Here is a 230,686-nt window from a genome sequence, read left to right on the forward strand (position 1 = left end):
CGAGCAACGGCTCGACGTGCTGGCGGACGCGGTGGCGCAGGTGCACGTGCATCACACGCCACTGCTGCCCGAGCAGGTGCTGGAGGAACTGCCGCGCGGCACCCACGTGCTGATCATGACCCACGACCACGCCGAGGACGCCGCGCTGTGCGACGCCGCCCTGCGCGCCACCCACCTCGGCTCCGTAGGGCTGATCGGGTCGGCGGCCAAGTGGGTGCGGTTCCGCGAGCGCCTGCGGACCGAGGGCGGCCACGACGACGCGGCGATCGATCGGATCAAGACCCCGATCGGACTGGCGGACATCACCGGCAAGGAACCCGCGACGATCGCCGTGAGCGTCGCCGCGGACCTGCTGCTCACCTTCGAGGCCGACGGGAACTGACTTACCACCCCACCGGAAAGGGTGCCTCGCGTCGTGCGGTCGCACGCGTGCGAGGCACCCCTTGCGGTGCGGCGGTACCGTCGCACCGGCCGGCTCCGGCGCACCGGGGAGGCGAAAGCCCCAGGTCACAGGAAGAGTCCTGGGCCGTTCACGGAACGGTGGGCGGGATCCGGACCCGCTTGACCGCCCTACCGCACCCGGGGATTCCGCCGTGGCCCGGCCGCGCCACCCGATGCCAGGACACGGTGAGCCACGCGGTTCCGGGCCGAGGCGCGGGCAGCGGTCGACGCACGGTCAGTAGTCGACGCGGTCGGCCTTGGCGAGCCAGGCGTCGAACGGTGCCGTGCGGTTCGCCATCTCCACCTGCGCGATCGCCATCGGCCACAGCTCCGCGGACTTCTTCTCGAACAGGTCGTAGAACTTACGGTCGTCAAATCCGGCCACCGCGGCGTCATGCCGGTCGGCGGCGAAGATGATCCGGTCGACCCGCGCCCACAGCGCGGACGACAGGCACATCGGGCACGGCTCGCACGAGGTGACCAGGAGACACCCTTCGAGCGAGAAGGTGCCCAGCTTCCGGCAGGCGGCCCTTATCGCGCTCACCTCGCCGTGGGCCGTCGGGTCCAGGTGAGAGGTGACCTGGTTGTTCCCGATGGCGACGACCTCGCCACCCTTGGCGATCAGCGCACCGAAGGGACCGCCGCCGTTCTGCACGCTCTTCGTGGCGAGTTCGATGGCCTCGTCCATCCAGGCGCGCTCGAGATCCTGGGTGCTCTTCTCCTGGGCGTGCGCGGTCATGGTCACTCCTTCGTTGCAGGCGGTCGGGGATCCGTGTGCTCCCCCGGTGGGGGACACCTCACCGAGGGAGCACACGGGCAATACATGAAGCTCTGCGGGGGATCAGCGGGGCCGGGCGCGAGCCGGGCGAGGCGGTGGGCCGGCCCGAGGGCAGGGCGGACCGCGTTCCCGGCCGGCGGGGCGGCGGAGACGACGGGCGGACCGACGATCCCGCGCTCGCCGTACGGCGAGCAGGGGCCGGTTCTCGCGGTCACTCCAGCCGTGCGCGCTCCGTCCGGCCCCAGCGGGCCGTCCCCGGCCGCACCGGGCACCGGCTCATGGAGGTGCTGCGGGGTACGGACGGGAGGTGTCCGGATCGTCGACAGGAGGCTCCACCGTCCCTTCCATGAGTCGTTCACGCGCGGTCGGGACGCCGGGGCGTGTTCCGAAAGCAGCGTCGTCTGCCCGGAGGGCGGACGGGACTCCCGAAACGCGGCCTGGCGCAAGTACATCCGGCCCGGCGTTGCCGGGGGCAGTCACCGAAGCCATGAAGGAGACGGCCACCCGGTCGGCCCTCGTTGTAGATTCCTATGAAGGGCACGATGCCGGAGCCCCTCCCTGCCCCCCCCGGGCGTCCGGCGGCGTGAGCACGGCCGCCGGGCGCTTCGCCGCCCACTGCGGCTCGAAAGCCGGTCCGGCGGCGAGGTGGCGGAATCCTCGTACGCCTCGGCCTGCGCCCTGCAAGAACACCGACGGGGACTCTGCAGAGGTGCTGCCCGGCCTATGTGACGTGCCATCAGGAAAGCCCGTCCCTCCGTACGCCCCGCCGTGCCCGGCCGCAGGAGTGTGCGGGGCCCTCCGCGCAGCCCGGTACGGCGCCGACCGCGTCCCCCGGTATCCCCGCAGCGCGGGTCCGCCCGGTGCTCCGCTACCAGCCTGCCTTCGCCCCGGTGTACGCCGTACGGCAGTCGGCGTTGGTGGCGTCGGCGGCCAGCTTCGCCATGGAGTTCTTCCAGATCTGCTTGGCCAGCGTCTCCAGCTCCCGCGTCGCAACCGGTACGTTCGGCGCGTACTTCTTGATCGTCGCCAGGGAGGACTTGGCGAACTTGTTGCACACGGGCCCGGCGGCGTTGCGGTACCGGCTGTCCAGGTCGGCGGCGACCGCCTGCCCGTTGTCGGTCGCCCAGGTGTTCCAGGCCGCGCACGCCGCCTCGGTGAAGGCCTTCTGGTCGTCCTCGCCCAGGCCCAGTACCTCCCCCAGAAGGGCGTTCTTGGCCTTGTCGGGGACCGTGAAGTCCACGACGGGGAACTTGTCGAGGGTTTCGAGCAGCGCCTCCTGACATGCCGGGGGCAGCGGGGCCGCCTGTGCGGTGGCGGGAACGGCCAGCGCGGAAGCGGACAGGAGTACCGCGGCGAGAACGGTGCGCTGGACGGTACGCGAAAGACTCATGAAAGTGGTCATCCTTGCACGGAGGCGTGTCGGCCCGGGCACCACAGCGGCGCCCGACGGCTACAGAACGAACGGCGGCGCCCCAGGTCACGGCCCCTGCCCGGCGGGCCGGGCGACGGTATGCCGGTGTTCGGCACAGGAAGCTCGGCGTGCGAGACCGCACCGGAGCTTCCCCGTACGGCCGCGCGGAGCTTCCTCTGTCCTCGCGGCGGGCGGACATGACGCAGGCGTGCGCCGGGCACGTGGTGCGACACCGTCCTGGCGCCCCGGCTCACGCCGCCGCCGCGTTCTCCGCCAGTTCACCCACGGCCTGCTCCCACAGCTCCGGCAGCAGTCCGCCCAGCGGCAGGGCGCGATCGGCGAGGAAGGCCACCTCGGCCCAGTCGCCGAAGAAGGACAGCCCCACCCCGAAGAGGTGCCCGGGCAGGAGCAGGGGCAGCAGAGCCGTGCCCGTCACCTGTGTGTCCCCCAGACTCCCCTTGTCGGCCAGCGGCATGGAGGTGGCCATGACGTTGGTGACGCGGGGGGAGAGCACCCTTCGCATGTACCACTCGGTGGGGCGGCCCGGCATGAAGCGGACCATGTCCTGAACGGCCTGCCGCCATGCGTCGCCCCGCAGCCTGCGGGTCGTCCTCATCACGTCGTCCAGTCTCCGCAGGGGCGCGTCACCGTCCGGGCGTTCCGAAGCGGTGCGCAGGGGCAGTTCCAGCGGCAGGGCGAAACAGCGGTTACCCCACGTCTGCTCCTCGTCGGGGCGCCGTGCGTCGACGGGCAGCACCGCCGTCACCCGGGGCAGCGGTACACCGGAGCGGGCGGACCAGACCGCCAACGCCCCGGTGAGTGCGGCCAGATGGGCGTCATGGCCTGAGCCGCCGCGCGTGCCACCGATGCGACGGAGGGTGTCCGCCGGTACGCGGCCCCGCCACAGCAACCGCTCCCCCGAGGGGACGAAGGGGACGTCCGGACGGTGACCCCGGACGGGGAAGGTGGCGGCCACGAACCTCGTGGTCAGCCCTGCGGCCGTGAACGCCCGCCGGGACGCCCCGGCCCGACGGCCCCGGCCCGGCACCGGGCGAGCCGACGGCTCGCCCTCGCCCAGCACGGCGCGGAAGGTCATGGCGGCTGCCGAGCCGTCCTGGCAGGCGTGGCGGACGCGGTAGCACACGGCGTACGCGTCGGGTGCGTGGCCGTGGACCAGCCAGAGCCCCCAGGAGGCGCCGGGCGCGAACGGGGCGTTGAGCGCGGTGGCCAGGGCGGAGTCCCATGCGGCGGGGCCGTCGGCGACCACCTCGTGGACATGCCGGTCGACGGCGAAATCCGCGTCCGGCCGCCACCGGGGCCGGCGGCCGCCCTCGACCCGGCTCGTGAGAAGAGGCAGCTGACGGAGGCGGAAGCCCACATAGGCGCGAAGGTCCACAAGCGCCGGGGGCGGACCGCTGAGGTACGCGACACCCCCGGCGTCCCAGCGGACGTCGGGCCGACGGCGCTCCAGGCTCAGGAAGGCGCGGTCGATCGAGTGGGTGGGGTGACCGGGAGGGGCCACGGACCGGTCGGGCCCGGCTGACCGGTCGGGCCGGACTGTGGCGTCGGGCCGTGAAGTGGCGTCGGGACGGGTGGGCCGGGCTGACTGGTCCGGGAGGGGCATGCGGCTTCAGGGCTCCAATGGGTTTCGGTAGCAAGGAACTGACGGGCGGAGGGACAGCGGAAGTACGGGCGGACCGACGGGCTGAGAAGCAGCAGGGCACGAGCGGACCGACGGTCCGGGGAACAGCAGGAGCGCGAACGGCCGGCGCAGGACGATCACCGTGGCCGGGTACCTTCCCCCGCCCGGCCCGAACGCGACGCTGACCCACCCCTACCGGCCGACTATCAGAATGACCATCGAGCAGACCGGGCCTCCGGCACCGGAACACCACCCCCGCCCCACGTGGCCCCCTTCCTGTCCGTCCGCCGTGGCCCGCCCCGTCCGCTCCGGACGCCCCGCGGCGCCCACCACCCCTGCCGTACCTGGCCTGACGCAGCACCACCGCCCGCTGCCGACGACGCGGCGCACCCGGGAAGGCAACCCCGGGCCGCTGCCCGCAAGATCCCCCGAAAGGAGGACAGGGCTCCGGGAACCTCCCGGGACGACCGACACCCCGGACCTCCGCGCAGTCCGGGCCCGAGCGGGATTCCACCGGCCCGGCCAGGCGTGCACCGGTCACGGAGCGGCGTACTTCGTTCGGGTGAGCAGGGGGAATCCGGGCTCGTGCCCGGCCGGCCGTCTGACATCGTGTGCCGTGCGCCGGAGGTCATCGGGCCGAGGTAGGGCCTGAGGAACGCCCGGCGTGAGGGGGGCGCCGGGTGACCGGCGAGCAGCGCCGGCACGGAACCGGTCGGACAGGCCGGGCCGTTCGCGGTGCGACCGCCGGTGACACTCCGCGTCGCAGGAGGCCGGTGGCATCGCGTTCTCCCGCTCCCGGCCACAGCACCGGGCAGCGCCCCGCCTCCGCCCCTGCGCACGGTCGCAGGCCCGCCCCCTTCACCGCCCTTGGAGCCACGCTCGTGCACGTCGCCCTCACCGGCGCCACCGGATTCCTCGGACTGCGCCTGTTACGCCGCCTGCTCGACACGCACAGGTCGGTGACGGTCCTGGCCCACGCGGGCTCCGGGAACGCCCTGGACCGCATCACCCGCTTCTTCGAACTGACCGGTGCGCCGCAGGCGTTCACGGCCGGACTCCCCACCCGGCTGCGGGTCGTGGAGACCGACCTCTCGCTGCCGCGGCTGGGACTGTCCCGGCGGACCTTCCAGAAGCTCGCCGACGGCCTCGGCGCGCTCTGGCACAGTGCGGGCAGCATCAACCTGGAAGGGCACCTTCCGGAGCTGCGCCGGACCAACGTCGAGGGGACCCGGCACGTACTGGAGCTGGCGGCAGCGGGCCGCCGAAAGCCTGTGGTCCATCACGTGAGCACCGCGTTCGTGGCCGGGGCCCGGCGCGACAGCGTGGCGTACGAGGACGAGCTGGACGACGCCTCCGGCTTCGAGAACGCCTACGAACAGTCCAAGTACGAGGCCGAGCTGCTGGTTCACGCGTGGTCCCGGGAGCACGGCCGCCCCGTCCTGGTCCTGCGGCCGAGCATCCTGGTCACGGACCTGCCGCCGCATCCCGAGCTGCCCTCCCACCCGTTGATGGTCATCGAGCGGATCCTGCGCGAGGCGCGGCACGCCGCCGGCCCTCCGAGCCAGGGCCAGGGGAGAGACACGGCGCCGGGCGGCATTCCCGGAGCCCGGGAACGCGGACCCCGCAGTCCCGGCCCGGCGGGCCGGCCCCGCGTCCGGGCGGTGGGGCATCCGCACGGCCGGCTGAACCTGCTGCAGGTGGAGCACGCGGCCGACGTCATGGTGCGGCTGGCCGGGCGGACGCCCTCGGGCGGGGTCGACACCTACCACGTCGTCCATGACCGCGATGTGCCTGTCTCGACGCTCGTGGCCCTGCTGGAAGAGCTGGCCTCGCTGTCGATCGATCTGGTCGCCACCCGGCCGGACGCCCCGTCGCCGGTGGAAGCGGTGCTGGACTTCTACCCCGGCATGACGGCCTACCTCGCCCACCGGCGGCGGTTCGACGACACCCGGGTCAGGACCCTGCTGGGGCCGTCGGCGGTCTCCGCCCCGGTGGGCCTCGACTATCTCCGGTCCGGCCTGGACCCCCGCGACGGGGCTCTCCGGGAGTGGCCCCTCACGCCCCCTCACGCCCCGCTCTCCGCCCGTCCGGTCTGACCCTCGCACGTCCTCTCCCGCTGGAGCCCTTCCTTGTCCGTCCGCACCGCTCCCGGCTCACCCACCATGTCCCCGCCGGCCTTCTCGCCCGAGGGGATCGCCGCCCGTGCCCGGCGGATCCGGGAACCCGTCCACGTCGTCAGCGGGCCGGACGGCCGCGAGATGGGGCTCGCGGCCGGGCCCGCACCCGGCGGCCGGGTGCTCGGCACGCTTCCGTCGCTCTATCCCGAGTGGCTCGGTGGACGCGTCTTCTGCGAGGCGCACGGTGTCCGCTTCCCCTATGTCGCCGGTGAGATGGCGAACGGCATCGCCACCACTCGGATGGTCTCGGCCATGGCCCGGGCGGAGATGCTCGGGTTCTTCGGCGCGGGCGGTCTGGGTTACCCCGAAGTGGAACGGGCCGTACACGAACTGGTCCACGAGCTGGGGGAACGTACGAACTGGGGCGTCAACCTCATCCACTCACCGGCCGAGCCGGCACTGGAGTCGCACGTCGCCGAACTGCTGCTGCGCCGCGGTGTCCCCCGGATCTCCGCGTCGGCCTTCATGGAGCTGACCCCCTCCGTCGTGCTGTGCTCGGCCCGCGGGCTGCGCAGGGGAGCGGACGGCTCCGTGGTCCGGCGTACGCATGTACTCGCCAAGGTCTCCCGGCCCGAGGTCGCCGAGAGGTTCCTCTCCCCAGCCCCGGCCGCCCTGCTGGATGCCCTCGTCACCCAGGGGAAGCTGACCCCGCAGGAGGCGGAGCTGGCGGCCCTGGTGCCGGTGGCCGAGGACATCACCGTGGAGGCGGACAGCGGCGGGCACACCGACAACCGGCCGTTGTCGGTGCTGCTGCCGAGGATCGCCGCCCTGCGCGACGTGCTGTGCCGGCGGTTCGGCTACCGCCGGCCGGTCCGGATCGGTGCGGCGGGCGGCCTCGGCACACCGGACGCGGTGGCCGCCGCCTTCGCCCTCGGCGCCTCCTACGTGGTCGTGGGTTCGGTGAACCAGACGGCCACCGAGGCCGGCCTGTCCGACGCCGCGAAGGCGATGCTCGGTGAAGCGGACATCGCCGATGTGGCCATGGCGCCGGCGGCAGACATGTTCGAGCTCGGGGTGAAACTGCAAGTGCTCTCCCGGGGGACGATGTTCGCCCAACGTGCCGGCCGGCTCCACGCGGCGTACCGGAACCACGCTTCACTGGAGGAGATCCCGGCCGCACTGCGCGCCTCGATCGAACGCGACGTGCTCCGTGCCCCGTTCGAGGTCATCTGGCAGCGCACACGCGCCTTCTGGGAGCAGCGTGACCCGGCGGAGATCACCCGTGCGGAGGCCGACCCCAAACACCGTATGGCCCTGGTCTTCCGCTGGTACCTGGGCGGTTCCAGCCGGTGGGCGATCAGCGGGGACACCTCGCGGCGGGCCGACTACCAGATCTGGTGCGGGCCCGCGATGGGCGCGTTCAACCGGTGGGTGGCGGGCACGTTCCTGGCCGACCCGGCGCACCGCTCCGCAGTACAGATCGCGCTCAACCTGCTCGAAGGTGCCGCCGTGCTCACCCGCGCCCACCAACTGCGCACCTACGGCGTCCCGTTGCCTCCGGAGGCGTTCACCTACACCCCGTGCGAGCTGGCATGAGCGGCACCGGCGCCGCCGAGGCGCCCGCAACCGACGCCCGACCCCGAGGAGCGACCGTGTCCGGCTCCACCCCCACCGCTCGCCAGGTCCCCGTCGCCGTGGTCGGCGTGGGAGCCCTGGTGCCCGGCGCGACGGACGCGGCCGGCTACTGGCGGCTCGTGACCGGCGGCCACGACCTGATCACGGAGGTGCCGGCCTCCCGCTGGCGCGTGGAGGACCACTACGACCCGGACCCTGCGGCCCCCGACAAGACGTACGCCCGCCGGGGCGCCTTCCTCCCCGAGGTCGACTTCGACCCGATGGCCTACGGGGTGCCCCCCGCCAACCTGTCGGCGACGGACACCTCCCAGCTGCTCGCCCTGCTGGTCGCCGACCAGGTGCTGAAGGACGCCGGCGGTCCGGAAGGGGTGGACCGGGACCGGACCGGCGTGGTGCTGGGCGCCGCCGCCCTGGAACTCCTGCCGCACATGTACGGGCGCGCCCAGCGTCCGGTGTGGCTCGCGGCGCTGCGGGAGAGCGGAGTCGACGAGGCCGGGGCGCAGGCCGTCTGCGACCGCATCTCGGCCCGTTTCGCGCCGTGGCGGGAGTCGACCTTCCCCGGGCTGCTCGGCAACGTCGTCGCGGGCCGGATCGCCAACCGGTTCGATCTCCACGGCATCAACCACACCACCGATGCCGCCTGCGCCAGCTCCCTGGCGGCCCTGTCCACGGCGGTCGGCGAACTGTCGCTCGGCCGGGCCGACCTGGTGATCAGCGGAGGCGTGGACACCGGTAACGACATCGGCATGTTCCTCTGCTTCTCCAAGACCCCCGCCTTGTCCCCCACCGGAGACTGCCGGCCGTTCTCGGCCGACGCCGACGGCACCATGCTCGGCGAAGCGGTCGTCATGTACGCCCTGAAGCGGCTGTCCGACGCGGAGCGGGACGGTGACCGGATCCACGCGGTGATCCGGGGCATCGGCAGCTCCTCCGACGGCAGGAGCACGGCGATCTACGCCCCCCTGCCCGGCGGCCAGGCGCGTGCCCTGCGCCGCGCCTACGAGGAGGCGGGTTACGGACCGGACACCGTGGAGCTGGTGGAAGCACACGGGACCGGCACCAAGGCCGGGGACACCGCCGAACTGGCCGCCCTCGGCGAGGTGTTCGGCGCATCAGGCCGGACGGACGGGCCGTGGTGCGCGATCGGTTCGGTCAAGTCGCAGATCGGCCACACCAAGTGCGCGGCGGGGGCGGCGGGGCTGCTCAAGGCCGTCATGGCCCTGCACCACAAGGTGCTCCCACCGACCGTCAAGGTCGACCGGCCGAACCCGGCGGCAGCCGCCCCGGACGGTCCCTTCTACGTCAACACGGAGACCCGCCCGTGGGTGCGGCCCGCCGGGCACCCGCGCCGGGCGGCGGTGTCGAGTTTCGGCTTCGGCGGCAGCAACTTCCACGTCACGCTGGAGGAGTACGTACCCTCGGGCGCCCGGGGGCGTACAGCCCTGCGCCACCGCTCCGTGCCCGGCGAACTCGTCCTGTTCAGCGGCGCCTCCCCGTCCGGCCTGGTGCCTCCGCCGACGGAGGACGGCCGGTCGCTGGCCGCGCTCGCCCGGGAGAGCCACGCCGCCTTCTCCCCCGCCGCACCGGTGCGGCTGGCCGTCGTCGCCACCGATACCGAGGACCTGCGGGAGAAGTACGCCCAGGCGGTCGCACTGATCCGCCGGCGCCCCGGCGAAGCGTTCTCCACCCCCGCCGGCGTCCGGTACGCCCACGGGGAGGCCGCCCCCGGCCGCGTCGGCTTCCTGTTCCCCGGGCAGGGCTCCCAGTACGTCGGGATGGGGGCCGGCCTCGCGATGCTGGCGCCTGCCGCCCAGGCCGTGTGGGACCGGCTGGGCGGTGCCCGCTTCGACGGGCGGCCCCTGCACCGGGTCGTGTTCCCGCCGCCCGCCTTCAGCGATGAGGAGCGTGCCGCCCGGCGGACCCTGCTGGACGCCACCGAGTGGGCGCAGCCCGCGCTGGCGGTGCACGCCCTCGCGCTGCTGGAGGTGGTGCGGGAGCTGGGGCTGCGGCCGGACTGCGCGGCGGGCCACAGCTTCGGTGAGCTGGTGGCACTGCACTGCGCCGGTGTGCTGGACGCCGGGTCGCTGGTGGGTCTGGCCCGTCGCCGCGGTGAGTTGATGCGGGACGCGACGGGCACCGCGGGCGCGATGCTGGCGGTAGCGGCGGACCGTGCCCGGGTGGAGAACGTGCTGGCCCGTGACGGGTCCGGCGGCATCTGGCCGGCCAACCACAACTCCCCGCGGCAAATCGTGCTGTCGGGGTCGGCGGAGGCTGTCGCGCGCGCCGAGAAGGCGTTCTCCGCCGAGGGGATCGGCACGCGTCGGCTGGCCACGTCGACGGCCTTCCACAGTCCGCTGGTCGCCCCGGCCGTGGAACCCCTGGCCGCGTACCTGAGCGCGGTGCCGCTCACGGGGCCCGCGTTCGAGGTCTTCGGCAGCGCGGACGCGGCGCCCTATCCGTCGTCGCCCGGCGAGGTGCGCCGCCGGATCGCCGAGCAGGCCGCCTCACCTGTGCTCTTCCAGGACCAGGTCGAGGCGATGTACGCGCGGGGGGTACGGACGTTCGTCGAGGTCGGTGCGGGCGCCGCGCTGACCGGCCTGGTCGCACAGATCCTCGGCGACCGTGAGCACGCCGCCGTCGCCCTGGACCGGCCGGGCCGGTGCGGAGCCGACACCCTGCATGCCGCGCTCGGCGAACTCGCCGTACGCGGTGTCCCTCTCGATCTCGACCGTCTCTGGGCACCGTACGCCCCGGCCGGAACCTCAGCGAAGGAGCGCGAGCCCCGAATGACCGTGAAGATCAGCGGAGCCAACCACCGTCACCTCGACCCGCCGAGCGCCCCGGTCGCCGGAGCCTCGCCCGTTTCGGCCGCCGGGCCGGAACACGGGCCACAGCCCGGCCCCGCACACCGGTACGCGTCCGGCGCCCCGGCGGATCCCGTGCCGGAGCACGCCGCTTCCCTGGTCCACGCCCCGCGGCCCCCGGCGTACGGGACGGCCGACTCGCCCTGGCGGCCGGAGCCGGAGGCCGAACCGGTGCACGAGGCCGGTACGCCGTACGGCGCCGGGGTTCCGAGCGTCGCCGGTGGTGACTGGTTCACGGCCGTCGAAGCGGTCCAGCGACAGACGGCGGAGGCTCACGCGGCCTGTCAGCGCATGCTGACGGACAGCCATATGACCTTCCTGCGGATGACGGAGACGACCCTGGCCGCGATGCTCGGGGTCCCGCCCGCGAGGGGGACCACGGACGTACCGGCTCCCCCGGCACCGCTTCCGCTCCCCCGCTCCTCGTCGCCGCGGCCGGAGCCGGAGCCTGCTCCTGCTCCTGCTCCTGCTCCTGCTCCTGCGGTACCCGCTCCGGGTGCGACCGGGATGCCGGCAGCAGCACCCGCCTCCGTCCCCGCCGCGCCGTCGCCCCCTGCTCCCGCACCCGCGCCCTTGCCTCTCGGTCCCGCTCCCGATCCCGGTCCCGGTCCGGCCGACGGTGCGGAGCCCCTGTCACCGGCGGAGCTGGAGGAGTTGCTGCTGTCGGTGGTGGCCCGCCTCACCGGCTACCCCACCGCCATGCTCAACGTGGACATGGAGCTGGAGGCGGACCTGGGCGTCGACTCCATCAAGCGCGTCGAGATCCTGTCGGCCGTACGCCGGCAGGTGGGTGACATGGCGACGGGAGACGTCAGGCACCTCGGCAAGCTCCGTACGCTGCGCGAGATCGTCGAGGCGCTCACCGCCGACGCCCCGTCTCCCGGAACATCTGCGCCGGACAGCCGTGCGGGCGCTCCCGCCGTACCGGAGGACCGCGGGCATGCCGGTTCCGCCGGAGCTCCCCAGGCCTCCGCCCTTCCCGAAGGCGCCGGGCTGCCCGCCCCGCGCACCGGGTCCGGCGGCGAGACGCCCCTGACGAGGCTGGTGCCGTGCGCGGTGGAGGCGCCGGCGTCCGGACTGGTGACGGCGGGACTGCTGGACGGGCCGGTCGTGGTGACCGGCGGGGGCACGGAGGAGTGCCTGCTCGCCGGCCTGGTCGCGCGGGCATTGACGGAACGCGGCGTGGACGCCGCCGCCGTGACCGAGGTACCCGCAGAGGCACGCGGTGTCATCCATCTCGGCGGGCTGACGGCGGACGGCACACCGGACGGGGCACGGGAGGTCCACCGGTCGGCGTTGCGCGCGGCGCGCGCGGTGGCGGCACAACCGGCGTCGGGGCACAGGCTGTTCGTAACCGTCCAGGACACCGGAGGTGATCTCGGGCTCTCGGGCCGGGCGCCCGGCCGCGCCTGGCTGGGCGGGGCCGCCGGCCTGGCCAGGACCGCGGCGAAGGAGTGGCCGGACGCCTCGGTCAAGGTCGTCGACTGCGAGCGGGGCGGCCGGAGCGACGAGGAGGTCGCCGGGGTGATCGTGCGGGAACTCCTCGAAGGCGGGGCCGACCTGGAGGTGGGCCTCCGCGCCGACGGCACCCGCACCCTCGTGCGGATGGTGCCCGAGCCGGTGAAGCCCGGCGACAGGCGGCGGATCACCTCCGCATCGGTGATCGTCGCCACCGGAGGGGCCCGCGGGGTGACCGCCGCGGCGCTGCTCGGCCTGGCCAGGACCCACCGCCCGCGGATCGTGCTGCTGGGCCGGACAGAACTGGCGCCCGAACCCGCGGGGCTGGCGTCGGCGTCCGACGAGCCGGCACTCACCCGCCTGCTCGCGGAGCGCTGTGCCGGGGAGGCGGCGGACGCCTCGCCCGCCCGGCTCGCGGAGCGGGCCCGGGAGATCCTGGCCGTGCGCGAGGTGCGGGCGACGCTGGCGGCTCTGGAGGAGGCCGGGTCACCCGTCCGCTACGTCCGGCTGGACGCCCGCGACGGTGACGCCCTGGCGGCGGCGCTGCGCGACGTACGCGAGACGTGGGGACCGGTCACCGGCGTCGTGCACGGCGCGGGTGTGCTGGCCGACAAGCTGATCGCCGACAAGACCGACGAGCAGGCCGAGCTGGTGATGTCCACGAAGGTGAACGGTCTGCGGGCGCTCCTGGCGGCGACGGCGGACGACCCGCTGGACACCATCTGCCTGTTCTCCTCGGTGGCCGCCGTGTTCGGCAACCCGGGGCAGAGCGACTACGCCATGGCCAACGAGGTGCTCCGCCAGGTCGCCTCGGCCGAGCAGGCCCGCCGCCCCGGCTGCCTGGTGCGGTGCGTGGCCTGGGGCCCCTGGCAGGGCGGCATGGTCACGCCCTCCCTGGCCGCGCACTTCGGCCGGTCCGGGGTCCCGCTCATCCCTCTGGAACAGGGCGCCGCGGCCTTCACGGCCGAGCTGGACGGCACCGCCGGTGAGCCCCTCGTCGTCCTGGCGGCGGGTGACGACCCGTCGGCCCCGGCCGGCGGTCCGCGCCGAGCACAGGTGCTGGTCCACTCCGACGTCCTGCCGCAACTGGCCGATCACATGCCCGCCGGGGTGCCCGTGCTGCCCGTGGCACTGGTCCTGGACTGGTTCGCGGGTGCGGCCACGGCATGGCTGCCGGCTGCCGGGCCGCTCGCCCTGCGTGATCTGCGGGTCTACAGCAAGTACGCCCTGCCGGAACTGGCCGGAGCGGGCCACCGGCTCACCGTGCTCGCCGGCCGGGACGTGCCGGCTTCGCCGTCGGGCCTGGAGGCGGAGCTGCGGGACGGGGACGGGCCGGCGTACTTCCGGGCCGTCCTGGACACCTGGGCCGGGGAGCCCGACGCGTCCGCCTGGGACACCCCGGACGGCCTGGAGCCGTTCGGCCGGACCGCGTGGTACGACGGGGAGGTCCTCTTCCACGGTCCCCGGTTCCACGCCCTGCGCACGGTGCGCGGTGTCTCGGAGCACGGGGCCGAAGCGGCCGTCGCGGGTCTGCGCGCCCTGGACTGGGCCGGTGAACACTGGACGGTCGACCCGGCCGCCGTGGACGGGGCCCTTCAACTCGCCCTGCTGTGGGGCGAGTCCGTGCTCGGGGCGGCCACGCTGCCGATGGCCGTCGCCGAGTGCAGGGTGCACCGGCGCGGTCCGGTGGACGGCATCGTGCGGTGTGTGGTGCGGGGCCGTAAGGCGCACGACACGGGGGCGCGCTGCGACGCGGCGCTGATCGACGCCGACGGGTCCGTCCGGTTGGAGCTGATCGGCGTCGAACTCGTCCGCCGTCCCTCCTGACCCGGCTCCCCGCCTGCAGTGAAGTGAGATCCGCATGACCTTCGAACCGATCGCCGTCGTCGGCCGGGGCTGTGTGCTGCCCGGCGCGCTTGACCCGGACACGTTCTGGGAGAACATCGCCGCCGGCCGCACCAGTCTGTCGGCCGCCCCGGCGGACCGGTGGCGGCTGCCGCACCGCTGGGCCATGGGCTCGGTGGACGACCACCTCGACCGCACCTGGACCGATGTCGGCGGTTACGTCGAGGGGTTCGAGTCCGTCTTCGATCCGAGCGGCTTCCGCGTCGCCCCGGAGCGGATCACCTCCCTGGACCCGCTCTTCCACTGGGTCCTGTACGGGGCGCGTCAGGCGCTCGCCGAAGCGGGCCGCACCGGCCCGCTGCCGCGCGGGGGGCTGGTGCTGGGGAACCTGTCGTACCCCACGGCGGCCGGGACGGTCTTCGCCGAACACGTCTGGCTGTCCGCGCAGCGGCCCCCGCTCGACGCCGCCCTCCTGACGGGCGGTCGCCGTGCGCGCCCCGATGCCCGCAACCGCTTCTCCTCAGGGCTGCCCGCCCGGCTCGCGGCCCGGGCGCTCGGGCTCGGCGCGGGGGCGTGGTCCCTCGACGCCGCCTGTGCCTCCTCGTTGTACGCGGTCAAGCTGGCGTGCGACCGGCTGCACGACGGCACGGCCGACCTGATGGTGGCCGGAGCGGTGAGCCGCCCCGATCCGCTCTACCTCCACGTGGGCTTCTGCGGGCTCTCCGCGACGAGCCGCACGGGACGCAGCCGCCCCTTCCACCGGGAGGCGGACGGGCTGGTGCACGGGGAGGGTGCCGGGTTCGTCGCCCTGATGCGGCTGGCCGAGGCACGCGCCGCCGGCCTGCCCGTGCTCGGCGTCATCCGAGGGGTGGGGCTCTCCAACGACGGGCGCGGCTCCGGACTGATCAGCCCCTCGGAGGAGGGTCAGGTCCGGGCCATGCGCCTGGCGTACGCGAGGGCGGGCGTCGCTCCCGAGTCGGTGTCGCTCGTCGAGTGCCATGCGACGGGGACCCCGGTCGGTGACGCGGTCGAGGTGCGCGCCATGGCCCGGATCTTCGGGGCGGGCGATGACGTACCCATCGGTTCGGCGAAGTCGAACGTCGGCCACCTGCTGGCCTCGGCAGGCGTGGCCGGTCTGCTGAAAGTGCTCGGTGCGCTGCGGGCGGGGGTCCGTCCGGCGACGCTGGGGGCGCAACGGCCACTGGACGCACTGTCCGGCACGCCGTTGCGGGTGCTCACGGCCGCGGAGGAGTGGGCGGGACCGCGCAGGGCGGCGGTCAGCGCCTTCGGGTTCGGCGGGACCAACGCCCATGTGATCGTCGAGCCCGCGGACGCCGGACTCCCGTCCGCCGTGCGGCCGGGGCACGGCCCGGGGTCCGCCGTCCGCCGCGGCGGGCCGGCCACCCCTGCCCGCACTCCGGCACCCGGCGGGCCGGACTCGCACACACCGGTGGCGATCGTCGCCGTCGGTGCCCGGGTCGGCGAGGGCGCGTCCGCCGAGGACTTCCGCCAGGCGGTACTGGGCGGTGAACGGCGCGGTCCCGCCACGGAGATCGCCGTGGAACTCGCGGACCTGTGCTTCCCGCCGCTGTCCCTGGAGCGGACCGTGCGTCATCAGCTCCTGGTGCTGGAGGCCGCCCGGGAGGCCGTACGGACGGTGAGCCTGCCCCGCGAGCGGACCATGGTGGTCATCGGTACGGGGGTGGACCCCGAGGTGGCCCGTGCGGGTGCCCGCTGGCGGGTTCCGTACTGGTTGGAGCAGGCGCGGGCGGCGGCCGTCACCGTCCCGTCGGCGGAACTCGCGCGGGAGGCGTTCGCCCCGCCCATGACGGCGGAGGGGGTGGTGGGCAGCATGCCGAACCTGGCGGCGAACCGCATCAGCACCCAGCTGGATCTGGCGGGCCCCGGGTTCACGGTGTCCGCGGAGGAGGCGTCCGGGCTGGTCGCGCTGGAACTCGGGGCGAGGGCCGTCCGGTCGGGGGAGGCCGACGCCGCTGTGGTCGGGGCCACCGACCTGTCCTGCGAGGCGGTCCACCGGGCCGCCCTGCGGGAGCTCGGGTGCGAGGGCGAGCCCGGGGACGCGGCCGTCGTCCTGGTCCTCAAGTCCCTGGACACCGCGCGCCGGGACGGCGACACCGTCGTCGCCCTGCTGGACGAGGGGGGCACCGAGGAGCCCGACATGGTCATCGGTGACGGCCCCGGCGCGATGTTCGACCCGGCGTCGGCCTTCGGTCGTGCCCATGCCGCGTCCGGGCTGGTCTCGGTCGCGGCCGCGGCGCTGTCGCTCCAGCACCGCTCGGTCCCCTGTACGGGCGGACCCGCGGACCCCGCGGCCGTGGCCCGCACCGCCCGGGCCGTGGTCACACCGCTCGAAGGTCCCCCTGTGGATGTACGGCTGCGCGCGGGGGACGCCCTGCCGTGGCTGCGGGGCGCCGCTCCGCGTCTGCACGTCTTCTCCGGGGCCGACCGCCGCGAGGTGCTGGCCGCGCTGGCCTCCGGTACGGAGTCCTCGGCCGGTCCGGCCCGGCTGGCCCTCGTGGTCGACGGCGGCGCTTCGGCGGCCGGCCGGCGGGAAGCGGCCCGTCGCTGGCTGACGGAGGGTGGGGCCCGCCCGGCCGGGGTGCGGTACCGGGACCGGCCGGTCACCGGGCAGACCGCCTTCGTGTACACGAACGGCTCGGCCACGTATGCGGGGATGGGCCACGAGCTGATGCTCGCCCTGCCGTCACTGGGCGAGGCCGTCCGCGAGGGGCACCGGGCGATCGGTACCCGGCTGCGGTCCCGGACGGAGCCCGGGGTGCTCGACCAGATCTGGGCCGCCGCCGAACTGGCCGTCTTCCACACCGTGTTCAGCCGCGAGGTGCTCGGGATGCGGCCGGACGCCGCACTCGGGTACTCCTCGGGCGAGTCGACCGCGCTGGTCGCGCTGGGAGCCTGGCCGGACGCCGCGGGACTGTACCGCGCCACCCGGGACAGCGGTCTGTTCACGACCGAACTCACGGGAGAGCTGCGGGCGGTGCGCCGTTACTGGCAGCGGCGGGGCATCCAGGGGTCCCGGTGGTCGAGCTACCTGGTGAACGCGCCCCTGGACGCCGTCCGCGCCGAGCTCGCCGCCGAATCCGCGGTACATCTGTTGGCGGTGAACGCGCCTGATGTCTGCGTCATCGGTGGGGAGTCCCGCGCCTGCGCGGCCGTCGTGGCCCGGATCGGCTCGGACCGGGCGATCCTGCTGGACTACGACATGGCGGCCCACGCACCGGAGTTGGGTGAGGTACGGGAGGTGTGGCGCGAGACCCACCACCGTCCCACCGTCGACGTGCCCGGGGTCCGGTTCTACAGCGGGGCCACCGGGCGGGCGTATCGGCCGACGGCCGAACGGGCCGCCGAGGCGCTCACCGCTCAGGGCCTCGGCACGATCGACTTCGCGGCCACGGTCGAGCAGGCGTGGGCGGACGGTGTCCGGGTCTTCGTGGAGCACGGCCCCCGGAGGCTGTGCACCGGCTGGATCAAGCGGGTGCTCGGCGACCGGGAGCATGTGGCCGTCGCGCTGGACACCCCGGGGGACACCGGGCTGCGGCAGCTGTGCCTCGCGGTCGCGGAACTCGTCGTCGCCGGAGTGCCGGTACGGGCGGATGAGTTGTTCGCCCGGCTCGCCGGGGCCGCGACGGAGCTGCCGCGTCCTGGTCCCACCGTCACCGTTCCCGTACCCCCTTCTCCGCGCCTGCCGCCTCCGGAGCCCGCTGTGACCGTTCTGCCCCGGGCCCCCGAACTGGCCCCGGTACCGGAGCGGGGTCCCGTCCTGCCGGCCCGTTCCACCACCGGGCCGGACCGGCATTCCGACCGTCCCGCCGCTCCGGCGGTTCAGGGGTCCGGTCGCGCCGTCGCACCGGCCACCGTGGCCGCCGTGCCCTCCCCCGGTGCTGGGGAAGGGCGGTCCCGGCCGGCGGCCGGAGGCGCGCGGGGGCCGGCGGCCGTCGCCCGGCAGGCTCTGCGCGTCGCCGCGCTGCACCAGGAGGTCATGGCGGCGCACGTCGAGGCCCACCAGCGGTTCCTGCGGGTGTCCGCGCTGGCGGTCACAGGGCTGACGGCCGTCGGCCTTACCGGGCCCGGTCCCGTACGGCCGCCCGGCCCGGCCGCACCGCGTCCGGCCACCGGGCCCCCGCGCCCGGTCCTCCTGCCGTCTGCACCCGGCCGTCCGGCCTCTGCCCCGCTACCCGCTCGCCGCGCGGAGGCGGCGCACGCGGAGACGGCACACGCGGAGACGGCGCACGCGGAGACGGCGCACGCCGGAGCCACGCCGGTGTCGGCCACGAAGCCGGGGCCGGCCTTCGACCGTGCCCAGCTGGAGTACCTCGCCTCCCACGAGATCTCCACCCTGTTCGGTCCGCGCTTCGCCGAGCAGGACGGATACGCCGTGCAGACGCGCATGCCCGAGCCGCCCATGCTCTTCGCCGACCGGGTCACCGGCATCGACGCCGTGCCCGCGGGCCTCGCCCTGCCGGGTCCGGTCCGCACGGACGGGAGGATCTGGACGGAGACCGACGTCCTGCCCGGCAGCTGGTACCTGGACTCCACGGGCCGCATGCCGGCCGGCCTGCTGATCGAGGCGGGTCAGGCCGATCTGCTGCTGCTCAGCTGGCTGGGTGTCGACCTCCTCAACCGGGGCGAGCGCGCCTACCGGCTGCTCGGCTGCGAGGTGACGTTCCACGGCGGCCCGCCGCAGCCCGGCGAGACGCTGTGCTTCGAGATCCATGTCGACGGCCACGCGGAGGCCGACGGAGTCCGGCTGGCCTTCTTCCACTACGACTGCTTCGTGGACGGCGAGCTGCGGCTCAGTGTCCGCGACGGACAGGCCGGGTTCTTCACCCCTGCGGAACTCGCCGGCAGCGGCGGTGTCCGCTGGGATCCCGCCGAGCACGCACCCGGCGACGGCCTGCCGCTCGACCCGCCGGCCGTGCGCTGCGGACGGACCCGTTTCGGCGCGGACCAGGTGCGGGCCCTGGCGGAAGGGCGGCCTGCGGACTGCTTCGGGCCCGGCTGGGAGGCGACAGCGGCCCACGTCCGCTCGCCCCGTCTCGACGCGGGACGCCTGCGGCTGCTGGACGAGGTCACCGTGTTCGATCCGGTCGGGGGGCCGTGGGGCCTGGGATATCTGCGCGCCGAGACCGCGTTGTCGCCGGACGACTGGTTCTTCACCGGCCACTTCAAGAACGACCCGTGCATGCCGGGCACCCTGATGCTCCAGGGCGGCGTCCAGGCGATGGCGTTCTACCTGACGGCCATGGGCTTCACCGTCGACCGGGACGGCTGGCGCTTCGAACCGGTCGGCGGGCACCCCTCCAGGGCGATGTGCCGGGGCCAGGCGACCCCGGAGGACCGGCGGGTCGTCTACGAGGTGTTCGTACGTGGTGTCTCGGCCGGGCCGGTGCCGACGCTCCACGCGGACGTCCTCGGCTCGGTGGACGGGGCGAAGGCGTTCCTGGGCCGTGACATGGCGCTCCGGCTGGTACCCGACTGGCCGCTCTCGCACTGGCGGCACACGGGACCGCCCCCCGTCCAGGCCGGCGGAGTACCGGTGCCGCTCCCGCGGCTCGGCGAACCGGCGGAGCCCCGGGACGAGAAGCCGGTGGCCGTGGCGGCCGACGGATTCCCCTTCGACCACGCCTCGCTGCTGGCATGCGCCTGGGGAAGGCCGAGCGAGGCGTTCGGTGCCATGTACGAGCCGTTCGACGGCACCCGCAGGGTGGCCCGGCTCCCCGGCCCGCCGTACCACTTCATGAGCCGGATCGTGTCGGTGGACGGGCCGCAGGGCGGGATGCGGGAGGGCAGCGTCGTCGTCGCCGAGTACGACGTGCCCGCCCGGGCGTGGTACTTCGAGCAGAGCGGTGGCCGCACCATGCCGTTCGCCGTCCTCATGGAGGTCGCGCTGCAGCCCTGCGGATGGCTGGCCTCGTACGTGGGCAGCGCGCTGACGAGCGAGGCCGACCTGCTGTTCCGCAATCTCGACGGGTCGGGGACGGTCACCGGCGAGGTCACCCCCACCACGCGTACGGTCCGCACCACGGCGGAACTGACGCGCGTGTCGAGCAGCGAGGACGTGATCATCGAGTCGTTCCGGGTGACGTGCACCGCCGACGGCGTGCCCGTGTTGTCGCTCTCCACGGTCTTCGGCTACTTCCCGCGGTCGGCCTTCGAGGACCAGCAGGGACTCACGACGTCGGCGGACAGCCGGGCCCGGCTCGGCGCACCCTGTGGCCGTACCGTCGATCTGACCACCCGTCCGGTCCGCTACTGCGCCGGGGAGCCGCGCCTGCCCGGTCCGATGCTGCTGATGCTGGACCGGATCACGGGTCACTGGCCGGACGGTGGCAGCGCGGGTCTCGGCAGGCTACGGTCGGAGAAGGACGTCCGGCCGGATGCCTGGTTCTTCCGCGCCCACTTCTTCCAGGACCCGGTGCAGCCCGGCTCGTTGGGGATCGAGGCCATGTGCCAGTTGCTCCAGTACCACCTGCTGGAGAGCGGCGCCGCCGACGGCGTCCCCCGCCCCCGGTTCGAACCGGTGCTGCCCGGCCGCGAGACGGTCTGGACGTACCGAGGCCAGATCACCCCGGCCAACCGGCTGATCCGGGTGGACATGGACATCGTGGAGAGCGGTACGGACACGCGGGGACCCTATGCCGTGGCGGACGCCTCGCTGTGGGGCGACGACACCTGCATCTACCGGGTGCGGGGGCTGGGCATGCGCGTGGTGCCGCAAGAGGCACCCGTGCCGTGAGCCGCCCGGGACCGGAACCGCAGGGCGCCCGTACGGTGCCGCGTCGGCACTCGCCGCGTGCACCTCACCGGGAGCCGAACGCACGGCCTCCGCCGGCCCGTCCGGATCAGGCGGACGGGGCGGCGGAGGCGTCGGTGGGTGCGGCGGCTCGCTACGGCGTCACCCTGTTGCCGCCGAAGCTCACGACGAGGGAGCCGTCGGCGGCGAAGGACCAGTCCATGGGCCCCGAGTACGGGGAGCAGGCCGGACCGTTCGCGCCGGTCCAGAACTGGTTGGAACCGTCAGCGTCGCCCACGGTCTTGTCGTTGGACCCGTCGCCGGCGCGGCACGAGACGTTGTCACGGAACACCGACGTGCCCTTGTCGAACGAGAAGTTGCGCTCGGCGTTGTCGATGCTGACGTTGTCCGACACCTTCATCGAGCCGGGGTTGCTGTTGTAGGTGAACCCGTGGTGGCCGTTGTCGTAGGCGATGTTGCGCCGGACGATGTGGTCGACCTTGATGCCGTCGCCGCCGAGTTTGTAGCCGTTGCGGTCGCCGTTCGCGTTCACGGTGCCGTCGGAGAGGGTGCCGTTGCCGTAGGCAAGGGAGTCTTCGATGGTCACCGGGCCGATGGGGCCGGTCTCCGACTTGGTGTAGAGGTCCCAGCCGTCGTCGATGTTGTGGTGGGACACGGTGTAACGGAAGACGTTCCCGGGGCCCGAGGTGAGCTTGGAGGCGAAACCGTCGGCGTCCTCCCCGTCGGAGTCGGCGTTGTCGTGCGACTCGGAGCTCAGGATGAGGTTGTCGGCCGGCCACTGGTCGTGGGGTGTGTCGGAGGCGATCCGCGAGATCTGCAGGCCCGAGTCGTGGTTGAAGCGCGTCACGACCCGTTCGATGACGTTGTGGCTGCCGCCGACGAAGATCCCGTTGTCTCCGGCGTGCTGCACGACGATGCCTTTGACGTGCCAGTACGTTCCGTTGACGGCCAGTCCGCGATTGGCCGGGGCCTCCGCCATGGCCGAGAAGTCGAGGACCGGCCTCTCACCCGGGTAGGCGGAGAGCGTCGTGCGGGCGCTCGGCGTACCGCCGCTGCCTGGCGGGATGGTGACGGTGGCGGAGTAGGAGTACGTCCCGCCGCGGAGGTAGATCGTCCCGCCGGACGCGACACGGCTGATGGCGGAGGACAGCGTGGTCGGGTCGGACTCGGTCCCCGCCGCGCCGTCGGTGCCACCCGGCGCCACGTACAGGGCGCCGGCGGCGAGCCGTACCGGGGCGACGGTCGCGTGCGCCTCGGCTCCATGGGGGGCGGGCACGGCCTGGGCCATGGTGGCGGAGAGAGTGAGGAGCGAGCCGGCCAGCAGGCCGGCACACGAGAGGACGGGCTTGATCTTCTGCATCGTTCGTCTCCAGGTCGGTTGATCCGTCCGATCAGGCGGGTTGATCCGTCTGACCAGTGGGGGGAGAAGCGAATCCAGGAAGCGGGAGAGGGAAGCGGGCCCACGAACGCCCATGAACCGGCCGGCACCCGGCGTCGGTTCGCTCGGGGTACGCCCGGGTGGTGCCTTCAGGTCGTCGCACGGGGTCCGGTCCTCCCTTCCTTCTGCGGCTCGGGATATGACGGGCCTCCTGTTCCGGTCCCTGAACAGGCGGTCGGCTGATTACCTCACCGCAGATGGGGCAAGCGCTTTCTAAGCACCTTCCAGGAAGGTAAATGCATGACGTGCTCGCGTCAATGGACGTGTACATGATTTCTGTTCACAACAATGAACATGCCGCAGAGAGCCCTTGCCGGGTGACGCCGCTTCCCCGAGTCGAGTGACGGTGGATGCCACGGAAGCGCGAGGAAGTAGCCCGAGGCAGTCGCGACCATCGGCCGGGGCCTCCGGGGGAGAAGCCGGCCGGCGCCGGGTGACGGAGGTCGGGCCGTGCCGGGACGTGGGGCAGGAGGTGCTCGCGCAGGGCACGCGGCGGTTCACCCCGTCGTACTCCACGACCGGCAGGGTCACCGGGACGGCCCCACCCGTCTGCGATGCGGCCCACGGCACGGCGCCACCCGCCTGCGGTGCGGCCCGAGTGAAGCTGCCCCACGGGGCCGTACGACCATGCGGTCGTCCCCCTCAGCGGCTTCGCCGCCTCATCCGGCCGGGGGGACGCGCGGGCGCAGGCGTTCGCCCTGCGGGCCGAACATGATCAGGTACTCGACCGGTTCCCCGGAACCGGCGTTCGCCACTCCGTGGGCGGTCCGGGTGTCGAACTCGGCCACCTCGCCCGCGGAGAGGACGACGTCCTGCTCGCCGAGCGCCAGCCACAGCCGCCCGTACAGAACGCACAGCCACTCGTACCCGTCATGGACGACCTGCCGTGGCCGCGGGGGCGGTCCGTCCACGGGCGGCAGGACGTGCTTATGGGCGTGCAGGCCTCCGACGTAGTGGGTCAGCGGGAGGACCGCCTTGCCGTCGCCGCGGCCCCGCGCAGCGCGCAGTTCCTGCCCGCTCCCGGCGGGCGAGGCCGGTCTGCTTTCGGCGGCGGGCGCGGTGCCGGTCAGTTCGTCCAGGGAGAGTCCGTACGCTCTCGTCAGCCGCAGCAGCACCTCCAGCGTCGGCGTACGCCGGCCGGTCTCGATCCGGGACAGGGTGCTGAGGGAGATGCCGGTCGCGCGGCTCACACCGGTCAGCGAGTCGCCGCGGCGCTCGCGCGCGGCCCTCAGCCGCGGCGCCATCATGGCCAGCGCGTCCGCTACGCCGTCGTCGCTCACGCGTTGCCCCGCCTCCTTCCCGCAACCGCCGCCACGCCCCTGTCCTGCCAGTTTGCCAGACTGGCAAGGGTGGTCGCGTCGGTCGGCCCCCGCAGCGCATCATCGGTGTGCCACCGCGGCCATCCCGCATTCCGAGGAGAAGAACCATGCCCCAGTCCCCATCGTCGGCAGGCCCGCTCCACCGCACCGTCGAAGCGCCGGCCGGGCGGCTGCACCTGGTCGAGCAGGGCACCGGGCCGCTGGTCCTGCTCGTGCACGGCTTCCCCGAGTCCTGGTACTCCTGGCGCCATCAACTCCCGGCCCTCGCCGCGGCGGGGTACCGGGCGGTCGCCCCGGACGTGCGCGGCTACGGCCGCTCCTCCAGGCCCGCCGCGACGCACGCGTACCGCATGCTCGACCTGGTCGAGGACAACGTCGCCCTGGTGCACGCCCTCGGCGAGGAGCGGGCGGTGGTCATCGGACACGACTGGGGATCGAACATCGCGGCCACCTCGGCCCTGCTCCACCCCGGCGTCTTCCGCGCGGCCGGACTGCTGAGCGTCCCCTACGCACCGCCCGGCGGCCCCCGCCCCACCGACGTCTTCGCCCGGATCGGCGGCCCCGAGCAGGAGTTCTACGTCTCCTACTTCCAGGAACCCGGCCGCGCCGAGGCCGAGATGGAACCCGACGTCCGGGGGTGGCTCGCGGGCTTCTTCTCCGCGCTGTCCGCCGACACCATGCCGGGCCCCGGCGAGCTCGACCCGCACTTCGTGGCCCGGGGGACGGGACGGCTGCGCGACCGTTTCCCGGCGGGCCCGCTTCCGGCCTGGCTGACCGAGGACGATCTCGACGTGTACGCCGGGGAGTTCGAGCGCACCGGAATGACCGGGGCCCTCAACCGCTACCGCTCCATGGACCGCGACTGGGAGGACCTCGCCGCGTACAACGGCGCCCCGATCAAGCAGCCCTCCCTGTTCATCGGCGGCGGTTCGGACGCCTCCACGACCTGGATGGCCGACGCGATCGACGCGTTCCCGGACACGCTCCCCGGCCTGGTCTCCTCGCACATCCTCGACGGCTGCGGCCACTGGATCCAGCAGGAACGCCCGGAGACGGTCAACCGCCTTCTCACCGCCTGGCTGGCCTCCCTCCGGGACTGATCCCCGGTGGGCCGGCCCGTCGCCTCGGTAGGCAGTGTCTTCGTACGTGCGGTGTGTTCGTGGGTGACGGCAGATGCCGTCTCCGGTTCCTCCTCCGGAGACGCCGGCTTCGCCGGGCGTGGACCGGCTTGGTCACCGCGCCGACCTCGATGCCGTTCCTCGCCGTCGGCCCCGCAGGACTGACAGGCATTCCCATCCGCCCCATCGTCCAGGCCGCCGCGCTCGGCGCCTTGTTCCGCTACCTCGCCGAACGACGGGCCCACGGCATCGAGAGCGGTGTCAGCAACGCCTGACCTCACGGGAGTTACCCCATCCGGCGCCACGGCCTGCCATCGAATGCCGTGTCCGCGTCAGAGGTGGCCACCACGAGCCGACTGTCGCATGCGGCACAGTCGGCAGCCTCTGCATTGTCATAGCCTCCTGGCACCATGATCGGCATGAGTCAGACAACTGGTCCTGAAGAGAATGACATTGGCGGTGCGCTGACCACGCCGGAGGAGTGGCGTGTCTTCCTGGAGCGATACGGCGAGCTGTACGTCAAGGCCCGCGCCGACGAGGAAGAGCTGGTCGATCTGCTGGACGCCGATCAGCTGGAGGCTCTGGACCGAGGGGAGCGGATCGTGCCGTGGCTGGGTGGAGCCGCTGCCCGGGAGGCGGCTCTGGTGGCATCCGAGGAGCGACTCGGGATCCAATTCCCACCCAGCCTGCGGGGGTTCTTCCTGGCAAGCGACGGGTGGACGAGCCTCGATGCCTACGTGGACGGTGTCCATTCCTGCGACCGCGTCGTGTGGATGCGGGACAGCGAGCCCGGCAGACGCGTGACCGAGACCTACGAGTCGATACCCGGCAACGAGGACGATGTCCAGTTGTTCCGCCGGTCCGTCGAGATCGCCCGGGGAGAGGACTTCTGGCTGCTCGATCCAACTGACGTCGGGCCGGACGGCGAGTGGGCCGCCTACGAGTTCGCACCGAAGTACGGCGACCCGACCAAGTACCCCAGCTTCTTCGCGCTCTTCCACTCCGGATACGAGGACATGGAGGAGGATACGGACGAGGACATGGACTGAGTCGGTCCGTCAGCCTCCACGCCCACGTCAGGAGCTGTCCGGGCGATCAAGGATCCGGTCAGGGTGACTCGGCGGAGGGACCGGATGAGTGCTGGGGAGATGAGTCGCGCGGAGGCGGTCGCGCTCGTGCAGCGGATCATGGACGCGGACTGCGCCTCGGACGACGAGGTGGACGGCTGGCTGGACAGGCTGGACAGAGCTCTGGCATGCCCGTCCGGACATGTCGGGGAGTTGATCTTCTGGCCGCCGGAGCGGGAGCTTTCGGCTGACGAGGTGGTCGATCGGACACGGGCGTATCGGCCGATCGCTCTGTGACGTCGGAATTCAAGTCCCCCAAGCCTTCCCGCTACCGGTACATCAGCGCGCGGCGTCAGATGCGGTGCATCGCAATGCGAAGGAGCGTCCGCCCACTGGATGTATGCGGACGTTCCGACCACGCGAGGTGCCGTGGCTGTCGTCGCGCGCCCGCCGGCGATCGCGGCACAGCCCTTAGCAGCGGCGGCGGGCCCGGGGCTCGGCAGCAGCGCACGCCAGTGGTACCTCAGGGGAGAAACTCGAAGAACGGACGGTCGGGTGCGAGGTTGCGGGAACACAGCGTCACGTCCTCTCCCCTGAGATAGGCGAGCAGCCAGGCGCCGAATGTCATCTCGTAGAGAGTCCACGCCGGGCTGTCGAACTCCTGGACCAGGACCCGCCACGGCGAGGAGCCGTCATCGGGAACGCGGAGGAAGACCGCCTCGCCCGTCGTCGCCGTGGCCACCGGTATCAGCTCCCCGGGACCGGCCCCCACCGGGCCGGGCAGAAACTCCCGCATGTCCTCCTCTCGCCAGAGCTCGAGGTCCTGCCTGATCATCACGCCGAGGTTGTGCAGAAGATGGTCGGCGGGATGCTTCAGATACAACTGCCCGTTGACCGAGACCGAACCGTAGGCGTCCACGATCTCGCGGAAGTCCGAAGGGAACTCGATACCGAGTTCCCGCTGGAGTGCGGTCCAGGGAGCCGGATCCGACCAGTTGAACCTGGGTTCGCCCAACAGGGCTTCCATCTTCGCGAGATCTGTCACCACGATGCCCCTTCCGACCGATCCCGACCCACTTTACGACGGGGATACGACAGCCCTCCTGCGTCCGAGGGGAGCGGCGGACCACAGCCGGGGACTCGGCACCAGCAGAGGCTCCAGGGGACGCGTGGCGTGGCCCGTGGCGACGCACCGACGTGGGCCGGATGTACGCGTGGTGCCGGTACGCGTACGAGGCTCACAGGGTGACGCTCGTCCGGGGACGAGCGTTGGGCCACGGAGGCATGCGGTGAGTTGCGCCGACGGCGGGGACAACGAAGACGGCACCGCGGCGCGGGCCGCGGACAAATCCGGGCGGGGCGTGATCGTCGCCTTCGGGCAGAGCATGAAGACGCTGCGGGTGCGGGCGGGGATGGAGCGCGGGGAGTCGCGACGCCGTGTCCTATGCGGCGCCGGGGCCATCGAGGAAGCGATGCAGTACGGCGGCCTCCGTGCGGAGCCGAGCGGCCCGGTCAGCGTGCGCGGGCGCGGTCAACTGCGCTGCAACCTCCAGTCGCTCGGCGGCCTCGGCGCGCACGATATCCATCACAGTGCGCTCGCTCAGCTCACGCCGCGCCGCTTCGGTGGTGCCGACACCAACCGGCGCATGCTCAAGGGCCACGCCGCGAAGCTCAGCTTCGTCGACGGGCACCGCCTCGGCGTTGTCCAGCGCAGCAAGCGTTGCGCGCAGGGCGCTCACCGCGGCCTTGTCACGGGCGCGCATCGCTTCCGGCAGTGCTTGACGCATGCGAAGACGTAGAGACATGCCGGTGACCTTACGGCGGCCCCGCCGAACCCACAACGCGATACACGTGCGCCACCGAACTTCCCGCCAGGTGAAGCGCTACGCACCGACAACACGTCACTCCTCCGCCCGCGTCACGGCCCTCCTGTGTCCGTCAGCCCGGTCCGCTGTCCGCTGCGTCGTGCGCTGGGCCAGATACGTCAGCGCACCACCTACGGCCACACCGACCATCGAAATCACCGGGGTCCACAGGTCACCTGCCACGTCCGAGTACTACCAGTACCTGTCCATGCACCGCTGCCGATCTTGCGAGACAAGCCTGCATGCCCAGATTCCGAGCCGGTTCGAGATCCCTGCCCTGGGAGGTGGGGGACGTGTCCGGCCGATCATGTGACCAGTCCGCGTCCGGCCGTTGAGGTGGGTAAGGGCGAGGAGCCTCCCACGCCGTCCGCGTTCGATCGCCGCACCGTGACGGGACGCCGCACACGGCGCAGCGGATCGGAAATCAGCAGCCCCTCTCTCAAGTTCAGCCCCGTCCGCAGCGATCGAGTGCAGCACGAACCTGGTCCAGGCCCTCTACCCTCCAGTGGTCCCGCTCGGGCATGTGGTCGTCTCGGCGCCAGCGCCAGGCGGAGAACATCGCCCAGTTCAGGGCGCGGCACCGGTGGATCAGGTCGCGGTCAGCCCCCGCGTAGTGCCGGCCCACTTCTTCGGGCGCATGGGCGAGGTCGAACTCGATCGGCCCACGGCAGCAGGTGGCGAGGTCTACGAAAAGCGGCCCTCTCCTCGTGTTCAGGAGATTGCCCGGGTGAGGCTCGCCGTGCAAAAGCTGTTCGCCGGCCTTGTCGTTGCTGGTCGCGGCGCTCAGTCCACCGAGTGTGTCGCTGAGGAGTGCGCGGTCGGGATCGGGCAGCTCGGGAGACCGCTCCTGGTCGTTCACCTCTCTCAGTGCCAAGGCGACTCGATCGGTGAAATGCGGTGCGTTCAGATCGATCTGCCGCAGGGCGGCATGGTGCCGCAGGAACACGTCCGCGTAGTCGGCCGGCGCGATCTCTGATCCCACAGGTTCGTAGTAGGTCCAGAGCGAGATGGCGAAGGCATCACGCACATGGACCCGGGGCTCGACCCGAGGCTCGAGCTCGGCCACCGGCGCGTCGACTTCGGCGAGACGGCGAGCAACTTCCACTTCGAACTCGGAATCAGCCAATTGCCCCGAAGGCGCGACCCGAGCCAGGACATCGCACGGGAGCAGACGGAGCGCGACGCGGTCCGAGTTGTGGATGACGATCGCATCGTCGACCTGAAGGCCCAGCTCCGAAGCGGTCGCCCGTCCTGCCTCGACTGCGCGGCGGAGTTCTGATGGCTTCATACCGTTACCGTTCTCCCTCACTGGTGAGTCACACAGGCCCGGGGACAGCAGCGACGGACCCGATGTCTTCGTGAACATCGTTCGGCGGCCGACCCCGGACCCGGCGATAAGCATCGCAAGCGGGATCTGCGCAGGCCTGGGTTTTATTCGGACGATCATGTGACTGGCTCGTGCCCGGCCTTCGAGTGCTCGGGGCCCGCATGCACGGCAGGCGGATCTGGGGTACTCCTCGGAGTACGGAATCGGTGTGCCTCGGCCTTCAGGGGCCCGCTTCCGCATGTCCGTCCATCCCGGCGTCGTACGAGACGGAGGCGTCTCCATGGAGCCAGTCGTCACGGTCGGCCTCGACGGCTCAGCCGAAAGCCTGGCCGCCGCCCACTGGGCCGCCGGCGAGGCCGAGCGCCGCAGGGCCGGTCTCAGGCTGCTCCACGCCTGGCCCATGCTGGCGCCCGAACCGACCCGCGTCCCCTCGGAGATCGACCAGAACCACTGGGCGACGCGGCTCGTGCACCAGGCACGGGCGGAACTCAAGGCCGGTCACCCGGGCCTCACCGTCGTCGGCAGCCTGGTCGCCGACGACGCGCAGAGCGCGCTGCTGAAGGCGGCGTCGGAGTCGGAGCTCACCGTGCTCGGCTCCCGCGGGCTGACCCCCGCCGAGAGCTACTTCCTCGGCTCCGTCAGCATGGCCGTGGTGGCAAGGGCCTCGCGGCCCGTGGTCCTGGTCCGCCCCGAGGCGCGTGGGAAAGAGCCGTCACCCGCTCGGGGCAACGTCGTGGTCGCCCTGAAACTGCACGGTCCGTGCGACGACGTGCTCGCGTTCGCGTTCGCCGCCGCCGCGGCGCGCGGCGGATGGCTCCGGGTCGTCCACGGCCGGAGCCTGCCGGTCCGTGCGCGCACCTCCTCGGGGGCGGACCACGAGGTCACACAGGAGATCACGGACGAGGCGGCGCAGCGGCTGAGGCAGATTCTCAGCCCCTGGCGCGAGCGGTTCCCGGGGGTAGAACTCTCCGATGCCGTGAGGTTGGAAAGCCCCGCCGAGGCCGTCGTGCGGGCCGCCGAGGGGGCCGGTCTCCTGGTCGTCGGCCGTCGCAGGCACCGCCCCCCACTCGCACCGCGCCTGGGCCCCGTGGCCCAGGCCGCCCTGCACCACGTCGGCTGTCCCGTCGCCGTCGTCCCCCATGACTGAGCCGGACCGGCGCGGGAGCCCCCACCGGTGCGGGAAGCGGCGTGGCCGTACCCCGGGACGACAGCGCCCCCACCCCTGCGGGTGGCAACACCCGCCAGGACCCTCGGAAGGAGAGCCCTCATGACCACCGGTTCCGTCCCGAACGAGCGCGGGAAACCGCGCGCCCTGAAACCCGGTGTGCCGATCCCGGCTCAGGCCTTCCGCGTTTTGGCCGGAAGCCATGAGGACATGCCAGGGCGCCCGACAGGCAGAAGCCGGCCGACGGCGGCGCCCGGCCGGCGCGCGAACCGCTGCCGTGCCAGGGCCTCCCGGACCGGCCGATGAAGATCTCCGAAGCAATGAGCAGTCCGGCGGTGTCCGTGCCCACCAGGACACCGCTGAGACAGGTAGCCCAGGAGATGGCCGCGTACGGGGTCGGTTCCGTGATGGTCACCGAGGGCGGATCCCTCCGTGGCATCGTCACCGACCGTGACCTCGCCGTGGGTGCTCTCGCCGGGGGACTCGACGTGGACGGGGCGGTGGACACGGTGATGACCTCGCCCGTGATCACGGTGAACGCCACCGACGACATCCACCGGGCCTACCGGATCTTCCGTACGGCGGGCATCCGCCGTCTGCCCGTGGTGGAAGGGTCACGGGTCGTGGGCGTCCTGACGGTGGACGACATGCTCATGGACGTGTTCCAGCGTCTGGCCGACCTGCTCGGCCCGGTCGCCTGGAGCGTTCTGGAGGAACCGCCCGGACCGCCGTCCAGAGGTACGCGCGGGCACGGGATGTGAGCGCGGGCAGGGAGGACCCCCGCCGTCCGCAACTCCGCCGGGGGCGCGGTGGGCGTCATGGCGGGTGGCCACCACCTCCGGCGCGGTATCCGGACGTCAGAGGAACATTGCGCTCACCGAGACGGTGGACACCGGTCGCCGGGGCTGGGTTCTGATCGTCTTCTCCGGGGTGTTCGCCCGCGCGCTCCGTGCGGGGAGCACGTCGCCCGGGATGTCCCTCGGGCCGGGCCGGACGTCTGTCCCGGTCTTCCGCGCACAGGCCGCCTTTTCCTTCTCGCTCATGGATGTCCGCCTTCCTTCACGGTGCGTGGTCACGTCCCGTCGCCGTACAGCTCCTCGGGTGACACGAGGAGCACCTCCCCGTCCGACGCGGCGTTCCTCAGTCCCGGACTGAATCCGGCTGCTCCGTAGCAGGCGAGGCGGGTCAGGCCGATGTCCTCACCGAGCTCGGCGAGGTCCACGAGAGAGCCGCGCAGCCGTTCGAGGTCGGCAGTGTCCAGGGGATCGGTCCACCTGGCCAGCCCGATCGACAGCAGCGGTCCCGGACGACCGTCGCCACGGCCGCGCACGACGACGTCGACGCCGGCGGGACGGCCGGAAGCACGGGGCAGCGAACCCGGAAGCACGGACGCCGGTGCGGCGCCGAAGGTCCCCGGAGGGGCGAACCGTGCCGCCCATTCCCGGCAGGTCTGCGCGAAGTGCGGTTCTGCCACGTCGCGTTCGAAGGTGGGGCGGGCGTCCTGCCAGGTCTCCTGGATCTCCCTGTCGTCCGCGTCCGCGAGCCGGAAGCGGTACGGACGGATGACGGCGTGGTCGAAGGCGAGCAGCGATTCCGTGATGCGGTAGTGGACGAGGCCGGGATGGAAGGCGTCGTGCTCACCGCGGATCAGGCCGCGTTCGGTGAGGTGGGAAAGGATGTGCGGCACGTCGGTGGCCGGCCGGTCGAGCCAGTCGGCTATCTCACCGGGCATGGTGCGGCCGGACGCGATGGCGGCCACGGTGGAGTGGCAGGCGGCGAGGTCCCAGGTGTCCGTCACGCCGTCCAGCAGGTGGGTCGCCTTCCAGAACAGGGGCAACCGCGGGTTGAGTACGTTCCGGCAGATCCAGGGATCGAAGTCGTCGGCGGTCGTGGGGGGTTGGTCCCCGGCAGGATCGAAGCGGAAGGCCGGACTGCTGCCGACGACGGCGTGCACCCGCAGCGCGAGCGGACGGTTCGCGATCCCCCACAGTTCCCTCGCCCGCCGGAAGTCCAGGGGGGCGACCTCCAGCACGTCGTCGACCCACGTGGTGGAGGCGCTGAGCAGTCTCTTCATCACCGGTGTCGTACTGCCGCAGAGTACGAGCCGAAGCGGGGCGGAGTCCGCCGGGCCGTGTCGCAGCGACCGGCACACGTCACTGATGGCGGCGGGGAGGCCGGGGCTCTGCCGCACGAGTTCGGGCAGTCCGTCGAGGACGAGCACCGTCGCCGGACCGCTGCCCGTCGCCGCCAGTGCGAGGAGCGCGTCTCTCCAGCCGGTCCAGTGGGGCGGCCGTGCCAGGTGCGCGTGGTGCGCGTACTGCCGGGCGAGGGACCGCAGCGTCTCCGCCTCGGCCGCTTGCTGCCCGCAGAAGTAGAACCCGCCCGTGGCACGGGCCAGCGCGCGCAGCAGGAACGACTTGCCATGACCGCGTGGGCCGGTGACGATACGGATCGCGGGTCCGGGACGCGGGTCGTCCACGAATGCCACCAGCCTGTCCCACTCGGCCTCTCGGTCGTGGAGCCGCTCGGGCCGGGCGACAGGCGTCATGAGAACTCCCACCGTGCTCTCCTCCTTCCAGGGCACCTCTGGTGTCTGTGGAGGACCGAAGACGTGGTCGGATCAGGGCATATCATCCCGTTCCACTGTACGAGCCGGGACGGGGCCCGTGAGGGCCCGACCGGGCCCTCGATGGTCCCGTTCGGTCCCTCCCCGAGCACCGCCGGGCCGCTCCCCCGGGGCGGACGGCCGGAGGGTCGCCCTCCGGCAAGCGGCCGAGCCTCGGCACCTGCCCCTGGGAGCTCAAGAGGCGGGCCGATGCGCAGACACGTGCACGAGCGCGAAGGAGAGCTCCCGCGCCGGTGGGAGTCAGGGGGGCGTCAGCCGGGGCCACGTGCGTGACGACCCGCACGGGGCGGTGCGGTGGGCACCCCGGACCCTCATCCGCATCCGCCCGGATACGTTCGACCGGTCGCGGGCCGGAGGGCGGTGGACAACACTGACGGACATGACCACCGCACCCGAGTCCTCGCCACGCGGCGACGCCGTCCGCGTGCTCGTAGCCTTCGCAGGTGTCCACGGCTCGACCCGGAGCATCGCCGAGCACATCGCCGGGCGCCTGGAGGAGCGGGGCCGCGTCCGGACCGACGTACTCCCCGTGGAGGCCGTGGGTGATCCGGGCGCCTACGACATGTTCGTGGTGGGCAGTGCCGTTCACGACATGGCCTGGCTTCCCGAGGCGCGGACGTTCGTGCTCCGGGAAGCGGAGCTCCTTGAGCGGCGCGATCTGTGGCTCTTCAGTGTGGGAATGCCCGGTGCCCTGCGCGGTCCGTGGAAAGCACTGATCTCCCAGGAGTCGGACCATGTGGTCGGCGATCTGATCGAGCGGCTGCGTCCACGCGATCACCGTCTGTTCTCCGGCGTGATCGCACCCGAGCACCTGTCGACCACCGGGCGCATGAGGCTCCGGGCGATGGGCCTGCGCTACGGCGACTACCGTGACTGGCCCTCGGTCGACGCCTGGGCCGAGGAGATCGGCCGTGTCGTACGCGACCGCCCCGGGGAGGCCGGGGACCCGTCGGCGGGTGGGCCGGGGCGCAGCGCCGGCCCGTGAGGCAGACCATCGTCGTGGCGGTCCTGCTGCCGGACCGGCGCCCGTCCCTCACCTCGCGTCGCCCGGAGGTTCGCCGACACCGGCTCGTACCGCTTCGCTGCCGCCTCCCCCACCCTGCTCCCACGCCCGCGCCGCAGGCGAATCCGCTCCCTCAGCGGTCCGCCGTCCTTGCGGGGACGTGTCGGGGGGTGGTTGTCCCGGGTGCACCGTCCCGGATCTCGCGGTCCCGGTGCCGCAGGCGCACGCGCACAGTGGTGCCGGGATGCGGTTGCATACCACTGCCGCCACGATGAGGTCATGATTCCCGTGGGTCCTGCGGACCGTTTCGATGCGTTTCGGGCCCTTGCCGCCCGGGGAGGGCGGCCGGGAGACCGGCTGATCGAACTGCTGGCCGAGGCCCGGGCCGGGACGGGGGACAGTCCCGGGACGTGGGCTCCGGCGGTCGCCGCCGGAGTGGGCCTGCCCGCTGCCGCCGCCCTCGGGCCGGCCCGTTACTACGCGGACCTGGAAGCCCCGCACGGCCGCCGTCACGTCCGGGTCTGCACGGCGACGGCGTGCTTCGCCGCGCAGGGCGGCCGGCACCTGACCGATGTCGAGCACGCGCTGGGCGTCACGGCGGACACGGTCTCGCCGGACGGAGAGACGTCGGTGCAGACCGTGCGCTGTCTCGGGTACTGCTACGCGGGTCCTGCGGCGCTCGACGGCGACACACCCTGCACCGGCCCGGCACTGGCCGGTCAGCTCGCGGGACGCGAGCCTCCGCGGGCGGCGGAGATCCCCGCAGCCGACGACACCGGTGACCCCGTGCTGCTGGCAGGCGTGTCGGCCGGTGAGCCGGCGTGGCAGGTGTGGCCGCCAACGGTGACGACGGGCTCTCCTGACGAGGTGTGGAGGGAGGTGGCCGCGTCCGGGCTGCGGGGCCGGGGTGGCGCCGGATTCCGGGTGGCCGCGAAGTGGGAGGCGGCCGGCCGGGCGCCCGGCACCGTCGTCGTGGTCAACGGGGACGAGGGGGATCCCGGGTCCTACGCCGACCGGCTGCTGATGGAGGCGGACCCGGAGCGGGTGCTGGAGGGCCTGGCTCTGGCCTGCTTCGCGTGCGGGGCCCGGCAGGGCGTGGTGCTGGTGCGGTCGGAGTACCCGCGGGCGCTGGCGCACCTGCGGGAGGCGGTCGCGCGTGCCTACGCGGACGGGCACTTCGGCCCGGCGGTGCACGGTACGTCCACGGCCCTGGACGTGCGGGTGGTGGAGGGCGCCGGGTCGTACGTCGCCGGGGAGGAGACGGCCCTGATCGCGGGCCTGGAGGGGGACCGGGGCTGCGCGCGGCCGCGTCCGCCCTACCCGACCCGGCGGGGGCTGTGGGACGCGCCGACGGTGGTCAACAACGTGGAGACCCTGTCGGCCGTCCCGTGGATCGTCTCCCGGGGAGGTGCGGCGTACGCCCGACGCGGGACACCCGGCGAGACCGGGACGAAACTGGTGTGCCTCTCGGAGCGGTTCGCCCGGCCCGGCGCGTACGAAGTAGAGCTCGGCACCCCCGTCGCCCGGATCGTCACCGAGCTCGGCGGAGGCCTGAAGGACGGCGCGCAGCCGGTCGTGGTCCAGATCGGCGGGCCGCTGGGCGGCTTCCTCGCCCGCGACGCCCTGGACGTTCCGCTCACCACGGCCGACCTCGCCGCCCGGGGGGCCGCCCTCGGCCACGCCGGCCTGGTCGCCTTCGACCGCAGCGTGGCTCCGGAGGATGTCCTGCGGCACATCTGGCAGTTCGCCGCCGCGGAGAGCTGCGGCGCGTGTTCGCCCTGCCGTGTGGGTTCGCGCCGGGGTCTCGAGCTCGCTGCCGCCGGCACCCCGCCGGGGGAAGAGTGGCAGCGGCTGTCGCGTGTGCTGGCCGAGGCGAGCCTGTGCGCCTTCGGACGGCGCATTCCCCCTGCCGTACGCAGTCTCGCCCGCGCCTACGGGGACCGGCCGGCGGGGTGGGCCTCATGAGCGGGATCGAGATCGAGGTGGACGGCTCGGGCGTGGTGGTGCCGGAGGGAACCTCGCTGCTGGCGGCGGTGCGGGCGGCCGGAGCCGAGCTGCCCGCGCTCTGCTCCGACGACCGGCTCAGCCCGGCCGGATCGTGCCGTACCTGCCTGGTACGGGCCGACGGGAGGATCGAGGCCGGGTGCGTGACCCCGGCCGCGTCCGGTGTCCGTGTCGAGACCGCCACCGACGATCTCCGGCAGCTGCGCCGGGAGGCGGTGGAGGTGATCGTCTCCGCGCTGCCGTCCCGTGCCCTCGCCGACGACAGCCCCAGCGAGCTGGCGCGTGTCTGCCGGTCGATGGGGATCGGCCCCGACGCGGCCCACGGCGCCGGGGGCCGGGGCGGGGACGACTCCCACCCGTACGTCCACCTCGACCGGGACCTGTGCATCGCCTGCGGCCGATGTGTCCGTATGTGTGCCGAGGTACAGGGCACCTTCGCCCTCACCCTGGTCGGGCGGGGTGCCGACACCGTCGTCGCCCCGGGTACGGGTGGACCCTGGGCCGAGTCGGACTGTGTGGCATGCGGCGGCTGCGTCGACACGTGTCCCACCGGGGCGATCACCGAGCCCGGTCCCGCGCGCGGGCTCACGTCCGGGATGCGCCCGGCGGCGGCCCGGACGCGCACCACGTGCGGCTACTGCGGCGTCGGGTGCGCGCTGGACGTGGTCACCCGCGACGGCGAGGTCACGGCGGTACTGCCCGCCAGGGACGGCCCGGTCAACCAGGGGCACGCATGCGTCAAAGGGCGCTTCGCCCACGGCTTCCGCACCTCCCCCGAACGGCTCACCCGGCCCCTCGTACGACGCGACGGCGCCCTGGAGCCGGTCGGCTGGGACGAAGCACTCGGCCATGTCGCCCGGGGGCTGCGCGCGGCCGTCGACGCCGGCGGGCCGGACGCCGTGGCAGCCATCTCCTCGGCCCGTGCCACCGACGAGGAGAACTACCTCGTCCAGAAGTTCATGCGGGTCGTCATCGGCACGAACAACGTCGACAACTGCTCGCGCCTCTGCCACTCCCCGTCCGCGGCCGGTCTGACCGCCTCCTTCGGCCTCTCCGGCGGTACCGACAGCTTCGACGACGTCGAGCGGGCCGACTGCCTGCTGGTGGTCGGGGCCAACCCCGCCGAAGCGCACCCGGTGGTCGGAGCGCGACTGCTGAGACGCGTGCTGCACGGGGCGAAGCTGGTCGTCGCCGATCCCCGTGCCGTCGGGCTCGCCCTGCACGCCGACGTGCATCTGCGGCCCCGCCCCGGCACCAACGTCGCCCTCTTCCACGGGCTCGCCCACATCCTGCTCTCCGAAGGGCTGGCCGACGAGGGGTTCCTGCGCGAGCGTGCCACCGGTCTGCCGGAACTCACCGAGCTGCTGGACGACTACCCGCCCCACCGGGTCGCGGACATCACCGGAGTGCCCGCCGCGGACCTGGTCGCCGCCGCCCGGCTCTACGGCCGCGCCGCACGCCCGGCGATCGTCTACGGCCTGGGCGTCACCGAACACCTGCACGGCACGGACGGGGTGCGGTCCCTGGCCAACCTGGCGATCCTCCGGGGCGCCGTGGGCACAGACCGCGGATACGGGGTCAATCCGCTGCGTGGCCAGAACAACGTCCAGGGCGCCTCCGACATGGGCGCACTGCCCGACCTCCTGCCCGGCTACGGCAACGTCACCGACCCGGCCGCACGGTCCCGGGCCGAGGCGGTGTGGGGCGTACCCGTTCCGGACCGGCCGGGCCTGCGGATCCCGGACATGTTCGCCGCCGCCAGGTCCGGGGATCTGCGGGCCCTGTGGGTCATCGGCGAGGACGTCTGCGCCACCGACCCTGACGCGAACCGCGTGGCCCAGGCGCTGGACGCCTGCCCCCTCGTCGTGTGCAACGAGCTGTTCCTGTCCGAGACCGCCCGCCACGCGGACGTGGTACTGCCGGTCGCGTCCTGGCTGGAGAAGGACGGCACCTTCGTCAACTTCGACCGCCGGTTCCAGCGGGTCCGCCCCGCCGTCCCCCCGCCGGGGGAAGCGCGTACCGACTTCGACGTCATCAACGCCGCCGCCTGGGCCATGGGCGTCGACCTCGGCTGCCCGGCCCCGGCCGACGCACTCGCCGAGTGCGCACGGATCGCGCCCGCCTTCGCCGGTCTCTCCCACGACCGGCTGGACCGCGAAGGTGCCGTCCCGTGGCCCTGCCCGGACCCCGACCGCCCAGGCGAAGCCACGCTGTACGCGGAGAGGTTCGCCACGCCGGACGGGCGGGCCCACCTTGCCGCGCCCCCCTACCTCCCGCCCGGCGAACAACCCGACGACGACTATCCGCTGGTGCTGGTCACCGGCCGGCGCTGGGCCCACTACAACTCCGGCAGCATGACCCGCCGCGGCGGCGACCTCGCGCTCGATCCGGTCGACTTCCTCGACCTCCACCCCCACGACGCCGCCCGGTACGGCCTGCCGGACGGCGCCGAGGTCACCGTGGAGAGCCGTCACGGACGAGCCCGACTCGTCGCCCGGATCAGCGAACAGACGGCCCCCGGCCAGGTCTTCTGTTCCTTCCACTTCCCCGCGAGCGGAGTGAACCGGCTGACCTCCGACCACGCGGACACGGTCACGTCCTGCCCCGAGTACAAGGTCACCGCGGTACGCGTCGCCGCGCCGTGACGCCGGGACCGGCCGGCACCCGGATCCGGACCCGTTCGGCCCTTGCACCCGCCGGACGGCAGGAGTGCCATGGAAGTGAGCCGAGGCGATGGTGCGGCCGAGCGAGGCCGAGCCGGCCGCGGTGCGTGCCGGGAGCCGTACTCGGCGGCTCCGCAGGCAGCGCAAGGTGTCAGGAGGAGCGCCTATGGGCCGGGAGACCATCCGTGGGGACGCCGCACCGGACGTCGCACCGAACCTCGCGGACTACGACCGGGCTCGTTCCGAGTTCACGTGGTCGCAGGCGCGCGCCGCGTTGGCCGGCCTGCCGGGCGGCGGGCTGAACATGGCGTACGAGGCCGTCGACCGGCACGCGGTTTCGGACCATGGCGACAAGGTCGCCTTGCAGTGCGTGGCCCGCGACAACGCCGTCTCGGCCGTCACCTACGACGAGCTGGCACGCCGAACAGCCCGCTTCGCCAACGTGCTGGGCTCGCTCGGCGTCGGCCGGGGGGACCGGGTGTTCACCCTGCTCGGCCGCTGCCCCGAGCTGTACACCGCGGTGCTGGGCACGTTGAAGAACACCAGCGTGCTGTGCCCGCTGTTCCCCGCGTTCGGGCCCGATCCGGTCGAGCAGCGGCTGCGCCTCGGCGACGCACGGGTCCTGGTCACCACCGCGGCCCTGTACCGGCGGAAGGTGGCCGCCCGCAGGGCGTCGCTGCCCGGGCTCGAGCAGGTGCTCATCGTCGGCCCGGGTGCCGGGGAGCTGCCCGGCACGGCCTCCTTCGACGAGCTGATGTCCGCCGCCCCGGACACTTTCACGATCCCGCCGACCTCGCCCGAGGACATGGCCCTGCTGCACTTCACCAGCGGCACCACCGGCACCCCCAAAGGTGCTGTCCACGTCCACGAGGCGGTGGTCGCCCACTACGCCACGGCTGCGTACGCACTCGACCTGCACCCCGGGGACACGTACTGGTGCACCGCCGATCCCGGCTGGGTCACCGGCATGTCGTACGGCGTCATCGCCCCGCTCACCCACGGCGTGACCGTGGTCGTCGACGAGGGCGACTACGATGCCCGGCGCTGGTACCGGATCCTCGGCGAGCAACGGGTCAGTGTCTGGTACACCGCGCCCACGGCCCTGCGGATGCTGATGCGCTCCACCCCCCGCGAGGGCCCGTACGACCTGCCGCGTGCGTACGACCTGTCCGCCCTGCGCTTCGTCGCCTCCGTCGGCGAGCCCCTCAACCCCGAGGCGGTGCTGTGGGGCGAGGACGTGCTGGGTCTGCCGGTGCACGACAACTGGTGGCAGACGGAGACCGGCAGCATCATGATCGCGAACTTCCCGGCCTGCGCCATCCGGCCCGGCTCGATGGGCCGCCCGCTGCCAGGTGTCGAGGCGGGGGTGCTGCGGCGGGGCGAGGACGGCCGGGTACTGATCACCGACGGCCGGGTCGCCGAGGTGGAGAGCCCGGAGGAGGAAGGTGAGTTGGCGCTGCGGCCGGGCTGGCCGTCGATGTTCCGCGGCTACCTGCACGACAGGCAACGGTACGAGGCCACCTTCGCCGACGGCTGGTATCTGACCGGTGACCTGGTCCGGCGGGACGCGGACGGCTGGTACTGGTTCGTGGGCCGCGCCGACGACGTCATCAAGTCCGCCGGGCACCTGATCGGCCCGTTCGAGGTGGAGAGCGCGCTGATGGAGCACGCGGCGGTCGCGGAGGCCGGAGTGATCGGCCGGCCGGACCCCGTCGCCGGGAACATCGTCAAGGCCTTCGTGTCACTGCGCCCCGGCATCGAGCCGAGCCCGGATCTGGAACGGGAGCTGCTGGCCTTCTCCCGCCGCAGACTGGGGCCGGCCGTCGCGCCCCGGGAGATCGCTTTCGACCAGAACCTGCCCAGGACCCGGAGTGGCAAGGTCATGCGCCGGCTCCTGCGTGCCCGCGAACTCGGACTGCCCGAAGGCGATGTGTCCACCTTGGAGGGATCCGCATGAGCACAGCCCGCGCTCCCGGTACCCGCAGTGCGGCCACGACCGGGAAATCCGCGAAGAAGGCCGCGACGAAGAAGCGGAGCGCGAACGCCGGGCGTCCCGCCGACCGGCCGGACCCCGGGCGCGGAGCGCGCAGAGCGGGTCTGCTGACGGCGATGCTGCGCATCCGGCGCTTCGAGGAACGGTGCGTGGAGCTGTACAGCGCCGCGAAGATCCGCGGCTTCGTCCACCTGTACATCGGTGAGGAGGCCGTCGCCGTCGGAGTCAACGAGGCACTGACCCCCGAGGACGCGGTCGTCTCCACCTACCGTGAGCACGGCCACGCGCTGGCCCGCGGCATCCCGGCCGAGGCCGTCATGGCCGAGATGCACGGCAGGACGACCGGCTGCAGCGGGGGCCGCGGCGGGTCGATGCACCTGTTCGACGCGAGCCGCCGCTTCTACGGCGGCAACGCGATCGTCGCCGGCGGTCTCCCTCTGGCCGCGGGGCTCGCCCTCGCCGACCGCATGCGCGGGCAGGAGCACGTCACCTGCTGCTTCTTCGGCGACGGGGCCTTCGCGGAGGGCGAGTTCCACGAGACGGCGAACCTCGCGGCCCTGTGGAAGCTGCCCCTCCTGCTGGTGTGCGAGAACAACCTCTACGCCATGGGCACGGGCATCGAACGGCACGAGGCGCAGACCGACCTGGCCATGCGGGCCGCGTCCTACGGCATGGTGGCCTGGGCCGTGGACGGCATGGACGTGGAAGCCGTCGAGCACGCCGCCCGCCGGGCCACCGAAGCCGTACGGGCCGGTGCGGGACCGCACTTCCTGGAGTTGCGCACCTACCGCTTCCGTGCCCACTCCATGTACGACCCGGACCGCTACCGGGACAGGACGGAGATCGAGCAGTGGAAGGGCCGGGACCCGATCGGCCGGCTGACGGAGCGCATGCGCGAGAACGGCGAGCTGGACGACAACGCGCTCGCCGGGATGGAGCGCCAGGTCACCGACGAGATCGACCGTGCCGTCGACGCGGCCGCACAGGCGCCCGAGGAACCGGTCGAGAACCTGCTCCGTCACGTCACCAGTTCCTCGGGCGCCTCGGCGGAGGTGAGCTGACATGGCTGCCGACGGCCGGCCGGAGGAGCGGGGGACGACCTACCGGGAGGCGATGCGGGAGGCCCTGCGGGAGGCCCTGCGCTCCGACGAGCGCGTCTTCCTCATGGGGGAGGACGTGGGCAGGTACGGCGGATGCTTCGGCGTCAGCCTCGGTCTGCTGGAGGAGTTCGGGCCGGCACGGGTCCGGGACACCCCGCTGTCGGAGTCCGCGTTCGTGGGCGCGGGCATCGGTGCGGCCCTGGCCGGGATGCGGCCCGTCGTCGAGATCATGACCGTGAACTTCAGCCTGCTCGCGCTCGACCAGATCCTCAACAACGCCGCCACGCTGCTGCACATGTCGGGCGGCCAGCTGCCCGTACCGCTGGTGATCCGCATGACGACGGGCGCGGGACGGCAGCTCGGGGCCCAGCACTCGCACAGTCTGGAAGGCTGGTACGCGCACATCCCCGGCCTCCGTGTGCTGGCTCCGGCCACCGTGGAGGACGCCCGGCACATGCTGGCCCCGGCGCTGGCCGACCCGGACCCGGTACTGATCTTCGAGCACGTGACCCTCTACAACGCCTCCGGTGACATCGCCCGGCCCACGGCTCCCGTGGACCTGGAGCACGCCGTGACCCGCAGACCCGGCACCGACATCTCCCTGATCACCTACGGCGGTTCACTTCCCAAAGCCCTCGCCGCGGCGGACGAACTGGCCAGCGAAGGCATCGACGCCGAAGTGCTCGACCTGCGCACGCTCCGCCCCCTCGACGACGCGGCCATCACCGCCTCGGTGGCCCGTACCCACCGCGCGGTGGTCATCGACGAGGCATGGCGCACCGGCAGCCTCGCCGCAGAGGTCTCCGCCCGTATCGCCGAGGAGTCGTTCTACGAACTGGACGCCCCCGTCGAGCGGGTGTGCAGCGCGGAGGTCCCCATTCCGTACGCCCGGAAGCTCGAGGAGGCGGCGCTGCCCCAGACCGCCGGCATCGTGGCGGCCGCACACCGGACGGTGGGATGACCTATGGCCGAGTTCACCATGCCGTCCTTGGGCGCCGACATGGACGAGGGCACACTCCAGGAATGGGTGGTCCAGCCCGGTGACCCGGTCCGCAAAGGCGATCCGGTCGCGGTCGTCGAAACGGCGAAGTCCACGATCGAGGTGGAGTGCTTCGAGACCGGGACGATGGGCGAACAGCTCGTCGAGCCGGGCACGACGGTGCCGGTCGGCACGCCGCTGGCACGGATCGAGCCGGCCGGAGAACGATCGGAGAAGCCCGAGAAGCCCGAGAAGCCCGAGAAGCCGGAGAAGCCGGAGAAGTCGGAGAAGGGCCGTGGGGCCGAGAAGGACGAGGCCGAACGACCGGTCCGGCCGCCACCCCCGGCGTCCGCCCCACCCGAACCCGAGCGGGTTCCGGCACCCGTGCCGTCCGAGGCCTCCGCGCCCGTGCACACCGAGGCCGGCCCCTTGCTCCGGCACCTCGCGGAGCGCAGCGGCGTGGACCTGGAGAACCTCCGAGGATCCGGGCCCGGAGGGCGTGTCACCCGAACCGACGTCGAAGAGGCAACCGCAGCCGCCGGAGCCGTCGTTCGGCCATCGCGCGTACGGAGCACCCCGCTCGCCCGACGGCTCGCCGCCGAACTGGACGTCGATCTGGCCACGGTGACGGGGACGGGCAAGGACGGCGCCGTCCTTGCCGCCGACGTACGCAAGGCGGCCCCAGGACCGGCAACGGCGGCCCCGCCCCCGCGCCGCGGCGCCACCCCGGTGCGTCCCGCCGATGACCGGGTTGCCTCGATGCGCCACGCGATCGCCGGACTGATGACCCGCGCCAACCGGGACATCCCGCACTACTACCTGTCCACCACCATCGACATGGCCGCCGCCATGGACTGGCTGCACGAGCACAACCGGCGCAGCCCGGTGGCCGAGCGGCTGCTCCCCGCAGCCCTGCTGCTCAAGGCTGCGGCCCGGGCCGCCCGGGAGGTCCCCGAGCTCAACGGCTTCTGGGCCGACGACCACTTCACGGCCGGTGACGGAGTACACCTGGGTGTAGCGGTGTCCCTGCGCGGCGGCGGGCTCATCGCCCCCGTGCTCCACGACGCCGACGCTCTCGCACTCCCTCAGTTGATGGCCGCCTTGAAGGACCTGGTCGCCCGTGCCCGCACGGGCAGGCTGCGCGGATCCGAAATCTCCGGCTCCACCCTCACGGTCACCAACCTCGGCGATCAGGGCGTGGAAGCCGTCTTCGGCCTCATCTACCCGCCGCAGGTGGCGCTGGTCGGCTTCGGGCGGATCAGCGACCGTCCGTGGGCCGTCGACGGCCTGCTCGGTGTCCGGCCCGTCGTCACGGCCACCCTGTCGGCAGACCACCGGGCGACGGACGGCGCGGTCGGAGCCCGCTACCTGACGGCGGTCGACCGCCTCTTGCAGAACCCGAACCCGGAGGATTCATGAACCGCGCCGAAGCACGCGAGGTCGTCGAGGAATCGCTCGCCTCCACCATCCCCGACGCCGACCTCACCACGCTCGGGCCCGACGACACGTTCCGCGACGCACTCGACATGGACTCACTGGACTTCCTGAGCTTCGTGGAGACGCTCGGCGAACGCTCCGGCATCCGCATCGACGACGAGGACTCACCGAAGCTCTCCACCCTGTCGGAATGCGCGGACTTCCTCGTCGCCCGCACGGAGTCCTCCGGGAAGTAGGGAACGTCCCATGACGACGGGGGACATCGCCCCGACCCGCACGGTGGTGGCACACCACCGTGCGGAGGGTGTTATGCAGGTGTCACCCCCCACACAGTGGGCCGTTCACCAGGAGGACTTGGTCACCCCTGGTAGGTGACCGGCGTGCGCCTGGGCCCGTACGTTCAGCCGGGAGAGGCCGAACGTACGCAGGTGCCCACGGGGGCGGCCGTCGACGCTGTCACGGTTGCGCACCCGGGTCGCGCTCGCGTCCCGGGGCTGGCGTCGCAGTTCCGCCTGTGCGGCGGCCTTCACCTCGTCCGTGGCGCGCGGAGACGCCAGAACGGACTTGAGTTCGGCGCGCCGTTGTGCGTGACGCGCCACGATCCGCTTCCTCCGCTCGTTCTTCGCGATCTTGCTCTTCTTCGCCATCAGACACGCTCCCCGCGGGCTCGGATCCGGGCGACGGCGGCCTCGATGCCGATGGTGTCCACGGTCCTGACGGCCCGGGCGCTCAGCCGCAGGCGGACGTGCCGCCCCTCACCGGGCAGCCAGTAGCGCTTGTTCTGGATGTTGGGATCGAACCGGCGCGAGGTGCGACGGTGCGAGTGGGAGATCTTCTTGCCGAAGACCGGCCGGGCGCCGGTCAGCTGACAGTGCGCGGACATGAAGGTCCTGCCTTTCTCACCAGCTTATCGAGAATGGAAATCATTGTCGTATGCTACCCGTCATGGCCCGCAACGAGGTACGCCCGATCATCAAGCTCCGCTCCACCGCCGGAACCGGATTCACCTACGTGACCCGCAAGAACCGCCGGAACGACCCCGACCGCCTGGTCCTGCGCAAGTTCGACCCCGTTGCCCGACGCCACGTCGAGTTCCGCGAGGAACGCTGACCGCATCGGCCCCGCCCGAACGCCTGCACCCGATCGAGAGACCCACCCATGAAGCCTGGAATCCACCCCACCTACCGCCCGGTCGTCTTCCGCGACAAGGCCGGTGATTTCGCCATCCTCACCCGGTCCACGATGACCAGCGACAAGACCGTCGACTGGGAGGACGGACACACCTACCCGGTGGTCGACGTCGAGATCTCGTCGGCCAGCCACCCCTTCTACACCGGTACCGCCCGCGTGATGGACACCGCCGGCCGCGTCGAGCGGTTCGAGCGTCGCTACGGACGGGGCGAGGGCCGCCGATGACTTTCGACGAGCCGATGCCCGTGGTGATCGTCGCCGGACTCCACTCCGAAGCCCGCCGTGCCACGGTCGAACGGTTGTTGCGCGAGGTCTCCGGCAGCGTCGCGGTGCATCACGACCTGTCCACCGCTCCGGCGGGCACCGTGCGCCGGAGCCTCCGCGACTCCACGGGCGAGACCGGTTACGGCGAGACGCCTCTGGTCAACGACTGCGCCTGCTGTGCGCTGCGCGAGGACCTCGTGCCCGAACTGGAGCGGCTGGCCCGCGGCCGCCTCACCCGCCTGGCCGTCGTGGAGTTGTGGGATTCCGTGGAACCCCGCAGCATGGCCGAGGTCGTCGCCGCCCACGGCGGGGACGCCTTCCGGTTGACCAACGTGGTGACCGCCGTGGATCCCGCCCTCGTCCTGGCGTGCCTGTCCAACGGCGACGACCTCGCGGAGGCCGGACTGGCCGCGGCCGCCACGGACCAGCGCACCGTCGGTGACACCTTCGCGCGGCAGCTGGAGTACGCTCCGGTCCTCGCCGTCGCCGACAGCGTCGCCAACGGACCGGACGACCTGGCGCTTCTGCGACAGTTGCACCCCGGCGCACAGCAGGTCGGCGTCGCATCCGGCCGGCTGGGGGTCACAGCGGTCGCCGGCTTCGACGTGGACGCTGCGGCGGCCGCACAGCATCCGGCGTGTGCCCGTCTCCCTCACGACTGTGACGAGGAGGGAATCAGCACGCTCGTCTGGCGGCGCCGCCGCCCGTTCCACGCCGGTCGCCTCTACGAGGCGCTGGAGGATCTGTGCTGCGCGGCAGCCCGCAGCCGGGGCAGGTTCTGGCTGGCGGACCGGCCGGACAGCCTGCTGGCATGGAACGCCGCCGGAGGCGCCCTGTGCGTGGAGAGCGCCGGGCCGTGGATGGCCGCGCTCCCTGACGCCGCATGGGAGCTGATGCCGGCCGAGCGCCGCACCGCCGCAGCCGTGGACTGGCACCCCGAGCACGGCGACCGCTGCCAGCACCTCGTCTTCGTCTCCCCGGACCTCGACCGGGCGGGGCTGCTCGCACTGCTCGACTCCTGCCTGCTCACCGATGACGAACTCGCCTCCGGACCCGCCGCCTCCCGGCCCACCGGTTTCGACCAGCTCCTCGACCCCGTCATCTGATCCACCCCCCTCACACCGACCAGGGAGCCGACATGCCCCGCCTCACCCATGCCGCGCCCGCGCGCGCGAACCGGCCGAACCCGCTCGACGCGGCCGGCATCACGCACATCGACTACAAGGACACCGACCTGCTGCGGAAGTTCCTCTCCGACCGCGGCAAGATACGCAGTCGCCGCGTCACCCGTGTCAGCCGGCAGCAGCAGCGCCGGATCGCGACGGCCGTGAAGAACGCCCGCGAGATGGGCCTGCTCCCCTACTCCAGCCGCTGACCTCCACGCCCGTCACCGATTCCCCCCTCCGACCGAGAAGGACCTCATGGCCGTCCCCAAGCGCAAGATGTCCCGGAGCAACACCCGCCACCGCCGCGCCCGGTGGAAGGCGAGCCTCCCGGCGCTCGTCCCCGTCACCGTCGACGGGACCATCTCCCTGGTGCCTCAGCACCTGAGGAAGGCGTACGAACGCGGCCTCCTCCGGCCGGAGGACTGACGCACCTCCTGGACGCCCGCCTGCCCGTGACCGCCCCGACGGGCCCCTCACTGCCGGGTCTCTCACGCATCCCACGCCGACGCGCACCGGATTGCCCCCGCCGCCCGCAGCGGTCGAGTCGAGGGTCGGCCGCCCCCCGACTCGACCGCTGCGGGCGGATGACACCCAGGAGTACATACACCGCCAATTGCCTGTAATATGGTGCATATTGCCGCTTCCGTGAGGGTCTTCGTGCTGCGGGGACCCGTACGCCACCCGAGGAGGCACAGTGAAAGCGGTCGTGTACAAGGAACCCTTCAGCGTGACCGTGGAGGACGTCGAGGACCCCCGGATCGAAGCCCCCACCGATGTGGTCATCAAAGTCACCACGGCAGCCATCTGCGGTTCCGACCTGCATATGTACGAGGGGCGTACCGGTGCCGAACCCGGTATCGTGTTCGGCCACGAGAACATGGGGATCGTCCAGGAGGTCGGCCCCGGAGTCGCCCGGGTCCGCAAGGGCGACCGGGTCGTCCTGCCCTTCAACGTGGCCTGCGGCTTCTGCAAGAACTGCCTGGCCGGATACACCGGCTTCTGTCTGACCGTCAACGCGCCCTTTGCGGGTGGCGCGTACGGCTATGTGTCCATGGGCCCCTACCGGGGCGGCCAGGCGGAGTATCTGCGGGTGCCGTTCGCCGACTTCAACTGCCTGCAGCTGCCACCGGGCGAGGAGCACGAGGACGACTTCGCACTGCTGGCCGACATCTTCCCCACCGGTTACCACGCCACCGAACTGGCCAAGGTCTCGCCGGGCGAGTCGGTCTGTGTCTTCGGCGCCGGACCGGTCGGACTCATGGCGGCTTACTCCTCGCTCATCCGCGGCGCCGCCAAGGTCTTCGTCGTCGACAGGCAACCGGACCGGTTGCGGCTGGCCGAGCACATCGGTGCGACGCCCATCGACTTCGGCCAGGGTGACGCGGCCGAACAGATCAAGGACCTGACCGGCGGCGAAGGTACGGACAAGGGCATCGACGCCGTCGGCTACCAGGCGACCGCGGCCGAGGGGGAGGAACAACCGGCGCTGGTGCTCAACAGCCTGGTCGAGTCGGTCCGGCCGACCGGGATGCTCGGAGTCGTAGGACTGTACGTACCGGCGGACCCGGGGGGTCCCACCGAGTCCGCACAGAAGGGTGAACTGCTCTTCAAGGTCGGCAGGTTCTTCGAGAAGGGCCTGCGCATGGGCACCGGTCAGGCCAACGTCAAGGCCTACAACCGGCAACTGCGGGACATGATCATCGCCGGCCGGGCCACCCCCAGCTTCCTGGTCTCCCAACGGCTCCCGCTGGCCGAGGCCCCCGACGCCTACCAGCGTTTCGACCGCCGGGAGGACGGCTGGACCAAGGTCCTGCTCAAGCCCTGACGTGGTGGCCGCGCCCCTGCTTCAGCCCACGGCCCGGCGTCCCTTCCCCGGACCGCGCCACCACGCGTCCGGCCCGACTGCGGCAGCCCCGAACGGCGCTTACGTACTCCCCGGATGCCGGCAGGCCCGCGGCTTGCACCCGGCACCACAGGGGTGGTCGAAGTCGTCCTGACCGCGCTGCCGTCCGCTCACGGCGTGCCGCCCCGCCAGGCGCTCGCCGTGAGCGGCGGAACCGCGCCGTCAGTCACCGGACAGTCCAGTCGCTCGGTCGATGCCGTCGCGCTGTCGTGGCCCTTCGCGGCAGGCGACGGTACGCGTCCGGAGGCGATCAGTGCCCCTCGGCGAAGGCCCGTCCCGGCCCGCGGACGGGCAGTCACCCGCCGGAGGAAGGAGGATGGGTACAGGAGCCTCTGCGCCTCGCCTCGGCAACGGCACAGAGGTCACCAGCCAGGAGGTGTCCGGTGCGCGGGGTACTACGGGTGTACCTGGGAGCGGCGCCTGGAGTCGGCAAGACGTACGCCATGCTGGCCGAGGCGCAGCGGCGCTCCGGCCGGGGCGCCGACGTGGTCATCGCCTTCGTGGAGGATTACGGTCGGCCGCTGACGCGCCGGATGGCGGAGGGTCTGGAGTGCCTGCCGCGTCGGACGCTGAGCTATCGCGGCGGGGTCTTCTCCGAGATGGACGTCGACGCAGTCCTGGCTCGCCGCCCGCAGATCGCGCTCGTGGACGAGCTCGCCCACACCAATGTCCCCGGCTGCCGGAACGCCAAGCGGTGGCAGGACGTGGAGGAGCTGCTGGACGCGGGCATCGAGGTGATCTCCACCGTCAACGTCCAGCATCTGGAGTCGCTCAACGACGTGGTCGAGCACATCACCGGTGTCAGGCAGCACGAGACCGTCCCGGACGACGTCGTCCGGGCCGCCGACCAGATCGAACTCGTGGACATGTCGGCCGAGGCCCTGCGCCACCGGATGGCGCACGGCAACATCTACCCGGCCGGCAAGGCCGACGAGGCGCTGCACCGCTACTTCCGCGCCGGGAATCTCACCGCACTGCGCGAGCTCGCGCTGTTGTGGGCGGCCGACCGTGTGGACGAGGCACTGCTGCGCTACCGCCACGATCACGGCATCCGGCAGCCGTGGGCCACCCGGGAACGTGTCGTGGTCGCCCTGTCCGGCGGCCCCGAGGGCGAGACGCTCATCCGGCGGGCCAAGCGCACCGCATCCCACGCGGCGGACGGTGAGTTCCTTGCCGTGCACGTCACGCCGGACGATGCGCTCGCCCGCCGTTCCTCGCCGCTTCTGGACCGCCAGCGTGCCCTGGTGGAGCAGCTCGGCGGCACCTGCCGCACCATCAAGAGCGACGACGTCGCACAGGCCGTCCTGGATCTCGCCCGTCAGGTCAACGCCACCGAGATCCTCATCGGCGCCACCAGGCACAGCCGACTGCACAGACTGTTCAGCCGCGGCGTCGGCGAGGCCATCATCGAAGGGTCCGGCGACCATATCGACGTCCTCGTGGTCACACACGCCCAGGCAGCTCACAATCGACTCCTCCGCCGGCGCGGAGGAGTCGATAACCCGGACGGCACGCTGTAGATCCTTGACGATCGGCCCCCATGGCCCGTGCCGACCGCGAGGGCCTTCGGCCGGGCGACTTCACCCTTCCGGCGGACATGTCCCGCGGCCATGGGTGCGGCTCTCTCCGCTAGCCTCATGCCGGATCCGACGGCTCCCTGCCCGTGGAGACGCCCGTCCGTGCGAAACGGCCTGCCCAGCCGGCTCCGGAGATCTCGGAGGTGCCTGCCACCATGACGGATCTCGCTTTCATCGGCCTCACCGTCGCGGTCTTCCTCGTCCTCGCAATCGTCTCGAAAGGAGTCGGCCGGCTGTGAGCGCCGAGAATGCCCTGGGGCTTGCCGTCGCGGGCGGACTCGTGATCTACCTGGTGATCTGCCTCGTGTTCCCCGAGAGGTTCTGACGTGACGGACGCGCTCGCCGGCTGTCTTCAGATCCTCGCCCTGGCCGGAGCGCTGGCTCTGTCCTTCCGTCCGCTGGGCGACCACATGGCACGGCTCCTGACCTCACCGTCGCACTGGCGGGTCGAGCGCCTGGTGTACCGGGCGGGAGGTGTGGACGCGGACGCCGACCAGCGGTGGGCGGTGTACCTGAGTGGCGTCCTGGCCTTCTCCGCCGTCTGCGTGCTCTTCCTGTACGGCTTCCTGCGCCTGCAGAACCACCTGCCGCTCTCTCCGGACACACCCCACATGGACGCCGACCAGGCGTTCAACACCGCGGCGTCCTTCGTCACCAACACCGACTGGCAGTCGTACTCCGGTGAGTCCGCGCTGGGACACCTGGTCCAGATGGCCGGGCTCGCCGTGCAGAACTTCGTGTCCGCCGCCGTCGGCATCGCCGTCGTCACCACCCTGATCCGCGGCTTCACCCGGACCGGGACCGACCGGGTCGGCAACTTCTGGGTCGACCTGACCCGGGTCGTCGTGCGCCTGCTGCTGCCCCTGGCGTTCGTCTTCGCGATCGTGCTGGTGGCCACGGGCGCCGTGCAGAACCTGCACGGCGCACAGGACCTGACCACGATCGCGGGCGGCCGGCAGACGATCACGGGCGGGCCGGTCGCCTCCCAGGAGGCGATCAAGGAACTCGGCACGAACGGCGGTGGCTTCTACAACGCCAACTCCGCGCACCCCTTCGAGAATCCCACGGCCTTCAGCAACCTCATCGAGATCTACCTCCTCCTGGTGATCGCCTTCTCCCTGCCGCGCACCTTCGGGCGGATGGTCGGCGACAACCGTCAGGGGTACGCGATCGTGTCCGTCATGGTCCTCGTCTGGGCCGCCTCCGTCGCCATCATCACGGTCAACGAACTCCACAGCATCGGCAGCGCCGCGGGACATGCGGCGGGCGGCATGCTGGAAGGCAAGGAGCAGCGGTTCGGTATCTGGGCCTCGGCCCTGTTCGCCGCCTCCACCACGCTGACGTCGACCGGTGCGGTCAACAGCGCCCACGACTCCTACACGCCCGGTGGCGGCGGAATGACGATCTTCAACATGATGCTCGGTGAGATCGCCCCGGGCGGCGCCGGCTCGGGCCTCTACGGCATCCTGATCCTCGCGGTCGTCGCCGTCTTCATCGCCGGTCTGATGGTCGGCAGGACCCCCGAGTACCTGGGCAAGAAGCTTCGCGGCAAAGAGATCAAGTTCGCCTCGCTCTACATCCTCACCACGCCGGCCGTCGTCCTGATCGGAGCGGGTACCGCCATGGCGCTGCGGGGGGAGCGAGCGGCGATGCTCAACACCGGTCCGCACGGCTTCTCGGAAGTCCTTTACGCGTTCACCTCGGCCGCCAACAACAACGGCTCGGCCTTCGCGGGTCTGTCGGCCGACACGACCTGGTACAACACCGCACTCGGTCTGGCGATGCTGTTCGGCCGCTTCCTCCCCGTGATCTTCGTACTGGCCCTGGCGGGCTCCCTGGCGGGACAGCAGCACGTGCCGGTGACCGCGGGCACGCTGCCCACGCACCGGCCGCAGTTCGTCGGCCTGCTGGCGGCCGTGATCCTCATCGTCGTCGGGCTCACCTACTTCCCCGCGCTCGCGCTCGGACCGCTCGCGGAGGGACTGCGCTGATGACCACGGGTGACCGGCGGCTCTCCCCCTCCCGCACGGCTGACCGACCACCGCGGTCCGTCTCCTCCGGGCTGCTGGATCCGCGTCTCCTGCTGCGATCGGTTCCCACGGCCCTGCGCAAGCTCGACCCGCGCGTGATGACCCGCACCCCCGTGATGTTCGTTGTGGAGGTGGGAGCGGCCCTGACCACCACGTCAGCCATCCGGAACCCCAGCGTCTTCGCCTGGGTCATCACCGTCTGGCTCTGGCTGACGACTGTTTTCGCCAGCCTGGCTGAAGCCGTCGCCGAAGGACGCGGTAAAGCACAGGCCGACACCCTGCGCCGGGCACAGACCGAGACGACCGCCCGCCGGCTCGCCGACCGGCCCCGCGGCGGAGGCGACGCGGCAGAGGAACAGGTCCCGGCGGCGAGGCTGCGCCCGGGAGACCACGTGGTGGTCGAAGCCGGACAGGTCATTCCGGGGGACGGCGACGTCGTCGAGGGCATCGCCTCCGTGGACGAGTCGGCCGTCACCGGCGAATCCGCCCCGGTGATCCGGGAATCCGGCGGTGACCGGTGCGCCGTGACAGGAGGCACGAAAGTCCTCTCCGACCGGATCGTCGTGAGGATCACCTCACAACCCGGTGAGACGTTCGTCGACCGGATGATCGCACTGGTCGAAGGCGCGGACCGGCACAAGACGCCGAACGAGATCGCGCTGCACATCCTGCTCGCGTCCCTGACGATCGTCTTCCTGGTCGCCGTGGTCACCCTCCAGCCCTTCGCGACCTTCGCGGGTGCCGAACAGCCCATCGTCGTCCTGGTCGCTCTCACGGTCGCGCTGATCCCGACCACGATCGGCGCGCTGCTGTCCGCGATCGGGATCGCCGGGATGGACCGGCTCGTCCAGCGCAACGTCCTCGCGATGTCCGGACGGGCCGTGGAAGCCGCAGGCGACGTCAACACCCTGCTGCTGGACAAGACCGGCACCATCACCCTCGGCAACCGCCAGGCCGCCGCGTTCCTGCCCGTACAAGGAGTGGCCGTTGCCGAACTCGCGGACGCCGCCCAGCTCTCCTCGATCGCCGACGAAACCCCTGAAGGCCGCTCCATCGTGGTACTGGCCAAGGAACAGCACGCGCTGCGCGGCCGCGTCGAGGGGGAACTCGCCCACGCCAGGTTCGTGCCGTTCACGGCGCAGACCAGGATGAGCGGGGTGGATCTCGACGACGGACGGGAGAGACGTTCCCTGCGCAAGGGCGCCGCGACCTCGGTGATGAGCTGGGTGCGTCAGGCCGGAGGAAGTCCCACCCCGGACGTCGGCGGAATCGTCGACGGTGTCTCCGCCGGCGGTGGCACACCTCTGGTCGTCGGCGAAGTGCTGCGCAGCGAAGGCCGGTGCTCGGCCCGCGTGCTCGGCGCCATCCACCTCAAGGACGTCGTCAAGGCCGGTATGCGGGACCGCTTCGGCGAACTGCGCGAGATGGGTATCCGCACCGTGATGATCACCGGCGACAACCCACTGACCGCCCGGGCGATCGCCGACGAAGCGGGCGTGGACGACTTCCTCGCCGAAGCCACGCCCGAGGACAAGCTGAGGCTGATCCGGCGGGAGCAGGCCGGCGGAAAGCTGGTCGCGATGACCGGAGACGGTACCAACGACGCCCCCGCGCTCGCCCAGGCAGATGTCGGCGTGGCCATGAACACCGGTACCTCGGCGGCCAAGGAGGCCGGCAACATGGTGGACCTGGACTCCAACCCGACCAAGCTCATCGAGATCGTCGCGATCGGCAAGCAGTTGCTGATCACACGAGGAGCCCTGACCACCTTCTCGATCGCCAACGACGTCGCGAAGTACTTCGCGATCATCCCCGCGATGTTCGCGACGGTCTATCCAGGTCTGGACCGGCTCGACATCATGCGTCTGCACAGTCCGACGTCCGCGATCACCTCGGCGATCGTCTTCAACGCCCTGATCATCGTGGCGCTGATCCCGCTGGCCTTGCGTGGCGTTCGCTACCGGCCCTCGTCGGCGTCACGGCTGCTCAGCCGCAACATCTGGCTGTACGGCGTGGGAGGGCTGGTCGCTCCGTTCGCCGGCATCAAACTGATCGACCTGCTCGTCCCGTTCGTCCCCGGCCTGCACTGATCCAGAAAGCGGTTCGGCATGTCCCGTCCACTCGGCCCCGTCCTCCGGCAGCACCTGGCAGCGCTGCGGATGCTGCTGGTCTTCACCGTGGTCACCGGACTCGCCTATCCACTGGCCGTCACCGGCATCGCGCAGGTCGCCTTCCCGCATCACGCCAACGGATCGCTGATCGACACGGGTGGGCGGCCCGTGGCCTCCGGCCTGATCGGCCAGAGTTTCCCCCTCCTCCAGAACGGGGAGGGCACCGGCCGCCCCGACCCGAAATGGTTCCAGCCCCGCCCTTCCACCAGCTCGTACGACCCTCTGGCCTCCGGTGCCTCCAACCTCGGTCCCAACAATCCGACGCTGGTGGCACGAGCGAAGGAGCGCCGCGCAGCACTCTCCGCGTTCGACGGGGTGCCACCCGGTGACGTACCCGCCGACGCGCTCACCGCGAGCGGTTCCGGACTCGACCCCGACATCTCCCCCGCCTACGCGTACGAGCAGGTCGATCGCGTGGCCCGGGCACGGGGGCTCCCACGCTCCACCGTTCGCGGCCTGGTCACCGCGCACCGCCAACGGCGCGCCCTCGGCTTCCTCGGCCAGGAGCATGTCAACACTGTGCAGCTCAACCACGCCCTGGCCCGGCTCGGGTGAACCGCTCTCCCGGGGTCGAAGCCGGCCCACCGCACACCCGCGCTGTCTCGGCGCGCCCCTGCGTCGCGTCGCCCTGCGCCGAGGACGGTTCGAGGCCAGAATGAGGGGACCACAGCGAGACCCGGCCGGAGCCGACGGCCACCTCGAGTGAGAGGCAGCCCATGGAGCGAGCCGCCATCAGCGTCGACGACCTCAGCAAGCGCTTCGGATCTCTCGTGGCCCTCGACCGGCTGACCTTCGAGGTCCGGCCCGGGGAGGTCTTCGGGCTGCTGGGCCCCAACGGTGCGGGCAAGACCACCGTGATGCGGATCCTGACGACGATCCTGCACCCGAGCGCCGGGCGCGCCGAGGTCCTCGGGCACGACGTGGTGCGGGAGGCCGCCGAGGTGCGGCGGCTGATCGGACTGGCCGGTCAGTACGCGGCCGTGGACCCCAACCTGACCGGGCGGGAGAACCTGCGGTTGATCGGCCGGCTGAGCCGGCTGGCCCGCTCCCGGATCCGTCCCCGGGCGAGCGCCCTGCTGCACCGCTTCGACCTCACTGCGGCCGCGGACCGCCCGGTGCGGACGTACTCGGGCGGCATGCGGCGCCGTCTCGACGTCGCCGCCGCCCTGGTCGCAGAGCCACCACTCCTCTTCCTCGACGAGCCGACGTCCGGCCTCGACCCGCAGAGTCGCAACGCCCTGTGGGAGCTGATCCGCGAACTGGTGAGTGAGGGGACCACAGTCCTCCTGACCACCCAGTACCTGGAGGAGGCGGACCAGTTGGCGGAGCGGGTCGTCGTCGTGGACCAGGGACGCCTCATCGCCGACGACACGCCGGCCGCCCTCAAGGTCCGCCTGGGCAACACCGTGATCGAACTGGACATGGGCGAACGGGGCCGGGCGGTGACGGCAGCCGCCACCATCGAAGGACGACTCGGAGAAGCGGCGGAGGTGGACGGCTCGCGGCTGAGGCTGCCCTGCCGGAACGCCTTCGAGCTGCTGCGCGGCATCCTGAACCTGCTGGAAGCCGACGGGCACGTCCCACGGAACGTCACTGTGCGCGAATCCAGTCTCGACGACGTCTTCCTCGCCTTGACCGGCCACCGCACACGGACCGGTCCCGGCGCGGGCGCCGCCGCCCCAGGGGGGACGGAATGACCACGACCACCACCGGGCGCTCCCTGCCGGCAGAGCGGCCGAGCAGCCGGATCGCCGCCACGGTCCGAGATGGTTCGGCGGTCGCCTGGCGCAACCTCATAGCGTTGCGCAGGGTGCCACGGCTGCTGGTGTTCTCCACCATCCAGCCGCTCGTCTTCGTATTGATGTTCCGCTACGTCTTCGGCGGTGTCGTGAGCCCGTCGCTGCCGCCCGGTGTCTCCTACGTGGACTTCCTGATTCCCGGGATCTTCGTGCAGACCGCCGTCTTCGGCTCGATGAACACGGCGATCGGGCTGGCCACCGACATGCAGACCGGGCTGATGGAGCGCTTCCGCTCGCTGCCCATGGCCCGCTCGGCTGTGCTGGTCGGCCGGACCACCGCCGACCTGGCACGCAACGTCTTCGTGGTGACGCTCATGACCGCCGTCGGCTTCGCCCTCGGCTTCCGTATCCACGCCGGCGTTCCGGCGTTCCTGGGCGGTGTGCTACTGGTCCTGGCGTTCGGCTTCGCCATGTCGTGGATCTTCGCGGTGGTCGGCATGGGGGTCGGGGACCCGGAGACCGCGCAGGCCGCCGCCTTCCCGGTGCTCGCACCGCTGGTCTTCGCCTCCTCGGCGTTCGTCCCCGTGGCGACCATGCCCGGTTGGCTCCAGGCGTTCGCGAACCACCAACCGGTCTCGCAGACCGCCGAGGCCGTGCGGACCCTGGTACTGGGCGGCCCGGCCACCAGCGACGTGTGGCAGGCACTCGTCTGGGACGCCGGGATCGTGGCGGTCTTCGCGCCGCTGGGCGTGTGGTTCTACCGCCGGGTCGTCTGAGGGCCGCGGGTCGGGACGGCGGACGAAAGGCATTCCTCGAAGGTCGGCCACCCCTGGCCAGGTCCGGTCGGCCTCCGTCGAGGGCCGGCCGGACCTGGCCACCCGTGGCCGGCGGACCCACAATGGGGAGAGCGGAACGGTCGGCCCCACCGGGTGGGGTGGAGGATGTGATGAACGGTTCGCTCGAGTTGGGGCACATCGCCGGTGTGCCGTTGCGGTTGCACTGGAGCGCGCCGCTGCTGGTCCTCGTACTGGGTGTCGGACTGGCCGGCAGCGCCCTGCCGGCCTGGGCCCCGGGCCATTCCCCGCTCGCCTACCGGCTCTGGGCGGTCGTGGGAGCGCTGCTGCTGACGGCGAGCCTGATCGCTCACGAGGGCGGTCACGCCCTCGTCGCACGACGATCGAAGATCGCGGTGAAGGACGTGACCGTCTTCGCCCTCGGGGGCGTGACCCGGATGGCGTCCCCCACCACCGCGAGAAGCCAGGGCCTGGTGGCGGCCGCGGGTCCCGTGATCAGCCTGGTGCTCGGCGGCCTGTGCCTGGGCGGCTCGGCCCTGGCTAGCGACGTCCTGCACTGGCCACTGCCGGCTGGGGTCCTGGCCTGGGGTGGATGGACGAACATCGTGCTCGCGGCGTTCAACCTCCTGCCGGCGGCACCCCTGGACGGTGGCCGGGTGCTCCAGGCGTTGATCTGGCGCGTGCGGGGCGATCGCGAGCGGGCGGCGCAGGCATCCGGCCGCTGCGGACAGGTCGCGGGAACGGTCCTGGCGGCGGGCGGCCTGTTGGAGTTCCTGCACGGAGCCGGGGCGGGTCTGTGGCTGAGTCTGGTCGGACTGTTCGTGATGGTGGTCGCTTCCGCAGAGGTCCGGCGCGCCCAGTTGTTCGCGTCTCTGCGCGGGCTGCGGGTGTCCGAGGTCATGCGGCCCGCGATCACGGGGCCGGAGTGGCAGAGCGTCGACCGATTCCTGGCCGAGACCGCGTGGCACGCCCGTGACCGTCCGGTGATCCCCGTCACCGACCTCGACGGCCGTCCCACCGGCTACGTGACGGTGCCCGCCCTACGCGCCGTCCCCGACGCTCGCAGGCCGGCCACCCGTGTCCGGGATCTCGCCGCACCGCTGGAGCGGTGTGTACTGGCCCGTCCGGACGAGGAGATGACCGACGTCCTGGAGCGCGCCGCCATGTCTCCCGCGGGCCCCCTCCTGGTCGTCGATCATCATCACGTCGTCGGCGTCGTCACCGGCGCGGACCTCGCCGGGGCCGGCGACCGTCACCCGGGTCCACGGGGCCGGCCCCCACCGGACGCACCGGCGGGGCGCGGCCCCTGACCCGCCGGTGTCCGTGTCGTCGGGCAGGTTGACGAAGTGGCTCAGAGCCTGTCGGGTGACCTGGGATCGAAAAGCGGACGCGGTCCGATGCGTGCGATTCCAAGGCGCCAAAACGCGGGAAGCGTGCGTGCGAGGGCCTGGCCGCTCGGCCAGAGGCCACCCGACAGGCTCTCAGCCGGCCCTGCCGCGCCCGGGCGATGCGCAGCGCGTGCTCGGGGCCGGAGTCCAAAACGCCGGCGAAGCGTGCTACTCACCGGCGGTCTCCCCCAGCCGGCCGCGCCGGCCACCGCGGAGTGGGGCCGGCGCGGAGGCCGCGCACGCGTGGCAACCGGCCTGCGCCGTTGGGACCACCACCTCGGGCCGGCCGAGGACGCCGGAGTACCCGAGGACGACAACGGCTCCCGCGCACAGCAGCCCGGTGGCGGACAGCACCGCCCAGGGCAGCCAGCCGATCCCGGTGTCGAAGAGAGCGCCGACCGCGAGATTGCCGACGGCGATGGCGATGCCGGAGGCGGTGTTGTAGGCGCCGTAGTACGTGGCCACCAGTCGCTCGCCGGACAGGCGCATCACGGTGTCCATCTCGAACGGGTAGAGCAGCGCCCCGCCCCAGGCCAGCAGCACCGCACACAGCCCGAGGGCCATGACACCGGTCATCGTGCCTGTCGGTCCCTGGCCGGGGGAGGGCAGGACCGGCAGGAAGGCGAGCCCCATGACGGCAAGTCCCCAGGCGATGGCCTTCGGCGCGGTCAGGGTGCGTTCGGCCCAGGCGGTGAGTCTCAGCTGCCCCGACAGGGCCGCGAGCGCGGACGCGGCGAACACCGCCCCCGTCACCAGGCCGGTCTGCCCGCCGAACAACTCCCGCGCCCGCAGCGGCAGCGCCAGGTAGACCTGGAAGGCCAGCACGTACGAACCGGACATGGCGCACGCGAACAGCAGGAAGGGCCGGTTGGCGGCGATGGACCGCCAGTCGGCGAGCACCGCGCCCACGGCGGAGCGTGCGTCCCGGTCGGCCGGCGGACGAGCGGGCAGGGCCCGCGCCTGAAGGACCGCGAGCAGGCCGAAGACGGCTGCGGCGACGACGCACACGGCCCGGAAGTCCAAGGCCAGCAGGGCGAGTCCCGCGAGCGGCCCGACGAGGATGCCCCCCTGGTAGAAGACGTTGAAGACGGCGAACGCCTCCACCCGCCGCTCCTCCCCCGCCTCGGCGGCCAGGTAGGCGCGTACGGCCGGGTTGAACAACGCCCCGGCCAATCCGGTGAGCGCCGAGGCCACCACCAGCGCGGGCAGGGACTGGGCGACGCCGAGGAGGGCGAAAGCGACGGTCCGAAGGGCACACCCGGCGAGGATCATCGGCTTGCAGCCGTAGCGGTCGGCGAGGGTGCCGCCGATGAGGAACATCCCCTGCTGGGAGAGGTTGCGCACCCCCAGGACGAGGCCGACGGTCCAGGCGGCGAGCCCGAGGCCGTGGGAGAGGTGGTCGGCGAGGTACGGCATGAGCATGTAGAAGCCCAGGTTGATGCCGAACTGGTTGACCATCAGCATGCGCGCGGCCGGGTCGAAGGACGCCCACCGCGCCCGCAGTCGCCTCATCACGCACCCACCGCTCGGCCGGCGGGGCGCGGGAGGCGGGCGAGCGGGTCGCGTACGTCCGAGCAGCGGGTCCAGCCGGTCACCACACACTCGTCCGGGACGGCGATCTCATCCGGCTCCTCGGGGATGTCAGCGTCGAGGAGCCCGTGCTCGTCGCACCACGGATCGCTGTAGATCGTGTCGAGGTAGCGGTGCGGGCCGTCGGGGAAGACGGCCGCGATCCGGGTCCCGGCCGGCAGGGTGCGGGCCGCCCAGCCGGCGACCATTGCGACCGCGCCGACGCTCCATCCACCGGAGACGTAGTGCCGTCGGGCGAGCCGCCGGCACGCCCGGGCCGCCTCCCGGGGTGCGACCCAGTGCACTTCGGAGAACGCCGCGTAGTCGACGTTGTCGGGGTGGATGCTGGATCCGAGTCCACGCATGAGCCTGGGACCGGAGGGCTGCCCGAAGATCGCGGAGTTGACCGAGTCCACCCCGATGAGAGTCAGGTCCGGTGTGATCTCCCGCAGTCCGGCGGCGATGCCGGCCGAGTGGCCGCCGGTGCCGACCGCCGCGACCAGGACGTCGACCCGGCCGAGCTGGGCGATCAGCTCCAGGGCGAGCGGCCGGTAGGCGGCGACGTTGTCGGGGTTGGCGTACTGGTCCGGACAGTACGCGCCCGGCGCCGCTGCCATGAGCGCCGCGACCCGGCTCCGGCGGGCGGCCTGCCAGCCGCCGGTCGGGTGCGGCCGGTCGACCTGGTCGACGTAGGCGCCGAGCGCGGTCAGCATCCGCACGAGCGACGGTTCCATGCCGGGGTCGGTGACCACGGTCACCGGATGCCCGTACGTCATCCCGGCGAGCGCCAGGCCCAGGCCGAGGGTCCCGCTGGAGGACTCGATCACGGGGTCGCCGGGCAGCAGTTCGCCGCGCAGCCGGGCCTGGCGCATCATGTGCAGTCCCGGGCGGTCCTTGATCCCGCCGGGGTTGCGGCCTTCCAGCTTCGCGAAGAAGCCGCGACCGGGCGGGGCGAAGGGCTGGTCGACCCAGAGGACGGGGGTGGATCCGACGAGCTGGGCGGGGTGGCGGACCACGGGTGGGACGGGTGCGAACGAGGCCGGGTCGGCCGAAGTGAGAGCGAGGGGCCCGAGGTCGTCGAGCAGGGTGGCGGGATTCATGAGGTGCGTGCTCCTTCGCGCCCCGGCTCTTGGGTGCGGGGGCGGACGGTGGGTCAGTAGGACGCGCGGGCACACCGCTTCCGTGCCGACGGCGTGGAAGCCGGCGGATGGGGGTGCGGTGTGCGGGGGTTTCCTACTGGCGCCAGACGCAGCGCGTAGCCAGCTCGGCATGATGGCGTCGTGGAGCGGAGCCTTCCGAGCGGAACGGTCTCTGCCCCGACAGGACGCCCGGGCCGGTCGCATCGTCGGCCGGCCCCGCAGGCATCCCTTCCATCCCGACGGGAAGGGGTTCTGCCGAGGCGCCCGCGGGCCGTGGCCGGTCCATGGCGTGGTCTCCATGTGCGTCCGGCCCGTGTTCGTGCGCCGGCATCGGCTCCGCCCGGTGACCCGGCCCGTCGTGCGCCGCCGCGGCCACGGTCTGCGGGCACGCGGTGTCGATGAAGATGTGGGCCCCGGTGAAGGCGGCGCTGTGGCCGGCCCCGGTGATGTGGGCGGCGATCACCACGATCAGGACGGGCAGCAGCACGGCGCGGCAACGTCGCAGTCTCCGCGCCCAGGCCCGCCGGAAGTCGATCACCTACCTAACGTAAGACCACACTCACCGATAGTCACGTCTCTTCACCTGTCAGTCGTTCGTTCGAGGCACGGAGGCCACGGTCGGCGGCACAACGCTCGAAGTGCAGGCATGCCGGAGCACGCCCTGCCTGCTGCGAAGGAAGCTTCAGCACCGAAGGACCTCACGGCCTCGAACGCCACATCGGTCGCCTCGGGCACGCAGGCCCGTCCGACACCCGGATCGCCCACGGCAGGTGATCAGCCCGCTGACCGCGAAGACCCGCATCGACCAGGCCGTGACCGAGCTCAACGCCCGAGGTCGACCTCAACTCGCCTCCCTGACAGACGAGTCGGGTTGTGGCCGCTCCGCGCGGCGGCTGGGATCCGGAGAGCTGAACTGCACCGGCGACCGCGTTGAGCGAACGCGGGAGCCGGGCCACTTCCGAACCGGGGCGGTATCCGCGTTCCGGTTCGGTCGCGTTCACGGACGGCCGGACTCAAGCGCCGAGCTGCGGCGTGACATACGAGGCAAAGACTGACGTGTCATGTAATGCAAGGACAGGTGCCCGGCGAACAGCCTCGGCACCTCTCGCATGTGTCGGAACCGATGCCGAAATACTCGCGGGAACCTGTACAGAAAACGTCGCAGACCACACCCGCCCACGGCCGAGTCACATCATCCCGCGCCACCGGAGCGGGGCCGCTCACAGGGCTGATCGGCACGCACATCGTCGGCACCTCACCCCCACTCGCCGATCTGTCCGCGGTTACCAGACCTGCCCGGTCACAACAGGCGGATTCTCCAGGGTTCCCGGGGTTTCGAAAGTTTCGGAACAAACGCAGAAACTATTCCTGTGCGGAGTGTTGACGATGCACTGCCAATACCTCAATCATTTCTGTCTGGGAAACCGGCCACAGTTCGACATCCCGAACTGCTCCGGCCTTGGGTAATCCGTGCCGCACGGCAGATCCACGCACCACTGGACTACCGGTCCCGCTCCACAGCAACCCGCGCCACCCCGTTTCGTTCCGGTGAGGTTCGCACCAGTGCGTCCCTGGCTCTCCACGCAGTCGGAGAGGGAGGCGACGCCGGGTGGCGATCCCCCGGCTGAGCTGCGATGGAGTACCCCGTGCCGGTGTCAAGGATCGCCCCGTCCCCCCACTGCGGTGCCCGGTGATCGCGTATCGCCCGGGTCCCGGCCCGCCCCGTCCGTCCGCCCGTCCGTCCGTCCGCCGAAGGGGAGCGGACGACGCAATCTCTGCGCTTCGGTCCTTCCGTGAATTCCACCTTGGAGGCACAGTCATGGGCTCGTACGCCCTTACCGGACCCGTTGTCCGCCGAAAAATGCACGGCCTGCTGCTGGCACTGGTCGTCGGCGTCCTCGGCGCGGTCACCGCACTGGTCGCGCCGCCGGCCGCACACGCGGCCGAGAGTACGCTCGGCGCCGCGGCGGCGCAGAACGGCCGCTACTTCGGCACCGCGATCGCCTCAGGCAAGCTGGGCGACTCGACGTACACGACGATCGCGGGCCGTGAGTTCAACTCGGTGACGGCCGAGAACGAGATGAAGATCGACGCCACCGAACCGCAGCGGGGCCAGTTCAACTTCACCGCCGCCGATCGCGTCTACAACTGGGCGGTACAGAACGGCAAGCAGGTGCGCGGTCACACCCTGGCCTGGCACTCCCAACAGCCCGGCTGGATGCAGAGCCTCAGCGGCAGCACCCTGCGCCAGGCGATGATCGACCACATCAACGGCGTGATGGCCCACTACAAGGGCAAGATCGCCCAGTGGGACGTCGTGAACGAGGCCTTCGCCGACGGCTCTTCGGGAGCCCGGCGGGACTCCAACCTGCAACGCACCGGCAACGACTGGATCGAGGCCGCCTTCCGCGCCGCGCGCGCCGCCGACCCTGCTGCCAAGCTCTGCTACAACGACTACAACGTCGAGAACTGGACCTGGGCCAAGACCCAGGCCATGTACGCCATGGTCCGGGACTTCAAGCAGCGCGGCGTGCCGATCGACTGCGTCGGCTTCCAGTCGCACTTCAACAGCGGCAGCCCCTACAACAGCAACTTCCGCACCACCCTGCAGAACTTCGCCGCCCTCGGCGTGGACGTGGCCGTCACCGAACTCGACATCCAGGGCGCCTCGGCCTCGACCTACGCCGCCGTGACCAACGACTGCCTGGCCGTCCCGCGCTGCCTCGGCATCACCGTCTGGGGTGTGCGCGACACCGACTCCTGGCGATCGCAGGACACGCCGCTGCTGTTCAACGGTGACGGCAGCAAGAAGGCCGCCTACACCGCCGTCCTCAACGCGCTCAACGGCGGCTCCACCACGACGCCCCCCGCGGGGTCCGGCCAGATCAAGGGCGTCGGTTCGGGCCGGTGCCTGGACGTACCCGGCACCAGCACCACCGACGGCACCCAGCTCCACCTGTGGGACTGCCACAGCGGCACCAACCAGCAGTGGACGTACACCGACGCCGGCGAGTTCAGAGTCTACGGCGACAAGTGCCTGGACGCCGGCGGCACCGGCAACGGCTCCGCGGTCCAGATCTACAGCTGCTGGGGCGCCGACAACCAGAAATGGCGCCTCAACTCCGACGGATCCATCGTGGGTGTCCAGTCCGGTCTCTGCCTCGACGCCATCGCGGCCGGCACCGCCAACGGCACGCTGATCCAGCTCTACTCCTGCTCGAACGGCAGCAATCAGCGCTGGACCCGCACCTGAGGACATCGCTGACGGTCCCGGGTCGCCGCCGTGATGGCGGCGACCCTCGCGGCAGGGCTCGGTGTCCGGCCCCGCGCTCGACGAACGGACCCGGGCGTAGGCGGCCCGGTCACTTCTCCGCCGTCTCGGCTCGACCACACACCGCTATCGTCTCTTCTCCCTCCGCGCTCCGCCGGCTCGAAGGCCTTCACTGCCCGCGCCGGCCGAGGACGAGACGACCGACCGGCGCGGAGACCACCTCCACGTAGGTGATGCCGCCGGCCCGCAGTTCTCGAGGACGCGGATGTCGCCGGAGCCCTCGAGTGCCGCGAGCAGGAGCAACTCACGCGTGTCCTGCGGCAGCCGTTCGACGCGGGCGCGGTACAGAGTCCGGACGTCGCGCCCCGGGCCGCTCCCCCACTCCGCCCCTGCGCCGTTACCGGACACACTGGCGGTCCCTGCGAATTCAGCAGAGCCAGGGGGTTGCCCTGTGCGTCTCGCGCGACGGTCGACAGGACGCACCGAGGGAGATGCACGAAACTCGCCGAACAGCGACAGCACCGCGTTCAGGACGGCGATCCGGCCGTCCGCGGGGCGGACCGATGCCGTCCGATCCGATGGGGACGGACCTTGGCCCTGGTGCCACGGGATCGCCCGGCCTGCGTCCGCTTGTACCGTCGGACCCGGTTCGGCGGGGAGCCTCCGGGTGCGACGGGTTCGCGTCACGGCGGCGCGAGGTTCGGGCTCCGAAGCGTCTCAGCCGATGGCGGGGCCGGTCCAGTCCGTGGGGACGTGGCCGAGGCGGACCCGCTGCGGGTGGTCGCCGACGGGGATCGAGGTGACCTTCGCGCCGGTCGCGAAGTCGATCGCCGTCACCTGGTCGGTGCCGCTCTCGGACACGACGCAGTGCTTACCGTCCCCGCTGACGGTGGCCCAGTACGGCTTGGAGGCGGGGACGAGCGGGCCCTCCTGAAGCGTCTCGCGATTGACGACGGTGACGTAGTCGTCCATGGTTCCGGCGATGCAGAGCTTGTCACCCCGGGGGCTCATGGACATGCCGTGATGGCGGGAGTCGTTGACAAAGGTGGTGCGTTCGTCGCTGGTCTCCGGATTCTTCGGCAGCGTCTTCACTCGGGTGATCTTGTCGTTGCGCACGTCATACTCGACGAACCCGTTGAAGAAGGAGACCTGGAAGTACATCTTCGACTCGTCAGGCGTGAAGGCGACGGGGCGCAGCGCGTCGGACAGGTCCTTGCGGCCGAAGGCGTCGAGCCGCTCGCGCATGTCGATGATCTTCTTGACCTGGAAGGTCTTGGCGTCGGCGACGGTGATGCGGCGGTCGCCCTTGGTGAAGTCCTGCCAGGGTGCGTCCATGTCGGTGTTGACCTCGCCGATGGACATGTTCCACAGGTACCTGCCGTCGTCGGTGTACACGTTCTCGTGCGGCTTGTCGCCCGTCGTGAAGTTGCCTGCCTCCTTGCCCGTCACCATGTCGAGGACGTGCACGGTGTTGGAGAGGGAGGAGGAGACGGCGACCTGGGCGCCGTCGGGGGAGACCGCCATGTGGTCGGAGCGGAAACCGGACACCGGGAAGCGCCAGTTGATCTTGCCGGTCTCCACATCGATGGAGACCACGTCGGCGAAACTCGGCCGGGAGGCGACGACGGACGTGCCGTCCGTCGTGGTGTACATGTCGTCGACGTACTGATCATGCCCCTCACCGGGGCCGAGCCGGATGCCGAGGAAGAAGGCGAGCCTGACGGGGTTGAGGTAGATCTCCCGCAGGCGCTCCTTCTTGTCGGGGATCATGTCGATCCGGCCGATCTTGGCGTAGTCGCCACGGGAGTTGATGACGTCGGCGGTGCCCTCCCAGTTGTTGCCGACGAAGAACACCTCCTTGAGCTCCTCCGAGCCGGCTTTCCGTGCCTGCTGCGGGATATCACTCGCGCCGGCCGAGGCCGGGATGGCGGTCAGTAAGCCTGCGGTCATCGCCACGGCGGTGAGGACGGCCGCGCCGAGGGGGCCTCGGCGGCGGGGAGGACGGGTAGCGGAACGTGTCATGGGGGACTCCAGAGGCAGGGGTGGGCGGCGCGCCGTCGAACAGGCCCGCATCTGTTACTGGAGGTAACGTAGCCAGGGGACGGGAACTTGAACAGGGTGCCATCGCGATTCCTCCCAGGACATCAGGGATCACTGCAGTAGGAAGCGGCACCCTCGCGGCGACAGCATTCCTGGTCGCGCATTCCAGGAGCCTGCAGGCCGCCGAAGTGCCGACCGGGGCTGCGCGGCCGGGCAGCGGGCCGCGCAGCACGGTGCCGGGGTGGTAAGGGCGCAGCAGTTACTCCGTCGGGCAGGGCGATCGTGGTGCTGGGGTTGTTCACGTGGCCGGTGCGTCGAGGCTGGGCACGGTCGACTTGCAACCGTCGCTTCCGTGGTCGGTGCGCTGGGCGTGGGTGAGGGGGTGTGCTGTCGTCCTTGAGTTCGGCGATTGAGGGGGCCGTCGCCGGTGGTGCCCGGGATGCTCAGGTGCGGGGCCCCTTCGAGGTGGCGGCCACAAGTGCGTCGCGATACGGCGGTTGGGCCCCCGAGGCGGTGCAGGCCAGAGCCCCGGCAGTGGAGGCTCGGTACAGCAGCCGCGCCAAGGCGTCCTGGCCCTGAGGCAAGGACACTCGGTGACCGGTGTCCAACAGTCCGTCGAGCAATGCCGATTGGAAGGCGTCGCCCGCGCCGATCGTGTCCGTGACGTCGACACGGGGCGCGGTGGCGTGCGCCTCGGCGTCGGCCGTGACCCCGTACGATCCCTCGGCGCCCAGGGTGACGACGGCCAGGCGTGGTCCGAGCGCGAGCAGCGCGCGGGCGCTGCGTCGGGGGCTCCGGTCCGGCCACAACCAGGCCAAGTCCTCCTCGCTGGCCTTGACCACGTCGGCGACGGCGGCTGCCTGCCCGACCGCGGTGCGGTACGCGTCGCGGTCAGGCAGCACGGACGGCCGTACGTTGAGGTCGACGGCGACGGTGCCGCCCTGCCCCCGTACCGTCCTCGCGGCTTCCCGCACCCGGCTCGCCCCGGGTTCGACGGCGATCGCCAGGGACCCGGTGTGCAGCATCACGGTGTCCGCCGGCACCGCCAGTTCCAGCGGGTCCCAGGCGGCGAGGAAGTCGTAGCGGGCGCCGCCCGTCTCCTCGTCGACCTGTGCCAGGGCCACAGTCGAACGGCCGCTGGCCGAGGGTGCCCGTTCCACCGGAAGCCCGGTCCGGGCGAGGTAGTCCTCGATGACTTCTCCCGGCACGTCGTCGCCCCAGCAGGTGACGGCGTGCACCGGCCGGCCGAGCCGGTGCAGCCCGAGCGCCACGTTGACCGGGCTGCCGCCCGCCCGCACCGCGACGTCCCCGCCACCACGCCGCCAGACGAGGTCCACCAGGACCTCACCGACCACAAGGACCGGCGGACCGCCGGACGGTGTGTGAGTGAGGGCGGTCATCGGGCACCACCTGACATCGGGAGCTCCCATGCGTCGACGGCGTGGGCGTCGGCGCCGGTCGCCATGAGGCGCCATCCCGATCCGCCCACCGGATAGAACCGCACGGTCAGCGAGCGTCCCTCGTCCGTGAACACCTCGCACACCGAGTGATCCACCAGGACCCGAATGCGGGCCGGTTCGCCCACCGGAGCCGGAAGGCGCCACCTGCCATTTTTCGCACGGGGGTCGTGGCTCGCGCGGTCGCGGTCGACCATCACGTCGCCGGTGGCCGGGTCGCGGGTGAGCGACAGATACTCCGCACCTGTCCCGTCCGTCACAATCCGCAGCCCGCTGCCTCCGCTCAACTCGGCCCGCATGTCGAAGGCATGCGGCACGGACCCGAGCTCGGCCGAGCCCGTCCCCCGGGCCTGGACCCGGCGTTCGCCCGTGCGCAGCTCATCCAGCTCGCGGGCCGGTTGCTGGCACACCGAACCGTCATCACCCAGGGTCACTTCCCGGGGGAACGAGAGCATCCCCGCCCAGCCCACCTCGTCGATCCACTGCCCCGGCGCGCCCACACGCGGTTCGTCGCGCGCCTCCCAGACCCAGGCCCACAGCAGCAGCCGGCCGTCGGGGGCGTGGAGTACTGCGGGGGCGTAGAAGTCCGGTCCGTAATCCAGCAGTTGAGGTGGTCCGGTGGCCTCGAAGGTGCCGTCTTCGGTCTCCCGGCCGGGCCAGGCCGCGGTGGCGCGCGCACCCTGCTCGGGGTCCCAGCAGGAGACCAGGAGCGCCCCGCCGTCGGCGCCGAGCGGAGCGTACTGCACACACTCCCAGCCCTCCTCGGTCGTACGGCCGTCCGCCAGTTCCACCGGTTCGTGGGTGAAGAACAGCCCTTCGTAAGTCCATCCACTCAGATCCCCCGGTGCGGTGCAGGTGTAGTGCACCGCCGCGCCGCGGCCGTCCTCGGTGGCCGCGCCGACCAGCATGCGCGGCCGCCCGTCCCACCGGTCGCGCCAGACATACGGGTCGCGGAACATCCGGAGGCCGGGCGGCGCTTCGGGCACCAGGAGACCTGGCCTCTTGGCGAAGCGCACTCCGTCCGTGGAGTCGGCCGCGGCCACCGGCTGGAACGGGCGGTCGTCGCGCCGGGCCGCGTAGAAGACGGTCAGACGGCCGTCGTGGGACAGGGCGTTGCCGGACCACACGCCATCGGCGTCGACGCCCCCCGGGGTGGGGGCGAGGGCGAGCGGCAGCTCCTGCCAGTGCAGGAGGTCAGTGCTGACGAGATGGCCCCAGTGCATGTCGCGGTGCCGGGCGTCGTGCGGGTTGTACTGGAAGAAGACGTGGTAGCGGCCGTCGTGGAAGACCATGCCGTTGGGGTCGTTGACCCAGCCCTTGGCCGGGCGCGGGTGCAGTGCGGGGAAATGGGGGCCGGGGTTCGGCTCCCGGTGGTCGTGAGTGCTCACGGTGTCGTGCCTTCGGGTCGACGGAGTGGGTTCTCTGCGCGCGTCCGGTCCAGCTGCGTCGCTCAGCCGAACTCCCGCACGGTGATGCCCGAGAACGTCGCGCTGCCCCCGTCCGCGTACACCGACACACCACTGTCGCCGGACTGGAAGTACACCTGGTGGGAGAGCACGGTGTGGCCGGAGTTGACGAAGACCTCGACGCTCTGTTTGTCGACGAGGATGCGCAGGTGCACGTCGCGCGCCGCGGGGTCGATGGGTGCGTTGCTCTGGCTGTGGCTGCCGAAGGTGCAGTCCGCGCGGTCGGAGGGGCCCCGGTCCACGTAGAGGGAGCCCTGGTAGACGCCGATGTTGGTGTGCCGCTGTCCGTCCGGCGAGTTCCCGACGGACACTCCGACGTTGTTCAGCTGGTCCCAACTGATGTCGAGTTCGAGTTCGTACGCCGTTCCCTGGTACGGGAGGTCGGCGCTCGTGGACGTGGTGACGTCTGCGAGGGGGAGGGTGCGGGTGACATGGTGGCGCAGCGCCGGGACGGGCTGCGAGAGCAGCGTGTACCACCCCTCCGGCTGTCGGGCCAGGCTCAGTTGACGGACGACGGACATCTGGCCGTTGTAGCCGTCGCTGAGGTCGGTGGGGACGGTACGGGCCGCGTACTGCCAGTTGTTCATCCACGCGAGGGCGTACCGAAGGGTGTCGGGGGCCGCCGCGTCGGGCCAGGTGACGGCCGCGTACCAGTCCCATCCCCAGTCGAGCCACTGCGGATCGCGGTTGTCGCTCGTCCAGGTCGTCCCGTCCCAACTGCCGGTCCAGTACGCGTAGGTGTCGGGCAAGCCGCTGTAGTCCCCCTGGGTGCTGGCGCCGAGCACCCAATGGCGGGTGCCGTCGTCGGCGGTCATTTCGAAGAGGTCCGGGCACTCGAACCCGCCGATGTTGGGGCTCGCGTAGCCGAACACCGACGTGTGCGTCCAGTGGATGAGGTCGGGCGAGGTGTAGAACCACATGCTCTGCTGTCGGCCGATCACCGCGACCCACTTCCCGCGGGCGGCGTCCCAGTGGATCTTCGGATCGCGGAACCAGTCGTTGTGGTCGGGGTTGTCGATGACGGGCGGCCCGTAGGCGGTGAAGGTGTAGCCGTCGTCGGTCGAGTAGTAGAGGTACTGCTCCTGGTCGTAGCGGTCGCCGTCGGTGGGCTGGGTAGCGAGCACGACGACGGCGTTCGCCCCGAAACCGGCGGTGTCGGCGCTGTCCACGACACCGGATCCGGTCCATACGGGGAAGTCGGGTTGCAAGGGGATGGCGGTGCCGCGGTCGGTGAAGGAGACGTTGTCGGTCGTGGTGGCGTGCTGCCACCAGCCGGGCGCGTTGTTCTGGTCGCTGTGCAGGTAGTACAAGTGGTACTCGCCGCCCGCGTGGACGGGTCGCTGCGGGTCGCTGAGCCAGCCGGCCGGTGGCGTCATGTGGTAGAAGGCACGCAGGGATCCGGCGGCAGAGGCCGAGGCGACCGGTATCCGGGTGGCTGCGGCAGCGAGTGCGGCCACGCCCAGGGAGCGGAGCACGGTACGCCGCGAGACATGGGTCATGGGAGGACTCCTCGAAGTGTCGGTTCGGAGGCGGGCATGACGGATGAACCCCGTGGAGCGAAAGGGGCGATGGGTGGTCATGGGTGGCCCTCGGTCGCGGGTCGTTCAGTCCCGCGCGTGCGGCCTGGTGATCGAATCGCGGGGTACGGAGGGGCAGGCGACGACCAGTGGGCCGTTGCCGGCCGGCGGGTCGAGGCGGAGCAGGGATCGGACGCCGAGGCGGCCGAGTTCGTAGTGCGGCAGTGCGACCGTGGAGAGCGCCGGCCGCAGATGGGCCGCGATGACCTCCTGATTGTCGAACCCGACGACCGACAGGTCCTCGGGCACGCGCAGACCTCGGTCGCGCAGTCCGACGTAAAGGCCCATGGCCACACGGTCGTTGTGGCAGAAGACGCCGGTGGCCCGCATGGCTAGCACCTGGTCGACGGCCGCGTGGCCGCCCTCCTGGTCCGGCCGGACCTCGACGACCAGGTCCGGGTCGAAGGGGAGACCGTTCGCACTCAACGCGAGGCGATAGCCCTCAAGTCGTCCTTCCTGGGCGGGAGACGGCGTGCTGGTGTTGAGGAAGGCGATCCGTCGGTGGCCCGCGTCCACAAGCATGCGGGTGGCGTCGTGGCCGCCGGCTGTCTCGTCGGGGACCACGGCGGGCAGCGCGCCGTCCGCGCTGTAGCAGTTCACGAGCACGGTGTCCGACTCGGTCAGTCCGGCGGGCGGTTCGACGGCCCGGTGGTACCAGGTGGAGTAGAGGATGCCGCGCACCTTGTGCTCCAGCATCATTGCGATGGCGCTCGCCTCGGCGTCCCTGTTGCCCTCGGTGTTGGCGATGAGCAGGACGTAGCCGTGCCGCCATGCCTCCTCCTGGGCGCCGTGGATGATCTGCCCGGCGAACGGGGTCGACGCGATGGCGTCGGCGACCAGGCCGAGGAATCGCGACTTGCCCTTGACGAGGTTCTTCGCCATGGCGTTGGGCCGGTACCCCAGGTCGTCGATCGCGCGGCGCACCCGGGCACGCGCGTCCTGGCCGATCCTGGCACCGGTGTCGTTCACGACGTGCGAAACGGTGGACACCGACACTCCGGCGGCCTCGGCCACGTCCCGCATGGTGACGGCCCGGTGCTTGTCGCCTTCGCTCTTCATTTCCTCGTCATCCCTTGGTCGCTCCGCTCTCCAGGCCGTAGATCATCGCCTTGTTCAGGACGAGGAATACCAGCAGCAGCGGTGTGACCGTGACGCACACTCCGGCGAACGTCGCGGTCCAGTCGGTCTTGCCCATCGCTCCGATGTAGTTTTGCAGTCCGACCGGGATCGTCTTCAACCCGTCCGACAGGACAAACGTGTTAGCGAAGACGAAGTCGTTCCAGATGAAGATGCTGTTGACCATCACGACGGTGATGACGGTGTTGACCGACAGCGGAAGCGTGATGCGGGCGAAGATCCGGTAAGGACCGGCACCGTCCAGCGACGCCGCCTCGTACATCTCGCGGGGGATGTACGAGAAGAACGACGAGAACAGGTACAGGGACATCGGCAGCCCGAATCCGGCGAGTGGGATCATCATCGACAGGTACGTGTCGAGCAGACCGACCTGGGCGTAGTCGATGAACAGCGGTACGAGTGCGATCTGCACCGGTACGACGATGCCGAGCAGGAACAGGGCGCGCACGACGTCGCTGAACCGGAAGCCGAGCACCTGTAGGGCGTAGGCGCCCATCAGTCCGCACACGACGATGAGCGCGTCCGCGCCGAGTGTGACGACAAGGCTGTTGAGAACGTACCGGCCGAGGTCCGCGTGGTCGAAGGCGCGGGCGAAGTTGTCCAGCGTGAACGAGGTCGGCAGGCTGAACGGACTCGCCGAGGCGAAGTCCCGCTCGGTGCGCACACTGCTCAGGAACAGCCACACCAGGGGATAGACCTGGACGATCACGAGCAGCGCGACGAGTACGCGGGCGATGACGCGGTACACATCCGGCCGACGCCTGCCGGACGAGGCGGGGACCGGGGACGGGGCGCGGCCCGGCCGGCCGCCTGCGCGCGGGCGCACGGGGTTGAGGGTGGACATCACACGGCCTTCCGACGGAGCAGGAGGAGGACGAGACCGACGGCCACCAGGCTCTCCACGACGATGAAGACGGACATGGCGCTGGCGTAGCCGTAGTCCGTGCTGAGGAACGCGGTCTTGTACATGTAGGTCGTGGCCAGTTCGGAGGACTGACCGGGCCCGCCGTTGGTCAGCAGGTAGGGGATGTCGAAGCCCCGCATCGCGTAGGTGACAGCCATGATCGACGTGGTCAGCCACACCGGCCTGATGTACGGGAACCGGATGCGGGTGAAGATCTGCCACTGGTTGGCACCGTCGAGACGGGCCGCCTCCTCCAACTCCTTGGGGACGGTGAGCAGCGCCGCGTAGATGATCACCGTGTAGAGACCGACGAAACGCCAGCCCTCCGGGGCGGAAACCGCCGCGAGGACGGTGTTCACGTCGGACAGCCACGGCCTCTGAAGGCTGTCCAGGCCGACCAGGTCGAGGAGCCGGTTGAGGGGGCCCGCTGGGTCCATGGCGTAGATGCGCTGGAAGAGCAGGGCGATGGCCACAGTCGAGATCACGGCGGGCAACAGGTAGAGCACCTTGACGACCTCACGCCCGCGGGTGAGCGAGAGCAGCAGGCCGGCGACGACGAGGCCGCCGCCGAGCTGGAGGACCAGGCAGAAGGCCAGGTAACCGAGTTGATGGGTGACGGCGCTCCAGAAGTCGCCTTCCGTGAACATGAAGGCGTAGTTGGAAAGCCCCGCGAAGCGCATCTCGCTGATGCCGTCCCAGGTGAAGAAGCTGAGGACCAGGGACTGCACGATGGGCAGCAGGACAGCGGCCCCGTAGAGCAGGAGCGGTGGCAGCAGGAACACCGCGACCGAGAGTCTGGAGCGGGAGGGAAGCATGGCGCCTCTTCTGGGGGTCCGGTGGCTCGGTGCCCGGCGCACGCCGGCGATCGCCGTCATCGGGCATACCGCGGGGCGTTGCGGCCGATGACCTCGTCCATCCGCGCCGCGAAGGACGAGGGCGAGGTGTCGCCCTGGACGAGGAGGACCAGTTCCTGCTGGAACTTGGTGTTGGTGGTCGGGTCGAGCTGAGTGTCCCAAGGCACGGCGCTGTCCTTGCCGACGTCGTCCGCCGCGGCGACCGCACGCCGGTACAGGGGGGTCGCGTTCTTGGGCAGGGCCGTCGTGGCGTCGGTCGTCGGGGACAGCTCCCCGGAGGCGGCGTACCGGGTTGGATAGCGGGTGAGCGCGAACTTCAGGAAGTCCCGCACCAGCGGGTCGTACGTAAGGGAGTTGACGGCCATGCCGATGCCGGACGGCGTCACGAACTCGTTCGCGGCGGTGACCGAGTCCTGGGTCACCGGAAGCCGGAAGAAGTCGACGTCGTCACGGACGGATGCGTCGAGTGCGGTGGTGGCCAGGCTCGGCAGTTCCCAGGTACCGATGTTGTAGACGGCCGCCCGCCCGGAAGTGAAGAGGTTCTGCGCGTCGGCGTAGCCGACCGAGGAGAAGCCCTTCTGGAAGCATCCGGCCTTACCCAGTGCGCTCAGCCAGTTCGCCGATCGGCGACCGGCCGGGTCGCCGAACTTGGCTTCGGCGCGCTTGAGTCGGCGTACGTAGTCGGGTCCCGCGACCCGGAACGGCTGGTACGCGGCGTACCGTTCGAGCGGCCACTGGTCCTGTCCGTCGAGCGCGATCGGGGTGACGCCGACGCGGCGCAGGGCTCGGCACATCGCCGGGAAGTCGTCGAGCGAGCGCGGGGTCCGGATCCCCGCTTTACGGAAGAGCGCCTTGTTGTACCAGAAGAGCTCCGCCTGGTACTCGAACGGAATCATGTACAGGGAGCCGTCGTCGAACCGCTGGTAGTCGAGCGCCGCCGGGCGGTAGCGGTCGTACAGGCCGAGACTGCGCAGGAGCTTGCCGGCGTCCATCATCCGGCCGTGCTGCGCCAGTTTGCGCGCGAACGGCGTCGCGTCGGTGTCGAACAGTTCCGGCAGCCTGTCCGCCGCGGCCAGCGTCTCGTACTTCTGGATGTACGAGGGCCGGTCCGGGGTGGTGATGAACCGCAGCCGGAAGCCGGGGTGCGACGTGGCGTATTCGTCGGCGATCTGGCGCATGGTCCTGATCACGGCGCCGTCGGCGGGCCGGGACAGGAGCCAGGAGATCTCGCGGGGTTTCACCGCCCCTGTGGGCGCGACGTCCGAGGCGTCCACGCCGCCCGCGGCGCCGCCGCAGCCGGAGAGCGACAGTGCGAGGCAGAACGACACGGCCGCGGCAGCAGCCGGGGTGAACCATCTCCACATGGGCTTCCCTCCCTTCCTGTTGCCGGGCATGGGCTTGCCGCTCACGGGCTCGGACAGGTCCATGGCACTCACTCTCCCAAGCCCCGCACGCGGACGGACACATCGCGCAGTTCGGCGCCGCCCTCCCCCACGAAGGCCCCGAGGAGGCCGTGGGTGGCGTCGTACAGGCGGGTACTGAGCGACACCTGACGGTCGAGGGTGATGACCGCGGTGTCTCCCTCGACGATCACTTCGAGGATGTGCGTGGGACCGGACAGATCGGCGGGCCGCTCCAGTTCGAGTACGTGGGGGACGTCGCCGGAGATCTGCCACTGGGCGTCTCCGGTGCGCCGCCGGGGCCACCGGTCGAGGACCATGCGGCCGCGTCGGGGTTCGAGACGGATCGCGTACCCGTGGTCGCCGTCGGCGCTGCCGCGCAGCACGAGACCGCACTCGGTCGTGCCGGGATCGATCGCGAACTCGGCACGCACATATGCCTGGTTGGGCAGCGGTTCGGCCGACATCACGCAACGGAAGCCGTCGGGGGCGGAGAGGGACAGCCGCGGCCCGAGGCCGATGTCGCTGGTCCGCCGGAAACTGTCGAACAACTCGGCGGGCGGCGCGAAGGCGAGGGTGCCGTCCGCGTTCTGCGTAGCCTCGAGAAGGGACAGCGTGCCCGCCCACTGCCAGGCGCCGTCGTCGGTGTCGCCCTCCCGGCTGGCTATCCATCCGGCGAACACGCGCCGGCCGCCGATCTCCGCGGACTTGGCGGCGTAGAAGGCCCGGCCGTCGACGGTGTCCCGGTCAGGGGTCAGCCACGGCCCGTCCGGGCTCCTCGCCATCCGGTACCGCGTGGCGAACGACTCCGAGAACTCCGAGTAGACCAGGTACCACCACTCCCCCAGGGCGAAGACCTCCGGGCACTCGTGGGTGATGTAGCGGCGCGGGTCCCAGAACGGCTCCGTCGACTCCCATGTCACCAGGTCGTCGGACTCGCAGGCAGCGATCACACCTCGGCGCCGGTCGGCACCTTCCTTGTGGCGCGCGGCGATCAGCATCCGCCACCGGCCGCGTTCCTCGTGGTAGAACACGAACGGATCGCGCCAGTCGGCGGTCTCGTACCCGTCCGGGGCCCCGAAGGCGTGCTCGGGATGCCGGACCCAGGAGGTGAGGTCGCCGGATCCGGTCGCGTGCATGACGACTTGGAGGGGCTCGCCGTCGTCGCCGACGATCTGCGGGTTCTGCCCCGTGTAGAAGAGGTGGTACGTCCCGTCCGCGTCGCGGACCACGCTACCGGTGTACGCGTTGAAGTCGGCCTCGTCGTCGCCGCCGTGGGCCAGAGCGGTGCCCCGGTCCTCCATCCGCACCAGGTCGCGGGTGACGGCCAGAGACCAAGAGGTACCCGGCTTGGGGTGGGCCCTGCGTTCGTGCAGGTAGAAGAGATTGAGCTTGCCGTCGTGCGCGAACGGGATGACATCTCCCACCCATCCATCACTTGGCCTGAAAAACACGCTGTCTTGCACTGAGCCCTCCTGGTCAAACGCTTGAGCAGGACAGTAGGAGGGAGATGAGTGGAGGTCAAGCGTTTGAGCAAGAAAAGTAATCCCGCTGGAACGGGCCAGAAACAGTGAGCGGGGAGCATCGACCCGAGGCAGCACGTCATCGCCCCGGCTCGGCGAGCCCGGCGGCACAGTTCTCCGCGGCCTTCGCGCCGCGAGGAACCTTTCCCGGTATCCACTGCGCGCCTTGCGGCTCAACGCGCGGTGGCTGCCCTTCCACCTCTCGCCGGTGGAACGGCTCTGGCGGGGGCACTGCCTGCGCTCCGAACGGGCCTGGCCCGGGCACGGCACACGCCTCTCGACGATCCGACCTCGGCCGAGGACCTGCGACGGATACGGACCGTCGAGGACCTGAGCGCCCGCTCCTGGGCGGTGATCGGCGGCCTCGCCTGGCACTGGCAATACCAGCGAGTGACTGCTGGGGGTGGCTGGCGCCCGCCGGCCGGGCACACCGCCGGGCTCACGACCGGCTCGCCCACCTTGCACATCACGCACACCGACATAACCGCAGGTCAGGCGTCTTCCCACACCGGTTCAAGGACCGCCACGCGCTCCACGCGATGCGTCATCGAAAAAACGTCACCGATAGTCGATGTGAGAGAAACTGCAGGTAAGATAGGTTTTGCCGACTCTGCAGGCGGGCTTTCAGGGCTCAGAGCGTCAAATGAGCGTCACGGCACGCGTGTCGCGGAGCCCGCGTCCGCAGCGGTGCTCGCCCACCGGCGACCGGACCGGGTCACCCGCACGCAACACGGCATCGGCAAGCATGAACAGTGAACAACGCCTCGCACGCCTGCGGCCGACCGTCAACGGCTGCCGTACTACTCGACCAGTTCGCCGATCAGAGCGAGGAGCCCGTCGGCCCGGTTCCGGTCCTCACGCTGGTCACGCAGCCTGCGGTCAAGCTCCCGCAAGGCGGACAGGGCTGCCGGATCACGGCGCCGCACCGCGTCCAGCCACGGCGTGGTGACGAGGTCCATGCACGCGGTGAACAGGGCCCGGGTCGACGGGGCGGGAGGAGCCGGGTCGGGGGCGGCGAACCCGGTGGTCACGTACCGGACCGGGTCGGTCAGGCTCCACCCGACGACGGCGCCGTCCTGAACGAGAAGTGCCACGTCCGGGGCGATACCGACGCGTGCCTCCAGCGGCTCGTCCAGGACATCGAGGTCACGCAGACAGGTCAGTACGGCATCCTCTGGGGCACGGCAGAGCTCGGTGGTCACCTCCAAGCGGAAGTCCCGGACCTCTTCGGCGCGAAGTCCGCCCGGGTGGACGCCGGGTACGGCAGGAAGTCGGGCACAGTCCTCAGTGTCGGCAGCCTCGTGGGGCAGGCGGAACCCGGCCCCGACCAGTTCCCGGCTGTCCGGGTCGAACCGGAGCTCGTCGGGGTCGTCCCACAGCCACTCCTGGCTGCCGAAGGTGTCCCCGAGGGACTGTTGCCATTCCTTCACGTCCGCGTACTCCGCGACGCGCACACACTGGCCCCGGAAGTCGAAGCGCGGACAGATGCACAGGGGATTGCCCGTCACCGTCGCACTCCAGTCGCCGTCGAGGACGAGTCTCATCGCTCGTCACCGTACGAACCATCCACCGCCGGCCGGTTCACCTTCACGTTGCGTAATCGTCCACGTAAGTGGCGATCAAGGCGAGCAGGGCGTCAGCCCGGTGCCGGTCTTCATGCTGGGCTCGGAGGGTCTCGTCGGCGGCCCGGAGGCGGGTCAGCGCGGCAGGTTCACCGTCCACCACGTCGTCGACCAACGGCGAGGTGACCAGGTCCAGGCATTCAGTGAGCAGACGACGCGTGGCCGCGGAAGGCGAGCCCGAGTCGGGAGCGGTGTGCGCGGCGGTGAGGTACCGCGCGGGGTCGGTGATGCTCCAGCCGACGACGGTACCGTCCTGGACGAGAAGCGCCACGTCTGGTGCGATGCCGACACAGGCATCCAGGGGTCTATCGAGGACATCGAGGTCACGAAAGCAGGCCAGCACGGCATCGCCGGGAGCCCGACACAGCACCGTACACATCTCGTGGCGGAAGTCCCGGACCTCGTCCGCACGGAGCCCGCCCGGACGAACCTCGGGCAGGACGGGAACGCCGGCGAAGGTCTCGGCGTTCGCGGACACATACGGCATCTGGAGTTCGGCCCCGACCAGCTGCCGGCTGTCCCGGTCGAACCGGAAGACGTCCGGCGTATCCCACAGCCAGTGCTGGCTCCCGAAGCTATGCGCGACGAACCGCTCGCGCTCCATCACGTCCGCATAGTGCATGACGCGCACGGAGTCGCCTGCGAAGCGAGGGGTGGTGTGCAGCGGATCATCCGTCACCGTTGCACGCCAGTCGCCGTCGAACGACAATTTCATGGTCATCCCTGCCTCATCTGATCTGCACTCCCGGGGCCAGGTTGCCGAACTTGCCAGGGATTCTGCCCTCCACGATGTCCTCGTGGGTAACTGGCTTACCAGGGTCCGACGGACTGCCACCGAGCGCCCTCGCACCGGATTCCCCCTTGATGCCCGACTCTCCGTACGCCGTGATGGCCTGGCCCTGCTTGGAGCCGGGCCCATACACCACGGCAATGTCATTGTCCTTCCGAAAGAGGAAGTTTCCTGCTTGGCCCGATGACTGGTACACGGCATCGGGGCTCTTCAGAATTTCCAGGACTCGTTCGTCGGTGAAGGCGTGCCCCGTGTCCCCGTGGTAGTCGGCGTGTTTCTTGAACCCGCCGTTCTCTGCCCTCTCCACGATGCCGTCCAAGATCTTGTCGATCCGCTTCTGTGCCTTCTCCTCCTTCGGGTACTTGGGCATGAGCCCCAGCGGGTCCGACGCGGTGGTCGGGTTGTCCACGTAGCCGACGGGGTTCGGGGCGGGGGCGAGGCCGAGGGGGTCGGGGGAAACGTAGCGGCCGGTCTCCGGGTCGTAGTGGCGGAGGTAGTTGTAGTGGAGGCCGGTCTCGGGGTCGTAGTACTGGCCCGGGAAGCGGAGAGGGGTGTAGGTGCTGCCGTCGCGTGCCCATGCGGTGGTGCCCCACAGCGTGGCACGGGAGCGCCAGGCGATGTCGCCGGATTCGTCGATCAGTTCGGTGGGGGTGCCGATGAGGTCGGTGGCGATGGCGAAGAAGCGGCGGTCGATCTCGTTCTGCCGGTCGTCGGCGGTGAGGATGCGCTCGGTCTGGGCCAGGGGGGTATGGCCGCGGTGGTCCCAGGTGAGGGCGACCGTGTTCAGCTGGTCGGGTCCGTGGCTGGTCTGTTCGCACAGGGTCAGGCCGTCCCAGGTGAACCGGACCTCCTCGACCACGCTCTCACCGTCGTCCGCCATGCGCTGCTTCGCGGTGCGTCGGCCCAGCGGGTCGTAGCGGTACCTCCACCGGGTCCCGTCGGGGGTGGTCACGGAGGTGAGGCGGTTCTCCGTGTCCCATGTGTAGCGCCAGATGTCGGGCTTGCGGGAGAGGCGGGCCTTCCGACGCAGGATCACCCGGCCGAGGGCGTCGTGCTCGAAGCGCACATCGCCGGCCCGGGTGACGGTGGTGCCGGTGTAGTTGCGTGGCCCGGTGGCTTCATGGCCGGGGTGGCCGGACGGCCAGGACGCCGAGGTCTGGTTGCCGGCGTCGTCGTAGGCGTACCGCTCCGTCCATCCTTGGGCGTGGACGGCGGTGACCCGGCCAGCCCGGTCCAGGTCGAAGGTCCGAGTGCCCGTCAGCCGGTCAGCGGCGGAGGTCAGCTGACCGTCGGCGCGGTAGGAGTAGGCGCGGCTGTTGACGGTACGCCCTGACGCGGTGACCTGCTGCTCGGCCAGCCTTCCGGCCGCGTCCCAGGCAGAGGTCACGGTGACCGCGTCGCTGAAGACGCGGGCGAGTTCCCGGCCGGCCGCGTCGTGCGTGAAGTCGATCCGCCGATCGCCGCTGGTCAGGCGGTTGGGCATTCCATCGGCGCCGTAGGTGTAGGTGGTGACGTGGCCGGTGGGGGTGATTCGGCGGGTTCGGCGGCCCAGGACGTCGTAGGCATACGTGGTGGGGCGGCCGTCGACGAGTTCCGTCTTCGTGAGCCCGCGCCGGTCGTACTGGTACCGGAGTTCGCTGTCCGGTCCGGCGGCCTCCAGGAGACGTCCGGCAAGGTCGTGGCCGTAGGTCGTCACACGACCGTCGACGTCCTTGCTGATCACTTGGCCCAGTTGGTCACGCTCGAACGAGATGGTCCCGCCGAGCGCGTCAGTACGGACGGCGAGCCGTCCCGCCGCGTCCACCTCGTAGCTGAGTGTGCGGCCGTCGAAGTCGGTCTCGGAGAGGACGTTTCCGGCTGCGTCGTACTCGTAGGTCCAGGTCAGCCCCTGCGGGTTGTGGACACGGGTGAGGCGCAGCTCGGCGTCGTGCTCGAACTCGAACCGTGCGCCGTCGGGGTGGATACGGGCGAGTGGGAGGTCGAAGTGGGTGTACTCGAAGCGGGTGACATCGCCGGACGCCTCGGTGCGGGTGAGGAGGTTGCCCTCGCCGTCGTACGTCCACGTTTCCGTGGCCCCGTCGGGCCCGGTACGCCGGGCGAGCTGCCCGTCCGCGTCCCACTCGAAGCAGGTGACGGCGCCGGCCGGGTCGGTGACGCGGACCGGTCTGCCGAGGGCGTCGCGCTGGGTGCGGGTGACAGCCCCTGCCGGGTCGGTCACCTCCACGGGCAGTCCCGCCGCGTTGCACACCGCGTGTGTCGTGGCGCCGAGGGCGTCGGTGACCGAGGTGAGCCGCCCGTCGCTGTCGTAGGTGTAGCGGGTGATGGCGCCGGCCGGGTCGGTGACCGCCGTGCGGTTGCCGTGTTCGTCGAACGCGTGGACCGTGCGGGCGCCACCCGGACCGTAGACCTCGGTCGGCAGGCCGAATTGGCCACGCACGGTGCGCAGTTCGCTTCCGTCAGGGCGGACGGCGGAGATCAGCCGGTCATGCTCATCGTACGAGAAGGCGGTGGTCAGACCCAACGGGTCGGTGCGGGTGCGTGTGTTGCCGCGCGGGTCGTAGGTGAACTGGGTGGTGTGGCCGAGCGGGTCGGTGACGGCCAGGAGACGGCAACCGGGGCCGAACAGGTGGCGGGTCGCGTGCCCGTCGGCGGTGGTGAGTGTGGTCGCGTGGTGACCGGTTTCGGGGTCCGGGTCGGTGTAGGCCAGGCTGATCTGGACGTGGCCGGCCTCGCCGCCCTCCGCCACGACGCGGTCGCGGTCGTCATAGAGGTAGTCGTAGCGGCTGTTGTTCGAGTCGATCCAGGCGATGACGCGCCGACGGTCGTCATAGACGTAGGTGGTGGTGGCGCCGGACGGCTTGGTGACGGTGGTGAGATTGCCGTCCTCGTAGCCGTAGGCCATCAAGGGCAGGTCGGCGCCGTCCTCGCCCGCACCGGCCAGGGCCAGGGCAGTGACCAGGCCGTCGGCGGCCGACAGCATCACCTGGTGACCCGCCGAATGGACCAGCGCCAGAGGCAGACCGTCCTCGCCGCGGTCGATGTGGATCGTGTGGCCGTTGCGTTCGGTCACTTCTGACAGCCAGGCGGTTCCGTCGCCCCCCCGGTTCGCTGCCGGACGGCGCGGTGAAGTGGAACGTCAGGCCGCTGTCCAGGGCGGTGACCATGTAGTCGCCATCGACATCGCGGGCCAGCAGGGTGCGGGACCGACCGGTCGCCGGTGCGGTGGGCGCGCCGGGGGCCGGGTGCGGGTACGGGACCAGGAGCCCTTCGGCAGTGACGTGAAGGACGCCGACGGCGTCGATCTGTAGACGCTCGTCCACGGTGGACGTCCAGGCGGGCCCCACGAAACGGCCGACCGCACAACCCGACTCGGTGCGGCGGGTGAAGACCACCGGCAGGATGCCGGGAAGCTCGACGTCGGTCTGGGGCAGGTACATCCGGCCCGTGGCGAGGTCCACCGGATCGCCGCCCTGCTTGCGGTCGCCGTCCGGGGTGCTGTGGGTTCCGTCCGGGACGTCGTCGACCAGCTTACGGAGCCTCGCGGCTTCGGCGGCCTCCTTGATGGCGCGCACGCCCTTCACCGCGGCGCCGCCGCCGCCGGTGGCGGCGGTCAGCGCCAGGTCGGGAATCAGCCGGCCGAAGCCCTCGGCCGGGTCCTTCATGAAGTCGCCGATCATCTGCTTGCCGGTCCCGACGGGGTCGTTGGCGGCGATCACCAGCCCCGCGGCCAGGCTGTTGAGGGACGTGGCGTACTCGGCCGGGTGCGTGATGTTGTACGGGTCAAGGGGATTGACTTGCCGGATGAAGTTGAGGATCCCTGCCGTGCCCTTGATGATGCCGCCGCCGACGTGGTCGCCCATGATCTGCAACTCCTGGAGCCCGTCGCCCAGCTGCTCGGCGTACGACGGCTTCTCCGGGGCCATGTCGCGGGCGGCGCGGACCGCCGTGCGTGCGGTCTCCGCCGCCGAGTTCCGCTGCTTACGGGCCTCGGCGAGGATGTCCTGCGCCTCCTGCATCAGCTTCCTGCCGGGGTCCTCGAACGTAGCCGCGGGCATGGGAGGGAGCGAGGACGGCTTGCGTTTGTCGGCGGGCTGGGCGTTGTAGCGGTCGACGGCCGCGTTGTAATCGTCGACCTTCGCTCGGTGGGCGTCGGCGGCTTCCTCGGACGCCTTGACACCCTCCTTCCACTTATCGATCGCCGTCTGCGCCTGTCCCTGCGCCCAGGTGACGGTGTCGGCGAACGCCTCCAGTGCGCCGACCGCCTTCTCGCTGGCATCGGCGGCGGCGTACCACTTGGGCGGCTGGGTGCTCACCGCGGTGCGCAGTGCGTCGGCCGCCTCGCCCTTGAGCTGGGAGGAGTCGAGGCTCTTGAGACCGTCGCCGGTGGTATCGAAGGCCGTCTGGAAGGACCGGAGTCTTCTGGCGGTGGCGTCGAGCTTGCCCGCGCTGCCGTAGATCAGCTTGGTCTTGTCCTCGGTCTGCCCGAGGTCCATCTCGTCGACCTCGGCGCCCATCCGGTTGGCGACGGAGCGGGACTGCTCGCGGACCCAGTCCGCACCGGACTCCCAGCCGGCGTCATCCAGCCGGTCGGCGGTCCAGTTCCCCGCGTCCTCGACACGGTTGCCGGCCCACTCGACGCCGTCCTCGACGACGCTCTCGACCGAGTCGGGCGTGATGTCACTGACGAAGTCGCCGATACCCACAGTCAGTTCCCCCCGGGCTCAGTCTGCTGCTGCGCCCGCAGGGCGCGTTCCTCCGGCGACGGGCCAAAGGCGTCGTCCAGCGCCCGGTTCCACTGGTCGTCGGAAAGGCCGAGCTCGTCCTTGAGCATCTCGGACCGCTGGCCGCCCTGGCCCTCGGTCAGGACAGTGCGGCCGGTGTCCTTCCACGTCTGCTCCATCTCCTGACCGGCCTGCTCGAACGAATCGGCGCTCCAGTCCGGGTCCAGGTAATCCGGAGTGAACACGTCGCCCCAATCCTGCTGGGTGATCTCCTCCTCGGTGGCGTGCGGGCTCCCGCCCATCACCGAGTTCACGCCGACCTTGAACGTGCCCTCGATGTACTGGTCGTGCTCCCACTGGGTGCCCGCCGCAAGTCCGAGTCGGTCGGCTATCGCACTGGCGTCGCCCACCAGGGCTCGCACACCCCACTCCCAGCGTTCACAGAAGTCCTCGAAGTCGACGGACAGGCCGTGGTGCCCGGCCTCCATCCCGGTCATGGACAGCTCCGAGAAGCCCTTGCCCATCACCGAACCGGTCGACCCACCGAGTTCACCGAGCTGGTCGATCGTCGAGCCCAAGCCCTGCGTGAACTTAACGACGGACGCCTTGCCGAAGCTGAGGTCCCCACCGTCTACGCTCATCGCCCGCTCCCTTCGGAGCCCACGTCCAACGCGACAGCGTCCGGCACGATCCCGGCAGCCGGCGGGAAGAACATCGACCCGTCCTCGGTCGCAATGTCGACGGCCAACCCGGCGGGCCCGTCCAGCGACGGCACCACCTCGTCCACGATCCGGGCACCCAGCAGCGCCGCGTACTCCATGGGCCGGTCACCGGAAGCGTGGCTGAGGGCGAACCGGGCGAGCGCCGCCTCGTCGGTGAACCCGCAGACCCAGCGCACTCCACCCGACCACGCCGACCACAGTCCGCCGCCGACCACCGGCACCAGGAGGATGGAACGGCGCATCTCACCGACCAGAGCCCGCGGGTCGCCGTCCCCCGCACCCGCGGCTCCACCACCCGGACGTACGCCAGCCGCGGCCCGGTGATCAGGATCGACTACTCGGACACCAGGACCCTCGTCGCTCTCGGACCCGACGACTCCGGACGCACGCCCCCGAGCCGACGCGGAGATCGCCGAGGACTTCGTCTACAACTCGGTCGGCGACCTCACCAACACCCGCGGCTTCGCCTGTACCTACCAGGGAATCGCTGCACGAGTCGCAGGGCACCCGGAGATCGTGGAGTTGCCGCTGCACGGGGCCTGGTCTGCGCCTACTGCCCGGTTCCGGCCTGACCTGAGCAGGATGCGTGAGGCCCGGGCGCACGCCCGGGCCTCACGTCGTCGAACGTCGGAAACGGGGACCCAGGCCGACAGGCGCTTGGCAATGACCGGTACATCGACGTGGTCCTGCGCACCCAGCCGGAGACGTCCGTGAGGTTGAGACTCCCGATTCGAGCGTCGTACGAGCGTCAAGAATCTCCGAACAAGCTCCTGAGAGCATCGCCGCTGCAAGCGTCTTCCTGATGAATTCGCAGCTCAGACGTCTAAAGGGTCGAGCCGTCAACTCGACCCGCCCCCCGGTGGGAAACATGTCGAGCGCATCCCGCCATGCCTGAGAACCCCGGGAAAACTGCAGGTCAGAGCCCCTTTGCAGCAGGCTCCAGAATCGCGACGCACTCAACATGCGACGTCATCGGAAAGATGTCGCAAAATCGGACTACCGCAAAACCCCAGGCCAGACCGCGCTTTCGGCCCGATCGATCTACCCGGAACCCCTTGGAGCGTCAAACGAGCGTCAGCGGCTATGTAGTCCAGCCCTTCAGGACCGGACTGGCTATGGACCTCACGTCGATCTCGTCAGACGGGAGCGACAAGCGTCGGGCCGTGCTGCAATTTCGGCAGCCACAGGGCCGCCGGCCCGGCGGTTCTGGCCGGGCCGGCGGGTGCCCCCTGTCCGATACCGCCGGGCCTGGGTTTCCGGGGGAGGTTGCGGGGCAGCGGCTGCGGTCAGGCTGTGGTGCAGGTCCTGCCGCTGAGGGTGAAGGTAGTCGGGGCAGTGTTCGTGGCGCCCTTGTTGGCGATGAAACCGAGAGTGACGGAACCACCGACGGTGATGGTGTCGGTGTAGGGGGCGGGAATTGCGCTCACGGAGCCGCCCGTCTGGGTGGGGGTACCGCCCCACATGTTGTTGATGGACGCAGCTCGTGGAGTGGAACCGGCCGAACCCTTGCCGGGGGTATGCAGGCAATTCGGGTTGGTCGCCTCCCGGACGAGCGGCTCGTGCCGCTAGCCTGTAGCACATGGAGTTGATCAGGGCAGCTTCGGCAGAGTTCGAACGAGTTGTACGCCAATTGCCCGCGGACACGTCGGAGCAACCGACGCCGTCGGGAATCTCGGTACGCGAATTGATTGAGCACGTGGTGGTGGGGAACCGCTTCACCGCGCTTCTGCTGGCAGGCGTTGGGCGCGACGAGGCCCACGCCATGCTCGCAGCCAAGCAGGTCGGCGATGACCCAGTCGCTGACGTGAGTGAGTCCGCACAGCGCCAAGCACAGGCGTTCTTTGCGACATCGCCCGAGCAGCAGGTCGCGGGCCCGAACGGAAATGTTCCCGTCGCCGCCTACGTGCGATTCCGTCTCGTCGACCTGGTAGTACATGCGTGGGACCTCCTGCGTGCCGCGCGTCTCGACGAGACCCTTGATCCGCAGACTGTTGTCGGCGTGCTGAACACGGTCGAGCCGCACCTGGACGAAATGCTTGCCTTCGGAGCGTATGGCGCCGGTCCGAGCGGAACGCTGCCTGCTGACGCATCACCACAGATCCGGCTGCTCGACTCGTTCGGGCGACGACCATAGCCGACATCTCCGATCGTGCGGATGGCCCTCCTGCTCTGGTGACTGACACCCTCCGGTCATTCGGTCCGCTGAAGGACCTCGGCCGAGCCGAGTGCCGACGGCCTTCCGACGCTCTTGTGCAAAGCGATGGGGCGCGCCGGTCGCGGATGTCATTCAGTGGGCGCGGGTGCGCTGTCCGCGGACTGTCCGGGGGCTCATGCCGAGCTCTTGGCTCATGGCCCGTCGAAGTGCCGTCGGGTCGCTGTACCCGACCGCATGGGCGACTCCGGTGACGGCGAGGTCGGTGTTGTGCAGAAGCTCGACAGCTCGCTCGACACGCAGGCGTCGTAGGAATCGAGCAGGTGACATACCTGTGGCTTCGCTGATTCTGCGGGTGAAGGTGCGCGGACTGAGGTGTGCGGCGGCGGCCAAGTCCCTCACTCCTATGCTTGTGTCGAGGTGCTGGAGCGCCCATGACCGCGCGATTGCGACATCGCTGTCGGCGCCCTTGATCGTCTCTGGCATCACGTAGGGAGACTGCGACCGACGACGGTCAACCGCGAGGTACCTGGCGCACTCCCGGGCGAGCGCCTCCCCAGCGTGACGCCCTACGAGCGTCAGCATCAGGTCCAAGTGCGCCAAGGCTGCGCCTGCGGTTGTCACCGGGCTGTCGGTGACGACGAGATCAGCAGGTGTCAACCGAACTTCGGGGTACCTGCAGGCGAACAGCGGCGCCAGCCACCAGGTGGTGGTCGCACGTCGCTGATCGAGGATGCCGGCTTCGGCGAGGAGGAACACTCCGGCGCACGAGGCTGCGATCTCGCTACCTGCTGCGGCGGCTTCCTTCAAGTAGTGCGCCCCCGCTCTGGCATCGGGCGCTGCGAGTCGGCTGCGAACCTCTTGGGCGTTTCTCATCCCGAGGCCAGGAACGACCACAAGATCCACCGGATCCGTGGCGTCGCCATAGCCGTTGGCGACCCAGGGCTGGACGTCGAACTGATCGGCCCGTCCCGATCGGAGGGCCAGCCGGTTCGCCGTGTCGAGGACATCAACCGTGATGGCCACGGAAGTGGCCATCGCTCCCTCGAGATCCAGGACGCGGACCGAGGTCATGTCTCGAACCGCCCGAAAGGTGGCCGGTCTCGCTCCCTCAAGGACTTCATAGTGATCCATCGTAGTCACCAGATCGGCCGCACTCCGCGACGATCCATCGCGGGGGGGACCTCCATGGCGGATCACGACGTGACCCAAGACGACGACCTCGTCGACTTCACCGTCCGGTCCATCTCGCTCCTCGGCCAGGTGCGTCGCGTGTATGTCAGCGGTGACGGTCCCGGCGTGATCGTGATGCACGAGATGCCCGGCATCAGCCCACACGTCGCTCGTTTCGCCCGATGGGTCCGCGATCGTGGCATGACGGTCTACCTGCCTTCCCTCTTCGGCACCGACGGCGCCCTCGGTGACGCCGACAGCGGGGCACAGGTGTTTCGTCGTCTGCGTCGCGAAGGAGTTCCGCGCTCTCGGCGGTGGCGAGTCGAGCCCCATCACGACGTGGTTGATGGCCCTCGCTCGCTCGGCGCACCGTGAGTGCGGGGGGACGGGTGTGGGCGCGGTCGGGATGTGCTTCACCGGCAACTTCGCCATCACCATGATGCTCGAGAGCGCCGTCGTCGCGCCGGTGGCCTGCCAGCCGTCCCTGCCGTTGGATGAGCCGGGTGTCCTGGAGATCAGTGACGCCGAGCTCACCGCCGTGAAGGAACGTCTCGACCGTGACGGTCTCACCGTCCTGGCCTACCGCTTCGAGGGTGACAAGGTCTGCACCAGGGCACGCTTCGATGCCTACGCGCAAGCCTTGGGTGACTCCTTCGTCAGCCGCGAACTCCCCGACACTGCCGCGAATCGTGATGCACCGCCGTTCTTCGCCGCTCACGTTCCCTATCCCCACAGCGTGGTCACTGTTCACCTCGTCGATCGCGAGGGCGAACCGACTGCCACGGCACGCGACGAGATCCTCGACTTCCTTGTCCACCGGCTTCACGGCCACGCCAACTCAGACCGCTCGACTGACGCTCCCGCGAACCGACCCTCTCCAGATAGGAACCTTCTGTGACTGCCTACGCCATCGCCCATCTGCGCGACGCCGAGCCGCACCCGGACGTCGCCGAGTACATGGAGCGGATCGCCGGCACGTTCGAGCCCTTCGGGGGCCGCTTCCTCGTGCACGGCACGCCACCGGAGGTGAAGGAGGGCGCGTGGGCCGGACACGTCGTGGTGATCGGCTTTCCCGGGATCAACGAGGCCAGGGACTGGTGGGACTCTCCCGCCTACCGGGAGATCGCACCCCTCCGCTCCCGGCACATCCAGGGCGACATCATCCTCGTCGGCGGCGTTCCCCAGGACTACGACCCGAGCGCCACCGCGCAGGCCATCCGGAACGCTCCGGCATCGCGCTGAGGTCGTCCACCCTGCAAGGACGGCGGTGTCAGATTCGCACCTGCGTACGACACCTTCACCCACCCCGTCGCCCGGCGGCCTGGCCCTGAAGGCCGAGCTGGTCGACTGCGCGGTGGACGTGCTGGTAGAGCTGGGGTTCGCAGGCACGTCCGTCGCCGAGGTTGCTCGCCGCGCAGGCATCAGCAAAGGAGTGGTGACCTACCACTTCCCGACCAAGGAGGACTTGTTGAGCGAGGTGGTGACCTCCCTCTACCGCGAGGCCGGCGAGCAGATCAGCCAGGCGACGGGCGACAGCGACTCGGTGATCGGCGAGCTCGCGACCTACATCAGGAGCAACCTCACCTTCGTCGCCGACCATCCGAGGCACGTGCGCGCAGTCATGGAGGTGGCGGCGAACATGCGACCTGCGAACGGCCCCCCGGGAGGCGAGGATCCCTTGAGCGACCACCTGCGAGAGCTGATCGAGCGAGGGCAGGCGACGGGTGAGGCCGCGGATGTGGACGCCAGGATGCTGGCCATGACGATCCGGGCGCCGATCGACGCCGCCGCAGCCCGCGCCGCCTGCGACCCGACGGCTGATCCACGAGGCCACGCTGAGCACCTGGTCATCATCGTCCGACGTGCACTGCAGGCCACGGAGCCACGATGAGGGCCCCGAGAAGCGGTCCGGCCGCCTTCACCGGCTTCCTCCTCATCGACCTTGTCGTGCCGCTCGCGTCCTACTACGTGCTCCGCGCACTGGGCGCATCCGTCTGGACAGCGCTCCTCGCCGGGGCCGCCCTGCCTATGCTCCGTCTGAGCGCCGGCCTGGTCCTCCGGCGGCGCGTCCCCGGGGCGAGCCTCTTCGCTCCCGGGCTCATCACCGTCGGGACTGCGATCGGCCTCATGACTGCCGAATCGCAGCTCCTGATGGCCCGCGAGAGCTATCTGACCGGCTTCGTCGGAGTTTGGGTCCTGCTGTCGCTGCTGCGGGCACGACCGCTCGTCTTCACGGCGACCGTCGGTTTCATGCCCCCGGCGCCGGCCGAGGACTGGCACCGGTCCTGGGAGACGAGCGAGACCTTTCGGCGAGCGATGCGGGGCATGACCTGGGGCTTCGGACTGGCCTTCCTCATCGATGCTGCGGCTCGGGTCGTGATGAGCTACACGCTGCCTCTGGACCTCGTCCCGGCGACCTCCGCCGCACTTCTCGCGGTGATGCTGGTCGTCGTGGTCCAGACGGGCAAGGCATGGGGACGCCGACACATGCGCCGGAGCACCGTGCCGCCGACGCGCCCCCACACCCGTGGCCCGTGGTCGTACTTGGCGTGGCTCGTGTCCCGGCAGCGCGGCCGGGTCACGCTCGGAGCGGTGCTCGGCAGCGCCTGGATGGTGGGGCTCGCCCTACCGCCGTACGTGCTGTCCCGTGCGATCGACAGCCTCGGGGAGGGCCAGCAGAACGTGGTGCTGGGGTGGACGGCTGTCCTGCTCCTGGTCGGGGGCGTCCTGGCGGGCCTGAGCATCTGGCGGCATCGCACCATGACCCGGGTGCGCATGCATGCGGCGCTGCGGACGGTGTCAGAGGTGAACGCCCACGGCATCCGTCTGGGAGACACGATGGCGCGTCGCGTGCTCACCGGGGAGGTCGTGGCCATCGGAGGTGGGGACGCGTGGGCGATCGGGCGCAGTCTCACCGCGACCGGGCCGGGAGTCGGTGCGGTGCTCGCCTACGTGGTGATCGCGGTGCTGCTGTTGCGGATCTCGGTGCCACTGGCTGTGGTCGTGCTGGCGGGGGTTCCGGTCCTGGCCATGGTCGTGGGCCCGGCGACGCGCCGGCTCCGGACGGTCGGTACGCCGTATCGCGAGCAGCAGGGCCGAGTGACGGGTCGGATCGTGGACATCGTCGCGGGGCTGGGCGTCCTGAACGGCTTGGGCGGAAAAGCGGTCTACGTCGACCGTTTCCGCGCCGAGTCGCAGCGGCTGCTGCAGCACGGCTATCGGGTCGGCCGTGTCACGAGCGTGATCCAGGCAGCCGGTCTGGGGCTGCCGACACTGTTCTCCGCAGTGGTGGTGTGGCTGGCCGCCCGGCTCGCGGTCGAGGGCAGCATCACGGTGGGCGAACTGGTGGCGGTCGCCGGCTACGCCGCAGTGCTGGCGGTGCCGGTGGCCTCCTTCATCGAGGGCGCGCTCGATCTCAGCCAGGCTCTCGTGGCCGCACGTCGGGTGACCGACTTCCTGGACGTGCGCCCCGACAGCACCGGCACGGCGGTGCCCCCGGGGCGTGGAGACCTGATCGACGGGGCCTCCGGGCTGCGGATCACACCGGGGACGTTCGCTGCGGTCGCCACCGCCCAGCACTCCGACGCCGTGGCCCTCGTCGACCGACTCGGCGGCTTCCGCCCAGGTGCCACCTGGGCCGGGCAGCCGACCTCCGAGCTCGATCCCGCCCAGCTGCACGAGCAGGTGCTGGTGGCCGACAACGACGCCGCCCTGTTCGCCGGGTCCCTGGCCCAGGTAGTGGCCGGTCGCCTCGACGTCGCCGACCTCGGTGAGGCTGCGATCCTGGACGCGCTGCACACCGCCGCCGCCGACGACATGGTGCGGGGCCTGACCGAGGGCCTGGGGTCGAGGATCGACTCCGGGGGACGGAACCTCTCCGGCGGTCAACGCCAACGCGTCCGGCTCGCTCGGGCGACGATCGCCGACCCGACCGTCCTGCTCGCGGTGGACCCGACCTCGGCGCTCGACGCCGCCACGGAGGCCACCATCGTCGACCGCCTCACCCACCACCGTCGCGGCAAGACCACATTGGTCACCTCGACGTCCGCGCTCGTGCTGCAAGGAGCCGACGAGGTGCACCTGCTCGCCGACGGTCGGGTGGTCGCAAGCGGCACCCACACCGCCTTGCTGGCCAACCCCGCCTACGCCGCTCTGGTCCACCGCGGAGGACCGGCCACCAGCGCCCACGACCCCGAGATCCAGGCATGAGCGCGCAGCCGTTGCCGGTGGCAGAGCCCGGCGAGGTCCGCCGTGCTGCGTGGCGGCTCATCCGCTCCGACCGCGCAGCATTCATCGCCGTGCTGCTCGCCAACTGCGCGGCGGCGGGCGCAGGTCTGGTCGGGCCGTGGCTGCTCGGGCAGATCGTCAACGAGGTGGAGGCCGGGGCTGGGGTCGCGACCATCGACCGGTTGGGCCTCCTCGTGGTGCTTGCCGCGGCCGCACAGCTCCTGATCGGGCACCAGGCCCGCCGCCTGGGCTACCGGTTCGGCGAACGGACCGCCGCCCGACTGCGCGAGCAGCTGGCCGACCGGCTCATGCGGATCCCTGCACGAGCTGTCGAAGGGGCCGGCACCGGCGACCTGACCTCACGTGCCACGACCGACGCCGGCCTGGTGTCGTTCGCTCTGCGCGACGCCGCGCCAGAGATGGTGTTCGCCCTTGCCCAGGCGCTGATCATCATCGTCGCCGTCGTCCTGCTCTCCCCCGTGCTGGGCGCCGTCGGACTGGGCGCACTCGTCGCCATCCCCGTAGTCCTGCGCTGGTACCTGCGCCGCGCCCGGTCGGCCTATCTGACCCAGGCAGCCGCGCATGCCGAGGTCGCCGACGTCCTGGCCGGCACCGCCGCCGGCGCCCGGACGGTGGAAGCGCTCGGCCTGCAGGAGCGGCGGGCCGCCGACTGCTCGTCCGCGATCGCTGCCGCGACAGCCGCCCAGCTGCGCACCCTTCTCCTGCGGAGCGTGTTCTTCCCGACCATCGACGCCTCCACCGCCCTTGCCGTCGGCGCCGCGTTCGGCGTGGGCGGCCTGCTCTACCTCGACCACCAGCTCAACCTCGGCACCGTCGTCGCGGTCGTCCTCTACCTGCGCCAGCTCACCACCCCGATCGACACGATCCTGATCTGGGTGGAGACGTTGCAGAGCAGCGCCGCCTCGTTCGCCCGCATCGAGGGCCTCGCCTCGTCAGCGGAACCGCCACGACGCAGAGCCGAGGGCGTCACGGCCGTCCCCACCGACCAGGACATCGTCGTCACCGACGTCCGCTACGCCTACGACGGGGCCGACGTCCTCCACGGTGTCGACCTCGACGTCCGGGCCGGCGAGCATCTCGCCGTCGTGGGGACGTCGGGAGCAGGCAAGACCACCCTGGGTCGCCTCATTGCCGGCATCGACCGTCCCCGATCAGGAAGGGTCACCGTGGGCGGTGTGGACGTCGCCGACCTCGCACCCGAGCAGCTTCGCCAGCACATCGTCCTGGTGACCCAGGAGCACCACGTGTTCGCCGACCCGCTGCGCGACAACCTCACCATCGCGGCACCTCACGCCACCGACGCCGAGCTCCTCGAGGCCCTCGACGTCCTCGGCGCAGACTGGTTCGACGACCTCCCCGACGGGCTCGACACCGACCTCGGCACCCATCGGCTCGGCGGCGCCCAGGCCCAGCACGTCGCGCTCGCCCGAGTCCTGCTCGCCAATCCCCACACCCTCGTCCTCGACGAGGCCACCGCCCTGCTGGACCCGACGACCGCTCGCCGCACCGAACAAGCCCTCGCCGCCACCATCCAGGGCCGCACCATCATCGCCGTCGCCCACCGACTCCAGACAGCCCGAGACGCTGACCGCATCGCCATCATGGAAGGGGGCCGCATCACCGAGCTCGGCCACCACGACCACCTCGTCACCACCGCGACCTCCTACGCAGCCCTCTGGGAAACCTGGAGTGCAGACACCAGCCACGACAGGACTGACAACCATGAGTGACACACGAAGCCGAACCGCGGGACCCGTGCCACCGGCAGTCCGTCCGCTTACGATCGTCACAGGCGGGGCGCGAGGGATCGGCGCCGCCACCGTCGCGCATCTGGCGCGTGCAGGACACGACCTGATCGTCGGCTACCGCAACGACCGCGCCTCGGCCAAGAGGGCAGCCGCGGCAGCACAGGACCACGGCGTGAGAGCCGTCGCCGTGGCCGGCGACGTGACCGACGAGGATGACGTTGCCGAGCTGTTCGCCGCTGCCGCGGACCTGGGCGCCGTCACCGGACTGGTGAACAACGCCGGACTGACCGCACACCTTGGAGACTTGGCGGACACCCCGGTCGCGGTGCTGCGCCGGGTCGTCGACGTGAACCTCGTCGGCGCGCTGCTGTGCGCGCGTGAGGCGGTCCGGGCAATGTCCACCACCCGCGGCGGACACGGTGGGGCAATCGTCAATGTCTCCTCGGCAGCAGCCACGCTGGGCTCGGCACACGACTACGTCCACTACGCCGCAGCCAAGGCCGGGGTCGAAGCGATGACCGTGGGACTCGCCAAGGAGGTCGCCGATCAAGGGATCCGGGTCAATGCCGTGGCGCCGGGCACGGTGCACACGAGGATCCACGCCGATGCCGGGGATCCGGACCGCGCCGGGCGCGCTGCCGCACGCATCCCGTTGGGCCGAGCCGGAGAGCCCGACGAGATCGCTCCGGCCATCGTCTGGCTGCTCGGCTCCGAGGCCAGCTATGTCACCGGAGCCAGCATCCGAGCGGCTGGTGGACTGTGACCCGCTCGGCCGCTGACGATCGCGAAGGTCGGCATGGCCTACAACCCCTACGGCACCCGCGTCCTGCGCACCGTCACCACCGGCGCACCTCCAAGCGCCCCCTCCTACACCGGCGCCCGCTACGAGACCACCACCGGCAACCTCCACCTCCACGTCCGCCAGTACAACCCCACCACCGGCCGCTTCACCAGCACCGACCCGGCAACCCGAAGCACCTCGACGCCCTACGTGTCCCCGTACGCCTACGCGGACAACCAGCCCACCCTGCTCACCGACCCCAGCGGCCGGCCCCCCCGAAGACCCCAACAGCCCAGGCGCGGTCCTCGGCGACTTCGGCTCGGGCTTCCTCCAAGGGCTGAAGGCACCCTTCCAGTTCCTCGGCAACGCCTACAACGCCGTCACCGGCCAGAACGGCGGCGCCGGCGCCTTCGTCGGCAAGTACCTCCCCGTCCGCCCCGCCTACCGCCTCTACTGCGCCGAATACATGCTCCGCCAACAAGGCTGCGACGAGCTCGCCGACCTCTTCGCCGAAGCAGCCGACGAACTCGCCCAACAGCTCGCCGTCACCGGACTCGGAGGACTGACCGGGTGGCGTAGGGCAGTCGTCGCACCGGAGCTGCGTGGCCACGAGATCCCCACACACGGCAAGGGCGTGGGTCCTGCAGCAGAACGACTTCCCGGCGGACGCCGCCTGCGTTTCAGTGTGAGGAGGAATCTCGTTCGAGCGCTGTCAGAAACCACCCAACGGGCAGCAACGGATTTCCCGCGCTGGGATCCGATAGCGCCTCAGGGTGTTTCGGGTGCCTGCTGATCTCGTTCAGGACGACCTGGGGAAGCGTGTGGCTCCGCTACTGCCACCCGCTCCTGAGAGGCGGCGCCGCTACCCCCGGGCGAACTCCCCGAGGAGCCGACCGTTTCGGCCGGGATGTCACGACAGGCGACACCGGTCCGTAGCGCACACATGGCCCCGCCGAGCGTCGGGGGCCTGCACGTCATCGCCTGGAACAAGCCGAGCGCAGAGCCGCAGAGTTCCTCGCAGGCGAAAGCCGGTCCTGGGGACCGTCTTCCTCTGTCCGGATCATCTCCGAGTACTGCTTCACGGACGGGGGGCAGTTCATCGCTCCCTACGACCACGGCGACCACCTCGGCCACGGACGCGAGGACATGCAGCTAGGCGGAAACCTACCGTTCACGGTCGACCTGGCCACCGGATCCTGCCGCTTCATCGACTGGGAGGAGGCGGACGCCTTCAGGGAACGTGACCTACTCTGAACAGGAGCCACCCGAGCACGCACAGCGGGCCTCGCCCGAAGCATCCTGGCGAGGCCCGCTCTCGTGTGTTCAACATCAGGGATCAAGGCCCACCAATGAACGTAGAGCCGGGATGCCAGCTCGCGCCGCCGCTGGGAAGTGCAGCGGGACCCCCGTACTGGAGTCCCTTGCCCCCGCGCCGATGGTCCGGTCCGCACGGTCCAGCCGGAGAGGTCCGTGAGGTTGGGACTTCCTGTTCGAGCGTCAAGAATCTCCGAACGAGACCTTGAAGGCGTCGCCACTGCAAGCCCCTCCCTCATGAATTCGCAGGTCAGGTGCCTACAAGGGTCGATCCGTCCGCTCGACCCGCTGCACGGAGGGAAACAGGTCGAACGACCGCCCTACTCCACAAACCCGCAGGTCAGGCCCCTTTGTCAGCAGGCTCCAGAATCGCCACGCACTCCACGTGCGACGTCATCGGAAAGGTGTCGTGCTGACCGATTCTCGGAAACTCCCAGGTCAGAGCTTGTTTATCGGCTCACTGTCCCGCGTGCGGGCGCCCAGAGCGTCAAACGAGCGTCATGGCCGACAGTCGAGGCCAACATCCATCCACCGGATTCGCCCGTGCGCCGCAGCGGTACGCGGCGGTGCCGGTACTAAGGCGTGTTTCGAAAGTGGCGTCGTCTGCCCGAAGGGCAGGCCCGGCGGCGTCTGGTGCGTGCGATCGCAAGGCGGAGGGTCGCCCCGATACTGGTTGTATCGGGGTGATCCCGACAACGCGGCTGGGGGTGCCCCCTCTGGGGGAGTGCGTGCCAGGCGTCGCCGGGCTGGGGGCACCCCCTCTGGGGGAGGGACTTTCGAAACACGCCCTAGCCGCCACCCCGGAGGCGGGCGGTCGGCCGGTACCGGACCGGGCCCCGGGTGGACGTGTCCCTGGCGGACCGAGCCGGGACGCTTCTGACCGCGCACCCGCGGACTCGGCACCTACCTGGGTGTCCGGAGACGGCGAACGCCCCTTCCTACATGTGGCCGAGACGAACACTGGCACGATCGCGCTGTACGAGCGCCTCGATTTCGAGCAGGAGGCCCTACCCGGCGGTCCCGCAGGGTGGGTCGTACGGCAGTTGGGGAACATACCGCTTCCACTGCTGCCGGCTCAGGGCGCCGGAACTCCCTTCGCAGATACGGCTGATGGCGGACTCGACGTTCAGATCCCAGAGCGTCGCCACTCCGTCGTCGGTGGTGGCGGCCAGGGTGTGACCGTCCGGGCTGAACGCCAGCACGGCGACGAATCCGGTCTCCACGGTCAGCGGCACGCCGATGGGGCTGGGGTGGTCGGGATCGGTGACGTCCCACAGGCTGATGGTGCCGTCGTCGGTGTCGCCGGCCGCCGCGAGGGTGTCACCGTCCGGGCTGAACGCCACCGACCACAGGCTGCCGCCGGGTACGGTCAGGTCACTGCCCCTGCGCGTAAGGTGGTGGGGGTCGGTGGCGTCCCACAGGGTGACGGTGCCGCGGCTGTTCCCGATGGCGAGAGTACGGCCGTCCGGGCTGAACGCCACCCAGACGCTGGTGGCGGTCGGCTGGTCGATCTGCTCCCCGACGCGGACCCCGGCCTCCGTCGTACTCCACAGCCCCACCGTGCCGTTGCTGCCGTCGCCGCCGGCCGCCAGCACCGCGCCGTCGCGGCTGAACGCCAGGGACCGGACGGACGACGTGTCCGAGTTGGAGATGGTGAGCCGGGAGACGGGATCTGCGGGGTCGCTGACGTCCCACAGGACGATCTTGCCGTAGTCGTCGTCTCCCGCCGCCGCAAGTGTGCGGCCGTCGGGGCTGAACGCCACGGAGAGGACGAGTCCGTCCGCACCGGTGAGGGGCTCACCGAGGCGAACGGGACGGCCGGGGTCGGTGGTGTTCCACAGCGTGACGGTGCCGCCACTGTCGCCTGCGGCCAGGGTGCGCCCGTCCGGGCTGAACGCCACCGCGTTGACCGGGTCCTTCGGGCCGGTGAGCGGCTCACCCCGGGGAACGGGATGGCCGGGGTCGGCGGTGTTCGACAGCGAGACGGTGTTGTTCTGGTTCCCGGCGGCCAGCGTGCGGCCGTCGGGACTGAAGGCCACGGACGCCACATTGCCGCCGGCGCCGACGACCCGGGTCGGTGGCAGACTCCACAGATCGACGCCGCCGTCGGTGTTCCCGGCGGCAAGGGTCCGGCTGTCGGGGCTGAACACCACGGCGGTCACCGCGTCGCCGGGGCCGGTCAGCGGACGGCCCAGGGAGCCGATGGTCTTGGGGTGGGTGACGTTCCACAGATGGATCGCGCGGTCGGCGCTGCCCGCCGCCAGAGTGTGGCGGTCGGGGCTGAACGCCACCGACATCACGGGGTTCGCGGGGCCGGCCAGCGGCTCGCCCAGGGGTGTAGGCCGGCCGGTGTCGGCGCCCTTCCACAAATGGACCGTGCCGTTCTCGGTCCCGGCGGCCAGCGTGCGGCTGTCAGGACTGAAGGCCAGGGACTGGACGGAACTCCCAGCCTTCAGTGCCCGGCCTCGGGCCGGACGGGCCGGGTCGGCGGTGTTCCACAGGCGGACGGTGCCGGCGTCGTCGTCGCAGCCGGTGGCCAGGGTGTCCCCGTCTGGGCTGAACACGACGCGGTGGGAGAAGACGCCGGGACAGTCGAGGACCAGGGGCGCTTTCGCGCGTGGGACGTCGTCGGGGCGGGCGACGTCCCACAGGCTGACGAGTCCGGCGTACCACACGGCGGCCAAGGTATGGCCGTCGGGGCTGAAGGCCAGCGATTCGATGGTGGATGCGGCGTCGAATCCCTGGACGGTGGGGCTCCGCAGCCGCCCGAGCAGCACCGGCCGGCTGGGGCTGGTCAGGCTCCACAGCTCGGCGAATCCACCGGAAGCACCCTCGTTGTTGTCGATGGTGTGGCCGCCGACGGCCAGGACCCGGCCGTCCGGGCTGAAGGCGAGCGACTGGATCGAGTTGACGGAGTCGTCCACGGGCACGGGCCGGCCCAGCTCCACCGGGCGGCTGGGATCGGAGACGTCCCAGAGCCGCACGAGGTTCTCCTGGAGGTGGCCGGCCGCCAGCGTGTGCCCGTCGGGGCTGTAGGCCACGGTGGACACCGGGTCGCGCGGGCCGGGAAGCCGGGTGGCCAGCGACGTGTTCTCGGTCGTGATGAGCCGGGACGCCGCCTCCGGAGTGGGGTCCATGCGGTAGGAGGTCAGGGCGAGTTGGGCGGACAGTGAGGGATCGGTCGACGCCAGTTGCACGGAGGCGGACGTGACCGCGGCGTTGACGGCCCGGTCGCGGGCGCGCAGGGCCTCGGCGGCGGACTCCCGGGCGTGGTCCCCCTGCCGGAAGGCGACGACCGCGGCCGTCGAGGCGACCACGGCCAGGGCGGTGATGGTGGCGACCGCAGCACGCCGGAGCCGTTGCCCGCGCCGCTGGTGGTGTCTGGCGGCCGCCAGAAACGCCGTGGCGGCGCCGCTGAGTTCCGGCCCGTGCGTTTCGGCCCAGGTGAGGGCGGTCTCCAGGCGGTTGCCGCGGTACAGGGCGGCCGCTTCCCGGCCGGCCCGTTCCCAGAGCTCGGCCGCCTCCTCCAGATCCTGCCGTACGAGGTTCCCGTTGCGGTCGTGCTCGATCCAGTCCCGCAGCCGGGGCCAGGCGCGGATGAGCACCTCGTGCGTCATCACCACCGTGTCCTGGTCCCGGGTCAGCAGTCGGCCACGGGTGAAGTCGTCCAGGACCCTGCGGGCCGCCTCTTGGTCCGGCGTGCAGCGCAGCAGCTCGTCGTGACCGACGCGCCGGCGGGTGTCGTCGGCGTCGCGTCCCACGATGACGAGCCTCAGGAAGACCAGCCGCGCGGCCTCGTGGTAGGGCTGTGGCAGGGCGTCGAAGAGGCGGTTCGCCGTGGTGGCGATGGCGCCCTGGATGCCGCCAGTGACACGGTATCCGTCCACCGTGAGCGTGTGGCCGTGGCGCTGCTGCCAGGTGGCCCGCAGCGCGTGGGCGAGCAGCGGCAGCCGGCCCGTGGTGCTCGCGCCAGCCGGCCCTCCGACCGCGCCCAGGTCCGCCAGCAGCACCTCGACCAGGCCGTCCTCGACGTCGAGCCCCACCTGGTGGGCCGGCCGACGGATCGCGTCCTTGAGTTCGTCCTCCGTCATCGGCTCCAGCAGGACCGGCCCGGCCCGGAGAGCGGCCCGGAGCTGCGGATGGGCCGCGCACGCGGCATAGAAGTCCGCGCGTACTCCCAGCACCACGAGCGCTCCGGTCGCGGGGCGGGCCAGACGGTCGAGCACGTCGATGAACCACTCCCGTTCGGTCTCGTCGCCGCAGGCCGTGAAGATCTCCTCGAACTGGTCGACCACGACGACCAGGCCCCCGGCGGGAGGCTCCCCTGCGGACGCCGGGTCGGCGACCCGGGTGGTGTCGCGCAGCTCGGCGAGGCACCGTTCCGGGTCTTCCCGCCACCGCGGTACCGCACGCTCGGTGGCTTCGGCGTCGAGCCCGGCGGCGGCGGCCAGTGCCAGCGCCGGGGATGCCGTCGGGGTTAGCAGCAGCCGCGGCCAGGTGCTCGATCCCGCCACGGGGAGCCGGCCGTCGTCCAGGGCCGGCAGCACCCCGGCCGCGAGCAGGGACGACTTCCCGGCCCCCGAGGGGCCGATGAGTACCAGCGGGCCGCCCTCGCTCATGCGGGCGTCCATCCGCTCGCAGACGAGATGGACCATGCGCTCACGACCGTGGAACCACTGCTTGTGCCGTGCGTCGAAGGGCGCCAGTCCCGGGTACGGGCACAGCATGCGGTCGGCGCCCGGGCCCGGCAGGGTCCTGCGTCCCTCGTCGCCGACCCGCACGTGGATGTCGCGGCCGGCCTGGAAGACGCTGCCGCCCCCGGTCGCGCTCGCCTCCTGCCATTTCGGCTGCCAGAGGGGCGGCCCGTCCGGGGCCGGAGCACCGGTGTTGCGTTCCGTCACGCCTGTCCGCCCCGGGTGACGGTCATGTCCCGGCCGGCCAGGAACGCGTCGCCGCCGGAGACGTGTGCCTCCAGCGTCATCGAGCCCTTGATCTGCTGTGCCGAGGCTGCCGGGGCTGAGGAAGCTCCCGCTTCCTCCCCCCACAGCGCGCGCAGCTCGTCGACCGCGTCCGGCCGCGCGGCCATCAGCCGAATCATGCGGGCCTGCCACTCGGCGACCAGGAGTCTTTGGAGTTCTTCGCCGTCGTTCGTCTGCTGTGCTTGCAACAACTCCCCGCGTGTATCGTCGAGTTCTTCTTCCAGGCGCTCCGGTTGTGCGGACCGCCACAGCGACAGAACCGAGGCCTTGGCCGCGGCCCAGCCGTCCGTCGCCAGCAAGTCGATCAGTCGCGCCGCGGCCACCGACGCCAGGCCGGCGAGTTCCACACTCGTCTCCATGTCTCCTCCTTGTGCATTACCGTCCGTGGACCGCGATCGCGGTCAACGTCAGGTGAGAGGCGACGAACACGCGGTCGCCACCCACCGTCCACAGGAATCCCACGTCCGGTTGCCCGGGGTCGCTGTATCTCCAACGGGCCCTGCCGGTGGCCGCGTCGATGGCCCACAGCGTCTTCGCGCTGTCGGTGGCGAAGACGGTGTCGGCCGAGCACTGCGCGTTCTTGCCGGAGCCTCTGAGGCCGGCGTTGAACAGGTTGGAGATGCCCATGGCACCGGCTCCGTCCAGCGTGGCGACCCACTGGAGCGTGCCGTCGGCGGTGGCCAGAGAGGCCAGGTCGCTGCCGACCGGTACGTAGACGTTCGCGCCGTCGGGGCTGGAGAACGGGTCGCCGATGCGGACCTGGTCCCCGTTCTTCGCCTGGAAGCTCTGACGCCACTTCTCGTCGCCCGTGGCCGCGTCGACGGCGAACAACGTGTCGCCCTTGCCGCCCGCGAACAGGAACAGCCCGGCGGCGTGGCACGTCAAGGGCCAGCCGGTGGTGAAGTAGAACGCGGCGTTCGGGACGGACACGTGCCAGCCACGGGCGCCCTTCCTGCCCGCGTCGATCATCTGGATGCGGCCGGGCTTGCCGCCCGGAACGGCGGAGGTGGTCAGCAGGTGGGAACCGGAGGGCGGGACGAGCACGTTGTTGATGTCCGTGCCCCTGACCTGCCACAGCCTCTTGCCGGTCTCGGCGTTGAACGCACGGATGTAGCCGGTGGTCGGATCCTCGGCCGAGAACTCCCCGTCCACCACGAGCACGTGTCCGCACACGTAGACCGTGTTCCCCGCGACTGCCACGTAGTTGTCCGTATACATCTCCAGGTGCTCGCCGCCGCGTTCGCCGTCGGCCGTCTCGGTCGCCCACTTCGCCTTCCCGCTGGTGGCGTCGAACGCCGCCAGCAGTCCCGACCGGCTGGGGGTGTCGCAGAGCAGGTAGAACACTCCGTCCGCGTACGCCGTCGGGTACGTCTGGCTGGACGTGCCAAGTTCGTTGACCGTGTTCAGCTGGGGGAACACGGATTTTCCGTTCGCGGCGTCCAGGAAGGACGTGGCCGTGTTCGTGACCACCATGACCATGTCGTCGGAGGCTTCCAGACAGGTGGGGGCGTGCTTCCCGGCGCCCGACCACGCCTTCGTGGCGGCGGGTCCGGCCAGGACGATCCGTTCCGGTCCGTCCGACGAGGACGGCGACGCGGAGGAGCTCGCCCGACCGCCCGACGGAGAGCCGGACCGCGCAGTGGATCCCGGCCCGCCGGCCCGGCCCCCGGGTCCCGGTGACGCGTCGCGGGTGAGGGCGAGTACCGCCGCGGTTCCCCCGAGTAAGGCCGCGCCCCCGGCCAGACCGGTGATCAGCTTCCTGCGGCTGATCCCCGTACCGGCGGGGATCACCTCCGCGGGAGGTGGCGGACCCTGGACGCCGCCCCCGGAGGCCACCGGTCCCACCGCCGCGGCCGCGGCGGCCATGTCGGCGGTCACCGCCGGCGGCAGCCAACTGCCCTCCGGGACGGGCAGGTCCTGTCGCCTCAGGTAGTCGACGAGTTGCTCCGCGGTGGGGCGGTCCGACGATTCCGGGTACAAGCAGCCGCCGATCACGTCGCGCAGCGACACGGGGAGGGTGCCCGCGTTCGGCTCGTCGCCGGCTGCGAACAGTACGGCGGCCCCGAGCTCGAACATGTCGTCCGTCGGTGAGGGGGCCGGCCTGCCGGTTGCTCCCACGAACCCCAGGGCGGTGATGCGGGGCCCGTCCATGGTCAGCAGCACCGAGTCCGGGCTCACCTCACCATGGACCGTTCCAGCTGCGTGGAGTGCGGCCAGCGCCCGGGCCAAGCCGTCGGCGAGCACCCGCAGGGCGGGTTCGGCGAGCGGCCCGTGCCGGTCCACCGCCTGCCGGAGCGTGAGTCCCGCGATGAACTCGGTCGCGAGCCAGGGAACCGACGCGTCGGGGTCTGCGTCCACGACCGGGATGAGGAATGCACCGGACAGCGTCCGAGCCTCCGCGACGGTCGCTCGGAACCGGTCCCGGAACCCCGGCTGTGCCGCGAGTCCGGGCTCCACGACCGTGACCGTGACGAGTAACCCCTCGTCCGTCCGTGCCGCGAAGACTTCGCTATCGCCGACCTTGCTGCGTCTGCCGAGCAGCGTGTACGGACCGATTCGACGGGCACCGTCTGCTCCGGGATGATTCATGGTCAGTCCCTCACGCCAGCTTGATCGTCTGATCACGGGCCGCCTGATAGGCGCTGCCGCCGCCGGACACATGGGCCGTCATGGTCATTGACGGCTCCGGATCGGCCGCCGACGCCGTGCGGTCCCCGGGTTCGGCAACGGGCCCCGTGGCGATATCAGGCAGGAGAGCGGTCACGGCGTCCCCGAGGTGCTGCAGCGCCTCCGGCAGATGGGTCTCCGGAACGCGGATGAACTGCAGGCGTGCCAGCTCCGCGATCTCGGTCGGCAGCGCCGAAGCGTCGGGCAGCATCGTCGCGTCGCCCAGGAGGACCGGGACGACGCGGTTTCCGGCCCGAAGCGCTGTCGCGATCTCCATCCGGACCCAGTCGTGGGCCCGGTCCAGGAGCCGGACGCCGTCCTCGTCCCGCGCGTCGGTCCACCCTGGCCCGATCAGCACGCACATGAGCTCGCACTGAGCGGCCTGCCGCCGCAGGATCTCGGCGAAGTCGGCCCCGGGCGGGATCGACTGGCCCGACTTGAAGATCTCGTGGGCGCCCAAGCGGTCGGACAGCGCACGGTGGACACGGTCTCGCATCCACCGGGAGTCCGGTTTACGAAAGCTGAGGAAGACGCGCGGCACAAGTGCCCCCTTTCTGGCAAGTCTTGACGTCAGGGATGCTCACCCTAGGGGCGGAGTACGCGCCCGGTAGTTATTCGCAAAAGATTGAATAGCGGTCGCGGAGCTCCGTACGCTGACGGTCATGGATGCGGCGGACAGCGGCGCGGGCACGGCCTTGACGGAGGGATCGACCGGAGCACGTCTGCCGCCGGGCGACTTCGGCGTCGTACTGGCCACGCTCCGGGCGCGCAGAGGGTGGAGCGTGCGTGAGCTCTCCCGGCGTGCGAACGTGTCCGAGGGGCAGATCTGCAATCTGGAGAGCGGGTTGCGCAACCCGACGTCCACGGTGGCAGCGGCGTTCGACGCGGCCTTCGGCGCCGAGGGGGAACTCGTCGCCCTGTCCGGGGCCGGTCGTCGGCGCGCCGCGTGGGCCGGGAGCGTCGTCGAAGCCGGCCCGATGGTCGCCGGGTACGAGCGGGTCCTCGGGGAGCTGAAGGACATCGGCAGGTCCACCGGACCCGGGTTCGTCACCTCTTCGATGAAAACCATCACGCGGATCCTGACGGACGCCGCTCCGCGCGCCGTCGGCGAGCAACGTGCCGAAATCTGGCTGCTCGTTTCGAGGTTCGCCGAGTACACGGGGTGGATGGCGCAGGAGGCGGGCAATCCCGCGGAGGCGTTGCGCTGGACGAATCTCGCCGTTCGCTGGGGCGCCCATGGCGGGGACGAAACGATGGCCGCGTACGCCTTGGTCCGCAAAGCGTTCATCGCCCAGCACCGCGGTGACACCTGCGCGGCGATCCGATTCGCCGACCAGGCGGCCGGGCACCCGGCGGCCAACTCGGTGATCCGCGCGCACGCCGCGCGACGCGCGGCCCAGGGGCACGCGAGCCGTGGCGATGCTTCGGCCTGTTGGGACGCGTTGCAGCGGTTCAAGAGCCACGCTGCCGAAGTCACCGGCGACCGGGCCCCTCACTGGGGCCCGCGCATCGAGAACGGCGGCCATCGGCTCCTGGAGGCGTCCTGCATGCTCAGCCTCCGTCATTTCGAGCGGGCCGCCGACCTCTTCGCCGCCGAGCACCGGTCGGCCGTTCCGGCGGACAGCAACTCCCAGGCACGCTTCGCGGTCCGGCAGGCGACATCCCTGGCCGGCGCCAGCCACCTCGACGACGCCTGTCAGATCATTGAGACCACGCTGCCCGTGCTCAAGCGCATCGATTCGGCCACCGCCCGGGCGGAGCTGAGCCGCTTCGTGGCACAGGCCCGGACCCGGAAAGCCGACCCGGGCCAACTCTCCCTCATCAACACGTCGGCCGCCCTCGCGACCGGCTGACAGCCGGCGACGGCGCCTGCCGGAGTCGGGCTTTGCTCGACGCGTGGTGCGTCACCGTGGAACGCGCGATCCTGACGAACGAAACACCTCCGACCTCACACCCCAGCGTCTTTGCGTGAAGCGATCTTGTCCCGGGTTCATCCGATGAGGCCGAGGGCGGCCAGGGGTCGCAGGCGGTTGCGGGCTGCCTGACGCGGGACGGCGGCGATGTTGGTGTGGACGTCCCGGGGCGGCGGTCGCGCACGGAACCAAGCTTGACGTCTATCCGGCTCTGCTGCTTGTGCGGTGTGGTTGGCCCTGTTTCCCGACGGTGCGTTCGCGTGCACGGTGCTTGTTCTTCATGCCGATTGGCCGGCCCGGGCCTGCTGTGCTGGGTTTCGGTGCACCGGCTGGTGGGGGGCCTTGCCGTGGAGTCAGCGAAATCCTCGGCGGACCCTTGCAGGGGTGAGGCGTCCTTGGCGTGCGGTCCGCCCCCAGGGTCTGCGCAGGTCCTCGGCAAGGGGCCAGGCCAAGCGGAGCCGGGTGTGGGCGGCGATGACCAGCCAGGTCCAGCGGTCGGCGGCGGACGGCTCGCGGAGTTGGGGAGTCGTCCGGCCCAGCGTCTGCTTGAACATCCTGGAGGTGTGTTCCAGGTCGAGTCTGCACAGGAAGGACTGCCGGCTGCCCGGACGACGAGGGCGTCCAGAGCTCACGGGGACTTGCCTGATCGCGCAGTCCGAACGGCACCGAAACCAGGAAGAACACCAGCGGTAGGATAGGTAGCATGAGTGAAGCTACCCGCAAGTACTCCATCACCATGCCGCAGGACATCGCCGAGGCCGCCCGCGACCGCAGCGGCCCCTCCGGCCTCTCCGCCTACGTCGCCGCAGCGGTCGCCCGTCAGGTCGAGCGCGACAATCTCAACGAGCTCATCGCCGTCGCGGAGGCGGAACACAGCCCCATCACCGACGAGGAGATCCAGGCCCTGCGCGACGAGCTCCACCGGGCCCGGCAGCAGCAGGGCTCGGGCCGGGCGGACGCCGCGTGACCCGCACCTCCCCCGCGGTCCCGGGCGGCACCCTCGTCCTGGACAGCGAAGGACTGGCGAAGGCCGTCCTGCGCGACCGCACAGTCACCGCCTGGCTCGCCCTCGCCCGCGCCGATGATCTCCGGGTCATCACCTCCGCAGCCACCCTGGTCGAGGTCATCCACCCCCGGATCAACCGTCCCGCCCTGGAGTGGACCCTCTCCCGGCTGGTCGTGGAACCGGTCACCGACCCGCTCGCCCGGCACGCCGCCACGCTCCTCGCCGACGCCGCGCTTCATGGCCACAAATACGCCATCGACGCCATACTCGCCGCGACCGCACTCTCCGCCCCCGGCCCCACCACCGTGCTCACCTCCGACCCGGAGGACCTCACCACCCTCTGCGGGACGCAGGTCACCGTGATCAAGATCTGACGGGAACCGCTCCACTTGCCTCCTGGAACGCGGCCATCGCGAATCCAATAGCGCAACTGGCACGGAAGCGACCAGTTACCGATCGAGGGTGACGCCGGCTGCGGCAAGCCAGCAGCGGAGGACCGAATACAAACCCTGGACCGATCACCGGCTGGTGCTCGATTCGGTCGCTGACCTCACATCGAATGTGGCGAGGGCCCGGACCTACCTGGCGATCTGCAACCGTCCGGCAGCCCTCAGCTGACGCGCCGGAGGTCGCGCCGCCTGGACCGGTTGGCCGGGCGACGAGCGACGAGCGACGAGCGACGAGCGACGAGCGACGAGCGACGAGCGACGGATAACGACTTTCCGTGTGATCACGAGCTGACTCAATCCCGTCCCGGCGCTCGCCGGCGTCTTCGCGGTGCAGGGTTCTTCGCCTTGAGCTCGACAGTTGACCGAGCAAGCGTCATGACTCTCCGCCAGAACCAGCGTCGGATGAGCGTCAAGACGTTTCTCAACCGCCTCCGCGAAACAGTGGCGAAGTACCTCCCACCCGCGGCCCGCTACGCGAAACCGCAGGTGAGGCACATGGCGTTCACCTACGAAACGCTCCACGTCCTGCACTTCGGAAAACAGGTCGAGCACACCCGACCGCACCGGAGCAGCCTAGGAAAACCGCAGGTCAGATCCCCTTTGCTACAGGCTCCAGAATCGCCACGCACTCCACGTGATGCGTCATCGGGAACAGATCGAACGCCCGCAGCGTCCGCACCTTGTACCCACCGTCCCGGAAGTACGCCAGGTCCCGCGCCAGCGCCGCCGGATCACAGGCGACGTACGCGATGCGGCGGGCGCCCAAGGAGGACAGGTGCTTGACCGTGGCCTTGCCCGCGCCCGCGCGGGGCGGGTCCAGGACGATCAGGTCGCACTCGGTGATGCCTGTGCGCGGCAGGACCTGATCGACCTTGCCGTGCTCGATGCGGACCCGCTCCAGGTCCTTGAGGTTGTGGCGGGCGTCCTCGACCGCGCGCTTGCCGGACTCGATGCCCAGCACCGCGCCCTTCTCGCCGATACGCTGGCCGATCGCTCCCGCGAACAGGCCGACGCCGCAGTAGAGGTCGAGCGCCATGTCGTTCTTGCGGGGCAGCAGGCCCTGCATGACCGCGCGGACCAGGGTGTCGGCGGCCTGCGGGTGGATCTGCCAGAAGCCGCCGGAGCCCACGCGGTACGTACGGTCGTCGGCCCGCTCGCGGACGAAGGCGCGGCCGTGGACCCGGTGGACGCCGCCGTCCTTCTCCTCGACGCGGAGTACGGAGACCGGCTTGTCCAGCTCCACCAGCGGGAGCCGGCCGCCCTCGCGCGGAGTCAGGATGACCTGGCGGTCGTGGGAGCCGGTGGCCGAGATGGCCTCCACGGCGGCCATCTGCGGCCACTCCCGCTTCTCGACGCCGAGTTCCGAGACCCCGGGGGCGGCGATCAGGCAGCGGTCGATCGGCTGGACCTCGTGCGAGCGGTGCTTGCGCAGTCCGGCCCTGCCGTCCTCGTCCACGGCGTACTGGACCCGGGTGCGCCACGCGGGCACCTCGCCCGGCGGGAGCTTGTCACCCTCGGCCGGCATGACGGTGCCGTCCCAGCCGGCCTCCTCGGGGGTGAGGCCCGCGAGCCGCTGAAGCTGCTCGGCAATCACTTCGCCCTTGAGGCGGCGCTGTGCGCCCGGCTTGGCGTGCTGCCAGTCGCAGCCACCGCACTTGCCGGGGCCGGCGTACGGACAGGGGGCCTCGACGCGGTCCTTGGACGCCTCGATGACCGTGACCGCGTCGGCGCGCAGGAAACGGGAGTCGCTCGCGCCCTCCGTGACCCGGGCGACGACCTTCTCGCCGGGCAGGGTGTGGCGCACGAAGAGGACCTGGCCCTCGTCGGTCCGGGCGATGCAGTGGCCGCCGTGCGCTACGGGGCCGACCTCGACCTCGTACTCCTGTCCGACGAGCGACTCCCCGCTCTGCTCCCCGCTCCGGTGCTCCCCGGCCTGCTGCTCCCTGGCCTGCGACGAGGTGGATTCGTTCTGCATGAGGGGGTGGCTCCAGAGATCAAGGGAAACGGGGAACGGCAAAGCGGCCGGACAACAACCTACGAGTCTACGTGGGTGCCGGCCGACCGCTTACCACGAGCGGAGGGGACGCGTCAGCTCTTGGTACCGGACTCCTTGTGGGGCCGCCGTTCGACGGGGCCGCGGCGCACGGATCCGGGCGCGTTCCAGTCCGCCCGCCTCCTCGCCCGCTGCTTCGCCGCCTCCGAGGACTCCAGCTGGTAGGGCACCGAGGTCACCATCACCCCCGGGGTGAACAGCAACCGGCCCTTCAGCCGCAGGGCGCTCTGGTTGTGCAGCAGGTGCTCGTACCAATGGCCGACCACGTACTCGGGGATGTACACACTGATCACATCGCGCGGGCGGTCCTTGCGCAGGCTCTTCACGTACTCGATGACGGGACGGGTCACCTCGCGGTAGGGCGAGTCGAGGATCTTGAGCGGGATGTCGATGCCGCGCCGCTCCCAGTCGTCCTTGAGCGCCTTGGTCTCGTCCGGGTCGACGCTGATGGACAAGGCCTCCAGCTGGTCCGAGCGCACCAGCTTGGCGTACGCGAGTGCCCGTAGCGTGGGCCGGTGGAGCTTGGACACCAGGACGATCGAGTGGACCCGCGAGGGCCTGACGGTGTCGTCGGTCGGGGTGTCGGCCGCCGCGATCTCCTCGGCGACCCGGTCGTAGTGCTTGCGGATCGCGGTCATCGTGCCGAAGAAGATCACCATGCCGAGCAGCGCGACCCAGGCGCCGTGGGTGAACTTGGTGGCCAGGACGACGACGAGGACCAGGCCGGTGAAGAACGCGCCGAACGTGTTGATCGCGCGGGAGCGGACCATGTGCCGGCGCTGCGCCGGGTCCTTCTCGGTGCGCAGGTGGCGGTTCCAGTGCCGCACCATGCCGGTCTGGCTCAGGGTGAAGGAGACGAAGACGCCGACGATGTAGAGCTGGATGAGCCGGGTCGAGTCGGCGCCGTAGATCCAGACGAGCAGGATCGCCGCCCCGGCGAGCAGCACGATGCCGTTGGAGAAGGCCAGCCGGTCACCGCGCGTGTGCAGTTGGCGCGGCAGGTAACGGTCCTGGGCGAGGATCGAGCCGAGCAGCGGGAAACCGTTGTACGCGGTGTTGGCCGCGAGGAAGAGCACGAGCGCGGTGGCCGCGGCCAGCAGGACGAAGAAGAACGTACCGTCACCGAAGACGGCGGCGGCCACCTGGGAGATGACCGGGTCCTGGACGAAGCCGGCTCCGACCGCCGTCCCGTTGTGGATCAGATCCTGCGCGGGGTTCTCCGCCATCTTCACGTCGGTGGCCATGGCGAGGCCGATGATGCCGCAGAACATGGTGACGGCGAGCAGTCCCATCGCCGCGAGGGTGGTGGCGGCGTTCTTGCTCTTCGGCTTGCGGAAGGCGGGCACGCCGTTGCTGATCGCCTCGACGCCGGTGAGCGCGGCGCAGCCGGAGGAGAAGGCGCGCAGGAGCAGGAAGACGAGGGCGAAGCCCGCCAGTCCCTGCTGCTCGGGGCGGATCTCGTAGCTCGAGGTCGGCGCGTGCATGGTCTCCCCGAGGACGAGTCCGCGGAACGCGCCCCAGAGGATCATGGCGAAGACCCCGGCCACGAACAGGTAGGTCGGGATGGCGAAGAGCTTTCCGGACTCCTTCACACCGCGCAGGTTCATCAGCGTCAGCAGGACGATGGCACCGATGGCGCAGAGCGTCTTGTGTTCGACGACGAAGGGGATCGCGGAGCCCAGGTTCTCGACGCCCGAGGCGATCGACACGGCGACGGTGAGGACGTAGTCGACGAGGAGGGCGCTCGCGACGGTGAGCCCCGCCTTGGGACCGAGGTTGGTGTTGGCGACCTCGTAGTCGCCGCCGCCGCTGGGGTAGGCGCGCACGTTCTGCCGGTAGGAGGCGACGACCGTGAACATGAGGACCACGACGGCGACCGCGATCCACGGGCTGAAGTGGTAGGCCGACACGCCCGCGATGGAGAGCACGAGGAGAACCTCTCCCGGTGCGTACGCCACGGAGGACAGCGGGTCGGATGCGAAGACGGGGAGCGCGATGCGCTTCGGGAGAAGTGTTTCCCCCAGCTTGTCGCTGCGCAGCGCCCGGCCGATCAGGATCCGTTTGGGCACGTCGGTCAGTTTGGACACGGTGAGGATCGTAAACGCTGTCGAGACACGCCGCCGAGGCACCACCCCTTCGGCCCGCGGAAAACCTTCATAGTTACCCGTCCTCACGGGAAAGTCCATGGAATCCTTAACGAAATCCTTGCGGCCGGCCCGGGACGACCGGACCCCCGGCGGGTCCCGTCCGCTCCTGACCGCACGACGGCGCAGTACGCGCGGTGCACACGGGCCCGGCGGGGCGCGCCACCACGACTCTCGGTGGGCCCGAGCCGCGCCGCCGTCGGATGGGGTCCGCGGTCCGGGCCGGAAGGGGCCCCCGGCCCCGGCGGCCCTTTCGCGAGGTCCGCTTTGCCCGTCGCCGCCGGGGATACGCACACTCGGATGAGGCGGAGGAAGCGCGGCCGCATAAGCTCGACCCCGGGCAACGCCATCGGTGGTTGCCCCGTTGTTTGCCCCGCAAGCGGAGAGAGAGATGTGAGCAGGGTGTTTTCGCAGGTCATCCGGACGACCAGGACGGCGAGGTAGGCGCAAGGTGCACATCGTCATCATGGGCTGCGGGCGTGTCGGCTCCGCTCTCGCGCAGACCCTGGAGCAGCAGGGGCACACGGTCGCCGTGATCGACCAGGACCCCACGGCGTTCCGCCGTCTCGGTTCCGGATTCGGCGGTCGGCGGGTCAGCGGGGTCGGTTTCGACCAGGACACCCTGCGCGAGGCGGGGATCGAGGAGGCCGGGGCCTTCGCCGCGGTCAGCAGCGGCGACAACTCCAACATCATCGCGGCCCGCGTGGCCCGCGAGATGTTCGGCGTCGAGAACGTCGCGGCCCGCATCTACGACCCCCGTCGTGCCGAGGTCTACCAGCGGCTCGGCATCCCCACCGTGGCCACGGTCCGGTGGACGGCGGACCAGATGCTGCGACGACTGCTGCCCTCGGGCGCGGAGCCGCTGTGGCGGGACCCGAGCGGCGGTGTGCAGCTCGCGGAGGTGCACACCACGCCTGCCTGGATCGGCCACAAGATCAGCACACTGCAGGAGGAGACGGGCGTCCGTGTCGCCTTCCTCACCCGGTTGGGTGAGGCCATACTGCCGACGTCGCAGACGGTTCTGCAGGAGGGCGATCTGGTCCACGTGATGATGCGTACGGACGAGATCGCGAAGGTCGAGGCGGCCTTTGCCCAAGGTCCCGAGGAGGGCGGTCACTGATGCGCGTGTCGATTGCCGGGGCGGGCGCGGTAGGACGTTCCATCGCGGCCGAGCTCCTGGAGAACGGGCATGAGGTACTGCTGATCGACAAGGCACCGACCGCCATCTCGGTGGAGCGGGTACCAATGGCCGAGTGGCTCCTCGCGGACGCCTGCGAGATCACCTCGCTCGACGAGGCCGCGCTGCAGCGGTGCAACGTGGTGATCGCCGCGACCGGTGACGACAAGGTCAACCTGGTCGTCTCCCTGCTCGCCAAGACCGAGTACGGAGTCCCCCGGGTCGTCGCCCGGGTGAACAACCCGAAGAACGAGTGGCTGTTCAACGAGTCCTGGGGCGTGGACGTCGCGGTCTCGACGCCGCGCCTGATGTCCGCCCTGGTCGAGGAGGCGGTGAGCGTCGGCGATCTGGTCCGGCTGCTGCGCTTCAGTCATGGCGACGCCAACCTCGTCGAGCTGACGCTGCCCCCGGAGTCGGCGCTGGCCGGCACCCGGGTCAGCGATGTGGCCTGGCCCGAGGACACGTCGCTGGTCACCATCATCCGCGGTACGCGCGTCCTGACGCCGAACGCCGAGGAGACCCTGGAGGCGGGTGACGAGCTGCTGTTCGTGGCGGCCCAGGCGCGCGAGGAGCAACTGGAGGACCTGCTGTCGGTCCGCCGGGAGTCCGCCGGCGACTGAGCGGCGCGCGGAAGACTGCCCGGAGCGGCGGGCCGGAGACCGACGAGCTCCGCGGTCAGGGGCACGGAAGCACCGGGCGGCGCGCCCCGGGCGGATGGGCGACGGCGCGTCCCCGGACGGCCGGCCGGGCGCCCGTCGTGGGAAGCGCCGGACGGTGCGCCCCCGGGTGGACCGGAGAGCATGTCCCGCGCACGGCCGGACGGTGCGCCCCGGCACGACCGGGTCCGCGCGCCCGGGCCACAAAGGGCCCGGAACCGTTCCCACGGTTCCGGGCCCTTCTCCGTGTAGGCCCCGGTGTCCTAACTCAGACACCAGCCGCAAAGTAGCGGAGTGATCACGCGCTCGCCGCTGTGGCGGCCCGCTCGTCGTGTTCACGCAGCATCCGCATGACGGTGGCAGGTGAGGGGTGCTGGCCCTTCTTCGCGCCCGTTGTGATGACCAGCCGCTTGGCGATGTCGCGCAGGCTCATCTCCTGATCGCGCAGGTGAAGGGCCATGGACAGCATGTCTTCGTCGGTGACGCCCGCGCCGCCGATGGTCTTGCCGCGCTTGCGGGCGGACTCGTGGCCTTCGAGGGTGCGGTCGCGGATGTACTCGCGCTCCATGCCGGACATGGCCGCGAGCACGGTGAACACGATGCCGGACGGGTCGTGCGAGCCCTTCAGCTCCCCAGTGAGGAACTCCAGACCGACGTCGCTCGCCTTCAGTTCCTCGGCGAGCATGGCGAGTTCGATGCCGCGGCCGAGCTGCTTGTGCTCGTGGACGACAAGGGTCACAGCGACTCCGGAGGAGCGGATCTCCCCGGCGAACTTCACGGCGGCCTCCAACTCGGGGCGCCGGGTGGCGCGGGTGGAGATCTTCTCCGAGAAGACCCGGGTCACCCCGGCTTCGGCGAGGGAGTCAAGCTGTGCGTCGAGGGATTGGCGGGCGGTGGAGGCGCGGGCGTAACCGAGGCGGACGTGCCCGACCGGTTCGGCGCCGGCGCTCACCGGCCGGGGCAACTCGGTCCACACCGACCCCGGCTTGCGTATGGCAGGGGTCGGCACGCTGAGCGCCTTGGCGAGTTGGGGCACGAGGCGGAAGCGGGCGGTGTGGTACTGGACGGCCACCTTGCCCTTGCCGGTGCGGCAGGGGGAGCCCGCGGGGGCGGCACAGGTGGACATCGGGCAGTTGTGCCATTCCACGTGCTTGGAGTCATCGCTCACGACCCCAGATCGTTTCATGAGGGTGTTTCAGGCGTCCAGCCATTGCAACAACTCATGAAACATGATCGCCGCAGGTGGACCGCCGGGCGTCCGGGTGTTTCATGAGCGACCACCTATGAAACGCCCCCTGCGGATCGAATGCGGTTGGGAAATTGTCAAGATGTCGACCCCTCGGAGGATCTCAGCCCTGGGAATTATGCAGCGTTTCGCGCCACCTGGCCGGAGCAATAAGAGAACAGTGCCGTCAGGCGTGACGGTGGACATCGTGACGGAAGCGATGCGGCAAGACCTGGGGCCGTCGTGACCCGCTCAGTCGGTTTCGGATGTCTGTCGAGGGTGGGTGGAGTAGACCTGGTGCCAGTGCTCGGCCGAGCGGACCAGGTCGTCGATGACGTGGCGGAGGAACTGGCTCGTGTTCTCCAGTCGGGCACCGGCAGGGGTGGTGACGCCAAGCTTCCGGGCTCCGGCCGCGCAGGCTTCGGCGATCCGGGTCTGGTTGCGCGCGCCGGCCATGATGGATGTGAACACCGCGTCGTCTTCGATGACGTAGCGCTCGGCGCGGCTGCGGGGGTCGCGCTCGCGCTTGACGAGTGCCTGGTTCTCCAAATAAGCGATGGCCTTGGAGATGGAGGCCGGACTGACCCGCAGGCGTCGCACGAGGTCCGCAGAGGTGAGGCCGCCGCTGTCGGTGGTGAACAGCGCGGCGAGCACCTTGGCCATCATCTGCGGGAGCCCGGCCTGAATCATCAGCTCCACGCTCTGCGCGCCCACCTCGTCCACGATCCGCGGATCGCGCCCGCCGAGGTCGCCCCTTCCCGGTGAGGTCGCCGACGCGGGGGTCCTGCGCTGATGCATGTGCCCTGCGCCCACTCGGTGTGCCGCCTCGGCGCGGTAGCCGCGCGGCCCGCCATTGCGCATCACCTCGCGGGTGACAGTCGAAGTCGGCCGCCCGATGCGGCGGCCGATGGCGGCGTAGGTCAGCTCCTCGCGCAGCCCCGCGGCGATCTGCTGCCGGTCCTGGAGCGTGAGTCGGTCGCCGGGCATTGGGCGTCCTCCACTGTTCGACGTCCGAACCAGCTTAATGCAACGCCCTCCCGTTGCATTATCTGGAACCCATCGTGCAACGATTTACCTTATCTACCTGCGTTTATGTCGTTGCTTCATGTGAACATGATTGACGAATCAATGTATGCAACGCAACTATTACTGAAGCATGAAGGCCAGCTGAACGCTCATCGACGGAAGCGAACCCATGACCACCAACCTCGGTCCCCCCGCCCTCTCGGCGACCGCAGTACGCAAGGCGTACGGCGACCACATGGTGCTGAGCGGCATCGACCTCGGCATCTCTGCAGGATCGGTCTTCGCGCTACTCGGGCCGAACGGCGCAGGCAAGACCACCATGGTGCAAATCCTGTCCACGCTCATCCGCGCTGACGCCGGCGACATCCAGGTCGCCGGCCACGACGTGGTCCGTGACCCGGAGGCGGTCCGTGCCGCGATCGGCGTCACCGGCCAGTTCTCCGCGGTTGACGGCTTCCTCTCCGGCGAGGAGAACCTGCTCCTGATGGCCGACCTGCACCACCTGCCCCGCCAGGAACGGCGGCAGTGCGTCACCGACCTGCTGGCGCGATTCGACCTGGTGGACGCGGCCCGCAAGCCCGCGGTGACGTACTCCGGCGGGATGCGCCGCCGCCTGGACCTCGCGATGACGCTGGTCGGCCGACCGCGGGTGATCTTCCTCGACGAGCCGACCACCGGCCTCGACCCGCGCAGCAGGCGGACCATGTGGGAAATCATCCGCCGACTGGTGACCGACGAAGGCGTCACGATCTTCCTCACCACCCAGTACCTCGACGAGGCCGACCAGCTCGCCGACCGGATCGCGGTGCTGCACCAGGGAAAGATCGTCGCCCAGGGCACGGCAGAGGAGCTCAAGCGGCAGGTCGGCGGCGGCCACATCACCCTGCGGTTCGCCGATGCATGCGGCCACGACTACGCGGCCCAGACCCTGGACGTGGTGTCCCGCGACGATGAGGCACTCACTCTGCAGGTCGCCGGCCAGGGCGACGTCCAGTCGTTGCGCGTACTCCTTGACTGGCTCGACCGCGTCTCGATCACCGTAGAAGAACTCCAGGTTCACACCCCCGATCTCGACGATGTCTTCTTTGCGCTGACAGGCAACCCCGTGGCGGAACAGGAGCCCGTCCGATGAGCAGCGCCACCCACGCCTTCACCGATTCGATGACCATGCTGCGCCGCCAGTTGCGGCACATGCTGCGCTACCCGACGCTCACCCTCACCGCCGCCGGGGTCCCGGTGGTCTTCCTGCTGCTGTTCGTCTACGTCCTCGGAGGCATCCTCGGTAGCGGCCTCGGCGGACCGTCGGGCGGCCGGGACACCTACGTGAACTACGTCGTCCCCGGCGTCATCCTGATGACCGCGGCTACCGCGGCCCAGGGCACCGCGATCTCGGTAGCCCTCGACATGACCGAGGGCATCGTCGCCCGGTTCCGCACCATGGCCATCGCCCGGGTCTCGGTGCTCACCGGCCACGTGCTGGGCAGCCTGGCCCAGACCCTGCTGAGCATGGCCATCGTCACCGGCATCGCACTGCTGGTGGGCTTCGAGCCCACCGCAGACTTCGGCGAATGGCTCGGCGTGATCGGCGTGCTCGTGCTGATCATCTTCGCCCTCACCTGGCTGTCTGTCGCGCTGGCCATCATGGCCAAGAGCGTCGCAGCCGCGAGCAACATGCTGACACCACTGATGATCCTGCCGATGATGGGCAGCGGATTCGTCCCCACCGACTCGATGCCCGCCGGGCTTCAATGGTTCGCCGACTACCAGCCGTTCACCCCGTTCATCGAGACCCTGCGCGGGCTGCTGATGGGGACCCCGATCGGCAACAACGCGATTCTCGCCATCGGCTGGTGCGCCCTGATCGCCCTGGGCGGCTACCTGTGGGCCAAGAAGCTCTACAACCGTGAGCCCACGCAGTGAGCGGCTTAGTTGTCGGCTATTGACCACCTGGCCGGTCGAGATGAGTCCGCTCGGATTCGAGGCCGGCTCGGAGGGTCGGGCGCCGGGTCAATGAAACCCGGCGGGCGTTGATCTTCTGGACCAAGGCGATCAGCAGGTCGACCAAGGCGTCCGTGATCTCCGCCTGCCGGGACAAGCACCGCGCCGCGAGCAGGGTGATCCGTACGTCCTCGCTCGTGTCGCGGAAGTCCGAGGGGTACATCTTGATCGCCCGTGCCCGCCAGGCGGCCACCAGCTTCTCCGAGCAGTCCGCGACAGCCCATCGGGCAGCCCGAGCTTGCGCATGTCGTTGAGCTTGGTGATCTCCGTGAGTAGGGAGTCCAGGCCGACCGCGCCAGGGTCGCGCTTGAGCGCGGCCAGCAGGGCGGTACCCGACTCGTTGTCCTCTGCCACCAGGGACAGCAGTCGAGCCGTACCCGCCTCTCCCAGGCGGCCGATCGTGCGGGCGCATAACGTCTTCTCCCACCTGCCTCGCGCCGCGACGAGGACCTTCTCGACCCGGGTCCGACCCGGCGGCTCGATCTTCCGAGCCCGGCACTCGACCAGCAGGGCCTCGCGCTGCCGGTCCTCCACCAGCTCGACCGGACAGACCTCCACGACCAGCCATTCCGCCAGCGCCTTCTCGTCCGCGACCGTCGACGGCCGGAACCCCAGGGCCTCGCGGATCTGCTTCCGGTGGTATTCGGCAGTCCGGCCGACCAGCGTGTACTTCGCGAAGTCGGTAGCCGGGACCTTCACCCGATCGGCGACGTACTCCACCGCGGCCGGCGGGACCTCTTCCAGCACATCGGGAAACCGGCCCTCCAGCTCGAAGAACTTCAGCAACAGGCTGAAGCCGAGCCGGGTCGCCCCGCTCTTGTTCGCCACCAAGCCCCAGTCACCGTCTACCAGCGTCCAGTTCGCCAATAGCTCCTCTGGCGACCACTCTTGCCGCACGCCCGCTCCTTTGGCCTCGATCACTCGATCAGACCAACGACGGTGCCCAAGACCGGGAAACGGGATTCGCCTTGCTACCCACGACCTACTTTGCGGCTGGTGTCCGAGCTAGGACACCGAGGCCGTGTACGCGTGCTGCCGCTCAGGCCTCGTAGCCGCGGGCCTCGGCAGCCTGCGCCGCCTGCGCGTCGCGCGCCGCCTTGCGGGCCTTCTCGGCCTCCTCCTCCGCCTCCATCTCGGCGAAGACGTCGATGGGTGGCGGCGCCTTGGCGAGGAAGACCCAGGTCAGGTACACCGCGAGCAGGAACGGCGGGATCTTGAGCGCGACCAGCACCCAGCCCAGCTGCGCCGTGTCCGCCCACCAGTACAGCGGGAAGAGAATCGCGCACTTGGCGAGGAGGATCAGCCCCCAGGCGTAGCTCGCCTTCGCGTAGGCCTTCTTCCGGCCGGGGTTCCTCGTCCGCCAGGAGAGGTTCTCCTTGAAGACCGGGCCGAGGATCAGGCCGATGAGCGGCACCCCGGCTGCGCTCGTGACGAGGTAGGCGAGTGCCAGGCCGAGCGTGTACAGCATGCCCGGCAGGTAGAAGTCCTTGGCGTTGCCCGTCATCATCGCGAAGACCACACCGAAGGCCACACCGAAGACACCGCTGAAGGCGTGCTTGACGGTGTCCCTGCGGACCAGCCGTACGACGACGAGGACCAGCGAGACGGCGAGGGCGGCGATGGCCGAGACGTGCAGGTTCTTGTCGATCGTGAAGATCGTGACAAAGAGCAGCCCGGGCAGGACTGTCTCCACCATGCCGCGCACCCCGCCGAAGGCCTCGAAGAGCGCTGCCTCCGTGACCGCCTTGGCGGCGGCGTCCTGCTGGTCGGTGCGGTGGGACTGGTCCGTGTCGGACGTCGGCTTGTCGTAAGACGTCACCGGCTACTCCTTGCCGAGCGGTCGGAGTTCGTATTTGGGATTGAACAGCACCCGGCGCCCGTGGCTCATGGCGATGCGGCCGGAGGCGATGAGCTTGCGGCCCGGCTCGATGCCGACGATGGAACGCCGGCCCAGCCAGACCACGTCGAGCGGCGCCGTGCCGTCGAAGAGCTCCGCCTCCAGTGCGGGCACTCCGGCCCGCGGGCGCAGGGTGACGGTCCGCAAGGTACCAGTCACTTTGACGATCTGCCGGTCCGTGCACTCGGAGATGCGGGTACAGCCCGAGGCGTGCGCGTCCTTCCGCAGCTCCTCGGACTCCAGGTCCTCCTGGGAGCTGGACAGCCGGCCGAGCATGCGGCGGAAGCGGCCGGACGGCTTCTCCGCCCTGCCTGACTTCTCGAATCGGGGAACAGCGCTCATACCCGAAGGGTACCGGTCCCCTGTGGTACGAGCGGGGCGGCCAGGATGTCACCCGGACGGGCGACACGCTCGGACGGGACCGGGTTCAGCCGCGCTCGAAGCGGTAGCCCATGCCCGGCTCGGTCACGAAGTGCCGGGGGTGCGCGGGATCGGTCTCCAGCTTTCGGCGCAGCTGCGCCATGTAGACCCGCAGATAGTTGGTCTCCGTGCCGTAGGAGGGGCCCCAGACCTCCTGCAGCAGCTGCTTCTGGCCGACGAGGCGGCCGGCGTTGCGGACGAGGACCTCCAGCAGGTGCCACTCCGTCGGGGTGAGCCGCACGTCCCGGCCCTCCCTGTGGACCTTCTTCGCCGCCAGGTCCACCGTGAACCCCTCGGTCTCCACCACCCCGAGGTCGCCTGCGCCGTCAGGACCGACCGGTTCGGCACGGCGTACCGCCGCGCGCAGGCGGGCCAGCAGTTCGTCCATGCCGAAGGGCTTGGTGACGTAGTCGTCGGCACCGGCGTCCAGGGCTTCGACCTTCTCGTCGGAGGTGTGACGGGCGGAGAGCACGAGGATCGGCACGCGGGTCCAGCCGCGCAGGCCGCTGATCACCTCGACGCCGTCCATGTCCGGGAGTCCGAGGTCGAGGACGACGACGTCGGGGTGGCGGGCGGCGGCGAGCTGCAGGGCGGTCGCCCCGTCGGGCGCCGCGTCCACCTCGTAGCCGCGCGCCTTCAGATTGATCACGAGGGCCCGTACGATCTGCGGCTCGTCGTCCACCACAAGCACCCGGGTCATCGGGGCCCTGCCTTTCCTGAATGTGTGTAGGGGGCGGCGGTGTGCCCCGGGTGCCTCATGAGGTGACGTGCACGGGCAGCCCGGGGCCGTCCCGCACGTGCCCGCGTGCCGCCTTCAGCGTGAGGACCATCGTGAGTCCGCCGCCGGGGGTGTCCTCGGCGTCCAGCGTGCCGCCCATGGACTCCACGAAGCCGCGGGCGACGGCGAGCCCGAGGCCGACCCCCGCGCCGCGCGGGGCGTCGCCGTACCGCTGGAAGGGTTCGAAGATGCGCCCCTTGCCCTCGTCGGGGACGCCTCGGCCCCGGTCGGCCACCCGCAGTTCGACGCGTCCGCCCAGGGCGCTGGCGGCGACGGTGACGCGCTCCCGGTCCGGGCTGTACTTGACCGCGTTCTCGACGATGTTGGCGACGGCCCGCTCCAGGAGCCCCGGGTCGACGGCGACCATCGGGAGCGTCTCGGGGATGTCGAGGTCGACGCTGCCCTCGGGTACGCCGCCCAGGGCCATGGGGACGACCTCGTCGAGATCGATCTCGCGGATCAGGGGGGTGACGGTGCCGGTCTGCAGGCGTGACATGTCGAGCAGGTTGCCGACCAGGTGGTCGAGGCGGTCGGCGCCGTCCTCGATGCCCGCCAGGAGCTCGGCCTCGTCCGCGTCGGACCAGGACACGTCGTCGGAGCGCAGGGAGCTGACGGCGGCCTTGATGGCGGCCAGGGGGGTGCGCAGGTCGTGGCTGACGGCGGCGAGCAGGGCCGTCCTGATCCGGTTGCCCTCGGCGAGGCGGCGGGCGCCCTCGGCCTGGTCCACCAGCCGCTGGCGGTCCAGTACGACGGCGGCCTGCGCGGCGAACGCCCCGAGCACCCGGCGGTCCTCGGCGGGCAGTACGCGGCCGGAGAGGGCGAGGGCCATGTGGTCGCCGACGGGCATGTCCACGTCCGCGTCCTCGGGCCGGGCCACCGGGGCGGGCCCGACGGATCCGGCGCAGGTCCACGGCTCCACGTCGCTCTGCCGCTCCAGCAGCGCGACGGACTCCATGGCGAAGGTCTCCCGGACGCGGTCCAGGAGGGCGTCCAGGGCCGTCTCGCCGCGCAGGACGCTTCCGGCCAGGGCCGAGAGGATCTCCGACTCGGCCCGCAGCCGTGCGGCCTGATGGGTCCTGCGGGCCGCCAGGTCCACGACCGAGGCCACCGCGACGGCCACCGCGAAGAAGATCACGATGGCGACGAAGTTCTCCGGGTCCTGCACGGTCAGGGTGTGGGTGGGGGGCGTGAACCAGTAGTTGAGGAGCAGCGAGCCGGCCGCGGCCGAGGCGAGTGCGGGGGCCAGCCCGCCGAGCAGGGCGGCGCCGACGGTCATGAAGAGGAAGAGCAGGACGTCGTTGGCGAGCCCGGGTCCGTTCTCCAGCCCCCTCAGGAGCAGGGTCAGGGCCACCGGTCCGCCGACGCCGACCGCCCACCCCCACAGGATGCGGGTGCGGCTGAGCCGGGCGCCGCGGGCGATGGGCAGTCCGCGCCCCTTGGCCACTTCCTCGTGCGTGACGATGTGGACGTCCAGGTCCGGGCCGGACTCACGGGCGACGGTGGCGCCGACGCCGGGCCCGTAGACGTACTGCCATGCCTTGCGGCGGCTGGATCCGAGGACGATCTGGGTGGCGTTGACGCCACGGGCGAAGGCCAGCAGGGCGGAGGGGATGTCGTCGCCGATGACGTGGTGGAAGGTGCCGCCGAGGTCCTCGACGAGCGTGCGCTGGACGGCGAGTTCCTTGGGCGAGGCGGAGGTCAGTCCGTCGCTTCGGGCGATGTAGACGGCGAGGATCTCGCTGCCGGAGCCCTTGGCCGCCATCCGGGACGCGCGTCGGATGAGCGTACGGCCCTCGGGGCCGCCGGTCAGGCCTACGACGATGCGCTCGCGGGCCTGCCAGGGGGTGCTGATGTCGTGCTCGCCCCGGTACTGCTGGAGGTACTCGTCGACCCGGTCGGCGACCCAGAGGAGGGCGAGTTCCCGAAGGGCGGTGAGGTTGCCGGGGCGGAAGTAGTTGGAGAGGGCCGCGTCGACCCTGTCGGACCGGTAGATGTTGCCGTGGGCCATGCGCCGGCGCAGTGCCTGGGGCGACATGTCGACGAGCTCCACCTGGTCGGCCCTGCGGGCCACCTCGTCGGGAATGGTCTCCTGCTGGCGTACGCCCGTTATCGCCTCGACGACGTCGCCGAGGGACTCCAGGTGCTGGATGTTGACGGTGGAGATCACGTCGATGCCGGCCTGCAGGAGCTCCTCGACGTCCTGCCAGCGCTTGGCGTTGCGGGACCCCGGCACGTTGGTGTGGGCGAGCTCGTCCACCAGCGCCACGGCCGGCGCGCGCTCCAGGACGGCGTCGACGTCCATCTCGCGGAACACGGCGGAGCGGTACTCGATGGCGCGGCGGGGTACCTGCTCCAGGCCGTGCAGCAGCACCTCGGTGCGGGGCCGCTCGTGGTGCTCCACGAAACCGACGACGCAGTCCGTGCCACGCTCCACCCGGCGGTGGGCCTCGGACAGCATCGCGTACGTCTTGCCGACCCCCGGTGCCGAGCCCAGGTAGATCCGTAGCGTGCCGCGTGCCATGGCCCCATTGTCTTCTCTGAACGGCTCCCGCCGACGCGGGAGCCACTTCAGAAGCTACCCCGGGCATCTCCGCCGTGCGGGCCCCGGGTCGGCTGCCGGGTCCGTATTGACAGGATTCTGACGCGGGCAGGGGCGCCCCCGCGCGTGCCGCGGCACGCGGGCACTCCGCTCCGGTCTCGGGCTTCTCGCCCCCGCCGCCCCGCTACCCGTGCTCGACGATGTGCCCGTCGCTCAGTTCCAGGACCCGGTCGGCGAAGCCGAGCAACTGGGGGTCGTGGGTGGCGACGAGTACGGTGACGCCCTCGCCGCGCACGACGGCCCGCAGCAGTTCCATGACCGCGAGGCCCGTCTCCGCGTCGAGCTGCCCGGTCGGCTCGTCGGCGATCAGCAGCGCGGGCCGGTTGGCGAGCGCGCGGGCGATGGCGACGCGCTGCTGCTGCCCGCCGGAGAGCTCACCGGGCCGCTGCCGGGCGTGGTCGGCGAGGCCCACCAGGGAGAGCAGCAGGGCCACCCGTTCCTCACGCTCGCGCGGGTCGGCCTTGCGCAGCCGCATGGGTACGCCGACGTTCTCCGCCGCGCTGAGGATCGGGATCAGGCCGAACGACTGGAAGATGAACCCGATCCGCTCCCGGCGCAGCTCCAGCAGTCCGTCCTCACCCAGCTCGGACAGGACGGTGCCGTCGACGGTGATCCGGCCCTCGTCCGGGCTGTCGAGGCCGCCGACCAGGTTGAGCAGCGTCGTCTTGCCGGATCCGGAGCGGCCCTTGAGCGCGACGAGCTCCCCGCGCGGGACCTCGAAGGAGACCCCGCGCAGGGCGTGTACGGCGGTGGCGCCGGTCCCGAACGAGCGGTGCAGGTTCTCCACCCGCACCATGGGCCCGCCGGCCGGGCTCTCGGCCAATGCCGTGCCGCTCTGTCCGCCGGTGCTCCGTGTCATCGCTCTCCCCCGTGCGTACGCGCCGTACGTACCGCTCCTTGATCGCCGCCAGTATGTCCGTGGGGCGGTCGGCCGGGCAATGCTTCGGGGGACTACGGGCTCTCAGGGGTCGGCGAGCGGTCTACCAGCTCCTTCAGGGCGATGTTGAGTTCGAGGACGTTGACCCGCGGCTCCCCCATGAATCCGAGGATCCGGCCGTCCGTGTGCTCCCGTACGAGCCGGACGACGCGGTCGGCGGGCAGATGGTTCCGGGCTGCGACGCGGGGGGCCTGGAGTTCGGCGTAGGCCGGCGAGATGTGCGGGTCGAGGCCCGACCCGGAGGAGGTGACGGCGTCGGCGGGTATGTCGGCGGGGTCGACCGGGCGGCCGGGGACGGAGTTGTCCGCGACGACGGCGGCCTTGGCCGCGGTGACCCGTGCGATCAGCTCCTCGTTGTCGGCGGACAGGTTGGTGGCACCGGAGAGGAGCAGCCGGTAGCGCGTGTTGACGCTGTTGGTGCCCAGGCCCTCGGACGGGCGGGGCTGGAACCAGGTGAGGTCCGGTTCCGCCGTCTCCTGCCCGTCCGCGAGCGGCAGGTCGTAGCGCTGGCCTATGAGGCTCGAACCGACGGTCCTGCCGTCCACGGAGACTGCGGAGCCGTTGGCCTTGCCGGGGAAGAGTGCCTGGGCGAGGCCGGTGACGGCGAGCGGATAGACGACTCCGCAGAGGACGGTCAGGACGAGCAGGGCGCGCAGCCCCGCTCCGAGGAGTCGGGCGGTGGTTCCCGCGGAAGTGTTCATGACGGTCAGCAGGCTCCGGTTTCAGCGCAGTCCGGGAATGAGGGTGAGGAGGAGGTCGATGATCTTGATGCCGGCGAAGGGGACGACCAGCCCGCCGAGCCCGTACACGCCGAGGTTGCGGCGGAGCATCCGGTCGGCTCCGGCCGGCCGGTAGCGGACGCCCTTCAGAGCGAGCGGCACCAGCGCGACGATGATCAGCGCGTTGAAGATCACGGCCGAGAGGATCGCGGTCCGGGGCGAGGACAGGCCCATGATGTCGAGCCGCTCCAGGCCCGGGTACACGGCGGCGAACATCGCCGGGATGATCGCGAAGTACTTCGCGACGTCGTTGGCGATCGAGAACGTGGTCAGGGCGCCCCTGGTGATCAGCAGTTGCTTGCCGATGGCGACGATCTCGATCAGTTTGGTCGGGTCGGAGTCCAGGTCCACCATGTTCCCGGCCTCCTTGGCCGCCGAGGTGCCGGTGTTCATGGCGACGCCGACGTCCGCCCGGGCCAGCGCGGGGGCGTCGTTGGTCCCGTCCCCGGTCATCGCGACGAGCCTGCCGCCGGCCTGCTCCCGTTCGATGAGGGCCATCTTGTCCTCGGGCGTCGCCTCGGCGAGGAAGTCGTCGACCCCCGCCTCCTCGGCGATCGCCTTCGCGGTCAGCGGGTTGTCCCCGGTGATCATGACGGTGCGGATGCCCATGCGGCGCAGCTCGGCGAACCGTTCCGGCATCCCGGGCTTGACGACGTCCTTGAGGTGGATCACGCCCAGCACCCGGGCGCCACGGTGGTCGTCCACGGCCACCAGCAGCGGGGTGCCGCCGGCCTCCGCGATCCGGGAGGTGAGCGGTCCCGCGTCCGGCGGCACGCTTCCGCCGCGTCCGGTGACCCAGGCGATGACGGAGCCGGCGGCGCCCTTGCGTACCCGGCGGTCCGCGAGGTCCACGCCGGACATCCGGGTCTGCGCGGTGAAGGCCACCCACTCGGCACCCTCCGGCTTCCCCCGGCGGGGTTCCCCGGGTTCGCGGCACTCCTCGGCGAGTGCCACGACCGAGCGGCCCTCCGGCGTCCCGTCCGCCAGCGACGACAGCCGGGCGGCCTCGGCGAGTTCGGCCTCCGTGACCCCCTCCACGGGCAGGAACCCGGCGGCCTGTCTGCTGCCCAGCGTGATGGTCCCCGTCTTGTCGAGCAGCAGGGTGGACACGTCTCCCGCGGCCTCGACGGCGCGCCCCGACATGGCGAGGACGTTGCGCTGGACGAGGCGGTCCATACCGGCGATCCCGATGGCGGAGAGCAGCGCCCCGATGGTCGTCGGGATGAGGCACACCAGCAGGGCCGTCAGCACGATGACCGACTGCTCCTGGCCCGCGTACACGGCGAACGGCTGCAAGGTCACGACCGCCAGCAGGAAGACGACGGTGAGCGAGGCGAGGAGGATGTTGAGCGCGATCTCGTTGGGGGTCTTCTGCCGGGCGGCGCCCTCCACCAGTGCGATCATCCGGTCGATGAAGGTCTCGCCCGGCCTGGTGGTGATCCTCACGACGATCCGGTCGGAGAGGACCCTCGTCCCGCCGGTGACGGCGCTGCGGTCGCCGCCCGACTCCCGGATCACGGGTGCGGACTCCCCCGTGATCGCCGACTCGTCGACGCTCGCCACACCCTCGACGACGTCACCGTCGCCGGGCACGAGGTCGCCGGCCTCGCAGACCACCAGGTCGCCGACGCGCAGGTCGGTGCCGGGGACGCGCTCCTCGTTCCCGCCGATGACACGGCGTGCGACCGTTCCGGTCCGCGCCCTGCGCAGGGACTCCGCCTGCGCCTTGCCGCGGCCCTCCGCCACCGCCTCGGCGAGGTTCGCGAAGACCGTGGTCAGCCACAGCCAGGCGGTGACGGCCCAGCCGAACCAGTCGGTGGGATCGAGCGCCGCGAGGACCGTGGTGAGCACGGATCCGATCAGCACCACGAACATCACCGGGGAGGAGACCATGACCCGGGGATCGAGTTTGCGCACCGCTTCGGGGAGCGACCGCACCAGTTGCCGGGCGTCGAAGAGTCCGGCGGCGGCCCGCCCGCTGTCCGGGCCCCCTCCGGTGGCCGCGTCCTGCGCCGGTTTTCGGGCCGGTTTCTGGGCCGGAGTGATGAGGGACATCGGGTCCTCCCGCTCGGAGAAGTCGGTCATGACGCCAGCCCTTCGGCCAGCGGTCCCAGCGCGAGGGCCGGGAAGTAGGTCAGACCGGTGACGATCATGAGGGTGCAGACGAGCAGCCCGCTGAAGAGGGGCCGGTGCGTCCCGAGGGTCCCGGCGGTCGGGGGTACGGGACGCTGCCGGGCCAGTGAGCCGGCCAGTGCCAGGACGAAGACCATCGGCAGGAAGCGGCCGAGCAGCATCACGATGCCGAGGGTGGTGTTGAACCACTGGGTGTCCGCGTCGAGGCCCGCGAACGCGGAGCCGTTGTTGTTGGCGCCCGAGGTGTAGGCGTAGAGGATCTCGGAGAAGCCGTGCGCCCCCGGGTTCCTCATGGAGGTGGCCGGTGTCGGCAGGGCCATGGCGACCGCGGTGGAGCCGAGGACCAGGGCGGGAGTGATCAGGATGTAGCACGCCGCGAACTTGATCTCGCGGATGCCGATCTTCTTGCCGAGGTACTCGGGCGTCCGGCCCACCATCAGCCCCGCGAGGAACACCGTGACGACGGCCATGACCAGCATGCCGTAGAGCCCCGAACCGACACCTCCGGGCGCGACCTCGCCGAGCTGCATGCCCAGCATGGTGATCCCGCCGCCCAGGCCCGTGTACGAGGAGTGGAAGGAGTTGACCGCTCCGGTGGAGGTCAAGGTGGTGGCCACGGCGAAGAGCGACGATCCGGCGATGCCGAACCGTGTCTCCTTGCCCTCCATCGCCCCGCCCGCGATGTCCGACGCGGGCCCGTGGTGGGCGAATTCGGTCCACATCATCAGGGCCGTGAAGCCCAGCCAGACGGCCGCCATGGCCGCCAGGATCGCGTACCCCTGTCTCGGTGAGCCGGTCATCCGGCCGAAGGTCCGGGTCAGTGCGGACGGGATGACCAGGATGAGGAAGATCTCGAACAGGTTGGACAGTCCGCCGGGGTTCTCGTACGGGTGGGCGGAGTTGGCGTTGAAGTAGCCGCCGCCGTTCGTCCCGAGCTCCTTGATGACCTCCTGGGAGGCGACGGCGCCGCCGTTCCACTGCTGGGCACCGCCGGTGAACTGCCCGACCTCGTGGATGCCGGAGAAGTTCTGGATGACGCCGGTGGCGACCAGGACGACCGCCCCCGCCACGGAGAGGGGCAGGAGGATCCGTACGACGCCGCGCACGAGGTCGGCCCAGAAGTTGCCGAGGGCCCCCGTGCGGGCGGTGAAGCCCCGCACCAGGGCCACCGCCACGGCCATGCCGACCGCCGCGGAGACGAAGTTCTGCACCGCCAGGCCGCCGGTCTGGAGGACGTGGCCCATGGCCTGCTCGCCCGCGTACGACTGCCAGTTGGTGTTGGTGACGAAGGACGCCGCCGTGTTGAACGCCTGGTCGGGACCGATCGAGGCGAAGCCGAGCGACCCGGGCAGCAGGCCCTGGAGCCGCTGCAGCAGGTAGAGGAAGAGGACGCTCACGGCCGAGAACGCGAGAACGCCGCGCAGATAGGCGGGCCAGCGCATCTCGGTGCCGGGGTCGACACCCACGGCCCGGTAGACCCACTTCTCGGCCCGCAGGTGCTGCGAGGAGGAGTAGACCCGGGCCATGTGGTCGCCGAGCGGACGGTGGGCCAGTGCCAGGGCCGCGACGAGCGCGAGCAACTGGAGGGCACCGGCGAGGACGGGGCTCATACCGGCTCAGAACCTCTCCGGGTGGAGGAGGGCGAGGACGAGATAGCCCAGCAGGGCCACGGCCACGACGAGGCCGGTGATGTTCTCGGCGGTCACAGCCGGGCCGCCCCTCGGGCGACGAGGGCCACCAACGCGAATACCGCGACGGTGGTGACGACGAAGGCCACGTCGGCCATCGTGTGCTCCTGGATGAGGTCGGTGTGTGGGACCCCAGTAGCAAACGCCCGCCCGCGGCCTCCGCGACCTGCGTTGACACCTTCCTTACGGCGGCCGCCCCACCCTTGACGCCGCCCGTACGCGCCCCTTACGCGCCCTGTACAGGCACGCGCGCCCCCCGCACCGCGCGCAGCAGCACGAAGGCCGGTGGGCCGCACCCCGGGAAGGGTGCGGCCCACCGGCCGACGGGGAGGTACGAGCGGTCAGCGGACCTCGGTGATCTCGGGGCCGCGCTGGAGCTGGCCCATGCCACCGGAGAACTTGGAGCTCTCCTGGTCCTCCTGCTGCACACCCTCCGGCACCATCTGCGCGTCGTTGGGGAGCTTGAGGACGATCGGGTCACGCGGCGCCATCGGACCGTCACCGCGGACGACCACGGTGTCACGGAAGATGGTCTCCAGCAGGCCGGCGGCCTCCGGCTGCACGGCACCCTGCCCGGAGATCACACCGCGCAGGAACCACCGCGGCCCGTCGACACCGATGAAGCGCACGAGCTGCACGCCGTTCGTGCCGTCGGGGAGCTGTACGGGGACCTGGGCGCGCAGCTCCCAGCCCAGCGGGCCTTCGACCTCGTCGATGATGCCGCCCTGCTGGGTGATGCCCGAGGCGATCTCCTCGCGCACCTCGCCCCAGATGCCTTCTTTCTTGGGCGCCGCGAAGGCCTGCAGCTGCACCGCGCTGTCGCGCAGCACGACGGTGGCCGCGACGATCGCGTCACCGGCGACCTCGACCCTCAGCTCCATGCCCTCGACACCGGGCACGAAGATGCCGCCGAGGTCCACCCGGCCCTCGCCGGGCTGGGACACCTCGGAGACGTCCCACGGCCCTTCCGGCCGGGGGGCCGGCGGAAGGCCGGTGCGGCGCGGGCTCCCTGCGGCGCCGTCCGCGTCATCGAGCTCGTCGGCGACCTGCTCGGCCTCGCGCGCCTCGTCCGCCGCGTCCTCGGCGGCACCACTGTTCTTGCGACGTCCGAACACGTCACTGTCCTTCCCGGTCGGATACGACCGAAGCGTAGCTGTTCCCACCCTGGGTGTTACCGCCCCTGACGCCGTCCACGGCGGCATGACCGCCGGTGGACCCGAAGCCCCCTTCGGCCCGCGCCGAGCCGGGGAGTTCCGCCACCTCGTGGAAGCGCACCTTCTCGACCTGCTGGACGACCAGTTGGGCAATCCGATCGAACCGCTCGAACCGCACGGTCTCGCGCGGATCGAGATTGACCACGATCACCTTGATCTCTCCACGGTACCCGGCGTCGACCGTCCCCGGGGCATTCACGAGAGCGACTCCGCAGCGGGCCGCGAGACCGGAGCGGGGGTGCACGAAGGCCGCGTACCCGTCGGGCAGCGCGATCGAGACACCGGTGGGCAGCACCGCGCGTTCGCCCGGGGCCAGCTCGGCGGCCTCGGTGGTGACCAGGTCGGCACCGGCGTCGCCCGGGTGCCCGTACGCGGGAACCGGCACCTCCGGATCGACCCGGCGGATCAGCACGTCGACGGGATGACGGGTCACGGGTTCACCTCGAAGGCTCGGGCCCGCCGGATCTGGTCCGGGTCGGACATCGCCGCCCGGATCTCCTCGGGACGGCCGTTGTCGATGAAGTGGTCCACCTCGACCTTGATGAACAGTGCCTCGGCGCGGACCGCGACGGGCCCCTCGGAGCCGCCGATCCGGCCCGTCGCCCGGCAGTAGATCTTCCGGTCGTGCACGGCGGTGACCTCGGCGTCCAGGAAGAGGACCGTGCCGACCGGCACCGGCAGGACGTAGTCCGTCTCCAGCCGCCCGGTCACCGCGACGAGCCGCAGCAGCCAGCTGAGGGCGCCGAGCGTCTCGTCCATCGCCGTGGCCAGGACACCGCCGTGGGCGAGCCCGGGAGCGCCCTGGTGGGCGGGTTTCACGGTGAACTCGGCGGTCACGCTCACACCCTCGCCGGCCCGCGCCCGGAGGTGCAGTCCGTGCGGCTGCTCACTGCCACACCCGAAACACTGTTCGTAGTGAGAGCCGAGGAGCTCCCCGGGCGCCGGGGCGTCGGGATGCCGCACCGGCCGCACGGCGCCGGCCGGGGGTGTCAGGCGTGTAGATGTTCCACTCACAGGCGCAGACCTTACCCGCGCCGCCGCGCGCGGGTCGCGCCGTGCCAAGCTTGGTTCCATGCAGCCCTCCGCACCGCCCTTCGACGAACGTCTCACCGCCCCCCGGTCGTGGTGGTTCATCGCCTTCGGGCTCGGTATCGCCTGTGCCCTGATGCTCCTGCCGCTCGGCGCCCTGCCCATGCTCGGAGGCCTGGTGGCCGGGACGGCCGTGGCGGCCGTGGTCGTGAGCTCGTACGGCTCGGCCCGCATCCGGGTCGTCGCGGGCGCCCTCGTCGCAGGGGACGCGCGCATCCCGCTGGAGGCCCTGGGCGAGGCCGAGGTGCTCGACGCGGAGGAGGCGCGTGCCTGGCGTTCGTACAAGGCGGATCCGCGCGCCTTCATGCTGCTGCGCAGCTACGTGCCTACGGCGGTGCGGGTGCGGATCACGGACCCGGCCGATCCGACGCCGTACGTCTACCTGTCGACGAGGGAACCGCAGGCGCTGGTGGCAGCCCTGTCGGGCGTCCCCGCCTGAGCGGTCAGATCCCGGGGCGGCCCGGGCCCTCGGGCAGCTCCTTGACGGGGTCCGGGTGCTGCTCCAGCGGCGGAAGGGCGGGGAGCTGCTCCCAGGGGACCTGCCGGCCGCGGAGGTCGTTCCTGACCCGCTCCGCGAGCTTCCCGGTGTCCCGGCTGTTCATCATCGCGCCGACCGCGGCGCCGACCATGAACGGGATGAGGTTGGGCAGGTTGCGCACCATGCGCTTCGTGATCTGCTGGCGCAGTTCGCGTTTCATCTGGCCGCCCAGCGCCGCGTTGAGCGTGGCGGGACGTGCGACGTCGATCCCGCGCTCCTCCGTCCAGGAGGTCAGGTAGGCGGTGCTGCGCTGCCCGAGGTTGCCCGGCGGACGCAGGCCGTAGACCTCGTGGAGCTCGGCGACCAGCTTCATCTCGATCACGGCCACGCCCGTGACCTCGGCCGCCAGCTCCGCCGTCATGGCGGGTGGTACGGGCAGCATGGCCGCCGCCCCGATGCCCGCCCCCACGGTCGCGGTGGCCTTGCGGGCGCCCGCGACGAGCTTGTCGGCGAGCTCTTCGGGACCGAGCCCCGGGAAGTGCCCGCGCAGGGTGGGGAGGTCGCGGACGGGGACGCGCGGAGCCGTGTCGATGATCCGGTCGGCCAGCCGGGCGACCACCGCTCTGGCGCTCTCCCCGCTCCTGCGCACGCCTCGTTTCAGTACGTGCAGACGGCCGGTCCGCGTGGGGTCCTCCGGGTGGTCCCTTTCGGGTCCCCGGGGCGAGTCCGCGGTCCGGACCGCTTCGAGCGAGGCCGGAAGGCCCCGCTCGTCGTCCGATGCGCCGGGAGAGGCCTGCAGGGCGGCCTGATGCTCGGCAGCGGGAGGTTCTCCCCCTGCCGGGCCGGCGCCGCCCTGATACGCCTCCGGCGACTTCGTGCGCCGCAGGCGCCGCTTCCGGAACGGTGTGTCGCCTGCCACGGCCGACGGCCTCAGTCGCAGTCGCGGCAGATCGGCTGGCCGTTCTTCTCACGCGCCAGCTGGCTGCGGTGGTGCACCAGGAAGCAGCTCATGCAGGTGAACTCATCGGCCTGCTTCGGCAGAACCCGCACCGCGAGCTCTTCGTTGGACAGGTCCGCGCCGGGCAGCTCCAGTCCTTCTGCCGCGTCGAACTCGTCCACGTCGACGGCGGATGCCGTCTTGTCGCTGCGACGAGCCTTGAGCTCCTCCAGGCTGTCCTGATCGACGTCGTCGTCGGTCTTGCGCGGGGTGTCGTAATCCGTTGCCATGTCGCTCTCCCCCTCATGGGTGTCTGCGGTGTCTCAGCGCACGTAACGCGTGAGAGGCCGGACTTGTGCCCGACCTGAGGCGGAGATTTTGCCTCACATCAAGGTCTGTTACTCAATCGACACCCAACCCGACCTCTCGGGAGCGATCAGCTTGGGTGGCGAAGGGGACCGTACACGGTCCGATTGCTGCAGTTCACGGGCGCCACCCCGTGTACTTCCCGTGATACCGCCCCCCGGAAACCCGGACGTTTCCAGGCTTTCGGGGTGAGTTTCACTTACGGAGAGTAGAGGGACCGCAAATCGGTCCTGTGATCGATCACACAGGGACGATCCTGAGACACGCCCCAGAAATTCCGCCCAAAGCGAACAGAGCGATCCAATGCGGCTTCACACGCGAAGCCTCTCAGACCGGGAGGGTGACGCGCATCACGAGACCCCCACCCTCACGAGGCTCCGCGATGATACGGCCACCGTGGGCCCGCGCGACCGATCGCGCAATCGACAGGCCGAGCCCCACGCCCTTGTCGCTGCCCGTACGTTCCGTACGCAGCCGCCTGAAGGGCTCGAAGAGGTTGTCGATCTCGTAGGCCGGGACCACAGGACCCGTGTTCGAGACCACCAGGAGTGCCTGTCCGGGCTGGAGCTCGGTGGTGACCTCCACCCAGCCGCCCTCCGCCACGTTGTAGCGGACGGCGTTCTGTACGAGGTTCAGTGCGATCCGCTCCAGGAGCACGCCATTGCCCTGCACCACGGCAGGAGCCCGCTCGCCGCGGATCTCCACGTCCTTCGCCGCCGCCTCCGCCCGCGCCTGGTCGATGGCCCGGTCGGCCACCTCGGCCAGGTCGACCGGTTTGCGTTCGATGATCTGGTTGTCGCTCCGGGCGAGCAGGAGCAGTCCCTCGACGAGCTGCTCGCTGCGTTCGTTGGTGGCCAGGAGTGTCTTTCCGAGCTGCTGCAGCTCCGTGGGGGCCTGGGGGTCGGAGAGGTGCACCTCGAGCAGCGTGCGGTTGATGGCGAGCGGCGTACGCAGTTCGTGCGAGGCGTTCCCCACGAACCGCTGCTGCGCCGTGAAGGCCCGCTCGAGGCGGTCCAGCATCTCGTCGAACGTGTCGGCGAGCTCCTTCAGCTCGTCGTCCGGGCCGTCCAGCTCGATCCGGCGCGAGAGGTCCGTCCCGGCCACCCGTCGGGCGGTGCGGGTGATCCGTCCCAGCGGGGACAGGACACGGCCGGCCATGGCGTAACCGAAGGCGAAGGCGATGATGCTGAGGCCCACGAGGGCGAGCAGCGAGCGGTTCAGCAGGGAGTCGAGCGCCTGCTGGCGCTGGTGGTTGACACAGCGGTTCATCGCCGCGTTGAACGCCTCGGGAGTCGCGTTCTTCGGCAGATCGCACACCTCGCTGGTGACCTGGCCGTTGACGATCTGGAACGGCAGGTCGCTCCCCACGTTCAGGGCCTGCGCGGCGAGCATGTAGATGATCGAGAGCAGCAGGATGCCCGCGATCAGGAACATGCCGCCGTACAGCAGGGTCAGCCGTATCCGGATGGTCGGTCGCAGCCACGGGTAGGCCGCCTCCTGCTGCTTGGGCTCCCACGTGGGTTTCGGAGGCGCCACCACGGGCCTGGGCGAAGCTGCCATCACGTCCTCAGATCCGGTATCCGGAGCCGGGGACGGTGACGATGACGGGCGGCTCCCCGAGCTTGCGGCGCAGGGTCATGACCGTCACCCGCACGACGTTGGTGAAGGGGTCGGTGTTCTCGTCCCAGGCCTTCTCCAGCAGCTGCTCGGCGGAGACGACCGCGCCCTCGCTGCGCATCAGGACCTCCAGGACGGCGAACTCCTTGGGGGCGAGCTGGATCTCCTGCTCGTCCCTGAAGACCTCGCGGCGGTTGGGGTCCAGCTTGATGCCGGCGCGCTCGAGCACGGGCGGCAGCGCGACCGTCGTGCGGCGGCCCAGGGCCCGCACCCGCGCGGTCAGCTCACTGAAGGCGAAGGGCTTGGGCAGATAGTCGTCCGCGCCCAGCTCCAGGCCTTCCACCCGGTCGCTGACGTCCCCGGAAGCCGTGAGCATGAGGACCCGGGTGGGCATGCCGAGCTCGACGATCCGGCGGCAGACGTCGTCGCCGTGCACCACGGGGAGGTCCCGGTCCAGCACGACGACGTCGTAGTCGTTGACCCCGACGCGCTCCAGAGCCGCGGCTCCGTCGTAGACGACGTCGACGGCCATGGCCTCCCGGCGCAGTCCGGTGGCCACCGCATCGGCGAGCAGTTGCTCGTCCTCGACGACGAGTACGCGCACGGCGCAGTCCTTCCCTAGTTCTCGGAAAATACGGGGAGCGGCCATCTTTCGCGGCAGCTCGCTGCACGTCAGCGGCACCGACTGTGCGCGTCCATCCTGCCTGTTACGCGCATAAACCGGCGGTAAGACGACGCGGCAGCGCCCTCGGCCGCGGGGAATCCGTCGGATTTGCGGGCCAGTTGAGGTTTCTCCCGGAGCCGGCCCGGGGAAGACGCATTCACACCCGCGATCACGCCATGCATGTGGCGTACCACAGCCCGCTCTGTTTCCAGGTTTCCAGAGGGACTGCGTGATCACCCGCCCTCCGGCCCCGGCCGGGGGAACCACGGGCACACCCCCGTGCCACCGACCCACGATGAGGGGCGCTTCATGGACGCTTTCACCGCAGGTCTGCTGCAACGCATCAGGACGACCGAATCCGACCTCACCAAGGCGCGCGAGACGGGCGACGACTTCCTCGCGGACGTCGAGCAGGGAGAGCTGGACGACTTGCACCGCCTCGCCGCCGAGCACGGCGTCGAAATCGGCGCCACGAGCGTCTGAGCCGCGACGAGAGGGCCCCGGGAGCCGACTACGGCTCCCGGGGCCCTCTCGGTACGCCGCCACCGCGGGTGGCCCCTTCAGGCCGTGTGGCGAAAGGGTCAGTCGTGCCAGGCGCCGAGGTCGTCGAGGATCGCCTGGAGCGGCTCGAAGACGCCCGGGGTCGCGGCGACCGTGAGGTCCCCGTCCGCGGGCAGGCCGGGCCGTCCCCCGGTGAGGGCGCCCGCCTCCCGGGCGATCAGGTCCCCGGCGGCCAGGTCCCAGGGGTGGAGTCCCCGCTCGTAGTAGCCGTCGAGCCTGCCGGCGGCCACGTCGCAGAGATCGACGGCCGCCGATCCGCCGCGCCGGATGTCGCGCAGCTGGGGGATCAGCCGCTGGGCCACGGCCGCCTGGTGGGCGCGTACGTCGGTGACGTAGTTGAAGCCGGTCGACACGAGGGCCTGGTCGAGGGGAGGCGCGGGACGGCAGCGCAGTGTCTCGCCGTTCCCGTACGCGCCGCCGCCGAGCACCGCGTGGAACGTCTCGCGTCGCATCGGGGCCTCGACCACGCCCACGACCCGTTCACCGTCGCGCTCGGCGGCGATGGAGACGGCCCAGGTGGGGAGCCCGTAGAGGTAGTTCACGGTGCCGTCGAGCGGATCGATCACCCACCGGATGCCGCTGCTGCCCTCGGAGCCCGCTCCCTCCTCCCCGAGGAAGCCGTCGGTGGGCCGGCTCTCGGCGAGGAAGCCGGTGATCAGCTTCTCCGCCCGGATGTCCATCTCCGTGACGACGTCGATGGGACTCGACTTCGTCGCGGCCACCCGCAGGTCGGCGGGACGCCCGTCGCGCAGCAGGGCGCCGGCCCGGCGGGCCGCTTCCAGCGCGAGGTCGAGCAGTTCGGACAGGAGGGGGTCGGTCACAGCGCTCCAGAGGGGGTGTGGCGGTAGGGGCGGGATGCCGCGGGCCGGTTCAGAACGGGCTGTCGGCGCCCGCGGCTGCCGGCTTCGGTGCCCTGGCGGGGCAGCAGCCGGCCGGGCAGATGTCGTGCGAGGGGCCCAGCGCACCCAGGGCGCACCGCTGTGCCGGGTGGCCCCGTTCGGCGGCGGCGCGTTCCAGAAGGAGATCGCGGACGGCGGCGGCGAACCGGGGGTCCGCCCCGGCCGTGGCGGACCGGCGGACGGGCAGCCCCAGCTCGGCGGCCTTGGCGGTGGCCTCGGTGTCGAGGTCGTACAGGACCTCCATGTGGTCCGAGACGAAACCGATGGGGGCCATGACGACCGCGGGGACGCCCTCGCCGTGGAGCGCCTCCAGGTGGTCGCAGATGTCCGGCTCCAGCCACGGGATGTGCGGGGCACCGCTGCGCGACTGGTAGACGAGCTGCCAGGGGTGGTCGACGCCGGTCTCCTCGCGCACCGCCTCGGCGATCATCCGGGCGACGTCGAGGTGCTCGGCGACGTAGGCGCCGCCGTCGCCGTGGGCCGGGACCGGACCCGAGGTGTCGGCCGCGGCGGTGGGGATGGAGTGCGTGGTGAAGGCGAGGTGCGCGCCCGCCCTGACCTCCTCGGGGAGGTCGGCCAGCGAGGCCAGCACACCGTCCACCATGGGCCGCACGAAGCCCGGGTGGTTGAAGTAGTGCCGCAACTTGTCCACCCGGGGCACGGGCAGCCCCTCGGCCTCCAGGGCGGCCAGCGACTCGGCGAGGTTCTCGCGGTACTGCCGGCAGCCGGAGTAGGAGGCGTAGGCGCTGGTGACGAGCACGGCGATCCGGCGGCGCCCGTCGGCGGCCATCTCGCGAAGGGTGTCGGTGAGGTACGGAGCCCAGTTGCGGTTGCCCCAGTAGACCGGGAGGTGCAGGCCGTGCTCCGCGAAGTCCTCGCGCAGGGCGTCGAGCAGGGCCCTGTTCTGCGCGTTGATCGGGCTCACGCCGCCGAAGAGGTAGTAGTGCTTGCCCACCTCCCGCAGCCGTTCCTCCGGGATGCCCCGGCCGCGTGTCACGTTCGCCAGGAAGGGGACCACGTCGTCCGGACCTTCGGGGCCTCCGAAGGAGAGCAGGAGCAGGGCGTCGTAGGGAGTGGGATCGCGCAGATCGGACATGGACCCGATCCTGCCACCCGTCCCCGCCGGTGCGACAGCCGACGCCCTCCCGGCCCGTGGAGGCCACCACGCACGTAAGCCGTGTCATGCATCGACACCCCTGGCAGGTCTTCCCGGAGCTCCTCGTGCCCAGCCCCCTGCCGCGCCGTCTTCGCCGTTCCCGGGCCCTGGGATTCTCGGCGGCGGGCTTCTTCGGCCGGCTGCCGCTGTCCATGACGGGCATCGGCGTGGTGACGAGGGTGTCCCAGACGGCCGGCTGCTAGGGGCTCGCGGTCCACGCCCTGGGGTCCTGCCGCGCCGGAGCGGTCTTCGGTCTCCTGCGGCTGAAGGGAATCCGTCGACCAGGTGGCTGGTGGGCGTGTGCGCGACGGCCGTGAGTATGATCCCCCTCCAACTGGCCGGGAGCCTGCCGTTCCTGGCCGTGGCGCTCCTTGTCGCGGGCCTCGTCGTCGCACCGACGACGGTGACCACCATGGCCCTCGTCGAACGGCGCGTACCGCGCACCGCGCACCCGGCTGACCGAGGGCATGACCTGGACCGGCACCGGACTCGCGGTCGGAGCGGCTCTCGGCTCCTCGGCCGCAGGCTGGGTGGTCGACGCCGCCGGGACCGGGGCGGGGTACGCGGTGCCCGCCGTGGCGGGAGCGCTCGCGGCCGCGGTGGGGCTGCTGGGGTATCACCGGCTCGCCGAGCCGGTGCCTACGGGAGGGCGCGGGGAAGATGACCGACACCTACGCACGGACGACGGCGAGCACGTGGCGTAACTGGGCGGGCAACGTCACCGCCCGGCCGGTACGGGCGGTGACGCCCGCCTCCGTGGACGAGCTGGCCGGGGTCCTGCGCAGGGCGTCCGAGGACGGTCTGCGGGTCAAGCCGGTCGGGACCGGGCACTCGTTCACGGCGGCAGCGGCCACCGACGGCGTCCTCGTACGGCCGGACCTGCTGGCCGGCGTCCGGGAGATCGACCGGACCGCGATGACGGTGACGGCCGGGGCCGGCACTCCGCTGAAGCGGCTGAACACCGCGCTCGCCCGCCAGGGGCTGTCGCTGACCAACATGGGCGACATCATGGAGCAGACGGTGGCCGGGGCGGTGTCCACCGGCACCCACGGCACCGGCCGCGACTCGGCGTCCGTATCCGCCCAGATCCGGGCCCTGGAGATGGTCACCGCCGACGGGACGGTGCTGCGCTGTTCGAGGACGGAGCATCCGGACGTGTTCGCGGCCGCCCGGACGGGCCTGGGAGCGCTCGGTGTGATCACCTCGGTCACCTTCGCGGTGGAACCGGTCTTCCTGCTGACGGCCCGCGAGGAACCGATGACCTTCGACCGGGTCACCGCCGATTTCCATCAGCTCGTCGCCGAGAACGAGCACTTCGAGTTCTACTGGTTCCCGCACACCGGCAACTGCAACACCAAGCGCAACAACCGCAGCGCGGGCCCCGCCGCCCCGCCCGGAAGGATCAGCGGCTGGATCGAGGACGAGTTCCTCTCCAACGGGATCTTCCAGGTGGCCTGTTCCGTCGGCCGGGCGGTCCCCGGAGCCGTCCCCGCCCTCGCGAGACTCTCCAGCCGCGCCCTGTCGGCCCGCACGTACACGGACATCCCCTACAAGGTCTTCACCAGCCCCCGGCGGGTGCGCTTCGTCGAGATGGAGTACGCCCTGCCCCGCGAGGCGGCGGTCGAGGCCCTGCGCGAGGTCAAGGCGATGGTCGAGCGCTCGCCCCTGCGCATCGGCTTCCCGGTGGAGGTCCGCACGGCTCCCGCGGACGACATCACGCTCTCCACGGCCGAGGGCCGGGAGAGCGTGTACATCGCGGTGCACCTGTACCGGGGCACGCCGTACCAGGCGTACTTCACGGCCGTCGAGCGGATCATGACCGGCTACGCGGGCCGGCCGCACTGGGGCAAGATCCACACCCGGGACGCCGGTTACCTGGCCGGGGCCTATCCCCGGTTCGGCGAGTTCACCGCCCTGCGGGACCGCCTAGACCCCGGGCGGCTGTTCGCCAACGACTACCTGCGCCGCGTGCTCGGTGAGTGATCTCCGCAGCGGCCCTGACGGCGCTCCCCCGATCCGGGCGGCGCCACCCCGGCGCGGCCGGCTTCTCCCGAGCCGGAAGACCCCCTACCCGCCGGTGACCTGACCGCCCTCCTGCCCGTCCGCGGTCCCGGCCCCTGCGGCCGGGCCGCCGTCGGAGGGTGTGGGGTCCGGGGAGGACGGGGCGCTGTCCGTGGGCGCCGCCGGGCCGGTGGGCTCCGGCGCCGTGCTGCCGCCGGTGGCGGAGGGCGCCGGGTCCGGCTCCGTCGTCGAGGTGCCGCCCTCACCGGCGCCGGGGGCGGAACTCCGGCCGTCGCCGGGAACGGTCCCCGGAGCGGACGAGGTGCCGTCGCCCGGCCGGCGGTCGTCCGGGCCGGCGCTCCGCTCCGGGTCGGTGCTCCCCGTGGGGGCCGGGTCGGTCGCCGCGGAGCCGTGGCCGCCGCGCACCACGGAACCGACGGTGGTGCCCCCGCCCCCGCTGAGGTCGTTGCCCGAGGCCAGTTCGTAGACCGTGATGCCGCCCATCGACACGACGAACACGGCGACGGCCGCGAGGGCCGAGCGCTTCCAGCCGCGGGCGCGGGTGCCGTGGGTGCGCGCCTCGGAGTAGAGGCCGGACCCCCCGGCCACCTGCCCGAACAGCGCTGTCGCCTCAGGATCGTTCGTGAGGTCCCGTGTACGGTCCCGGTTCGCCTGTCCGAGCGGCCCGGCCGGCGCCGGACCGACCTGCCGGAGGAGCCGCGTGCGGTCCGGCTCGGCCTGCCCGGGCCGCTGGACGCGCTCCGGACCGCCCTCGGCGAGCACCTGGGTGCGATCCGGGTCGGCTGCGGCCGGCAGGTCCGGGGCGACGGCCCCGAGCAGCTGGGTGCGCTCCGGGTCGTTCGTGACCGGCCGCGTACGGTCCTGATCCGGCCACGCCGTACGCAGTACCGTCGTGGCGTCGTCCAGCGGCTTGGGGGCGGCCGGAGCCGTGTCACGCGTGCGGACCGTCACCTGACGGCCCCCCGGATGCTTCACCTGGACGGTGACTTCGCGGATCTGCTCCCCCGTACGACGGAAGAAGTGCTGGAAGACCGAGCCTCCGCAGGTCGCCACCACGCTCATCACACCGGCGCCGGCAATCGTCCCGTACACACCGAGCTGTGACGCCATCACCGCTGCCGCGACCGCCGCCACGGCGCTGCCCGCGACCTGCGGCAGACTCAGGTCTATGCGCCTCTCCCCGGGTTCCGCATCACTTTGCGGCTTCTGAACCATTACCAGCCCTCGCTCGACAACCACCCCACCTTGCACCAGGAAGGGACATATGAGCGAAGCGAATAGTTCCGGTACTGGAGGTTCTGTGAAGCAACACACGCATGGAGCGCATACCGCGTCGACGGGCCGGGCGACTCCCGCTTCCGCCGAGAAGTCCGGCGGCGCGCCGGTCCACCCGCGTGGCCCGAATGGAGTACTGTGGCGAGCCCTGGGGCCGGACTCCCGCATGGGTATCCGGGACTTACGGGAGAGGCCTGAGACGGCACTCGAACCGGCGGCGCCGCGGCATCGCACGGGCGCCCGCCACGCGGAGCGACCTCTGGGTCGCTGTGGGTGGCGAACAGGTAACCGTGCCACCGTGTCGATCCAGGGCCAAGGCCCGACACGCCGGGGAACTTGGCAAGGTTGTGGCAGGCTGAACCCGGGCAGGTCACACTCGACTAGCGGAAGCAGCGACGCACGTGACGTCGGCAGGCACCACCCGGGAGGTTCCCATGCCCGAACTGCGTGTCGTGGCCGTCTCGAACGACGGCACACGACTGGTGCTCAAAGCTGCGGACAGCACGGAGTACACGCTTCCGATCGATGAGCGGCTCCGCGCCGCCGTACGCAACGACCGCGCCAGGCTCGGCCAGATCGAGATCGAGGTGGAGAGCCACCTCCGGCCGCGCGACATCCAGGCACGTATACGAGCCGGTGCCTCCGCCGAGGAGGTCGCCCAGTTCGCCGGAATCCCGGTGGACCGCGTGCGCCGCTTCGAGGGACCCGTGCTCGCCGAGCGCGCGTTCATGGCGGAGCGGGCCCGGAAGACGCCTGTGCGCCGGCCCGGTGAGAACACCGGCCCGCAGCTCGGCGAGGCGGTGCAGGAGCGGCTGCTGCTGCGCGGCGCCGACAGGGAGACCGTCCAGTGGGACTCCTGGCGCCGCGACGACGGCACCTGGGAAGTCCTCCTGGTCTACCGCGTCGCGGGCGAGCCCCACTCGGCGAGCTGGACCTACGACCCGCCGCGGCGACTCGTCCAGGCCGTGGACGAGGAGGCGCGCTCGCTGATCGGCGAGAGCGACGACGTGGCCGCTCCGGAGCCGAGCTTCCCGTTCGTGCCCCGGATCGCCCGGCTGCCGCGCGACCGGCCGCTGGACCGTGCGCTCGACCGTCAGATCGAGCGTCCGGCGCCACCACCGGAGCCCGAGGAGCGCGTGAGCGGCGTGTCGGCCGGTGAGCGCGACTCGCTGACCAGTCTGCTGGAGGCGGTGCCGAGCTTCCGCGGGGACATGGTCGTGCCGGAGCGGCCGCCCCAGCCCGAGCCGCCGACGATCGAGCCCGCGTCCCAGGAGCCCGAGGCCGACGAGCCCCCGGCGGCCGCGGCCTCCGCCGGTGCCGGTTCGGCCTACGCCGACGTGCTGATGCCGCGCGCGGTGGCCGGCCACCGCGACCGGCTGACGGGGACGACGGACCGGCAGGCCGAGGCGGACGGAGTCCGGCCGGGCCGCCGTGCCGCGGTGCCCAGCTGGGACGAGATCGTCTTCGGCACCCGCAGGAAGAAGCAGGACTGAGGCCTGCGGGAGCGGGCAGCAGCCCCGGGAGGCGCCTCTCGCATCCCAGCACGGCACGACGAGGGCCCGCACGCGGCGTGCGGGCCCTCGCGCCGTGCGGCGGGGGTCGTGTCAGCGGGGGTCCGGCCCCGTGGCGACGGGCCGTGACTCGTCCGCGGACCACTCGGACCAGGAGCCCGCGTACAGGGCCGCCCGCTGTCCGACGATCTCCAGCGCCAGCACCTCGTGCGCTCCCGAGACGCCCGAGCCGCAGTAGACACCGACCTCCGCCTGCCCGTCGGCACCCAGGGCCGCGAAGCGGGAGGCCAGGGCCGCGGCGGGGAGGAAGCGTCCGTCCTCGGCGACGTTACCGGCGGTGGGGGCGGAGACCGCCCCGGGGATGTGGCCGCCGACGCGGTCGATGGGCTCCACGTCTCCGCGGTAGCGCTCGGCGGCCCGGGCGTCGAGCAGCAGGCCGGAGCGGGCGAGTGCGGCGGCACGGTCCGCGTCCAGCAGGGGAAGCGCCCCCGGCTCGGGCCGGAAGTCACCGGGAGCGGGATCCGGGGTCTCGTCGCTGAGCTCACCGGTCCAGGCGGCGAGACCGCCGTCGAGCAGCCGGACATCGGCGTGCCCCGTCCAGCGGAGCAGCCACCACGCGCGTGCCGCCGCCCAGCCCTGGCCACCGTCGTAGACGACCACCGGCGTGCCCTGGGAGACCCCGGCCCGCCGCATGACGGCTCCGAAGTCCTCCGGGTCCGGCAGGGGGTGCCGGCCACCGCTGCCCGCCGGGCCCGCGAGCTCCGCGTCGAGATCGACGAACACGGCGCCGGGGATGTGCCCGACCTCGTAGTCGTCGCGGCCGTGCGGGCCGCCGAGCTGCCAGCGGACGTCAAGGAGTACCGGCGGGCGCGGGCCTGTCGATTCGCTCACGTATTCGGATGCGGTGATGATGGGCTTCATGGATGCCATCTTCGCGCAGGGTTCCCACCCCTCGGCGCGGTACCGGATACCCATCCGGTGGGGACATACCGCACCAAAACAGGCTTCCTGACGACCGGCACCCCGAAACGCGGCGCGGCCGGGGCATCTGGGAAGCTCGGCGGTGCGAGCATCTGCACGGAGCGTACGCGCCCGGATCCGTACCGTTGGAGCGCGCATCGGCGCGCGCTCCCCGTACGGCCATCGCGATGGTGGGACGAGGAGAGAGACGAAGATGACCGAGGCTGCCGCCCGGCGCGTGCCCGGAGCACCGTGCTGGGTGAGTCTGATCGTGCACGGCCTGGCCGCGACCCAGGAGTTCTACGGCCGGCTGTTCGGCTGGGAGTTCCGGCCCGGGCCGGACGAGCTGGGGCCCTATGTCCGGGCCCTGCTGGGCGGGAAGGAGGTCGCGGGCATCGGCCAGTTGCCTCCGGACCGGCATCTCCCGATCGCCTGGACGACGTACCTGGCCACGGACGACGCGGACGCGACCACCGAGGCCGTCCGTTCCTGCGGCGGGACGGTGGCCGTCGGACCACTGGACGCCGGCCGCGCCGGCCGCCTCGCGATCGTCTCCGACCCCGGTGGGGCGGTCTTCGGCGTGTGGCAGGCCGCCGAGCACCTGGGTACGGCCCTGACGGGCGCGCCGGGCACCCCGGTCTGGAACGAACTGGTCACCCGCGAGACCTCGTCGGTCGCCAAGTTCTACCAGGTGGTGTTCGGTTACGAGGCGGAGGCGGTCGTCTCGGCGGACTTCGACTACCAGACGCTGTCCCTGGAGGGCCGGCCGGTGGCGGCCCTGCACGGGGTGGGCCACGCCCTGCCGCGTGACCGGGGGCCCCACTGGATGACCTACTTCGAGGTGGCCGACACGGACGAGTCCGCGGCGCGCGTGGTTGAACTGGGCGGGCGCGTGCTGCAGCCGCCGCGGAACACCTCGAACGGGAGGCTGGCCACGGTCGCGGACCCGGAGGGCGCTGTGTTCACGATCCAGCGGTCGGCCGCGCGCTGAGACCCGCCGCGGGATCCCGGCCCACCTCCTCGCGAGCCCTGTGCGGGCCCCCCGCTGGAGCGCGGCAACGGACGGTGCAGCTGCGGGAGTCCGTCCCCGACGCCACCGGTGGGTGCCGGAGGGGTGCGACGCGGCCCGGCCGCGGGCGGCGCTGAGGCGACATCAGGTGACGGCGGTACGTCCGGCGGGAGAGCTCCCTCCCCGGCTGCCGCGCCGGCCGTGCGGCGCTGGTGGGAGCGTCGGCACAGCACCTCGTAGGGAGGGCCGGCGTCCTTTCGCTCGGCCATCCACCAGCGCCGGTGCCGGGCCGTTCGACGCGCGGCACCGACAAATGCATCCGCTCAGGGCTCTGTGGTGCAATTGACATCCTGCCCGGCACCGGGCTTGGCCCGGTGCCTCTCCTTCCCGGGACAGAGACCGAGCACCAGCGAGGAGGAGGAGTCGCCGTGACCGTATGCGGGCCTGACAGGGAGGGTGAGCCGACCACTCGTACTCCCGAGAACGCGGGTGGCCGGAGCAGCACGATGACCCTGGCGAAGACGCTGGCGGCGGCTGAGACCGCGGCACCCGTGGAGTCGCTCGACGTGGTCGCGCGCATACTCAAGAAGAACCTCGGAGCCGCGTCGGTGTCCTTCCTCATCACTGACTTCACCGGAGGCTCGGTCGTACGGCTGGGGGTGGCGGGCAGCGTCGATACCGAAGAACCCGCCCAGCGCATCCCGCTGCCGGGCACCGTGTACGACGATGTGATCCGCACCCAGCGGCCGACCGTGGACGACAAGGGTGAGGGCGCGCTGGTACAGATCGTCGCCCCGGTGACCAACCGCGGGGACGCGATCGGACTCCTCGAACTCTTCTTGCCCGCGGCGCCGGACGCGGAGGTGATGCGGGAGATCGGCGAGACAGCGCACGCCCTGGCGTACATCGTCATCGCGAACCGGTCCTTCACCGACGTGTACCAGTGGGGCCGCCGGACCATCCCGCTGAGCCTGGCCGCGGAGATCCAGCACCGCCTGCTCCCGCCTTCGCTGGCGTGCGAGGCGGCGCAGTTCGCGGTGGCCGGAGCACTGGAGCCGGCCGACCACGTCGGGGGTGACACCTTCGACTACGTGATCGACCGCGACACCGTCCAGCTCTCCGTGACCGATGCCATGGGGCACGATGTCGGGGCCTCGCTACTGGCCACCCTCCTGGTGGGCGCTCTGCGCCGGGCACGGCGGGCCGGTGCCGGCCTCGCCGAACAGGCCCATCAGGCCGACCGGGCCGTACGTGAGCACGGCCGCCAGGGGTACGTCACCGGCCAGCTCCTGCGCATCAGCCTGATCGACGGCACGACCGAGTTCATCAACGCCGGGCACCCCTGGCCGCTGCTGATGCGGAACGGACAGGTGCGGGAGGTCACTCCGAAGGTCGATCTGCCGTTCGGCGTCGATGCCCCTCACACCTACCGGGTCCAGTCGCTGGACCTGCGGCCGGGCGACCGGCTGGTGATGCTCACCGACGGCATGCTGGAGCGCAACGCCCACAGCCTCGATCTGTCCGATCTCATCGTGCGCACACGCGCGCTGCACCCTCGCGAGGCCGCCCGCACCCTCGTCGCGGCGGTCGTCGACGCCAACGAGGGCCACCCGCAGGACGACGCGACCGTGATGTGCCTGGACTGGCACGGCATCGGCGAATCCCGGCGGGACGCCGACACCGGTGCCGACCTCGCTGACGCCTCCGCGCCGTCACGGACCGGGCGGACCACTCCTGAGCAATGACTCCAGGCTGCTCCGGTAGCGCGCTTCGGCCGCACAGCCATTGCTGCGCGACCTTGGTCCCTCGCGTCCCTGGTGGAGTCGAGCATCGCGGCGGCCCGGCCCATGGTGAACGCCGGGTGGTCGTCGTCGAGACGGCCGCACGAGTCGCCTGCCGTCATCCGCACCTCTCTGCGAAACGCGTGGAGGGGCCCGGGTGCCGCCCCGGTCCTGTCCTCGCGTCGCGCTCGCCCTGTCCGCGCTCCGCATGAGCGCGGACAGTCGGGTTCGCCGGGCGCGTCCAGCTCCGCGAGCAGGACCCCGTACGACCGGGCAGGCAGAGGTTGCCGGACCACGCCCCATGGAGGACAAACAGGATGTCCTGAAGACAGAGCCGGTCCGACACCGGCCGAGCCCCAGCGACGACTCCGGCCAAGGTGGCGACAAGGTCTCGATCAACGCCTACGGCTCATCGTCCACGATCAACGATCGAACGCCCGCACGCGCGACCACGTCAACAAGATCCTTGTGGGAGTTGAGGCTCAGGCCGGGGCACCGGCAGGACGTCCGGCGAGAGCGTACCGGCCTGCGCGGCGGCGCTCGTCATGCGGCGGCGGTGGTGACGCCGGCACAGCACCTCGTAACCGACCTTCGCGGCAGGCCCGTTCACATCACCGACGACGACCTGCTCACCCTCCACCACCATCTCGCCGCCCACGGTGCGGGCATTGTGCGTGGCACGCGCCCCGCACCAGCACATCGCCTCCACCTGGAGCGCCTCTATCCGGTCCGCCAGTTCGATCAACCGCTGCGAGCCCGGAAAAAGCCGGGCCCGGAAGTCGGTCGTGATACCGAAGGCGAACACGTCGAGGTCCAAGTCGTCCACGACCCGCGCCAACTGGTCGACCTGCTCGGACGCCAGGAACTGCGCCTCGTCCACAATCAGATAGTCGACCCTGTCGCCCCGCGTCATACGCCCCACGACATAGGCGTACAGATCCATTCCCGGCACCGCCTCGACGGCGTCCGTCACCAGACCGAGCCGTGAGGAGAGCTTCCCCTCCCCCGCCCGGTCGTCACGCGTGAAGATCACGCCCTGCAGACCCCGCGCCGACCGATTGTAGATTCGCTGTAGAGCAAGTGTGCTCTTTCCGCAGTCCATCGTTCCGGAGAAGAACACGAGCTCGGGCATGAGAAGTCGGGCGCCTTTCGGTGTGGTGCGAGGGGGCGTTGCGAGGTGGCGGTCCGAGCGGGACGCCGCCTGCGGGGATGCGGGCTACGAACGTACTTCCAGAAGCGGAACCAGCTGCTCCACGGCTGTCAGCGAGCCGTGCATGCCTGCCATCGCCGACTCGTTGGGCTCGTTCACCGAGGCGGTGATCACCACGTCGTCGTGGGCGGCCGCGACGACGTCGCCGATCCTGCCGTACACCCGCTCGTCCACGCGCGGCCCGAACCAGCCCGCCGCGACGGCCTCGTCCCGGCTCGCCACCCAGAACTGCTCGCCGAGCACCTCGCGCCAGACGGTCAGGACATCGGCCTCCGCCCCGGGAACCGCGTAGACGTGCCGGGCGCGGCCCTCGCCGCCGAGCAGGGCGACGCCGGCCCGCAGCTCCCAGTCCTCGTCGAAGTCGATCCGTGACTGCTCGTCGAACGGGATGTCGATCATGCCGTGGTCCGCGGTGACGTAGAGCGCCGAGCGGGGCGGGAGCTGTTCGGCGAGGCGCTGGGCGAGCCCGTCGACGTACATCAGTTGGCCCCGCCAAGCGTCGGAGTCGATGCCGAACCGGTGGCCCTTGCCGTCGACCTCGCTGTAGTACGTGTAGACGAGGGACCTGTCGCCCGCGCCGAGCCGCTCGGCAGCGACGTCCATCCGCTCCTCACCGGAGAGCCGGCCGAGGAACGAACCGCCGCTGAGCGCGACCTTGGTGAGCGGGGTCTGCTCGAAGGACGGCGCGGAGACCTGGGCCGTCCGCACGCCCGCCGCGTCGGCGAGCCGGAAGACGGTGGGGTGCGGCTGCCAGACCTTGGGCGCGGTCCACGGCTTCCAGCGGAGCTGGTTCATCAGCTCGCCCGTCTCCGGGTTGCGGACGGTGTAGCCGGGAAGGCCGTGCTCGCCCGGGGGCAGACCCGTACCCACGGAGGCGAGCGAGGTGGCCGTGGTGGACGGGAAGCCCGCCGTGACCGGCCGGCCGGTGCCGCCGCGCGAGGTCGGAAGCAGGGAGTGCAGGAACGGCGCCTCGTCGGGGTGCGCCTTGATCTGTTCCCACCCGAGCCCGTCGATCAGGAAGACGCAGTTCCGGTCGGCGGGGGTCAGTTCCGGAATCCTCGCCTCGAAGCCGGGTACCCCCTGTCCGGCAGCGAGGGTCGGCAGCAGGTCCGCGAGCGAGCCGCTGCCGTACTCGGGCACGGGGGCGCTGTCGGGAGCGAGCAGAACGGGGTCCTGCCAGGCCGGCTGGGCCATCAGCGGCCGGTCGCCGCGGTCGCGGCCGTGGCCTCGGAGAGGGACTGCGCGAAGGCGAGGGTCTGGCGCACCGCGTCGGGGCCGTCACCGGCCTCGCTGACGCGCAGGCTCAGGTCGTCGGCGGTGGAGCTACCGGTGTAGCCGTGGTCGGCCTCGCAGTTGGGGTCGCCGCAGGCGGCGGGTTCCAGATCGATCCGGGACACGGCCCCCCAGCCGATGGTCAGGACGACCTCGCGGGGCAGGGTGCCGGCCACGTACTTCTCCGGGTTGGCGACCACGCGGCTGACCACGACGGAGGAGATCCGGTCGAGCTTGACGGACTCGGTGGACGTCGTGGCGTACGGCGTCGGGGAGCTGGTGTCGGCGGCCTGCTCGTCGGTGTGGCTGACGATGAAGCGGGTCTCCGTCAGCACGAGGACGGTGACATGGCGGCGCACCTCGTTGGAGTCGAAGGTGGTCTCCTGGTGCACCAGGTACGAAGCGACCGGCTCCCCGCCGACAGCGGCCTCCACCGCCTCGGCCACGAGGGCCGGGTAGTAGCCGCTGCGCTCGATCGCCGCGCGCAGCCCCTGGGTCGTCGTACCGGTCTTTGCCATGAGGACCATCCTACGGGGGGTGGGTGACTGCCGGGGACGCGCTGCAGGGGTCGGCACGGGGCGTGCGCGGGTCCCTCGGGCTGTCCCGCACTCCCTGGTGGATCGGTGCACGGCACCGGATGCGGTGCGTCGCAGGGCGCAAGGCGCGTCCGCGTACCGCACGTATGCGGACGTGCCGGTGACGCGGCGAGGTGGTGTGACAGTCGTCGTGCGCCCGCGCGGGACGACGGGACCGGCCTCGGTGTCGTGCGCGGGGCGCTCGCGAAGCCGTCACCGTGGGTGGAGAGCGCCGGTCAGTAGCTGGGGAGCCGGCGGGGGCCTAGGTCGGTACGGGCCGGAGGCGGGGCAAGCCGGACGCCGGCGCCGAGGACGGTCAGGCCGTGCGTGGCGACCACGACGGGTTCCAGCGCGACCGACACGACCTCGGGGTGGTCGTCGACCAGCCGGGAGAGCCGCAGCAGCAGCTCCTCCAGCGCCGCGGTGTCCGCCGGGGCGGAACCGCGCCAGCCGAAGAGCATCGGCGCCGCCCGGATGGAACGCACCAGGTCGGCGGCGTCGCGGTCGGTGGCGGGGACGAGGCGGTGCGCGGTGTCGCCGAGGAGTTCGGAGGGCGCGCCGGCCAGGCCGAAGGAGAGGACCGCCCCGGCTGCCGCGTCGATCGACGCCCGTACGACGGTGTCGACCCCTCGCGGTGCCATGGCCTGGACGACGGGCCGGAGTTCGGCGGGTGTGCCGAGGAGTTCGGTCAGTTCGCCGTAGGCGCGGCGCAGGGCGCCCTCGCCCGCGAGGTCGAGCCGGACTCCCCCGAGGTCCGCCCGGTGGCGGAGGTGCGGAGCCGTGGTCTTGAGCGCGACCGGGTAGCCGATCCGCGCGGCGGCGGCGACGGCGGTCTCCGGATCGGGAGCCGGGAGGGCCGGCCGGACGGTGATGCCGTACAGCCCGAGCAGGTCGCCGGCCTCGTCCGGGGTGAGGGGGCGGCCGCGAGGGTCGGAGTCCTTGCCGAGGAGCCCCTCGATCAGCGCTGCGGCTCCCTGCTCGTCGATGGTCTCGTCGAGGAACTCGGGCACCTTGCCGGGGACGGCCGCCTGACGCCTCCACTGCGCGTACTTCACCGCCTCGCCGAGCGCGCGGACGGCCCGCTCGGCGGCCGGGTAGGCGGGGATCCGCCCCGCAGGGACTCCCGGGGTACAGGTGCCGGAGGCCGCAGGAGGTGAGGGAACCGCAGGAGAGACCGGAGCCGCAGGAGGCGGAGTCACAGGGGCCGCAGGAGGACCGTCCGGGGTGCGTACGTCTTCGCGTACGCCCTGTCCGGACGTGGGCGGGTCGGGCGGGGTGGCCGTGCTCGTGGCTGCCGCCAGGGCCTCTGCCAGGCCGCCCATCTCCACGTGCACCACCGCCACCGGCTTGGCCGGACCCGTGGCCGCCGCCTCACGCAGCGCGGCGGCCAGCACCTCGCCGTCCCCGGTCTCCGCCTCGCCGTTCTCCCCCACCCACGGGATCGCGGTGACGACGACGGCGTCACACGTCCGGTCGGCGAGCGCTTCCGCCAGCGCGTCGCGGAAGTCCTGCGGCCCCGCCGCCGTGGTGAGGTCGCGCGGCGGCCTCGGGCGCAGCCCCTCGGCCAGGCAGGCGTCGTACGTCAGGAGGCCGAGCGACTCGGAGTTGCCGAGGATCGCGACCCTGGGGCCGGCGGGCAGGGGCTGGCCGGCGAGGAGCAGGCCGGCGTCGACCATCTCGGTCACCGTGTCGACGCGGATCACGCCCGCCTGCCGCATCAGCGCGGAGACCGTCGCGTCGGGGATCCGGCTCACCGGGACGGCGTGGCCTTGAGGGGCCGAGCCGCTGTGCCGGGCGCCCTTCACCACGACCACCGGTTTCACCGCCGCCGTGCGGCGGGCGAGCCGGGTGAACTTGCGCGGGTTGCCGAGCGATTCGAGGTAGAGCAGGGCCACGTCGGTGTCCTGGTCCTCGAACCAGTACTGCAGGAAGTCGTTGCCGGAGACGTCGGCGCGGTTGCCCGCGGAGATGAACGTCGACAGGCCCGCGCCGCGCCGGTGGAGGCCGGAGAGCACGGCGATGCCGATGGCGCCGGACTGGGTGAAGAGCCCGATGCGTCCGGCCGCGGGCGACTCGGGGGCGAGGGAGGCGTTCAGCCGGACGGCCTCGGAGGTGTTGATGATGCCGAAGGCGTTGGGGCCGATGATCCGCATGCCGTACGAGCGGGCCTGCCGGACCAGTTCGCGCTGGCGCTCCCGGCCTTCGGTGCCGCTCTCGGCGTATCCGGCGGAGAGCACGACGAGCCCCTGGACCCCGTGTTCCCCGCAGTCGGCGACCGCCTCCGGCACCCGGTCGGCGGGGACCGCGACGACCGCAAGGTCGACCCGCTCCCCGATCTCGCCGACGGAACGGTACGCGGGCACGCCGTCGATCGCTCCCTGGCCGGCGGCGAAGGACCGGTTCACCGCGTACGCGCGTCCGGTGAAGCCCGAGCCCAGCAGGTTGCGCAGCACCGTGCGGCCGACCCCGCCGGGTGCCCGGCCGGCCCCGACGACGGCGACCGAGCCGGGGGCCAGGAGGCGCTGCACGGAGCGGGCCTCGGCCCGCTGTTCACGGCCGCGCTGGACGGCGAGGGACTCGGCGGTCGGCTCCAGGTCGAGGGTGAGGTGGACCGACCCGTCCTCGAAACTGCGCTGCTGGGTGTACCCGGCGTCGCGGAACACCTTGATCATCTTGTTGTTGGCGGGCAGGACCTCGGCGGCGAAGCGGCGGATGCCCCGCTCCCGGGCGACGGCCGCGATGTGTTCGAGAAGCGCCGAGGCCACGCCGCGGCCCTGGTGGGCGTCCTGGACGAGGAAGGCGACCTCCGCCTCGTCGGCGGGGGCGGACGCGGGCCTGCCCTGGGCGTCGATCCGGTCGTAGCGGACAGTGGCGATGAACTCGCCGCCGATCGTGACGGCCAGGCCGACCCGGTCGACGTAGTCGTGATGGGTGAAGCGGTGCACGTCCTTGGCGGAGAGACGCGGGTACGGCGCGAAGAAGCGGTAGTACTTCGACTCGGCGGAGACCTGCTCGTAGAAGCTGACCAGCCGCTCGGCGTCGTCCGTGGTGATGGGCCTGATGCGCGCCGTACCGCCGTCGCGGAGCACCACGTCGGCCTCCCAGTGGTCGGGGTACGCGTGAGGCGGACTCTGCTCCCGGGTCGGCTCCATGGACAAAGCCTACGGCCAGGCACACCGGTAGCGGAGGGTTCGGGGCGGGGGCACGCTGAGGGGTGCCGCCGGCGGTGGGCGACCGGGGCCGGAGGCGGGGCACGGCAGCATGTGCCGCATGAGAGACTGGTCTAGACAACCATTGATTCGTGAAGGGCAGAACCATGGCTGAGCGCCGCGTCAACGTCGGTTGGACCGAGGGCCTGCACGCCCGCCCCGCTTCCATCTTCGTCCGTGCCGCCACGGCCTCCGGCATCCCCGTGACGATCGCCAAGGCCGACGGAAACCCGGTCAACGCGGCCTCCATGCTCGCGGTACTCGGCCTGGGCGCCCAGGGCGGCGAGGAGATCGTGCTCGCGTCCGAGGCCGACGACGCCGAGGCTGCCCTGGACCGTCTGGCGAAGCTGGTCGCCGAGGGCCTGGACGAGCTTCCCGAGACCGTCTGATCCGGCTGGTTTCCGCCGGAGCCTCTTGGGCACCTGAGCCGCGGCATCCCTTTCCCGGGAGCCGCGGCTTTCCCGTTCCCGGGTGTACCGGAACCCGCCTTCAATGACCGCCGAGCGGCCGGTAAATCCTGAAGAAGGGCAGCAGAAAGAAATCCCCCGGGAATTACCTTCTTTGTATACGGCGCCGTTGTTAATGGCGTAGCCCCACGATGTTTACGGCGTGTTGCGAAGTGCTCACCCGCGTTCCGCCCGTCGCCGCGCGCCCCGTCCGGCCCACGCGGCGCAGCCGGTGCGCGGCGGTGGCGCGTTCGGCGTGCTGGGCGGCGAGGGCCCTGGCGCGTTCCGCATCTCCGCGGGCCACGGCGTCCACGATGGCTCCGTGCTCGGCCCACGAGTCGGCGGGCCGGACCGGCTGCTCGACGGTGTACATCCAGGCGATCTTGTGGCGGAGCTGGGTGAGCAGCGCGATCAGCGCGGGGCTGCCGGACGCCTGGGCCAGCGTCTCGTGGAACCAGCCGCCCAGCGAGCGCAGATCCTCCCCCTCCCCGCGCCGCACCCGCTCCTGCCCCAGCCTGACCAGCCCGCGGAGCACCTTGAGGTGTGCCTCGCTGCGGCGCTGCGCGGCTCGCGCGGCGCCCAGCGGCTCCAGGAGCATCCGGATCTCCAGCAGGTCGGCTGCCTCCTCTTCCGTGGGCTCGGCCACGCAGGCGCCGGCGTGCCGGCGGGTGACGACGAACCCCTCGGACTCCAGGGTGCGCAGCGCCTCGCGCACCGGGACGCGGGAGACGCCGTAACGACGCGCGAGTACCTCTTCGGTCAGGCGGCTGCCGCGCGCGAAGACACCGGAGACGATGTCGTCACGGACAGCCGTGCATACCGAATGCGCGGGAATACGCATGTCCGAACCTCCGCCTTGATCCCCGCGGAACGCGGCCGATCGACGCCTGTTCTGTGACTCTATTGCAATCCGCCGTAATTCCCGACGGCGGGGTCGAATTCATGGATATCTTCTGGCCACGGACGGCTTCGGCCAGATGCGGATCCGGAAGGGTCTGTGGGGTCCGTGGGGTCCGTGGGGTCGCCGGGGCACGCCGAAGGCCCCGGCGGGCTTGGGGCCTTCGGTGGAGTGGCGCCGCGCCGACCGGGGGCCGTCCCGGGCGCCGGACCTGTCAGACCTGGACGCCGTGGGCGCGGAGGTATGCGACAGGGTCCATGTCCGAGCCGTACTCCGGGCTCGTCCGCGCCTCGAAGTGCAGGTGCGGCCCCGTGGAGTTGCCCGTCGAGCCCGAGAGGCCTATCCGCTCACCCGAGGCGACGCTCTGGCCGACGGAGACGCCGATCGAGGAGAGGTGGCCGTACTGGGTGTACGTGCCGTCCGCCATCCGGAGCACGATGTTGTTGCCGTACGCACCGCCCCAGCCCGCCTCGACGACCGTGCCGGCGCCGACCGCGACCACGGAGGTGCCGGAGGCGGCGCGGAAGTCCACACCGGAGTGGCTGCCGGAGGACCAGAGGGAGCCGCCCGACTTGTAGCCGGTGGTCACGTACGAACCGGCGACCGGGAGGTGGAAGGCGTTGAGCCGGGCGCGCTCCGCGGCGCGGGCGGCGCGTGCCTTCTCCTCGCGCACCTCGGCGGCACGGGCCTCCGCCTTGCGCTTCGCCTCGGCCTTCGCACGGGCCTCCGCCTCGGCCTGCGCCGCCAGGTCGGCCTGGTGCTGCTGGGCCTCGGCCTGGGCCTCGATCTGAGCGGCGAGGGTGGTGTCGATGGCGACGGCCTGGGTCAGTCCGGTGGTGCTGACTGCGGGGGCGTCGGAGTCGGCGGCGAGGGCGGGGGACGCCGTGGCGCCGACGGTGGCCAGGGCCGCGATGCCGACGGCCCGGGCGCCGTGGCGCGACAGGCGGCTCGGGGCACGGTGCTTCCCGGTGGCACGGGTGAACGCCATGGAGGAGTTGATCCTTTCCTTCCTTCTCGCCTACCGGGTTAGCTGACGGGTTCGGAGCAGGAAGGTCTCCTACGGGCCCCTGCGTCCCGCACGGGACGCAGGGGCCCGATTCACCCCAGGGACTGCGTGGGTCCCCGGCTCCCCAGGCTCGCGCCTGACGGGGACTCGGCGATGGCTGCCCGGTGCCGCGGTCGCGGCTGATGTCCGGCGGACAGCCGAGCCGACGCTAGGACGGGCGCCTGTCGTTCACCAAACGAAGACGGGCTTTTGTCACACATCCCACAGGGCATACCGGATGATCATCACTCAAGCCGGACAAAGAGACGGGCCCCGGCGCGGCTTCACTCGCCGGGGCCCGTCCGCTGCCGCTGGGTCAGCCGCTGACGACCGACACCTCGCCGATACCCAGTGCCCTGACGGGCTCCGCGATCTGCGCGGCGTCCCCGACGAGGACGGTGACCAGCCGGTCCACCGGGAAGGCGCTGACCACCGCGGCGGTCGCCTCGACGGTGCCGGTCTCTGCCAGGCGCGCGTACAGCCGGGCCTGGTAGTCGTCCGGAAGGTGCTGCTCCACCTGGTCGGCCAGGGTGCCCGCGACGGAGGCCGCCGTCTCGTACTTCAGCGGGGCCACCCCCACGAGGTTCTGCACCGCGGTCTCCCGCTCGGCGTCGGTGAGCCCTTCGGCCGCCAGGGTCCGCAGGACCGTCCACAGGTCCGCCAGCGCGGGACCGGTGGACTCCGTGTCCACGGAACCACTGATGGCGAGCATCGCCGCGCCGGTCGCCCCCGTGGAGGAGCCGGGCGCCGCCGAGCGCAGGACCTGACCGAAGGCCCGGACCCCGTACGTGTAGCCCTTCTCCTCACGCAGCACGCGGTCCAGCCGCGAGGTGAGGGTGCCGCCCAGGCAGTACGTGCCGAGGACCTGGGCCGGCCACACGCTGTCGTGCCGGTCCGCGCCGATCCGGCCGATCAGCAGCTGCGTCTGAACGGCACCGGGCCGGTCCACGATGACGACGCGGCCGGTGTCGTCCGCGGTGATCGGCGGCACGGGCCGGGCTTGGGCGGTGTTGCCCGACCAGTCGCCGAGCGTGTCGGCCAGGAGCGCGTCCAGGTCCACGCCGGTGAGGTCACCGACGACCACCGCCGTCGCCGTGGACGGGCGGACATGGGCGTCGTAGAAGGCGCGTACGGCCTCGGCGTCGATCCGGCGCACCGTCTCCTCGGTGCCCTGGCGCGGGCGCGACATGCGCGCCGTGGCCGGGAAGAGCTCCTTGGAGAGCTGCTTGGCGGCGCGCCGGGCCGGGTTGGCCTGCTCGTGGGGGATCTCGTCGAGCCGGTTGCCCACCAGGCGCTCGATCTCGCTCCCGGAGAGGGCCGGGGCGCGCAGCGCCTCGGCGACCAGGCCGAGCGCCTTGGCCAGCCGGGAGACCGGGACTTCCAGGGAGACCCGGATGCCGGGGTGGTCGGCGTGCGCGTCGAGCGTGGCACCGCAGCGCTCCAGCTCGGCGGCGAACTCCTCCGCGGAGTGCTTGTCCGTGCCCTCGGACAGGGCCCGCGCCATGATCGTGGCGACCCCGTCCAGGCCGTCGGGCTCGGCGTCCAGCGGCGCGTCCAGGAAGATCTCCACGGCGACGACCTGCTGGCCGGGGCGGTGGCAGCGCAGCACGGTCAGCCCGTTGGGCAGGGCGCCGCGCTCGGGCGCGGGGAAGGCCCACGGCCTGGCCTCGCCGGCGGTCGGCTGCGGGTGGTACTCCATCGTCACTCCAGTCACGGCGGCGTCGGTCACTTGTCGGCCCCCTCGTGCGCGCCGGCGGTGTCCGCCGGAGCTTCCTCCGCCGTTCCCCCGGCCTCGTCGGCCGGTTCGACCGGCTCGTAGACCAGGACCGCGCGGTTGTCGGGCCGCAGATGGGCCCGGGCGGCGTCCCGTACCTCCTCGGCGCTCACGTCGAGGACGCGCCGCACCGCGGTCAGGGCGAGCTGCGGGTCGCCGAAGAGTACGGCGTACCGGCAGAGTTCGTCGGCACGGCCAGCGACCGTGCCGAGCCGGTCGAGCCACTCGCGCTCCAACTGCGCCTGGGCCCGCTCCATTTCCTCGGGGGTGGGGCCCTCCTCGGCGAACCGGGCCAGCTCCTCGTCGACGGCCGTCTCGATCTGCGGCACCTCGACGCCACCGGACGTCTTGACGTCCAGCCATCCCAGGGAGGGCGCTCCGGCGAGCCTGAGCAGCCCGAATCCGGCGGCGACCGCCGTACGGTCGCGTCGCACCAGGCGGTTGTGCAGGCGGGAGGACTCCCCGCCACCGAGCACGGTGAGGGCCAGGTCGGCGGCGTCGCACTCCCGTGTCCCGTCGTGCGGCAGCCGGTAGGCGGCCATCAGCGCACGGGCGGGAACCTCCTCGTGGACCACTTCGCGCAGCTGCTCGCCGATGATGCCGGGGAGCGTGCCGTCGCGCGGCGGCTGCTTGCCGTCGTGGGACGGGATGGAGCCGAAGTACTTCTCGACCCAGGCCAGGGTCTGCTCCGGGTCGATGTCCCCGACCACCGAGAGCACCGCGTTGTTGGGCGCGTAGTACGTGCGGAAGAACGCCTGGGCGTCCTCGAGGGTCGCCGCGTCCAGGTCGGCCATCGAACCGATCGGCGTGTGGTGGTACGGGTGGCCCTCCGGGTAGGCGAGCGCCGTGAGCCTCTCGAACGCCGTGCCGTACGGGACGTTGTCGTACCGCTGGCGGCGCTCGTTCTTCACGACGTCCCGCTGGTTCTCCATGGACTCCTCGTCGAGCGCGGCGAGCAGGGAGCCCATCCGGTCCGCCTCGAGCCACAGAGCCAGCTCCAGCTGGTGCGTGGGCATCGTCTCGAAGTAGTTGGTGCGCTCGAAGCTGGTGGTGCCGTTGAGGGAACCGCCCGCCCCCTGCACCAGTTCGAAGTGGCCGTTCCCCTTCACCTGGCCGGAGCCCTGGAACATCAGGTGCTCGAAGAGGTGCGCGAGTCCCGTGCGTCCCTCGACCTCGTGACGGGAGCCGACGTCGTACCAGAGGCAGACGGCGGCGACCGGGGTCAGATGGTCCTCGGAGAGCACCACGCGCAGGCCGTTGGCCAGGCGGTGCTCGGTCGCCGTCAAGCCGCCGGAGCCGGCCTGGGCTGTGGCCGTGTGACCCATGGGCATGTACGTCCCTTCGATCGGTACAGGTTTTCCTGCCGGACCTGCCACTGTAAGCAAGCGCACGGGCACCTGGCGAAGTTCCCGTCGGGTGAATGATGCCGTGGACGGTGCCGTACACAGGGGCTCCCGGGGGGCTCCGCAGGCCGCTTCGGACGGGTCGAGGTCGGCGTTGTCGGTGCGGCGGTCCACAATGGTCCGCGTCAGAACCCTGAGGTTGCCCGACAGAATCTGTGAAGGAGTCGCAGCCGCGATGGCCCGCCGCAGCACGAAGACCCCGCCGCCGGACGACTTCGAGGAGAAGATCCTCGACATCGACGTCGTCGACGAAATGCAGGGCTCCTTCCTCGAGTACGCGTACTCGGTGATCTACTCCAGGGCTCTGCCCGACGCCCGCGACGGCATGAAGCCCGTGCACCGCCGCATCGTGTCCCAGATGAACGAGATGGGGCTGCGCCCCGACCGGGGCTACGTCAAGTGCGCCCGCGTCGTGGGCGAGGTGATGGGCAAGTTGCACCCGCACGGGGACGCGTCGATCTACGACGCACTGGTGCGCATGGCACAGCCGTTCTCGATGCGGCTGCCCCTCGTCGACGGACACGGCAACTTCGGCTCGCTCGGCAACGACGACCCGCCGGCGGCCATGCGGTACACCGAGTGCCGGATGGCCGACGCCACCTCACTCATGACGGAGTCGATCGACGAGGACACCGTCGACTTCCAGTCGAACTACGACGGCCAGGAGCAGGAGCCGGTCGTCCTCCCCGCCGCCTACCCGAACCTCCTGGTCAACGGCGCCTCGGGGATCGCGGTCGGCATGGCGACCAACATGCCCCCGCACAACCTCGGCGAGGTGATCGCCGCCGCCCGCCACCTCATCAGGCACCCGGGCGCCGACCTCGAGACGCTGATGCGCTTCGTCCCGGGACCCGACCTGCCGACCGGCGGGCGGATCGTCGGGCTCGGCGGCATCAAGGACGCCTACGCCAAGGGACGCGGCTCGTTCAAGATCCGCGCGACCGTGGCCATAGAGAGCGTCACCGCCCGCCGCAAGGGGCTCGTCGTCACCGAACTCCCCTTCACCGTCGGCCCGGAGAAGGTGATCGCCAAGATCAAGGACCTCGTCGGGGCGAAGAAGCTCCAGGGCATCGCGGACGTCAAGGACCTCACCGACCGGGCCCACGGCCTGCGCCTGGTGATCGAGGTCAAGAACGGCTTCGTACCGGAGGCCGTGCTGGAGCAGCTCTACAAGCTGACGCCGATGGAGGAGTCCTTCGGCATCAACAACGTGGCGCTGGTCGACGGGCAGCCGCTCACCCTGGGACTCAAGGAGCTCCTGGAGGTCTACCTCGACCACCGCTTCGACGTCGTACGCCGGCGCAGCGAGTTCCGGAGGACCAAGCGCCGGGACCGGCTGCACCTGGTCGAGGGCCTCCTGGTCGCGCTCCTCGACATCGACGAGGTCATCCGCCTCATCCGCGACAGCGACAACTCCGCGCAGGCCAAGGAGCGCCTGATGGAGCGCTTCTCGCTGAGCGACATCCAGACCCAGTACATCCTGGACACGCCGCTGCGCAGGCTCACCCGGTTCGACCGGATCGAGCTGGAGGGCGAGCGCGACCGGCTGAACGACGAGATCGCCGGGCTGACCGCGATCCTGGAGTCGGACGCGGAGCTGCGCAAGCTGGTGTCGGGCGAACTCGCCGCGGTGGCGAAGAAGTTCGGCACCGACCGGCGCACCGTGCTGCTGGAGTCGGCCGGTTCGCAGGTCGCCTCCGTCCCGCTCGAGGTCGCCGACGATCCGTGCCGGGTGCTGCTGTCCTCGACCGGCCTGCTGGCCCGTACGGCCAACGCGGACCAGGTCGTCGCGGCCGAGGACGCCCCGCGTACGAAGCACGACGTGATCGTCTCGGCCGTCCCCGCGACGGCACGCGGCGACGTGGGGGCGGTGACGTCCACCGGGCGGCTGCTGCGCCTGTCCGTGATCGACCTGCCTCAGCTGCCGGACACCCACGCGGCTCCCAACCTGTCGGGCGGGGCGCAGGTCTCGGAGTTCCTCACCCTGGAGGCCGGCGAAGAGCTGATCTGCCTCACCACGCTGGACGAGGCGTCGCCCGGCCTGGCCGTCGGCACCCTGCAGGGGGTGGTCAAGCGCGTGGTGCCCGACTACCCGGCGAACAAGGACGAGCTGGAGGTCATCACGCTGAAGGACGGTGACCGGATCGTCGGCGCGGTGGAGCTGCGCACGGGCGAGGAGGACCTGGTCTTCATCACGTCCGACGCGCAACTGCTGCGCTACCCGGCCGCGCAGGTGCGCCCGCAGGGCCGGGCCGCGGGCGGCATGGCGGGCGTCAAACTCGCGGCGGGCGCGTCGGTGCTCTCCTTCACGGCGGTGGATCCGGCGGCGGACGCCGTGGTGTTCACCGTGGCCGGATCGCACGGCACGCTGGACGATTCGGAGCTGACCGCGAAGCTCACCCCGCTCGACCAGTACCCGCGCAAGGGCCGGGCCACCGGGGGGGTGCGCTGTCAGCGCTTCCTCAAGGGGGAGGACGTCCTGGTCTTCGGCTGGGCGGGCGGGGTGCCGGCCAAGGCCGCGCAGCGCAACGGCGCACCGGCGGAACTGCCGGCCCCCGACCCGCGCCGTGACGGTTCGGGCACGCCGCTGGAGAAGCCGGTCGCCGTGATCGCCGGACCGCTGTAGGAACGCGGCGAGGCCGGGGCGGCGACCGCCGCTCAGGCCTCGCCGGCCTCCTCCTGCGGCTGCCGTACGTACCGCAGGACGCCCCACATGCCGCGCTCCAGCTCCTCGGTGGGCCCCGTCCGGCTCTCGCAGCAGTCCGCGAGCTCCTTGCGCAGCGCCTCGGCGTCGATGCCGGAGCCGATCAGCACGAGTTGGGTGCATCGCGGTTCGTCCCGGGCCCAGGGGAGCGGGACGAACCGCAGGAACCTGCCGACCGCGTGGACGGTGTACCGGTGGGCGGGGTCGCCGGCGCCGAAGTCGACGCATCCCTTGATCCGGTAGAGGCCGGCGGGCCTGGAGTCGAGGAACGCCATGAGCCGGCGCGGGTCCACCGGCGTCCTGGAGGTGAAGGAGACGCTCTCGTACGCCGCGTGCGGGTGGTCGTCGTGGTCGTGGCCGTGGTCCGCGAGGAGGTCCTCGAAGGTCAGCTGCCGTGTGCCGCCGTCCTCGTCCGGCCGGTTCACGGGGTCGAGGAGCAGTCCGGGATCGACCCTCCCGTACGCGGTGCGGACGATCGCCGCCCTGTTGCCGGCCGCCGCGATCACCTCGTGCAGGGCCTCGAGTTCCGCTTCCGGCACCCGGTCGGCCTTGTTCAGCACGATGAGGTCGGCGACGGCGAGATGGCGGTCGGTCTCCGGGTGGCGCTCCCGGGTGGCCGCGAACTCGGCGGCGTCGACGACCTCGACCAGCCCTCCGTACCGGATGTGCGGGTTGTCGCTGGCCAGCAGCATCCGTACGAGTTCCTGCGGCTCGGCGAGTCCGCTGGCCTCGATGACGATCACGTCGAGCCGGGCGGCGGGCCTGGTGAGCGTCTCCAGGTAGGTGTCGAGTTCGCTCGCGTCGACGGCGCAGCACAGGCAGCCGTCGCCCAGCGAGACCGTGGAGCCGACCTGGCCGGCGACGGTCATCGCGTCGATCTCGATGGACCCGAAGTCGTTGACGAGAACGCCGATCCGGTTGCCGGCCCTGTTGCGGAGCAAGTGGTTGAGCAGGGTCGTCTTGCCGGATCCGAGGAACCCCGCCAGGACGACGACCGGGATCTGCGGGGCGCGGGGCGGGGTCAACGGGGGCCTTCCTCGGGGTCGGTCAGGGCGCCGGCACGGGGTGTGGGGGCGGGGGCCCGACGTAACGGGCCGCCGGGCGGATGATCTTGGAGTCCTCCGCCTGCTCCAGGATATTGGCGCCCCAGCCGACCGTACGCGCCACGCAGAAAGTAGGGGTGAACATCTCGCGGGGCAGCCCGCACAGCTCCATGACGACCCCGGCGTAGAACTCCACGTTGGTGTGGAGCTCACGCCCCGGCTTGAGCTCGGCGAGGATGGTCTCCACCTGCCGCTCCACCTCGACGGCGAAGTCGACGAGCGGGCCGCCGAAGCCTTGGGCGAGCGAACGCAGCATGCGGGAGCGGGGGTCCTCGGTGCGGTAGACCGGGTGCCCGAATCCCATGATCCGGCCACCGGCGAGGACCTGTTCACGGATCCAGCCGTCGATACGGTCGGGGGTGCCGATGGCGTCCAGCGTGTCCAGGGCCCGGCTGGGCGCACCGCCGTGCAGGGGGCCGGAGAGGGCGCCGACCGCGGCGACCAGGCAGGCCGCCGTGTCCGCGCCGGTGGAGGCGACCACCCGGGCGGTGAACGTCGAGGCGTTGAAGCCGTGGTCGACGGTGGCGATGAGGTACCGCTCGACGGCCGCGGTCCGCGCGGTGTCCGGTTCCTCCCCCGTGAGCATGTAGAGGTAGTTGGCGGCGAACGGCAGGTCGTCGCGCGGTTCGACCGGCTGGAGGCCCTGGCCGAGCCGGTACAGAGCGGTCAGCACGGTGGGGACCGCGGCGCAGGCGGTGAGTGCGTCACCGCGGCGGCGATCGGCGTCGATGTCGTACAGCGGCCGGAATCCGGCGGAGGCGCCGAGCAGCGAGAGCGCGGTGCGCAGGCCCGCCAGCGGACCCGAGACGGCTCCGGCGCGTGCGAGGGCCGGCAGCGCCTCGCGCACCTCGGGGGGCAGCCGGCGCAGAGCCGCCGTACGGGCGGCGAAACCTGCGCTCGCGGCCCGGCCGGGCAGTTCGCCGTGGAACATCAGGTACCAGACGTCCTCAAAGGTGCGGCTCTCCGCCAGCTCGATCGCCGAGTACTGGCGGTAGTGGTAAAAGCCCTCGCGCCCGCGGACGTCGCCGATCGTGGTGTCCGTGACGGTCACACCGGCGAGGCCGCGGGGTGCGGCGATCGGGGTTTCCGTGCTCAAGGCAGACATGTCCGGTCTCTCCTTCACCGAGGAAGTGCACATTGATTCGACTGTCCTTGATTGACTTATTCAATGTCAATATTGATTGAATCAATGTGAACCACGATGCATGCGGTGAGGGATACCGTGTGGGCCATGACGTATGAGGCAGCACACGGCACGAGCGCGCACGACGCGGCGGAGGCGCGCAGGCTCACCACCCGGGAGGCGGCCGAGCTGCTCGGGGTGAAGCCCGAGACCGTGTACGCGTACGTGAGCCGGGGGCAGCTCAGCAGCAGGCGCTCCCCCGGCGGACGTGGGTCCACCTTCGATCCCGCCGAGGTCGAGCGCCTGGCCGGGCGGACGGGCCGCAGGGAGAACCCTGCCACCGCCGGTGACCTGGTCTTCCGCACCGCCATCACGCTGATCGAGCCGGACGGTTACTACTTCCGGGGCGTCGACGCGACCACTCTGGCCCGCCGGTACGGGTACGAGGCTGTCGCGGAGTGGATCTGGACCGGCGAGCTCCGCCCGGGAGCCCGCTTCACCGCACCGCCGGAATCCCTCGCGGCGGCCCGGCGGGTCGGCGCGGCGCTCCCCGCGCACAGCAGTTCCACGGACCGGCTGCGCGCTGCCGTCGCAGCCGCCGCGGCAGTCGATCCGCTGCGGTTCGACCTCTCCCCGCCGGGGGTGCTCGACAGCGCGCGCAGCCTGATCCCCACCCTGGTCGGGGCCCTTCCGGTGGCCGGAGCGCCGCCGGCGGACCCGGAGGACGGCGAAGGCGGTTCCCTGGCCGGTCAGCTGTGGCGCCGCCTCTCCGGCACGCCGGCCGACGCGGCGTCGCTGGCCGTGCTGGACACCGCCCTCGCCCTGCTGGCCGATCACGATCTGGCGGCCTCGACCCTGGCTGCGCGCGTCGCCGCTTCGGCCCACGCGCACCCGTACGCGGTGGTGTCCGCAGGGCTCGGCGTCCTCGAAGGCCCGCTGCACGGGGCCGCGAGCGGGTTGGCGCACCGCATGCTGTCCGAGGTCGTGGACCGGGGCAGCGCGGCCCCGGTCGTCGCCGATCACCTGCGCACCGGCCGGCGGGTGCCGGGGCTCGGGCACCGTCTCTACTCGGGCGAGGATCCGCGGGCGCGGCTGCTGTTCACGCTGCTGGCGGATGTGCCGCGAGCGGCGCCGGCGCTGGCGGCCGCCCGCGATGTCGTGGCCACGACCGCCCGCCACGCACCGCTGCACGCCAATGTCGACCTGGCGCTGGCCGTCCTCTCGGTCGCGTACGGCATGCCGTCGGAGGCGGGCGAGACGGTGTTCGCGGTGTCCCGCACAGCGGGCTGGATCGCGCACGCGCTGGAGGAGTACGCGGAACGGCCGCTGCGGATGCGGCCCCGTGGGCAGTACACCGGACCGCGGCCGCCCCGGCCGCTGCCCGTACCCGTACCGGGGCCGCCCGAGCCGCCCTCCGCGCCGGCTCCTGCATCCTCGGGCCCGACCGCGCCCTGAGGGCTGTCGGCGGCCGTGTCCGGGAGGCAGCGCCCCCCCGCCGGGGGCTCCCGGTCCCCGTCCCCGGACCCCTAGCCCGCGCGTCCCGGGCCCGGGGCCCGCCCGACGCCTCCCACGAGCGAGGACGGACGGCCGGAATTTCGGGAAGCGCGGACTTCCGCTTACCGTTCGTACGATGAGCGCCCCACCGACCACTCCGCGGGGACCGCGCCGGATCGGCTGGCCGAAGCGGGTCTTCTCCCAGGTCCTGCTGATGCAGCTGGCCATCATCACCGGCGTCACGGTCCTGGTCACCGGCCTCTTCCTGGCACCGCTCAGCGCCCAGCTCGACGACCAGGCCATGCGCCGCGCCCTGGCGATCGCCCAGAGCACGGCGGCGCAGCCCCGGCTCGCCCGGTCGGTGCTCACCACCGACCCCTCCCCCGACGGCTTCGTCCAGGACGCGGCCGAGCGGATCAGACGGTCCACGGGGGCCGAGTACGTGGTGATCATGGACAAGCGCGGGGTGCGCTGGTCGCACACGGACACGGCGCGGATCGGCAGGAAGGTCTCCACCGACCCCAGTACGGCGCTCGCGGGCCGGACCGTCATGGAGATCGACAGCGGCACGCTCGGCCGCTCGGCCCGGGGGAAGGTGCCGCTGCGCGACGAGACCGGCCGCATCGTCGGCGCCGTCTCGGTCGGGATCGCGTACGACAGCGTCCGCGCCCGGCTGCTCGCGGCGATCCCCGGACTGCTCGCCTACGCGGGCGGGGCGCTGGCCGTGGGCGCACTGGCCGCCTACCTGATCTCGCGCCGCCTCCAGCGCCAGACCCACGACCTGGCGTTCTCCGACATCTCGGCGCTGCTGACCGAACGCGAGGCCATGCTCCACAGCATTCGCGAGGGAGTCGTCGCCCTCGACCCCAAGGGCCGGATCCGGCTGCTGAACGACGAGGCACAGCGCCTGCTCGGCCTGGGTCCCGACGCGGCCGGCACACCGCTCGAGCAGGCCCTGGGGCCCGGCCGGACCGCCGACGTGCTGGCCGGCCGGGTCGTCGGCGACGACCTCGTCACGGTGTGCGGCAGCCGTGTTCTGCTGGCCAACCGGATGCCGACCGACGACGGCGGGGCAGTGGCGACCCTGCGTGACCGCACGGAGCTCGAGTACCTCGGCCGCGAGCTCGACTCGACCCGCGGCCTCATCGACGCGCTCCGCGCGCAGGACCACGAACACGCCAACCGGCTGCACACCCTCCTGGGGCTGCTGGAGCTGGAGATGCACGAGGACGCGATGGAGTTCGTCACGGAGGTGGTGGGGGTCCACCGGGCGACGGCCGAACAGGTCACCGAGAAGGTCCACGATCCGTTGCTGGCGGCGCTGCTCGTCGGCAAGGCGACGGTGGCCGCCGAGCGCGGGGTGGCGCTGCGGATGGCTCCCGGGACGCTGCTGCCGGACCGCCTGGTGGACCCGCGGGGCCTCGTCACAGTGGTCGGCAACCTGGTCGACAACGCCCTGGACGCTGCCGCGGGGACGGCGGAGGCCCGGATCGAGGTGGGCCTGCGGACCGAGGGACGTACCGTGGTGCTGCGCGTGCAGGACAACGGGCCGGGCGTACCGGCCGCCCGCCAGGAGTCGATCTTCCTGGAGGGCTGGTCGACCAAGGAACTGCCGGCCCACGGAAAACGCGGCCTGGGGCTGCCGCTGGTGCGGCGGCTCGCGGAGCGCCAGGGGGGCAGCGTGTCCGTGGCGGACGCACCCGGCACCGGTGCGGTGTTCACCGTCGTCCTCCCGGAAGCCCTGGACGAACCCACCCCGGCCGGCCGGCCCGTGGGACCCCCGGACGGCGGGTTCGCGGCAGTCCCGGCCGCCCCGCGCACGGGAGCACGGAACAGCCGGGCCGGACACGTGCGGCCACCGACGTCAGGAGACACCCCGTGATCGAGGTCCTGGTCGTGGACGACGACGTCCGGGTCGCGCAGATCAACGCGGCCTACGTGTCCAAGGTGCCCGGCTTCAGAGTGGCCGCCCTGGCCCACTCCGCCGCCGACGCCCTCGCCAGGGCCGCCGAAGTGCCCGTCGACCTGATCCTGCTGGACTACTACCTGCCGGACCGCAACGGCCTGGCCGTGGTGCGGGAGCTGCGGGGGGCCGGGCATCCCAGCGACGTGATCATGGTGACGGCGGCTCGCGACGTCGCGACTGTTCAGGCGGCGATGCGCCACGGAGCACTCCAGTACCTCGTGAAGCCTTTCGCCTTCGCCGGGCTCCGCACCAAGCTGGAGGCGTACGCGGCGCTGCGCCACACCTTCGAGACCGGCGGGGAGGCCGAGCAGCCGGAGGTGGACCGGCTGTTCGGCGCCCTGTGGTCGACGGCCGGCTCCGGGCTACCCAAGGGGCACTCGGCGACGACCGCGGAGCTCGTGCGGCAGGCGCTGCGTGCCGCCGGCGGACCGCTCTCCGCGCAGGAGATCGCGGAGAGCGCCGGAATGAGCCGGCAGACGGCCCAGCGCTATCTGAAACTGCTGGAACACACCGGCCGCGTACGTCTGACCCTGCGGTACGGCGAGACCGGCCGCCCGGAACACCGCTACACCTGGGCCACGGGCCCCTGAGACCGGCTCTCGTGCGTCTGGGGCCGTGGCCCCCGTCCGACAGCCCGCGAGGGGCTCCAGGTCCCCGCGGCGGCCGTCCCAGGGACGTTCCCTACGCCGCCCCCGCTCCGGTGCGCGAGCGGACCTCCGTCTCGGCGTGCTTGGCCGCGTCGGGCGGCCCGGGGGAGGTGACGGTACCGAGCCAGCCGGCCAGGAACCCGGCCGGGACGGACACCAGTCCCGGGTTCTCCAGGGGGAAGAGCTGGAAGTCCACGCCCGGGAAGAGCGCGGCCGGGCTTCCCGGGACGACCGGGAGGGCAGAACCAGCAGGACGGCCGGGATCAGCCCTCCGCAGACGGCCCACACCGCTCCCCGCGTGGTGAAGTTCCGCCAGAACAACGAGTAGAGCAGGGCGGGCAGGTCGGCGGACGCCGCCCCGCGAACGCCAGCCCCACCAGGGACGCGACATTCAGGTTCTGGGCGAGGAGGCCGAGGGCGATGGCGATCACCCCGATGTCCGCGGCGGCGGCCCTGGCCACACCGACCTCGCTGCGCTGCCCGGGCCCGGGGGCGCCGCAGCGAGGCGTACAGGTCGTGGGGGACCGATGCGGAGGAGGCCTGGGTGATGCCCGCGACCACGGCCAGGATCATCGCGAAGGCGACAGCCGCGACGACGGCGAACAGGACCGTTCCCCCGGTGGTGCCCTCCCCGCCTCCGAGTACGAGAGCCAGGAGCGGAACCGCCGTGTTCCCCGAGGCGTGACACGCCCGCACCTCCGCGGAACCGACCAGCGCGGCCGCCCCGAACCCGAGCACGATCGTCATCAGGTAGACGCCGCCGATCAGCCCGATGGACCAGACGACGGAGCGCCGGGCTGCCCGGGCGGTGGGCACGGTGGGGATTCCTGCGTCGGTGTGCCGACGCGCGTCGGGGAGGGGAGCGGCTCACGGGCCGCCCCGTGGTCGGAGGAGGCGCATCCGGCCACGGGGGGCACCGTCAGACGTCGATGCGCGAGCGGTCCAGCGTGGCCGCCGAGCTGGTGATGAACTCCTTGCGGGGCGCGACCTCGTTGCCCATCAGGAGGTCGAAGACCTGCTCGGCGGATTCGAGGTCGCCGATGTTGATCCGCCGCAGGGTGCGGTGGCGGGGGTCCATCGTCGTCTCCGCCAGCTGGTCCGCGTCCATCTCGCCCAGTCCCTTGTACCGCTGGATCGAGTCCTTGAACCGGATGTTCTTCCGCTGGAACTCCAGCAGGGTCTGGCGCAGCTCGTTGTCCGAGTACGTGTAGATGTACTTGTCCTGGCCCTTCTTGGGCTGGACGAGTTCGATCCGGTGCAGCGGGGGCACGGCCGCGAAGACCCGGCCCGCCTCGACCATCGGCCGCATGTACCGCTGGAAGAGCGTCAGCAGCAGGATGCGGATGTGCGCCCCGTCCACGTCGGCGTCGACGAGCAGGACGATCTTGCCGTACCGCGCCGCGTCGATGTCGAACGTCCGGCCGGACCCTGCCCCTATGACCTGGATGATCGCCCCGCACTCGGCGTTCTTGAGCATGTCCGAGACCGAGGCCTTCTGGACGTTGAGGATCTTCCCCCGGATCGGGAGCAGTGCCTGGAACTCGCTGTTGCGGGCCAGCTTGGCCGTACCGAGTGCCGAGTCGCCCTCCACGATGAAGAGCTCGCTGCGCTCCACGTCGTCGCTGCGGCAGTCGGCGAGTTTGGCGGGCAGCGAGGAGGACTCGAGCGCGGTCTTGCGGCGCTGCGCGTCCTTGTGCTGGCGTGCCGCGATCCGGGTCCGGGCGGCGGCGACCGCCTTGTCCAGCACCGCCCTGGCCTGGGCCTTGGCATCGCGCTTGGTGGAGGTCAGGAAGGCCTTCAGCTCCTTGGCCACCACGTTGGCCACGATCCGGTTGGCCGCCGAGGTGCCCAGGACCTCCTTGGTCTGGCCTTCGAACTGCGGCTCGGCCAGACGGACGGTCACGACCGCGGTGAGGCCTTCGAGGGCGTCGTCCTTGACGATGTCGTCCTCCGCGACGCGGAGCAGCTTGGCGGAGCGCAGCGCCTCGTTGACGGTCTTGGTGAGGGAGCGCTCGAAACCGGACACATGAGTGCCCCCCTTGGGGGTGGCGATGATGTTGACGAAGGACCTGACCGTCGTGTCGTACCCGGTGCCCCAGCGCAACGCGATGTCGACGCCCAGTTCCCGGGTGACCTCGGTCGCCGTCATGTGGCCGCGGTCGTCCAGGACCGGCACGGTCTCCTTGAACGTCCCCGTCCCGGTCAGGCGCTGGACGTCGCAGACGGCCTTGTCCTGCGCCAGGTACTCGCAGAACTCGCTGATGCCTCCGTCGAAGCGGAAGGTCTCCTCGGTCTTGCCCTCGCCGTCGATCCCCCGCTCGTCGCGCACGACGATGGTGAGGCCGGGGACCAGGAAGGCGGTCTGGCGAGCGCGCTGGTAGAGCGTCTCGAGGTTGAGTTTGGCGTCCTTGAGGAAGATCTGGCGGTCCGCCCAGTACCGCACCCGGGTACCCGTACGCGTCTTGGGCACCCGCTTCGCCTTGCGCAGGCCGTTGGCCGGATCGAAGGGGCTGTCCGGCCCCTGCTCCGTGAACATGCCCGGGACACCACGCCGGAAGCTGATCGCGTGGGTCGCGCCGTTGCGGTCGACCTCGACGTCAAGCCGCGCGGAGAGCGCGTTCACGACCGAGGCGCCGACGCCGTGCAGGCCGCCGGAGGCGGCATAGGAGCCGCCGCCGAACTTGCCACCGGCGTGCAGCTTGGTCATGACGACCTCGACCCCGGAGAGGCCGGTCTTGGGCTCGACGTCGACCGGGATGCCCCGGCCGTTGTCCCGGACCTCGACGGAGGTGTCGTCGTGGAGGATCACCTCGATGGTGTCGCAGTAGCCGCCGAGCGCCTCGTCGACGGAGTTGTCGATGATCTCCCAGAGGCAGTGCAGGAGCCCCCGGCTGTCCGTGGACCCGATGTACATCCCGGGGCGCTTGCGGACCGCTTCGAGCCCCTCGAGCACGAGAAGATGCCGCGCGGTGTAGTTGGAGCTGTCCCTGTCTGCGCCGCCTGCTCCGGTCAGCAGCGCAGTGGACGGCACGGAATCGGCGGTCACGCGGTTCGCTCCTCGCTGAATTTCAAGTGGGGCCCAGTGGGTGGCGGGCTCGGCATCGGTAGCCGCTGAGAGCCTACAGAGGCCTGGTAGAGCGGTTGTAACGCCACCCAGGGGGAATCATCATGCTAGTCCAGCCTCGCATAGACGTTCGATCATTCGATGGAGTGACGTGCACATCACGTTCCCTTCGAGGCATGAACCATTTAGGCTCCGGGCACGTCCTCATGAACAACCGGCAAGCCGGCCGGCGGACGGTCCCACCCCCTGCAAGCCCCACACAAGCAAAGCGAAACCGTAGCGCTACGCAATACGGCACATTCGCCGCCAACCGGCAACTGACAGCCATCCCGAGAAGAAGTTTCGAATAAAAGCCACGAGCGGGAACGTTTTCGGCCTGGTTGGATGTTGACCCTGGTACGACAGCTCGTCGAGCTAGAGAAGAGGCGACGTGACTACTGTTCTGACCCCCGCGAGCCCGCTGACCGCAGCAGACCGCTGTGACCGTTGCGGCGCCCAGGCCTATCTGCGCGTCGTCCTGATCAGCGGCGGTGAACTGCTCTTCTGCGCCCACCACGGTCGCAAGTTCGAGCCGGAACTCAAGAAGATCGCCGCGGAAATACAGGATGAGACGGATCGGCTCACTGCCGTGCAGGCCGGTGCAGCCGACGAGGAACACTGACACCTCGCATCCACGACGAGCCAGGGTTCGGTCCAGGACCGGCCGACGGGCGGTCTCCCATGGGGAGACCGCCCGTTCTCATGTCCCCGGGAAGCTCCCGGGGTGCCGGCTCAGCCCTCGGCCGCCATCCAGCGGATCGCGGCCGAGACACGGGTGTACACGCCCGGTGCCGTGGGGCTCCCGCAGCCGCTCCCCCACGAGACAAGCCCGACAAGCCGTCCACGGGCCACCAGCGGGCCGCCGCTGTCCCCCTGGCAGGCGTCCCGCCCTCCCGCCGTCCTCCCGGCGCAGAGCATCGACGAGGCGTCGTACGCGCCCTTCGCACCGCCGGGGTAGGCGCGGGCACAGTCGCCGTCGGCCAGCACGTCCACATCGGCGGCGTGCAGCACCGACGCGTAGGCGCCGGAGCCGGTCGTGTCCCCCCAGCCGTACACGGTCGCGGGCGTCCCCGGCTCGTAGGCCGGGTCACCGTCCGCTGCCATCGAAATGGCGCTGCCGGCCGGCAGCGAACGAGACAGGGTCAGGACGGCCAGGTCGCCGGCGTTCGAACCGGAGTCGTAGGCGGGGTTGATCCACGCGGACCGCACGGGGATCTCCTGGCCCCCCGGGCCGCTCAGCTCGTCCCGGCCCGCGATGACGCTCAGGTCGGGCACCTCCGAGACCTCGGAGCCCAGGACGTCCTGCCTCAGGCAGTGCGCGGCCGTCAGCACCTTGTCCGGCGCGACCGCCACGGCACCGCAGAACTGACCCGCGCGGGTTCCCCCGAACCGGTCACGGCTGGCCAGAGCGACGGTCCAGGGACTGTCCGCCACCGGAACGGGCCGACCGCCGACGACGATGCTGTCCGCGGAGGCCCGGCCCGCGGGTGCGAGCGGTATCGCGGCCGTGAGGGCCGCGAGCGCGGAGGTCACAGTGAGCACACGGGCGGCAACGCGGGGCATGAGGTCTCCTGACGCCGAGGTGAACAGTGCCCACTCAGCGTCATCCGGGCCGGCACGGGCCGCACCCGCACGCACACGGACCGGGGCCCCCGACCTGTGAAAGGTCAGGAGCCCCGGTCGGTGTCCGTCCGCGATGCCTGGTCGGCGTAGCCGCGATGCCTAGTCGAGGTAGTCGCGCAGCACCTGCGAACGTGACGGGTGACGCAGCTTCGACATCGTCTTGGACTCGATCTGCCGGATGCGCTCACGCGTCACCCCGTAGACCTTGCCGATCTCGTCGAGCGTCTTGGGCTGACCGTCGGTGAGACCGAAGCGCATCGACACCACACCCGCCTCCCGCTCGGACAGGGTGTCCAGGACGGAGTGCAGCTGCTCCTGGAGCAGGGTGAAACTGACCGCGTCGGCAGGGACGACCGCCTCGGAGTCCTCGATCAGGTCTCCGAACTCACTGTCGCCGTCCTCACCCAGCGGGGTGTGGAGGGAGATCGGCTCGCGGCCGTACTTCTGGACCTCGATGACCTTCTCCGGGGTCATGTCGAGTTCCTTGGCCAGTTCCTCCGGGGTGGGCTCACGGCCCAGGTCCTGGAGCATCTGACGCTGCACACGGGCGAGCTTGTTGATGACCTCGACCATGTGCACCGGGATACGGATGGTGCGGGCCTGGTCGGCCATGGCGCGGGTGATCGCCTGGCGGATCCACCAGGTGGCGTACGTCGAGAACTTGTAGCCCTTGGTGTAGTCGAACTTCTCCACCGCGCGGATCAGACCGAGGTTGCCCTCCTGGATCAGGTCCAGGAAGAGCATGCCACGGCCGGTGTAACGCTTGGCCAGCGAGACCACGAGACGGAGGTTGGCCTCCAGCAGGTGGTTCTTGGCCCGGCGGCCGTCCTCGGCGATGATCTCCAGTTCGCGCTTGAGCTTCGGCGCGAGCTTGTCCGCGTTGGCGAGCTTGTCCTCGGCGAAGAGGCCGGCCTCGATGCGCTTGGCGAGCTCGACCTCCTGCTCGGCGTTGAGGAGGGGGACCTTGCCGATCTGCTTGAGGTAGTCCTTGACCGGGTCGGCCGTGGCGCCGGCGACGGCGACCTGCTGCGCGGGCGCGTCGTCCTCGTCGTCGTCGGAGAGGACGAAGCCCTTGTTCTCGCCCTCGCCCTCCTCTTCCTCGCCCTTGCCGGCCTTGACCTCTTCGGGCGCCTCGTCACCGTCGAGGAGCTCGTCGTCCTGCTTGCCGGCCTTCTTGGCCGTGGTCTTCTTCGCCGCGGTCTTCTTCGCGGCGGTCTTCTTCGCGACCGTCTTCTTCGCCGCGGTCTTCTTCGCGGGAGCGGCGACGGCAGCGTCGTCGGCCGCCGGGTCCGCGCTCCCGGCCGCGGGAGCGGCGGTGGCCGCGACGGTCCGGGTCACGGTCGTCTTGGCCGCGACGGTCTTGCCGGCGGTGCGCTTGACCGGGCTCTTCGCTGCGACGCTCTTGCGGGCGCGCTTCGGCGACTCCGCGGCACTGACCATCAGCGTCACACCCTCTTCCTCGAGGATCTGGTTGAGGCTGCGCAGAACGTTCTTCCACTGGGTTGGCGGAATCTGGTCAGCCTCGAAGGCCCGACGCACGTCATCGCCGGCGATCTGCCCATCAGCCTTTCCCCGCTCGATGAGCGCCATCACAGATGCGGACTCGGCGATCTCCGGCGGGAGCGTACGGGATGTGCTGGCCGACACGAACAACCTCTCGGAACGATGGAAACGGCTTCCGGTCCCTCCCCGGAGGGGGCTGGAACCGACGACCGGCGGCTGGGGATGTCGCCGACGGCGCGGGCTTGGCCTCGGAACTGGACAGCGCACTGTGCGGCTGCTGTATTCCTGCGGCGGTCACCTCTTAGGTCATCGCACTGTTTCGAGGAGCGTTACGCCCAATTCGCGTGGCCCCAGTCACACCCCATGCGCGACCAACCGCACCAGAAACCATATATACGTACAATTATGCCGCCAGGCCGGAGGGGCCCGGCGGCACACGCCGCACGCCGCACGACGCGGGACGCGCCGGACGCGCCGGACGCGCCGCGCTCAGTGTTCGCGGGGTGCGGGAACCACGCGTTCCACATCGAGGTGACCGACGAGCAACTGACGCATCGCAGCCTCGGCGCCCGCCGAATCCCCCGAAGCCAGTGCCGCCACGATCCGCGCGTGATGGCCGAGCGACGCCTCGGCGGGACGGTCGCAACCCGTGACGGGCGCCCCGGACACATGCAGGGCGGCCGAGACGATGCCGGACAGGTGTTCGAGCATGCGGTTGCCCGCCGCCTGGATGAGCAGGGCGTGGAACTCCGCGTCGGCGCGGGAGAAGGTGAGGGCATCACCCTGCCCCATCGCGTGTCCCATGATCTCGATCATCTCGCTGAGGCGGTGCTGGATGTCCTCCCGCCCGTGACCGGCGGCCAGCCGGGCGGCGAGCGGCTCGATCGTCCACCGGAGCTCGGCCAGCTCGCGGCGCTGGTCGTCACGCTGGGGACCGAAAGCTCTCCATTCGATGATGTCGGGGTCCAGAAGGTTCCAGTCACTGACCGGCCGCACCCGGGTACCCACGTTGGGCCGGGCACTGACCAGGCCCTTGGCCTCGAGGACGCGCAGGGATTCCCTCACGACGGTGCGGGAGACCTCGAATCGCTGACCGATCTCCTCCGGCACGAGCGGTCGGTCGGCGCCGAGGTCACCGGAAACGATCATCTGGCCGAGCTGCTGGACCAGTTGGCCGTGGAGTCCACGACCTCGACTGGCGGTGCCGCGTCGGCCGGCCCTCCCGAGATCGGATTCAGCACCTCCCCATGGGCGCAGAGCGGCCCGCTCGCCGGCCGGGGACTCCGTGTAGGGATAGCGGTCGATTTCGCCCGGATCGGCAATGCCGGAGTCGGCAGAGCGGGCGGCGGTCATCATGGTGTGCGCAAGGGTACTCACGCATCCTTTGTCGGCCTCGCCCGGCCGGCCCTTGAGGTCTTTGGTGAAAAGCACACGAAAGGGTGATCGGCACCCGCCTCTCAATTGACGCCATACAGGTTGAAATCGCACAGTTTCAGGCGAGTTGCTCCTCATGCCCGCGCGCCATCGGCACGGCGCTCACCAACGCGCCCTCCCCCGGAGGCTGGTGAAGGCGTAAGCGCAGATCAGGGCAGACAACGACAAGGAGAGTGCCAGGCCGACGGGTTGGGTCACGACCCGCACGGCGGCCATGGCCCACCGGTCCGCCTGGTAAGGCCACTGGAGCCAGGAGAATTCACGGAGCCGGCCGGGGAATCCGGCGATCGAACGGGCGGACGGCTCCGCAAGAAGCCTCTGCACCACCGGCACGACGAGAACGGGTACTGCCAGCACCGCGGCGACCCCTGCGGCCGCCAGCCGGAAGACGCCGGCCGCCAGCAGCCCCGCCCAGGCACAGCCGACCGACAGCCCGGCCCAACTAGCCGCCAGCCGACCTGCGTCGGCAGGGACCTTCACCAAGTCGGCTCCGTAGAAAAGGCGTAGCGCCTGAGCGTCCGCCAGCACCGAAAGGGCGGCCAGCAGGAGCGCGACGCCCGCGGAGACGACGAGCTTGGCGAACAGGAGACCCAGGCGCCGGGGAACCGTGCCCCGACCCGCGGCGAGCGCCGGGTAGCGGAACTCGTCACCGAAGGAGAGAGCGCCGAGCAGGCCGGCACCGAACGCGGCGGGAGGCAGGGGCAGCAACCCGGGCCAGGCCACCAGCAGGCCGGGCAGGGGCGTGCGGCCCGAGCGGGCCAGCACGACGGAGAGGCACACCGAGAGGACGAGAACGGCCGCCATGATCAGGGTGGTTGTCCTGACCCCGAAGAGACGCCGGAGCTCGTAGCGCAGAGGCCGGAGGGGGCCGCGGACCGGCCGTACGTGGATGGGCGGCGGCAGCTCGGAAACGGCGACGGCCGAATCCGGCTTCGGTACGGCGGGACGGCCGTCCGGGCCGCCGGCGGCGGCGAGCGGGCCGGCGTCACCGGTCTCGTCGGCGAGTTGGTGCACGGGGACACCGTGCCGGTACGCCGTGTCGCCGATCTCCGCACAGCTGCTGCCGTACACGGAGAGCCGGCTGCCGTCCTCGGCGACCACCTCCACGGAACGCCGGGCGGCACGCGCCTCACGGTTCACCACGGCGACCAGCCGCGCGGCGTGCGGCGTCCGTACGGCGACCCTGGGCCGCAGGCGCGTGCGGGAGAAGGCGGCGACGTCCTGGTCGGCGACGATGCGACCCTCGTCGATGGTGACCACGCGGTCTGCCGTGCGGGCCGCCTCCTTCGGGTCACCGGTGACGTGCAGGACGGTGCCGCCCTCGGCGGCGTGGGCGCGCAGAAGTCCGTACAGCCAGCTCCTCTCCCGCGGCGAGAGACCCCGGGCGGGATCGTCCAGGACGAGCGTGTGCGGATCGCCGAGCAGCGCGGAGGCGAGGCCGAGCCGACGGTCCATGCCGACCGAGAGTGTGGCGATGCGCTGGTCCCCGAGCCCGGCGAGGCCGACGACCTCCAGCAGTTCGTCGGCCCGCGACGCGGGGACCCCCGCAGCGGCACAGAGCATGCGCAACTGGCCGCGGGCGGTGCGCGCGGGATGGCCCGGTACGTCGCCGAGCAGCACTCCGACCTCGCGGGCGGGGTGGCGGATACGGTGCAGGGGCCGGCCCCTGAAGTACGTGACGCCCCGCCCGGGTTCGAGCTCGAGCATGAGGCGCAGGGCCGTGGTCTTGCCGGAGCCCGGGGCGCCGAGGAGTGCGGTGACGCGGCCGGGAGGGGCTTCGAAGGTGAGGTCGTCCACGACGGAGGGGAGGTCGCGGCGAGGGGCGCTGGTGAGTCCGATGGCCTGGAGCATCGCTTCTCTCGCGGAGGGTGACCGCTCGGCGGCAGGGTGGGTTCCTCAGCACGATAACGCGACATTTAGGACTTTTGTTGCAGCGTTGTCCCGTTGCGTGCCTCGTGAGAGGGACAGCCGCCCCGCTCAGGCTCGAACAGTGCGGATGCCGGGCGCCCGACGGCGGGCGTTTCGGGTTCCGACAACGGGTGTCCGCCCTTGCTCGAACAGGGCGGAGGTTGCGGCCCTCCACGGCGAGCGCCCTCGGTTCACGCCTGAACGGCGCGGACTTCGAGGACCTGCCAGGGGCCGCCTCGGCTCCGACTGCGGACACGCCGCTGGAGAGGGACGCATGCCGAGACACCGACAGGCTGCACGTCCGGTTTCCGACAGGAGCCTGCCCGGGTGCCGGGTGCCGGGTGCCGGGTTCCGAGTGCCGAGTGCCGAGTGCCGAGTGCCGAGTGCCGAGTGCCGATGAGAGCCTGCCCGGGTGCCGAACGGAAGCCCGCCCGAGTGCCGCCCGGGTGCCGAACGGAAGCCGACGGAGGGGCCTGCCCGCATTCCGTCGCGGAGCCCACCGCCCGGGCCCTGATGGAGGCGCCGGCCCGGATGCGGACAGGAGGCCCTGCTCAGGCGGTGACGTCGGGCACGTTCCGGTTCGGAGGGTGAACACGCTCCGGACACGGGCACCTTCAGACTTCGGGCCTCAGCATCGGCGGGTTGAGTACGGTGGCGGCCCCCGCCCGGAAGAGCTGCGCGGGCCGGCCGCCCTGCCGCGTCGTCGTCCCCCCGGACGGCACCAGAAAGCCCGGTGTGCCAGTGACCTTGCGGTGGAAGTTCCGCGGGTCCAGGACCACTCCCCACACCGCTTCGTAGACCCTGCGCAGCTCGCCGACCGTGAACTCGGGGGGACAGAACGCCGTGGCCAGCGAGGAGTACTCGATCTTGGAGCGTGCCCGCTCCACACCGTCGCCGAGGATCCGCGCATGGTCGAAGGCGAGCGGTGCGGGCTGCTCGCCGTCACGCCGGGAGATCCCATCGAGACCGAGCAGATCGTCCACGGGCGCCCAGCGCGCACTGTTCGCGTCACCGCCCGCCCGGGGCGCGGGGAGGTCCGGGGCCAGCGCGAGGTGGGCGACACTGACGACTCTCATGCGAGGATCGCGCCCCGGATCCCCGTAGGTGGCCAACTGCTCGAGGTGAGCGCCGTTCCCGGCCGAGGGGGTCGACGGATCATGGGCACAGAGCCCGGTCTCCTCGACGAGCTCCCGCGCTGCCGCGGCGCCGAGATCCTCGTCCTTCCTGACGAATCCGCCCGGTAGTGCCCACCTCCCCTGGAACGGCGGCTCACCCCGGCGCACCACCAAGGCGCAGAGTGCGTGGCGGCGCACCGTGAGCACAACCAGGTCGACGGTGACGGCGAAGGGCGGGAAGGTCGACGGGTCGTAGGGCGGCATGCCGAGATCATAGTCGTCTGCCTGACGATAAACACTCCCTTCCGGAATGTTGCCCACGCGCCCTGCCTGCCGCCGTCCACTCGTCTGCTGCCACGCCTCTCCGCTCCTCCGCTCGTCCGCTCCCGGGCGCGTTCGGGCCGTGGACAGTCGTTCAGCGCCTGCTCCTGGCCCCCCTCCGCCCCTGCCGTCGGCAGTCTCGGGTCCGGCGACGGGCGGTCGAGCCCGGACGGGCGGAGTCGGGCGACGATCCCGTCGTGTGCCTGCGGGGCGGGGCCGGGGTCCCACCGAGCCCGGGACCCGGTTGTGCCGCCGTATGCCCCGCCTGCTGTCCGTCCTGCGCGCCGAGGCGGCCGCGCGCGGTGCGCAGGCTGCTCTCCTCACGGAGGCAGCGGCGCAGCGTCTCCGGGTCGAGGCCCTGGTTGCACGCCTGGTGCAGCAGTTGCGCGAAGGTGTAGTCGGGGTCGGCCCGAAGGGCGAGTCCCAGGGCCACACGGGCGCCTGCCTCGTCGCCGGTGGACCAGGAGACCCAGCCCGCCAGCGTGAGCGGTGCGGCGGAATGTTCCACGTACGGGCCGACGCACCGGCGGGCCAGCGCCCGCCACAGGCGCAGCGCCGCGCCCGCCTCACGGCCCTCCATCCACTCCGCGGCCATGTCCCTGGTCTCACGGTCCTGAAGGCCGAGGATCACCGCCGCGGCCTCCTCCGCCTCGATCAGGCGGTCGTCACACGCGTCCGCCTCGGCCGGAGCCACCGCCGGCGCACCTCGGAGCCGCTCCAGGAGCTCACGCGCGAGAGCCAGCGTCCGCGCCGCGACCACACCCCTTCCCCTGACATCGAGGATCTCGGAGACGAGAATCGCACCGGCCGAGTCCAGTGCGCGCTCCTGTTCGGCCACTGCCAGGGATCCGGAGGGCATGAGCCGCTTCTCCATGTCCCGCAGGGACCCACGCACCTGCATGCCCGCATAGGCGGCCGCCGCCGCCATCACCGTCGTACCGGGAAGGGCCAGGGGATTGCCCTCGGGCGGGCAGCAACGTTCATCGGGGCAGCAGTACGACCAGTACCGTCCGTCAGAGATGCAGAGCGCTTCCAGTACGGGAACATCGAGCGCTCCGCAGGCCGTGCGCAGACTCTGTGCCAGCGGCCTCAGCCGCTCCATCGTCTCGTCGGCGCTCTCCCCCTCGATGGGGTCCTGGCAGAGGAAGACGACAATCGCGTCCGGACGCGCCTCGCGCCGCTCGCTCCCCTGGATCAGGCTGCGCGCGAGGTGGTCCGCGACCGGTGCCCATTCCTGCGGGGACTGCGGGATGCCCAGCCTGAGCCGGCCGCCGAACCGGCCGCGACCCCCGTGGAGGGCCACCATGACGACACTGTCGTCTGGGTGGAAGCCCATCAGGTAGGGGAGCGCGTCGGCGAGTTCCGCAGGACTGCGCAGGGTGATCTGCTGCTGTTCGGAAGGCCCGGTGGTTTCGTTGTGCTTGTTCATGGCACGACCGTCCCGCGAGCCGCCACATTCCGCGACCCCTGTGGATAACTTTATCCACAGGGGTCGACGGTCGTTCGCCTATTCTTCAGGAATCGGATTGCATGGGGCCATGACCACCGCAGACCCCCGGCTGTTATGCGCAGTCGAAGATCCCCGACCGGCTGGCGGCCGGCATTCCTCCCGGCCAATTCCGGCAGCTCACCGACATTCAGTCGCCCTTGCCCCCCGCGACGGCGCGGGAGTACGGCCCCAGCCGTCGGCCCACCACCGCGCGAGGCCGTCCCCGCGCAGGTCAGCGCCCGACAGGACAGCGGGCGGGCACTCCGTGCCCCCGCTTCCGCGAGGTGGCTCCTCGATCTCGGAGCACGATGAGCGGACGCGTCCTCGGCTTGAGCTTCCTGGTAGCCGAACGGCTCTGCCAGCAGGCCTCCGGCTCGACATTGTTCCCCACCTTCACGGAGACCTTTCCCCGGCGGCCCGTACCGAACGGGAGACTGCGCGCCGCGTCCCCCGCATAAGCATGGCCGGTGTCCTTCTCGACCAGGGTGACGGCGTGTCCGCTGGACAGTCACCTACCAGCGCGACGTGGTTCACCTTGTGCCGGCTTCTGTTGGTGGACATATTTCCGCTGCTCCTCCGGGGCTCCCTGAGCGGTGCTCACTCAAAGGGGAAAGGACGCGCACGCTTGACGCGTCATCAGCCCGGTCGTCGTCCGGCCGTGACCGGCACCCGGGAGACGTCCAGCGGTTGCGGGCCGTCGGGATGAAGGATCTGCGGGGCAGTGGGCGTATCACCGCACACCGAACGCATCCTCACCCGGGCTCACCCGCGACTGCCGGGCGCGTACCGCCACGGACACGCACACCGCCTGCGCCGGGCGGCATGACCGGTTGCCGGAGCGGGCGTACGGCACGCAGCGGACGATCGGGACACCTGACGTGGGACTCGCGGCTCATCTGGCGTGGGATTCGGCGGCTCACCTGCCCCGGTCCGTAGCGTCCGTCACCCTCTTCACCTTGTAGTAGGTGGCTACGCAGGAGGCCGGCCACGGCCGCTTACCGAAGGGCTCCGTCATCCTGCTGATGACAAGCCGCTTGTAGGGCAGCACCGTCGCACCCTCGGCGGCCTGTTCACGCAGGAGGTGGTCCTGGCTGTCCCAGGCTCCGGCGCGCACGCGCATGTCCGACTCCAGGGCCCAGAGGGACACCACCAGCGCGGACATGACGTACACGCACACGAGTACGGCGCCCACCCTGACCGGTCTCGCGGAGCGGTGGTGCCGACGCACCGCCAGATTTCCCAGCAGGCCGCCCACGCCGGCGAGCAGAAGGAGGAGCAGAAAGATGTAGTCGTTCCACAACCTGTTCGCGGTGGCGACCGAAGAACCGAACGCGGGATAAGTGATCACCGTGCAGACGTATCCGGAGAGGAGCAGCGCCACCGCACCGGCCCCGAGCAGCCGGGGTGCCGTACGGCCGGGCCGGGGGACGCCGCCGTCCGTTCGTCGCACGACCACACCGATCAGTACGCCCACGGCGATCACCGCGAGGTACTGCCAGGTCGTCGCCACGGTGTGGATGATCTGTCCGTATCCCCGCAGTGAGGCAGAGAGCGATTCGGGGGCGACCATGGAGTCCGCGTGGTGACGTGCGCGTCGGTTCCGCGAGCCGGGCGAGGTGAGCAGCACAGCGGTGCCGAGCAGGATCCCCGCCCCGGCGGAAGCCGTCCAGGCGCGCACGAATGTGAACGGTCCGGTGGGGAAGACCTGGCGGGTCAACAGCAGGGCCGGTGCGAGAAGACTGAGGGCGACCACCGAGGTCTCCTCCGACAGGGTGCCGATGATCGCTCCGATGACGACTGCGGACACGCAGGCGCCGGTCCTGCCGCGCCGTGAGGTCGCCAGCAGGGCGGGAATCGTGGCGGCGAGTGCGAGTACCGGCGGGAGGGTGTGAGAAACCGAAGAGGCCGGCCAGAAGAAGGTCTTGTACGTGTTGGTGGAGGCGAGGCAGAAGACGGCGAGAACGGTCGCGGCGGAGAAGGGCGCGACCCCCCGGGGCAGCCGCCATCCGGCGCACCGCGACAACGCCGCCACCCACATCCACAGGAGGCCCAGCATCGCGGCGGCGCTGAGTCCGGCGTACCACTGATGGCCTGCCACTCCGAACGAGGCGTAGGAGGCGACGAGTACGCCGTTGGCGATTCGGCCGTTGTCCATGAAGTAGAACCGGTCGACCAGTGCCATGAAGCCTTCGTCACGCACGACGGGCAGGAAGCACCATTCGTCACCGCTCGGGCGAACCCAGCGGGCGCACCACGAGGCTCCGCCGAGAAGCGCCAGCGGGATGAGCGGGAGCAGGGCGGCGAAGCCGGGGAAGGCGGCGTGCGGGCGCCCCGCGCTCCTGTGCGGGCCCGTATCCCGATCAGCCTGGTCGACGGCCTCGGCACCGGCCGGCGGCGGGGGTTCGACTGCCTGCGTGGACTGAACGACCGCAGCCGGGGGCGAGCTCGGCCCGTCGCATTTCGTCAGGAGCATGCGGAGCCGGACTCGCGGTGACGGCCGGCCGAGGGCCGGTACCGGTGACCCCGCGGGCGAGGAGACAGGAGACCGGCGTGACGGGGAGACCCGCGACAGGAGCGGCGACAATGTATATCCGTTTCGACTCGGGTGACGGCTACGTGGAGCAGGGGCGGGAAGCGGCCCGGAGGCGCACGCCGCGCCCTTTCCGTCAGCGTTCCGGCGGACGCTCACCTGGCCGTACCGCGGTCGTGGACACCGCCCCCGGGTCCGGGGGCACCGCCCCTGGAGCGCGGTGAGCACCACCTGCACCGGCATGGCCCACCCGTCGCCATGAGCGGGCATCCACATCCATGAGGGACGTCCCAGGCGTATTCGACCCGCAATCGCCGGATGAGGCACGCAATCGCGCCTCTACGCGCCTGCGGATGACCCGTACGGCCTCGCCCGAGGGGATCCGGACCGGCGTGGGTGCCCCGGCGAAGGACCCGGAACCGGCCACCTCGCCCGTGGTCCTCCGCGACCCGCGCGTGCGGCGCACAGGGGAGACAGAAACGGGCGGAACGGCTCCGCAGGAGCGTTCCGCCCGTCAGGCCCCGCGCCGTACCGGCGGAGGCGTCCCGTGGGTCACACAGGCGCGGGTCTCACCGGGGGGCGGCCGAACCCTGGCCTCCCTGCCACTGCAGTTGGGCCGTCAGAAGGTGGGCGTCGAGCTGGGAGACGTCTGCGGTGCGGTCGGCCCGTGCGTATCCGGCCAGCATGCGCTTGGTCAGGACGAGCGCCTCGGGTGAGCGCCGGAGGAGCGGCCTGGTCCAGGCCTCGACCGCCTTGTCCAGCTGGTCGAGCGGCGCGGTCCGGTGGAGGATGCCCAGCCTGTGGGCGGTGTTCGCGTCGAACACCTGACATGTCAGCATGAGTTCGCGGATCCGGGCGGCTCCGGCCTCGGCGACCAGGCGCCCCATCGCACCTCCCCAGGCAGGCGGGAGTCCGAGGCCGACCTCCGGCATGCGGAAGCGGCTGGTGTCCGCGCCGGCGCGCAGGTCGCAGAACGAGGCGAGCGCCAGCCCTGCACCGATCACCCGGCCGTGCAGCCGGGCGATCGTGACCGCGTGGGTGTTCTCCAGCGCCTGGCACAGACGGTGCGCCTTGTCGACGATCCGCCGCAGGGCGGCTCCGGTCGGGTCGGCGAGGAGCGCGGCCTGGTACTCGTCGCGGTCGGCACCCAGGCAGAAGTCCGGGCCCAGGGACGAGAGGACCAGGATCCGGACGTCCGGCCGGTCGTGGAGGTCGTCGAGGAGGAGGACGAGGTCGTCGAGGACCGCGACGCTCAGGGTGTCGTCCTGCTCATGGGGATTGAGCCGGACATGGAGTACGGGACCGTCCTGCTCGACGTGTATCGCCTTGCGGGACGGTCGGGCGAGGGCGGGGGCTGTTTCGGTCATGCGAGGGCGACATCCAGGTTCAGCGGGCGCCGGAACGCCACCCGGGGCGCCATCGACGGGCGACGCACAAGAGTGAGGCGGGGAAGGCGCCGAATGAGTTGACGGAGAAGGATCTGGGCCTCCAGCCGGGCCAGAGGCGCGCCGAGGCAGTAGTGGATACCTCCGCTGAAGGCCAGGTGGGCGGCCTTGCGCAAGGGGTCGAAGCGATCGGGATCACTGTGCTTGGCGGGGTCCCGGTGCGCCGCACCCACCATGAGGTGGACCATTTCGTCCCGGCGGATCTGCATGCCGCCGAGTACGCAGTCCTCGGCGGCGACCCTGCTGATCACGTGGGTGGGCGGGTCGTAACGCAGAGTCTCCTCCACGAACGCGGGCACCAGGTCGGGGTTGTCGGCGACCTGGTGCCAGCGCTCGGGACTCTCGACCAGCAGGAGTGTCATGGTCGTCAGGAGCGTCGCGGTCGTTTCCAGGGCGGCCAGCAGAACGAACAGGACCAGGTAGTAGACCTGCTCGTCGGCCTTGTCGCGGTCGGGTTCGATCGCGTCCCACGTCTCTATCCACCGGGAGACCGGGTCGTCGCCGGGGTGTGAGCGCCGCCGGCTCACCAGTTCGGTGAAGTAGGAACGAAGTTCGGCCGTGGCGGCGTCGGACGCGGCCAGCTGGCTCGCCGAGGGCAGCAGTTCCTGTGTGAACACCTGATCATGGGTCAGCTGGCGCAACCTCGGCCAGTCGGCGGACGGCAGGCCGAGCCAGTCACCGATGGTGGCGACCGGCAGTTTCTCGCCCACCAGCTCCGAGAAGTCCGCCTCGCCGTCACGGAGCCGCTCCGCCAAGGAGTCGAGAAGCTGATCCGTCGTCCGGGTCACCGTCCGGCCGATCTGATCCACCGTGGCCCGGTCGAACGTGCCAGCGGCCCGGCGGACCCTTGTGTGATCCGGGGGATTGAGCGCGGCCAGCGTGTTGCTCATCTCGCGCGAGGAGGCGGCGTTCCAGCGTGTGCCCGAACCCTGCCGCTCGCGCCAGCGTTTGCCGGGCTCAAGCCAGTCACGGCTGCGCAGTATCTGATCACATACGGCGAAGCTCGTGACGACCGATCCGCCCCAGGGTGCGGGAATGACCTCACCCCTCGACAGCAGCTCCGCGTAGATCGGGAACGGGTCTGCCTGCCCCTTGACCGTCCGCAGCCGCGAGAAGAGAGAGGCGGACGCCCTGCGGTCGGAGGACGGCGTCGTGACAACCACCATGATGGCGGCTCCTTTCTGAGCATGAGCCGCCATACATACCCGCGTGATCGTTCGAGCATCCAATAACCGTGCGAGTTCGGGAGGTTACTTAAATCACTCCCGCCCCATCTACTCCCCCCGCGTCCACGCCAGGAAGCGGCTGAACAGGCCTCCCTTGTGCTGCGACGAGGCTGCGGACCCCGGCCGGGAGCCGGCGTGCTGTCCGGTGGATGACGTCTGCGCGACCGACTGCGTCGTCTGCGTACGGGCAGGCGGAGCGGCGACCGGGATGTTCTGCGGGGTGAAGCGGATCGGCAGGGTCACCAACGACCGGCTCCACGGGCTCGGCGCCCAGGTGAGCGTCTTGAACGGGACGCGCAGCTCGACGTCGGGCAGCCGGTTGAGGAGCGTCTCCACGGCGGTCACCGCGATCATGAACGCCGGGTCCTTGGCGGGGCATGCGTGGGGGCCGGCGCCGAACGCCAGGTGCGCCTTGGCACTGAGCTGTTCGCGGTGCGTGGTCAGCTTCGGGTCGGTGTTGGCGGCGGCGAAGGAGATCAGGACCGGGTCGTTGGCCCGCAGCGTCCTGCCCCCCAGCTCGACGTCATGGGTCGGGTAGTGGGCCGCGTAGTTGGCGATCGGCGCGTAGTTCCACAGGGTCTGGGCGACCGCGTCCTCGACCGGCAGACCGCTCTGCCACTCCTCGCCGAGGTACAGCGCGCCACTGGTGCCGATGGTGGCGCTCAGCGGTGCGGTGCCGCCGGAGAGGAGGGTCACGAGCTGGTGCAGCACCTCTTCGTCACTCAGCCGGGCGGGGTGCAGCATCAGACGCGTCGTCAGGTCGCTGTCAGGACGGCGCCTCTTGAGCGCGATCAGCTCGGTGAGAGCACCTCCCAGCACCTCGTCGGCCCCGGGGGTGCCCTCGAAGATGCCGCTGATCCCGGCGATCACGCGGTCGCCGATCTCGGGCGGGCAGCCGAAGAGGTCGCTGAACACCAGCAGCGGAAGGGGCTGTGCGTACTCGGACATGAGTTCCGCCTGGCCGCGGGGCTCGGAACCGAAGCGGCTGATCAGGTAGTCGGCCGACTGCTGGGTCTGCCGGACGAGCTTGAGCTCGTCGATCGTGGCGAGACTGTCGGTGACCGCCTGGCGCAGCCGGGCATGTGCCGCGCCGTCGCTGAACAGCGCGTTGGGACGGTAGCTCAGCATCGGCAGCGCCGGGCTGTCCGCGGGCACGCGGCCTTCGTTCAGTGCGTTCCACCGACGGGAGTCGCGGACGAAGGACGCCGGGTTCTGCAGGACGTACAGAGCGGCGTCGTAACTGGTGACCAGCTCCGCCTGGACGTCCGGAGCGATGTCGACGGGCGCACTCAGGCCGAACGAACGCAGGTGCGCGTAGTGGCCGTCGGGGTCGGCCCCGAACGAGGGGCCGTACAGCTGGACGTTACCGTGCGCCGGGCAGCCGGGCGGCGGTATCTCCTGGGGGTCATGCGGCTGTTGCATCACGGCGCTCCTAGCCGAGTAGGGACATGAGGTGTTTCACGAGGGTGATGAGTGCGTGCGCCGAGGACTGCTCGTCCCGTACGTCGCACTTCACGACAGGGGTCTCCGCGGCGAGGTTCAGCGCGTCGCGCACTTCGTCGAGCGGGTAGTCGGTGTTGCCCTCGAAGTGATTGACCCCGATGGCGTACGTCAGGCCGAAGCGCTCGACGAGGTCCAGGACGGGGAAGGACTCGTGCAGCCGCTCCGGGTCGACGAGCACCAGCGCACCCAGTGCGCCCCGGGACAGTTCCTCCCACATCTCCTTGAAACGCTCCTGGCCGGGCGTCCCGAAGAGATAGAGGACCAGCGTGTCACTGAGGGTGAGCCGGCCGAAGTCCATGGCCACCGTGGTGGTCGTCTTGTCGGGCGTGCCCGAGAGGTCGTCGAAGCCCACGCTGGCCTCGGTGATCTCCTCCTCGGTCCGCAGCGGCTCGATCTCGGAGAGACTGCCGATGCAGGTGGTCTTCCCGACCCCGAAGTGCCCCACTATGAGGATCTTCACCGCGTGGGAGACATCTGGATCCAGGTACACGCGTTACGCTCCGAATCGATTCTTCAGGCCCTCGAGCACGGCGCTGACCAGCTCTCTGTCGACACGTTCGGCGCGCGGGATCGGCCTCCTCACGAGGATGAGGTCGCTCTCCTCCAGCTGCGCCAGCAGGATGCGCACGATCCCCAGTGGAAGGTGCGTGTGCCCGGCCACCTCGGCCACGGACAGGAATCCGTCGGTGACCAGGTCCATGACCTGGCCCGCTTCCGGGGACAACGTCCGCGCCGCGGTCGACGACGCGTCCTCCGCCGCCGTCACCAGGGTGGTGTGTTCGTACTCGTGGTCCGGCGGCAGGGCACGTCCGTTCGTGATCACGAAGAGAGGGACTAACGGTGTTGTCAACTCCAGCTCGTGGTCGGCCTCGTCAGACATGACCGGCCCCCTCTCCCCGTTTGGACGCGGTCAGTCTCGGCACCACGTCGTGCAGGCGTGTGGTGAACTCCTCGATGTCGCAGTCGTGCTCGGCGGCGGCGGCCAGGAACGCCCCGGGGCCGGCGGCCATCAGGAAGATCCAGCCGTGCTGGTACTCGATGACCGTCTGCCGCCACTCGGCGCCGTCCATCGCGCCCGCGAACTGCGAGGTGACCCGGCTGTAAGCGTGTATGCCGGTCATGGCCGCGGATATGGTGTCCGCGAGGTCCCGGCTCATCCCGGTGGTCGCCCCGCGGGGCAGACCGTCGGCGCCCAGCAGTATGGCGTGGCGGGCGCCCCGCACCTCGGCCATCACCCGGTCGAGTTCGGCCAGCGTGAAGCCCGAGTCACCGGAGCTCACCCTCCGGGTCCCGGCGGTGCTCCGGGTACCGGCGGCCTCGTCCGCGTTCACTCTCGGCGGCGAGGTGAGGTTGTTGCCCAGCCGGGCGACGAGGCGGTGCATGCGGAAGGAAATCTGCTGCATGTCCACGTCGGGCGCCGCGGCCGCGGCCAGATAGGCGCCCTGACCCGCTCCGATCAGAAAGCTCCACCCGTGGGAGAACTCGATGATCGTCTGATTCCACTGCCGGTCCTCCTCCGGCCCCGCGAAGTGGGCCGTGGCCCGGCTGAGCGACTGCATCCCGGCCATGGCGGCGGAGATGGTACGCACATCCTTCTCGGCCATGCCCTCCGTGGCCCCGCGAGGAAGGCCGTCCGCGGACAGCAGGACGGCGTGCCGTGCCCGGGGCACGTTGTGCACGATGTCCTGGAGCATCCACGACAGGTCTGCGGTCATGCGTCTTCGGACCCTTCGAGCGACGTGGCATCAAGGTTGCGGCCGGACAGCGTGCCGCGCTGGAAAGCCCCGAGGCTGCGTCCGGAGGCCCGGCCGGTCTCCTCGGGAGCCCGCGACACCGGCCGGACGGCCTCGGGGTCCGGCACGCTCGCGATGGGCGCCTGGCGCGCTCCGCGCTTGGGCAGGCCGTGCATGGTCCGCGTCGTTCCGCTCGACGGACGTCCCTCGGCGCGCAGGATGTTGCTGACCGGGGCCTCCTGGGCCGGCGGCGTCTCCTCCATGGTCCACAGCTCCTCGGGCAGCAGGACGACGGCCCTGACGCCGCCGTACCGGGAGACTCCGGTGACGTCCACCCTGAAACCGTACTGACGCGCGATCAGGCCGATGACGGGGAATCCGAACTTCGGCTGGTTGCCGAGCTGCGACAGGCGGGGGACGACGTCGCCGGAGAGCAGCGCGGTCGCCCGCTGCCGGTCCTCGTCGTTCATGCTGACACCGGCGTCGTCGATGACGATGCACAGGTTGTTCTGGATGCGCTGGAACGTCACCTCGATCGGTGCGTCGTGCTGGGAGAAGCTGGCAGCGTTGTCAAGCAGCTCCGCGACGGCGAGGGCGACGGGCGCGACGGCGGACGCCTTCAGCGCCAGACCGGCCTGCTGCATGATGGCGACCCGGTGGAAGTTACGGATCTGCCCCTGGGCACTGCGTACCACGTCGTACACGCTGGCCGGCCTGTTGCGGCGGCCGAGCGGTGCGCCGCACATGACGGCGATGCCCTGCGCCTTGCGCGCCATCTGGGCGTTGGCGTGGTTCACTTCGAGCAGGTCGCTGAGGACCGCGTGACCGCCGTACTTCCGCTGTACGCCGTCCAGGAGCATCGTCTGCTCCGCGGCGAGACTCTGCAGGAAGCTGGCCGCGCCCTTGAGCACCGCCTTGGTGTTCTCCTCCGCGGCCTCCTTGGCTGCCCGAAGGGTGCCCTCCTGCTCCGCCTTGAACTGCTGGAGTTCGGCGCGGGTGAGGTGGAGTTGACTGTCAGCGGCGTGCAGTTGGCGCCTGAGCTCCGCCTCGGACTGCTGCTTCTTGGCCCCCAGGGCTCTGTTGCGGGCGGCGAGTGCCACGACCGCGACGACGGCTATCGCCGCCACCGCAACCAGGCACCACACAAGTGCGTCTCGAATCATGGAAACCTTTCCCGGCGCATGGCATGCGGACGGCGACGGATACATCTCGCGAGGAGCCGCGCAACAGCCGCTCGGCACTGCTCAGCCGCTGTGACGTGGTGAGCAGGCCGCCGATCGCAAATCAGCATCTGAGTCAAGTGGATCAAGATCACAGATGCCGGGATGCTATCACCGGAGCTGCGCCCGGAAAGACGCCCGCCATGACCACCTATGTGGGCAACCCGCCCTGTTCGCGGAGTTGTTGACAAGCGTTCATCAGCCTCTTCGGCGATCGTTCTCCGGGTATCCCGCTGAGGGGCCGTCAATTGTTCACAGTTCTTCACAAGAGGACTGACAATCTCTCACATCGACTTGAGCGACCTGCGACCGGTGTCCTGGGCGGGCCGCCGCAGCCTGATGACGCCCCGCGGCGGGCCGGCCGGCCGCGGCAGGCGGGGCACCCGAGCAGCCGCTCGCGGTACGTCACGCCGCCAGGCCGCCCGGCCGAGCAACGCGGGCTCAGCCTCCCGCCGCGAGGACCAGCGGGAGGACCTCCCCGCTGCCCGCCCGGCGGAGCAGACGGGCCGCGATCGCGAGGGTCCAGCCAGACTCGGTGAAGTCGTCCACGAGCAGGACGGGGCCGGGAGATCCGGACAGGGCGCCGGCCAGTTCCTCCGGTACGGCGAAGGCGCCGGAGAGGGCCTTGACGCGCTGGGCGGAATTGCTGCGGCGCGCCGCGCGCACACCGTCCGGCCCGGTGTACGCCAGGGTGCCGAGGAAGGGGAGGCGGCCGACGGCGGCGATCCCCTGGGCGAGGGAACCGACCAGCCGGGGGCGGGCCAGGGACGGTACCGCGACCACTCCCACCGGCCGTGCGGAGACGTCCGGGACGTCCGCTGCCCAGCCTCCCGGGGACCGCGCCCAGTCGGCGAGCACGGACACCGCGGCCCGCAGGACGTCGTCCGGGACCGGCCCGTCGGGCGTGGTCTCGGCCAGCAGCGGCCGCAGCCGGTTGCCCCAGCCGATGTCGGAGAGCCGCCCCAGCGCCCGCCCGGCGGAACACTGCTCCTTGGCGGGGATACGCCCCTTGAGGTCGATGCCCAGGGCGGGCATACCCGTCGGCCACATCCGGCGCGGTTCGACCTCGACCCCGGGGCGGTCCAGTTCCTTCGTCGCCCCCGTCACCACCTCCGCCGACACCGTGGCATCGGCCCAGGGGCCCGCGCAGTTGTCGCAGCGGCCGCACGGAGCCGCGTCCTCGTCGTCCAGCTGCCGGCGCAGAAACTCCATCCGGCACCCGGGCGTGCTCGCGTAGTCGCGCATGGCCTGCTGCTCGGCCGCCCGCTGCTCGGCCACCCAGGCGTACCGCTCGGCGTCGTAGACCCACTCGGCTCCCGTGGCCGTCCAGCCGCCCTTGACCCGCCTGACCGCGCCGTCGACGTCCAGCACCTTCAGCATCGATTCCAGCCGGCTGCGCCGGAGATCGACGGCGGCCTCCAGGGCGGGCACCGAGAGCGGCCGTCCCGCGTCGGTGAGCGCCGCGAGGGTCTGGCGGACCTGGGCCTCGGGCGGGAAGGCCGTATCGGCGAAGTAGCGCCAGATGGCCTCGTCCTCCTTGCCCGGCAGCAGCAGCACGTCGGCGTGCTCGACCCCGCGGCCGGCGCGGCCGACCTGCTGGTAGTAGGCGATCGGCGAGGACGGCGAGCCCAGGTGGACCACGAAGCCCAGGTCCGGCTTGTCGAAACCCATGCCCAGCGCCGACGTGGCGACGAGCGCCTTGACCCGGTTCTCCTGGAGGTCGGTCTCGGCCTGCAGCCGGTCGGCGTTCTCCGTCTTGCCGGTGTAGGAGGACACGTCGAAGCCGCGGCCGCGGAGGAAGGCGGTGGCCTCCTCGGCGGCGGCCACCGTCAGCGTGTAGATGATGCCCGACCCCTGCAGCTCACCCAGGTGCTCGGCGAGCCAGCCCAGCCGGTGCGCGGCGTCCGGGAGCCGGACCACGCCCAGGCGCAGGCTCTCCCGATCCAGCGGGCCGCGCAGCACCAGTGCCTGCCCGGCACCGGTACCGAGCTGCTCGGCCACGTCGGCGGTGACCCGGGCGTTCGCGGTCGCGGTCGTCGCCAGTACCGGCACACCGGCGGGTAGCTCGGCCAGCATCGCCCGCAACCGCCGGTAGTCCGGCCGGAAGTCGTGCCCCCAGTCGGAGATGCAGTGTGCCTCGTCGACCACCAGCAGGCCGGTCGTGGCTGCGAGCCTCGGCAGCACCTGGTCGCGGAAGTCGACGGAGTTCAGGCGCTCCGGGCTGACGAGGAGGACGTCGGTCTCCCCCTGTTCGACCTCCTGGTAGATGGTGTCCCATTCCTCCGGGTTGGCGGAGTTGATGGTGCGTGCCTGGATACCCGCCCGTGCCGCCGAACCGACCTGGTTGCGCATCAGCGCCAGCAGGGGCGAGATGATTACCGTGGGGCCTGAGCCACGGCGGCGCAGCAGGGCGGTGGCCACGAAGTACACCGCCGACTTGCCCCAGCCGGTGCGCTGCACCACCAGAGCGCGCCGCCCCTCCCGCACCAGGGCCTCGACCGCCTGCCACTGGTCCTCCCGCAGGCGTGCGGAGCCCTCCGGGGCGCCGACGAGTTCGGCGAGGATGGCATCGGCTTCGGCGCGCAGCTGCAGGGTGTCCATGCCCCTATGCAACCCGATGGCCAGGGCGATCGGCCACTTCACCCCGCGTGACCGGCGGCTCATCTCGTTCCCGGCTTCGCACCGGCGGCTCCGGGGACGCTTCGTACCGACGCGCAGCGGGCATGGATATACGTACCATTCCGCCTGATACCCGTCAGCCACGCCAATTGCTCGTTGCCGCCCGCCGGTGCGGCAGGAAGAATCGGAAACGCTCCCCGCACGGTCTTTTAGCGGGCCCGGAAGGGCTGTGCCGCGGCGCGCCCTCACCCGACCCTGCCCGCACCGTGGGCGCGTAGCGAAGGGAGGACCGTGACCTTCGAACTCGCTCCGTCCGCAGCCACTTCACTGTCGGCGTCCTCGGCATCCGCCGGCTCCGTCAACCAGCTCGCCCGTACCCTCGAACCGGCCGAGTGGGCGGCGGCCGGCATACCCCTGCTGCGCAGTCCGCGTGAGGTGGTCAGCGGCCTGCACGCCCGGCACCGGCCGGCACCGGCCACCGCGGTCGTCGCCGTCCTCGATCACGAGGAACGGCTCACCGCCAGCGCCTCGTTCCCCCGGCGGCCCAACGCGGCCGCGGACGGCTGGGAGTTCCGCAACGCGCTGCTGGCCCATCTGCGCCGGGTGATCCCGCACGACCTGCGCCGCCGCACACCCGTGCGCACCGCGATCCTGCTCTACTGCCGCGAGGGTGACGAGCGGTGGACGGAGGAGGACGGAGCGTGGATGTGGGGGCTGCGGGACGCCTGCACGCTGCACGGCCTGCGCTGCGGCGCTTACATCACGCTGACGCGTGGGGGCTGGCAGGTCCTCGGCGAGGGCCGGGGCGGCCGCCGGCCGAGTGCGCTGTCCCGGCCGAGGGAGCTCACCGACGTCTGCGGGGAGCACGATCCGGGCCCGCTGCGCTCCGGCGGCGGCGCCGCGGACGCGCTGCGGCGGACGGCCGCCCGGTAAGACGCCAACGGGTCCCGGGCGCCCTCCGCGGACAGCCGGGACCCGCCTGGGGCAGCCTCAGACGCCTGCACCGAGCAGGGAGTTGACCTTCTGCGGGTCCCCGCACACGATCAGCAGCGCGCCGGCGTGCTTCCGGGCGACGGTGAGCGCGCGCCGGGTGCTTTCGTCGGTGCCTCCGTTGACCGCGACGACCACCACGGAACGGGACGCGCACCGGTCGGCGTCGGCCGCGCCGGCGAAGAAGACGTCGTCACCGGACTCGTGCTGGGCCCAGTAGGCGGCGTCCCCGAAGGAGAGTTCGTGCGCGGCCCAGGGGTGCTGCTCACCGGTGGTGAGCACGAGGATCTCCCCGGGTGCCCGGCCGGAGTCGAGCAGCAGGTCGACGGCCTCGTCGGCGGCGTCGAGCGCGCCGTCCGCCGGGGCGGGGACGAGCTGGAGCTGCGCGGCGGCGGGCTCCTGCGGCAGCACGCGCCCGGCCGGCCGGGGTGCGGCGGGCGCGGGAGGCGTGGGGTGCGGGCGCTGCGCCGGGGGCGCGGGCCGCGCGGGGCCGGGGCCCGGACGTCCGGGACGCGGCGTGGCCGCGGAACGCGGACCTGGTACGGGGCGAGGGGTAGGCGCGGTACGGCCGGCGGCCGGAGTGACGCGGGGACCCTGGGCGCTCTCGGGAATCTGAGGCTCCTCGGAAAGGGAAGTCATGAGCGGTTTTCTGTCGGGGCGCCGACGCGGCGGCATCGGCTGGTGGGCACACCTGTGCGGTCAGAAGTCGAAGCCGAGCTGGCCCCCGCTTTCAGGAGCGGCCGCCTCGGCGGAGAAACGGGCCTTCTTCAGATGCCGCCACCGGGGCAGCGCGTCGAGGTAGGCCCAGCTGAGGCGGTGGTGGGGGGTGGGACCCCATTCCTCCAGCGCGGCCCGGTGCACCGGTGAGGGGTAGCCCGCGTTCGCGCCGAAGGCGAACCGCGCGTACTGCGCCGAGTCGGCGCCCAGTGCGGCCATCATCGTGTCCCGGTGGACCTTGGCGATCACCGAGGCGGCCGCGACGGCGATGCAGGACTGGTCGCCCTTGATCACCGTACGGACGTTCCAGGGTGCGCCGAGGTAGTCGTGCTTGCCGTCGAGGATCACCGCGTCCGGCCGTACGGGCAGGGCGTCGAGGGCCCGTACCGCTGCGAGCCGTAGTGCCGCCGTCATGCCGAGGTCGTCGATCTCCAGGGGGGAGGCGTGACCCAGGCCGTAGGCCGTCACCCAGCTCTCGAGCACGGGGGCGAGTTCCGTCCGGCGCCTGGGGCTGATCAGCTTGGAGTCGGTCAGGCCCTCCGGGGGTCTGCGAAGGCCGGTGACAGCCGCGCAGACGGTGACGGGGCCGGCCCACGCTCCGCGTCCGACCTCGTCGACACCTGCGACGGTCCTGGCACCGGAGGTAGCGCGCAGTGAGCGCTCGACGGTGTGCGTGGGTGGTTCGTACGGCATGGCGCCTGCCAGCGTACGCCGATGGTCCCGGCAAGAACACCCCGGGGCCCGGTCGGCTCCCGGCCGCCCCCGGGAAGGGGCGGCGCGGTGACCGGCGGGAGACTCCGTCGCGGTCGGAGCCGGAGAAGCGGCATCGCGATCTCGTCGATCATCCGGGCGGTCTCGGCGTCCGACCGTTCACTTCCGCACACCTTGGTGCGGTACATCATGATCACGGGAATGACGCCGGCCGTCATTCCGCTCGTGGCGTCCGGCCGGACCTCAACTCTTCCGACACCACGGCGGATCACCTCCCGGAGGGTCCTCGGTCGAGGGCTCGATGATGCCGGCCGGGATCACCGCGTGGACGCGTTCGGCCGTGCGGGCATGGCATTCGTGAAGGACCGAGCGCAGCGCGACGCCGGGAGCCGACCACAGGGCGCCGCGCACTCTGCGGCACATTTCGTCGAGGGCGTCCCGGACGCCCCCGCTGTCGGGGCGCCCCGGAGACGCCCTCGCGCTCATCGCAGCACGCCAGTTGACGGTCGCCCTCGACTCCGCCGTCGTCAACACAGCCCTCCCGCACATCCAGGACGCGCTCAGCTTCTCCACGACCGCGCCGGACGGCCGGCTGCGCGCCTCTCCCGCGACCACGCGTGCGGGCCGTCTCCGTCGGGAGGCGGCCCCCACGACGCGGCCGGGGAACCCGCGCCCCCTCGACGCCGGATCAGTACGGGTCGTAGGTGTCCGTCTCCACGTCCCCGTCCCGCCCGCCCTCCCGGCGGTCGAGCGCGTAGCACTCGTTGCCCCGGTCCTGCACGGCGCGCTTCTCCAGGATGTCCCGGGCCCTGGCCTCGCCGAGGCTCGTGGCGTACCACGGGGCGCCGGAGGTGGCGAGGGTGCGCCGGATGTCCTCCAGCGCGCAGGAGCGCAGCGGCTCCGGCAGTGTGTCGAGCGCCGGTACGGCATCGGCCGAGAGCCCCTGGAGATAGCCGATGTCGATCCTCTTGTCACTGCGGTAGCGCTGGACGTTCTGCTCCGCGATCAGTCCGTCGGGCGAGATCAGCCCGAAGGCGAGCACCCCCGCCGCGGCGCTCACGGCGACGGCCCGCGGCAGCATCCTGGCGCCGAACACGCCCGCCAGGAGAATCAGGACGAGTACGGCTCCGAGCCAGAGTTCCACCGCGGCCACGGAGATCCGGAGCCGGGTCAGGCCGAAGGCGTCGACGTACAGGTCCATACGGCGCAGCGCGGAGGCCACGACGACGAGCGTGAGGACGCACAGCACACCGAGCACACCGCGGACCAGGGTGCGGTCGCGCGCCCCGCCGCGCGGGGCCCACCGCAGGGCGAGGGCGATGACCAGCAGGGTCAGCACGGTGGCCCAGAGGAGCTGCCAGAAACCCTGCCGCGCGTACGCGGCGGGGGTCAGCCCGGTCTCCTCCAGCACCTTGTCGTACCCGCCGAGCAGGACGACGAGCTGGAGCGCGATGAAGGCGGCGAACAGCAGATTGAGCACGATGAGCGGGAGCGCCCACTCCATCCTGTTCCGGGCCCGCCCGGGCCGCACGGTGATGCCGTCCCAACGCACCGGGGCCGCCGCGGAGTGGGCGGCCGCGAGCGCGCCGACGAGCCCGAGCACGAAGAGGAGGACGCGCCACGGGCTGCCGCCGACGGAGACGTCGGGGGCGAGTCCCCCCAGCAACTCGGCGAACGCTGCGTCGGCACTGGCGAAGAGCGCGCCGAACACCACGAGCAGGACGACGGCCACCGCCACGCTGCGCACGGCACTGCGTACCCGGCCGCGGGAGTCGTCAGCCCGGTCGCGTACGCCCCGCCAGCCCCAGCGCAGTCCGGCACCGACGGAGGGGAACAGCCCGAGCGAACCGAGCAGCACCCCCGGCCAGCTGCGGCTGCCGTGCAGCGCGAGGGAACCGAGCGCGAGAGCGGACACGACGGCGAGGAACACCGGCCAGCCCGCGTCCCGGATCGCCGGGACCGCCAGGAGCGCCAGCCCGCCGACCGCCCACACCGCGGTCCACGGCCGGAGCCTGCGCCCTGCGGCCTGCGCGGCGAAGAAGGCCGCCAGGGCGGCCGGCAGCGCCACCAGCAGCAGGTTGGGCCCGAGGCCGTCGCCGAGCAACAGGCCGCTCAGCAGCCCCGTGACGAGGACCGACCACAAGGTCGCGGCCCGGATGGCGGGCGGGGGCGGGGGCCGCAGCCCGTCCAGCACGCCGGGCGGCTGCTGCTGCGCACGGCGCTTCCAGGGGTCCGCCGGCGGCGGGGGGCCCTGCAGGTAGGCCGGCTTGTCGGGTACGGCCGGTTCGTCCGGGCCGGAGCCCTGGGACGGTACCTCCGCCGAGGTCTTCGCGAACGCCCGCGGCGCCCGCTCCGGGCCGGTACCCGCCGGAGTCGTGCCGCCGGCACTCGCGGACACGGAGCCGGGCGGGGAGCCCTCGGCGGCCTCGGACACCGGCGATGTCCCGGCCGCGCCGGACTCCTCGGGCGATTGATCGGATACGGACATGGGACCCCTCCCCCACCGGGTCCTCTCGCGACGGCCACATCGGGGCGCGCGGGCCCGGCACTCATAGGCGCGCCCTGCAAGATCAACGAGGGCGGCGTGGCCGAAAGACTAGCGCCGTCCCCGGCCTGCCGGTCGGCCGAGGCCGGGCTGTGGCAGGACCGTGACAGGACGCGGAGGAGGGGGATCGGCCGGGCCCCCCGGCGACGGCTGCGCGGCCGGCCGGTGCTCAGCCGGCCGCCCCGGGCAGCCAGTGCGGCGGCTCCTCCGTCAGGGCGAGCCAGTGGGCCGGCGGAGCCCCCGCCGCGTCGGACGCGACGATTCCGCCGACGATGGCACAGGTGGTGTCCACGTCTCCGCCCGCCTGCGCCGTCACCCAGAACGCCTGCTCGAAGTCTCCGAGGCCGCGCGCCGCGGACCAGAGGGCGAACGGCACCGTGTCGTGCGCGCTGGTGCGACGACCGTTGCCGAGCACCGCCGCGACCGTTCCCGCGTCCTGGTAGTCGAGCATGTCGCGGGCCCTGCGCAGACCGGCCCCGACGGCGCTCCGCGGCACGAGCGCGACCACTCCGTCGAGCAGGGCCTCGGGGGAAGGCGGCCCCCCGGGCGCGGCGACGAGGGCGGCTGCCGCCGCCACCGCCATGGCGCCCACGACGGCCTCGCGGTGCTGATGCGTGGTGTACGACGAGATCTCCGCCTGGTGGGTGGCCTGCTCAGGGTCGTCCGCGTACCAGGCGCCCAGCGGCGCGATACGCATCGCCGAGCCGTTCCCCCAGGAGCCCTGGCCCTGGAAGAGCGCGGACGCCAGCTCGCGCCAGTCCCCGCCCTCCCTGACCAGCCTGAGCAGCCGGTTCACCGCGGGGCCGTAGCCCCGGTCGAAGTCGTGGTGCCGGGCGAAGGAGTGGGCGAGGGCGTCCTGGTCGATACGCCCGTGCACGGCGAGGACGGCCAGTACCGAACAGGCCATCTCGGTGTCGTCGGTCCACTGCCAGGGGCCGGGTGGCAGGACCCGGTCCTTGAGGAGGGGATAGGTGGCCGGTACGAAGAACTGGGAGCCGAGGGCATCGCCCACGGAGAGTCCACGCAGGCTGGCAAGGGCGCGCTCGAAGCGCCGGTCGGAAGCGGAGTCAGCGGTCATCGCTGCGCCACTCTATCCGGTGCGTCCGTACGGTTCGGGGGTACGCCACCGTTCGAAGGGCCGGTCGAGCGTGTAGCGGCCGTCGTCACCGAGCAGCAGCACTCGCTTCTCACCGTTACCGGGATTGGACAGGGATTCGAATTCCGCCACGGACCAGTGGAACCAGCGCATGCAGAACAGCCTCATGGTCAGTCCGTGGGTCACCAGCAGGACGTTCTGCGGATGGTCGGGGTCCTCGAAGCTGCGGTGGAGGCTCTCCAGGAAGGCGCCGACCCGGTCGTACACGTCGGCCCCGGACTCGCCCTGCGCGAAGCGGTAGAAGAAGTGCCCGTACGCGTCGCGGTACGCCTTCTGCAGCCGGACCTCGTCCCGGTCCTGCCAGTTCCCCCAGTCCTGCTCGCGCAGCCGGGGCTCTTCCCTGACCCGCACGTGCACCGGGTCGAGACCGAACGCCTCGAACGTCTCGTGGGTGCGCCGGTAGGGCGACACGTAGACACTGACCCGCTCACCGCCGAACAGTTCGCGCAGCGTGCGGCCCGTCTCCCGGGCCTGGCGCAGCCCGGTCGCCGTGAGCCCCAGGGCGTGGTCGGGCTCCCTCTCGTACACCGTGTCGTCGGCGTTTCCCTCGGACTCACCGTGCCGGACGAGAACGATGCGTTGCGGTCGTGCCATACCCCGACCCTAAAGGCCCCGTGGCGCGACCGAACAGTCGCATGGTTCCCGTCCCGCGTACGTGACGGGGAAACGGTGCGCCCCGGGCTGCCCGCCGGCGGCCGGGGGCGGCTCCCGGCGGGGTGGTCAGACCGTCCAGGAGGGTTCGAGCAGCACCACGTCGCCCGTCAGCGTCTCGACGTCGCGGTCGGTGTCCGCCCGCGCCGAGAGCCGGGCGATGCTCTCGGGGCGGTACTTGCCCCGCTCGGCGCTCGACTGCCACATCGACAGGACGAGGAACTCGTGGCCCGGCGCTTCACCGAACAGTCCGCGCAGCATTCCGGGAGAACCGGCCATCGCCGGGTTCCAGACCTTCTGCTGCATGAGCGTGAAGTGTTCGACGCGGTCCTCGTACACGCGGCTGTGCGCCAGCCTGACCACGTCGGCGTCGGTGAACCTCGGCTCGAATCCGGTCTTCACGTCGAACCGGTACTCGAAGAGCTTGACCTGCATGTCCTGGTGGACGCCGGACTGCGCGGCGGCCCGCCGGTCGTGCTCGCGCGCCATGAACGAGTCGTAAAAGACCCGGTTCTCCCAGAACGCGAAGACATGGGCGACATCGGGACGCCGTCGGCTCCACCCGCCGCTCTGCCCCATGAAGCCCGGCTCCCCGGGCAGCCCCGCCCACATCCGCTGCCCCCGCTCGAACCCCTGACGGTCCCTCACGGCACAGCGAGTCCACTTGACCAGCACCGCGCCATCGTACGGCCCCAAGACGTGGCGGGGATCAAGGCGACCACTGACCGGGGGCCCGGACCCGGCCCCCGGCCGGAAACGCCCGCCCGCAGATGGCCCGAAGACGCCGTTCGCTCCCAAGGCGGTTGGATACCCGGGCAGTTGCGGACATGATCTGAGGTGGCACAGGTCCATCGGCCGAGGAGCGAGGAGGGGACGTCCGATGAGTACGCCCAAGAAGGACATCGACAAGGTCGAAGTGAGGGTCAAGTGGGACCCCAGTCCGGCCGGTGAACCGGCCAACGACCTCGACATCATCGCGGCCGTGTACGGGACGCAGGACCCCTACGGCAGCCCCGTGTACCTCGTGCACTTCGACAGCAGGTCCCCGGACGGCACCATCACCCTGGACCGGGACAGCAGGACCGGGCAGGGGTTCGGCTTCGACGAGGTCATGACGATCGAACTGGACCGGTTGTCCGACGCCTACGCCAGGGTCGTCGTCGGCGTCGCGATCCAGCAGCGCGACGGCCGCAACACCTTCGACCGGATAGAGCACACGGCCGTGCAGATCCGCGAGGGCTACACGACGCTGGCGGAGGACGACTTCTCGGGAATTCCGGACGCCACGGCCGCGGTCGTGGCGGACTTCACCCGGGACACCTCGGGTTCCTGGGGCTTCCACCCGGCCGTGCGGGGATTCGACGGGGACCCCGACGCGTTCGCCGCGGTCATGGGGAGCCGCGCCGGCTGAAGTCTCCAGCCGTCTCCAGGGCTCCCGCCGAATCCGAAGGCCGCTCCCGCACCACCCGGTCCCGGGCGGGGAGCCGCGACCTGATCCCGGCGAGGAAGCACGGCGAACGATCGCCCTGATGATGTCGGTGTCCGTCGACGGCTCCTTCGAAGGGCCGGACCGCGCACTCGACCGGCGTCCGGTGGACGAAGCGGCGCACCGGCACTTCAGCGAACAGTTGCGCTCGATGAGCGCCTTCCTGGACGGGCGGGTCACCCACGAGCTGAGGGCCGGTTTCCGGCCGACGGCGGACGCCGGCCCGTCGTGTCCGGCGCCCATGGCCGAGTGAGCCGGCGGCGGAACGCGGGAGGAGGGGCACCGGCCGTGCGGCCGGTGCCCCTCCTCCCGCTTCACCTCACCCGGGGCGGGTGCGGTCAGCTGCAGCCGCTGGTGGAACCGCAGCCCTCACAGATGTAGCAGGAGCCCGCCCGCTGCATCTTCGTACCGCAGGAGAAGCAGAGCGGGGCGTCCGCGCTGATGCCGAGCTGCATCTCGACCAGTTCGGCCGAGGTGTGCGCCGTCTTCGGCGCCGGCTTCACGGCGGCGCTCTCCTCGGGTGCGGCGACCGCCTTCAGCGGCTGGGCCTGCACGGGAGCGGACTGCGCCAGGCTCTCGGCGTCGACCTCGCCGTCCTCGAAGGAGGGCTCGTAGGAACCCGTGTCGAGGTGGCGCTGACGCTCCTCGGCCGAGTGGATCCCCAGGGCCGAACGGGTCTCGAACGGCAGGAAGTCGAGCGCCAGGCGGCGGAAGATGTAGTCGACGATCGACTGCGCCATCCGGACGTCCGGGTCGTCCGTCATACCGGCCGGCTCGAAACGCATGTTGGTGAACTTGGAGACGTACGTCTCCAGGGGCACGCCGTACTGCAGACCGACCGAGACGGCGATCGAGAAGGCGTCCATCATCCCGGCGAGGGTCGAACCCTGCTTGGACATCTTCAGGAAGACCTCGCCGAGCCCGTCGTCGGGATAGGAGTTGGCCGTCATGTAGCCCTCGGCCCCGCCCACCGTGAAGGAGGTGGTGATGCCGGGGCGGCCCTTGGGCAGACGCTTGCGGACCGGGCGGTACTCGACGACCTTCTCGACCGCGGCACGGATGGTGTCCTCGGCCTTCGCGGTCACCTCGGCCTTCTCCTTCTCCTTCTTCTTGGCGGAGAGGGGCTGGCCGACCTTGCAGTTGTCGCGGTAGATCGCGAGCGCCTTGACGCCCATCTTCCACGCCTCGAAGTAGACCTCCTCGACGTCCTCGACGGTCGCCGTCTCCGGCAGGTTCACCGTCTTGGACAGCGCGCCGGAGATCCACGGCTGGATCGCCGCCATCATCCGGACGTGGCCCATGGCCGAGATGGACCGCTCGCCCATCGCGCAGTCGAAGACCTCGTAGTGCTCGGTCTTGAGACCGGGGGCGTCGATCACGTTGCCGTGGTCGGCGATGTGGGCGACGATCGCCTCGATCTGCTCGGGCTGGTAGCCGAGGCGGCGCAGGGCCTGCGGCACCGTGCCGTTGACGATCTGCATCGAGCCGCCGCCGACCAGCTTCTTGAACTTGACCAGGGCGAGGTCGGGCTCCAGACCGGTGGTGTCGCAGGACATCGCGAGACCGATGGTGCCGGTGGGGGCGATGACCGAGGCCTGGGCGTTGCGGAAGCCGTTCTTCGCGCCGAGGCGGATCACGTCCTGCCAGGCCTCCGTGGCGGCGGCCCAGATCGGCGCGTCCAGGTCGTCCATGCGGACGGCCACGGCGTTGGCGTCGGCGTGCTGCTTCATGACGCGCTGGTGCGGCTCGGCGTTGCGGGCGTAACCGTCGTACGCGCCGACGACCGCGGCGAGTTCCGCGGACCGCCGGTAGGAGGTACTGGTCATGAGCGAGGTGATGGCGCCGGCGAGCGCGCGGCCGCCGTCGCTGTCGTACGCGTGGCCGGTCGCCATCAGCAGGGCGCCCAGGTTGGCGTAGCCGATGCCGAGCTGGCGGTAGGCGCGGGTGTTCTCACCGATCTTCTGCGTCGGGAAGTCCGCGAAGCAGATCGAGATGTCCATCGCGGTGATGACCAGTTCGACGACCTTGGCGAAGCGCTCGGACTCGAAGGACTGGTGGCCCTCGCCGTCGTCCTTGAGGAACTTCATGAGGTTCAGCGAGGCCAGGTTGCACGACGTGTTGTCCAGGTGCATGTACTCGCTGCAGGGGTTCGAGCCGTTGATCCGGCCGGACTCCGGGCAGGTGTGCCACTGGTTGATCGTGTCGTCGTACTGGATGCCCGGGTCGGCGCAGGCCCAGGCGGCCTCGGCCATCTTGCGGAAGAGGGACTTGGCCTCGACCTCCTCGATGACGTCACCGGTCATCCGGGCGCGCAGCCCGAACTTCCCGCCGGACTCGACGGCCTTCATGAACTCGTCGTTCACGCGGACCGAGTTGTTGGCATTCTGGTACTGGACGGACGTGATGTCGTCGCCGCCCAGATCCATATCGAAGCCCGCGTCGCGCAGGGCGCGGATCTTCTCCTCCTCCTTCACCTTCGTCTCGATGAAGTTCTCGATGTCGGGGTGGTCGACGTCGAGGATGACCATCTTGGCCGCGCGGCGGGTGGCGCCACCGGACTTGATGGTCCCGGCGGAGGCGTCGGCGCCCCGCATGAAGGAGACCGGGCCGGAGGCGTTGCCACCGGAGGAGAGCAGTTCCTTGGAGGAGCGGATGCGGGAGAGGTTCAGGCCGGCGCCGGAGCCGCCCTTGAAGATCATCCCCTCTTCCTTGTACCAGTCGAGGATCGACTCCATGGAGTCGTCGACGGCCAGGATGAAGCAGGCCGAGACCTGCTGCGGCTGGGGCGTGCCGACGTTGAACCAGACCGGCGAGTTGAAGCTGAAGATCTGGTGCAGGAGGGCGTACGCCAGCTCGTGCTCGAAGATCTCCGCGTCGGCGGGAGAGGCGAAGTAGTGGTGGTCCTCGCCGGCCTTCCGGTACGTCTTCACGATCCGGTCGATCAGCTGCCGCAGACCGGTCTCGCGCTGCGGCGTGCCGACAGCCCCCCGGAAGTACTTGCTGGTGACGATGTTGACCGCGTTCACCGACCAGAAGTCGGGGAACTCGACGCCACGCTGCTCGAAGTTGATCGAGCCGTCGCGCCAATTGGTCATGACGACGTCACGGCGCTCCCACGCCACCTCGTCGTACGGATGCACGCCGGGAGTGGTGTGGATGCGCTCGATGCGCAGGCCCTGCTTGGTCGCAGTCGACTTGGCTCCCTTGGTACGGGAACCTCGTGCCGGGCCGCTCGCCGTCTCTGTCATGCCGCCTCCCATATGTGGGCAAAAACGCCCTGAAGTGCCCAGTTCTTCCCAGGGCACAGTCTGTGTCTGATGCTCGGGACGCCTCGCACAGCGCCCCGGAGCAGGTCTTGTGCCGCCTGTCCGGCGGCTCTACCGCCTCCGCCGCACGGCTTCGGCGGTCAATCGGCCGCGACAGCGGCGGGGGCGGGAACGGCGAGGCTCTCGCCGCCCGTCCCACTCCTCCCGGTGGGAGGCCGCTGGTCGCGGAGTTCCGCGATCGCGGCCTCGAAGTCCTCGAGGGAGTCGAATGCCCGATACACGGATGCGAAGCGCAGGTACGCGACGAGGTCGAGCTCCTGGAGCGGGCCCAGTATGGCCAGACCCACGTCGTGGGTGGTCAGCTCCGCGCTGCCCGTGGCCCGGACCGCCTCCTCGACCCGCTGGCCCAGCTTCGCCAGGGCGTCCTCGGTGACGGGACGCCCCTGGCAGGCCTTGCGGACGCCGGAGATGACCTTGGTGCGGCTGAAGGGTTCGGTCACGCCGCTCCGCTTCACCACCATCAGCGAGCAGGTCTCCACCGTCGTGAAGCGGCGGGAGCAGTCGGGGCACTGGCGCCGCCGCCGGATCGACGTCCCGTCGTCCGTGGTGCGACTGTCGACCACCCGGCTGTCGGGATGCCTGCAGAAGGGGCAGTGCACGTCTCTCAACCCTCCTTCACAAGCACGACTGAATGGCCTCCCCAGCTCCGTCACGGACCTGCGAGGCAGTCCCCAGCATAGGCGATGGACTCGGCCCTGAAAGACCAGGGACCACTAGTTCTGGGCGACAGCGGCAATCCAACCACTAGATCTAGGGTTTTACTCTGCTTGCACCCCAGCGCGTGTCGCGCCCCGGCCGACGGCCAGGAGGCAGCGTACGGCCCGGCACGAGGGTATGGGAAACGCGCGGGCACAGGATCACTCGCCGGGCGACGGGAGCCCGGCTCGCACCCCCGGGACGCGGCCGGGGCCCGTCTCCGCACCCCCGCCGGCCGACCCCAGGACCCGCCCCCGCCGCCCGCTCCGGACGGGCCCTTCGTCCACCCTCCCGGGCGGACGACTGCTCCACGCCCCGGACGTCGCACCCCGGGACGCCGCACCCCCGGGCGTCGCACGCGAGCGCGCGGGCGCTAGCGTGACGTCCGTGACCGCGAGGTGCGGCCGCTCCCCGCGACGGCTCCCCGGTCCCACCGGCCGCCCGAGGTCCGCCGAATCCCGCTCATACACCTCACAGCAGGACCAGAACAGCCCTTTATTTGTTTTTCACTCGAACGTGTGTTTGGCGCAACCTTTCGAAAGCTACTACCGTTGCCTAGCTAGGGAGACCATTCGAGAGGGGCCGACGTGACCGCCACCGCCGACAGTGCCACGATCACTGCGCAGGACCACCGCGCCCAGAGCCGACTTGAGCCGGTGCATGCCATGAATGACTCAGTCACGAACACGGAGGGGCCGGAGCCTGTGCGTCCCGGTCGCTCCTTGCCAGGACGGCCTCCAGGAATCCGGGCGGACAGCTCGGGCCTCACGGACCGGCAGCGGCGCGTGATCGAGGTCATCCGGGATTCCGTGCAGCGGCGGGGATACCCCCCGTCGATGCGGGAGATCGGTCAGGCGGTGGGGCTGTCCAGCACCTCGTCCGTCGCCCACCAGCTCATGGCCCTGGAACGCAAGGGGTTCCTGCGCCGCGACCCGCATCGCCCCCGTGCGTACGAGGTCCGCGGATCGGACCAGCCCAGCACACAGCCCACGGACACCACGGGGAAGCCCGCCGCTTCGTACGTGCCGCTGGTCGGCCGGATCGCGGCCGGCGGACCGATCCTCGCGGAGGAGTCCGTCGAGGACGTCTTCCCTCTCCCCCGCCAGCTGGTCGGTGACGGCGAGCTCTTCGTGCTGAAGGTCGTCGGCGACTCGATGATCGAGGCCGCGATCATGGACGGCGACTGGGTCACCGTCCGCCGCCAGCCCGTCGCGGAGAACGGCGACATCGTGGCCGCCATGCTGGACGGCGAAGCCACGGTCAAGCGCTTCAAGCGCGAGGACGGGCATGTCTGGCTCCTCCCGCACAACTCCGCCTACCAGCCGATCCCCGGCGACGAGGCGACCATTCTCGGCAAGGTCGTAGCGGTGTTGCGGCGAGTGTGACCCCGTCACCCGTTGGCCGGGCCCTGGGACCCCTGCGGCGGTCCCGGGGCCCTGTGCCGCGTCCTCGCCATGTTTCCTGGGCGGCCTGAGCCGTGGCCGCTGTGCCGGCTCCCCGGTCCCTGCTGCACCGGCCCGGGCGACAGCCCGGCCTCCGGGGCGTCTCGCCGCCGTCCGCACGGTCGCTCACACCGCCGTCCGCACGGTCGCTCGCGGTGCCGCAGACGAGGGAGACCTTCCGGTGCGGTGCCGCACGCCCTGGAGGTTTCCGGCTCCTCGGCCTGGCGGAGGGCGGCTCCCGGGCGGGGCCACGACGGGCCCCGCCCGGCTCAGGAAGCGGCTTGGGCCGCCGCGTCGATGGCCGCGAGCGAGCGCCGGACCTGATTGCGGTCCGTGGTGTACCAGAAGTCGGGCAGCGACGCCCGGAGGTAGCTTCCATACCGTGCGGTGGCCAGCCGCGGATCGAGCACCGCCACCACACCCTTGTCACCCGTGGCCCGGACGAGCCGGCCGGCTCCCTGGGCCATCAGCAGCGCGGCGTGGGTGGCCGCGACCGCCATGAAGCCGTTGCCACCGGCCTCCTCCACGGCCTTCTGGCGCGCGCTCATCAGCGGGTCGTCCGGCCGGGGGAACGGAATCCTGTCCATGACGACCAGCTGGCAGCTCGCCCCCGGCACATCGACCCCCTGCCAGAGGGAGAGCGTGCCGAAGAGGCAGGTCTCGGGATCCGCCGCGAAGTTCTTGATCAGCTCCCCGAGCGTCTCCTCGCCCTGCAGCAGGACGGGCCTGTCCTGCCGGCCGCGCAGCTCCTCAGCCGCCGCCTGGGCAGCCCGCATGGACGAGAACAGGCCGAGGGTCCTGCCTCCCGCCGCCTCCACCAGCTCGGCCAGCTCGTCCAGCATGTCGGCGCGGGAACCCTCACGCCCCGGTGTGGCCAGATGCCGGGCGACGTACAGGATGCCCTGCTTCGGGTAGTCGAACGGCGAGCCGACGTCCAGGCCCTTCCACTGCGGGATGTCGTCCCCCGCCGTCCCCTCGGGCGCGAGCCCGAGCGAGGCCCCCACGCCGTTGAAGTCCCCGCCCAGCTTCAGGGTGGCCGAGGTGAGGACCACCGACCGGTCGGCGAAGAGCTTCTCGCGCAGGAGCCCGGACACCGAGAGCGGGGCGACCCGCACGGAGGCGCCGAAGCGGTCATGGCGCTCGTACCAGACGACGTCGTACTCGGACCCCTGGGTGATGCGCTCCGCGACACTGTGGACGGACTCCACGGACGCCATGGCCTGCTTGCGGACGGCGTCCTCGTCCTGGACGGACTTGTCCCGGGTGGAGCCCAGCGCCGAGATCACCGTGCGCGCCGCGTCACGCAGCGCGGCCACCGCGTAACCGAGGTCTTCCGGCACCTCCTCGAGCCGGCCGGGCAGCGCCAGCTCCATGACCCGTTCGAACCCCTCCGAGGCGGTCTGGAGCGCGTCGGCCGCCTTCTCGTCGACCAGCTTGGCCGCGCGGCGCACCGCCCGGTTCACCTGGCCGGGAGTGAGCTCACCGGTCGCGACCCCGGTGACCCGCGACACCAGCTCGTGGGCTTCGTCGACGATCAGCACCTCGTGCTGGGGAAGCACCGGGGCGCCCTCGATCGCGTCGATGGCCAACAGGGCGTGGTTGGTCACGACGACATCGGCGAGCTTGGCCCGCTCCCGGGCCGCCTCCGCGAAGCACTCGGCGCCGTACGCGCACCTGGAGGCGCCCAGGCACTCGCGCGAGGAGACGGAGATCTGCGCCCAGGCACGGTCGGACACACCCGGGGTGAGGTCGTCGCGGTCACCGGTCTCCGTCTCGTCCGCCCAGTCGCGCATGCGCAGCAGGTCCTGGCCGAGCTTGCTCGACGGGGCCGCCGCCTCGAACTGGTCGAAGAGGCCCTCCTCCTCGTCCTGCGGTACCCCCTCGTGGAGGCGGTGCAGGCAGAGGTAGTTCGAGCGGCCCTTGAGCATCGCGAACTGGGGGCGGCGGCGCAGCAGCGGTTGCAGTGCGTCGACCGTCCGCGGGAGGTCCCGCTCCACCAGCTGGCGCTGGAGGGCGAGGGTCGCCGTGGCCACCACGACGCGCTCCCCGTGGGCCAGGGCCGGCACCAGATAGCCGAGGGACTTGCCCGTGCCGGTTCCGGCCTGGACGAGGAGGTGCGCGTTGTCCTCGACGGCCTCGGCGACGGCTTCGGCCATGGTGACCTGGCCGGGCCGTTCCGTACCGCCGACGGCGGTGACGGCGGCGTGGAGGAGCTCGGGGAGAGATGGCTTCGTCATAGCGCGTCCACCCTACGGCGCGGGACTGACATCGGCGGTCACTCCCGGTCTCACGCGGTGGGGTGAAGGGGGTTGGGGACCGTTCCGTGGACGGCGGCGTGCGGGCGCTTCGGCCTGTCACGGTATCCGTCCACGTGCAGCCGGTTGCGGTTGAGACAGAGACGCTCGATCGTCGGCGTCAGCATGTCGAACGTCTCGAACCGCTCCTTGAGCTCGGGGAAGCGGGCGTGGTAGCGCAGGATCTCGGCACGGACGAGTGACCAGAACTTCCTTTCCGGTACACCCAGCTGTTCCTCGCACAGCGGGGAGAGGAAACGGAAGACGCCGACGAAAAGCCCCGCGTGGATGAACTGGGTGAGGAAGGAGGGTTCCTCGGTCAGCAGGACGGCGCGGACGTCGTCGGGCATCGACCCGTGCTCGGGCAGCGGCCGGGAACTGACGTTCACGTCGTCGACGAAGTCCTTGATCGCGAGGCGCTGGGGAACGTCCCGTTCGTCGAAGACGACGATCGCGTTCTCGCCGTGGGGGGAGAACACGGTGCCGTAGCGGTACAGGAAGTGCAGGAGCGGGGGCAGCATGGCGGCGAAGAGCCGCGTCAGCCAGGCATGGGGCGTGAGTCCCGACCGGGTGACCAGCTCGGCCGTGAAGGAGCGTCCACCGGGATCCGTGTGCAGAAGGGAGGCCAGGGTGCGGGCGCGTTCCCCGGGGCCGAGCCGTGGTGGCAGCGGCTCCCGCCAGATGGCGCCGAGGATCTCCTTGAACTGGTACGGCACCTCGGGAAGGTGATCGTAGAGCGGATGCTCGACCGCCACCGAGGCGACTTCTCCCAGAAGGATGACCCCGCTGTCGCGCAGGAAGGGATCCGAGTCGCGGATCCCCTGGACCCAGGCGGTGACGGCGGGGGCGGCGAGGGTGCGTTCGGTCGGCAGACCGCGCCAGACCAGTGTGTTGAGGATCGAGAGGGGCAGTTTGACCGTGTGCCGGTCGGGATGCCCCACGTTGCTGAACGTACGGATCGACTGCTGCGGCAGCCGGAGGTCGTCGTCCGCGTGCAGGGGCACGATCCGGCCGTCCGCGATGGCGGGGGCGAAGAGGGGGACGATCCACTCGTCCCACTGCCAGGGGTGCACCGGGAGGAAGAGGTAGTCGCCGGGGTCGAGGCCCCGGCCGCGCAGCACGGCGGCGAACGAGGCGCGGACCGGCGCGTCGAGTTCCTGGTCGTACAGCTGTCCGGGGGTGGCGAGGCGGCCCACTCCCCGATAACCGGCTATCCGGGTGCTGACGGCGATCCAGGGCAGTGTGGTGGCGGAGCGCGCCTCCGGGGTGAAGCGGGCGGCGTCCGCGGCGGAGAAGCCGAGGCGCCCCTTGCTGGCGACCAGCCAGGGGTGTCCCGTCTGATGCCCTTCGAGTTCGGCGTACGGGAGGTCGGCGAGCCGCGCCACCGGGAGCGCGGTGCGGTCCAGGCGGGTGTCGGCGGTGAGCGTGGCGGTGAGTTCGCGTACGAGGTGGCCCAGGGTGGCCCCGTCCAGGCCCAGGAGGCGGCGGGCGCGGACGAGGAAGTGCAGCGGGTCGCGGAAGGGCGTGCCGCCGGAGTCCGCGCCGCCCTCGCGGACCGACTCCGGGTCGACGCGCCAGCTTCCGTAGACCCCGCGGCGCGCACGGAAGCTCAGGAGCCCGCCGTCGTCGAGCGGCAGGGTGTACCCGTGGGTGCTTCCCGCGGACTCCCCCTCCAGGCGCGCGGGTTCGATGACCTCCTCGTAGGCGAACTCGCCGAGCATCTTCGCGAGCAGCCGCACCGCCGCGCGGTCCCAGCCCTCCCGGTTCAGTTCCTCGGTGGCGAACGGCGTGCGGTACGGCGCCGGTTCGTGGCTCGCGGGATGTGTCGGCACGGGGACTCCTCGGGGTGGAACCGATGGGGTTCGAGCGTGTGGATGAGACGGCGAGTTGTTCACAGCTGTGCGCGGTGGGCCCGGTCGCGGACCATCAAAGCAGCGCGTTTGCCGGGCAGTTCCACTTCGGCGGAGAAGCGGAAACCGGCGCTCAGGAAGGCCGAGACGGACGGGGTGTTGCGCAGGTCCGGCTCCGCGACCACACGGGCGCAGCGCGGACGGTGGTCGAGCACGAGGTCGGCGACGGCCCTGAGCAGCACGGTGCCGATGCCCCGGCCCCGGTTGCCCACACCGCCGATCAGGAGGTGGATCCCGGTGTCGTGGGGCCGGGCCGGGTAGTGGCGGGCCAGGGGGTCCAGGTCGGCCCGGTAGATCTCCCAGTAGCTCATCGGCCTGCCGTCGAGCACGCCGAGGCAGGGGACGCTGCGCCCGTCGCCCTCGAGTTGCGGGCGCAGGTGGCCGGCGGTGACCGACTCCGGTCCGGCGAGCTCCCAGAAGGCGGCCACCGCTGGGTCGTTCATCCAGCGGCTGATCACGGCGAGATCGCGCGCGGGTTCCACGGGGACCAGCCGGAACACCCCGGCGGAGGTGGTGGCCGGGGTCCACGCGGCCGGATCGCCGACGGGGCCGGAGGTACCGGCCCGCCGTCCCTCTCCGGCCCCTGGCGGAGCCTCGGCCGACGAGGGGCGGGGCCCCGGCGAACCGCGGCGAGCGGGTGAGGCGGGGGCCGGCGGCCCGCCGTCGCCGAGCAGGGTGAACAGCTCTTCGGTGAGCCGCAGCTCCAGCGTGTCCTCGGCGCCCGTGACGCGCGGTGGGGACGCACCGGACTCGGTGTGCGCATCGGCGTGGTCCACCGTGACGCTCTCCTCTCCTCGGTTCGGGCGGGCGGTTCGCTCAGCTGCGCAGCGGGTTGGCGATGGTGACGTAGACGGACTGGGTGTCGACCGGGCCGACGAGCTCGTCCAGCCCGTGCAGACGGGTCAGCAGGTTGGCCTTGCAGCGCAGGTGCGCCGTCTCCAGCAGGTAGGCGGGCAGGGGGGAGCCCAGCGTGCGCGCGTCTTCGAGGAAGCGGCGGAACGCGGCGAGGAGCAGGTGCTCGTCGGCCAGCCGCTGGGAACCGAAGGCGCCGATGAGCCCGAGGACGTTGTTGATGCCGAGGTAGTAGGCGAGCCTCTCGTCGGTGACCGCGTCGGCGACGAAGGTGTCGCTGACGCTGCCGATTCCGGGGAGCCGGTCCTCGAGTGCGGGACGGTGCGACTCGCGGAAGTAGTACCCCTGGTTGTCGCGGTACCGGCCGCCGGCCGGCCAGCCGTCGGCGTCGAGCAGGACCAGGGTGTTCTGCTGGTGGGCCTCCAGGGCCACGCCCGCGTGGGCGTCGAGCCACAGGACGGGCAGCACCACGCGGTCCAGGTAGCGCAGGAACCACTCGGCGCAGACCGCTCCCGTCGTCCTGCCCGTGCGGTCGGCCAGGCGGGAGACGGTCTCCGCGAGCCGCGAGTGCGTACCGGGGCGGCCCGGCCAGGGACGGGGGGCGGTGAGTCCGGCGATGCACACCGCGTCGTCGCCCGGACCGAACGGATTGTGGCGGATCATGACGTCGAGGCCGGGGACGGGCACGCCGTCCGGGGCGTCCACGGCGAGCCAGGCGGGGTCCCGGACGATGTCGAAGCCCGGGTGGACCGCCTGCCACGCACGGGCCAGCCCCGTGCCCAGCAGCCGGTGGACCTCGGTGCCGCGGTGGAGTTCCTTGCGGAGGTTCTCCCGGCGGGAGTTGGTGATGCGCACCCCCAGGGAGAGCTTCAGCATGATGCCGGCGCCGGGGCGGTGCACGGTCCGTACGGAGGAGGTGGGGTGCCAGTGCTCCCCGTACGGGCCGAGGTCGTGGAGGAGGCCCTTGCCGAGCAGGGTGGTCACCTCGGGGCGGCGCTTGAGCTCCGCCGCCTGCCAGGGGTGGAGCGGGAGAGCCGCCGTGCCGTCGGGCAGGCGCAGCCCGTCGGCGTGGGGTGCGAGGAGCTCCTCGGCGCAGACCGGCCGGCCCGCACGGGCCCAGGAGGACTCGGTGGCCAGTACCGAGCGGTCCACGGCCATCCAGTGCAGCGGGAAGGAGCCGCGCGACTCGGGTGAGTAGCGGAGCGTCTCGGTCTCCGTCAGGCCCTCGCGGCTCTTGGGCGTGGGGTGCAGGGGGTGGCCGAGGAGCAGGGACTGCTCGGCGTCGAGGAAGAGGTCGGTCTCCGGGTATGCGGCGGGGGCCCGTCGGCGGTCGGCGAGGAAGACGGCGGTGTTGCGTACCGAGTCCGCCACCCGTGCCACCAGGTCCACACCGGCGTCCCGGTCGCTCTCCCGCCCGAGGAGGGCGGCCACGGTGACGGCGTCGACCCCGGGAGCACCCTCGGGGGCGTTCTCCAGGGTGGGCGTACCGAAGCGGTGCCAGCCCGTCGCGGACCAGTGGCCGACCGGGGCGAGCAGGGCGGTGCCGCTCGCGGGGAGCGGGATGCGCAGGGTGTCCCCCTGCGGCCGGGGCAGGTCGTTCTCCCTGACCCAGCAGCGCAGGAGGTTCTCGGTGCCGGCCGAGTCGGCGGCCCGGAGCGGGTCCGGGTGGTCGAGGGGGTCCGGACGGCCGGGGGTGCCGGTGCGGGCGGGTACGCGCGCGGGGCAGGGCCGGTCTGCGGGGAGTCCGCGCACGGCGGCGCCCGCCCCGGTGTACGGGGTCGCCCGGTGACCGGCCTTCTGACGCGGCACGGTCGTCGGCTCGACGGCGAGGACACCGTCGGGCACGTCCTGTCCTCGCTGTTCGCTGGTGGGAGGGCCGTCGGCCTCGGGCGCAGGGGTGGGGTTCACGGCGGTCTTCCTTGTGAGGGGTCCGGGATCAGGGGGTCGGCCCGGAAGGGGTCCGACGGCTCGCGGAGCGCTCCGCGGCGCTCAGCGCATCGGCGAGACGGTCGACGACCGCCGTGGCCTGTTCGTCGGTGAGAGTGAGGGGTGGGAGCAGCCGGACGACGGCGCTGTCGCGTCCGCCGATCTCGACGATGAGACCGCGGCGCAGGCATTCCTGCTGCACCGCGGCGGCCAGGGCCGGGTCGGGCGGTGGGGCGGATCCGCTCCCGGCGGGGGCGGGGTGCGGCGCGGCCTCGGGGTCGACGAGCTCGATGCCCAGCATCAGGCCGCGGCCCCGTACGTCGCCGATCCGCGGGTGGTCCTCGCTCAGCGTGCGGAGAGCGGCGAGCATGCGGGCGCCGAGCGTCGCGGCACGCTCGGCGAGACGGTTCTCCCGTACGTACGCGAGGGTGGCGCGCCCGGCGGCCATGGCGAGCTGGTTGCCCCGGAAGGTTCCCGCGTGGGCGCCCGGGGGCCAGACGTCGAGCGCCGAGCGGTAGACGATCACCGCGAGGGGGAGCGAGCCGCCGATGGCTTTGGAGAGCACCATGACGTCGGGCACGACTCCGCTGTGCTCGACCGCCCAGAAGGCGCCGGTCCTGCCGACCCCGGTCTGCACCTCGTCCGCGATCAGAGGGATGGACCGGTCCCGGGTGATCTCGCGCATCCGGCGCAGCCACCCGTCGGGGGCGGGGTTCACCCCGCCCTCCCCCTGGACGGGTTCCACGATCATCCCGGCGGGAGCGGGTACCCCGCCCTTGGGATCGTCCAGCAGGTGCTCGGTCCAGCGTGCGGCGATGCCGGCGCCCCGCTCCCCGCCGGTCCCGAAGGGGCAGCGGTAGTCCTGCGGGAAGGGCAGTCTGGTCACCCGGACGTCCGGGGCGCCGCCCGACACGGCCAGCGCTCCGGCGGTCATCCCGTGGTACGCGCCGGTGAAGGCGAGGAGTCCGCTGCGCCCGGTGGCCGCGCGGACCAGCGTGAGGGCGGCCTCGACCGCGTCGGTCCCGGCCGGTCCGCAGAACTGGATCCGGGCGTCGTCGGCGAGCCGGCCGGGCAGGGTGGCGAACAGCTCGGTGGTGAAGGCGTCCTTGACGGGAGTGGCGAGATCGAGGACGTGCAGGGGCGTCCCGGAGTCGATGACCTTCCTGATCGCCTCGAGCACCACGGGGTGGTTGTGACCGAGTGCCAGGGTTCCCGCCCCGGAGAGGCAGTCGAGGTAGCGCCGCCCGTCCGCTCCCTCGATCGTCATCCCCCTGGCCCGGACCGGCACGATCGGCAGCGACCGCGCATAGGTACGGGCCGCCGACTCGCGCAGCGCCTGACGCCGCAGGATCCCCTCGTACGCGGCCTGCGGCGCCGGAGCTGGTTCGGTCACGGCCACGGCTGTGGTCCTCCTGCGGTAAGAGTGGCTTCGTACGCCCGTACGAAGCCCCGGTGACGGACCGCGCGGCTGAACGCTGTCCGGGTGTTCCCCGTACGTACCAACGACGCCGGGCGCGGGGGATCACGGGTGCGGCGGAAGATCCTCGCGGGGCGGGAACCATGGCCCTGCCGCACGCCGTCCCCATCGGCACCGGCATAGTGGGGGCCGCACCCGGAACGGGCCGCCGCGGCCCGCGTGTGCGCGCCGTGGCGTCGAACCGGTGCCGCGCCCGGCGGCCGTCCGCGGTGCGGCAGAGAAGTCAGTGACGAAGTCCCAGGGGGATCACCAGATGCGACCCATGCGCCCGATCGACACCGCACGCCGCGGGAGGAGCGCCCGCCGCACCTCCCCCGTGTTCGCGGCAGCCGCCCTCACCGCTGTCCTCACGCTCACCGTCACCGCCTGCGGTCCCGAGGAGGACGCGGCGAGCGGCAAGCCGGCCGGCTCCGCCGGCCAGGCCGCCGACGGCAAGGTCACCATCCCGGACGATCTGAAGGACCGGCTCAAGGAGCACGGGATCGACCTCGACAAGTGGCGGAACGGCGAGTGGAAGAACTGGGACCGGGACACGTGGCTGCGTGAGGCCAAGGACTACGTCAACCCGATCATCGAGGACCTGTGGGACCCGGACCGGATGCGGGACGCGGACAAGGCCCCGGAGAACCCCGTCGACAACGACATCTCGGGCGACGAGGGCGTGACGGACCCCACCCCGGCCCCCGTGGAGGCCGCCGCCCTCGCGACGCCGTACCACGCCGGCGCCGCGGAGTCCGGCAAGCTCTTCTTCGACGGGCCCGAGGGGTCGATGGTCTGCTCGGCGACCGTGGTGCAGGACCCGGCCCGCCCGGGCAAGTCCAACATGGTGTGGACCGCGGGCCATTGCGTGCACGCGGGCAAGAAGGGCGGCTGGTACCGCAACATCGCCTTCGTCCCGTCGTACAACGACAACGGCCTGTCGGTGGCCGAGCTGGAGAACGCGCCCAAGGAGAAGATCGCTCCGTACGGCGTGTGGTGGGGCCAGTGGGCGCAGACCTCCGAGCAGTGGATCGCCCAGGGCGCGGGGACCGGCGGCCAGGGCGCGCCGTACGACTTCGCGGTCCTGCAGGTGACACCGGAGAAGGGTTCGACGGGCAAGTCCCTGGAGGAGACGGTCGGTTCCGCGCTGCCCGTCGACTTCGACGCCCCGGCGGTCCCGGAGATCGACACCATGACGGCCACCGGCTACCCGGCGGCTCCGCCGTTCGACGGGCAGAAGGCGTTCCGGTGCGCGGACGAGCCGGGCCGTCTCTCCGTCTTCCAGGACCAGCCGACGATGTACCGCATCGGGTGCACGATGACCGGGGGCTCCTCCGGCGGTGGCTGGGTGGCGAAGGGCCAGGACGGTAAGCCGGCCCTGGTCTCGAACACCTCCATCGGGCCGGTGACCGCCGGCTGGCTGGCCGGGCCCCGTCTGGGCAAGGAGGCCGAGGGCGTCTACCGGGCCGTCAGCGAGAAGTACGCGGGCCGTTAGCAGGACGACGCACCGACGGCCCGGCTCCCTCGTCGAGGGAGCCGGGCCGTCGGTCTTCGTGGGGTGCGACGCCGCCGCCCGTTCCGGGGAACGGGCGGCCGTGCCTCAGTGGGCCACGGGGACGAACGCCGCGAGTTCCGCGCCGAGCTCCTCGTGCACCCGCGCCTTGAGCAGGGTGCCCTCCGGGAGGTGCTCCTCGGAGACGACCTCGCCCTCGGCGTGCACGCGGGAGACGAGTCCGCCCTGGGTGTAGGGCACGAGCGCCTCGATCTCGACGGACGGCCGCGGCAGCTCGGCGTCGATGAGCGCGAGCAGCTCGTCGATGCCGGCACCGGTCCGTGCCGAGACCGCGATCGCGTACCGCTCGGCGCGCATCAGGCGCTGGAGCACCAGCGGGTCCGCCGCGTCCGCCTTGTTGATCACGACGATCTCGGGCACGTCGACCGCGCCGACCTCCCGGATCACCTCCCGCACGGCGGCGAGCTGCTCCTCGGGGGCCGGGTGCGAGCCGTCGACCACGTGCAGGATCAGGTCGGACTCCCCGACCTCCTCCATGGTGGAGCGGAACGCCTCGACCAGGTGGTGCGGCAGGTGCCGCACGAACCCGACGGTGTCGGCCAGGGTGTAGAGCCGTCCGCTGGGCGTCTCCGCCCGGCGCACGGTCGGGTCGAGGGTGGCGAACAGCGCGTTCTCCACCAGGACGCCCGCACCGGTGAGCCGGTTGAGCAGCGACGACTTCCCCGCGTTGGTGTATCCGGCGATCGCGACCGAAGGCACCTTGTTGCGCTTGCGCTCCTGGCGCTTGATCTCGCGGCCCGTCTTCATCTCCGCGATCTCCCGGCGCATCTTCGCCATCTTCTCGCGGATCCGGCGACGGTCCGTCTCGATCTTGGTCTCACCGGGTCCACGCGTGGCCATGCCGCCACCGCCGCTGGACCCACCGCCGCCCATCTGCCGGGAGAGCGACTGACCCCAGCCGCGCAGCCTCGGCAGCATGTACTGCATCTGTGCCAGCGACACCTGGGCCTTGCCCTCGCGGGACTTGGCATGCTGGGCGAAGATGTCGAGGATCAGGGCGGTCCTGTCGACCACCTTGACCTTGACGACGTCCTCGAGGTGGATCAGCTGGCCGGGACTCAGCTCACCGTCACAGATGACGGTGTCCGCGCCGGTCTCCAGCACGATGTCGCGCAGCTCCAGCGCCTTGCCCGACCCGATGTATGTGGCGGGGTCCGGCTTGTCGCGCCGCTGGAACACGGCGTCGAGCACCAAGGCACCCGCCGTCTCGGCCAGCGCCGCCAGCTCCGCGAGAGAGATCTCCGCGTCGTGCACCGTCCCCGAGGTCCAGACACCGACCAGCACCACACGCTCCAGGCGCAGCTGTCGGTACTCGACCTCGGTGACGTCCTCGAGCTCTGTGGAGAGACCCGCCACGCGGCGCAGTGCCGCACGGTCGGAGCGGTCGAACTGGTCGCCGTCGCGCTCCCCGTCGATCTCGTGGCTCCAGGCGACGTCCTCTTCCATCAGGGCGTCGGCCCGCCGGCCCTCGGTGAGGCTCTCGGAGTCGTTTTCCGTGGCGCTCCGCGCGTCGCGCGCGTCCTGGGGAAGGGAAGAAGAGGAGGTCATTGGATCCTTACGTCGATAGAAGTCCGTTACGCCAGTCACAACGCGTCACCCCGCCGGAAGATTCCCCCGGGCGGGGTACCCCGGCCGGCCGCCGTGCCGACGCCTCGATAGTGACATGGCCCCGCTGGGCGCGTCACGCGGGTTTCACCGGGTGTGCGGGCCCCTGCGGGGCCGGGGCCGCGTTGCGCGGCGCCGCGCTGCGCCAGTCCGGGTGCCCCGGCATCGGCGGCGTCCTCTCCGCGTACAGCCAGCCGTCGAAGAAGTCCGTCAGGTCGCGCCCGGCGATGCGGGAGGCCAGCGCGGTGAACTGGGCGGTGCCGGCCGACCCGTCGCGGTGTGTGCGCACCCAGGTGCGCTCCAGGCGGTCGAAGGCCGCTTCGCCGATCTCCTGGCGCAGGGCGTACAGGACGAGGGCGCTGCCGTCGTACACCACCGGCCTGAAGAGGCTGATCTTGTGGTCGGTGGAGGGTGCGTCGGGGTGCGCGGGCGGACCCCCGGCCGCACGCCAGGCGTCGGAGCGGCTGTACGCCTCGCGCATGCGCCGCTCCATCGGCTTCTGCGCGTGCTCCTCCGCGTACCGGGCCTCGTACCAGGTGGCGTGCCCCTCGTTGAGCCAGAGGTCGGACCAGGTCCGCGGCGAGACGCTGTTGCCGAACCACTGGTGGGCGAGCTCGTGCACCATGATCGATTCGATGTACCAGGCGGGGTGGCCCGCGTCGGTGAAGAGGGAGCGTTCGAAGAGGGAGAGGGTCTGGGTCTCCAGCTCGAAGCCGGTGTCCGTGTCCGCGACCAGCAGCCCGTACGTCTCGAACGGGTAGGGGCCGACCTGCTCCTCCATCCAGGCCAGCTGCCCCGGGGTCCTGCGCAGCCAGGGCTCCAGCTTCCCGCGGTCGGCCGCGGGAACGACGTCGCGTACCGGCAGCCCGCGTGGCCCGGTCCGTCGCAGGACGGCGGAGCGGCCGATGGACACCTGGGCCAGTTCGGTGGCCATGGGGTGCCCGGTGCGGTAGGTCCAGGTGGTCGTGGCCCCGTGGCGGCGCTTCCCGGTGGGCAGGCCGCCCGCCACGACGGTGTACTCCTCGGGCGCGGTGACGTGGAAGGTGAAGTAGGCCTTGTCGGACGGGTGGTCGTTGCCGGGGAAGACCCGGTGGGCCGCGTCGGCCTGGTTGGCCATGGCCAGGCCGTCCGCGGTCGGGACCCAGCCGCCGGTTCCGGTGTCCCCGGAGGGGTCGCTGGTGTGCCGGACCGTGATCCGCAGGGGCACTCCCGCGGGGAGCCGGGCGGGGGGCCGGACGATCAGGTCCTCGTCCTCGGTGGAGAACCGGGAGCCGAGCCCGTTGACCTGCACGGAGCGGACGGTGCCCCGGGCGAAGTCGAGGTTGACGCGTTCCAGCGGCGCGGTGGTCCGGGCGTCGATCCTGGTCACGGCGTCCAGGGGCTCGGTGGCGCGGCCGTGGTACCTGAGCGAGATGTCGTACGAGAGGACGTCGTACCCGGGGTTGCCGAGATGGGGGAACAAGCGGTCGCCGATGCCCAGCGGCCCCGGTGCGGGCGCGGTGGCGGCGATGAGGGTGGCCGACGCGGTGGCCAGCAGAGCGGTGCGCAGGCGACGGGAGGTGAGCGGCATGGACTACGGCTACCAGCGGAATCCGGCCACGCGGGAGCGGCGCGCGCCGCACCACCCGAACGGGGGCGCCCGGAGCGGCCGTCAGCCCGCGGCGGCGGGCTGCTGGGCGCGGCTCACGTCGTACACCCCCGGTACGTCGCGCATCGCCCGCATGAGTCCCGGCAGCCCGGCGGCGTCCGGGAGCTGCAGGGTGTAGGTGTGCCGGACGCGCTGTTCGCTGGGCGGCTCGACCGTCGCGGCGACGATGGCCGCGTCCGCTGCGGCGATGGCCTCGGTGAGGTCCGCCAGCAGCCGGGGGCGTCCGAACGACTCGGCGACGAGGGTGACGCGGTAGTCCGCCGTCCCGCCGGGGTCGCCGGTGTCGTTCCAGCGCGCCCCGACGGCCGCCCGGCCGGTCGCCCGCATACGGGCGACGGCCGCGCATTCCCGGCGGTGCACGGTCACGGCCCCGCCGCGCACCATGCATCCGATGATGTCGTCGGGAGGGACGGGCGTACAGCAGCCGGCGAGCCGGACCTGCGATCCGGGTGCGTCGACGGACACGGTCACGGCCCGGCCGCCCGGCCTGCCCCGGCCGTTCGGGGGGCCGTCCCCGGCGTCGGCCGCGCGGTCCGCGCTCTGCTGCGCCCTGCCGGCCCCGGGGCCGTCCGGCCCGTCGTCCCCGGACCGGCTCTGCTGCCCTGGGGCGGCGGCCCGGCCCCTCCGGTGCTCCGGGACGTCGTCCCGGTGGGTCTCCAGCCATCCCGCGATCGCGATGCGCGCGGCAGGCGTACGGGCGTGGTCCAGCCACTCCGGGGAGGGGCCGGAGGAAGCGTCCTGCGCGAGCAGGAGCTGCACGGTGTCACCGTCCCTCAGGACCGTGCTGAGCGTGGCCAGGCGCCCGTTGACGCGGGCTCCGATGCAGCCGTGCGCCTCGTCGCCGTACTGCGCGTACGCGGCGTCGACGCAGCTCGCGCCCGCCGGCAGACCGAGTGTGCCGCCGTCGGTGCGGAAGACGGTGATCTCCCGGTCCTGCGCGAGATCGGCGCGCAGCGTGGTCCAGAAGGTGTCGGGGTCGGTGGCGGACTGCTGCCAGTCGAGCAGGCGCGAGAGCCAGCCGGGCCTGGTCGGGTCGGCGCGCTCCCCGTCGGCGGGCTCGGCCCGGTAGGCGGCGGTGGCGCCGTCCTGCGCGTAGGGATTGCCGAGGGCGACGACACCCGCCTCGGCGACCTTGTGCATCCGGTGCGTGCGGATGAGCACTTCGGCGACCGCGCCCTGCGGACCGACGACGGCAGTGTGCAGCGACTGGTAGAGGTTGAACTTCGGCGCTGCCACGAAGTCCTTGAACTCGGAGATGACCGGGGTGAAACAGGTGTGCAGTTCTCCGAGGACCGCGTAGCAGTCGGCGTCGTCGCCGACCAGGACGAGCAGTCGCCCGAAGTCGGTGCCGCGCAGTTCGCCGCGTTTCGTCCTGACCCGGTGGAGGGAGACGAAGTGGCGCGGCCTGATGAGTACTTCGGCGCTGATTCCGGCTTCGCGCAGTGTCGTCCTGACACGGTCGGCGATCTCGGCGAGCGGGTCGTGGGTGCGGGCCGCCTCGGCGATCAGGGCCCGGGTCCGCTCGTACTCCGCGGGGTGGAGGATCGCGAAGACCAGGTCCTCCAGCTCCGTCTTGAGCGCCTGCACGCCGAGGCGTTCGGCGAGCGGGATGAGGACGTCGCGGGTGACCTTGGCGATCCTGGCCTGCTTCTCGGGGCGCATGACGCCGAGGGTGCGCATGTTGTGCAGCCGGTCGGCCAGCTTGATCGACATGACCCGCACGTCGTTGCCGGTGGCGACGAGCATCTTGCGGAAGGTCTCGGGTTCGGCCGCCGCCCCGTAGTCCACCTTCTCCAGCTTGGTGACGCCGTCGACGAGGTAACAGACCTCCGCCCCGAACTCCGCCTTGACCTGATCGAGCGTCACCTCGGTGTCCTCGACCGTGTCGTGCAGGAGTGAGGCCGTCAGCGTCGTCGTCTCCGCGCCGAGTTCGGCCAGGATCAGGGTCACGGCCAGCGGGTGCGTGATGTACGGCTCGCCGCTCTTTCGGGTCTGGCCGCGGTGGGAGGACTCCGCGAGGACGTAGGCGCGGTGCAGGAGGGACAGGTCGGCATCCGGATGGTGCGCCCGGTGGGCCTCCGCCACATGGCCGATGGCGGCGGGCAGCCGGTCGCGGGAGGCCGGACCGAGCAGGGCCACACGCCCCAGCCGGCGCAGGTCGATCCGCGGGCGACTGCGCTTGCGACTGGGAGCACCTGGATCGGTGGCCTCTGCGCTCATGGGGCACCTCCGGCAACGTCGACCGGCGGCGCGTAGGCGCGGGTGCGCCTCCGGGGCCGGTGCTTGATGCTATCGACCCGACCACGTGGCGCAGTCCCGCTCCTGCTCAGCGTGAAACGGATCACCCATTCGAGCGAAGCTCTAACCGGTCACCGTTTCGAGCCAGGCGGGGTCGATCATGCCTTCGGCGACGATGACCGCGGGACCCGTCATGTCGATCCCGCCGTCCGGATGCTCCGTGATCACCAGGGTGCCGCCGGGGAGGTCCACCGTGTACGTGGCCGGGTCGCCGGTCCTCGCGGGGTCGAGCCCGTCCCTGCGGGCGGCCGCGACGGCCACGGCGCAGGCGCCCGTGCCGCAGGACCGGGTCTCGCCCGAACCACGCTCGTGGACGCGCATGGCGACGTGCCGCGGCCCGCGGTCCACGACGAACTCGACGTTCACTCCGTCCGGATAGACGGACGCCGGGGCGAACGGCGGTACGGAGAGCAGGTCACCGGCGTGTTCCAGGGCGTCGACGAACGCGACGGCGTGCGGATTGCCCATGTTCACGTTGCGCGCGTCCCAGTTGCGGCCGTCCACCGTGACGGTGACGCCCTCGTCCGGGAGCACCGCACGTCCCATGGAGACCGTGATGTCGCCGTCCTTGGCGATGTGCACCCGCTTGACCCCGCCCCGGGTCGCGACGGCCAGATCGCCTTCGCCGACCAGACCGGCGCGCTGCAGGTGCCGGGCGAAGACGCGTACGCCGTTGCCGCACATCTCGGCGACGGAGCCGTCCGCGTTGCGGTAGTCCATGAACCACTCGGCCTGATCGGCCATGGCGAGCGCCTCGGGGTGCGCCGCGGACCGTACGACGTGCAGCAGGCCGTCACCGCCGATCCCCGCGCGGCGGTCGCAGAGGCGCGCGACGACGCGACCCGGCAGGGCGACGGCGTTGTCCGGGTCCGGAACGATCACGAAGTCGTTCTCGGTGCCGTGGCCCTTGAGGAAGGTGATCTGCGCAGTGCTCACGGATCCACTGTACGAGGCCGCGCCGCCCGTCCGCCTCGCCGGTCCGCCCGCCCACCGGGCGACCGCCTGCGGCGTCCTCTCAGCGGAGTCGCGCCACGCGCCAGACGGCCAGGGCGACCAGGCCCGCACCCACGACGACGTAGAGCCCGATCACGCGCCAGTCGGGGCGTTCCCCGGCGCCTCTGGCCGGCAGTCCGGGCCAGGTGTGACCCACCCGGCGGGCCGCCATCATGGCCCAGCCCGCGGCGCAGCAGCTGATCAGCAGTCCCAGCATCGCCACGACGGCACCGCCGCCGCCGAACTCGAAGGCGAGCGGGAAGGCGAACATCAGGGAGCCGAGCGCCGCCAGCACCACGATGGGCGCGAGCTGCCAGATCCGCATGCGGCGGACCGGACGGAGCTCGACCTCGACCTCGGGGGCCACGTCGTGCTCGTCGGGCCCGTCCGGGCTCAGGCGTCCCGTCTCGTGCCGCGTATCCGGTGCGTCCCGGTCTGTGTCGCGAGGGCCGGCCTCCATCGCCACGCGCCCTCCCAACTCGGACTCCACTGGTCGATCGATGCTCGATGATGGCACGGCGTGGGGCACCGAAATGACGGGCGGAGCGTCCCGATGCCATCACGTGATCAGGCTGTAACCGCCCGTTCGACCAACGCCAGCGCCCGGTGCGGGAGTTCCCCGCGGTGTTCCTCGGCGCCACTGAGCCACTGGACGCGCGGGTCGCGCCGGAACCACGAGTCCTGACGGCGCGCGAAGCGTTTGGTGGCGCGTACGGTCTCGGCGCGCGCCTCCTGCTGGGTGCACTCGCCCGCGAGCGCGGACAGGACCTGCTGGTAGCCGAGTGCGCGCGAGGCGGTACGCCCCTCGCGCAGCCCCAGGGCCTCCAGGCCGCGTACCTCCTCCACGAGCCCCGCCTCCCACATCCGGTCCACCCGGGCGCTGATCCGCCCGTCGAGTTCCGGGCGCTCCACGTCCACGCCGATCTGCACCGCGTCGTAGACCGCCTCGTCGCCCGGAAGGTTGGCGGTGAACGGCTTGCCCGTGATCTCGATGACCTCGAGGGCGCGGACGATACGGCGGCCGTTACTGGCCAGGATGGCCCCGGCCGCCTCCGGGTCCGCGGCTGCGAGCCGGGCGTGCAGGGCACCGGAGCCGTGTTCCGCGAGTTCGTCCTCGAGCCGGGCGCGCACGCCCGGGTCGGTCCCCGGGAACTCCAGGGCGTCGATCGCACCCTTGACGTAGAGGCCGGAGCCGCCCACCAGGACGGGGGTACGTCCCTGGGCCAGCAGCCTGTCGATCTCGGCGCGGGCCAGACGCTGGTACTCGGCGACGCTGGCGGCTTCGGTGACGTCCCAGATGTCCATCAGGTGGTGCGGAACGCCGCCGCGCTCGGCCAGGGTCAGTTTCGCCGTGCCGATGTCCATGCCGCGGTAGAGCTGCATCGAGTCGGCGTTGACGACTTCGCCGCCGAGCCGCTGGGCGAGAAAGACTCCCAGGTCGGACTTTCCGGCGGCGGTGGGGCCGACGACGGCGATGACGCGGGGGGTGGGAGCTGGTCTTCTCACCGGGACAGTGTCCCAAACTCCGGGACGCCCGAGTTCCGCAACGGCCCCCCGCCGCGTGCCCGGCAGCACCCGCAAGGTCTTCTTCCGGGTAAAATGTACGAACAGTCCCCCGAGCACGGAAGGTGACCCATGGGTTTCCTGGACAACCTGAAGGCCAAGCTGGCCCCGGCCAAGGACAAGGTCGGCGACCTCGCGCAGCAGCACGGGGGCAAGATCGACCAGGGCCTCGACAAGGCCGCCCGCACGGTCGACCAGAAGACCAAGGGCAAGTACAGCGAGAAGATCGTGTCCGGTACGCAGAAGGCAAAGGACGCGGTGGACCGCCTGGGTCAGAAGAACGAGGGCGGTACGCCGCCCACGCCGCCGGCGTCCTGATCCGGGGCCGGACGAGTAGGGCACGGCCGTGAGGGCCGGGGAAGCACGTCGCTCCCCGGCCCTCACGGCTGTCGGCCCCCCGTCACGACCAGGCGGCGACCGCGTAGCCCACGCCGTACGGGGCGTCCTCGTACAGCAGCCGCCCGCCGAGCCCGGCGCCCCGCGCCGCCCCCGCGAGCACCTGCCAGGGCGCCCGGCCTGCCACTCGCAGCTCCCGGGCGAGTTCCTCGTCCAGGGCCGCCAGCGCGGAGAGATCGGCCGCACCGAGGGCCCGGAAGGCCGCCGCGTCGAAGTCCACCGCCCGTTCGTCCAGGTAACCGGGAGCCTTGACCGTACGACAGGCGCTGCCGTCACCCATGACCAGCAGGGCCACCCGGTCCGCCCGGCCGGCCAGCTCCCGTCCGGCCTCCGCGCAGCGGTCGGCGGACAGCGGCTCGTCCACCCCGAGCCCCTCGACCGGGGCGCAGGACCACCGGGAGCGGGCCAGCAGCCAGGCGCCGACGGCGAGGGACGCCGGGAGCGGGCGGTCCGGGGCCGCCGATCCGGCGGGCGGCTCCCCCAAGCGGACGGCGAGCTCGACACCGAACGCGGCGAAGGTACCGGGCGAACCCACGGGGTAGGGGCCGCGCTCGGACGGGCCTGCGGGCCCGGCGACGATCAGCAGGTCGGGTCGCGAGGCGGCGAGCACCCCGAGCGCGTCGGCACACGCGGCCCGCGCCGGGTCGAGCTCGTGCGCGGCACCCGCGGCGACCTCGGGGACCAGGAGAGGCGGGCAGGGACACACGGCGGCGGCGACAAGCATGCCGGTCAGCGTACTGCGAGACCCCCGGGCACAGGTTGCGCACCACCCGTCCGGTCGCGCCCGCGCCCGAGGCGCGGCCCACCGGCCAGCCCCGAAGCGGGTGGGGGGGGGCCGCCGGGGCGGGTCGCGCCTGCGGGGGGGGGCTGCTTCCCCATCCGCCTCCTGGCGGAACCGGACTCGCTTCGGGCTCCGCCTCGAACGCCGGCGAGGCCGGAAGCCCGCCGCCCGAGCCGTGGGCCCCGCCCCGCGCGCCGCCCTCAGTCGCAGCCGCATCCAGGCGCCGCGGCCGGCGTCGGCGCGGGTGCGCCGATGCCCGGCAGCCCGAGCATGACCCCCGCCGGCTTCGGAGCCACAGCCTCCGTGCGCTTCGCCCAGGCGTCCCCCGAACGGGTGTGCCGCACACCCAGCGGGGCGCCCTCGGCGAGGAGGTGGTGCGGGGCCGCGTACGTGATCTCGACGGTCACGACGTCCCCGGGGCGCACGTCCTGCGCCGGCTTGGTGAAGTGGACGAGGCGATTGTCCGGGGCGCGCCCGGAGAGGCGGTGCGTCGCACCGTCCTTACGTCCCTCGCCCTCGGCGACCATGACGTCCAGGGTGCGGCCGACCTGCTTCTTGTTCTCCTCCCAGGAGATCTCCTCCTGGAGGGCGGACAGGCGCATGTACCGCTCCTGGACGACCTCCTTGGGGATCTGCCCCTCCATCTCCGCGGCGGGCGTGCCGGGGCGCTTGGAGTACTGGAAGGTGAAGGCGTTGGCGAAACGGGCCTCGCGGACGGCGTGCATCGTCTGCTCGAAGTCCTCCTCGGTCTCGCCGGGGAAGCCCACGATGATGTCGGTGGAGATGGCCGCGTCCGGCATGGCGGCGCGCACCTTGCCGATGATGCCGAGGAAGCGCTCCTGGCGGTACGAGCGCCGCATGGCCTTCAGGATCGTGTCCGAGCCCGACTGCATCGGCATGTGGAGCTGGGGCATCACGTTCGGCGTCTCGGCCATCGCGGCGATCACGTCGTCGGTGAAGTCGCGCGGGTGCGGCGAGGTGAAGCGGACCCGCTCCAGGCCCTCGATGGTGCCGCAGGCGCGCAACAGCTTGGAGAAGGCCTCGCGGTCACCGATGTCGGAGCCGTAGGCGTTCACGTTCTGGCCGAGCAGGGTGATCTCGCTGACGCCCTCGGCGACGAGCGCCTCGATCTCCGCCAGGATGTCGCCGGTGCGGCGGTCCTTCTCCTTGCCGCGCAGGGCCGGGACGATACAGAAGGTGCAGGTGTTGTTGCAGCCCACGGAGATGGACACCCACGCGGCGTACGCGGACTCGCGGCGGGTGGGCAGAGTGGACGGGAAGGCCTCCAGGGACTCGGCGATCTCGACCTGCGCCTCCTCCTGGATCCGCGCGCGCTCCAGGAGCACCGGCAGCTTGCCGATGTTGTGCGTACCGAAGACGACGTCGACCCAGGGGGCGCGCTTGACGATGGTGTCGCGGTCCTTCTGCGCCAGACAGCCGCCGACGGCGATCTGCATCCCGGGGCGCTTCGTCTTCATGGGGGCGAGGCGGCCGAGGTTCCCGTACAGCTTGTTGTCGGCGTTCTCCCGCACCGCGCACGTGTTGAAGACGACGACGTCCGCGTCACCGTCCGCACCCTCGGGGGCGCGGACGTAGCCGGCGTCCTCCAGCAGCCCCGACAGGCGTTCGGAGTCATGGACGTTCATCTGGCACCCGTAAGTGCGTACCTCGTAGCTCTTCTGGACGTCCACTGCTTCGCTCCGGTTGCCGCTGGTCATGGGACAAGGGTAGGCGGTGGCCGGGCACCTTCCGGCCGCCGGAGTCCCTCGGGGGATCCGGCCTGGCCAGGACGGGGCGTGGACTGGCAGGATCGCGCCATGCTGCACGCACTGTCCCGATTCGGCCGGCGCCGCACCCTCCAGGGAGGCGCCGGGGCCGCGCTCGTCCTCGGGCTGCTGCTGTGGTGGGTCCTCCCACTGGGGAGCCCGGAGCCGAGCGGTTCGCTGACCTTCTCCACCGGCGTACGCAGCGGCGTGTACCAGCGCTACGGGGAGCGCCTGGAGGGCGCGCTGGCCAAGGACATGCCCAAGGTGTCGATACGGCTGCGGACCAGCGAGGGCTCCCAGCAGAACATCGAACGGGTGGCGACGGGAAAGGCGGACTTCACCATCGCCACCGCCGACGCCGTGGCCACGTACCTGCAGAGCGGGCGGGCCGGCGGAGACCGGCTGCGCGGCTGCGTCCGGCTGTACGACGACTACGTCCAGCTGGTCGTCCCGAGGGACTCCGGCATCCGGACGGTCGGCGACCTGCGGGGCAAGCGGGTCGGCGTCGGGCAGAAGGGTTCTGGGGTGCTCCTCGTCGCCGACCGGCTGATGAAGGCGGCCGGCGTCGATCCGGCCGGGGACATCACGCCGGTCCACGCGGGCATCGACACCATGCCGGCCAGGCTGACGTCCGGCACCCTGGACGCCTTCTTCTGGTCCGGCGGCCTGCCGACCGGTGCGGTGCAGGACCTGTCGGAGAAGTTCGCCGTCCGGCTGGTGCCGCTCGAGGACGCACTGATCGCGAAGCTGCAGGCGGCCGGCGGCTCCACCCGCCACTACCGTTCGGCCGTGATGCCGGCCGACGCCTATCTCGACGCCCAGCAGGGACAGGCGGTACGGACGGTCGCGGTCGCCAATCTGCTGATCACGACGGACCGTACGGATCCGCTGATGACCGAGGCCTTCACCCGCACCGTGATCGACAGCAGGGACCGGATCGGGCGCGAGGTGCACGCCGCGCAGCTGGTGGACCTCCGGACCGCGATCTACACCGATCCGCTGCCGCTGCACGAAGGGGCCAAGCGCTACTACCGTTCGGCCAAGCCCTGAGCGGCCGCCCCGCGAAGCCGGTGCGCGGGCGGCTCAGAGCCTGTCCGGTGACCGGGGGCCGGACCGCATCCGCTCTCCGGGCCCCGGTCACCCGGCAGGCTCTCAGGCGTGCGGAGCGTCGCGCGGCACGGTGAGCGTCACCCGCAGGCCGTGCGGTTCGTGCCGGTCGTAGCCGATCGATCCGCCACCGGCCGCCAGCAGCGCCCGGGAGATGGAGAGCCCGAGCCCGGACCCCTTGATGTTCTGGTGCCGGTTGCTGCGCCAGAAGCGGTCGCCGATGCGCTCCAGCTCCTGCTCGCTCAGACCGGGCCCCCGGTCGGCGACGACGATCGTGGTGCCGGAGCCGTCGGTTCCGGCCGTGACCGTGACCTCCTGACCCTGCGGGGTGAACTTCAGCGCGTTGTCGATGACGGCGTCCAGGGCGCTGGAGAGCGCGATGGGATCCGCCCAGCCGGTCACCGCGGGGGCGCCGTCCAGTGTCAGCCGTACGCCCTTCTCCTCGGCGAGCGGACGCCAGGAGGCGACCCGTTCGCCGGTGAGCGCGCCGATGTCCGTGAGCCGCAGGTCCGCCGGGGCGTGCTCGGCCAGCGCCAGGTCCAGCAGGTCGTCCAGGACCCGCGCGAGGCGCTTGCCCTCCGTGCGCACCGAGGCGATCTCCCCGTTGCCCTCCGGGAGTTCCAGGGCGAGGAGTTCGATGCGCAGGAGCAGCGCCGCCAGGGGATTGCGCAGCTGGTGCGAGGCGTCGGCCACGAAGGCCCGCTGCTGCTCCAGCACGTCCTCGACGTTGTCCGCCATCTCGTTGAAGGAACGGGCCAGGCGCCTGAGTTCGGGAGGCCCGCCGGAGGCGACGACCCGTGACCTCATCCGGCCGCTGGCGATGTCGTGGGTGGCCGCGTCCAGGGTGCGTACGGGCAGCAGGACCCAGCCGGTGAGGCGGAACGCGGCACCGACCGCGACGAGCATGGCCGCGCTCTCGCCGAGGGCGATGAGCAGCCAGCCCCGCAGGGTCCGGGACCGCATGTCACCGGTCGGGGAGTCGGTCACCACGACGGCCACGACATCGCCGTCGCGCACGACCGGGGAGGCGACGACGAGCCGGCCGCGCTGCCAGGGCCAGACCTGCGCCGGATCGTGGGAGCGCCGGCCGAGCAGGGCTTCCCGGAACGCCTGGCGCCCCTCCCCCTCCACCGGCAGGGTCCAGGAGGCGGGGGCCTTGGCGAGGGCCCGGTCGTCCCGGTAGAAGACGCCCGCCCGGATCCCGTACACCGAGTCGTAGGCCCTGAGCTCGGTCTGCAGGATGCGCTGCCGTTCTCCGGAGTCCTCGATGAGCGCGCCGGCGAACTGCGCGAGCGCGGCGAAGCGCGCCGTGTCGTCGATGCGGTCGATGACGACCCGCTGCTGTTCGGCGGCGGCGACCCGCACGGCCAGGGGGAAGCCGAGGGCGAGCAGCACGGCGGCCATCAGGACGATGAGCAGGGGGAGCAGGCGGGTGCGCACGGGGAACGTACGCCCTCAGGCCTGCGGCGGGACGAGTCGGTAGCCGACGCCCCGCACGGTCTCGATCAGGGCGGGCAGCCGCAGCTTGGAGCGCAGCGACGCGACGTGCACCTCCAGGGTGCGTCCCGTGCCCTCCCAGCTGGTCCGCCACACCTCGCTGATGATCTGTTCCCGGCGGAAGACCACGCCGGGGCGCTGGGCGAGAAGCGCGAGCAGGTCGAACTCCTTGCGGGTGAGCTGGACCTCGTGGCCGTCGACACTGACCCTGCGGGTGGGCAGCTCGATGCGGACCGGGCCGAGCCGCAGGGCCGCGAGCGGGGTGGGCCCGGTGTCCTCGCCGGGGGGTCTGCGCCGGGCCACGGCGTGGATGCGGGCCAGGAGTTCGCCGGTGTCGTACGGCTTGACGACGTAGTCGTCCGCGCCGAGGTTGAGGCCGTGGATGCGGGAGCGCACGTCGGCGCGCGCGGTCACCATGATCACCGGGATCGCGGAGCGCTTGCGGATCTTCCCGCACACCTCGTAGCCGTCCTGGTCGGGCAGGCCGAGGTCGAGGAGCACGACCGAGAACGGCTCCTTGTCCGCGGGCAGCAGCGCCCGCAGGGCCTCCTCGCCGTTGCGGGCGTGCACGACCTGGAAGCCGTGGCGCGCGAGCACGGCGGACAGGGCCGCCGCGACGTGGTCGTCGTCCTCGACGAGCAGCAGTCTCATGCCCCCCCTCTCCGCCTCATGTCCGCCGGCACGGCACGTGTGCACCGGCCGGGCGCCGCACCCGGCGGATCTTGCCGTACGGCGAGGATCCGCGCAGTCCCGTACAGGGCATCCACGCCGATGACCGGCACGTCAGTCAAGCCCCTCCCCGTTACCTACGCGTTTCCGTTATGGACCCGGTACGCCACCCTGCGGGGCGTGGCGTACCGCACACGCCGCGTGTCCGGTGGCGGCCTGATCGTTATCCTCAAGTTCCGCTCAGATGTGATGACGCTGGTCGCACCGCCTCACTATGGTCTCCCCCTAACCGAGGAGGACGGAGCAAAAAGCCGATGAGCGGAGTTTCAGTGACCAAGGCCGCCCAGGACGCCGCGACCACGGGTGACGACCTTGTCGTACTGAGCGACGTCAACAAGCACTTCGGCGCGCTGCATGTGCTCCAGGACATCGACCTGACCATCGCCCGTGGCGAGGTTGTCGTCGTCATCGGGCCCTCCGGGTCCGGGAAGTCCACGCTGTGCCGCACGATCAACCGCTTGGAGACGATCGACTCGGGCGCGATCACGATCGACGGCAAGGCCCTGCCCCAGGAGGGCAAGGAGCTGGCGAGGCTGCGCGCCGATGTCGGCATGGTGTTCCAGTCGTTCAATCTCTTCGCACACAAGACGGTGCTGGAGAACGTGATGCTGGGGCAGCTCAAGGTCCGCAAGGCGGACAAGGCGGCCGCTGAGGAGAAGGCCCGTTCGCTGCTCGACCGGGTGGGAGTGGCCACGCAGGCCGACAAGTACCCCTCCCAGCTCTCCGGCGGTCAGCAGCAACGGGTCGCCATCGCACGCGCGTTGGCGATGGACCCCAAGGTCATGCTGTTCGACGAGCCGACGTCCGCGCTCGACCCGGAGATGATCAATGAGGTGCTGGAGGTCATGCAGCAGCTCGCCCGGGACGGGATGACCATGGTCGTCGTCACGCACGAGATGGGCTTCGCCAGGTCGGCGGCGAACCGCGTCGTCTTCATGGCGGACGGGAA

General features: G+C 71.4%; 178 protein-coding genes, 8 pseudogenes and 1 riboswitch (2 of these 187 cut by a window edge). Of the genes and pseudogenes, 73 read left to right on the top strand and 113 right to left on the bottom strand.

What is annotated here, in order from left to right:
* Window positions 1–382, top strand: the final stretch of a protein-coding gene (xdhC, locus tag ACH4VO_RS11745) for a xanthine dehydrogenase accessory protein XdhC (RefSeq protein WP_360988355.1). 428 nt of this gene lie to the left of the window's left edge; only the last 382 of its 810 coding nucleotides appear in the window; its start codon lies beyond the left edge, outside the window; its stop codon occupies window positions 380–382.
* 294 nt (window positions 383–676) lie between these two features.
* Here the strand turns inward: xdhC and ACH4VO_RS11750 are convergent, their stop codons facing one another.
* From ACH4VO_RS11750 to ACH4VO_RS11760, 3 genes are all read right to left on the bottom strand, one after another.
* Window positions 677–1,180 carry a nucleoside deaminase gene (locus ACH4VO_RS11750; protein WP_360987977.1) on the bottom strand — a complete coding sequence of 168 codons (504 nt, stop codon included), beginning with the start codon at window positions 1,178–1,180 and terminating at the stop codon, window positions 677–679.
* Between the two features lie 907 nt (window positions 1,181–2,087).
* Window positions 2,088–2,609, bottom strand: a complete 522-nt coding sequence (locus ACH4VO_RS11755) for a hypothetical protein (protein WP_360987979.1) — start codon at window positions 2,607–2,609, stop codon at window positions 2,088–2,090.
* 271 nt (window positions 2,610–2,880) lie between these two features.
* Window positions 2,881–4,254, bottom strand: coding sequence for a wax ester/triacylglycerol synthase domain-containing protein (locus ACH4VO_RS11760; RefSeq protein WP_398440932.1), 1,374 nt, complete (start codon window positions 4,252–4,254; stop codon window positions 2,881–2,883).
* An 899-nt stretch (window positions 4,255–5,153) separates the two neighbouring features.
* Between ACH4VO_RS11760 and ACH4VO_RS11765 the strand changes: the two genes are divergently transcribed.
* The 4 genes from ACH4VO_RS11765 to ACH4VO_RS11780 all read left to right on the top strand — a co-directional run bounded on the left by ACH4VO_RS11765 (window position 5,154) and on the right by ACH4VO_RS11780 (window position 20,966).
* Window positions 5,154–6,368, top strand: a complete 1,215-nt coding sequence (locus ACH4VO_RS11765) for an SDR family oxidoreductase (protein WP_360988357.1) — start codon at window positions 5,154–5,156, stop codon at window positions 6,366–6,368.
* Between the two features lie 66 nt (window positions 6,369–6,434).
* On the top strand, window positions 6,435–7,985 hold the full coding sequence (locus tag ACH4VO_RS11770) for a PfaD family polyunsaturated fatty acid/polyketide biosynthesis protein (protein ID WP_360988359.1): 1,551 nt from the start codon (window positions 6,435–6,437) through the stop codon (window positions 7,983–7,985).
* The gene (locus tag ACH4VO_RS11775) at window positions 7,982–14,173 is read left to right on the top strand and encodes an SDR family NAD(P)-dependent oxidoreductase (RefSeq protein WP_398440933.1); all 6,192 of its coding nucleotides are present in this window, start codon (window positions 7,982–7,984) and stop codon (window positions 14,171–14,173) included. The genes ACH4VO_RS11770 and ACH4VO_RS11775 overlap by 4 nt, the downstream gene beginning before the upstream one ends.
* A gap of 34 nt (window positions 14,174–14,207) precedes the next feature.
* Window positions 14,208–20,966 (top strand): beta-ketoacyl synthase N-terminal-like domain-containing protein, encoded by a 6,759-nt coding sequence (locus ACH4VO_RS11780; RefSeq protein ID WP_360987985.1) that lies wholly within the window; start codon window positions 14,208–14,210, stop codon window positions 20,964–20,966.
* A gap of 151 nt (window positions 20,967–21,117) precedes the next feature.
* On the opposite strand, the gene ACH4VO_RS11785 is transcribed toward ACH4VO_RS11780, so the two are convergent.
* Together ACH4VO_RS11785 and ACH4VO_RS11790 are read right to left on the bottom strand one after the other, a co-directional pair.
* On the bottom strand, window positions 21,118–22,344 hold the full coding sequence (locus tag ACH4VO_RS11785; RefSeq protein WP_360987987.1) for a right-handed parallel beta-helix repeat-containing protein: 1,227 nt from the start codon (window positions 22,342–22,344) through the stop codon (window positions 21,118–21,120).
* Between the two features lie 737 nt (window positions 22,345–23,081).
* The gene (locus ACH4VO_RS11790; protein WP_360987989.1) at window positions 23,082–23,702 is read right to left on the bottom strand and encodes a helix-turn-helix transcriptional regulator; all 621 of its coding nucleotides are present in this window, start codon (window positions 23,700–23,702) and stop codon (window positions 23,082–23,084) included.
* 146 nt (window positions 23,703–23,848) lie between these two features.
* On the opposite strand from ACH4VO_RS11790, the gene ACH4VO_RS11795 reads away from it, so the two are divergent.
* From ACH4VO_RS11795 to ACH4VO_RS11810, 4 genes are all read left to right on the top strand, one after another.
* On the top strand, window positions 23,849–24,841 hold the full coding sequence (locus ACH4VO_RS11795) for an alpha/beta hydrolase (RefSeq protein WP_360987991.1): 993 nt from the start codon (window positions 23,849–23,851) through the stop codon (window positions 24,839–24,841).
* A 128-nt stretch (window positions 24,842–24,969) separates the two neighbouring features.
* Window positions 24,970–25,134, top strand: coding sequence for a hypothetical protein (locus tag ACH4VO_RS11800; protein WP_360987993.1), 165 nt, complete (start codon window positions 24,970–24,972; stop codon window positions 25,132–25,134).
* 135 nt (window positions 25,135–25,269) lie between these two features.
* On the top strand, window positions 25,270–25,908 hold the full coding sequence (locus ACH4VO_RS11805; RefSeq protein WP_360987995.1) for an SMI1/KNR4 family protein: 639 nt from the start codon (window positions 25,270–25,272) through the stop codon (window positions 25,906–25,908).
* A gap of 84 nt (window positions 25,909–25,992) precedes the next feature.
* The gene (locus ACH4VO_RS11810; protein ID WP_360987997.1) at window positions 25,993–26,223 is read left to right on the top strand and encodes an e9imm peptide; all 231 of its coding nucleotides are present in this window, start codon (window positions 25,993–25,995) and stop codon (window positions 26,221–26,223) included.
* A 226-nt stretch (window positions 26,224–26,449) separates the two neighbouring features.
* Here the strand turns inward: ACH4VO_RS11810 and ACH4VO_RS11815 are convergent, their stop codons facing one another.
* From ACH4VO_RS11815 to ACH4VO_RS11825, 3 genes are all read right to left on the bottom strand, one after another.
* Complete coding sequence (locus tag ACH4VO_RS11815; protein WP_360987999.1) at window positions 26,450–26,971, bottom strand: SMI1/KNR4 family protein; 522 nt, start codon at window positions 26,969–26,971, stop codon at window positions 26,450–26,452.
* Between the two features lie 397 nt (window positions 26,972–27,368).
* Window positions 27,369–27,689 (bottom strand): hypothetical protein, encoded by a 321-nt coding sequence (locus ACH4VO_RS11820; RefSeq protein ID WP_360988361.1) that lies wholly within the window; start codon window positions 27,687–27,689, stop codon window positions 27,369–27,371.
* A 547-nt stretch (window positions 27,690–28,236) separates the two neighbouring features.
* A complete protein-coding gene (locus ACH4VO_RS11825) occupies window positions 28,237–29,079 on the bottom strand; it encodes a phosphotransferase (protein WP_360988001.1) in 843 nt (280 codons plus the stop codon).
* A gap of 319 nt (window positions 29,080–29,398) precedes the next feature.
* Here ACH4VO_RS11825 and ACH4VO_RS11830 point away from each other — a divergent pair, with 319 nt between their 5' ends.
* Together ACH4VO_RS11830 and ACH4VO_RS11835 are read left to right on the top strand one after the other, a co-directional pair.
* Window positions 29,399–30,265 (top strand): universal stress protein, encoded by an 867-nt coding sequence (locus tag ACH4VO_RS11830; RefSeq protein WP_360988003.1) that lies wholly within the window; start codon window positions 29,399–29,401, stop codon window positions 30,263–30,265.
* A gap of 320 nt (window positions 30,266–30,585) precedes the next feature.
* A complete protein-coding gene (locus tag ACH4VO_RS11835) occupies window positions 30,586–31,044 on the top strand; it encodes a CBS domain-containing protein (protein ID WP_360988005.1) in 459 nt (152 codons plus the stop codon).
* 96 nt (window positions 31,045–31,140) lie between these two features.
* Here ACH4VO_RS11835 and ACH4VO_RS11840 read toward each other — a convergent pair whose 3' ends face one another.
* Entirely contained in the window at window positions 31,141–31,326 is a 186-nt protein-coding gene (locus ACH4VO_RS11840; RefSeq protein WP_360988007.1) for a hypothetical protein, read from the bottom strand.
* A gap of 29 nt (window positions 31,327–31,355) precedes the next feature.
* On the bottom strand, window positions 31,356–32,831 hold the full coding sequence (locus ACH4VO_RS11845; RefSeq protein WP_360988009.1) for an ArsR family transcriptional regulator: 1,476 nt from the start codon (window positions 32,829–32,831) through the stop codon (window positions 31,356–31,358).
* 457 nt (window positions 32,832–33,288) lie between these two features.
* Here ACH4VO_RS11845 and ACH4VO_RS11850 point away from each other — a divergent pair, with 457 nt between their 5' ends.
* The 8 genes from ACH4VO_RS11850 (at window position 33,289) to ACH4VO_RS11885 (ending at window position 44,324) form a co-directional block, all read left to right on the top strand.
* Window positions 33,289–33,894: a flavodoxin domain-containing protein gene (locus ACH4VO_RS11850; RefSeq protein ID WP_360988011.1), complete on the top strand. Its 606-nt coding sequence runs from the start codon at window positions 33,289–33,291 to the stop codon at window positions 33,892–33,894.
* A gap of 297 nt (window positions 33,895–34,191) precedes the next feature.
* Window positions 34,192–35,877 (top strand): NAD(P)H-dependent oxidoreductase subunit E, encoded by a 1,686-nt coding sequence (locus tag ACH4VO_RS11855; protein WP_360988013.1) that lies wholly within the window; start codon window positions 34,192–34,194, stop codon window positions 35,875–35,877.
* Window positions 35,874–38,561, top strand: coding sequence for a formate dehydrogenase subunit alpha (fdhF, locus tag ACH4VO_RS11860; protein ID WP_360988015.1), 2,688 nt, complete (start codon window positions 35,874–35,876; stop codon window positions 38,559–38,561). The genes ACH4VO_RS11855 and fdhF overlap by 4 nt, the downstream gene beginning before the upstream one ends.
* 184 nt (window positions 38,562–38,745) lie before the next feature.
* On the top strand, window positions 38,746–40,536 hold the full coding sequence (gene acsA, locus ACH4VO_RS11865; RefSeq protein WP_360988017.1) for an acetate--CoA ligase: 1,791 nt from the start codon (window positions 38,746–38,748) through the stop codon (window positions 40,534–40,536).
* Window positions 40,533–41,633, top strand: a complete 1,101-nt coding sequence (gene pdhA / locus ACH4VO_RS11870; RefSeq protein ID WP_360988019.1) for a pyruvate dehydrogenase (acetyl-transferring) E1 component subunit alpha — start codon at window positions 40,533–40,535, stop codon at window positions 41,631–41,633. Before acsA ends, pdhA begins: the two co-directional genes overlap by 4 nt.
* Window position 41,634: 1 nt before the next feature.
* Window positions 41,635–42,633, top strand: coding sequence for an alpha-ketoacid dehydrogenase subunit beta (locus ACH4VO_RS11875; protein WP_360988021.1), 999 nt, complete (start codon window positions 41,635–41,637; stop codon window positions 42,631–42,633).
* A 3-nt stretch (window positions 42,634–42,636) separates the two neighbouring features.
* Window positions 42,637–44,070, top strand: a complete 1,434-nt coding sequence (locus ACH4VO_RS11880; protein WP_360988023.1) for a dihydrolipoamide acetyltransferase family protein — start codon at window positions 42,637–42,639, stop codon at window positions 44,068–44,070.
* Window positions 44,067–44,324 (top strand): phosphopantetheine-binding protein, encoded by a 258-nt coding sequence (locus ACH4VO_RS11885; protein ID WP_360988025.1) that lies wholly within the window; start codon window positions 44,067–44,069, stop codon window positions 44,322–44,324. Before ACH4VO_RS11880 ends, ACH4VO_RS11885 begins: the two co-directional genes overlap by 4 nt.
* 105 nt (window positions 44,325–44,429) lie before the next feature.
* Here ACH4VO_RS11885 and rpsN read toward each other — a convergent pair whose 3' ends face one another.
* Both rpsN and rpmB read right to left on the bottom strand, forming a co-directional pair.
* Entirely contained in the window at window positions 44,430–44,735 is a 306-nt protein-coding gene (gene rpsN, locus ACH4VO_RS11890; protein ID WP_360988027.1) for a 30S ribosomal protein S14, read from the bottom strand.
* The gene (rpmB, locus tag ACH4VO_RS11895; protein WP_360988029.1) at window positions 44,735–44,971 is read right to left on the bottom strand and encodes a 50S ribosomal protein L28; all 237 of its coding nucleotides are present in this window, start codon (window positions 44,969–44,971) and stop codon (window positions 44,735–44,737) included. Before rpmB ends, rpsN begins: the two co-directional genes overlap by 1 nt.
* 62 nt (window positions 44,972–45,033) lie before the next feature.
* On the opposite strand from rpmB, the gene rpmG reads away from it, so the two are divergent.
* The 14 genes from rpmG to ACH4VO_RS11965 all read left to right on the top strand — a co-directional run bounded on the left by rpmG (window position 45,034) and on the right by ACH4VO_RS11965 (window position 58,233).
* Window positions 45,034–45,198, top strand: coding sequence for a 50S ribosomal protein L33 (gene rpmG / locus ACH4VO_RS11900; RefSeq protein WP_360988031.1), 165 nt, complete (start codon window positions 45,034–45,036; stop codon window positions 45,196–45,198).
* 48 nt (window positions 45,199–45,246) lie between these two features.
* Complete coding sequence (locus ACH4VO_RS11905) at window positions 45,247–45,504, top strand: type B 50S ribosomal protein L31 (protein ID WP_069169232.1); 258 nt, start codon at window positions 45,247–45,249, stop codon at window positions 45,502–45,504.
* Window positions 45,501–46,649 carry a GTP-binding protein gene (locus ACH4VO_RS11910; protein WP_360988033.1) on the top strand — a complete coding sequence of 383 codons (1,149 nt, stop codon included), beginning with the start codon at window positions 45,501–45,503 and terminating at the stop codon, window positions 46,647–46,649. The genes ACH4VO_RS11905 and ACH4VO_RS11910 overlap by 4 nt, the downstream gene beginning before the upstream one ends.
* 32 nt (window positions 46,650–46,681) lie before the next feature.
* Window positions 46,682–46,918, top strand: coding sequence for a 30S ribosomal protein S18 (gene rpsR / locus ACH4VO_RS11915; RefSeq protein ID WP_360988036.1), 237 nt, complete (start codon window positions 46,682–46,684; stop codon window positions 46,916–46,918).
* Window positions 46,919–46,964: 46 nt separating this feature from the next.
* On the top strand, window positions 46,965–47,135 hold the full coding sequence (gene rpmF / locus ACH4VO_RS11920) for a 50S ribosomal protein L32 (protein ID WP_360988038.1): 171 nt from the start codon (window positions 46,965–46,967) through the stop codon (window positions 47,133–47,135).
* A 268-nt stretch (window positions 47,136–47,403) separates the two neighbouring features.
* Window positions 47,404–48,534 carry a glutathione-independent formaldehyde dehydrogenase gene (locus tag ACH4VO_RS11925; protein ID WP_360988040.1) on the top strand — a complete coding sequence of 377 codons (1,131 nt, stop codon included), beginning with the start codon at window positions 47,404–47,406 and terminating at the stop codon, window positions 48,532–48,534.
* 461 nt (window positions 48,535–48,995) lie between these two features.
* The gene (locus tag ACH4VO_RS11930) at window positions 48,996–50,132 is read left to right on the top strand and encodes a universal stress protein (RefSeq protein ID WP_360988042.1); all 1,137 of its coding nucleotides are present in this window, start codon (window positions 48,996–48,998) and stop codon (window positions 50,130–50,132) included.
* Between the two features lie 292 nt (window positions 50,133–50,424).
* The gene (locus tag ACH4VO_RS11935; protein WP_360988044.1) at window positions 50,425–50,514 is read left to right on the top strand and encodes a potassium-transporting ATPase subunit F; all 90 of its coding nucleotides are present in this window, start codon (window positions 50,425–50,427) and stop codon (window positions 50,512–50,514) included.
* 1 nt (window position 50,515) lies between these two features.
* Window positions 50,516–52,180 (top strand): potassium-transporting ATPase subunit KdpA, encoded by a 1,665-nt coding sequence (gene kdpA / locus ACH4VO_RS11940; protein WP_360988046.1) that lies wholly within the window; start codon window positions 50,516–50,518, stop codon window positions 52,178–52,180.
* Entirely contained in the window at window positions 52,180–54,309 is a 2,130-nt protein-coding gene (gene kdpB, locus ACH4VO_RS11945; RefSeq protein ID WP_360988048.1) for a potassium-transporting ATPase subunit KdpB, read from the top strand. Before kdpA (ACH4VO_RS11940) ends, kdpB (ACH4VO_RS11945) begins: the two co-directional genes overlap by 1 nt.
* 18 nt (window positions 54,310–54,327) lie before the next feature.
* Window positions 54,328–54,945, top strand: coding sequence for a potassium-transporting ATPase subunit KdpC (gene kdpC / locus ACH4VO_RS11950; RefSeq protein ID WP_360988050.1), 618 nt, complete (start codon window positions 54,328–54,330; stop codon window positions 54,943–54,945).
* A gap of 161 nt (window positions 54,946–55,106) precedes the next feature.
* Window positions 55,107–56,087 carry an ATP-binding cassette domain-containing protein gene (locus tag ACH4VO_RS11955; RefSeq protein ID WP_360988052.1) on the top strand — a complete coding sequence of 327 codons (981 nt, stop codon included), beginning with the start codon at window positions 55,107–55,109 and terminating at the stop codon, window positions 56,085–56,087.
* The gene (locus tag ACH4VO_RS11960; protein ID WP_360988054.1) at window positions 56,084–56,905 is read left to right on the top strand and encodes an ABC transporter permease; all 822 of its coding nucleotides are present in this window, start codon (window positions 56,084–56,086) and stop codon (window positions 56,903–56,905) included. The genes ACH4VO_RS11955 and ACH4VO_RS11960 overlap by 4 nt, the downstream gene beginning before the upstream one ends.
* A gap of 170 nt (window positions 56,906–57,075) precedes the next feature.
* Window positions 57,076–58,233, top strand: coding sequence for a site-2 protease family protein (locus ACH4VO_RS11965; protein WP_360988056.1), 1,158 nt, complete (start codon window positions 57,076–57,078; stop codon window positions 58,231–58,233).
* Window positions 58,234–58,479: 246 nt separating this feature from the next.
* On the opposite strand, the gene ACH4VO_RS11970 is transcribed toward ACH4VO_RS11965, so the two are convergent.
* The 3 genes from ACH4VO_RS11970 to ACH4VO_RS11980 form a co-directional block, all read right to left on the bottom strand.
* Entirely contained in the window at window positions 58,480–59,823 is a 1,344-nt protein-coding gene (locus ACH4VO_RS11970) for an MFS transporter (protein ID WP_360988058.1), read from the bottom strand.
* On the bottom strand, window positions 59,823–60,980 hold the full coding sequence (locus tag ACH4VO_RS11975) for a pyridoxal-phosphate dependent enzyme (protein WP_360988060.1): 1,158 nt from the start codon (window positions 60,978–60,980) through the stop codon (window positions 59,823–59,825). Before ACH4VO_RS11975 ends, ACH4VO_RS11970 begins: the two co-directional genes overlap by 1 nt.
* Window positions 60,981–61,113: 133 nt before the next feature.
* Window positions 61,114–61,557, bottom strand: coding sequence for a hypothetical protein (locus tag ACH4VO_RS11980; RefSeq protein WP_360988062.1), 444 nt, complete (start codon window positions 61,555–61,557; stop codon window positions 61,114–61,116).
* Between the two features lie 1,281 nt (window positions 61,558–62,838).
* Here ACH4VO_RS11980 and ACH4VO_RS11985 point away from each other — a divergent pair.
* Window positions 62,839–64,272: an endo-1,4-beta-xylanase gene (locus tag ACH4VO_RS11985; RefSeq protein ID WP_360988064.1), complete on the top strand. Its 1,434-nt coding sequence runs from the start codon at window positions 62,839–62,841 to the stop codon at window positions 64,270–64,272.
* A gap of 735 nt (window positions 64,273–65,007) precedes the next feature.
* On the opposite strand, the gene ACH4VO_RS11990 is transcribed toward ACH4VO_RS11985, so the two are convergent.
* The 15 genes and pseudogenes from ACH4VO_RS11990 to ACH4VO_RS12060 all read right to left on the bottom strand — a co-directional run.
* Window positions 65,008–66,312 (bottom strand): YncE family protein, encoded by a 1,305-nt coding sequence (locus ACH4VO_RS11990; RefSeq protein ID WP_360988066.1) that lies wholly within the window; start codon window positions 66,310–66,312, stop codon window positions 65,008–65,010.
* Between the two features lie 461 nt (window positions 66,313–66,773).
* Entirely contained in the window at window positions 66,774–67,730 is a 957-nt protein-coding gene (locus ACH4VO_RS11995) for a PfkB family carbohydrate kinase (RefSeq protein ID WP_360988068.1), read from the bottom strand.
* On the bottom strand, window positions 67,727–69,175 hold the full coding sequence (locus ACH4VO_RS12000; RefSeq protein WP_360988070.1) for a glycoside hydrolase family 32 protein: 1,449 nt from the start codon (window positions 69,173–69,175) through the stop codon (window positions 67,727–67,729). Before ACH4VO_RS12000 ends, ACH4VO_RS11995 begins: the two co-directional genes overlap by 4 nt.
* 62 nt (window positions 69,176–69,237) lie before the next feature.
* Window positions 69,238–70,752 carry a glycoside hydrolase family 32 protein gene (locus ACH4VO_RS12005; protein WP_360988072.1) on the bottom strand — a complete coding sequence of 505 codons (1,515 nt, stop codon included), beginning with the start codon at window positions 70,750–70,752 and terminating at the stop codon, window positions 69,238–69,240.
* Between the two features lie 105 nt (window positions 70,753–70,857).
* Complete coding sequence (locus ACH4VO_RS12010; protein WP_360988074.1) at window positions 70,858–71,889, bottom strand: LacI family DNA-binding transcriptional regulator; 1,032 nt, start codon at window positions 71,887–71,889, stop codon at window positions 70,858–70,860.
* Window positions 71,890–71,896: 7 nt separating this feature from the next.
* The gene (locus ACH4VO_RS12015) at window positions 71,897–72,811 is read right to left on the bottom strand and encodes a carbohydrate ABC transporter permease (RefSeq protein WP_360988076.1); all 915 of its coding nucleotides are present in this window, start codon (window positions 72,809–72,811) and stop codon (window positions 71,897–71,899) included.
* Window positions 72,811–73,686, bottom strand: coding sequence for a sugar ABC transporter permease (locus ACH4VO_RS12020; protein ID WP_360988077.1), 876 nt, complete (start codon window positions 73,684–73,686; stop codon window positions 72,811–72,813). Before ACH4VO_RS12020 ends, ACH4VO_RS12015 begins: the two co-directional genes overlap by 1 nt.
* Window positions 73,687–73,742: 56 nt before the next feature.
* Complete coding sequence (locus ACH4VO_RS12025) at window positions 73,743–75,152, bottom strand: extracellular solute-binding protein (RefSeq protein ID WP_360988079.1); 1,410 nt, start codon at window positions 75,150–75,152, stop codon at window positions 73,743–73,745.
* 5 nt (window positions 75,153–75,157) lie between these two features.
* Window positions 75,158–77,155 (bottom strand): family 43 glycosylhydrolase, encoded by a 1,998-nt coding sequence (locus ACH4VO_RS12030; RefSeq protein WP_360988081.1) that lies wholly within the window; start codon window positions 77,153–77,155, stop codon window positions 75,158–75,160.
* Between the two features lie 293 nt (window positions 77,156–77,448).
* Window positions 77,449–78,192, bottom strand: a complete 744-nt coding sequence (locus tag ACH4VO_RS12035; protein WP_360988083.1) for a hypothetical protein — start codon at window positions 78,190–78,192, stop codon at window positions 77,449–77,451.
* Between the two features lie 43 nt (window positions 78,193–78,235).
* The gene (locus tag ACH4VO_RS12040) at window positions 78,236–78,991 is read right to left on the bottom strand and encodes a hypothetical protein (protein ID WP_360988085.1); all 756 of its coding nucleotides are present in this window, start codon (window positions 78,989–78,991) and stop codon (window positions 78,236–78,238) included.
* Between the two features lie 7 nt (window positions 78,992–78,998).
* Window positions 78,999–83,763, bottom strand: a pseudogene (locus ACH4VO_RS12045) (putative T7SS-secreted protein).
* Window positions 83,764–83,765: 2 nt separating this feature from the next.
* A complete protein-coding gene (locus ACH4VO_RS12050) occupies window positions 83,766–84,422 on the bottom strand; it encodes a hypothetical protein (RefSeq protein WP_360988087.1) in 657 nt (218 codons plus the stop codon).
* Window positions 84,419–84,745, bottom strand: coding sequence for an SseB family protein (locus tag ACH4VO_RS12055; RefSeq protein ID WP_360988089.1), 327 nt, complete (start codon window positions 84,743–84,745; stop codon window positions 84,419–84,421). The genes ACH4VO_RS12050 and ACH4VO_RS12055 overlap by 4 nt, the downstream gene beginning before the upstream one ends.
* Before the next feature lie 1,044 nt (window positions 84,746–85,789).
* A pseudogene (locus ACH4VO_RS12060) lies at window positions 85,790–85,978 on the bottom strand (cellulose binding domain-containing protein); the annotation flags it as partial.
* A 104-nt stretch (window positions 85,979–86,082) separates the two neighbouring features.
* Here ACH4VO_RS12060 and ACH4VO_RS12065 point away from each other — a divergent pair.
* A complete protein-coding gene (locus ACH4VO_RS12065; RefSeq protein WP_360988091.1) occupies window positions 86,083–86,637 on the top strand; it encodes a TIGR03086 family metal-binding protein in 555 nt (184 codons plus the stop codon).
* A gap of 153 nt (window positions 86,638–86,790) precedes the next feature.
* On the opposite strand, the gene ACH4VO_RS12070 is transcribed toward ACH4VO_RS12065, so the two are convergent.
* A complete protein-coding gene (locus tag ACH4VO_RS12070; RefSeq protein ID WP_360988093.1) occupies window positions 86,791–87,789 on the bottom strand; it encodes a helix-turn-helix domain-containing protein in 999 nt (332 codons plus the stop codon).
* Between the two features lie 54 nt (window positions 87,790–87,843).
* Here ACH4VO_RS12070 and ACH4VO_RS12075 point away from each other — a divergent pair, with 54 nt between their 5' ends.
* The 8 genes and pseudogenes from ACH4VO_RS12075 to ACH4VO_RS12110 all read left to right on the top strand — a co-directional run.
* Window positions 87,844–88,203, top strand: coding sequence for a dienelactone hydrolase family protein (locus tag ACH4VO_RS12075; RefSeq protein WP_360988095.1), 360 nt, complete (start codon window positions 87,844–87,846; stop codon window positions 88,201–88,203).
* 16 nt (window positions 88,204–88,219) lie between these two features.
* Window positions 88,220–88,726 carry a hypothetical protein gene (locus ACH4VO_RS12080; RefSeq protein ID WP_360988097.1) on the top strand — a complete coding sequence of 169 codons (507 nt, stop codon included), beginning with the start codon at window positions 88,220–88,222 and terminating at the stop codon, window positions 88,724–88,726.
* Entirely contained in the window at window positions 88,723–89,070 is a 348-nt protein-coding gene (locus ACH4VO_RS12085) for a DUF1330 domain-containing protein (RefSeq protein WP_073958126.1), read from the top strand. Before ACH4VO_RS12080 ends, ACH4VO_RS12085 begins: the two co-directional genes overlap by 4 nt.
* Before the next feature lie 25 nt (window positions 89,071–89,095).
* A complete protein-coding gene (locus ACH4VO_RS12090; RefSeq protein WP_360988100.1) occupies window positions 89,096–89,719 on the top strand; it encodes a TetR/AcrR family transcriptional regulator in 624 nt (207 codons plus the stop codon).
* Window positions 89,716–92,037, top strand: a complete 2,322-nt coding sequence (locus tag ACH4VO_RS12095; protein ID WP_360988102.1) for an ABC transporter ATP-binding protein — start codon at window positions 89,716–89,718, stop codon at window positions 92,035–92,037. Before ACH4VO_RS12090 ends, ACH4VO_RS12095 begins: the two co-directional genes overlap by 4 nt.
* A complete protein-coding gene (locus ACH4VO_RS12100) occupies window positions 92,034–93,806 on the top strand; it encodes an ABC transporter ATP-binding protein (RefSeq protein ID WP_360988104.1) in 1,773 nt (590 codons plus the stop codon). The genes ACH4VO_RS12095 and ACH4VO_RS12100 overlap by 4 nt, the downstream gene beginning before the upstream one ends.
* Window positions 93,799–94,587, top strand: a complete 789-nt coding sequence (locus ACH4VO_RS12105) for an SDR family oxidoreductase (protein ID WP_360988106.1) — start codon at window positions 93,799–93,801, stop codon at window positions 94,585–94,587. Before ACH4VO_RS12100 ends, ACH4VO_RS12105 begins: the two co-directional genes overlap by 8 nt.
* 33 nt (window positions 94,588–94,620) lie before the next feature.
* Window positions 94,621–94,812: pseudogene (locus ACH4VO_RS12110) on the top strand (RHS repeat-associated core domain-containing protein); the annotation flags it as partial.
* Between the two features lie 43 nt (window positions 94,813–94,855).
* Here the strand turns inward: ACH4VO_RS12110 and ACH4VO_RS12115 are convergent.
* Complete coding sequence (locus ACH4VO_RS12115; RefSeq protein WP_360988379.1) at window positions 94,856–95,215, bottom strand: hypothetical protein; 360 nt, start codon at window positions 95,213–95,215, stop codon at window positions 94,856–94,858.
* Window positions 95,216–95,378: 163 nt separating this feature from the next.
* Here ACH4VO_RS12115 and ACH4VO_RS12120 point away from each other — a divergent pair.
* Window positions 95,379–95,474 (top strand): annotated as a pseudogene (locus tag ACH4VO_RS12120) (IS5/IS1182 family transposase); the annotation flags it as partial.
* Window positions 95,475–96,926: 1,452 nt separating this feature from the next.
* On the opposite strand, the gene ACH4VO_RS12125 reads toward ACH4VO_RS12120, so the two are convergent.
* Genes ACH4VO_RS12125 through ACH4VO_RS12140 form a run of 4 tightly spaced genes read right to left on the bottom strand, consistent with a single transcriptional unit; the run spans window position 96,927 to window position 104,106 of the window.
* On the bottom strand, window positions 96,927–100,820 hold the full coding sequence (locus ACH4VO_RS12125; protein WP_360988108.1) for a WD40 repeat domain-containing protein: 3,894 nt from the start codon (window positions 100,818–100,820) through the stop codon (window positions 96,927–96,929).
* The gene (locus tag ACH4VO_RS12130; protein WP_360988110.1) at window positions 100,817–101,257 is read right to left on the bottom strand and encodes a hypothetical protein; all 441 of its coding nucleotides are present in this window, start codon (window positions 101,255–101,257) and stop codon (window positions 100,817–100,819) included. The genes ACH4VO_RS12125 and ACH4VO_RS12130 overlap by 4 nt, the downstream gene beginning before the upstream one ends.
* 16 nt (window positions 101,258–101,273) lie before the next feature.
* Window positions 101,274–103,487: a PQQ-binding-like beta-propeller repeat protein gene (locus ACH4VO_RS12135; protein WP_360988112.1), complete on the bottom strand. Its 2,214-nt coding sequence runs from the start codon at window positions 103,485–103,487 to the stop codon at window positions 101,274–101,276.
* Between the two features lie 10 nt (window positions 103,488–103,497).
* Entirely contained in the window at window positions 103,498–104,106 is a 609-nt protein-coding gene (locus ACH4VO_RS12140; protein ID WP_360988114.1) for a toll/interleukin-1 receptor domain-containing protein, read from the bottom strand.
* Between the two features lie 121 nt (window positions 104,107–104,227).
* Here ACH4VO_RS12140 and ACH4VO_RS12145 point away from each other — a divergent pair, with 121 nt between their 5' ends.
* On the top strand, window positions 104,228–105,418 hold the full coding sequence (locus ACH4VO_RS12145; protein ID WP_360988116.1) for a helix-turn-helix transcriptional regulator: 1,191 nt from the start codon (window positions 104,228–104,230) through the stop codon (window positions 105,416–105,418).
* A 261-nt stretch (window positions 105,419–105,679) separates the two neighbouring features.
* Here ACH4VO_RS12145 and ACH4VO_RS12150 read toward each other — a convergent pair.
* A pseudogene (locus ACH4VO_RS12150) lies at window positions 105,680–106,074 on the bottom strand (transposase); the annotation flags it as partial.
* A gap of 107 nt (window positions 106,075–106,181) precedes the next feature.
* On the opposite strand from ACH4VO_RS12150, the gene ACH4VO_RS12155 reads away from it, so the two are divergent.
* Window positions 106,182–106,445, top strand: a complete 264-nt coding sequence (locus tag ACH4VO_RS12155) for a CopG family transcriptional regulator (protein WP_360988118.1) — start codon at window positions 106,182–106,184, stop codon at window positions 106,443–106,445.
* The gene (locus ACH4VO_RS12160; RefSeq protein WP_360988120.1) at window positions 106,442–106,858 is read left to right on the top strand and encodes a PIN domain-containing protein; all 417 of its coding nucleotides are present in this window, start codon (window positions 106,442–106,444) and stop codon (window positions 106,856–106,858) included. Before ACH4VO_RS12155 ends, ACH4VO_RS12160 begins: the two co-directional genes overlap by 4 nt.
* A gap of 664 nt (window positions 106,859–107,522) precedes the next feature.
* On the opposite strand, the gene ACH4VO_RS12165 is transcribed toward ACH4VO_RS12160, so the two are convergent.
* Both ACH4VO_RS12165 and ACH4VO_RS12170 read right to left on the bottom strand, forming a co-directional pair.
* Window positions 107,523–108,908, bottom strand: coding sequence for a TRAM domain-containing protein (locus ACH4VO_RS12165; RefSeq protein ID WP_360988122.1), 1,386 nt, complete (start codon window positions 108,906–108,908; stop codon window positions 107,523–107,525).
* A gap of 113 nt (window positions 108,909–109,021) precedes the next feature.
* On the bottom strand, window positions 109,022–111,073 hold the full coding sequence (locus ACH4VO_RS12170; RefSeq protein ID WP_360988124.1) for an APC family permease: 2,052 nt from the start codon (window positions 111,071–111,073) through the stop codon (window positions 109,022–109,024).
* Between the two features lie 508 nt (window positions 111,074–111,581).
* Here ACH4VO_RS12170 and ACH4VO_RS12175 point away from each other — a divergent pair.
* Window positions 111,582–112,250 carry a TrkA family potassium uptake protein gene (locus tag ACH4VO_RS12175; protein WP_360988126.1) on the top strand — a complete coding sequence of 223 codons (669 nt, stop codon included), beginning with the start codon at window positions 111,582–111,584 and terminating at the stop codon, window positions 112,248–112,250.
* Window positions 112,250–112,927, top strand: coding sequence for a TrkA family potassium uptake protein (locus ACH4VO_RS12180; RefSeq protein ID WP_360988128.1), 678 nt, complete (start codon window positions 112,250–112,252; stop codon window positions 112,925–112,927). Before ACH4VO_RS12175 ends, ACH4VO_RS12180 begins: the two co-directional genes overlap by 1 nt.
* A 334-nt stretch (window positions 112,928–113,261) precedes the next feature.
* On the opposite strand, the gene ACH4VO_RS12185 is transcribed toward ACH4VO_RS12180, so the two are convergent.
* On the bottom strand, window positions 113,262–114,131 hold the full coding sequence (locus ACH4VO_RS12185) for a recombinase family protein (protein ID WP_360988130.1): 870 nt from the start codon (window positions 114,129–114,131) through the stop codon (window positions 113,262–113,264).
* Between the two features lie 309 nt (window positions 114,132–114,440).
* A complete protein-coding gene (locus tag ACH4VO_RS12190; RefSeq protein WP_360988132.1) occupies window positions 114,441–115,175 on the bottom strand; it encodes a helix-turn-helix domain-containing protein in 735 nt (244 codons plus the stop codon).
* A gap of 208 nt (window positions 115,176–115,383) precedes the next feature.
* Between ACH4VO_RS12190 and ACH4VO_RS12195 the strand changes: the two genes are divergently transcribed.
* Both ACH4VO_RS12195 and ACH4VO_RS12200 read left to right on the top strand, forming a co-directional pair.
* Window positions 115,384–116,346: an ATP-binding cassette domain-containing protein gene (locus ACH4VO_RS12195; protein WP_360988134.1), complete on the top strand. Its 963-nt coding sequence runs from the start codon at window positions 115,384–115,386 to the stop codon at window positions 116,344–116,346.
* Window positions 116,343–117,134 carry an ABC transporter permease gene (locus ACH4VO_RS12200; protein WP_360988136.1) on the top strand — a complete coding sequence of 264 codons (792 nt, stop codon included), beginning with the start codon at window positions 116,343–116,345 and terminating at the stop codon, window positions 117,132–117,134. The genes ACH4VO_RS12195 and ACH4VO_RS12200 overlap by 4 nt, the downstream gene beginning before the upstream one ends.
* 129 nt (window positions 117,135–117,263) lie before the next feature.
* Here the strand turns inward: ACH4VO_RS12200 and ACH4VO_RS12205 are convergent, their stop codons facing one another.
* The 13 genes from ACH4VO_RS12205 to ACH4VO_RS12265 form a co-directional block, all read right to left on the bottom strand.
* Window positions 117,264–118,109 carry a DUF4158 domain-containing protein gene (locus tag ACH4VO_RS12205; RefSeq protein ID WP_360988138.1) on the bottom strand — a complete coding sequence of 282 codons (846 nt, stop codon included), beginning with the start codon at window positions 118,107–118,109 and terminating at the stop codon, window positions 117,264–117,266.
* Between the two features lie 142 nt (window positions 118,110–118,251).
* Entirely contained in the window at window positions 118,252–119,031 is a 780-nt protein-coding gene (locus tag ACH4VO_RS12210) for a DUF3159 domain-containing protein (protein ID WP_360988140.1), read from the bottom strand.
* A gap of 3 nt (window positions 119,032–119,034) precedes the next feature.
* Window positions 119,035–119,451, bottom strand: coding sequence for an OB-fold nucleic acid binding domain-containing protein (locus ACH4VO_RS12215; protein ID WP_360988142.1), 417 nt, complete (start codon window positions 119,449–119,451; stop codon window positions 119,035–119,037).
* Between the two features lie 85 nt (window positions 119,452–119,536).
* Entirely contained in the window at window positions 119,537–120,229 is a 693-nt protein-coding gene (locus tag ACH4VO_RS12220) for a response regulator (protein WP_360988144.1), read from the bottom strand.
* Window positions 120,230–120,284: 55 nt separating this feature from the next.
* On the bottom strand, window positions 120,285–122,828 hold the full coding sequence (locus ACH4VO_RS12225; RefSeq protein ID WP_360988146.1) for a DUF4118 domain-containing protein: 2,544 nt from the start codon (window positions 122,826–122,828) through the stop codon (window positions 120,285–120,287).
* 202 nt (window positions 122,829–123,030) lie between these two features.
* Complete coding sequence (locus tag ACH4VO_RS12230; RefSeq protein ID WP_360988148.1) at window positions 123,031–123,765, bottom strand: ABC transporter ATP-binding protein; 735 nt, start codon at window positions 123,763–123,765, stop codon at window positions 123,031–123,033.
* Window positions 123,766–123,857: 92 nt separating this feature from the next.
* Window positions 123,858–124,544, bottom strand: a complete 687-nt coding sequence (locus ACH4VO_RS12235; RefSeq protein ID WP_360988150.1) for a potassium-transporting ATPase subunit C — start codon at window positions 124,542–124,544, stop codon at window positions 123,858–123,860.
* 21 nt (window positions 124,545–124,565) lie between these two features.
* On the bottom strand, window positions 124,566–126,707 hold the full coding sequence (gene kdpB, locus ACH4VO_RS12240; protein WP_398440934.1) for a potassium-transporting ATPase subunit KdpB: 2,142 nt from the start codon (window positions 126,705–126,707) through the stop codon (window positions 124,566–124,568).
* Window positions 126,704–128,365, bottom strand: a complete 1,662-nt coding sequence (gene kdpA, locus ACH4VO_RS12245; protein WP_360988152.1) for a potassium-transporting ATPase subunit KdpA — start codon at window positions 128,363–128,365, stop codon at window positions 126,704–126,706. Before kdpA (ACH4VO_RS12245) ends, kdpB (ACH4VO_RS12240) begins: the two co-directional genes overlap by 4 nt.
* Before the next feature lie 6 nt (window positions 128,366–128,371).
* Window positions 128,372–128,461 (bottom strand): K(+)-transporting ATPase subunit F, encoded by a 90-nt coding sequence (gene kdpF, locus ACH4VO_RS12250; protein WP_037631509.1) that lies wholly within the window; start codon window positions 128,459–128,461, stop codon window positions 128,372–128,374.
* Between the two features lie 323 nt (window positions 128,462–128,784).
* Window positions 128,785–129,558, bottom strand: coding sequence for a DUF3710 domain-containing protein (locus ACH4VO_RS12255; protein ID WP_360988154.1), 774 nt, complete (start codon window positions 129,556–129,558; stop codon window positions 128,785–128,787).
* Window position 129,559: 1 nt separating this feature from the next.
* On the bottom strand, window positions 129,560–130,090 hold the full coding sequence (dut, locus tag ACH4VO_RS12260; RefSeq protein WP_360988156.1) for a dUTP diphosphatase: 531 nt from the start codon (window positions 130,088–130,090) through the stop codon (window positions 129,560–129,562).
* Window positions 130,087–130,671 carry a PaaI family thioesterase gene (locus ACH4VO_RS12265; protein ID WP_360988158.1) on the bottom strand — a complete coding sequence of 195 codons (585 nt, stop codon included), beginning with the start codon at window positions 130,669–130,671 and terminating at the stop codon, window positions 130,087–130,089. The genes dut and ACH4VO_RS12265 overlap by 4 nt, the downstream gene beginning before the upstream one ends.
* Window positions 130,672–130,729: 58 nt before the next feature.
* On the opposite strand from ACH4VO_RS12265, the gene ACH4VO_RS12270 reads away from it, so the two are divergent.
* On the top strand, window positions 130,730–131,185 hold the full coding sequence (locus ACH4VO_RS12270) for a DUF3093 domain-containing protein (RefSeq protein WP_360988160.1): 456 nt from the start codon (window positions 130,730–130,732) through the stop codon (window positions 131,183–131,185).
* A gap of 4 nt (window positions 131,186–131,189) precedes the next feature.
* On the opposite strand, the gene ACH4VO_RS12275 is transcribed toward ACH4VO_RS12270, so the two are convergent.
* The 4 genes from ACH4VO_RS12275 to ACH4VO_RS12290 form a co-directional block, all read right to left on the bottom strand.
* A complete protein-coding gene (locus ACH4VO_RS12275; protein WP_360988162.1) occupies window positions 131,190–132,143 on the bottom strand; it encodes a hypothetical protein in 954 nt (317 codons plus the stop codon).
* An 11-nt stretch (window positions 132,144–132,154) separates the two neighbouring features.
* Window positions 132,155–132,451: a DUF4193 domain-containing protein gene (locus tag ACH4VO_RS12280; RefSeq protein ID WP_003965732.1), complete on the bottom strand. Its 297-nt coding sequence runs from the start codon at window positions 132,449–132,451 to the stop codon at window positions 132,155–132,157.
* Window positions 132,452–132,854: 403 nt separating this feature from the next.
* Complete coding sequence (locus ACH4VO_RS12285) at window positions 132,855–134,087, bottom strand: ATP-binding protein (RefSeq protein WP_360988164.1); 1,233 nt, start codon at window positions 134,085–134,087, stop codon at window positions 132,855–132,857.
* A 7-nt stretch (window positions 134,088–134,094) separates the two neighbouring features.
* The gene (locus ACH4VO_RS12290) at window positions 134,095–134,748 is read right to left on the bottom strand and encodes a response regulator transcription factor (protein ID WP_360988166.1); all 654 of its coding nucleotides are present in this window, start codon (window positions 134,746–134,748) and stop codon (window positions 134,095–134,097) included.
* Between the two features lie 369 nt (window positions 134,749–135,117).
* On the opposite strand from ACH4VO_RS12290, the gene ACH4VO_RS12295 reads away from it, so the two are divergent.
* Window positions 135,118–135,291, top strand: coding sequence for a hypothetical protein (locus ACH4VO_RS12295; RefSeq protein ID WP_329233710.1), 174 nt, complete (start codon window positions 135,118–135,120; stop codon window positions 135,289–135,291).
* A 98-nt stretch (window positions 135,292–135,389) separates the two neighbouring features.
* Here the strand turns inward: ACH4VO_RS12295 and ACH4VO_RS12300 are convergent, their stop codons facing one another.
* Entirely contained in the window at window positions 135,390–136,190 is an 801-nt protein-coding gene (locus tag ACH4VO_RS12300; RefSeq protein WP_360988169.1) for an inositol monophosphatase family protein, read from the bottom strand.
* A 49-nt stretch (window positions 136,191–136,239) separates the two neighbouring features.
* Window positions 136,240–137,364, bottom strand: a complete 1,125-nt coding sequence (locus ACH4VO_RS12305; RefSeq protein ID WP_360988171.1) for a ferrochelatase — start codon at window positions 137,362–137,364, stop codon at window positions 136,240–136,242.
* Between the two features lie 86 nt (window positions 137,365–137,450).
* On the opposite strand from ACH4VO_RS12305, the gene ACH4VO_RS12310 reads away from it, so the two are divergent.
* The 3 genes and pseudogenes from ACH4VO_RS12310 to ACH4VO_RS12320 all read left to right on the top strand — a co-directional run bounded on the left by ACH4VO_RS12310 (window position 137,451) and on the right by ACH4VO_RS12320 (window position 139,407).
* Entirely contained in the window at window positions 137,451–137,627 is a 177-nt protein-coding gene (locus tag ACH4VO_RS12310; protein WP_360988173.1) for a hypothetical protein, read from the top strand.
* A 3-nt stretch (window positions 137,628–137,630) separates the two neighbouring features.
* A pseudogene (locus ACH4VO_RS12315) lies at window positions 137,631–138,128 on the top strand (MFS transporter); the annotation flags it as partial.
* Window positions 138,085–139,407, top strand: a complete 1,323-nt coding sequence (locus ACH4VO_RS12320; RefSeq protein ID WP_360988175.1) for a D-arabinono-1,4-lactone oxidase — start codon at window positions 138,085–138,087, stop codon at window positions 139,405–139,407. The pseudogene ACH4VO_RS12315 and the gene ACH4VO_RS12320, both read left to right, overlap by 44 nt.
* Window positions 139,408–139,491: 84 nt before the next feature.
* On the opposite strand, the gene ACH4VO_RS12325 is transcribed toward ACH4VO_RS12320, so the two are convergent.
* Window positions 139,492–140,661 (bottom strand): hypothetical protein, encoded by a 1,170-nt coding sequence (locus ACH4VO_RS12325; protein ID WP_360988177.1) that lies wholly within the window; start codon window positions 140,659–140,661, stop codon window positions 139,492–139,494.
* Between the two features lie 494 nt (window positions 140,662–141,155).
* Here ACH4VO_RS12325 and sepH point away from each other — a divergent pair, with 494 nt between their 5' ends.
* The gene (gene sepH / locus ACH4VO_RS12330; RefSeq protein ID WP_360988179.1) at window positions 141,156–142,214 is read left to right on the top strand and encodes a septation protein SepH; all 1,059 of its coding nucleotides are present in this window, start codon (window positions 141,156–141,158) and stop codon (window positions 142,212–142,214) included.
* Window positions 142,215–142,325: 111 nt separating this feature from the next.
* On the opposite strand, the gene ACH4VO_RS12335 is transcribed toward sepH, so the two are convergent.
* Window positions 142,326–143,153, bottom strand: coding sequence for a sulfurtransferase (locus ACH4VO_RS12335; RefSeq protein WP_360988181.1), 828 nt, complete (start codon window positions 143,151–143,153; stop codon window positions 142,326–142,328).
* Window positions 143,154–143,406: 253 nt separating this feature from the next.
* On the opposite strand from ACH4VO_RS12335, the gene ACH4VO_RS12340 reads away from it, so the two are divergent.
* Entirely contained in the window at window positions 143,407–144,183 is a 777-nt protein-coding gene (locus ACH4VO_RS12340) for a VOC family protein (protein ID WP_360988183.1), read from the top strand.
* 524 nt (window positions 144,184–144,707) lie between these two features.
* Complete coding sequence (locus ACH4VO_RS12345; RefSeq protein ID WP_360988185.1) at window positions 144,708–145,946, top strand: PP2C family protein-serine/threonine phosphatase; 1,239 nt, start codon at window positions 144,708–144,710, stop codon at window positions 145,944–145,946.
* Window positions 145,947–146,016: 70 nt separating this feature from the next.
* Here the strand turns inward: ACH4VO_RS12345 and ACH4VO_RS12350 are convergent.
* The 5 genes and pseudogenes from ACH4VO_RS12350 to ACH4VO_RS12370 all read right to left on the bottom strand — a co-directional run.
* Window positions 146,017–146,104 (bottom strand): annotated as a pseudogene (locus tag ACH4VO_RS12350) (MerR family transcriptional regulator); the annotation flags it as partial.
* Between the two features lie 332 nt (window positions 146,105–146,436).
* Window positions 146,437–147,114: a thymidine kinase gene (locus tag ACH4VO_RS12355; RefSeq protein ID WP_360988187.1), complete on the bottom strand. Its 678-nt coding sequence runs from the start codon at window positions 147,112–147,114 to the stop codon at window positions 146,437–146,439.
* 84 nt (window positions 147,115–147,198) lie between these two features.
* Window positions 147,199–148,386, bottom strand: coding sequence for a nucleotide pyrophosphatase/phosphodiesterase family protein (locus ACH4VO_RS12360; RefSeq protein ID WP_360988189.1), 1,188 nt, complete (start codon window positions 148,384–148,386; stop codon window positions 147,199–147,201).
* Window positions 148,386–148,982: a DUF5998 family protein gene (locus ACH4VO_RS12365; RefSeq protein WP_360988191.1), complete on the bottom strand. Its 597-nt coding sequence runs from the start codon at window positions 148,980–148,982 to the stop codon at window positions 148,386–148,388. The genes ACH4VO_RS12360 and ACH4VO_RS12365 overlap by 1 nt, the downstream gene beginning before the upstream one ends.
* 293 nt (window positions 148,983–149,275) lie before the next feature.
* Window positions 149,276–152,191 carry a GNAT family N-acetyltransferase gene (locus tag ACH4VO_RS12370; protein WP_360988193.1) on the bottom strand — a complete coding sequence of 972 codons (2,916 nt, stop codon included), beginning with the start codon at window positions 152,189–152,191 and terminating at the stop codon, window positions 149,276–149,278.
* A gap of 164 nt (window positions 152,192–152,355) precedes the next feature.
* Here ACH4VO_RS12370 and ACH4VO_RS12375 point away from each other — a divergent pair, with 164 nt between their 5' ends.
* A complete protein-coding gene (locus ACH4VO_RS12375; RefSeq protein WP_360988195.1) occupies window positions 152,356–152,637 on the top strand; it encodes an HPr family phosphocarrier protein in 282 nt (93 codons plus the stop codon).
* A 190-nt stretch (window positions 152,638–152,827) separates the two neighbouring features.
* Here ACH4VO_RS12375 and ACH4VO_RS12380 read toward each other — a convergent pair whose 3' ends face one another.
* The 4 genes from ACH4VO_RS12380 to ACH4VO_RS12395 all read right to left on the bottom strand — a co-directional run bounded on the left by ACH4VO_RS12380 (window position 152,828) and on the right by ACH4VO_RS12395 (window position 157,742).
* Window positions 152,828–153,535 (bottom strand): GntR family transcriptional regulator, encoded by a 708-nt coding sequence (locus ACH4VO_RS12380; RefSeq protein ID WP_360988197.1) that lies wholly within the window; start codon window positions 153,533–153,535, stop codon window positions 152,828–152,830.
* 271 nt (window positions 153,536–153,806) lie between these two features.
* Complete coding sequence (locus ACH4VO_RS12385) at window positions 153,807–154,580, bottom strand: M23 family metallopeptidase (RefSeq protein WP_360988199.1); 774 nt, start codon at window positions 154,578–154,580, stop codon at window positions 153,807–153,809.
* 13 nt (window positions 154,581–154,593) lie between these two features.
* A riboswitch (cyclic di-AMP (ydaO/yuaA leader) is annotated at window positions 154,594–154,761 on the bottom strand.
* A gap of 192 nt (window positions 154,762–154,953) precedes the next feature.
* Window positions 154,954–156,336: a pitrilysin family protein gene (locus tag ACH4VO_RS12390; protein ID WP_360988365.1), complete on the bottom strand. Its 1,383-nt coding sequence runs from the start codon at window positions 156,334–156,336 to the stop codon at window positions 154,954–154,956.
* A gap of 26 nt (window positions 156,337–156,362) precedes the next feature.
* On the bottom strand, window positions 156,363–157,742 hold the full coding sequence (locus ACH4VO_RS12395) for a pitrilysin family protein (RefSeq protein WP_360988201.1): 1,380 nt from the start codon (window positions 157,740–157,742) through the stop codon (window positions 156,363–156,365).
* A gap of 247 nt (window positions 157,743–157,989) precedes the next feature.
* Between ACH4VO_RS12395 and ACH4VO_RS12400 the strand changes: the two genes are divergently transcribed.
* The gene (locus ACH4VO_RS12400) at window positions 157,990–160,440 is read left to right on the top strand and encodes a DNA topoisomerase IV subunit A (protein WP_360988203.1); all 2,451 of its coding nucleotides are present in this window, start codon (window positions 157,990–157,992) and stop codon (window positions 160,438–160,440) included.
* A gap of 32 nt (window positions 160,441–160,472) precedes the next feature.
* Here ACH4VO_RS12400 and ACH4VO_RS12405 read toward each other — a convergent pair whose 3' ends face one another.
* Together ACH4VO_RS12405 and ACH4VO_RS12410 are read right to left on the bottom strand one after the other, a co-directional pair.
* Window positions 160,473–161,543: a GTP-binding protein gene (locus tag ACH4VO_RS12405; RefSeq protein ID WP_360988205.1), complete on the bottom strand. Its 1,071-nt coding sequence runs from the start codon at window positions 161,541–161,543 to the stop codon at window positions 160,473–160,475.
* Window positions 161,544–161,565: 22 nt separating this feature from the next.
* Complete coding sequence (locus ACH4VO_RS12410) at window positions 161,566–162,726, bottom strand: citrate synthase/methylcitrate synthase (protein ID WP_360988207.1); 1,161 nt, start codon at window positions 162,724–162,726, stop codon at window positions 161,566–161,568.
* Between the two features lie 126 nt (window positions 162,727–162,852).
* On the opposite strand from ACH4VO_RS12410, the gene ACH4VO_RS12415 reads away from it, so the two are divergent.
* From ACH4VO_RS12415 to ACH4VO_RS12425, 3 genes are all read left to right on the top strand, one after another.
* Entirely contained in the window at window positions 162,853–164,199 is a 1,347-nt protein-coding gene (locus tag ACH4VO_RS12415) for a citrate/2-methylcitrate synthase (protein ID WP_360988209.1), read from the top strand.
* Between the two features lie 175 nt (window positions 164,200–164,374).
* Complete coding sequence (locus tag ACH4VO_RS12420) at window positions 164,375–166,120, top strand: sensor histidine kinase (RefSeq protein ID WP_360988211.1); 1,746 nt, start codon at window positions 164,375–164,377, stop codon at window positions 166,118–166,120.
* Complete coding sequence (locus ACH4VO_RS12425; RefSeq protein ID WP_360988213.1) at window positions 166,117–166,794, top strand: response regulator; 678 nt, start codon at window positions 166,117–166,119, stop codon at window positions 166,792–166,794. Before ACH4VO_RS12420 ends, ACH4VO_RS12425 begins: the two co-directional genes overlap by 4 nt.
* A gap of 91 nt (window positions 166,795–166,885) precedes the next feature.
* Here ACH4VO_RS12425 and ACH4VO_RS12430 read toward each other — a convergent pair.
* Window positions 166,886–167,670: pseudogene (locus ACH4VO_RS12430) on the bottom strand (cation acetate symporter); the annotation flags it as partial.
* Between the two features lie 100 nt (window positions 167,671–167,770).
* The gene (locus ACH4VO_RS12435; RefSeq protein WP_360988215.1) at window positions 167,771–169,897 is read right to left on the bottom strand and encodes a DNA topoisomerase IV subunit B; all 2,127 of its coding nucleotides are present in this window, start codon (window positions 169,895–169,897) and stop codon (window positions 167,771–167,773) included.
* Between the two features lie 448 nt (window positions 169,898–170,345).
* Between ACH4VO_RS12435 and ACH4VO_RS12440 the strand changes: the two genes are divergently transcribed.
* Window positions 170,346–170,576 carry a hypothetical protein gene (locus ACH4VO_RS12440; protein ID WP_069169156.1) on the top strand — a complete coding sequence of 77 codons (231 nt, stop codon included), beginning with the start codon at window positions 170,346–170,348 and terminating at the stop codon, window positions 170,574–170,576.
* A gap of 110 nt (window positions 170,577–170,686) precedes the next feature.
* Here the strand turns inward: ACH4VO_RS12440 and ACH4VO_RS12445 are convergent, their stop codons facing one another.
* From ACH4VO_RS12445 to ACH4VO_RS12515, 15 genes are all read right to left on the bottom strand, one after another.
* Window positions 170,687–171,517 (bottom strand): serine protease, encoded by an 831-nt coding sequence (locus ACH4VO_RS12445; protein ID WP_360988217.1) that lies wholly within the window; start codon window positions 171,515–171,517, stop codon window positions 170,687–170,689.
* A gap of 159 nt (window positions 171,518–171,676) precedes the next feature.
* Entirely contained in the window at window positions 171,677–173,224 is a 1,548-nt protein-coding gene (locus tag ACH4VO_RS12450) for an RNA polymerase sigma factor (protein ID WP_360988219.1), read from the bottom strand.
* A 345-nt stretch (window positions 173,225–173,569) separates the two neighbouring features.
* Window positions 173,570–174,436 (bottom strand): FadR/GntR family transcriptional regulator, encoded by an 867-nt coding sequence (locus ACH4VO_RS12455; RefSeq protein WP_360988367.1) that lies wholly within the window; start codon window positions 174,434–174,436, stop codon window positions 173,570–173,572.
* A 180-nt stretch (window positions 174,437–174,616) separates the two neighbouring features.
* Window positions 174,617–176,365: an ATP-binding cassette domain-containing protein gene (locus tag ACH4VO_RS12460; RefSeq protein ID WP_360988221.1), complete on the bottom strand. Its 1,749-nt coding sequence runs from the start codon at window positions 176,363–176,365 to the stop codon at window positions 174,617–174,619.
* Between the two features lie 671 nt (window positions 176,366–177,036).
* Window positions 177,037–177,801: an NUDIX domain-containing protein gene (locus tag ACH4VO_RS12465; RefSeq protein WP_360988223.1), complete on the bottom strand. Its 765-nt coding sequence runs from the start codon at window positions 177,799–177,801 to the stop codon at window positions 177,037–177,039.
* Window positions 177,802–177,952: 151 nt separating this feature from the next.
* Entirely contained in the window at window positions 177,953–179,287 is a 1,335-nt protein-coding gene (locus tag ACH4VO_RS12470; protein ID WP_360988225.1) for a DUF4192 domain-containing protein, read from the bottom strand.
* A 976-nt stretch (window positions 179,288–180,263) separates the two neighbouring features.
* A complete protein-coding gene (locus tag ACH4VO_RS12475) occupies window positions 180,264–181,529 on the bottom strand; it encodes a DUF6056 family protein (RefSeq protein WP_398440935.1) in 1,266 nt (421 codons plus the stop codon).
* Window positions 181,530–182,446: 917 nt separating this feature from the next.
* Window positions 182,447–183,244 carry an enoyl-CoA hydratase/isomerase family protein gene (locus ACH4VO_RS12480; RefSeq protein WP_360988229.1) on the bottom strand — a complete coding sequence of 266 codons (798 nt, stop codon included), beginning with the start codon at window positions 183,242–183,244 and terminating at the stop codon, window positions 182,447–182,449.
* The gene (locus tag ACH4VO_RS12485; protein WP_360988231.1) at window positions 183,241–184,488 is read right to left on the bottom strand and encodes a cytochrome P450; all 1,248 of its coding nucleotides are present in this window, start codon (window positions 184,486–184,488) and stop codon (window positions 183,241–183,243) included. Before ACH4VO_RS12485 ends, ACH4VO_RS12480 begins: the two co-directional genes overlap by 4 nt.
* A gap of 108 nt (window positions 184,489–184,596) precedes the next feature.
* Window positions 184,597–185,970 (bottom strand): cytochrome P450, encoded by a 1,374-nt coding sequence (locus ACH4VO_RS12490; protein WP_360988233.1) that lies wholly within the window; start codon window positions 185,968–185,970, stop codon window positions 184,597–184,599.
* Window positions 185,971–185,980: 10 nt separating this feature from the next.
* A complete protein-coding gene (locus ACH4VO_RS12495) occupies window positions 185,981–186,541 on the bottom strand; it encodes an ATP/GTP-binding protein (protein ID WP_360988235.1) in 561 nt (186 codons plus the stop codon).
* A gap of 3 nt (window positions 186,542–186,544) precedes the next feature.
* Window positions 186,545–186,931: a DUF742 domain-containing protein gene (locus ACH4VO_RS12500; protein WP_360988237.1), complete on the bottom strand. Its 387-nt coding sequence runs from the start codon at window positions 186,929–186,931 to the stop codon at window positions 186,545–186,547.
* Window positions 186,924–187,766 (bottom strand): roadblock/LC7 domain-containing protein, encoded by an 843-nt coding sequence (locus ACH4VO_RS12505; protein WP_360988239.1) that lies wholly within the window; start codon window positions 187,764–187,766, stop codon window positions 186,924–186,926. Before ACH4VO_RS12505 ends, ACH4VO_RS12500 begins: the two co-directional genes overlap by 8 nt.
* Window positions 187,763–188,947, bottom strand: a complete 1,185-nt coding sequence (locus ACH4VO_RS12510; RefSeq protein WP_360988241.1) for an ATP-binding protein — start codon at window positions 188,945–188,947, stop codon at window positions 187,763–187,765. Before ACH4VO_RS12510 ends, ACH4VO_RS12505 begins: the two co-directional genes overlap by 4 nt.
* A 498-nt stretch (window positions 188,948–189,445) precedes the next feature.
* Window positions 189,446–191,605 (bottom strand): RecQ family ATP-dependent DNA helicase, encoded by a 2,160-nt coding sequence (locus tag ACH4VO_RS12515; RefSeq protein WP_360988243.1) that lies wholly within the window; start codon window positions 191,603–191,605, stop codon window positions 189,446–189,448.
* 309 nt (window positions 191,606–191,914) lie between these two features.
* Between ACH4VO_RS12515 and ACH4VO_RS12520 the strand changes: the two genes are divergently transcribed.
* Complete coding sequence (locus tag ACH4VO_RS12520) at window positions 191,915–192,556, top strand: hypothetical protein (protein WP_360988245.1); 642 nt, start codon at window positions 191,915–191,917, stop codon at window positions 192,554–192,556.
* A gap of 57 nt (window positions 192,557–192,613) precedes the next feature.
* Here ACH4VO_RS12520 and ACH4VO_RS12525 read toward each other — a convergent pair whose 3' ends face one another.
* The 6 genes from ACH4VO_RS12525 to ACH4VO_RS12550 form a co-directional block, all read right to left on the bottom strand.
* Window positions 192,614–193,252, bottom strand: coding sequence for a hypothetical protein (locus ACH4VO_RS12525; protein WP_360988246.1), 639 nt, complete (start codon window positions 193,250–193,252; stop codon window positions 192,614–192,616).
* Window positions 193,253–193,312: 60 nt separating this feature from the next.
* Window positions 193,313–194,023 (bottom strand): ribonuclease HII, encoded by a 711-nt coding sequence (locus tag ACH4VO_RS12530; RefSeq protein WP_360988248.1) that lies wholly within the window; start codon window positions 194,021–194,023, stop codon window positions 193,313–193,315.
* 706 nt (window positions 194,024–194,729) lie between these two features.
* On the bottom strand, window positions 194,730–196,529 hold the full coding sequence (locus tag ACH4VO_RS12535) for a DUF4153 domain-containing protein (RefSeq protein WP_360988250.1): 1,800 nt from the start codon (window positions 196,527–196,529) through the stop codon (window positions 194,730–194,732).
* Between the two features lie 226 nt (window positions 196,530–196,755).
* Window positions 196,756–197,664, bottom strand: a complete 909-nt coding sequence (locus ACH4VO_RS12540) for an ADP-ribosylglycohydrolase family protein (RefSeq protein ID WP_360988252.1) — start codon at window positions 197,662–197,664, stop codon at window positions 196,756–196,758.
* A gap of 12 nt (window positions 197,665–197,676) precedes the next feature.
* Entirely contained in the window at window positions 197,677–198,336 is a 660-nt protein-coding gene (locus ACH4VO_RS12545; RefSeq protein ID WP_360988254.1) for a histidine phosphatase family protein, read from the bottom strand.
* A gap of 126 nt (window positions 198,337–198,462) precedes the next feature.
* The gene (locus ACH4VO_RS12550) at window positions 198,463–199,068 is read right to left on the bottom strand and encodes a YdbC family protein (protein ID WP_360988256.1); all 606 of its coding nucleotides are present in this window, start codon (window positions 199,066–199,068) and stop codon (window positions 198,463–198,465) included.
* A 205-nt stretch (window positions 199,069–199,273) separates the two neighbouring features.
* Here ACH4VO_RS12550 and ACH4VO_RS12555 point away from each other — a divergent pair, with 205 nt between their 5' ends.
* Together ACH4VO_RS12555 and ACH4VO_RS12560 are read left to right on the top strand one after the other, a co-directional pair.
* Entirely contained in the window at window positions 199,274–199,804 is a 531-nt protein-coding gene (locus ACH4VO_RS12555) for a TerD family protein (RefSeq protein WP_360988258.1), read from the top strand.
* A gap of 118 nt (window positions 199,805–199,922) precedes the next feature.
* Window positions 199,923–200,132, top strand: a complete 210-nt coding sequence (locus tag ACH4VO_RS12560; protein ID WP_360988260.1) for a hypothetical protein — start codon at window positions 199,923–199,925, stop codon at window positions 200,130–200,132.
* Window positions 200,133–200,217: 85 nt separating this feature from the next.
* Here the strand turns inward: ACH4VO_RS12560 and ACH4VO_RS12565 are convergent, their stop codons facing one another.
* Together ACH4VO_RS12565 and nrdR are read right to left on the bottom strand one after the other, a co-directional pair.
* Complete coding sequence (locus ACH4VO_RS12565) at window positions 200,218–203,127, bottom strand: vitamin B12-dependent ribonucleotide reductase (protein ID WP_360988262.1); 2,910 nt, start codon at window positions 203,125–203,127, stop codon at window positions 200,218–200,220.
* A gap of 158 nt (window positions 203,128–203,285) precedes the next feature.
* The gene (gene nrdR / locus ACH4VO_RS12570) at window positions 203,286–203,804 is read right to left on the bottom strand and encodes a transcriptional regulator NrdR (RefSeq protein WP_360988264.1); all 519 of its coding nucleotides are present in this window, start codon (window positions 203,802–203,804) and stop codon (window positions 203,286–203,288) included.
* A gap of 684 nt (window positions 203,805–204,488) precedes the next feature.
* On the opposite strand from nrdR, the gene lexA reads away from it, so the two are divergent.
* Complete coding sequence (lexA, locus tag ACH4VO_RS12575) at window positions 204,489–205,286, top strand: transcriptional repressor LexA (protein WP_360988266.1); 798 nt, start codon at window positions 204,489–204,491, stop codon at window positions 205,284–205,286.
* Between the two features lie 326 nt (window positions 205,287–205,612).
* Here lexA and ACH4VO_RS12580 read toward each other — a convergent pair whose 3' ends face one another.
* The 5 genes from ACH4VO_RS12580 to ACH4VO_RS12600 are packed head-to-tail and all read right to left on the bottom strand — an operon-like array spanning window position 205,613 to window position 213,724.
* Window positions 205,613–207,580, bottom strand: coding sequence for an ATP-dependent DNA helicase (locus ACH4VO_RS12580; RefSeq protein ID WP_360988268.1), 1,968 nt, complete (start codon window positions 207,578–207,580; stop codon window positions 205,613–205,615).
* A gap of 50 nt (window positions 207,581–207,630) precedes the next feature.
* Window positions 207,631–209,469: an IucA/IucC family siderophore biosynthesis protein gene (locus ACH4VO_RS12585; protein WP_360988270.1), complete on the bottom strand. Its 1,839-nt coding sequence runs from the start codon at window positions 209,467–209,469 to the stop codon at window positions 207,631–207,633.
* Window positions 209,470–209,528: 59 nt separating this feature from the next.
* Complete coding sequence (locus ACH4VO_RS12590; RefSeq protein WP_360988272.1) at window positions 209,529–210,323, bottom strand: GNAT family N-acetyltransferase; 795 nt, start codon at window positions 210,321–210,323, stop codon at window positions 209,529–209,531.
* A 40-nt stretch (window positions 210,324–210,363) separates the two neighbouring features.
* Entirely contained in the window at window positions 210,364–212,307 is a 1,944-nt protein-coding gene (locus ACH4VO_RS12595) for an IucA/IucC family protein (protein WP_360988274.1), read from the bottom strand.
* A gap of 28 nt (window positions 212,308–212,335) precedes the next feature.
* A complete protein-coding gene (locus tag ACH4VO_RS12600; protein ID WP_360988276.1) occupies window positions 212,336–213,724 on the bottom strand; it encodes a diaminobutyrate--2-oxoglutarate transaminase family protein in 1,389 nt (462 codons plus the stop codon).
* A 331-nt stretch (window positions 213,725–214,055) separates the two neighbouring features.
* Between ACH4VO_RS12600 and ACH4VO_RS12605 the strand changes: the two genes are divergently transcribed.
* On the top strand, window positions 214,056–215,276 hold the full coding sequence (locus tag ACH4VO_RS12605) for a trypsin-like serine peptidase (protein WP_398440936.1): 1,221 nt from the start codon (window positions 214,056–214,058) through the stop codon (window positions 215,274–215,276).
* Between the two features lie 105 nt (window positions 215,277–215,381).
* Here the strand turns inward: ACH4VO_RS12605 and hflX are convergent, their stop codons facing one another.
* From hflX to miaA, 6 genes are all read right to left on the bottom strand, one after another.
* Window positions 215,382–216,902 (bottom strand): GTPase HflX, encoded by a 1,521-nt coding sequence (gene hflX / locus ACH4VO_RS12610; RefSeq protein ID WP_360988278.1) that lies wholly within the window; start codon window positions 216,900–216,902, stop codon window positions 215,382–215,384.
* Window positions 216,903–217,035: 133 nt separating this feature from the next.
* The gene (locus tag ACH4VO_RS12615) at window positions 217,036–218,529 is read right to left on the bottom strand and encodes a M1 family metallopeptidase (protein ID WP_360988280.1); all 1,494 of its coding nucleotides are present in this window, start codon (window positions 218,527–218,529) and stop codon (window positions 217,036–217,038) included.
* 81 nt (window positions 218,530–218,610) lie between these two features.
* Complete coding sequence (locus ACH4VO_RS12620) at window positions 218,611–220,827, bottom strand: HD domain-containing protein (protein WP_360988282.1); 2,217 nt, start codon at window positions 220,825–220,827, stop codon at window positions 218,611–218,613.
* A 141-nt stretch (window positions 220,828–220,968) separates the two neighbouring features.
* Window positions 220,969–221,841: a diaminopimelate epimerase gene (gene dapF, locus ACH4VO_RS12625; protein WP_360988284.1), complete on the bottom strand. Its 873-nt coding sequence runs from the start codon at window positions 221,839–221,841 to the stop codon at window positions 220,969–220,971.
* 79 nt (window positions 221,842–221,920) lie between these two features.
* Window positions 221,921–222,358, bottom strand: a complete 438-nt coding sequence (locus ACH4VO_RS12630) for a hypothetical protein (RefSeq protein WP_360988371.1) — start codon at window positions 222,356–222,358, stop codon at window positions 221,921–221,923.
* A 107-nt stretch (window positions 222,359–222,465) separates the two neighbouring features.
* Entirely contained in the window at window positions 222,466–223,404 is a 939-nt protein-coding gene (miaA, locus tag ACH4VO_RS12635; RefSeq protein WP_360988286.1) for a tRNA (adenosine(37)-N6)-dimethylallyltransferase MiaA, read from the bottom strand.
* A gap of 129 nt (window positions 223,405–223,533) precedes the next feature.
* Between miaA and ACH4VO_RS12640 the strand changes: the two genes are divergently transcribed.
* Window positions 223,534–223,779, top strand: a complete 246-nt coding sequence (locus ACH4VO_RS12640; RefSeq protein ID WP_360988288.1) for an antitoxin — start codon at window positions 223,534–223,536, stop codon at window positions 223,777–223,779.
* Between the two features lie 82 nt (window positions 223,780–223,861).
* On the opposite strand, the gene ACH4VO_RS12645 is transcribed toward ACH4VO_RS12640, so the two are convergent.
* Together ACH4VO_RS12645 and miaB are read right to left on the bottom strand one after the other, a co-directional pair.
* On the bottom strand, window positions 223,862–224,581 hold the full coding sequence (locus ACH4VO_RS12645) for a class III extradiol dioxygenase subunit B-like domain-containing protein (RefSeq protein ID WP_360988290.1): 720 nt from the start codon (window positions 224,579–224,581) through the stop codon (window positions 223,862–223,864).
* A gap of 257 nt (window positions 224,582–224,838) precedes the next feature.
* Window positions 224,839–226,356 (bottom strand): tRNA (N6-isopentenyl adenosine(37)-C2)-methylthiotransferase MiaB, encoded by a 1,518-nt coding sequence (gene miaB / locus ACH4VO_RS12650; protein ID WP_360988292.1) that lies wholly within the window; start codon window positions 226,354–226,356, stop codon window positions 224,839–224,841.
* Window positions 226,357–226,455: 99 nt separating this feature from the next.
* On the opposite strand from miaB, the gene ACH4VO_RS12655 reads away from it, so the two are divergent.
* The gene (locus tag ACH4VO_RS12655) at window positions 226,456–227,454 is read left to right on the top strand and encodes a TAXI family TRAP transporter solute-binding subunit (protein ID WP_360988373.1); all 999 of its coding nucleotides are present in this window, start codon (window positions 226,456–226,458) and stop codon (window positions 227,452–227,454) included.
* Between the two features lie 102 nt (window positions 227,455–227,556).
* Here the strand turns inward: ACH4VO_RS12655 and ACH4VO_RS12660 are convergent, their stop codons facing one another.
* Together ACH4VO_RS12660 and ACH4VO_RS12665 are read right to left on the bottom strand one after the other, a co-directional pair.
* A complete protein-coding gene (locus ACH4VO_RS12660) occupies window positions 227,557–228,951 on the bottom strand; it encodes a HAMP domain-containing sensor histidine kinase (protein ID WP_360988294.1) in 1,395 nt (464 codons plus the stop codon).
* Between the two features lie 15 nt (window positions 228,952–228,966).
* Window positions 228,967–229,659 carry a response regulator transcription factor gene (locus tag ACH4VO_RS12665; RefSeq protein WP_360988296.1) on the bottom strand — a complete coding sequence of 231 codons (693 nt, stop codon included), beginning with the start codon at window positions 229,657–229,659 and terminating at the stop codon, window positions 228,967–228,969.
* A gap of 332 nt (window positions 229,660–229,991) precedes the next feature.
* On the opposite strand from ACH4VO_RS12665, the gene ACH4VO_RS12670 reads away from it, so the two are divergent.
* On the top strand, window positions 229,992–230,686 hold the 5' portion of the coding sequence (locus ACH4VO_RS12670) for an amino acid ABC transporter ATP-binding protein (RefSeq protein ID WP_360988298.1). Its footprint extends 91 nt past the window's final position; 695 of the gene's 786 nt are visible here — the first part of the coding sequence; its start codon is at window positions 229,992–229,994; the stop codon falls past the right edge of the window.

The sequence above is a fragment of the Streptomyces sp. NPDC020780 genome, assembly GCF_044334475.1.
Taxonomy (GTDB): Bacteria; Actinomycetota; Actinomycetes; order Streptomycetales; family Streptomycetaceae; genus Streptomyces.

Excerpts from the sequence above, each read along its gene's own strand:
- ACH4VO_RS11750 (WP_360987977.1), bottom strand. The coding sequence starts at position 1,180 with ATGACCGCGCACGCCCAGGAGAAGAGCACCCAGGATCTCGAGCGCGCC.
- ACH4VO_RS11755 (WP_360987979.1), bottom strand. The coding sequence starts at position 2,609 with ATGAGTCTTTCGCGTACCGTCCAGCGCACCGTTCTCGCCGCGGTACTC.
- ACH4VO_RS11760 (WP_398440932.1), bottom strand. The coding sequence starts at position 4,254 with ATGCCCCTCCCGGACCAGTCAGCCCGGCCCACCCGTCCCGACGCCACT.
- ACH4VO_RS11770 (WP_360988359.1), top strand. The coding sequence starts at position 6,435 with ATGTCCCCGCCGGCCTTCTCGCCCGAGGGGATCGCCGCCCGTGCCCGG.
- ACH4VO_RS11775 (WP_398440933.1), top strand. The coding sequence starts at position 7,982 with ATGAGCGGCACCGGCGCCGCCGAGGCGCCCGCAACCGACGCCCGACCC.
- ACH4VO_RS11780 (WP_360987985.1), top strand. The coding sequence starts at position 14,208 with ATGACCTTCGAACCGATCGCCGTCGTCGGCCGGGGCTGTGTGCTGCCC.
- ACH4VO_RS11785 (WP_360987987.1), bottom strand. The coding sequence starts at position 22,344 with ATGCAGAAGATCAAGCCCGTCCTCTCGTGTGCCGGCCTGCTGGCCGGC.
- ACH4VO_RS11795 (WP_360987991.1), top strand. The coding sequence starts at position 23,849 with ATGCCCCAGTCCCCATCGTCGGCAGGCCCGCTCCACCGCACCGTCGAA.
- ACH4VO_RS11805 (WP_360987995.1), top strand. The coding sequence starts at position 25,270 with ATGATCGGCATGAGTCAGACAACTGGTCCTGAAGAGAATGACATTGGC.
- ACH4VO_RS11810 (WP_360987997.1), top strand. The coding sequence starts at position 25,993 with ATGAGTGCTGGGGAGATGAGTCGCGCGGAGGCGGTCGCGCTCGTGCAG.
- ACH4VO_RS11820 (WP_360988361.1), bottom strand. The coding sequence starts at position 27,689 with ATGCGCGCCCGTGACAAGGCCGCGGTGAGCGCCCTGCGCGCAACGCTT.
- ACH4VO_RS11825 (WP_360988001.1), bottom strand. The coding sequence starts at position 29,079 with ATGAAGCCATCAGAACTCCGCCGCGCAGTCGAGGCAGGACGGGCGACC.
- ACH4VO_RS11830 (WP_360988003.1), top strand. The coding sequence starts at position 29,399 with ATGGAGCCAGTCGTCACGGTCGGCCTCGACGGCTCAGCCGAAAGCCTG.
- ACH4VO_RS11835 (WP_360988005.1), top strand. The coding sequence starts at position 30,586 with ATGAAGATCTCCGAAGCAATGAGCAGTCCGGCGGTGTCCGTGCCCACC.
- ACH4VO_RS11840 (WP_360988007.1), bottom strand. The coding sequence starts at position 31,326 with ATGAGCGAGAAGGAAAAGGCGGCCTGTGCGCGGAAGACCGGGACAGAC.
- ACH4VO_RS11845 (WP_360988009.1), bottom strand. The coding sequence starts at position 32,831 with ATGACGCCTGTCGCCCGGCCCGAGCGGCTCCACGACCGAGAGGCCGAG.
- ACH4VO_RS11850 (WP_360988011.1), top strand. The coding sequence starts at position 33,289 with ATGACCACCGCACCCGAGTCCTCGCCACGCGGCGACGCCGTCCGCGTG.
- ACH4VO_RS11855 (WP_360988013.1), top strand. The coding sequence starts at position 34,192 with ATGATTCCCGTGGGTCCTGCGGACCGTTTCGATGCGTTTCGGGCCCTT.
- fdhF (WP_360988015.1), top strand. The coding sequence starts at position 35,874 with ATGAGCGGGATCGAGATCGAGGTGGACGGCTCGGGCGTGGTGGTGCCG.
- acsA (WP_360988017.1), top strand. The coding sequence starts at position 38,746 with ATGGGCCGGGAGACCATCCGTGGGGACGCCGCACCGGACGTCGCACCG.
- pdhA (WP_360988019.1), top strand. The coding sequence starts at position 40,533 with ATGAGCACAGCCCGCGCTCCCGGTACCCGCAGTGCGGCCACGACCGGG.
- ACH4VO_RS11875 (WP_360988021.1), top strand. The coding sequence starts at position 41,635 with ATGGCTGCCGACGGCCGGCCGGAGGAGCGGGGGACGACCTACCGGGAG.
- ACH4VO_RS11880 (WP_360988023.1), top strand. The coding sequence starts at position 42,637 with ATGGCCGAGTTCACCATGCCGTCCTTGGGCGCCGACATGGACGAGGGC.
- ACH4VO_RS11885 (WP_360988025.1), top strand. The coding sequence starts at position 44,067 with ATGAACCGCGCCGAAGCACGCGAGGTCGTCGAGGAATCGCTCGCCTCC.
- rpsN (WP_360988027.1), bottom strand. The coding sequence starts at position 44,735 with ATGGCGAAGAAGAGCAAGATCGCGAAGAACGAGCGGAGGAAGCGGATC.
- rpmB (WP_360988029.1), bottom strand. The coding sequence starts at position 44,971 with ATGTCCGCGCACTGTCAGCTGACCGGCGCCCGGCCGGTCTTCGGCAAG.
- rpmG (WP_360988031.1), top strand. The coding sequence starts at position 45,034 with ATGGCCCGCAACGAGGTACGCCCGATCATCAAGCTCCGCTCCACCGCC.
- ACH4VO_RS11905 (WP_069169232.1), top strand. The coding sequence starts at position 45,247 with ATGAAGCCTGGAATCCACCCCACCTACCGCCCGGTCGTCTTCCGCGAC.
- ACH4VO_RS11910 (WP_360988033.1), top strand. The coding sequence starts at position 45,501 with ATGACTTTCGACGAGCCGATGCCCGTGGTGATCGTCGCCGGACTCCAC.
- rpsR (WP_360988036.1), top strand. The coding sequence starts at position 46,682 with ATGCCCCGCCTCACCCATGCCGCGCCCGCGCGCGCGAACCGGCCGAAC.
- rpmF (WP_360988038.1), top strand. The coding sequence starts at position 46,965 with ATGGCCGTCCCCAAGCGCAAGATGTCCCGGAGCAACACCCGCCACCGC.
- kdpB (WP_360988048.1), top strand. The coding sequence starts at position 52,180 with ATGACCACGGGTGACCGGCGGCTCTCCCCCTCCCGCACGGCTGACCGA.
- kdpC (WP_360988050.1), top strand. The coding sequence starts at position 54,328 with ATGTCCCGTCCACTCGGCCCCGTCCTCCGGCAGCACCTGGCAGCGCTG.
- ACH4VO_RS11955 (WP_360988052.1), top strand. The coding sequence starts at position 55,107 with ATGGAGCGAGCCGCCATCAGCGTCGACGACCTCAGCAAGCGCTTCGGA.
- ACH4VO_RS11960 (WP_360988054.1), top strand. The coding sequence starts at position 56,084 with ATGACCACGACCACCACCGGGCGCTCCCTGCCGGCAGAGCGGCCGAGC.
- ACH4VO_RS11965 (WP_360988056.1), top strand. The coding sequence starts at position 57,076 with ATGAACGGTTCGCTCGAGTTGGGGCACATCGCCGGTGTGCCGTTGCGG.
- ACH4VO_RS11970 (WP_360988058.1), bottom strand. The coding sequence starts at position 59,823 with ATGAGGCGACTGCGGGCGCGGTGGGCGTCCTTCGACCCGGCCGCGCGC.
- ACH4VO_RS11975 (WP_360988060.1), bottom strand. The coding sequence starts at position 60,980 with ATGAATCCCGCCACCCTGCTCGACGACCTCGGGCCCCTCGCTCTCACT.
- ACH4VO_RS11985 (WP_360988064.1), top strand. The coding sequence starts at position 62,839 with ATGGGCTCGTACGCCCTTACCGGACCCGTTGTCCGCCGAAAAATGCAC.
- ACH4VO_RS11990 (WP_360988066.1), bottom strand. The coding sequence starts at position 66,312 with ATGACACGTTCCGCTACCCGTCCTCCCCGCCGCCGAGGCCCCCTCGGC.
- ACH4VO_RS11995 (WP_360988068.1), bottom strand. The coding sequence starts at position 67,730 with ATGACCGCCCTCACTCACACACCGTCCGGCGGTCCGCCGGTCCTTGTG.
- ACH4VO_RS12005 (WP_360988072.1), bottom strand. The coding sequence starts at position 70,752 with ATGACCCATGTCTCGCGGCGTACCGTGCTCCGCTCCCTGGGCGTGGCC.
- ACH4VO_RS12010 (WP_360988074.1), bottom strand. The coding sequence starts at position 71,889 with ATGAAGAGCGAAGGCGACAAGCACCGGGCCGTCACCATGCGGGACGTG.
- ACH4VO_RS12015 (WP_360988076.1), bottom strand. The coding sequence starts at position 72,811 with ATGTCCACCCTCAACCCCGTGCGCCCGCGCGCAGGCGGCCGGCCGGGC.
- ACH4VO_RS12020 (WP_360988077.1), bottom strand. The coding sequence starts at position 73,686 with ATGCTTCCCTCCCGCTCCAGACTCTCGGTCGCGGTGTTCCTGCTGCCA.
- ACH4VO_RS12025 (WP_360988079.1), bottom strand. The coding sequence starts at position 75,152 with ATGGACCTGTCCGAGCCCGTGAGCGGCAAGCCCATGCCCGGCAACAGG.
- ACH4VO_RS12035 (WP_360988083.1), bottom strand. The coding sequence starts at position 78,192 with ATGAGACTCGTCCTCGACGGCGACTGGAGTGCGACGGTGACGGGCAAT.
- ACH4VO_RS12040 (WP_360988085.1), bottom strand. The coding sequence starts at position 78,991 with ATGACCATGAAATTGTCGTTCGACGGCGACTGGCGTGCAACGGTGACG.
- ACH4VO_RS12050 (WP_360988087.1), bottom strand. The coding sequence starts at position 84,422 with ATGAGCGTAGACGGTGGGGACCTCAGCTTCGGCAAGGCGTCCGTCGTT.
- ACH4VO_RS12055 (WP_360988089.1), bottom strand. The coding sequence starts at position 84,745 with ATGCGCCGTTCCATCCTCCTGGTGCCGGTGGTCGGCGGCGGACTGTGG.
- ACH4VO_RS12065 (WP_360988091.1), top strand. The coding sequence starts at position 86,083 with ATGGAGTTGATCAGGGCAGCTTCGGCAGAGTTCGAACGAGTTGTACGC.
- ACH4VO_RS12070 (WP_360988093.1), bottom strand. The coding sequence starts at position 87,789 with ATGGATCACTATGAAGTCCTTGAGGGAGCGAGACCGGCCACCTTTCGG.
- ACH4VO_RS12075 (WP_360988095.1), top strand. The coding sequence starts at position 87,844 with ATGGCGGATCACGACGTGACCCAAGACGACGACCTCGTCGACTTCACC.
- ACH4VO_RS12095 (WP_360988102.1), top strand. The coding sequence starts at position 89,716 with ATGAGGGCCCCGAGAAGCGGTCCGGCCGCCTTCACCGGCTTCCTCCTC.
- ACH4VO_RS12100 (WP_360988104.1), top strand. The coding sequence starts at position 92,034 with ATGAGCGCGCAGCCGTTGCCGGTGGCAGAGCCCGGCGAGGTCCGCCGT.
- ACH4VO_RS12105 (WP_360988106.1), top strand. The coding sequence starts at position 93,799 with ATGAGTGACACACGAAGCCGAACCGCGGGACCCGTGCCACCGGCAGTC.
- ACH4VO_RS12130 (WP_360988110.1), bottom strand. The coding sequence starts at position 101,257 with ATGGAGACGAGTGTGGAACTCGCCGGCCTGGCGTCGGTGGCCGCGGCG.
- ACH4VO_RS12135 (WP_360988112.1), bottom strand. The coding sequence starts at position 103,487 with ATGAATCATCCCGGAGCAGACGGTGCCCGTCGAATCGGTCCGTACACG.
- ACH4VO_RS12145 (WP_360988116.1), top strand. The coding sequence starts at position 104,228 with ATGGATGCGGCGGACAGCGGCGCGGGCACGGCCTTGACGGAGGGATCG.
- ACH4VO_RS12155 (WP_360988118.1), top strand. The coding sequence starts at position 106,182 with ATGAGTGAAGCTACCCGCAAGTACTCCATCACCATGCCGCAGGACATC.
- ACH4VO_RS12165 (WP_360988122.1), bottom strand. The coding sequence starts at position 108,908 with ATGCAGAACGAATCCACCTCGTCGCAGGCCAGGGAGCAGCAGGCCGGG.
- ACH4VO_RS12180 (WP_360988128.1), top strand. The coding sequence starts at position 112,250 with ATGCGCGTGTCGATTGCCGGGGCGGGCGCGGTAGGACGTTCCATCGCG.
- ACH4VO_RS12190 (WP_360988132.1), bottom strand. The coding sequence starts at position 115,175 with ATGCCCGGCGACCGACTCACGCTCCAGGACCGGCAGCAGATCGCCGCG.
- ACH4VO_RS12195 (WP_360988134.1), top strand. The coding sequence starts at position 115,384 with ATGACCACCAACCTCGGTCCCCCCGCCCTCTCGGCGACCGCAGTACGC.
- ACH4VO_RS12200 (WP_360988136.1), top strand. The coding sequence starts at position 116,343 with ATGAGCAGCGCCACCCACGCCTTCACCGATTCGATGACCATGCTGCGC.
- ACH4VO_RS12215 (WP_360988142.1), bottom strand. The coding sequence starts at position 119,451 with ATGAGCGCTGTTCCCCGATTCGAGAAGTCAGGCAGGGCGGAGAAGCCG.
- ACH4VO_RS12220 (WP_360988144.1), bottom strand. The coding sequence starts at position 120,229 with ATGACCCGGGTGCTTGTGGTGGACGACGAGCCGCAGATCGTACGGGCC.
- ACH4VO_RS12225 (WP_360988146.1), bottom strand. The coding sequence starts at position 122,828 with ATGGCACGCGGCACGCTACGGATCTACCTGGGCTCGGCACCGGGGGTC.
- ACH4VO_RS12230 (WP_360988148.1), bottom strand. The coding sequence starts at position 123,765 with ATGACACGGAGCACCGGCGGACAGAGCGGCACGGCATTGGCCGAGAGC.
- ACH4VO_RS12235 (WP_360988150.1), bottom strand. The coding sequence starts at position 124,544 with ATGAACACTTCCGCGGGAACCACCGCCCGACTCCTCGGAGCGGGGCTG.
- kdpB (WP_398440934.1), bottom strand. The coding sequence starts at position 126,707 with ATGACCGACTTCTCCGAGCGGGAGGACCCGATGTCCCTCATCACTCCG.
- kdpA (WP_360988152.1), bottom strand. The coding sequence starts at position 128,365 with ATGAGCCCCGTCCTCGCCGGTGCCCTCCAGTTGCTCGCGCTCGTCGCG.
- ACH4VO_RS12270 (WP_360988160.1), top strand. The coding sequence starts at position 130,730 with ATGCAGCCCTCCGCACCGCCCTTCGACGAACGTCTCACCGCCCCCCGG.
- ACH4VO_RS12280 (WP_003965732.1), bottom strand. The coding sequence starts at position 132,451 with ATGGCAACGGATTACGACACCCCGCGCAAGACCGACGACGACGTCGAT.
- ACH4VO_RS12285 (WP_360988164.1), bottom strand. The coding sequence starts at position 134,087 with ATGGCAGCTTCGCCCAGGCCCGTGGTGGCGCCTCCGAAACCCACGTGG.
- ACH4VO_RS12295 (WP_329233710.1), top strand. The coding sequence starts at position 135,118 with ATGGACGCTTTCACCGCAGGTCTGCTGCAACGCATCAGGACGACCGAA.
- ACH4VO_RS12305 (WP_360988171.1), bottom strand. The coding sequence starts at position 137,364 with ATGTCCGATCTGCGCGATCCCACTCCCTACGACGCCCTGCTCCTGCTC.
- ACH4VO_RS12310 (WP_360988173.1), top strand. The coding sequence starts at position 137,451 with ATGCATCGACACCCCTGGCAGGTCTTCCCGGAGCTCCTCGTGCCCAGC.
- ACH4VO_RS12320 (WP_360988175.1), top strand. The coding sequence starts at position 138,085 with ATGACCGACACCTACGCACGGACGACGGCGAGCACGTGGCGTAACTGG.
- ACH4VO_RS12325 (WP_360988177.1), bottom strand. The coding sequence starts at position 140,661 with ATGGTTCAGAAGCCGCAAAGTGATGCGGAACCCGGGGAGAGGCGCATA.
- sepH (WP_360988179.1), top strand. The coding sequence starts at position 141,156 with ATGCCCGAACTGCGTGTCGTGGCCGTCTCGAACGACGGCACACGACTG.
- ACH4VO_RS12335 (WP_360988181.1), bottom strand. The coding sequence starts at position 143,153 with ATGAAGCCCATCATCACCGCATCCGAATACGTGAGCGAATCGACAGGC.
- ACH4VO_RS12340 (WP_360988183.1), top strand. The coding sequence starts at position 143,407 with ATGACCGAGGCTGCCGCCCGGCGCGTGCCCGGAGCACCGTGCTGGGTG.
- ACH4VO_RS12345 (WP_360988185.1), top strand. The coding sequence starts at position 144,708 with ATGACCCTGGCGAAGACGCTGGCGGCGGCTGAGACCGCGGCACCCGTG.
- ACH4VO_RS12355 (WP_360988187.1), bottom strand. The coding sequence starts at position 147,114 with ATGCCCGAGCTCGTGTTCTTCTCCGGAACGATGGACTGCGGAAAGAGC.
- ACH4VO_RS12360 (WP_360988189.1), bottom strand. The coding sequence starts at position 148,386 with ATGGCCCAGCCGGCCTGGCAGGACCCCGTTCTGCTCGCTCCCGACAGC.
- ACH4VO_RS12365 (WP_360988191.1), bottom strand. The coding sequence starts at position 148,982 with ATGGCAAAGACCGGTACGACGACCCAGGGGCTGCGCGCGGCGATCGAG.
- ACH4VO_RS12370 (WP_360988193.1), bottom strand. The coding sequence starts at position 152,191 with ATGGAGCCGACCCGGGAGCAGAGTCCGCCTCACGCGTACCCCGACCAC.
- ACH4VO_RS12375 (WP_360988195.1), top strand. The coding sequence starts at position 152,356 with ATGGCTGAGCGCCGCGTCAACGTCGGTTGGACCGAGGGCCTGCACGCC.
- ACH4VO_RS12380 (WP_360988197.1), bottom strand. The coding sequence starts at position 153,535 with ATGCGTATTCCCGCGCATTCGGTATGCACGGCTGTCCGTGACGACATC.
- ACH4VO_RS12385 (WP_360988199.1), bottom strand. The coding sequence starts at position 154,580 with ATGGCGTTCACCCGTGCCACCGGGAAGCACCGTGCCCCGAGCCGCCTG.
- ACH4VO_RS12390 (WP_360988365.1), bottom strand. The coding sequence starts at position 156,336 with ATGGAGTACCACCCGCAGCCGACCGCCGGCGAGGCCAGGCCGTGGGCC.
- ACH4VO_RS12395 (WP_360988201.1), bottom strand. The coding sequence starts at position 157,742 with ATGCCCATGGGTCACACGGCCACAGCCCAGGCCGGCTCCGGCGGCTTG.
- ACH4VO_RS12400 (WP_360988203.1), top strand. The coding sequence starts at position 157,990 with ATGGCCCGCCGCAGCACGAAGACCCCGCCGCCGGACGACTTCGAGGAG.
- ACH4VO_RS12410 (WP_360988207.1), bottom strand. The coding sequence starts at position 162,726 with ATGTCTGCCTTGAGCACGGAAACCCCGATCGCCGCACCCCGCGGCCTC.
- ACH4VO_RS12415 (WP_360988209.1), top strand. The coding sequence starts at position 162,853 with ATGACGTATGAGGCAGCACACGGCACGAGCGCGCACGACGCGGCGGAG.
- ACH4VO_RS12420 (WP_360988211.1), top strand. The coding sequence starts at position 164,375 with ATGAGCGCCCCACCGACCACTCCGCGGGGACCGCGCCGGATCGGCTGG.
- ACH4VO_RS12445 (WP_360988217.1), bottom strand. The coding sequence starts at position 171,517 with ATGCCCCGCGTTGCCGCCCGTGTGCTCACTGTGACCTCCGCGCTCGCG.
- ACH4VO_RS12455 (WP_360988367.1), bottom strand. The coding sequence starts at position 174,436 with ATGATGACCGCCGCCCGCTCTGCCGACTCCGGCATTGCCGATCCGGGC.
- ACH4VO_RS12460 (WP_360988221.1), bottom strand. The coding sequence starts at position 176,365 with ATGCTCCAGGCCATCGGACTCACCAGCGCCCCTCGCCGCGACCTCCCC.
- ACH4VO_RS12465 (WP_360988223.1), bottom strand. The coding sequence starts at position 177,801 with ATGCCGCCCTACGACCCGTCGACCTTCCCGCCCTTCGCCGTCACCGTC.
- ACH4VO_RS12470 (WP_360988225.1), bottom strand. The coding sequence starts at position 179,287 with ATGAACAAGCACAACGAAACCACCGGGCCTTCCGAACAGCAGCAGATC.
- ACH4VO_RS12475 (WP_398440935.1), bottom strand. The coding sequence starts at position 181,529 with ATGGCACTGGTCGACCGGTTCTACTTCATGGACAACGGCCGAATCGCC.
- ACH4VO_RS12480 (WP_360988229.1), bottom strand. The coding sequence starts at position 183,244 with ATGACCGAAACAGCCCCCGCCCTCGCCCGACCGTCCCGCAAGGCGATA.
- ACH4VO_RS12485 (WP_360988231.1), bottom strand. The coding sequence starts at position 184,488 with ATGGTGGTTGTCACGACGCCGTCCTCCGACCGCAGGGCGTCCGCCTCT.
- ACH4VO_RS12490 (WP_360988233.1), bottom strand. The coding sequence starts at position 185,970 with ATGCAACAGCCGCATGACCCCCAGGAGATACCGCCGCCCGGCTGCCCG.
- ACH4VO_RS12500 (WP_360988237.1), bottom strand. The coding sequence starts at position 186,931 with ATGTCTGACGAGGCCGACCACGAGCTGGAGTTGACAACACCGTTAGTC.
- ACH4VO_RS12505 (WP_360988239.1), bottom strand. The coding sequence starts at position 187,766 with ATGACCGCAGACCTGTCGTGGATGCTCCAGGACATCGTGCACAACGTG.
- ACH4VO_RS12510 (WP_360988241.1), bottom strand. The coding sequence starts at position 188,947 with ATGATTCGAGACGCACTTGTGTGGTGCCTGGTTGCGGTGGCGGCGATA.
- ACH4VO_RS12515 (WP_360988243.1), bottom strand. The coding sequence starts at position 191,605 with ATGGACACCCTGCAGCTGCGCGCCGAAGCCGATGCCATCCTCGCCGAA.
- ACH4VO_RS12525 (WP_360988246.1), bottom strand. The coding sequence starts at position 193,252 with ATGACTTCCCTTTCCGAGGAGCCTCAGATTCCCGAGAGCGCCCAGGGT.
- ACH4VO_RS12530 (WP_360988248.1), bottom strand. The coding sequence starts at position 194,023 with ATGCCGTACGAACCACCCACGCACACCGTCGAGCGCTCACTGCGCGCT.
- ACH4VO_RS12535 (WP_360988250.1), bottom strand. The coding sequence starts at position 196,529 with ATGTCCGTATCCGATCAATCGCCCGAGGAGTCCGGCGCGGCCGGGACA.
- ACH4VO_RS12540 (WP_360988252.1), bottom strand. The coding sequence starts at position 197,664 with ATGACCGCTGACTCCGCTTCCGACCGGCGCTTCGAGCGCGCCCTTGCC.
- ACH4VO_RS12545 (WP_360988254.1), bottom strand. The coding sequence starts at position 198,336 with ATGGCACGACCGCAACGCATCGTTCTCGTCCGGCACGGTGAGTCCGAG.
- ACH4VO_RS12555 (WP_360988258.1), top strand. The coding sequence starts at position 199,274 with ATGAGTACGCCCAAGAAGGACATCGACAAGGTCGAAGTGAGGGTCAAG.
- ACH4VO_RS12560 (WP_360988260.1), top strand. The coding sequence starts at position 199,923 with ATGATGTCGGTGTCCGTCGACGGCTCCTTCGAAGGGCCGGACCGCGCA.
- ACH4VO_RS12565 (WP_360988262.1), bottom strand. The coding sequence starts at position 203,127 with ATGACAGAGACGGCGAGCGGCCCGGCACGAGGTTCCCGTACCAAGGGA.
- ACH4VO_RS12580 (WP_360988268.1), bottom strand. The coding sequence starts at position 207,580 with ATGACGAAGCCATCTCTCCCCGAGCTCCTCCACGCCGCCGTCACCGCC.
- ACH4VO_RS12605 (WP_398440936.1), top strand. The coding sequence starts at position 214,056 with ATGCGACCCATGCGCCCGATCGACACCGCACGCCGCGGGAGGAGCGCC.
- hflX (WP_360988278.1), bottom strand. The coding sequence starts at position 216,902 with ATGACCTCCTCTTCTTCCCTTCCCCAGGACGCGCGCGACGCGCGGAGC.
- ACH4VO_RS12615 (WP_360988280.1), bottom strand. The coding sequence starts at position 218,529 with ATGCCGCTCACCTCCCGTCGCCTGCGCACCGCTCTGCTGGCCACCGCG.
- ACH4VO_RS12620 (WP_360988282.1), bottom strand. The coding sequence starts at position 220,827 with ATGAGCGCAGAGGCCACCGATCCAGGTGCTCCCAGTCGCAAGCGCAGT.
- ACH4VO_RS12630 (WP_360988371.1), bottom strand. The coding sequence starts at position 222,358 with ATGGAGGCCGGCCCTCGCGACACAGACCGGGACGCACCGGATACGCGG.
- ACH4VO_RS12640 (WP_360988288.1), top strand. The coding sequence starts at position 223,534 with ATGGGTTTCCTGGACAACCTGAAGGCCAAGCTGGCCCCGGCCAAGGAC.
- ACH4VO_RS12645 (WP_360988290.1), bottom strand. The coding sequence starts at position 224,581 with ATGCTTGTCGCCGCCGCCGTGTGTCCCTGCCCGCCTCTCCTGGTCCCC.
- miaB (WP_360988292.1), bottom strand. The coding sequence starts at position 226,356 with ATGACCAGCGGCAACCGGAGCGAAGCAGTGGACGTCCAGAAGAGCTAC.
- ACH4VO_RS12655 (WP_360988373.1), top strand. The coding sequence starts at position 226,456 with ATGCTGCACGCACTGTCCCGATTCGGCCGGCGCCGCACCCTCCAGGGA.
- ACH4VO_RS12665 (WP_360988296.1), bottom strand. The coding sequence starts at position 229,659 with ATGAGACTGCTGCTCGTCGAGGACGACGACCACGTCGCGGCGGCCCTG.